The 230,686-nt window shown below is 44.6% G+C and carries 223 protein-coding genes and 2 tRNA genes (1 of these 225 cut by a window edge); 93 read left to right on the top strand and 132 right to left on the bottom strand.

What is annotated here, in order from left to right; genetic code table 11:
* From Q4549_RS11265 to Q4549_RS11245, 5 genes are all read left to right on the top strand, one after another.
* Nucleotides 1-179, top strand: partial view of a cupin domain-containing protein gene (locus tag Q4549_RS11265; RefSeq protein ID WP_303551498.1) — the 3' portion only. It extends 313 nt beyond the left edge of the window; 179 of the gene's 492 nt are visible here — the last part of the coding sequence; the start codon falls outside the window, past its left edge; it ends in the stop codon at nucleotides 177-179.
* Between the two features lie 11 nt (nucleotides 180-190).
* Nucleotides 191-1,114, top strand: a complete 924-nt coding sequence (locus Q4549_RS11260) for a Gfo/Idh/MocA family oxidoreductase (protein WP_303551500.1) — start codon at nucleotides 191-193, stop codon at nucleotides 1,112-1,114.
* A gap of 82 nt (nucleotides 1,115-1,196) precedes the next feature.
* Nucleotides 1,197-1,664: an Lrp/AsnC family transcriptional regulator gene (locus Q4549_RS11255; RefSeq protein WP_137674198.1), complete on the top strand. Its 468-nt coding sequence runs from the start codon at nucleotides 1,197-1,199 to the stop codon at nucleotides 1,662-1,664.
* 10 nt (nucleotides 1,665-1,674) lie between these two features.
* Nucleotides 1,675-2,733 (top strand): A/G-specific adenine glycosylase, encoded by a 1,059-nt coding sequence (mutY, locus tag Q4549_RS11250; RefSeq protein WP_303551503.1) that lies wholly within the window; start codon nucleotides 1,675-1,677, stop codon nucleotides 2,731-2,733.
* A 48-nt stretch (nucleotides 2,734-2,781) separates the two neighbouring features.
* Nucleotides 2,782-3,054: an oxidative damage protection protein gene (locus Q4549_RS11245; RefSeq protein ID WP_303551506.1), complete on the top strand. Its 273-nt coding sequence runs from the start codon at nucleotides 2,782-2,784 to the stop codon at nucleotides 3,052-3,054.
* A 55-nt stretch (nucleotides 3,055-3,109) separates the two neighbouring features.
* On the opposite strand, the gene Q4549_RS11240 is transcribed toward Q4549_RS11245, so the two are convergent.
* On the bottom strand, nucleotides 3,110-3,721 hold the full coding sequence (locus Q4549_RS11240) for a DUF4115 domain-containing protein (protein WP_303551508.1): 612 nt from the start codon (nucleotides 3,719-3,721) through the stop codon (nucleotides 3,110-3,112).
* A gap of 145 nt (nucleotides 3,722-3,866) precedes the next feature.
* Between Q4549_RS11240 and Q4549_RS11235 the strand changes: the two genes are divergently transcribed.
* Both Q4549_RS11235 and Q4549_RS11230 read left to right on the top strand, forming a co-directional pair.
* Nucleotides 3,867-4,748 carry an AEC family transporter gene (locus Q4549_RS11235; protein WP_303551510.1) on the top strand — a complete coding sequence of 294 codons (882 nt, stop codon included), beginning with the start codon at nucleotides 3,867-3,869 and terminating at the stop codon, nucleotides 4,746-4,748.
* A 116-nt stretch (nucleotides 4,749-4,864) separates the two neighbouring features.
* Complete coding sequence (locus Q4549_RS11230; RefSeq protein ID WP_303551512.1) at nucleotides 4,865-6,814, top strand: methyl-accepting chemotaxis protein; 1,950 nt, start codon at nucleotides 4,865-4,867, stop codon at nucleotides 6,812-6,814.
* Nucleotides 6,815-6,883: 69 nt separating this feature from the next.
* Here the strand turns inward: Q4549_RS11230 and Q4549_RS11225 are convergent, their stop codons facing one another.
* Nucleotides 6,884-9,253, bottom strand: a complete 2,370-nt coding sequence (locus Q4549_RS11225) for a fatty acid cis/trans isomerase (protein WP_303551514.1) — start codon at nucleotides 9,251-9,253, stop codon at nucleotides 6,884-6,886.
* Between the two features lie 201 nt (nucleotides 9,254-9,454).
* On the opposite strand from Q4549_RS11225, the gene Q4549_RS11220 reads away from it, so the two are divergent.
* Entirely contained in the window at nucleotides 9,455-9,643 is a 189-nt protein-coding gene (locus tag Q4549_RS11220) for a DUF2061 domain-containing protein (protein ID WP_303551517.1), read from the top strand.
* A gap of 11 nt (nucleotides 9,644-9,654) precedes the next feature.
* A complete protein-coding gene (locus Q4549_RS11215; protein ID WP_137674205.1) occupies nucleotides 9,655-9,849 on the top strand; it encodes a DUF4250 domain-containing protein in 195 nt (64 codons plus the stop codon).
* On the opposite strand, the gene Q4549_RS11210 is transcribed toward Q4549_RS11215, so the two are convergent.
* From Q4549_RS11210 to Q4549_RS11200, 3 genes are all read right to left on the bottom strand, one after another.
* Nucleotides 9,836-10,384, bottom strand: a complete 549-nt coding sequence (locus tag Q4549_RS11210; protein ID WP_303551520.1) for a peptide deformylase — start codon at nucleotides 10,382-10,384, stop codon at nucleotides 9,836-9,838. The two genes, Q4549_RS11215 and Q4549_RS11210, sit on opposite strands and share 14 nt — an antisense overlap.
* A complete protein-coding gene (locus Q4549_RS11205; RefSeq protein WP_303551523.1) occupies nucleotides 10,371-11,051 on the bottom strand; it encodes a hypothetical protein in 681 nt (226 codons plus the stop codon). The genes Q4549_RS11210 and Q4549_RS11205 overlap by 14 nt, the downstream gene beginning before the upstream one ends.
* 67 nt (nucleotides 11,052-11,118) lie before the next feature.
* Nucleotides 11,119-11,832 (bottom strand): HAD family hydrolase, encoded by a 714-nt coding sequence (locus Q4549_RS11200; protein ID WP_303551526.1) that lies wholly within the window; start codon nucleotides 11,830-11,832, stop codon nucleotides 11,119-11,121.
* Nucleotides 11,833-11,984: 152 nt separating this feature from the next.
* On the opposite strand from Q4549_RS11200, the gene Q4549_RS11195 reads away from it, so the two are divergent.
* A complete protein-coding gene (locus Q4549_RS11195) occupies nucleotides 11,985-12,221 on the top strand; it encodes a DUF2375 family protein (protein ID WP_161985179.1) in 237 nt (78 codons plus the stop codon).
* Here the strand turns inward: Q4549_RS11195 and Q4549_RS11190 are convergent.
* Together Q4549_RS11190 and metE are read right to left on the bottom strand one after the other, a co-directional pair.
* Nucleotides 12,218-13,690 carry an MATE family efflux transporter gene (locus tag Q4549_RS11190; RefSeq protein WP_303551528.1) on the bottom strand — a complete coding sequence of 491 codons (1,473 nt, stop codon included), beginning with the start codon at nucleotides 13,688-13,690 and terminating at the stop codon, nucleotides 12,218-12,220. The two genes, Q4549_RS11195 and Q4549_RS11190, sit on opposite strands and share 4 nt — an antisense overlap.
* A gap of 109 nt (nucleotides 13,691-13,799) precedes the next feature.
* Entirely contained in the window at nucleotides 13,800-16,067 is a 2,268-nt protein-coding gene (gene metE / locus Q4549_RS11185) for a 5-methyltetrahydropteroyltriglutamate--homocysteine S-methyltransferase (protein WP_303551531.1), read from the bottom strand.
* A 271-nt stretch (nucleotides 16,068-16,338) separates the two neighbouring features.
* Here metE and Q4549_RS11180 point away from each other — a divergent pair, with 271 nt between their 5' ends.
* Nucleotides 16,339-17,262 (top strand): LysR substrate-binding domain-containing protein, encoded by a 924-nt coding sequence (locus Q4549_RS11180; protein WP_303551534.1) that lies wholly within the window; start codon nucleotides 16,339-16,341, stop codon nucleotides 17,260-17,262.
* Nucleotides 17,263-17,368: 106 nt separating this feature from the next.
* On the top strand, nucleotides 17,369-18,385 hold the full coding sequence (locus tag Q4549_RS11175) for a GGDEF domain-containing protein (RefSeq protein ID WP_303551536.1): 1,017 nt from the start codon (nucleotides 17,369-17,371) through the stop codon (nucleotides 18,383-18,385).
* A gap of 154 nt (nucleotides 18,386-18,539) precedes the next feature.
* Here Q4549_RS11175 and Q4549_RS11170 read toward each other — a convergent pair whose 3' ends face one another.
* A complete protein-coding gene (locus Q4549_RS11170) occupies nucleotides 18,540-18,929 on the bottom strand; it encodes a hypothetical protein (RefSeq protein WP_303551538.1) in 390 nt (129 codons plus the stop codon).
* Nucleotides 18,930-19,135: 206 nt separating this feature from the next.
* On the opposite strand from Q4549_RS11170, the gene Q4549_RS11165 reads away from it, so the two are divergent.
* Nucleotides 19,136-20,095, top strand: coding sequence for an endonuclease/exonuclease/phosphatase family protein (locus Q4549_RS11165; RefSeq protein ID WP_303551542.1), 960 nt, complete (start codon nucleotides 19,136-19,138; stop codon nucleotides 20,093-20,095).
* Here the strand turns inward: Q4549_RS11165 and rarD are convergent.
* The 5 genes from rarD to Q4549_RS11140 form a co-directional block, all read right to left on the bottom strand.
* Nucleotides 20,076-21,020 (bottom strand): EamA family transporter RarD, encoded by a 945-nt coding sequence (gene rarD, locus Q4549_RS11160; protein WP_303551545.1) that lies wholly within the window; start codon nucleotides 21,018-21,020, stop codon nucleotides 20,076-20,078. The genes Q4549_RS11165 and rarD overlap by 20 nt on opposite strands.
* Before the next feature lie 68 nt (nucleotides 21,021-21,088).
* Complete coding sequence (locus Q4549_RS11155) at nucleotides 21,089-21,667, bottom strand: hypothetical protein (protein ID WP_303551548.1); 579 nt, start codon at nucleotides 21,665-21,667, stop codon at nucleotides 21,089-21,091.
* A gap of 75 nt (nucleotides 21,668-21,742) precedes the next feature.
* Nucleotides 21,743-22,390 (bottom strand): HAD family phosphatase, encoded by a 648-nt coding sequence (locus tag Q4549_RS11150; protein WP_303512270.1) that lies wholly within the window; start codon nucleotides 22,388-22,390, stop codon nucleotides 21,743-21,745.
* Between the two features lie 59 nt (nucleotides 22,391-22,449).
* Nucleotides 22,450-23,814 carry a YjiH family protein gene (locus Q4549_RS11145; protein WP_303551550.1) on the bottom strand — a complete coding sequence of 455 codons (1,365 nt, stop codon included), beginning with the start codon at nucleotides 23,812-23,814 and terminating at the stop codon, nucleotides 22,450-22,452.
* Between the two features lie 255 nt (nucleotides 23,815-24,069).
* The gene (locus tag Q4549_RS11140; RefSeq protein ID WP_303551552.1) at nucleotides 24,070-24,423 is read right to left on the bottom strand and encodes a hypothetical protein; all 354 of its coding nucleotides are present in this window, start codon (nucleotides 24,421-24,423) and stop codon (nucleotides 24,070-24,072) included.
* Nucleotides 24,424-24,722: 299 nt separating this feature from the next.
* Between Q4549_RS11140 and Q4549_RS11135 the strand changes: the two genes are divergently transcribed.
* Nucleotides 24,723-25,103, top strand: coding sequence for a PilZ domain-containing protein (locus Q4549_RS11135; RefSeq protein ID WP_303512264.1), 381 nt, complete (start codon nucleotides 24,723-24,725; stop codon nucleotides 25,101-25,103).
* Here the strand turns inward: Q4549_RS11135 and radA are convergent.
* On the bottom strand, nucleotides 25,100-26,461 hold the full coding sequence (radA, locus tag Q4549_RS11130; RefSeq protein ID WP_137674221.1) for a DNA repair protein RadA: 1,362 nt from the start codon (nucleotides 26,459-26,461) through the stop codon (nucleotides 25,100-25,102). The genes Q4549_RS11135 and radA overlap by 4 nt on opposite strands.
* A gap of 156 nt (nucleotides 26,462-26,617) precedes the next feature.
* On the opposite strand from radA, the gene Q4549_RS11125 reads away from it, so the two are divergent.
* Nucleotides 26,618-29,017, top strand: a complete 2,400-nt coding sequence (locus tag Q4549_RS11125; protein ID WP_303551554.1) for a PilZ domain-containing protein — start codon at nucleotides 26,618-26,620, stop codon at nucleotides 29,015-29,017.
* On the opposite strand, the gene serB is transcribed toward Q4549_RS11125, so the two are convergent.
* A complete protein-coding gene (gene serB / locus Q4549_RS11120) occupies nucleotides 29,006-30,004 on the bottom strand; it encodes a phosphoserine phosphatase SerB (RefSeq protein WP_303551557.1) in 999 nt (332 codons plus the stop codon). The two genes, Q4549_RS11125 and serB, sit on opposite strands and share 12 nt — an antisense overlap.
* Before the next feature lie 10 nt (nucleotides 30,005-30,014).
* On the opposite strand from serB, the gene Q4549_RS11115 reads away from it, so the two are divergent.
* Nucleotides 30,015-30,791, top strand: coding sequence for a YtjB family periplasmic protein (locus tag Q4549_RS11115; protein ID WP_137674223.1), 777 nt, complete (start codon nucleotides 30,015-30,017; stop codon nucleotides 30,789-30,791).
* Here Q4549_RS11115 and deoD read toward each other — a convergent pair.
* The 6 genes from deoD to Q4549_RS11085 all read right to left on the bottom strand — a co-directional run bounded on the left by deoD (nucleotide 30,788) and on the right by Q4549_RS11085 (nucleotide 36,806).
* Entirely contained in the window at nucleotides 30,788-31,492 is a 705-nt protein-coding gene (gene deoD / locus Q4549_RS11110) for a purine-nucleoside phosphorylase (RefSeq protein WP_303551560.1), read from the bottom strand. The genes Q4549_RS11115 and deoD overlap by 4 nt on opposite strands.
* 59 nt (nucleotides 31,493-31,551) lie before the next feature.
* Nucleotides 31,552-32,772, bottom strand: coding sequence for a phosphopentomutase (locus Q4549_RS11105; protein WP_303512250.1), 1,221 nt, complete (start codon nucleotides 32,770-32,772; stop codon nucleotides 31,552-31,554).
* Between the two features lie 9 nt (nucleotides 32,773-32,781).
* Nucleotides 32,782-34,113 carry a thymidine phosphorylase gene (deoA, locus tag Q4549_RS11100; protein WP_303551563.1) on the bottom strand — a complete coding sequence of 444 codons (1,332 nt, stop codon included), beginning with the start codon at nucleotides 34,111-34,113 and terminating at the stop codon, nucleotides 32,782-32,784.
* Between the two features lie 25 nt (nucleotides 34,114-34,138).
* Complete coding sequence (deoC, locus tag Q4549_RS11095) at nucleotides 34,139-34,912, bottom strand: deoxyribose-phosphate aldolase (protein ID WP_303551566.1); 774 nt, start codon at nucleotides 34,910-34,912, stop codon at nucleotides 34,139-34,141.
* A gap of 101 nt (nucleotides 34,913-35,013) precedes the next feature.
* Nucleotides 35,014-36,252: a NupC/NupG family nucleoside CNT transporter gene (locus tag Q4549_RS11090; RefSeq protein ID WP_137674228.1), complete on the bottom strand. Its 1,239-nt coding sequence runs from the start codon at nucleotides 36,250-36,252 to the stop codon at nucleotides 35,014-35,016.
* 383 nt (nucleotides 36,253-36,635) lie between these two features.
* A complete protein-coding gene (locus tag Q4549_RS11085) occupies nucleotides 36,636-36,806 on the bottom strand; it encodes a XapX domain-containing protein (RefSeq protein ID WP_137674229.1) in 171 nt (56 codons plus the stop codon).
* Between the two features lie 186 nt (nucleotides 36,807-36,992).
* On the opposite strand from Q4549_RS11085, the gene Q4549_RS11080 reads away from it, so the two are divergent.
* Nucleotides 36,993-38,414: a hypothetical protein gene (locus Q4549_RS11080; RefSeq protein WP_303551568.1), complete on the top strand. Its 1,422-nt coding sequence runs from the start codon at nucleotides 36,993-36,995 to the stop codon at nucleotides 38,412-38,414.
* A gap of 87 nt (nucleotides 38,415-38,501) precedes the next feature.
* On the opposite strand, the gene Q4549_RS11075 is transcribed toward Q4549_RS11080, so the two are convergent.
* From Q4549_RS11075 to prfC, 3 genes are read right to left on the bottom strand one after another with little or no spacing between them, the layout of a single operon-like run.
* Nucleotides 38,502-39,296, bottom strand: coding sequence for a TatD family hydrolase (locus Q4549_RS11075; RefSeq protein WP_303512238.1), 795 nt, complete (start codon nucleotides 39,294-39,296; stop codon nucleotides 38,502-38,504).
* A 1-nt stretch (nucleotide 39,297) separates the two neighbouring features.
* The gene (locus Q4549_RS11070) at nucleotides 39,298-39,429 is read right to left on the bottom strand and encodes a hypothetical protein (RefSeq protein ID WP_255437904.1); all 132 of its coding nucleotides are present in this window, start codon (nucleotides 39,427-39,429) and stop codon (nucleotides 39,298-39,300) included.
* 51 nt (nucleotides 39,430-39,480) lie between these two features.
* A complete protein-coding gene (prfC, locus tag Q4549_RS11065; protein WP_303551571.1) occupies nucleotides 39,481-41,070 on the bottom strand; it encodes a peptide chain release factor 3 in 1,590 nt (529 codons plus the stop codon).
* A gap of 453 nt (nucleotides 41,071-41,523) precedes the next feature.
* On the opposite strand from prfC, the gene Q4549_RS11060 reads away from it, so the two are divergent.
* The gene (locus tag Q4549_RS11060) at nucleotides 41,524-42,225 is read left to right on the top strand and encodes a PEP-CTERM sorting domain-containing protein (protein WP_303551574.1); all 702 of its coding nucleotides are present in this window, start codon (nucleotides 41,524-41,526) and stop codon (nucleotides 42,223-42,225) included.
* 64 nt (nucleotides 42,226-42,289) lie between these two features.
* Here Q4549_RS11060 and Q4549_RS11055 read toward each other — a convergent pair whose 3' ends face one another.
* The 3 genes from Q4549_RS11055 to Q4549_RS11045 are packed head-to-tail and all read right to left on the bottom strand — an operon-like array spanning nucleotide 42,290 to nucleotide 47,504.
* Complete coding sequence (locus tag Q4549_RS11055; RefSeq protein WP_303551577.1) at nucleotides 42,290-45,355, bottom strand: efflux RND transporter permease subunit; 3,066 nt, start codon at nucleotides 45,353-45,355, stop codon at nucleotides 42,290-42,292.
* 2 nt (nucleotides 45,356-45,357) lie between these two features.
* Nucleotides 45,358-46,425 (bottom strand): efflux RND transporter periplasmic adaptor subunit, encoded by a 1,068-nt coding sequence (locus tag Q4549_RS11050; RefSeq protein ID WP_303551579.1) that lies wholly within the window; start codon nucleotides 46,423-46,425, stop codon nucleotides 45,358-45,360.
* Nucleotides 46,425-47,504, bottom strand: coding sequence for an efflux RND transporter periplasmic adaptor subunit (locus tag Q4549_RS11045; RefSeq protein WP_303551583.1), 1,080 nt, complete (start codon nucleotides 47,502-47,504; stop codon nucleotides 46,425-46,427). Before Q4549_RS11045 ends, Q4549_RS11050 begins: the two co-directional genes overlap by 1 nt.
* A 167-nt stretch (nucleotides 47,505-47,671) precedes the next feature.
* Here Q4549_RS11045 and Q4549_RS11040 point away from each other — a divergent pair, with 167 nt between their 5' ends.
* On the top strand, nucleotides 47,672-48,400 hold the full coding sequence (locus Q4549_RS11040) for a TetR/AcrR family transcriptional regulator (protein ID WP_303551586.1): 729 nt from the start codon (nucleotides 47,672-47,674) through the stop codon (nucleotides 48,398-48,400).
* Nucleotides 48,401-48,437: 37 nt separating this feature from the next.
* Here the strand turns inward: Q4549_RS11040 and Q4549_RS11035 are convergent, their stop codons facing one another.
* Nucleotides 48,438-48,968: a hypothetical protein gene (locus Q4549_RS11035; RefSeq protein ID WP_303551588.1), complete on the bottom strand. Its 531-nt coding sequence runs from the start codon at nucleotides 48,966-48,968 to the stop codon at nucleotides 48,438-48,440.
* 25 nt (nucleotides 48,969-48,993) lie between these two features.
* Nucleotides 48,994-49,242: a DUF2798 domain-containing protein gene (locus Q4549_RS11030; RefSeq protein WP_303551591.1), complete on the bottom strand. Its 249-nt coding sequence runs from the start codon at nucleotides 49,240-49,242 to the stop codon at nucleotides 48,994-48,996.
* Between the two features lie 91 nt (nucleotides 49,243-49,333).
* Here Q4549_RS11030 and Q4549_RS11025 point away from each other — a divergent pair, with 91 nt between their 5' ends.
* Nucleotides 49,334-50,251: a LysR family transcriptional regulator gene (locus tag Q4549_RS11025; RefSeq protein ID WP_303551594.1), complete on the top strand. Its 918-nt coding sequence runs from the start codon at nucleotides 49,334-49,336 to the stop codon at nucleotides 50,249-50,251.
* A gap of 1,205 nt (nucleotides 50,252-51,456) precedes the next feature.
* On the opposite strand, the gene Q4549_RS11020 is transcribed toward Q4549_RS11025, so the two are convergent.
* From Q4549_RS11020 to nhaR, 5 genes are all read right to left on the bottom strand, one after another.
* Complete coding sequence (locus tag Q4549_RS11020) at nucleotides 51,457-52,500, bottom strand: DUF2955 domain-containing protein (protein WP_303551597.1); 1,044 nt, start codon at nucleotides 52,498-52,500, stop codon at nucleotides 51,457-51,459.
* A complete protein-coding gene (locus Q4549_RS11015; protein ID WP_303551600.1) occupies nucleotides 52,490-53,584 on the bottom strand; it encodes an HlyD family secretion protein in 1,095 nt (364 codons plus the stop codon). The genes Q4549_RS11020 and Q4549_RS11015 overlap by 11 nt, the downstream gene beginning before the upstream one ends.
* A gap of 62 nt (nucleotides 53,585-53,646) precedes the next feature.
* Nucleotides 53,647-54,714 (bottom strand): AI-2E family transporter, encoded by a 1,068-nt coding sequence (locus tag Q4549_RS11010; protein WP_303551602.1) that lies wholly within the window; start codon nucleotides 54,712-54,714, stop codon nucleotides 53,647-53,649.
* A 197-nt stretch (nucleotides 54,715-54,911) separates the two neighbouring features.
* Nucleotides 54,912-57,632 carry a TIM-barrel domain-containing protein gene (locus tag Q4549_RS11005; protein WP_303551605.1) on the bottom strand — a complete coding sequence of 907 codons (2,721 nt, stop codon included), beginning with the start codon at nucleotides 57,630-57,632 and terminating at the stop codon, nucleotides 54,912-54,914.
* 154 nt (nucleotides 57,633-57,786) lie between these two features.
* Nucleotides 57,787-58,677: a transcriptional activator NhaR gene (gene nhaR, locus Q4549_RS11000; RefSeq protein WP_303551608.1), complete on the bottom strand. Its 891-nt coding sequence runs from the start codon at nucleotides 58,675-58,677 to the stop codon at nucleotides 57,787-57,789.
* Nucleotides 58,678-58,798: 121 nt separating this feature from the next.
* Here nhaR and Q4549_RS10995 point away from each other — a divergent pair, with 121 nt between their 5' ends.
* From Q4549_RS10995 to Q4549_RS10965, 7 genes are all read left to right on the top strand, one after another.
* Nucleotides 58,799-59,296: an HPF/RaiA family ribosome-associated protein gene (locus Q4549_RS10995; RefSeq protein ID WP_303551611.1), complete on the top strand. Its 498-nt coding sequence runs from the start codon at nucleotides 58,799-58,801 to the stop codon at nucleotides 59,294-59,296.
* A gap of 4 nt (nucleotides 59,297-59,300) precedes the next feature.
* Nucleotides 59,301-59,975, top strand: coding sequence for a Bax inhibitor-1/YccA family protein (locus Q4549_RS10990; RefSeq protein ID WP_303551613.1), 675 nt, complete (start codon nucleotides 59,301-59,303; stop codon nucleotides 59,973-59,975).
* A 21-nt stretch (nucleotides 59,976-59,996) separates the two neighbouring features.
* A complete protein-coding gene (locus Q4549_RS10985; RefSeq protein ID WP_303551617.1) occupies nucleotides 59,997-60,707 on the top strand; it encodes a tellurite resistance TerB family protein in 711 nt (236 codons plus the stop codon).
* A 125-nt stretch (nucleotides 60,708-60,832) separates the two neighbouring features.
* Nucleotides 60,833-61,006 carry a DUF2986 domain-containing protein gene (locus Q4549_RS10980; RefSeq protein ID WP_303551620.1) on the top strand — a complete coding sequence of 58 codons (174 nt, stop codon included), beginning with the start codon at nucleotides 60,833-60,835 and terminating at the stop codon, nucleotides 61,004-61,006.
* A 274-nt stretch (nucleotides 61,007-61,280) separates the two neighbouring features.
* The gene (locus Q4549_RS10975) at nucleotides 61,281-63,518 is read left to right on the top strand and encodes an endo-1,4-beta-xylanase (RefSeq protein ID WP_303551623.1); all 2,238 of its coding nucleotides are present in this window, start codon (nucleotides 61,281-61,283) and stop codon (nucleotides 63,516-63,518) included.
* A 197-nt stretch (nucleotides 63,519-63,715) separates the two neighbouring features.
* A complete protein-coding gene (locus tag Q4549_RS10970) occupies nucleotides 63,716-64,288 on the top strand; it encodes a thioredoxin family protein (RefSeq protein ID WP_303551626.1) in 573 nt (190 codons plus the stop codon).
* Nucleotides 64,272-65,588, top strand: a complete 1,317-nt coding sequence (locus tag Q4549_RS10965) for a MipA/OmpV family protein (protein WP_303551629.1) — start codon at nucleotides 64,272-64,274, stop codon at nucleotides 65,586-65,588. Before Q4549_RS10970 ends, Q4549_RS10965 begins: the two co-directional genes overlap by 17 nt.
* Nucleotides 65,589-65,608: 20 nt before the next feature.
* Here the strand turns inward: Q4549_RS10965 and rimI are convergent, their stop codons facing one another.
* From rimI to Q4549_RS10920, 9 genes are all read right to left on the bottom strand, one after another.
* Nucleotides 65,609-66,067, bottom strand: a complete 459-nt coding sequence (rimI, locus tag Q4549_RS10960; RefSeq protein ID WP_303551632.1) for a ribosomal protein S18-alanine N-acetyltransferase — start codon at nucleotides 66,065-66,067, stop codon at nucleotides 65,609-65,611.
* Complete coding sequence (locus Q4549_RS10955; RefSeq protein WP_303551635.1) at nucleotides 66,040-66,426, bottom strand: DNA polymerase III subunit psi; 387 nt, start codon at nucleotides 66,424-66,426, stop codon at nucleotides 66,040-66,042. Before Q4549_RS10955 ends, rimI begins: the two co-directional genes overlap by 28 nt.
* 33 nt (nucleotides 66,427-66,459) lie before the next feature.
* Complete coding sequence (gene rluF, locus Q4549_RS10950; RefSeq protein WP_303512192.1) at nucleotides 66,460-67,356, bottom strand: 23S rRNA pseudouridine(2604) synthase RluF; 897 nt, start codon at nucleotides 67,354-67,356, stop codon at nucleotides 66,460-66,462.
* A 71-nt stretch (nucleotides 67,357-67,427) separates the two neighbouring features.
* Nucleotides 67,428-68,255, bottom strand: coding sequence for an HDOD domain-containing protein (locus Q4549_RS10945; protein ID WP_303512190.1), 828 nt, complete (start codon nucleotides 68,253-68,255; stop codon nucleotides 67,428-67,430).
* Between the two features lie 425 nt (nucleotides 68,256-68,680).
* Nucleotides 68,681-69,043, bottom strand: a complete 363-nt coding sequence (locus tag Q4549_RS10940; protein WP_303551637.1) for a hypothetical protein — start codon at nucleotides 69,041-69,043, stop codon at nucleotides 68,681-68,683.
* 72 nt (nucleotides 69,044-69,115) lie between these two features.
* Nucleotides 69,116-69,817: a transposase gene (locus Q4549_RS10935; protein WP_303551639.1), complete on the bottom strand. Its 702-nt coding sequence runs from the start codon at nucleotides 69,815-69,817 to the stop codon at nucleotides 69,116-69,118.
* Between the two features lie 242 nt (nucleotides 69,818-70,059).
* Complete coding sequence (locus Q4549_RS10930) at nucleotides 70,060-70,641, bottom strand: hypothetical protein (RefSeq protein WP_303551641.1); 582 nt, start codon at nucleotides 70,639-70,641, stop codon at nucleotides 70,060-70,062.
* 158 nt (nucleotides 70,642-70,799) lie between these two features.
* On the bottom strand, nucleotides 70,800-71,291 hold the full coding sequence (locus Q4549_RS10925) for a DUF2937 family protein (protein WP_303551644.1): 492 nt from the start codon (nucleotides 71,289-71,291) through the stop codon (nucleotides 70,800-70,802).
* Between the two features lie 231 nt (nucleotides 71,292-71,522).
* Nucleotides 71,523-71,609 (bottom strand) — tRNA-Leu (locus Q4549_RS10920).
* A gap of 208 nt (nucleotides 71,610-71,817) precedes the next feature.
* On the opposite strand from Q4549_RS10920, the gene Q4549_RS10915 reads away from it, so the two are divergent.
* Nucleotides 71,818-72,288 (top strand): RDD family protein, encoded by a 471-nt coding sequence (locus Q4549_RS10915; RefSeq protein ID WP_303551647.1) that lies wholly within the window; start codon nucleotides 71,818-71,820, stop codon nucleotides 72,286-72,288.
* Between the two features lie 3 nt (nucleotides 72,289-72,291).
* Here the strand turns inward: Q4549_RS10915 and lptG are convergent, their stop codons facing one another.
* Both lptG and lptF read right to left on the bottom strand, forming a co-directional pair.
* Nucleotides 72,292-73,359, bottom strand: a complete 1,068-nt coding sequence (gene lptG, locus Q4549_RS10910; RefSeq protein ID WP_303512174.1) for an LPS export ABC transporter permease LptG — start codon at nucleotides 73,357-73,359, stop codon at nucleotides 72,292-72,294.
* Nucleotides 73,343-74,458 carry an LPS export ABC transporter permease LptF gene (gene lptF / locus Q4549_RS10905; protein WP_303551650.1) on the bottom strand — a complete coding sequence of 372 codons (1,116 nt, stop codon included), beginning with the start codon at nucleotides 74,456-74,458 and terminating at the stop codon, nucleotides 73,343-73,345. Before lptF ends, lptG begins: the two co-directional genes overlap by 17 nt.
* Before the next feature lie 193 nt (nucleotides 74,459-74,651).
* On the opposite strand from lptF, the gene pepA reads away from it, so the two are divergent.
* From pepA to Q4549_RS10885, 4 genes are all read left to right on the top strand, one after another.
* Nucleotides 74,652-76,160, top strand: coding sequence for a leucyl aminopeptidase (gene pepA, locus Q4549_RS10900; protein WP_303551652.1), 1,509 nt, complete (start codon nucleotides 74,652-74,654; stop codon nucleotides 76,158-76,160).
* A 129-nt stretch (nucleotides 76,161-76,289) separates the two neighbouring features.
* The gene (locus Q4549_RS10895) at nucleotides 76,290-76,736 is read left to right on the top strand and encodes a DNA polymerase III subunit chi (protein ID WP_303512168.1); all 447 of its coding nucleotides are present in this window, start codon (nucleotides 76,290-76,292) and stop codon (nucleotides 76,734-76,736) included.
* A gap of 14 nt (nucleotides 76,737-76,750) precedes the next feature.
* The gene (locus Q4549_RS10890; protein WP_303551655.1) at nucleotides 76,751-79,612 is read left to right on the top strand and encodes a valine--tRNA ligase; all 2,862 of its coding nucleotides are present in this window, start codon (nucleotides 76,751-76,753) and stop codon (nucleotides 79,610-79,612) included.
* Between the two features lie 60 nt (nucleotides 79,613-79,672).
* Nucleotides 79,673-80,374: a DUF445 domain-containing protein gene (locus Q4549_RS10885; RefSeq protein WP_303512166.1), complete on the top strand. Its 702-nt coding sequence runs from the start codon at nucleotides 79,673-79,675 to the stop codon at nucleotides 80,372-80,374.
* A 1-nt stretch (nucleotide 80,375) separates the two neighbouring features.
* On the opposite strand, the gene Q4549_RS10880 is transcribed toward Q4549_RS10885, so the two are convergent.
* The 10 genes from Q4549_RS10880 to nudF all read right to left on the bottom strand — a co-directional run bounded on the left by Q4549_RS10880 (nucleotide 80,376) and on the right by nudF (nucleotide 91,599).
* Complete coding sequence (locus Q4549_RS10880; protein ID WP_303551658.1) at nucleotides 80,376-81,134, bottom strand: ABC transporter substrate-binding protein; 759 nt, start codon at nucleotides 81,132-81,134, stop codon at nucleotides 80,376-80,378.
* Between the two features lie 102 nt (nucleotides 81,135-81,236).
* The gene (gene rraB, locus Q4549_RS10875; RefSeq protein ID WP_303551660.1) at nucleotides 81,237-81,608 is read right to left on the bottom strand and encodes a ribonuclease E inhibitor RraB; all 372 of its coding nucleotides are present in this window, start codon (nucleotides 81,606-81,608) and stop codon (nucleotides 81,237-81,239) included.
* Nucleotides 81,605-82,387, bottom strand: a complete 783-nt coding sequence (locus tag Q4549_RS10870) for a 1-acylglycerol-3-phosphate O-acyltransferase (RefSeq protein WP_137674267.1) — start codon at nucleotides 82,385-82,387, stop codon at nucleotides 81,605-81,607. The genes rraB and Q4549_RS10870 overlap by 4 nt, the downstream gene beginning before the upstream one ends.
* A gap of 74 nt (nucleotides 82,388-82,461) precedes the next feature.
* Nucleotides 82,462-84,753 (bottom strand): DNA topoisomerase IV subunit A, encoded by a 2,292-nt coding sequence (gene parC / locus Q4549_RS10865; protein ID WP_137674268.1) that lies wholly within the window; start codon nucleotides 84,751-84,753, stop codon nucleotides 82,462-82,464.
* A gap of 14 nt (nucleotides 84,754-84,767) precedes the next feature.
* Entirely contained in the window at nucleotides 84,768-87,170 is a 2,403-nt protein-coding gene (locus Q4549_RS10860) for a bifunctional diguanylate cyclase/phosphodiesterase (protein ID WP_303551663.1), read from the bottom strand.
* 14 nt (nucleotides 87,171-87,184) lie between these two features.
* Nucleotides 87,185-89,077 carry a DNA topoisomerase IV subunit B gene (parE, locus tag Q4549_RS10855; RefSeq protein ID WP_137674270.1) on the bottom strand — a complete coding sequence of 631 codons (1,893 nt, stop codon included), beginning with the start codon at nucleotides 89,075-89,077 and terminating at the stop codon, nucleotides 87,185-87,187.
* A gap of 11 nt (nucleotides 89,078-89,088) precedes the next feature.
* Complete coding sequence (locus Q4549_RS10850; RefSeq protein WP_303551665.1) at nucleotides 89,089-89,673, bottom strand: YqiA/YcfP family alpha/beta fold hydrolase; 585 nt, start codon at nucleotides 89,671-89,673, stop codon at nucleotides 89,089-89,091.
* The gene (gene cpdA / locus Q4549_RS10845) at nucleotides 89,674-90,498 is read right to left on the bottom strand and encodes a 3',5'-cyclic-AMP phosphodiesterase (RefSeq protein ID WP_235836243.1); all 825 of its coding nucleotides are present in this window, start codon (nucleotides 90,496-90,498) and stop codon (nucleotides 89,674-89,676) included.
* 20 nt (nucleotides 90,499-90,518) lie between these two features.
* Nucleotides 90,519-90,959: a DUF1249 domain-containing protein gene (locus tag Q4549_RS10840; protein WP_336622623.1), complete on the bottom strand. Its 441-nt coding sequence runs from the start codon at nucleotides 90,957-90,959 to the stop codon at nucleotides 90,519-90,521.
* Nucleotides 90,949-91,599: an ADP-ribose diphosphatase gene (gene nudF / locus Q4549_RS10835; RefSeq protein ID WP_303551668.1), complete on the bottom strand. Its 651-nt coding sequence runs from the start codon at nucleotides 91,597-91,599 to the stop codon at nucleotides 90,949-90,951. The genes Q4549_RS10840 and nudF overlap by 11 nt, the downstream gene beginning before the upstream one ends.
* 246 nt (nucleotides 91,600-91,845) lie before the next feature.
* Here nudF and tolC point away from each other — a divergent pair, with 246 nt between their 5' ends.
* Entirely contained in the window at nucleotides 91,846-93,171 is a 1,326-nt protein-coding gene (gene tolC, locus Q4549_RS10830) for an outer membrane channel protein TolC (RefSeq protein WP_303551670.1), read from the top strand.
* A 67-nt stretch (nucleotides 93,172-93,238) separates the two neighbouring features.
* On the opposite strand, the gene hldE is transcribed toward tolC, so the two are convergent.
* Nucleotides 93,239-94,672, bottom strand: coding sequence for a bifunctional D-glycero-beta-D-manno-heptose-7-phosphate kinase/D-glycero-beta-D-manno-heptose 1-phosphate adenylyltransferase HldE (hldE, locus tag Q4549_RS10825; RefSeq protein WP_303551672.1), 1,434 nt, complete (start codon nucleotides 94,670-94,672; stop codon nucleotides 93,239-93,241).
* A 118-nt stretch (nucleotides 94,673-94,790) separates the two neighbouring features.
* Between hldE and lpxL the strand changes: the two genes are divergently transcribed.
* A complete protein-coding gene (gene lpxL, locus Q4549_RS10820; RefSeq protein ID WP_303551675.1) occupies nucleotides 94,791-95,717 on the top strand; it encodes an LpxL/LpxP family Kdo(2)-lipid IV(A) lauroyl/palmitoleoyl acyltransferase in 927 nt (308 codons plus the stop codon).
* Nucleotides 95,718-95,777: 60 nt separating this feature from the next.
* On the opposite strand, the gene glnE is transcribed toward lpxL, so the two are convergent.
* Nucleotides 95,778-98,642 (bottom strand): bifunctional [glutamate--ammonia ligase]-adenylyl-L-tyrosine phosphorylase/[glutamate--ammonia-ligase] adenylyltransferase, encoded by a 2,865-nt coding sequence (glnE, locus tag Q4549_RS10815; protein WP_303551678.1) that lies wholly within the window; start codon nucleotides 98,640-98,642, stop codon nucleotides 95,778-95,780.
* Between the two features lie 226 nt (nucleotides 98,643-98,868).
* On the opposite strand from glnE, the gene Q4549_RS10810 reads away from it, so the two are divergent.
* Nucleotides 98,869-99,615 (top strand): potassium channel family protein, encoded by a 747-nt coding sequence (locus tag Q4549_RS10810; RefSeq protein ID WP_303551681.1) that lies wholly within the window; start codon nucleotides 98,869-98,871, stop codon nucleotides 99,613-99,615.
* Nucleotides 99,616-99,632: 17 nt separating this feature from the next.
* Here the strand turns inward: Q4549_RS10810 and Q4549_RS10805 are convergent, their stop codons facing one another.
* Together Q4549_RS10805 and Q4549_RS10800 are read right to left on the bottom strand one after the other, a co-directional pair.
* Nucleotides 99,633-100,400, bottom strand: coding sequence for a YdcF family protein (locus Q4549_RS10805; RefSeq protein WP_303551683.1), 768 nt, complete (start codon nucleotides 100,398-100,400; stop codon nucleotides 99,633-99,635).
* A 3-nt stretch (nucleotides 100,401-100,403) separates the two neighbouring features.
* Nucleotides 100,404-101,891, bottom strand: a complete 1,488-nt coding sequence (locus tag Q4549_RS10800) for a CYTH domain-containing protein (RefSeq protein ID WP_303551686.1) — start codon at nucleotides 101,889-101,891, stop codon at nucleotides 100,404-100,406.
* Nucleotides 101,892-102,074: 183 nt separating this feature from the next.
* On the opposite strand from Q4549_RS10800, the gene Q4549_RS10795 reads away from it, so the two are divergent.
* From Q4549_RS10795 to Q4549_RS10785, 3 genes are all read left to right on the top strand, one after another.
* Entirely contained in the window at nucleotides 102,075-102,752 is a 678-nt protein-coding gene (locus Q4549_RS10795) for a TIGR00153 family protein (protein WP_137674280.1), read from the top strand.
* Nucleotides 102,753-102,774: 22 nt separating this feature from the next.
* Nucleotides 102,775-104,043, top strand: a complete 1,269-nt coding sequence (locus Q4549_RS10790; RefSeq protein ID WP_137674281.1) for an inorganic phosphate transporter — start codon at nucleotides 102,775-102,777, stop codon at nucleotides 104,041-104,043.
* A gap of 108 nt (nucleotides 104,044-104,151) precedes the next feature.
* A complete protein-coding gene (locus Q4549_RS10785) occupies nucleotides 104,152-104,763 on the top strand; it encodes a TIGR04211 family SH3 domain-containing protein (protein ID WP_137674282.1) in 612 nt (203 codons plus the stop codon).
* A 340-nt stretch (nucleotides 104,764-105,103) separates the two neighbouring features.
* Here the strand turns inward: Q4549_RS10785 and Q4549_RS10780 are convergent, their stop codons facing one another.
* On the bottom strand, nucleotides 105,104-105,967 hold the full coding sequence (locus tag Q4549_RS10780; protein WP_303551689.1) for a general secretion pathway protein GspB: 864 nt from the start codon (nucleotides 105,965-105,967) through the stop codon (nucleotides 105,104-105,106).
* Nucleotides 105,967-107,598: an ExeA family protein gene (locus Q4549_RS10775; protein WP_303551691.1), complete on the bottom strand. Its 1,632-nt coding sequence runs from the start codon at nucleotides 107,596-107,598 to the stop codon at nucleotides 105,967-105,969. Before Q4549_RS10775 ends, Q4549_RS10780 begins: the two co-directional genes overlap by 1 nt.
* A gap of 133 nt (nucleotides 107,599-107,731) precedes the next feature.
* Between Q4549_RS10775 and Q4549_RS10770 the strand changes: the two genes are divergently transcribed.
* Nucleotides 107,732-108,964: a multifunctional CCA addition/repair protein gene (locus tag Q4549_RS10770; RefSeq protein WP_303551693.1), complete on the top strand. Its 1,233-nt coding sequence runs from the start codon at nucleotides 107,732-107,734 to the stop codon at nucleotides 108,962-108,964.
* 64 nt (nucleotides 108,965-109,028) lie between these two features.
* Here Q4549_RS10770 and Q4549_RS10765 read toward each other — a convergent pair whose 3' ends face one another.
* From Q4549_RS10765 to folB, 3 genes are read right to left on the bottom strand one after another with little or no spacing between them, the layout of a single operon-like run.
* Nucleotides 109,029-109,829: an undecaprenyl-diphosphate phosphatase gene (locus Q4549_RS10765; RefSeq protein WP_303551696.1), complete on the bottom strand. Its 801-nt coding sequence runs from the start codon at nucleotides 109,827-109,829 to the stop codon at nucleotides 109,029-109,031.
* 23 nt (nucleotides 109,830-109,852) lie between these two features.
* Nucleotides 109,853-110,341, bottom strand: coding sequence for a 2-amino-4-hydroxy-6-hydroxymethyldihydropteridine diphosphokinase (folK, locus tag Q4549_RS10760; RefSeq protein WP_303551699.1), 489 nt, complete (start codon nucleotides 110,339-110,341; stop codon nucleotides 109,853-109,855).
* A complete protein-coding gene (gene folB / locus Q4549_RS10755; protein ID WP_303551702.1) occupies nucleotides 110,341-110,706 on the bottom strand; it encodes a dihydroneopterin aldolase in 366 nt (121 codons plus the stop codon). Before folB ends, folK begins: the two co-directional genes overlap by 1 nt.
* 124 nt (nucleotides 110,707-110,830) lie before the next feature.
* On the opposite strand from folB, the gene plsY reads away from it, so the two are divergent.
* Nucleotides 110,831-111,421, top strand: coding sequence for a glycerol-3-phosphate 1-O-acyltransferase PlsY (gene plsY, locus Q4549_RS10750; protein WP_303551705.1), 591 nt, complete (start codon nucleotides 110,831-110,833; stop codon nucleotides 111,419-111,421).
* Between the two features lie 75 nt (nucleotides 111,422-111,496).
* Here the strand turns inward: plsY and tsaD are convergent, their stop codons facing one another.
* The gene (gene tsaD, locus Q4549_RS10745) at nucleotides 111,497-112,519 is read right to left on the bottom strand and encodes a tRNA (adenosine(37)-N6)-threonylcarbamoyltransferase complex transferase subunit TsaD (RefSeq protein WP_303512126.1); all 1,023 of its coding nucleotides are present in this window, start codon (nucleotides 112,517-112,519) and stop codon (nucleotides 111,497-111,499) included.
* Between the two features lie 221 nt (nucleotides 112,520-112,740).
* Between tsaD and rpsU the strand changes: the two genes are divergently transcribed.
* The 5 genes from rpsU (at nucleotide 112,741) to Q4549_RS10720 (ending at nucleotide 117,427) form a co-directional block, all read left to right on the top strand.
* Nucleotides 112,741-112,956, top strand: coding sequence for a 30S ribosomal protein S21 (rpsU, locus tag Q4549_RS10740; RefSeq protein ID WP_016403353.1), 216 nt, complete (start codon nucleotides 112,741-112,743; stop codon nucleotides 112,954-112,956).
* 16 nt (nucleotides 112,957-112,972) lie between these two features.
* Nucleotides 112,973-113,416, top strand: coding sequence for a GatB/YqeY domain-containing protein (locus Q4549_RS10735; RefSeq protein WP_137675400.1), 444 nt, complete (start codon nucleotides 112,973-112,975; stop codon nucleotides 113,414-113,416).
* 85 nt (nucleotides 113,417-113,501) lie between these two features.
* The gene (gene dnaG / locus Q4549_RS10730; protein WP_303551707.1) at nucleotides 113,502-115,268 is read left to right on the top strand and encodes a DNA primase; all 1,767 of its coding nucleotides are present in this window, start codon (nucleotides 113,502-113,504) and stop codon (nucleotides 115,266-115,268) included.
* A 147-nt stretch (nucleotides 115,269-115,415) separates the two neighbouring features.
* A complete protein-coding gene (rpoD, locus tag Q4549_RS10725) occupies nucleotides 115,416-117,239 on the top strand; it encodes an RNA polymerase sigma factor RpoD (RefSeq protein ID WP_137675402.1) in 1,824 nt (607 codons plus the stop codon).
* Between the two features lie 111 nt (nucleotides 117,240-117,350).
* A tRNA-Ile gene (locus Q4549_RS10720) sits at nucleotides 117,351-117,427 on the top strand.
* Between the two features lie 115 nt (nucleotides 117,428-117,542).
* On the opposite strand, the gene Q4549_RS10715 is transcribed toward Q4549_RS10720, so the two are convergent.
* From Q4549_RS10715 to Q4549_RS10680, 8 genes are all read right to left on the bottom strand, one after another.
* Nucleotides 117,543-118,295 carry a nuclease-related domain-containing protein gene (locus tag Q4549_RS10715; protein ID WP_303551708.1) on the bottom strand — a complete coding sequence of 251 codons (753 nt, stop codon included), beginning with the start codon at nucleotides 118,293-118,295 and terminating at the stop codon, nucleotides 117,543-117,545.
* A gap of 103 nt (nucleotides 118,296-118,398) precedes the next feature.
* Nucleotides 118,399-119,562 (bottom strand): hypothetical protein, encoded by a 1,164-nt coding sequence (locus Q4549_RS10710; protein WP_303551711.1) that lies wholly within the window; start codon nucleotides 119,560-119,562, stop codon nucleotides 118,399-118,401.
* A gap of 137 nt (nucleotides 119,563-119,699) precedes the next feature.
* The gene (gene drt4 / locus Q4549_RS10705) at nucleotides 119,700-121,286 is read right to left on the bottom strand and encodes an antiviral reverse transcriptase Drt4 (RefSeq protein ID WP_303551714.1); all 1,587 of its coding nucleotides are present in this window, start codon (nucleotides 121,284-121,286) and stop codon (nucleotides 119,700-119,702) included.
* 188 nt (nucleotides 121,287-121,474) lie between these two features.
* The gene (locus tag Q4549_RS10700; RefSeq protein ID WP_303551717.1) at nucleotides 121,475-123,058 is read right to left on the bottom strand and encodes a replication endonuclease; all 1,584 of its coding nucleotides are present in this window, start codon (nucleotides 123,056-123,058) and stop codon (nucleotides 121,475-121,477) included.
* Nucleotides 123,045-123,311 (bottom strand): hypothetical protein, encoded by a 267-nt coding sequence (locus Q4549_RS10695; protein WP_303551719.1) that lies wholly within the window; start codon nucleotides 123,309-123,311, stop codon nucleotides 123,045-123,047. Before Q4549_RS10695 ends, Q4549_RS10700 begins: the two co-directional genes overlap by 14 nt.
* On the bottom strand, nucleotides 123,304-123,555 hold the full coding sequence (locus Q4549_RS10690) for an AlpA family transcriptional regulator (RefSeq protein ID WP_221074760.1): 252 nt from the start codon (nucleotides 123,553-123,555) through the stop codon (nucleotides 123,304-123,306). Before Q4549_RS10690 ends, Q4549_RS10695 begins: the two co-directional genes overlap by 8 nt.
* 81 nt (nucleotides 123,556-123,636) lie before the next feature.
* Nucleotides 123,637-124,563, bottom strand: a complete 927-nt coding sequence (locus Q4549_RS10685; protein WP_303551727.1) for a hypothetical protein — start codon at nucleotides 124,561-124,563, stop codon at nucleotides 123,637-123,639.
* A 55-nt stretch (nucleotides 124,564-124,618) separates the two neighbouring features.
* A complete protein-coding gene (locus Q4549_RS10680; protein ID WP_303551729.1) occupies nucleotides 124,619-125,059 on the bottom strand; it encodes a hypothetical protein in 441 nt (146 codons plus the stop codon).
* 185 nt (nucleotides 125,060-125,244) lie between these two features.
* Between Q4549_RS10680 and Q4549_RS10675 the strand changes: the two genes are divergently transcribed.
* The gene (locus Q4549_RS10675; RefSeq protein WP_303551730.1) at nucleotides 125,245-125,832 is read left to right on the top strand and encodes a cold shock domain-containing protein; all 588 of its coding nucleotides are present in this window, start codon (nucleotides 125,245-125,247) and stop codon (nucleotides 125,830-125,832) included.
* A 226-nt stretch (nucleotides 125,833-126,058) separates the two neighbouring features.
* Here Q4549_RS10675 and Q4549_RS10670 read toward each other — a convergent pair whose 3' ends face one another.
* From Q4549_RS10670 to Q4549_RS10655, 4 genes are read right to left on the bottom strand one after another with little or no spacing between them, the layout of a single operon-like run.
* Entirely contained in the window at nucleotides 126,059-126,319 is a 261-nt protein-coding gene (locus tag Q4549_RS10670) for a hypothetical protein (protein ID WP_303551732.1), read from the bottom strand.
* A 36-nt stretch (nucleotides 126,320-126,355) separates the two neighbouring features.
* Complete coding sequence (locus Q4549_RS10665; protein WP_303551735.1) at nucleotides 126,356-126,847, bottom strand: hypothetical protein; 492 nt, start codon at nucleotides 126,845-126,847, stop codon at nucleotides 126,356-126,358.
* 7 nt (nucleotides 126,848-126,854) lie between these two features.
* Entirely contained in the window at nucleotides 126,855-127,364 is a 510-nt protein-coding gene (locus tag Q4549_RS10660; protein ID WP_303551737.1) for a hypothetical protein, read from the bottom strand.
* Between the two features lie 22 nt (nucleotides 127,365-127,386).
* Entirely contained in the window at nucleotides 127,387-127,869 is a 483-nt protein-coding gene (locus tag Q4549_RS10655) for a hypothetical protein (protein ID WP_303551740.1), read from the bottom strand.
* A gap of 306 nt (nucleotides 127,870-128,175) precedes the next feature.
* Between Q4549_RS10655 and Q4549_RS10650 the strand changes: the two genes are divergently transcribed.
* Nucleotides 128,176-128,505: a hypothetical protein gene (locus tag Q4549_RS10650; protein ID WP_303551743.1), complete on the top strand. Its 330-nt coding sequence runs from the start codon at nucleotides 128,176-128,178 to the stop codon at nucleotides 128,503-128,505.
* A gap of 440 nt (nucleotides 128,506-128,945) precedes the next feature.
* On the opposite strand, the gene Q4549_RS10645 is transcribed toward Q4549_RS10650, so the two are convergent.
* Both Q4549_RS10645 and Q4549_RS10640 read right to left on the bottom strand, forming a co-directional pair.
* Entirely contained in the window at nucleotides 128,946-130,178 is a 1,233-nt protein-coding gene (locus Q4549_RS10645; RefSeq protein ID WP_303551746.1) for a site-specific integrase, read from the bottom strand.
* Between the two features lie 270 nt (nucleotides 130,179-130,448).
* Complete coding sequence (locus Q4549_RS10640) at nucleotides 130,449-130,898, bottom strand: Lrp/AsnC family transcriptional regulator (RefSeq protein ID WP_303551749.1); 450 nt, start codon at nucleotides 130,896-130,898, stop codon at nucleotides 130,449-130,451.
* A gap of 141 nt (nucleotides 130,899-131,039) precedes the next feature.
* On the opposite strand from Q4549_RS10640, the gene Q4549_RS10635 reads away from it, so the two are divergent.
* From Q4549_RS10635 to Q4549_RS10625, 3 genes are all read left to right on the top strand, one after another.
* Nucleotides 131,040-132,035: a DMT family transporter gene (locus tag Q4549_RS10635; protein ID WP_303551752.1), complete on the top strand. Its 996-nt coding sequence runs from the start codon at nucleotides 131,040-131,042 to the stop codon at nucleotides 132,033-132,035.
* A 2-nt stretch (nucleotides 132,036-132,037) separates the two neighbouring features.
* Nucleotides 132,038-133,222: an amino acid aminotransferase gene (locus tag Q4549_RS10630; protein ID WP_303551755.1), complete on the top strand. Its 1,185-nt coding sequence runs from the start codon at nucleotides 132,038-132,040 to the stop codon at nucleotides 133,220-133,222.
* 120 nt (nucleotides 133,223-133,342) lie between these two features.
* Nucleotides 133,343-134,218 (top strand): alpha/beta hydrolase, encoded by an 876-nt coding sequence (locus tag Q4549_RS10625; RefSeq protein WP_303551758.1) that lies wholly within the window; start codon nucleotides 133,343-133,345, stop codon nucleotides 134,216-134,218.
* On the opposite strand, the gene Q4549_RS10620 is transcribed toward Q4549_RS10625, so the two are convergent.
* The 22 genes from Q4549_RS10620 to Q4549_RS10515 form a co-directional block, all read right to left on the bottom strand.
* Nucleotides 134,189-134,743 carry an acyloxyacyl hydrolase gene (locus Q4549_RS10620; RefSeq protein ID WP_303551761.1) on the bottom strand — a complete coding sequence of 185 codons (555 nt, stop codon included), beginning with the start codon at nucleotides 134,741-134,743 and terminating at the stop codon, nucleotides 134,189-134,191. The two genes, Q4549_RS10625 and Q4549_RS10620, sit on opposite strands and share 30 nt — an antisense overlap.
* Before the next feature lie 60 nt (nucleotides 134,744-134,803).
* Nucleotides 134,804-135,238 (bottom strand): hypothetical protein, encoded by a 435-nt coding sequence (locus Q4549_RS10615; RefSeq protein WP_303551763.1) that lies wholly within the window; start codon nucleotides 135,236-135,238, stop codon nucleotides 134,804-134,806.
* A gap of 30 nt (nucleotides 135,239-135,268) precedes the next feature.
* Nucleotides 135,269-136,348 carry a methyltransferase gene (locus tag Q4549_RS10610; protein ID WP_303551765.1) on the bottom strand — a complete coding sequence of 360 codons (1,080 nt, stop codon included), beginning with the start codon at nucleotides 136,346-136,348 and terminating at the stop codon, nucleotides 135,269-135,271.
* A gap of 22 nt (nucleotides 136,349-136,370) precedes the next feature.
* Nucleotides 136,371-137,600 (bottom strand): beta-ketoacyl-ACP synthase, encoded by a 1,230-nt coding sequence (locus tag Q4549_RS10605; protein ID WP_303551766.1) that lies wholly within the window; start codon nucleotides 137,598-137,600, stop codon nucleotides 136,371-136,373.
* Entirely contained in the window at nucleotides 137,597-138,328 is a 732-nt protein-coding gene (gene fabG / locus Q4549_RS10600) for a 3-oxoacyl-ACP reductase FabG (protein WP_303551769.1), read from the bottom strand. The genes Q4549_RS10605 and fabG overlap by 4 nt, the downstream gene beginning before the upstream one ends.
* A 1-nt stretch (nucleotide 138,329) precedes the next feature.
* Nucleotides 138,330-138,791, bottom strand: coding sequence for a 3-hydroxylacyl-ACP dehydratase (locus tag Q4549_RS10595; RefSeq protein WP_303551771.1), 462 nt, complete (start codon nucleotides 138,789-138,791; stop codon nucleotides 138,330-138,332).
* Nucleotides 138,784-139,992 carry a beta-ketoacyl-ACP synthase gene (locus tag Q4549_RS10590; RefSeq protein WP_303551774.1) on the bottom strand — a complete coding sequence of 403 codons (1,209 nt, stop codon included), beginning with the start codon at nucleotides 139,990-139,992 and terminating at the stop codon, nucleotides 138,784-138,786. Before Q4549_RS10590 ends, Q4549_RS10595 begins: the two co-directional genes overlap by 8 nt.
* Nucleotides 139,989-140,558, bottom strand: a complete 570-nt coding sequence (locus Q4549_RS10585) for a DUF3261 domain-containing protein (RefSeq protein ID WP_303551777.1) — start codon at nucleotides 140,556-140,558, stop codon at nucleotides 139,989-139,991. Before Q4549_RS10585 ends, Q4549_RS10590 begins: the two co-directional genes overlap by 4 nt.
* Complete coding sequence (locus Q4549_RS10580) at nucleotides 140,555-142,837, bottom strand: MMPL family transporter (protein WP_303551780.1); 2,283 nt, start codon at nucleotides 142,835-142,837, stop codon at nucleotides 140,555-140,557. Before Q4549_RS10580 ends, Q4549_RS10585 begins: the two co-directional genes overlap by 4 nt.
* Complete coding sequence (locus tag Q4549_RS10575; RefSeq protein WP_303551783.1) at nucleotides 142,830-143,486, bottom strand: outer membrane lipoprotein carrier protein LolA; 657 nt, start codon at nucleotides 143,484-143,486, stop codon at nucleotides 142,830-142,832. Before Q4549_RS10575 ends, Q4549_RS10580 begins: the two co-directional genes overlap by 8 nt.
* The gene (locus Q4549_RS10570; protein ID WP_303551787.1) at nucleotides 143,471-143,902 is read right to left on the bottom strand and encodes a thioesterase family protein; all 432 of its coding nucleotides are present in this window, start codon (nucleotides 143,900-143,902) and stop codon (nucleotides 143,471-143,473) included. Before Q4549_RS10570 ends, Q4549_RS10575 begins: the two co-directional genes overlap by 16 nt.
* Complete coding sequence (gene hutH, locus Q4549_RS10565) at nucleotides 143,899-145,494, bottom strand: histidine ammonia-lyase (protein WP_303551791.1); 1,596 nt, start codon at nucleotides 145,492-145,494, stop codon at nucleotides 143,899-143,901. The genes Q4549_RS10570 and hutH overlap by 4 nt, the downstream gene beginning before the upstream one ends.
* Nucleotides 145,491-147,173 carry a glycosyltransferase gene (locus tag Q4549_RS10560; RefSeq protein ID WP_303551794.1) on the bottom strand — a complete coding sequence of 561 codons (1,683 nt, stop codon included), beginning with the start codon at nucleotides 147,171-147,173 and terminating at the stop codon, nucleotides 145,491-145,493. Before Q4549_RS10560 ends, hutH begins: the two co-directional genes overlap by 4 nt.
* Nucleotides 147,163-147,522 carry a thioester dehydrase gene (locus tag Q4549_RS10555; protein WP_303551797.1) on the bottom strand — a complete coding sequence of 120 codons (360 nt, stop codon included), beginning with the start codon at nucleotides 147,520-147,522 and terminating at the stop codon, nucleotides 147,163-147,165. The genes Q4549_RS10560 and Q4549_RS10555 overlap by 11 nt, the downstream gene beginning before the upstream one ends.
* On the bottom strand, nucleotides 147,519-148,859 hold the full coding sequence (locus Q4549_RS10550) for an AMP-binding protein (RefSeq protein ID WP_303551799.1): 1,341 nt from the start codon (nucleotides 148,857-148,859) through the stop codon (nucleotides 147,519-147,521). The genes Q4549_RS10555 and Q4549_RS10550 overlap by 4 nt, the downstream gene beginning before the upstream one ends.
* Complete coding sequence (locus tag Q4549_RS10545) at nucleotides 148,852-149,421, bottom strand: septation protein IspZ (protein ID WP_303551802.1); 570 nt, start codon at nucleotides 149,419-149,421, stop codon at nucleotides 148,852-148,854. The genes Q4549_RS10550 and Q4549_RS10545 overlap by 8 nt, the downstream gene beginning before the upstream one ends.
* Before the next feature lie 6 nt (nucleotides 149,422-149,427).
* On the bottom strand, nucleotides 149,428-149,682 hold the full coding sequence (locus Q4549_RS10540) for an acyl carrier protein (RefSeq protein ID WP_303551974.1): 255 nt from the start codon (nucleotides 149,680-149,682) through the stop codon (nucleotides 149,428-149,430).
* A 3-nt stretch (nucleotides 149,683-149,685) separates the two neighbouring features.
* Nucleotides 149,686-149,949, bottom strand: a complete 264-nt coding sequence (locus tag Q4549_RS10535; RefSeq protein WP_303551805.1) for a phosphopantetheine-binding protein — start codon at nucleotides 149,947-149,949, stop codon at nucleotides 149,686-149,688.
* Nucleotides 149,946-150,716: a 1-acyl-sn-glycerol-3-phosphate acyltransferase gene (locus Q4549_RS10530; RefSeq protein WP_303551808.1), complete on the bottom strand. Its 771-nt coding sequence runs from the start codon at nucleotides 150,714-150,716 to the stop codon at nucleotides 149,946-149,948. The genes Q4549_RS10535 and Q4549_RS10530 overlap by 4 nt, the downstream gene beginning before the upstream one ends.
* The gene (locus Q4549_RS10525) at nucleotides 150,700-151,392 is read right to left on the bottom strand and encodes a beta-ketoacyl synthase chain length factor (RefSeq protein WP_303551811.1); all 693 of its coding nucleotides are present in this window, start codon (nucleotides 151,390-151,392) and stop codon (nucleotides 150,700-150,702) included. The genes Q4549_RS10530 and Q4549_RS10525 overlap by 17 nt, the downstream gene beginning before the upstream one ends.
* 151 nt (nucleotides 151,393-151,543) lie before the next feature.
* Nucleotides 151,544-152,065, bottom strand: coding sequence for a 4'-phosphopantetheinyl transferase superfamily protein (locus tag Q4549_RS10520; protein WP_303551815.1), 522 nt, complete (start codon nucleotides 152,063-152,065; stop codon nucleotides 151,544-151,546).
* An 89-nt stretch (nucleotides 152,066-152,154) separates the two neighbouring features.
* Complete coding sequence (locus Q4549_RS10515) at nucleotides 152,155-153,879, bottom strand: hypothetical protein (protein ID WP_303551818.1); 1,725 nt, start codon at nucleotides 153,877-153,879, stop codon at nucleotides 152,155-152,157.
* A gap of 342 nt (nucleotides 153,880-154,221) precedes the next feature.
* Between Q4549_RS10515 and Q4549_RS10510 the strand changes: the two genes are divergently transcribed.
* Nucleotides 154,222-155,475 (top strand): hypothetical protein, encoded by a 1,254-nt coding sequence (locus Q4549_RS10510; RefSeq protein ID WP_303551820.1) that lies wholly within the window; start codon nucleotides 154,222-154,224, stop codon nucleotides 155,473-155,475.
* A gap of 161 nt (nucleotides 155,476-155,636) precedes the next feature.
* Complete coding sequence (locus tag Q4549_RS10505) at nucleotides 155,637-157,529, top strand: RimK/LysX family protein (RefSeq protein WP_303551823.1); 1,893 nt, start codon at nucleotides 155,637-155,639, stop codon at nucleotides 157,527-157,529.
* 81 nt (nucleotides 157,530-157,610) lie between these two features.
* Here the strand turns inward: Q4549_RS10505 and Q4549_RS10500 are convergent, their stop codons facing one another.
* Nucleotides 157,611-159,374: a phosphatidylserine/phosphatidylglycerophosphate/cardiolipin synthase family protein gene (locus Q4549_RS10500; RefSeq protein ID WP_303551825.1), complete on the bottom strand. Its 1,764-nt coding sequence runs from the start codon at nucleotides 159,372-159,374 to the stop codon at nucleotides 157,611-157,613.
* 242 nt (nucleotides 159,375-159,616) lie between these two features.
* Here Q4549_RS10500 and Q4549_RS10495 point away from each other — a divergent pair, with 242 nt between their 5' ends.
* On the top strand, nucleotides 159,617-160,354 hold the full coding sequence (locus Q4549_RS10495; RefSeq protein ID WP_303512084.1) for an ABC transporter substrate-binding protein: 738 nt from the start codon (nucleotides 159,617-159,619) through the stop codon (nucleotides 160,352-160,354).
* Nucleotides 160,355-160,356: 2 nt separating this feature from the next.
* Here the strand turns inward: Q4549_RS10495 and Q4549_RS10490 are convergent, their stop codons facing one another.
* The 5 genes from Q4549_RS10490 to Q4549_RS10470 all read right to left on the bottom strand — a co-directional run bounded on the left by Q4549_RS10490 (nucleotide 160,357) and on the right by Q4549_RS10470 (nucleotide 167,026).
* Nucleotides 160,357-161,655 (bottom strand): sodium:proton antiporter, encoded by a 1,299-nt coding sequence (locus Q4549_RS10490; RefSeq protein ID WP_303551828.1) that lies wholly within the window; start codon nucleotides 161,653-161,655, stop codon nucleotides 160,357-160,359.
* A gap of 156 nt (nucleotides 161,656-161,811) precedes the next feature.
* Entirely contained in the window at nucleotides 161,812-162,996 is a 1,185-nt protein-coding gene (locus tag Q4549_RS10485) for an AGE family epimerase/isomerase (RefSeq protein ID WP_303551831.1), read from the bottom strand.
* Nucleotides 162,997-162,998: 2 nt separating this feature from the next.
* Nucleotides 162,999-163,985 (bottom strand): carbohydrate kinase, encoded by a 987-nt coding sequence (locus Q4549_RS10480; protein ID WP_303551834.1) that lies wholly within the window; start codon nucleotides 163,983-163,985, stop codon nucleotides 162,999-163,001.
* A gap of 117 nt (nucleotides 163,986-164,102) precedes the next feature.
* Entirely contained in the window at nucleotides 164,103-164,516 is a 414-nt protein-coding gene (gene arfB / locus Q4549_RS10475) for an alternative ribosome rescue aminoacyl-tRNA hydrolase ArfB (protein ID WP_303551837.1), read from the bottom strand.
* Between the two features lie 65 nt (nucleotides 164,517-164,581).
* Nucleotides 164,582-167,026 (bottom strand): EAL domain-containing protein, encoded by a 2,445-nt coding sequence (locus Q4549_RS10470; RefSeq protein WP_303551840.1) that lies wholly within the window; start codon nucleotides 167,024-167,026, stop codon nucleotides 164,582-164,584.
* 296 nt (nucleotides 167,027-167,322) lie between these two features.
* Here Q4549_RS10470 and Q4549_RS10465 point away from each other — a divergent pair, with 296 nt between their 5' ends.
* Genes Q4549_RS10465 through Q4549_RS10440 form a run of 6 tightly spaced genes read left to right on the top strand, consistent with a single transcriptional unit; the run spans nucleotide 167,323 to nucleotide 172,205 of the window.
* Nucleotides 167,323-168,072, top strand: a complete 750-nt coding sequence (locus Q4549_RS10465; protein WP_303551843.1) for a DUF3450 domain-containing protein — start codon at nucleotides 167,323-167,325, stop codon at nucleotides 168,070-168,072.
* Entirely contained in the window at nucleotides 168,059-169,372 is a 1,314-nt protein-coding gene (locus Q4549_RS10460) for a MotA/TolQ/ExbB proton channel family protein (protein WP_303551845.1), read from the top strand. Before Q4549_RS10465 ends, Q4549_RS10460 begins: the two co-directional genes overlap by 14 nt.
* Entirely contained in the window at nucleotides 169,369-169,917 is a 549-nt protein-coding gene (locus tag Q4549_RS10455; protein WP_303551848.1) for a MotA/TolQ/ExbB proton channel family protein, read from the top strand. Before Q4549_RS10460 ends, Q4549_RS10455 begins: the two co-directional genes overlap by 4 nt.
* A 1-nt stretch (nucleotide 169,918) precedes the next feature.
* The gene (locus Q4549_RS10450; protein WP_303551851.1) at nucleotides 169,919-170,329 is read left to right on the top strand and encodes a biopolymer transporter ExbD; all 411 of its coding nucleotides are present in this window, start codon (nucleotides 169,919-169,921) and stop codon (nucleotides 170,327-170,329) included.
* Nucleotides 170,329-171,012 (top strand): energy transducer TonB, encoded by a 684-nt coding sequence (locus Q4549_RS10445; protein WP_303551854.1) that lies wholly within the window; start codon nucleotides 170,329-170,331, stop codon nucleotides 171,010-171,012. Before Q4549_RS10450 ends, Q4549_RS10445 begins: the two co-directional genes overlap by 1 nt.
* A complete protein-coding gene (locus Q4549_RS10440) occupies nucleotides 171,009-172,205 on the top strand; it encodes a hypothetical protein (protein ID WP_303551856.1) in 1,197 nt (398 codons plus the stop codon). The genes Q4549_RS10445 and Q4549_RS10440 overlap by 4 nt, the downstream gene beginning before the upstream one ends.
* On the opposite strand, the gene focA is transcribed toward Q4549_RS10440, so the two are convergent.
* On the bottom strand, nucleotides 172,202-173,728 hold the full coding sequence (gene focA / locus Q4549_RS10435; protein ID WP_303551859.1) for a formate transporter FocA: 1,527 nt from the start codon (nucleotides 173,726-173,728) through the stop codon (nucleotides 172,202-172,204). The two genes, Q4549_RS10440 and focA, sit on opposite strands and share 4 nt — an antisense overlap.
* Nucleotides 173,729-173,917: 189 nt before the next feature.
* Between focA and Q4549_RS10430 the strand changes: the two genes are divergently transcribed.
* Together Q4549_RS10430 and Q4549_RS10425 are read left to right on the top strand one after the other, a co-directional pair.
* The gene (locus Q4549_RS10430; RefSeq protein ID WP_303512061.1) at nucleotides 173,918-174,823 is read left to right on the top strand and encodes a LysR substrate-binding domain-containing protein; all 906 of its coding nucleotides are present in this window, start codon (nucleotides 173,918-173,920) and stop codon (nucleotides 174,821-174,823) included.
* 87 nt (nucleotides 174,824-174,910) lie between these two features.
* Nucleotides 174,911-175,162 carry a hypothetical protein gene (locus Q4549_RS10425; RefSeq protein ID WP_303551862.1) on the top strand — a complete coding sequence of 84 codons (252 nt, stop codon included), beginning with the start codon at nucleotides 174,911-174,913 and terminating at the stop codon, nucleotides 175,160-175,162.
* Nucleotides 175,163-175,164: 2 nt separating this feature from the next.
* On the opposite strand, the gene Q4549_RS10420 is transcribed toward Q4549_RS10425, so the two are convergent.
* The gene (locus Q4549_RS10420; RefSeq protein ID WP_303551864.1) at nucleotides 175,165-176,256 is read right to left on the bottom strand and encodes a glycosyltransferase family 4 protein; all 1,092 of its coding nucleotides are present in this window, start codon (nucleotides 176,254-176,256) and stop codon (nucleotides 175,165-175,167) included.
* Between the two features lie 113 nt (nucleotides 176,257-176,369).
* On the opposite strand from Q4549_RS10420, the gene Q4549_RS10415 reads away from it, so the two are divergent.
* Both Q4549_RS10415 and Q4549_RS10410 read left to right on the top strand, forming a co-directional pair.
* Nucleotides 176,370-177,467 carry a glycosyltransferase family 4 protein gene (locus Q4549_RS10415; protein WP_303551867.1) on the top strand — a complete coding sequence of 366 codons (1,098 nt, stop codon included), beginning with the start codon at nucleotides 176,370-176,372 and terminating at the stop codon, nucleotides 177,465-177,467.
* Between the two features lie 11 nt (nucleotides 177,468-177,478).
* A complete protein-coding gene (locus Q4549_RS10410) occupies nucleotides 177,479-178,483 on the top strand; it encodes a glycosyltransferase family 2 protein (protein WP_303551870.1) in 1,005 nt (334 codons plus the stop codon).
* Between the two features lie 41 nt (nucleotides 178,484-178,524).
* Here Q4549_RS10410 and Q4549_RS10405 read toward each other — a convergent pair whose 3' ends face one another.
* The 3 genes from Q4549_RS10405 to Q4549_RS10395 all read right to left on the bottom strand — a co-directional run bounded on the left by Q4549_RS10405 (nucleotide 178,525) and on the right by Q4549_RS10395 (nucleotide 180,330).
* Nucleotides 178,525-178,860 carry a DUF3634 family protein gene (locus Q4549_RS10405; RefSeq protein ID WP_303512051.1) on the bottom strand — a complete coding sequence of 112 codons (336 nt, stop codon included), beginning with the start codon at nucleotides 178,858-178,860 and terminating at the stop codon, nucleotides 178,525-178,527.
* A 318-nt stretch (nucleotides 178,861-179,178) separates the two neighbouring features.
* Complete coding sequence (locus Q4549_RS10400) at nucleotides 179,179-179,757, bottom strand: YceI family protein (RefSeq protein WP_303551873.1); 579 nt, start codon at nucleotides 179,755-179,757, stop codon at nucleotides 179,179-179,181.
* Between the two features lie 21 nt (nucleotides 179,758-179,778).
* Nucleotides 179,779-180,330: a cytochrome b gene (locus tag Q4549_RS10395; RefSeq protein ID WP_303551977.1), complete on the bottom strand. Its 552-nt coding sequence runs from the start codon at nucleotides 180,328-180,330 to the stop codon at nucleotides 179,779-179,781.
* Nucleotides 180,331-180,742: 412 nt separating this feature from the next.
* Here Q4549_RS10395 and Q4549_RS10390 point away from each other — a divergent pair, with 412 nt between their 5' ends.
* Both Q4549_RS10390 and Q4549_RS10385 read left to right on the top strand, forming a co-directional pair.
* A complete protein-coding gene (locus Q4549_RS10390; protein WP_174235959.1) occupies nucleotides 180,743-180,910 on the top strand; it encodes a PA3496 family putative envelope integrity protein in 168 nt (55 codons plus the stop codon).
* Nucleotides 180,911-180,974: 64 nt separating this feature from the next.
* On the top strand, nucleotides 180,975-181,388 hold the full coding sequence (locus tag Q4549_RS10385) for a VOC family protein (RefSeq protein ID WP_303551875.1): 414 nt from the start codon (nucleotides 180,975-180,977) through the stop codon (nucleotides 181,386-181,388).
* 5 nt (nucleotides 181,389-181,393) lie between these two features.
* Here the strand turns inward: Q4549_RS10385 and Q4549_RS10380 are convergent, their stop codons facing one another.
* The gene (locus Q4549_RS10380; RefSeq protein WP_303551877.1) at nucleotides 181,394-181,825 is read right to left on the bottom strand and encodes a DUF3859 domain-containing protein; all 432 of its coding nucleotides are present in this window, start codon (nucleotides 181,823-181,825) and stop codon (nucleotides 181,394-181,396) included.
* 167 nt (nucleotides 181,826-181,992) lie between these two features.
* On the opposite strand from Q4549_RS10380, the gene Q4549_RS10375 reads away from it, so the two are divergent.
* Nucleotides 181,993-182,442, top strand: coding sequence for a DUF2059 domain-containing protein (locus tag Q4549_RS10375; RefSeq protein ID WP_303512046.1), 450 nt, complete (start codon nucleotides 181,993-181,995; stop codon nucleotides 182,440-182,442).
* Between the two features lie 43 nt (nucleotides 182,443-182,485).
* On the opposite strand, the gene Q4549_RS10370 is transcribed toward Q4549_RS10375, so the two are convergent.
* On the bottom strand, nucleotides 182,486-183,139 hold the full coding sequence (locus tag Q4549_RS10370) for a 7-cyano-7-deazaguanine/7-aminomethyl-7-deazaguanine transporter (RefSeq protein WP_303551880.1): 654 nt from the start codon (nucleotides 183,137-183,139) through the stop codon (nucleotides 182,486-182,488).
* Nucleotides 183,140-183,416: 277 nt separating this feature from the next.
* Between Q4549_RS10370 and Q4549_RS10365 the strand changes: the two genes are divergently transcribed.
* The 5 genes from Q4549_RS10365 to Q4549_RS10345 all read left to right on the top strand — a co-directional run bounded on the left by Q4549_RS10365 (nucleotide 183,417) and on the right by Q4549_RS10345 (nucleotide 190,922).
* The gene (locus Q4549_RS10365) at nucleotides 183,417-187,142 is read left to right on the top strand and encodes an ATP-binding protein (protein ID WP_303551883.1); all 3,726 of its coding nucleotides are present in this window, start codon (nucleotides 183,417-183,419) and stop codon (nucleotides 187,140-187,142) included.
* Nucleotides 187,139-187,798 carry a hypothetical protein gene (locus Q4549_RS10360; RefSeq protein ID WP_303512043.1) on the top strand — a complete coding sequence of 220 codons (660 nt, stop codon included), beginning with the start codon at nucleotides 187,139-187,141 and terminating at the stop codon, nucleotides 187,796-187,798. Before Q4549_RS10365 ends, Q4549_RS10360 begins: the two co-directional genes overlap by 4 nt.
* A complete protein-coding gene (locus Q4549_RS10355; protein WP_303551886.1) occupies nucleotides 187,795-189,009 on the top strand; it encodes a phosphoenolpyruvate carboxylase in 1,215 nt (404 codons plus the stop codon). Before Q4549_RS10360 ends, Q4549_RS10355 begins: the two co-directional genes overlap by 4 nt.
* A 177-nt stretch (nucleotides 189,010-189,186) precedes the next feature.
* Nucleotides 189,187-189,867, top strand: coding sequence for a MaoC family dehydratase (locus Q4549_RS10350; protein ID WP_137674013.1), 681 nt, complete (start codon nucleotides 189,187-189,189; stop codon nucleotides 189,865-189,867).
* A gap of 56 nt (nucleotides 189,868-189,923) precedes the next feature.
* Nucleotides 189,924-190,922: an alpha/beta hydrolase-fold protein gene (locus Q4549_RS10345; protein ID WP_303551889.1), complete on the top strand. Its 999-nt coding sequence runs from the start codon at nucleotides 189,924-189,926 to the stop codon at nucleotides 190,920-190,922.
* A gap of 103 nt (nucleotides 190,923-191,025) precedes the next feature.
* On the opposite strand, the gene Q4549_RS10340 is transcribed toward Q4549_RS10345, so the two are convergent.
* Nucleotides 191,026-191,259: a 5-carboxymethyl-2-hydroxymuconate Delta-isomerase gene (locus Q4549_RS10340; protein WP_303551891.1), complete on the bottom strand. Its 234-nt coding sequence runs from the start codon at nucleotides 191,257-191,259 to the stop codon at nucleotides 191,026-191,028.
* A 184-nt stretch (nucleotides 191,260-191,443) separates the two neighbouring features.
* Here Q4549_RS10340 and Q4549_RS10335 point away from each other — a divergent pair, with 184 nt between their 5' ends.
* A complete protein-coding gene (locus tag Q4549_RS10335; protein ID WP_137674010.1) occupies nucleotides 191,444-192,052 on the top strand; it encodes a GPR1/FUN34/YaaH family transporter in 609 nt (202 codons plus the stop codon).
* On the opposite strand, the gene Q4549_RS10330 is transcribed toward Q4549_RS10335, so the two are convergent.
* The gene (locus tag Q4549_RS10330) at nucleotides 191,982-192,935 is read right to left on the bottom strand and encodes a DUF6279 family lipoprotein (RefSeq protein WP_303551893.1); all 954 of its coding nucleotides are present in this window, start codon (nucleotides 192,933-192,935) and stop codon (nucleotides 191,982-191,984) included. The genes Q4549_RS10335 and Q4549_RS10330 overlap by 71 nt on opposite strands.
* Nucleotides 192,936-193,088: 153 nt before the next feature.
* Between Q4549_RS10330 and Q4549_RS10325 the strand changes: the two genes are divergently transcribed.
* The 3 genes from Q4549_RS10325 to Q4549_RS10315 are packed head-to-tail and all read left to right on the top strand — an operon-like array spanning nucleotide 193,089 to nucleotide 194,611.
* Nucleotides 193,089-193,544, top strand: coding sequence for a hypothetical protein (locus tag Q4549_RS10325; RefSeq protein WP_303551896.1), 456 nt, complete (start codon nucleotides 193,089-193,091; stop codon nucleotides 193,542-193,544).
* The gene (locus Q4549_RS10320; protein ID WP_303551900.1) at nucleotides 193,541-194,152 is read left to right on the top strand and encodes an SCO family protein; all 612 of its coding nucleotides are present in this window, start codon (nucleotides 193,541-193,543) and stop codon (nucleotides 194,150-194,152) included. The genes Q4549_RS10325 and Q4549_RS10320 overlap by 4 nt, the downstream gene beginning before the upstream one ends.
* 12 nt (nucleotides 194,153-194,164) lie before the next feature.
* Complete coding sequence (locus Q4549_RS10315) at nucleotides 194,165-194,611, top strand: copper chaperone PCu(A)C (RefSeq protein WP_303551903.1); 447 nt, start codon at nucleotides 194,165-194,167, stop codon at nucleotides 194,609-194,611.
* Between the two features lie 35 nt (nucleotides 194,612-194,646).
* Here the strand turns inward: Q4549_RS10315 and Q4549_RS10310 are convergent, their stop codons facing one another.
* Entirely contained in the window at nucleotides 194,647-195,840 is a 1,194-nt protein-coding gene (locus tag Q4549_RS10310) for an HD-GYP domain-containing protein (protein WP_303551906.1), read from the bottom strand.
* 161 nt (nucleotides 195,841-196,001) lie between these two features.
* Entirely contained in the window at nucleotides 196,002-196,424 is a 423-nt protein-coding gene (locus tag Q4549_RS10305; protein ID WP_303512035.1) for a GAF domain-containing protein, read from the bottom strand.
* A gap of 100 nt (nucleotides 196,425-196,524) precedes the next feature.
* Between Q4549_RS10305 and Q4549_RS10300 the strand changes: the two genes are divergently transcribed.
* Complete coding sequence (locus tag Q4549_RS10300) at nucleotides 196,525-197,325, top strand: sterol desaturase family protein (RefSeq protein ID WP_303551908.1); 801 nt, start codon at nucleotides 196,525-196,527, stop codon at nucleotides 197,323-197,325.
* A gap of 99 nt (nucleotides 197,326-197,424) precedes the next feature.
* Complete coding sequence (locus Q4549_RS10295) at nucleotides 197,425-198,333, top strand: lysine exporter LysO family protein (protein ID WP_303551909.1); 909 nt, start codon at nucleotides 197,425-197,427, stop codon at nucleotides 198,331-198,333.
* Between the two features lie 40 nt (nucleotides 198,334-198,373).
* Here Q4549_RS10295 and arcB read toward each other — a convergent pair whose 3' ends face one another.
* Nucleotides 198,374-200,719 carry an aerobic respiration two-component sensor histidine kinase ArcB gene (gene arcB / locus Q4549_RS10290; RefSeq protein WP_303551912.1) on the bottom strand — a complete coding sequence of 782 codons (2,346 nt, stop codon included), beginning with the start codon at nucleotides 200,717-200,719 and terminating at the stop codon, nucleotides 198,374-198,376.
* Nucleotides 200,720-200,895: 176 nt separating this feature from the next.
* Between arcB and folE2 the strand changes: the two genes are divergently transcribed.
* Nucleotides 200,896-201,822: a GTP cyclohydrolase FolE2 gene (gene folE2, locus Q4549_RS10285; RefSeq protein ID WP_303551915.1), complete on the top strand. Its 927-nt coding sequence runs from the start codon at nucleotides 200,896-200,898 to the stop codon at nucleotides 201,820-201,822.
* A gap of 58 nt (nucleotides 201,823-201,880) precedes the next feature.
* On the opposite strand, the gene Q4549_RS10280 is transcribed toward folE2, so the two are convergent.
* Both Q4549_RS10280 and Q4549_RS10275 read right to left on the bottom strand, forming a co-directional pair.
* On the bottom strand, nucleotides 201,881-203,695 hold the full coding sequence (locus Q4549_RS10280) for a diguanylate cyclase (RefSeq protein WP_303551918.1): 1,815 nt from the start codon (nucleotides 203,693-203,695) through the stop codon (nucleotides 201,881-201,883).
* Nucleotides 203,696-203,805: 110 nt separating this feature from the next.
* Nucleotides 203,806-204,711: a TIGR01212 family radical SAM protein gene (locus Q4549_RS10275; RefSeq protein WP_303551922.1), complete on the bottom strand. Its 906-nt coding sequence runs from the start codon at nucleotides 204,709-204,711 to the stop codon at nucleotides 203,806-203,808.
* Between the two features lie 173 nt (nucleotides 204,712-204,884).
* Here Q4549_RS10275 and Q4549_RS10270 point away from each other — a divergent pair, with 173 nt between their 5' ends.
* The 10 genes from Q4549_RS10270 to Q4549_RS10225 all read left to right on the top strand — a co-directional run bounded on the left by Q4549_RS10270 (nucleotide 204,885) and on the right by Q4549_RS10225 (nucleotide 216,358).
* Nucleotides 204,885-205,262, top strand: coding sequence for a DUF2750 domain-containing protein (locus Q4549_RS10270; RefSeq protein ID WP_303551926.1), 378 nt, complete (start codon nucleotides 204,885-204,887; stop codon nucleotides 205,260-205,262).
* Nucleotides 205,263-205,384: 122 nt separating this feature from the next.
* Nucleotides 205,385-206,671, top strand: a complete 1,287-nt coding sequence (gene tyrS, locus Q4549_RS10265; RefSeq protein WP_303551930.1) for a tyrosine--tRNA ligase — start codon at nucleotides 205,385-205,387, stop codon at nucleotides 206,669-206,671.
* Between the two features lie 225 nt (nucleotides 206,672-206,896).
* Complete coding sequence (locus Q4549_RS10260; RefSeq protein ID WP_303551932.1) at nucleotides 206,897-208,225, top strand: RICIN domain-containing protein; 1,329 nt, start codon at nucleotides 206,897-206,899, stop codon at nucleotides 208,223-208,225.
* 60 nt (nucleotides 208,226-208,285) lie between these two features.
* Nucleotides 208,286-209,731, top strand: coding sequence for an aldehyde dehydrogenase (gene aldA / locus Q4549_RS10255; protein WP_303551935.1), 1,446 nt, complete (start codon nucleotides 208,286-208,288; stop codon nucleotides 209,729-209,731).
* A gap of 501 nt (nucleotides 209,732-210,232) precedes the next feature.
* On the top strand, nucleotides 210,233-210,661 hold the full coding sequence (locus tag Q4549_RS10250) for a GNAT family N-acetyltransferase (protein WP_137673993.1): 429 nt from the start codon (nucleotides 210,233-210,235) through the stop codon (nucleotides 210,659-210,661).
* Between the two features lie 63 nt (nucleotides 210,662-210,724).
* The gene (gene mtnN, locus Q4549_RS10245; protein ID WP_137673992.1) at nucleotides 210,725-211,423 is read left to right on the top strand and encodes a 5'-methylthioadenosine/S-adenosylhomocysteine nucleosidase; all 699 of its coding nucleotides are present in this window, start codon (nucleotides 210,725-210,727) and stop codon (nucleotides 211,421-211,423) included.
* A complete protein-coding gene (locus tag Q4549_RS10240) occupies nucleotides 211,423-212,370 on the top strand; it encodes a cobalamin biosynthesis protein (protein ID WP_137673991.1) in 948 nt (315 codons plus the stop codon). The genes mtnN and Q4549_RS10240 overlap by 1 nt, the downstream gene beginning before the upstream one ends.
* Before the next feature lie 46 nt (nucleotides 212,371-212,416).
* Nucleotides 212,417-213,256 carry a cobalamin-binding protein gene (locus Q4549_RS10235; RefSeq protein ID WP_303551937.1) on the top strand — a complete coding sequence of 280 codons (840 nt, stop codon included), beginning with the start codon at nucleotides 212,417-212,419 and terminating at the stop codon, nucleotides 213,254-213,256.
* Nucleotides 213,257-213,593: 337 nt separating this feature from the next.
* On the top strand, nucleotides 213,594-215,243 hold the full coding sequence (locus Q4549_RS10230) for a peptidoglycan DD-metalloendopeptidase family protein (RefSeq protein ID WP_303551939.1): 1,650 nt from the start codon (nucleotides 213,594-213,596) through the stop codon (nucleotides 215,241-215,243).
* Nucleotides 215,244-215,251: 8 nt separating this feature from the next.
* Nucleotides 215,252-216,358 (top strand): anhydro-N-acetylmuramic acid kinase, encoded by a 1,107-nt coding sequence (locus tag Q4549_RS10225; RefSeq protein WP_303551940.1) that lies wholly within the window; start codon nucleotides 215,252-215,254, stop codon nucleotides 216,356-216,358.
* On the opposite strand, the gene Q4549_RS10220 is transcribed toward Q4549_RS10225, so the two are convergent.
* The 4 genes from Q4549_RS10220 to Q4549_RS10205 all read right to left on the bottom strand — a co-directional run bounded on the left by Q4549_RS10220 (nucleotide 216,355) and on the right by Q4549_RS10205 (nucleotide 219,887).
* Complete coding sequence (locus Q4549_RS10220; protein ID WP_303551943.1) at nucleotides 216,355-217,569, bottom strand: multidrug effflux MFS transporter; 1,215 nt, start codon at nucleotides 217,567-217,569, stop codon at nucleotides 216,355-216,357. The genes Q4549_RS10225 and Q4549_RS10220 overlap by 4 nt on opposite strands.
* Nucleotides 217,570-217,660: 91 nt before the next feature.
* On the bottom strand, nucleotides 217,661-218,086 hold the full coding sequence (locus Q4549_RS10215) for a MarR family winged helix-turn-helix transcriptional regulator (RefSeq protein WP_303551946.1): 426 nt from the start codon (nucleotides 218,084-218,086) through the stop codon (nucleotides 217,661-217,663).
* A 169-nt stretch (nucleotides 218,087-218,255) separates the two neighbouring features.
* On the bottom strand, nucleotides 218,256-219,107 hold the full coding sequence (locus Q4549_RS10210) for an SDR family oxidoreductase (protein ID WP_303551948.1): 852 nt from the start codon (nucleotides 219,105-219,107) through the stop codon (nucleotides 218,256-218,258).
* A gap of 48 nt (nucleotides 219,108-219,155) precedes the next feature.
* On the bottom strand, nucleotides 219,156-219,887 hold the full coding sequence (locus Q4549_RS10205; protein ID WP_303551951.1) for a siderophore-interacting protein: 732 nt from the start codon (nucleotides 219,885-219,887) through the stop codon (nucleotides 219,156-219,158).
* A gap of 100 nt (nucleotides 219,888-219,987) precedes the next feature.
* Here Q4549_RS10205 and Q4549_RS10200 point away from each other — a divergent pair, with 100 nt between their 5' ends.
* From Q4549_RS10200 to Q4549_RS10190, 3 genes are all read left to right on the top strand, one after another.
* The gene (locus tag Q4549_RS10200; RefSeq protein WP_303551953.1) at nucleotides 219,988-220,413 is read left to right on the top strand and encodes a MarR family winged helix-turn-helix transcriptional regulator; all 426 of its coding nucleotides are present in this window, start codon (nucleotides 219,988-219,990) and stop codon (nucleotides 220,411-220,413) included.
* A gap of 244 nt (nucleotides 220,414-220,657) precedes the next feature.
* Nucleotides 220,658-220,972 (top strand): hypothetical protein, encoded by a 315-nt coding sequence (locus tag Q4549_RS10195; RefSeq protein ID WP_303551956.1) that lies wholly within the window; start codon nucleotides 220,658-220,660, stop codon nucleotides 220,970-220,972.
* Complete coding sequence (locus tag Q4549_RS10190; RefSeq protein WP_303551958.1) at nucleotides 220,941-222,155, top strand: hypothetical protein; 1,215 nt, start codon at nucleotides 220,941-220,943, stop codon at nucleotides 222,153-222,155. Before Q4549_RS10195 ends, Q4549_RS10190 begins: the two co-directional genes overlap by 32 nt.
* A 141-nt stretch (nucleotides 222,156-222,296) precedes the next feature.
* On the opposite strand, the gene Q4549_RS10185 is transcribed toward Q4549_RS10190, so the two are convergent.
* The 4 genes from Q4549_RS10185 to Q4549_RS10170 form a co-directional block, all read right to left on the bottom strand.
* Nucleotides 222,297-225,425, bottom strand: a complete 3,129-nt coding sequence (locus Q4549_RS10185) for an efflux RND transporter permease subunit (RefSeq protein WP_303512002.1) — start codon at nucleotides 225,423-225,425, stop codon at nucleotides 222,297-222,299.
* Nucleotides 225,425-226,528 carry an efflux RND transporter periplasmic adaptor subunit gene (locus tag Q4549_RS10180; RefSeq protein WP_303551960.1) on the bottom strand — a complete coding sequence of 368 codons (1,104 nt, stop codon included), beginning with the start codon at nucleotides 226,526-226,528 and terminating at the stop codon, nucleotides 225,425-225,427. The genes Q4549_RS10185 and Q4549_RS10180 overlap by 1 nt, the downstream gene beginning before the upstream one ends.
* A 186-nt stretch (nucleotides 226,529-226,714) precedes the next feature.
* Entirely contained in the window at nucleotides 226,715-227,074 is a 360-nt protein-coding gene (gene erpA / locus Q4549_RS10175; RefSeq protein WP_137673979.1) for an iron-sulfur cluster insertion protein ErpA, read from the bottom strand.
* Between the two features lie 69 nt (nucleotides 227,075-227,143).
* Nucleotides 227,144-227,803: a DUF6776 family protein gene (locus tag Q4549_RS10170; protein ID WP_303511997.1), complete on the bottom strand. Its 660-nt coding sequence runs from the start codon at nucleotides 227,801-227,803 to the stop codon at nucleotides 227,144-227,146.
* A gap of 148 nt (nucleotides 227,804-227,951) precedes the next feature.
* Between Q4549_RS10170 and hemL the strand changes: the two genes are divergently transcribed.
* Nucleotides 227,952-229,235 (top strand): glutamate-1-semialdehyde 2,1-aminomutase, encoded by a 1,284-nt coding sequence (gene hemL / locus Q4549_RS10165; RefSeq protein ID WP_303551962.1) that lies wholly within the window; start codon nucleotides 227,952-227,954, stop codon nucleotides 229,233-229,235.
* 32 nt (nucleotides 229,236-229,267) lie between these two features.
* Here the strand turns inward: hemL and Q4549_RS10160 are convergent, their stop codons facing one another.
* Entirely contained in the window at nucleotides 229,268-229,546 is a 279-nt protein-coding gene (locus tag Q4549_RS10160) for a DUF2845 domain-containing protein (RefSeq protein WP_137673976.1), read from the bottom strand.
* Nucleotides 229,547-229,606: 60 nt separating this feature from the next.
* Nucleotides 229,607-229,978: a YbaN family protein gene (locus Q4549_RS10155; RefSeq protein WP_137673975.1), complete on the bottom strand. Its 372-nt coding sequence runs from the start codon at nucleotides 229,976-229,978 to the stop codon at nucleotides 229,607-229,609.
* Nucleotides 229,979-230,190: 212 nt separating this feature from the next.
* Here Q4549_RS10155 and Q4549_RS10150 point away from each other — a divergent pair, with 212 nt between their 5' ends.
* Nucleotides 230,191-230,376 (top strand): hypothetical protein, encoded by a 186-nt coding sequence (locus tag Q4549_RS10150; protein WP_303511990.1) that lies wholly within the window; start codon nucleotides 230,191-230,193, stop codon nucleotides 230,374-230,376.
* Between the two features lie 70 nt (nucleotides 230,377-230,446).
* Here the strand turns inward: Q4549_RS10150 and Q4549_RS10145 are convergent, their stop codons facing one another.
* A complete protein-coding gene (locus Q4549_RS10145) occupies nucleotides 230,447-230,644 on the bottom strand; it encodes a hypothetical protein (protein ID WP_303551968.1) in 198 nt (65 codons plus the stop codon).
* Between the last annotated feature and the right edge of the window lie 42 nt (nucleotides 230,645-230,686).

Below are 230,686 nucleotides of genomic sequence, written 5' to 3'. Positions count from 1 at the left end.
AACTGTATTACCTGCTGAGTGGCGAACTTCAGATCACTGTAGTCGACGGGGAGCAACAGCAAACCCAACACTTAAAGGCTGGTGACTCACACTGCATTCACCCAGGCCAAAGCCATTTTGTGCAAGCCGGTGAAGATGGTGCTCGCTTTATTGTTGTTGCCGCTAAAGTCAGCGTCTAGAGCATATTACTGTGTTAAAAAACCCGCTAAACAACACCATTAACACCGCGGCAATAATTGGCAGTAACTGGGGTATGGTGCATGTTGATGCACTCAAACAAAGTGGCCTAAAAGTCGTTAGCCTTGTCGATTTGGATCTGGCAAAAGCTCAGCGAGTTGCCCCGCAACACAATATTGCACATGCCTGCAACCACATTCAGCACGTTCCTGCTGTAGATTTGGTGCTTATTGCCACACCAGCGCTAAGCCACCAACAGGTTATTAAACACTTTAAAGACAGTGCGATTATTTGTGAAAAACCACTACTGGGTTTAAGCCAAGTAGATAACAACTTTATTTGGCCGCAGCGGCTTTGGGTGAATTATGCCTTTAGCCAACTGGCCAGCGCTAAGCTGCTTGATTCATTGCTTAGTGGCTATTCTCAGCCAGCCCATGTGTGCTTGAACTCACAGGTTAACCTGCCCCTCAACTTTACCTTAGAGCAGTGGTTTTTAGAAACCACTAGCCATCCTTTATCTTGGCTATTACACCGTTTTGGTAAACCTTCTCAACAGAGAAAAACAGTGGACGGCCAAAGGCTGAAATTACAACTACAAGCTGGTAAACACCTCATCGATGTGGATTTTAGCTTAGGTGGACCTGCTGGCATTTTTCATCAAATAGACATCACTATTGGTCAGGATAGCTTATCGCTGAACGGCGAATATGTACCAGGTAAACCTTGGCGATTTTCGCCGGTAATGCTGAATCAACAAGCACAAAACCAAGGTGAATATAGCCCACAAGACTGCTGGATTGAGGCTAATCAACGCTCCAGCCAAAAGATGATTGAACAATTTAGGGGTAACATCTCTCACGCCGATTTTCTTGAGCAAGGGGGTTTTGATGCCAGCAAAGCGCTGTGGTTGGAACTAGCCTTATTCGGTGACAAGTAGCCACACAAAGATAGCGGTTGTTAATTGGCGTAAAGCACGTAAAAATAGAATCACTTTTCTTGATTTGGGCAATCGTTAAAAAATGAAACTCGATAGTAAAGACAAGTTAATACTCGATTTGCTGCAACGAGACGTGAGTATTGCGCTCAACGAGATTGCCGAGCGTGTAGGTTTATCGGCCACACCTTGCTGGCGCCGCGTGCAAAAACTAGAGCAAGCTGGGTTTATTCGCCATAAAGTGGCTCTACTCGACAGAAACAAGCTCAATCTAGGTGTCACGGTGTTTGTTAGTGTTCGCACTTCGCAGCACGATCCCTCTTGGTTAGCGCAGTTTAACCAAGCGGTACAAGACATTCCTGAAATCATTGAAGCCCATCGCATGAGTGGCAGCATCGACTATTTGCTTCAAGTCGTAGTGCCCAGCATTAACGACTACGACAAAGTGTATAAACAACTGATTGAGCGTTTAGCCTTTACCGATGTCAGCTCTGCCTTTTCAATGGAAGTCATGAAATCCACCACTTCTTTGCCCACACATTATTTAAGCTAGCCCGACGTATATGAGTAATACAATTCAAGCATTTCCCACTCGAGTGGTGGACTGGTACCACCGCGCTGGCCGTAAACATCTGCCTTGGCAACAAGACAAAACACCTTACAAAGTGTGGCTGTCGGAAATTATGTTGCAGCAAACCCAAGTGGCTACGGTAATACCTTATTTCGAACGCTTTATGCAGCGCTTTCCTAATGTCACTCACTTAGCAGCAGCGGAAACCGATGAAGTGCTGCACCTTTGGACAGGCTTAGGTTATTACGCTCGCGCCCGTAACCTACATAAAGCAGCCAAAGTGATTGCCGAGCAATACCAGGGGCAGTTTCCAGAAGACATTGAGCAAGTCATAGCGCTGCCAGGTATTGGCCGCTCTACCGCAGGTGCGGTGTTGTCACTTTCTCTTGGTCAGCACCACGCCATACTCGATGGCAATGTAAAGCGGGTATTAGCCCGTCATCAGGCCATCGCTGGCTGGCCCGGTAAAAAGCCCGTAGAAAACCAACTTTGGGAACTTGCTGAAGCAAACACTCCTGCTCAGCAAACCACTGCTTACAACCAAGCAATGATGGATTTAGGCGCGATGATTTGTACTCGCTCAAAACCCAAATGCGAGCTTTGCCCTGTGGCAGAAGACTGTGTGGCACTAGCCACTCAGCGCCAAGGCGACTTTCCAGGGAAAAAACCTAAAAAGGTACTGCCAGAAAAGCCAGTGCAAATGTTAATACTACACTGGCAACATGAATACTTGCTGTTTCAACGCCCCATGCAGGGTTTATGGGGCGGTTTGTACTGCTTTCCAGAAATAGCGCTAGAAGACAGCATTAGTCAATGGTTAGAGGCACAGCAATTAAGTGCCGATGCGATTTACGAGCTAGAACCACTTCGCCACACCTTTAGCCACTACCATTTGGATATTCAGCCAGCATTGGTTGAGCTAAGTGAAGCGCCGCCACTACAAGTCATGGCAGACAACCAACAACTTTGGTATAACATGCAAAACCCGCCAAAAGTTGGCTTAGCGGCCGTAACCGAAAAGCTGCTAAAAATAGCGCAACACGCACTTTAAATTTAAGCCTGCTGTACAACACAGCAGCGCATGTAATAAGGGATAATTATGGCTAGAACAGTATTTTGCCAACGTTTAAAGAAAGACGCCGATGGCTTAGATTTCCAACTGATTCCTGGTGACGTAGGTAAGCGCGTGTTTGATAACATCAGCAAAGAAGCGTGGACTGAGTGGCAAAAGAAACAAACCATGTTCATTAACGAAAAAAAGCTCAACTTGATGAATCAAGACGATCGTGAGTTGCTTCAAGCTGAAATGGTGAAATACTTATTTGAAGACGGCGAAGTAGACATTGAAGGCTACACCCCGCCAAGCAAATAGCCCATGCTAATACCGCATTAAAAAACAGAGCCTTGGCTCTGTTTTTTTACATGGATTATTTGCTATTCGGCGGCACTTGAAAATAAGCACTTTTTGCTGCTTGGTAAGCGTTCAAGTCAACATCTTTCCCCTGGTAAGTCATTCGAATTTGAGTCGGGTCGCTTACTGTGACCGCAAACGGCGCTTGCCCTTGCCACTGCTGATAGGCTCCCTCTTTTAGAGTAGCATCCACTAAGGTGTATTTTTCACTGTCTACAACGCGTATTTTTACCTCGCCATTTACCCTTACACTGATTGACGCAGGGCGGTAATAGTGACGCGGGTAATCATGTGGATACCAATAGTCCCACGGGTCGTCTAGCCAATAAATAGGTGGCGGTAGCACAATGATCGGCGGCAATATTTCTTCCGGTGGAATCACCTCTTCAGGCGGTGGAGCAATCGGAAGCTCGACTTCAGGGTCATCTATTTCGGGCAATACCTCCGCCACAGGTAAGTCTGGCTCGGGGGCTGGCAATGGTTCAGGTTCAGGAAAGTCCGGCTCGGGAAAATCCATCTCCATCTCCATCTCCATGTCCATATCAAACTCATCTTCAGCTGCTAGCTGAGTATTGCCAGCTATACACATTAGGCTAAATAAGGTAAGCACTGTTAATCGACTTTGCATAACTCGCTCTTCGGCAAATAAACTGTTTTGAGCTTAGTCGCTGCCGAGGCGGAGAAGCAAGCTTAAATCGCCCTCTGCCACTATTTGCTAATGAGCTTATCAATGCGTTTCTGCTAAGCTAGTTTTTTTATTCGGGGTAAACGCCGTGGCTTGGCAAATATTAAGTATTGTTGCTCCACTTGTAATTATTGTGGTACTAGGACTGCTTTACGGGCGCAAACATCGCCCCGACATTAGTGCTGCAAATCGCATGAATATGGAAATATTCTGCCCTGCATTAATCTTTTCGGTATTGGCGAATACTCAACTCGAACTAAGCGATTACAGTGAGTTACTGCTGGCATCCATTTGGGTGGTATTAGGTTCTGGGCTTATTTTGTGGCCGTTAATCAAAGTTTTTAAACTTAAAGCGCGCACCTTTCTACCACCAATGATGTTCAACAATGCCGGTAACCTCGGGCTACCGCTGATTATTTTGGCCTTTGGTGAAGCCGCCATGCCCATTGCAGTGATCCTGTTTGTGGTAGAAATGGTATTGCACTTCTCGGTGGGGCTGTATTTTATCGACTCCCAAGCCAAGCTGCTTTCTACCCTAAAAATCCCGGTGATTATTGCTGCTATAGCAGGCCTCATTTGGGGCGGCTTGGAGCTATCCTTGCCCACCATAATTGCTACTCCAATCGACCTGCTCGGTCAAATATCGGTACCACTTATGTTGTTTACCCTAGGTGTAAGATTGATTGACGTGGATTTGAAAGACTGGAAAATTGGCTTATTGGGCGCTGTAGCTTGCCCGCTTAGTGGCTTGATATGTGCGGGTATTGCCATAATGATATTGCCGCTAACACCGCTACAACAGTCTTGTTTGATTTTGTTTTCTGCGCTGCCACCAGCAGTACTCAACTTTATTGTTGCTGAGCAATATCAGGTAGAGCCACAACGCGTGGCCTCTATTGTGATGTTAGGAAACATCGCCAGCCTGTTTTTTATTCCCTTAACATTATTCTGGGTATTACCTGCAGCTTAAGCCAATGCTTAGTCTTCTAAACTCCCGTGCCATTTAAACAAAGCACAATCCTCATTTAGTAATGCCGTTTAATTTAACTATATTTATCTATACAAACTCGATTAATGGATTAACAAATGAAAATAAGAACAAAGTTTTTGTTGCTGTTACTCGCTGGTGTAGTTTTTCCGGTTTTAGTCATCTCAATCATTACTGTATGGAACGTTAGAAGTAATGCCGAACTCAGTTTTGAACAACGAAGTACCGCGGAACTAGGGCATATCGACACCACCTTTTCTATCTACCTCAATGGCTTGGCCGAAGATGCTAAGTTTCTTGCCAACTCCTATACCATCCGTCAGTTAGATCACTCTGTTACCACTTATATGGGCAAAGCAAGTAAACCCATGACCCCCGATAAAAGCGGTGGCGTTGAACAAACAGCGTTTCATTTCATGCGCGAGTTTGGTGAAGCTCGCCCAGACTTAGCCTACGTATATTTAGCCATGGACCACGGTGGTTATATCCAATGGCCACTCGGCAAAAACTCTGCTGACTATGATCCTCGTGTACGCCCTTGGTATCCGCTTTCCATCAACTCTACTACGCCGGTTCGTATTCCTGCTTATCAAGACCTAGTCAGCAAAACACCTTTAGTTGACTACATGGTACGTTTTGAAGGGCAAAATGGCGCCTTTGGTACCATTGGTGTAGACGTGACACTAAACAAACTCACCGACTTAATTAAGAAGATTAAATTTGGCGAACAGGGCTACATCATCATGATTGAGGACTCCAATACCATATTGGCCGACCCCTCCAGCGAAGATAATCTATTCCAAGACATTAACGATGTAACCAGCTACCAAGCCATTAAAGACTCGCCTCCCGGTTTGCACACTATTGAAAAAGATGGTGAAACTTGGTTAGCCAACGTGTATTTATCCCCCGACCTCAATTGGCGCTTTATTGGCTTTATGCCCGCTAGCGAGGTTTACCAACAAGCCAACTCCTTAATTACCTTAATTATGGGCGTGGCTATTTTGATGGTGCTGGTCTTTATTGCGATTGGATTCACCTTGATGAATGTCATCACTAAACCAATGATAACCATTACCGAAGGCCTAGAAGGTATAGCCTCAGGTGAAGGCGACTTAACCCAGCGCCTTAATATCCACTCCAATGATGAATCGGGACAGATGGCCGATGCCTTTAACCGCTTTGTTGAGTCAATAAATGCCTTAGTGGCAAGTATCAAAGGCAATAGTGAGCAAGTAGATAATTCAGCGGCTCATGCCAGCGAGCTGTCTAGCACCATGAAACAAATTGCCGAAGGACAATTGGCTGCTGTAGAGCAAGTATCCACTGCTTTTCATGAAATGGTGGCCACTTCTAACGAAGTGGCCTCAAACTGCAGCCAAGCCGCCACCAGCGCCGATGATAGCCAACATCAAGTGGAAGAAGGTCATCAGTTGATTCAAGATACGGTATTGGCCGTTGGGCAGCTCGAAACAACCTTAAACGAATCAAATCAGGCTATGGATGAACTGTCACAAGAATCGGCCAATATTACGGTCATTCTGGATACCATTCGCGGGATAGCTGAACAAACCAACTTACTGGCGCTCAACGCAGCTATTGAAGCGGCGCGTGCTGGTGAACAAGGCCGTGGCTTTGCTGTAGTCGCCGATGAAGTTCGTACTTTAGCTGGACGTACCGCTGAGTCCACCGAAGAAATCGATAAACTACTAAGTAACCTACGCCAACAAACCGCTAATGTTGCCTCTAAGCTGTCGAGCAGCATTGAGCATTCATCAACTTCAGTTACGGCCACTAATCAAACCAGTACGGTATTTGAGGCTATTTTGCAGTCGGTACTCACTATACGGGATATGGCTACCCAGATTGCAGCTTCGGCAGAAGAGCAGCATTTAGTCGCCGAGGAAATTAATCGTAACATCACTGATATTCACGACGGCTCTAGTCAAGCTAATCAAGTATCACAAGAGCTTGAAGATAGCGCGACCACCTTAAACTCCCTGGCCGGTAGCCTACAGGAAATGGTCTCACGCTTTAAAACTAGTTAGTCACTCTCTAATACAAAAAAGCCCAAGCAAAGTTGCTTGGGCTTTTTCTGTTTCTATCGCACGTCTGGCTTAGCGATTTTCTAAACGGCTGTAATCCAATATTCCAGACTCAAGCGGCTCTGCTTGTAGGTATGCTTGATGCAAACGGTCGCTAAATGGCCAGAACTCTTGGCTTGTTCTGCGAATACCATAGCGCTTCATAAAGGCTTGATATGAAGCTTCGTCATTCACATGCACAAGTTGCTGCTGCAAGCGTTTAAGTTCAGATTTCTGTACCTGCCAAAATGCGCCAGGATAAGCCCCCACTAAACCGGGTAACAAAGAAACATGATCTTGGTCTGGGATACGATTATCATCTTCTAGGAATAAACTAGAGATGTTGGTATGCGCATTGTGTCGCAATAAGGTGAAATACTCGGGTTCAGTTTTACTTGGTTCATCCACTTGAATAAACACCACCTGCGGTAACAGTTTAACCGCCCCTCCTTTCCAAGCATCTATCTGAAGCGCAAAGTCGCTGATTTCACGAGAAAACTTAGGGAAGGTAATATCATGTTTCTTAGGTAATGCCGGTGCTAGCTTTTCATCCAGCATATCAAACAGTTGCTGTTTATAGGGTAAGTCATCTTGGTATTCAACTGCGCTTTTAAAAAATGCTTCTTGTGGACGAGACTCTACAAAATCAACAATTTGTTTATCGGCTCCCACATACCAGCTGCGTAGTTCGTCGTAACGCACTTCGGCGGGTAACAAGGAAGTAAAGCTACCCTCGCCTTCCATACGTAAAAAGTCCATATACAAGCGCGTAACTAACTGATGACCTAAATTGCCATAAGGGTCAAAGCCAGCCACCAATAAATAATGAATACGCTCAAATAAGGAATAATCAATTACCCATGCTGTTTTAGGTTGTTTACCCACAGTGCCTTTAAGTACGCTGGCACTGTCAAAATGACGAAATATAGTTAATGCCGCGTTGGGGTTGTCACCATCACCATCCCAAAGTAAATCTAAGTTCAATAGGCTATCGTCTTTATTTAACCAGTTTTTCGCTTCCTCAATACTGGCCTCAATGTATTTACGGTGACGTTTGGAATAGCTAATCCAAGTACTAATTGGCAGTACATTACTTTGCTCTACAGAAGGCATGCGCAAGTGTTCACTCTGCTCTACCAAAAACTTTGCTTGTTGCTGTTCATAGCGATTATCTGGATTAGCAAAGTACACCCAAAAATGATCTTGAATCACATTGAGCGCGACTTGCCCTCTACATACCGGGCCTTTCATAAAGCCCATAATGAAGGTTTCCGCATCGTCTAACATAAAGCGGTAACGGCCATTAACGGTGAGATCCTGAAAGGCCACAAATGGGTTGCCAGCCACTTTAGGTTCATAACCTGGCAGCTCATTCACGACCGTATCATCCCCCAAAAACCAGTTTTTCCAACGCTCGGCGCGAGCCTGATCTAAACGGTAAGGAATATGCGTTTTTACCACTATGCTTTCACGTTCTGGCGCAAGGCGGTAATAAACTCGCTCAACTTTTGGATCATCATAAGGTCTGCGAGTAGCAATTTGATCAATAGGATTGCCCGGCGCGGTACGCGAGCGAACTAGCTTAAAAAAGGCCGGACGAGTATTTGGATCGTCAGCAAAATAAAGGTGGGTAATAAACAAATGCTCGTAAATATAACGAGCCATCAGGCGTTGTTTTTTTGAATCGCCATTTAACAAGGCTTCCCATTGTTCAACCTTATCCATTAGTTTGTTATGGGCGCTTAAATCATCAGCCATGGGAGCACCACTAGCTAACCAAGCGGTGAGTGTATCGAACTCCTCATCGCTTATCTCGGGCAAGCCGTAAGGCATGCCCCACTCAGGATGAGATGCTTGCACCTTAGCGTAACCTTCAATGCCTACACATTGCTGGGCTCTATCCAATGCGAAGTCAAACGCTTCGGGATCGAGGATCTCGTCACCGGGATCTACATAGCTGCGCTTTTGTTTTAACGCTTGATACATTACGCCCGCTTCAAGGTTTGCCTCTTCAGTTTGAACCCGTTCATTTAATACCGGATTAAACCCTTTTTGACGCCACATTTGAGTAGATTTAGCATCGGTATATAAACGTGTTGTTGGCGCAGCAGTAACCCGGCTTCCATGATAAACGCGAGCAGTAGTAACACCCCGGTCGATGCCAGCAGCAGAGGTAAGTTTTAATTGGCAGGGCGCGTCGTAACAGGCATGGCACATCACGCAGCGTTGATCGAGGATCGGTTTAACCTCACTCAAAAACTCAGCGGCTGGAGGATAATTTTCAGAAAACACGCGGGGTTGCACAGAGGCTTCGCCAAAGCGCTGGTCGAATTGATTAACAATAATGGTAGAACAGCCTGCAATTAACAGCAGGAGCCAAAAAACACTAAAACGTCGAAACATAGCTCTTCCCTGATAAAGTTAGCGCGACATCTTACGCTACTTACAATGCCTTAAGTATACATCAACTCATGAATTTTTAGCCTGGCTTTACACTTCACCACAGTAGCGTTTCAACAAAGATTAAAAAAACATCAAAAACTACTTGAATATCTAAATGATAATGATTATCATTTAGATATGGATTAAAGAGAGGACAGACAAATGATTAAAACAATGACTTTTGCCAGCATGCACTTTAGCATCGCTTTTTTGGTCACTTGGTTATTAACTGGCGATATTATGATTGGTGGTTTAGTGGCTATTGTAGAGCCAGCAGTGAACAGCGTGGCCTACTTCTTCCATGAAAAAGCTTGGGTAAAATGGGGTTTAAGCCCTACTCCTCAGCATTAAGGAGCGGATAAATGTTAGACCAAAACCGTGTACAAACAATGGATATTAATATCTTACTGAGCATTATTAACATGCAGGTGAGAAATGACTTTTCGAGCTTTGAAGAGTTATGCCATTTTTACGAGCTCAACCAAAACCAGTTAGTACAGCGCTTGGCACTTGCAGGTTATACCTTACAAGCAAACCAGCAATTTACTGCGGCATAAACTGTTGCTGGTAGTCTTGTTCAGAGATAAGGCACGCCGCATCAGGTACCCGTTCAACAATACAAATACCTTGTAAGTGGTCATACTCGTGTTGAATGATCCTAGCAACAAAACCACTATAGCGCGCTTCTAAATACTCGCCTTGCACGTTTTGATAACGCAGCATAATTTCGCTAGCCCGAGCAATCTTCGCTCGCTTACCTGGCACACTTAAGCATCCCTCCCAACCAAGCTCTTGCTGTTCGCTATACGCGACAATCTTAGGGTTACAAATTTCAAAAGCTGGTAAATTTGGGGCATCGGGATAACGCTGATTTGCCTTACTGGCCACAATCATTAACTGCCACGACTTTCCTGCTTGCGGCGCGGCTATACCTACACCTTGAGCTTCTAACATAGTAAAACGTAAACGTTCTATCCATGCGAGTTCTTGCTCATTTAAAGGAAAGCGCACAAGGCCTGCCACTTGTTTGAGCACAGGTTCTGGGTAAGTCGCTAGTGTTAAAGGCTGAATGCTGATGTTAGCTGGCCTCACTCTCACTGTTCATCGCACTATAAGCCCGATAAGCAAATACTAGAAAGAATGCTTCAAGTATTTGTCCTAGCACTCGGTTACTAAACACCAGTACTTCACTGGCTTGCTGCGCCAACAACCAACGATGAACACCCCATACAGGAATCATAGTGACCCCAGCCACAATAATCACACCAGCTAATAGTGGCCACTTATATTCTTCGGTTTGTTTCCAACTGGCGCTAATCGCTTGTAGCGGTGTAGTTCGATGTAATACGCAGTGCAAATCGGCCACAATTAAACGGCTGGCGATAACAATGCCCGGCAAAACAAAAAAACTCAGCCCTAACATCACTAAGCTAAAAGTCATGGCAATCACCAGAAATAAACTGGGCCAGATGCTCAAGGCTGCTTCAAAGCAACGACTAATCGACCACGCCTGTTGCTTAATGTGGCTGCGCATATAAAGAATGATTGCGCCTTGGTAGATTGGCTGCATTAACAAACCCAAGCCAACAAACATCCAATAATTAACCGCCGATTCTTCGGGTAAGTTCTGTACATACATACTTTGAATTGCCGCAAAGGGGATTGCAAAAGGCAACACCATTAAGGCAATAGCCATAAAGTGCCGACGGTAGAAATGAACACTGTCGGCTAACCAATCCCACAAACCACTAACTGCCATGGTACTCCTTTAGCCATTTCCCTTGCGTTAAATACAAAACCACCTCTTAAACCTGTTTGCGCCAGCGCTACACCAAGCGAACACATTCCAATAATTGAGAAAGACCCGAAATTTGCCAAGTCACATTATCAAAAGGTTGAGCAACTACTTCACCAGCGACCTGGCGCTGTAACCATACACTAGTTAGGCCCGCTGCTTCAGCCCCTTGAGCGTCATTTTTAAAGTTATCTCCCACATAACAGCAATCTTTAGCCGAAAGCTTGGCCATGGCGAGCGCTTTATCAAAAATGGCGGGATCAGGTTTAGCGGAACCGGCCGCTTCGGCAGTTAATACAAACTCAAAATAGTGAGCAAGACCAGCCGCTCTAACCTTACGCTGCTGCATATCTTCTGGGCCGTTCGAGACCAATGCTAATCGCCACCCTTGCTGACGTAATTTGTCTAAACAAACTAAAGTATCGGGGTACAGCTGAGTGGCAGCTATGTATTGTTGCATAAAGTACTCAAAAGCATCTTCAGCTTGCTTATTGCTTAATTCAGGTTTTTGTAAAGCTTCGCGTGCCCGTGCTTGGCGCATTTCTGCAGCACTTAACTGGCCTTGCAAAAAAGCAGGGTAATGTTGTTTAAGCGCGCGACGCCAATGGCTCATTGCTTCAGCTTCGAGCTCTGGTTGGTAGTGTGTAAACAGCACTTTAGCCGCAGTTTCAGTGGCGATGGCATCATCAACCAAGGTATCGTCTAAATCGAATAACAGCATGCTTGCTGAGGTTTGAGACGTCATTCGTTTCCCCTTTTTTCAGCCAGATTAGCGAGCTAGCTTTAGAAGTCAACGATTGTTTACAGGCTGCATATTAAGCCTGACAACAAAATGCAGTGATCTATCAGTAGCCTGCTACCGTTATTTGTATGAGTAACATATTAAAGGGCCTAGAGATGAACACTCCATCAGTCAGCTTAAGTGAAGTTACCCTGCTATTTTACCCCGAAGATAAGCCCTATCAGCTACAATCACTGGTGCTTAAAGATCAAGTAAAAACCCAGCAAGGCCGGGTAATGATCAGCGCTAAATACAAGCAAGGGAAAATCATTGTGGCGGTTATTGAAGGCCATGCTGAATTGCTAAACCTATTGGGTGATCGCTTTGATGGGCGACCCGCCTCGGCAGCTTAAGACTTGGCTTGCGCAGGTTCAGCTTCGCCGTTGCTTATGTTGTCCACTTCCGCTTCGGCGCACATGTAGGCGCGGCTGGAGCAAAATGGGGTAAGCGGCACACTTGGCTCCATTGCTTGCTCTTGCTCTGTAAGGTGAGATTGATGTTTATCGGTCACTTTACCTACCACATAAAACGCCATTCTTAAGGCCAACAAGCCAAACACAACGGTGCCTAAGGCTTGCCCTCCCAGCACTCCTAATGGGCCAAACCACTCCCCACCTAAATATACAAACGGCATGGTGCCTAAAGTTGCTTTACCAAAATTAAGCATGGTAGATGTGCTGGGATAACCTAGATTATTAAAGGCGGCGTTGGCCACAAACATGGCGCCGTTAAATACAAAACTAAAGCTAATCCACGTACAGAAGAAGGCGATCACCGTGGCGGCTTCCCCGCCCACTCCAAACACCTTAATGATATGGTTTTGGCCCAGTAACATAAGCAGAGATACCACGACCACAAAGCCACCGTTAAACCACAAAGCCTTGCTCAATGCTTCACGAACGCGATCGTAATAATGGGCACCAAAGTTTTGTCCGACTATCGGGCCAATAGCACCAGATAAGGAGAAAATCATCCCAAAGGCCACCGGCATAATCCGTCCAACCACAGCCCAACCAGCAACGTAAGCATCGCCAAAAACCGCAATCGCGGCAGTAACATAAGCATTTCCGAGCGGCGTTGCTACATTGGTCATCATCGCAGGGCCAGCTACTTTTAAAATACCGCGTAAATCTTCCAGCAACCTTTGCCCACTGAATCGAGCAAACAGGTTATGCTCGTACACCACGCCGTATAGCGCGACACCAGCCACCACAAAACGAGCGATAACAGACGCAATAGCCGCTCCTGGCAAACCTAAACCAAGGGCAAAAATGAAAATAGGGTCAAGAACAGCATTCACCCCTCCCCCAGCCAAAGTAGACCACATGGCTCGCTTGGCATCGCCCACCGAGCGCAATGCTGCGCCAGCACTCATGGCTAAACCCAGTATCGGCAATGAAGGCAGCAAAATACGAATATAAGTTACCGCCAGCTCATGGGTACGCGCTTTAGCACCAATAAGGCTTAATAATTCAGGGGCGAAATACCACACTAAAGCGGCAAAGGATGCGCTAATGATAAAGCCAGTAAACAGAATATTGGTGACCAGTTGCCTAGCTCTAGCTTTGTCTTGCTGGCCAATGGCCTTAGAGACCAGCGCGGTCATAGCAATGGATAAACCAATGGAAATAGAGGTAGTAAAAAATGCGATAGTTCCAGCGTAACCTACCGCGGCAGCCAGCTCTGCTTCACCCAGTAAACTGATGAAAAATAGATCGGCCAAATCAACGAGAAAAAGAGCAGTTAAACCAATAGCATTGGTTGAAGACATCACCACTATGTGGCGAAAAATATCACCGGAAACAAACTTGGCCTTTGGCATAGAAACTCGCAACACGATTGGATAGTTTCTAGTGTAGGCGCAAACTGGTGTTGAGTCATGGGCAGAATAGCCCCTTATTTAAAGGGGCTATTGCTCTGCAACGCTAAAATTATACTAAGCTAGCGCGCAACTCTTTAGTCGCTAACACCATGTTTTTAAGGGCTGCTTCGGTTTCTTCCCAGTTACGGGTTTTAAGGCCACAATCTGGATTTACCCATAGACGCTGATGAGGGATCCACTCGGCGGCTTTATCGATTAAGCCTTTTATATCAGCAATGCTTGGAATGTTTGGCGAGTGAATATCGTAAACGCCTGGACCAATTTCATTGGGGTACTCAAAGTGCTCAAAAGCCTGTAGCAAGCTCATTGCCGAACGTGAGGTTTCAATGGTTAATACATCGGCATCTAGCGCTGCAACGGAGGGCATAATGTCGTTAAACTCGCTGTAACACATATGCGTATGGATCTGTGTTTCAGGTTGAGCACTGGCTGCAGACAATTTAAAGGCTGACACAGCCCAATCTAAATAGTGCTGCCATTCGCTGCGCTTAAGCGGCATACCTTCGCGAATAGCAGGCTCATCAATTTGAATAACCTGAATACCTGCTTGTTGCAGCTCAGCCACTTCATCATTCAAAGCCAAAGCTATTTGTTCGGCAATTTCTGCTCGGCTAATGTCTTCACGAGCAAAGCTCCAAGTAAGAATGGTTACCGGTCCTGTAAGCATGCCTTTTACTGGCTTGTTGGTGAGTGACTGTGCGTAGTTGGTCCACTCAAGCGTTAATGGTTTAGAACGCTCGATATCATCGACAATGATAGCCGGTTTCACGCAGCGTGAACCGTAGCTTTGCACCCAGCCAAAACGGCTAGCGATAAAGCCATCTAATAACTCGGCAAAGTATTCCACCATGTCATTTCGCTCAGCTTCGCCATGCACTAATACATCTAGGCCTAGCTTCTCTTGGCGCTCAATAGCATCGGCAATGTGCTTCGCTAACGCGGCATCGTAATCCACTTGGCTTAACTCACCAGCTTTGTATTCACGACGTTGACGGCGAATTTCATTGGTTTGCGGAAACGAACCAATCGTAGTAGTTGGCAGTGGTGGCAATTGTAAGCTTTGTTGCTGAATAGCTTGGCGCTGAGTAAACGCTAACTTACGCTCGCGCTGTTCCGGCGCCAGCTGTTCTATACGCTGCTGTAGTTCTGTATTTTTCTGATTACTAAGCGATTGCAAAGCAGCGCTGTATTGGCGCGATAAACGTAAGGCATCAGCGTCGCCATTTAAGGCATCATCTAATATTTGTAGCTCTGTTAGTTTTTGCTCTGCAAAGGCTAAGCGGAATTTTGCATCGCCTAAATCTGTTTCACTTTCTAAATCAAGTGGGCTGTGCAGCAACGAACATGATGAAGCAAACCACAAACGTTCACCTAAGCGCACTTTCAGTGAACTATATTGCTCAATAAGTTGTGGTAAGTTAGCGCGCCATACATTGCGACCATTAACCACGCCAGCCGACAGCACCCAATGCTCTGGCAGCCAAGTAAGCACTTGCTCCAATTGCTCTGGTGCAGCACTTAAATCAAGGTGTAAACCGTCTACGGCCAACTGTTTAATCACTTCAGCGTTATAAAGCACATCGGCAAAGTAGCTGGTAAGAAGTAACTTACTAGAGCTTATGCGCGTGCTGTAGGCGTCTAGCAAGGCTGCTTGCCACTGCGGCTCTAGCTCCAAACCAAGCACTGGTTCGTCAACTTGCACCCACTCAATGCCTAAATCCGCGATTTTTTGGAAAATCTCGCGATAAACGGTAAGCAATTGTGGAAGCAAAGAGATACGTTGAAAGCCGTCTTCTGCTGCATCATCATTTTTACCTAGGTACAAATACGATACAGGGCCAAGAATAACCGGTTTAACTTCGTGCCCTAAAGCTAGTGCTTCTTTAATTTCATCAAACAATTGTTGCCACTGTAAGCTAAATTCAGTCTTTTCAGAAAACTCAGGAACAATGTAGTGGTAGTTAGTGTTAAACCATTTACTCATGTCAGACGCAGCATGGTTACAACCACAACCTTGCTGGCCACGAGCCACTGCGAATGTGCTATCTAAGGTAATCTCATCTGACTGATGACGCTTCGGCACATTGCCTAATAGCAGTGAAGTATTCAGCACTTGGTCGTACCAAGCAAAGTCACCTACCGTTACCCAAGCCTGACCACTGTCTTGCTGGGCTTGCCAATTTTGTTGGCGAATTGTTTTGCCTACTTCAAGTAGTTGCTGCTGCGATGACTCACCACGCCAGTAACTTTCTAAGGCAAACTTTAGCTCTCGCTGCTTACCTATTCGCGGATAACCCAATACGTGTGTAATGCTCATTTCAATAATCCTTTTAGCCGTCTAGATGTATATAAATCCATAGTGACTAGTCGAACCAAGCAATACAATTGAAAAGCTATCAAGTGAAATTGAAGTTTATTCAACACCATCAGTCTCATACCCAAATTAGCAAGGCTTGAAAGCGAACAACTTATTTGCAAAATTGAATATTATTCATGATTAACTAAGTAATTAAGCCTCACGCTATACAAGCTGAGTAGCCATGCTTAAGCTGGCAACTTAGTGTTAAGAAATGGAGGGCAAGGCACACATGTTAGAGTTAAAACACTTACGCAGTATTAAAGCTATCGCCAATAGTTCTTCACTAAAAGCAGCGGCCGCTAAGCTGTTTATTACTGATTCTGCATTATCTCATCAGTTAAAAGATATTGAGCAGCGCATTGGAGCCAGCTTAGTCGTAAGAAAACAGCAACCTTTGGCTCTTACCGAGCAAGGCTGCCAATTGTTATCCCTTGCCACACAAGTATTGCCGCTAATAGAAAAAGCGGAGCAAACACTCTTACACTCTCATCAGCAACAGAGTCGATTGAACATTAGTGTAGATTGTCACGCTTGCTTTCAGTGGTTACTGCCTAGCTTGCAGCAATTTCAACACACCTGGCCGCAGGTTAGCAGTAGCTTTTGCCAAGATAAGGACTACAACGGGTTACCGCTGTTGCAAAGTGGTGAAGCAGATTTACTCCTCACCTCCAATGTGAAAGTAGATCAGCAGATTCATTATCAGGCCTTATTTGAATATGAAATGGTATTAATTTGCCCTCCGCTGCATCGTTTAAGTCAGCGCCAAAGCATTCAAGCTGCAGACTTAGCCGGTGAAACGGTTATTAGCTACCCAGTAGCGCTGCAACGATTAGACCTGCACCAACACATACTCGCGCCCGCCAACATTGAACCTAGGCAATGGAAACATGCCGACAACCCCGCCATGCTGTTACAAATGGTTGCAGCAGGAATGGGGGTGGCAGCCATGCCTTATTGGGCTGTGGAGCATTATGCGGCCCAGCAATTCATTAGCCTACGATCGTTTAAACAAGCACTATGGCGACCTATGTACGCTGCTTACTCAACTAACCTGCGAACCAGCACTCCCTTACAAGCGTTTATTTCTCTCATTCTAGAGCAAGCCTTTAGCCAACTAAAAGGCACCAGAACCCTGCGCGCTAAACCGCAATAATCCTCACTAATTATTTGACGAAACGCACAAAAAGAGTTTACTTTTAATAACATAAGTTAAGTTGTTCCCTTCTCATCAATTTGCAGTTTGGCAAAGGTTTCGCCCTATGGTGTCTGACTGGTCTCCAGCAGAATTTACAGAAAGAAAAATGAGCCTTGTTATGCACTTGGCCGGTTTAATTCCTTGTATTTATTTCTCTTACGTTCATCTTTTTGGTGGCGTTTTTTGGTATGGCTTAGTGGTTCTTCCCTGCACATTTGCCATTTTGGTTTCATTGTTTTTATTATTCACTCAACCAGACTCACAGAGTTACAAAATAGCCGATGTGTGGTTTTTGCTGCTAGCAATTCCGCCAGTGTTATTAGCACTAACCCGCCACGATATGCATGGTGAATTCTTCGTCCCGCCGTTAATTCTTGCTTGTTTTATCCACCTACCGTTAAAAGTGGCAGAGCGCCTAGTGTTAGCAGTGAGTATTGTGGCGGTTGTACTTGGGGTTAACCATCTGGGTATTCATCAAGGCATACGTTTTGGCATCGGGATTGTTGCTACCCACATATTCGCTTGGGGCTTAGCAAGGGTGTTGGTTAAACAACATAACGAGCTAAAAGATCTCGCCTTTAAAGATTCGCTCACTCGCTGCTACAACCGCAGAGCCCTATTCGATGAACTATTAAAGGCAAAACAGCAAGATAAGCGCAGCGGCATTAAAGCAGCGATTGTTTTATTAGATTTAGACCACTTTAAACAAGTGAATGATCAACTAGGGCACAATGTAGGGGATCAAGTACTGGTGTGGTTTGCTCATTTTCTGCAGCAGAATACTCGAGTCAACGACCGAGTATTTCGTTATGGCGGGGAAGAGTTTTTAATTCTTTTTCACGATGCTGACTTTGACATGGCTTACAAAACCAGCGAGAAGCTGGTGAGTACCATCGCCAAGATAAAAGCGCCAGAGCAATTAAGCGTTAGTTTTAGTGCCGGAATTTCGGTAATAAAAGATGGTGAAAGCATCGACGACTGGATTCAACGTGCAGATATGGCCTTGTATCAAGCTAAACAAGCTGGCCGTAATCAAACCTGGCCGAGTCAATTTACCTCTGCTGAAGTCACCATTGAGTGAAAGTGGGCAACTAGGGATTAAGTACCAAGGCAGCTATATAAATATTTGAACTGTCGAATAGAGTGGCAATGCTCGCTCAATTCACCAATATTTTGCGCATACTAAGAAATGGGTAATGCGGTAAACCTATACCGCTCGGTTGACGCGGCAGGTTTTAAGAAGCACTAACACACTTGGTTTGTTGTACGGCTAGGCTCTCTTGTTCAGTACGCCACAACCGGTGGCCACACTCTAAACAAACACATTCTCGACGGTAATCCATTAAGCTTTCTAAGCCGTACTCCCAAGTTTGGTTGCTATTACAATGAATACAACGAATAGCGGCTTCGCTCTCCACCTTTTCAGGGTAGCGCTGTTGGTAATCTTTTAGTGTTGGCAAGCGTAGCCATGTGCGCTCGTTGTTATCACGCCGACTAAAAAACAGCACCACCGCACCAAACAAAATCAACAACAGTTGAAGCAAAACACCCACCTTGGTTTTTTTTAAGCTTAAGTTCTTAATATCGAACTCTATTTCCGCTACAGATCCTTGCTTAGATACCATTTTAAATCAACCTAGTTTTTAACAAATATGCCAATAACAGCAAAAAGGCTCTTCACTAACTGTTACATATTGTTTACGTTTTAGTGGTTGATAATACTAATCGAGTTTTATTACGCTTAAACGACGTGTTTTTGCTATATTTTGACTTTCCTCGTGCAACAATAATTACAGCATCTCGAACGACTAAGGACAGTCTCTGTAAGCCCATGAATAAACTGCTAAAAGCATCATCCCTTATACTTTCTCTTATCAGTTTGCTGTTAGCAGCACTGATCCTCATTTTGGAATATTTACCCGATACCACTTGGGGTATCTCGCTCAGTTACTTAATGTTGTTTTCACCCCGCTGGTGGGCGATTTTAGTGTTGTTAAGTCCAATAGTGTTCTTAAGCATAATGACCAAGTGGCAATATTTGTCTTGGGCACTTTGCGCGGTAATTTTTGTTCAGTTTCAAGATGTTCAGCTCGCACTGCCTAATCAAAGCACTGGCGAATTTACCGTGTTGTCCTTAAACAACGGTAATGGAGCCAGTTCAGAACAGATTCGAACATTGGTGGCCAAGCTGCAACCAGATGTTGTGTTTATGCAGGAGTCAAAACCGGAACGCGTTGGGCAAATCTTTGATGACAGCTGGTTTAGCCATTGTGATCACCTGTGTACAGTGAGTAGAACCCCAATTGAGCATCAGGGGAGTTTGTCACGTGAGACCTTTGGCGGTTGGGGAAAATTTGCGGTGTTTTACCAAACTCAAATTGGCGATACCACACTGCAACTTGCCAACATCCACATGGATACCCCACGCCCTACGATTAATGCCTTGATACACCGGAGTGTCGCCGCTGAAGAATTTGCTAATCTGCACTTTGCCCGCAACATGCAAGCTTCATTGTTGGCATCATGGGCCAAGCAACAGGCTAACTTTATCGCCGCTGGTGATTTTAATATGACCACCTATGAAAATATCTATCAGCGCCATTTAGCAGAGTTAAACAATGCGATTGATATTGCCGGTAGCGGCGTCAATTACACCAAATATACCTCATGGCATGGCGCAAGAATCGACCATCTATTGGCCTCGGAACATTTTGAAGTAACTCGAGCAATGGTATTGGAGTCAATGGGCGGAGATCACCGCCCTATTACGGTTAGTTTAAACTTGCATTAGCTTTACGTTTGAAGCCTCTCCTACTGCCATCAATTGCCAATAACAGTAAGGCCAGCACTATCAGTATATAGGTTGGCCATTGCTCGGCAGATAAACGCTCTCCCAATAACCAGCCTACACTAAACACCAAAACTGGCTCTAAATAGCCCATTAAACCAAACAAGCTAAGCGGCAAGTGGTTAGATGCTAACAAAAACAACAGCATAGGCACCGTGCCAGCAATACCTAAACCAAAATAATAGAGCCAAGGGGAGTGATTATAAAAGCTGACTATTTGGCTTTGTTCAACGCTTACACCGTCATTGAGCAATAGATACACAATCGCCAGTGGCAACAACAATAAGTTGTCTACGGTGAATGCGATATGGCTTGGCAGCGGATACTTACGTCGCAACATAAAATATAAGGGGTATCCAAATGCTACCAGTAACACCACCCATGATAAGCCATCAGCCATTAGGTAAGCATAAGCAACCCCTAACCCTGCTACACATACGGCCACCCACTGAACGCGGCTGAGTCGCTCTTGGTAAACAAATCGCCCTACCAACACCAATACCAATGGCAAAGAAAAGTAGCCCAATGCAACTGGCAATGTTTGCCCGTTGGCTGGGGCCCAAATAAATAGCCAGAACTGCAAACCTACTAATATTGAGGCGGCCATCAATCGTGGCCAAGCTTTAACATTAACCAATTGGCTTACGATCAGAGGAAGTTGCTTCATTAGGCCTAAGCCAATCAGCATCAATAAACAACTCCATACAATACGTTGCGCTGCTAACCAGTTACCGCTATTTGGCTCTAAGGGAAATTGATGGATATACCAAGGTAAAAAAGCAAACATGCAGGAGGCGGCTACCGAGCTTAACAGGCCCACATAGAGCTGAGAATTTGGTGAGGAAGGTAAGGCCAATTTACTGCTCAATCATTCGGCTAAAGAACTGATTAAGCAGTAAATAACGACTCGTCGCAAGTATTTTGACTAATTTTTAACTAGTGTAATACTGGGCTAAGTGCTGGCGCAGCAGTCAGTTGGCTAAGCTGAGCCGAAGCCGCCATTGCTTGCCATTGTTGCTGCATTTTTTGATATGGGCTAATGCCAGCTTGGCGCTGGGCGTAATCGTTTAAAATGACTCCCCAACGAAACTCTTCCATTTGTTGGTTAGGCACCTTGGCTTCTCGTTTAGCCATGGCCAGTACTAAAGCCTTAACTTTTTCTAATTGCGGCGCTACCGGGTGATTTACCCCATCGGTTACCAATACATTCTGAAAGTCAGCCAACATATTTTGTTTTAAGGCGTCCACTTCTTCGTCTTGTAAATCAGCAACGGCGATGGCTTCAGTTAATACTCGTAACTGCCATACACGAGAGAAGTTTTGGTAATCATCTTGGTGTAAATCAAAAAACAACATCACGTAACCGCTGGTACGCTCTAACACTGCTAAACATTCATGCGAGCCAACAGCAAAAGAATGAGCACTCCAGCTATGGCGAACGGAGGCATTCTCTAGGGAAGGTAACTCTCGTGGCAAGCTTGCTTGCACATTGTTACTAATTTGAATTTCTATCATAAATTGCTCATCACTGATCCTAATAATCACTAATGAGCAAAAACAATGCCAGCGCTTGGCGTCAAAAAAACGCTGCTAACGTAATTCGCTTAATACTTCATGCAAAGAAGGCCGAATTTGATGACCTAACTGTTTAAGCTGCTCGCTAGGTGGTATCAGGTCTGGAATTTGATAAACCCGCATACCCGCTGCTACAGCGGCTCTTACACCATTGTCTGAATCTTCAAAGGCTAAACAATCTTCGGCTTGAATATCTAAGGCATTGGCCGCCGTTAAAAATATTTCAGGGTGAGGTTTGCTATAAGTCACTTCGCAGCCTGAAGAAATGCTGTCAAAGAAGTCGATTAAGCCTGCGTTTGCTAATTTAGTTTCAGCAGCGTGGCGATTCGATGAGGTTGCTACAGCCAAGGGGATCGACTGTGAGCGCAACCACTTAAGTAGCGCAACAGCGCCGGCTTTAACCGGTACCGGTTTATGTAAAATAACCGCATGGTATTTTTCCAACCAGCAAGCGCGCAACTCATCGTAAGCTAAATGTTCACCATAACCAGCACAGATGATCTGTTTTATCTTCTCAGCATTAGAACCAATAATGCCAAGGTAAACTTGCTCTTTAAACTCTAAACCTAGATCGCCACAGGCTGCAGCAAAGGTATCATAAGCAAGACGCTCACTGTCGAGTAACAAACCGTCCATATCAAATACCGCAGCACGATAAGTCATTACAATCTCCAATAGGCTAGGTAAAAACTGCTCGCCAGTAGCCTAGCGAGCAAACGGGTTTAAAAGAACAAATGCGCCATTAAGCTGATAATGGGTAACGTCACCAGCGTACGAATTAAGAAAATAGCGAATAGCTGCCACAACTTAACCGGTAATTGGCTGCCCATAATAAGCGCCCCCACTTCAGATAAGTAAATCAACTGAGTGACCGATACTGCAGCGATAACAAAGCGAGTGATATCGGCTTCAATAGAGGCCGCTAGAATGGATGGGATGAACATATCAGCAAACCCCACCACTAGCGTCTCAGAGGCACGCGCAGCTTCCGGCAATTGCAGCAGTTCTAACAGCGGAATAAAGGGCTTACCCAAATAGCTAAATATAGGCGTGTACTCAGCCACAACTAAGGCAACAGTACCCACCGCCATAATCACTGGCAGCACACCAAGCACCATATCTAGTACGTTGTGCATGCCTTGTTTAACCAGTTGCTTCGGATGGCTAGCGCGACCAGCTTGGGTTAAAGCTTGCTGCCAACCCCAAGTAAAACTGTTGTAGCCACTGGGGATCATTTCATCATCTTGCTGGCGTTTACTGCCATCAATAAACTGATCTTTAAAGCCAGACAAAGGCGGTAAGCGTGGAACAATCACTGCGGCAGCAAGACCCGCAACACAAACAGTTAGGTAAAATGGGGCAAACATATGCTCAAGGTTTACCTGTGCCAAAACCACTAAGCTAAAGGTAATAGACACTGCTGAGAATGTAGTGGCAATCACTACTCCTTCACGTTGAGTGTAGTGTTTGTCTTCATACTGCTTATTGGTCAACAGTATTCCCACACTACCATCACCCAGCCAAGATGCCATTGAATCAACGGCGCTGCGCCCTGGCAAACCAAATACCGGGCGCATCACTTTAGTTAGCAAAGTGCCAATGAATTCAAGTAAACCAAAGTTGAGTAATAGTGGCAGCAATAGGCCAGCAAAAATAAACACGCTTAATAACGTTGGCAGCAAGTCACCTAAAATTAGACCGCCGGTGTCACCAGACCACAGGGCTTCAGGGCCAATTTTAAAAGCACAAACTAGCACCAATAACCAACCGAGCATTCTTACTGTGTACCACGCCTTTGACACTTGAAACAAAGAGGTTAGCAAGGCGTTCTTACCTAGAAAAGCGGGTTTAGCCAGTAACGTATAAGTCGACATTACTGCGCTAATGCTAATCAAACCCACCAATACCCATAGCGCACTGTCACCCAAAACCGCCACTAACGCTTTGGCTAAAATGGCCACCGGTATCGTGTAAGAACCATCGTAAGGCAGCGGTAGCATAAATAGGAAGATACCTAGCAGCGAAGGTATAACAAATTTCCAGGCTGCTACATTTTTTTGGGGGCTAGTTGAGCTAGCTGTTGGCATAGGTGCCGTCTCCGCTTCACGCATACAAAATCACTCGAATATGTAAATCTAGTAGTTGTATTCACTAAAGGTGAATAAATTTTCGCGAAAGAATACAAGCAACAAGCCAATCAATCAAGATTTATGAACTACTAAAAGCCAAATAAGCAACATCTTGAACCATAAACTGCAAATTATGCGACACAGTTTCACCAGTAGGCGCGAGATTTAACTCACTTTAGCCCTAGTGTTACAGCGAGCAGATTGGAGGTTGGTTTAAAAATCTTCACCACGAAAGCTAAACTCCGCTAGCTGCGCCGAACCTAAAGTGTGCTTAATCACCAGCTTTTTACCGCTAGAGTTATAAGAGAAACCTACACTGGGACTTTGCTGCCACACACTATCTGCAGATCGCCGCCACAGCACATTGTCGGCTTGCAGTTCACAATAAAAGCTATGCGTGTTGCCACCTTGGCTCAAACGAAGTTGCATAGTGTCACCGTCACGTCGGTACTGGCGAACCAAGTGAGGCTTAACGCCTTGCACACTAGCGATTGCAGCTTGGCATACTTGTTCGGGTTTAAAACCTCCCAAGTTGGGTTTAGCCGCAATCAAAAAACTTGCAGCCATTAGCAACAATGTTGTTTTAATCCAAGGCCTCATCTCATTAACACTCGTTTTATCCACTCCATTCATTTAGACACATATTGCGAGCGCCCAATTAGGCGAATCGATACTCTACTATCGACGTTTATTGTTCGTTAGCAGCGCTTCACAATAAGCCCTTAAAAAGCAGCGCTTTATTGTTGTCTTGCGGGCTCAATAATCAGTTAACTTAAGTTTACGTTAAATAGCGATGGCTTAGCTGCAACTTTGCTGTAATTAAGCTAGGCTTAAGCTTAGATTATAAGAGAAATAGGAAACCCAGTATGCACGAGCGCCGCCAATTTTTGCGAGTTCTATTTGATCGCCCCGCTTACTTGAATCATGGGGAGCAATCTTGGTCATGCCAACTGTTGGATTTATCGTTGCAAGGAGCATTAGTCACCTTGCCTAATGACTGGGATAGCACGCTTACTCAACTCACCTTAAGCTTTAGTTTAAGTGATGTAGCAATAGATGAGCTAAGTATTACCATGGATGTTGAAGTAAAACACGAACGTAACCAGCAACTTGGTTTGCGCTGTGTTCACATTGACATTGAAAGTGCCAGCCACCTCAAGCGCCTAATCGAATTAAACTTAGGTGACGACGATTTACTGCATCGTGAGTTAGAGCACTTGGTTGATCAAAAGCAGCAACAAGACTAAACCGCTTCTAGCGCCTCTGCGAGTTTACTTACCGCTATCACTTCTAAACCTGCAATCGGCTGTTTTGGCCGATTGCCTAAAGGTACAATCGCTCGTTTAAAACCATGTTTAGATGCTTCGTTTAAACGCTCTTGCCCATTACTCACCGGGCGAATCTCTCCCGATAATCCTACTTCACCAAATACCACTAAATCTTGCGGTAATACTTGATTTCTAAAGCTCGATACCATGGCAACCAATAGCGCTAAATCAGCCCCTGTTTCAGCTACTCGTACTCCGCCTACAACATTGGTGAATACATCTTGGTCAGACATTTGCACGCCTGCATGCCGATGCATAACCGCTAACAACATGGCTAATCGATTTTGTTCTAAACCTACTGCTACTCGGCGTGGATTAGCCATTTGGCTGTAATCGACCAAGGCTTGAATTTCTACTAACAAAGGGCGTGTGCCTTCCCACACCACCATGACCACCGAGCCAGGTGCGGCTTCTTGGCCACGCGATAAGAATATCGCCGATGGGTTCGACACTTCACGCATGCCTTGCTCTGTCATCGCAAACACGCCGAGCTCGTTAATTGCTCCAAAGCGGTTTTTGTTGCCACGTAAGGTGCGAAAACGGCCGTCGGCATCCCCTTCCAGCATAATCGAGCAATCAATACAGTGCTCTAATACTTTAGGGCCTGCCAGCGATCCGTCTTTAGTTACGTGCCCCACCATAAACATGGCAATATTGTGCTGCTTGGCAAAGCGCGTTAACCAAGCGGCACTTTCGCGAACTTGGCTTACACCACCCGGTGCCGACTGAATATCAGCCATGTGCATCACCTGAATCGAGTCAATCACCATCATCTTTGGTTTAACTTCCAAAGCAACTTGGCCAATTTGCTCAACACTGGTTTCGGCTAACAGTTTTAGTTTGTCTTTAGGCAAACCTAAACGCTGAGCACGCAAGGCAATTTGCTGCAAAGATTCTTCACCAGTAACGTACAAGGTATCCATGGTTTGCGCTAAGCCACACATGGTTTGCAGCAACAAGGTACTTTTACCCGCGCCAGGGCTTCCGCCAATTAAAATAGCGCTGCCCGGCACTACACCGCCACCCAGCACGCGATCAAACTCAGTAAAACCGGTAGAAAATCGCGGCAATTCGGCTAAATCGATACTCTCAAGCGTTTGCACCTTACCAGTGGCGTTGCCAGCGTAGCCGGTAAAACGGTCGTTACGCGCTGGCGCCGCACTTAAGCGTACTTCGCTAATGGTATTCCAGGCTTTACACTCTCCACATTGCCCCTGCCAACGAGGGAAATCGGCTCCGCAATCGTTACACACATAGGCCGTTTTCACTTTTGCCATTTTCACTCCGGGCGGTCACATAATGCTAAAATACTGTTAATAATGCTTGCCTTAGCCGAGTCACAAGGCACAATCTTTGCTTATTATCTAAGATTGTAAAGACTGAGACAGAGTTTTGACAGCAAAACAACCGTTTAAGGAATAATACCCAGCAATATGGCGGACACCAAGCACTACGCAATAATTGAACGTTTATTACCACTAATGGGAAGCAGTGACTTTAACCAAGTATTTAGTCGCGCCACCCAAGAGCTGTCTAATAATGAACGCTTCTTATTAAAAATGGAAATGAACCGCTTATCGGCTCCTTGCCAGCGCTTGGTTGATCTAAGAACTAAAGTAGATGGCGAATGTGAAGAGTTTCACTATCACGGTAAAACCCACTATCTAGACGACCTTGCCATCAAGGTCTTTAAACAGCAGCTAAAACTCTATAACAACCAGTACACCTTAGGCATATTTGAAAAACTGCAAACTACCGAGAATAACTTCAAGGTAATGCAGAAGAACAATATCAGCCCACAAGAAGCGGCCGCCCGTCGCCCCAAAAACATCGTCGCTCGCGCAGTACGTTTAGGCCATTACATTGGGCGCAGTGAAGAGCGCATGCACCTTACCGCGCCATTAAAAATGGCAGGCGTAAACGGCGTATTGTTTGATGCTCGTACTTCCAACATGTCGGTTTCGGGACTTAGAGCTAAGGTCGACTCGCAGCGAGAATTTGTCGTTGGCGAGCATTACTTCATTTACTTTAGCGGCCTAGAAAAAGAATTTGTTAACCGCGTGCTGAGCGCAGGCACGGAATACCAAGTAGTAGGCATCGACCGTAAAGGCAGCCAGCAATGGGTACGCTTAATTGTGGTCGATCCAGGGGAGGAGTTTAATAACTTCTTCAAAAACTTTTTACGCTCTTATCGTGGGCGCTATAAAGTAGACGTAGATAACATCACCGCAGCGGTTATCACTAAAGGTTATGAGCAATATTTAATGCCGCGCTTGAGCAGTGTGCCGTTGTATTTTTCCGGTGAAACACCCGCGCAACTCAACTATGTGTTAGCCACACAAAATAATCTAGAACTGCTGTCTTATTGGCGAGATGAAACCAATAACAGCCATTTGTCGCAGTTGTTTCACCCGCCAAGAATGATGCGTTATCAGCAGCAGGGCCAAGGCGAGAGTTTAATTTATTGCTTTACTCACACTGCCAACAACAAGTTGTTTTTCTATTCTGCTTCTAGTGAAGAACTGGCCGAGCACCCAGAGCTTCGAGAGTTGTATTTTGCTTTTGGCTGCCGCAAACCCAGCTGGAAAGTATTCAAGTTTCAATATCACCCCGCTCAGGCCAGCGATGCCGAGGTAAGCTCCCCTCTTCCTAAAAAGGACTCGCAAATTGAGCGTGAGCGAGTGGCTAAAGCCTTAGGCAACCTAAGCATGGTAGGTTTGTTAAGCGACGTTACCAACCTACATATTGAGCAAAGCTACCAATTAGCCTACCCGCTTGACGGCAACCCCAACAAGCTTGCGCTGTTTAATCAAAGCAAACAGCCCAGCAAGCACTTTGAGCAGGTAAACTATAAGTATCTGCAGCTACGCAAAGAGAATCGCTACAAATACCGCTCATTAGTAGAGGTTGAACATCAAGGTGCTAACGAATCGGGTTGGATTAGTGATTTTTCAATCAGCGGAATGAAGATTGAAGTAGAGACACCGCTGGATTATACCGTTGGCGATACCGTACACATTGCCCTGCCGCAGTTTCAGAAACTGGTGAAAAGCTTTGAGCTTAAGCACTTGGCTTACGAAGTAACCAATTGCAATAACAGCCACACCATATACAACTTAAAAGTGATTGAAGTAAAGGGACACTCGCACCAAGGTGTTAGCTTTTTCAAACAGCTCATCGATAACAACTTAGACAAACTGCCAATGCTGCCAGAAGGCAAAACCATCGCCGGTTTGTCTGACGCACTACGCCAAATAGTATGCGCACCACTATTTTGCCGTGCGATGTTTATTCATAAAGTACCGGGCGCACTTGATGTAGGTTGTGTGACTTACGGCTCTATTCCACAGGCCAGTGATAATTGGTTGAATATTGATAGCAGTTCGCACCAAGCCGATTTAACCAAGTTCCTTGCCAGCGAAAACTTAGCATCTTTTCTCGCCACCCAATTACGTAGCCATACGCCCAGTGACAACCCTGAACGTATTGAAGTGATCACGGTGAGTACTAAAGATAACAGCAAGCTGTTGTCGGTACGTTGTAGCGACAATTTTACTTCGGTAGCGCAGTTACGCGAGTTTGTTAACTTGAGTTCGAGCCGAGGCCAAGTCAACGCTTTTTGTTTACAATTGTCTCGAGTAGGTCGCCCAGATACTGAGTATATTCAACGCGAACTAGACTACATTAGCCATTACGCAATTCATCGCGCTAAGCAATTAGAAGATGAGCTATGGAGTGTGGCGGGAGTGATTGAAGTGACCGATGTCACCGAAGAACTGATGCAGCGCTTTAACTTAAGCGCTGCACCTCAACAGCTCAAACTAAGCAGCTAACATTTTAGCGGCGCGTAAAATACACACTGCGCCGTCTAAATCACTGTGTTTAATGGTAAGTTGTGCTTGTTGCTGCACCAAAGGTTTAGCATGAATCGCAACCCCAAAATCAGCCGCTGCCAACATCTTAAGGTCATTAGCTCCATCACCAATCGCCATTGTTTGCTGAGCGGCATACTGCTGCTTAAGCTGTAACAGAATATCGGCTTTAGCTTGTGCATCCACCACCGGACCCAATACCTCGCCAGTCAGCGTATCATTTTCTATTTCTAGTACATTGGCTTGTACATGGTCAAAACCTAAATCTTGCTGTAAGCGCTCGGCAAAATAGGTGAAGCCACCTGAGGCTATCGCCACCTTCCAGCCAGCATCATGAATTGTCTCTATCAAACATTTTAAGCCCGGCATTAACGGCATGTTATCGGCAACTTGCTTGAGAATACTTTGAGGCGCATCTTTTAGCAGTGCTACGCGGCTACGTAAGCTTTGCTCAAAGTCTAACTCTCCGCGCATAGCGGCGGCAGTTACCGCGCTCACTTGCTCGCCGATGTTGGCTAACACAGCTATTTCATCAATACACTCAATTTGGATGGTGGTGGAATCCATGTCCATCAACACCACACCTGGCTGACTAAGATCTGGCAAGCTATCTAACACAGCCAAATCAAAGTTAAACTCAATACCCGCGAGTTTATCTTTACACCACTGAGTATCCGCTTCACTTTGCAACAATACGCAAATATTTCCCGCTTCCGGCATTACGCCGCAGAAGTTTAACGCGGTAGAGTCGTCGACCAGTGGACGCAAAACGGCAAAGTCTGGAATCAACAATTCTTTTGCCCATACCAAAATATACGCACCAGTCAGAGCACCACTGGTTTCTAAGAGCCCTTCATCAGGACATACCCGATATGGAAATTGCTTTAGGGCCAAAGACCACTGGCTTAATGACTGCGGTAAGCTTTCAAGACTATGTGGTGATTGCAAAACGAGATCCTTGTTTCTAAAAATTGCGGCGCATCAAGATAGCGTATTGCTTTTTGGTTTGGCAAGCACCTACAATGGCTTTAAGCATAAAAAAGAGGTTCGTGTGGCCAAATCTGCAGTTAGACGCTATCGAATTATTCAATTCACTCAATTGGTGTTAGCCATTGTATGTTGTGTTTGGGTACTTTATTACTACGTTGATTTAAAACACAGCGGTGAACAGTTAATCGAGAACCAAACCGAAAAACTGGCGCGCTCGTTAACCTCTTTAGCCGCGTTAAATGCAGCAGGCTACATCGAAGAAGACAATCAACAAGATTTAACCGAGTTGGTGAACTCTTTAGTCAAAGAACATTTTGTAAAAGATGCCACCATCTATGACCATCAAGGGCTTCGCTTAGCCGCTTCTCATCTGGCCTTACCGCTCTCGCAATTGCTGCCTTTGGCAGGCAATAGCCATTTACCGTTAGAAGGTTTAGGCAGGCGCCCTTATATTGCAGAAGTTCGAGGAGAAAAAGGAGAAACCTTAGGTTTTTTACGAATAACTCTAGAGCATACAACCTTACTGGCCGAAGCAAATACTTACATCACTAATGGCCAATCAAAAATCATGATTATGTTTTTGATGTCGATTAGCATTGGATTTTTGTTAACGCGGGTATTGTCGAGGAAACGCCATTTGGCCACTTTGTTTAATATAAACAAACGCGCCCAACGTAAAGAAGCGAAGAAAGCGAAGAAACTTCTAGCGGACATCGCCGCTAGAAGTGATACCGCTAAAGGCTAAAGTAAAGACTCAAGGGTTAGGGTAATCATGTCGTTAAACGTAGTTTGACGCTCTTCTGCGGTAGTTTGCTCACCACTGCGAATATGGTCTGAAATAGTCACAACACATAAAGCCGCTTTACCGCATTCAGCCGCTACGCCATAAAGACCAGCTGCTTCCATTTCTACTGCATATACATTATGTTTTTCCATCACATCGAACATATCTGGTTCTGGTGAATAGAATAAATCTGCAGAGAAAATGTTACCTACTTTTGCATCAATGCCTTGTGCTTTAGCGCTGTCTACGGCAGCACGTAATAGCTCGTAGTTAGCAATAGCCGCAAAGTCATGGCCCTTAAAACGGCTACGGTTTACTTTTGAATCGGTACACGCGCCCATGGCAATAACCACATCACGCAACTGAATGTCGTTACTTACTGCACCGGCACTGCCTACGCGAATAATGTTTTCAACACCGTACTGAGTGTATAGCTCGTGAGCGTAAATAGAACAGCTTGGAATACCCATGCCAGAACCCATTACAGAAACACGTTTGCCTTTGTATGTGCCCGTGTAACCTAGCATGTTACGCACACCGGTTACTTCTACAACGTCTTCCAAAAAGGTTTCAGCAATGTGTTTAGCACGCAGCGGATCGCCAGGCATTAATACCGTTTCTGCGAAATCACCAGGGTTAGCATTGATATGTGGGGTAGCCATATAAACTCCTAAATAAAGTTAGTTCGAGGTGGCGGCAGATTAGCGACCACCCTCAGTTATTATTTTTGTAAAAAACTGCTGCCGTATTCTAAGGCTGGCAATTTCATGTAATCGGCAATGGTTTGTCCAATGTCAGCAAAGGTATCGCGTTTACCAACATTTTTTGCACCTAAGTTTTTACCGTAAAAAATCACTGGGATATGTTCACGTGTATGATCGCTGCCCGGCCAAGTAGGGTCACAGCCATGATCAGCAGTAAGGATCACAATGTCGTCATCACTTAACTGGGCGAGTAACTCAGGCAAGCGTTTATCAAAGTACTCTAAAGCTGCTGCGTAACCTGCAACGTCGCGACGGTGGCCGTACGACGAATCAAAATCGACAAAGTTGGTGAAGATAATACTGTTATCAACTTGTCGATCCATTTCACTCAAAGTTAAGTCAAATAGGCCTTCTAAACCGGTGGCTTTTACCTTGCGAGTGATGCCTTGTTGAGCGTAAATATCGGCAATTTTACCAATGCTTACCACCTCTCCACCGGCATCTGCCATGCGATCTAACAAAGTAGGTGCAGGCGGCAGCACCGATAAATCACGGCGATTACCCGTGCGGGCAAATTCTTGGGCATTCGCGCCCACAAATGGCCGCGCAATCACTCGACCAATATTGTATTTATCTACCAACTCTCGGGCTAACTCACACAACTTAAGCAAACGCTCAACACCAAAGGTTTCTTCATGAGCGGCAATTTGGAATACGCTGTCTGCCGAGGTGTAAAAGATCGGCTTACCTGTGGCCATGTGCTCTTCGCCCAAGCGTTCTAACACTTCGGTGCCCGATGCATGACAATTACCTAAGTAACCCGGCAGCTCAGCACGCTCCACTAATTCATCTAATAAGCTTTGCGGGAAGCTGTTTTCTAAGTCGCTAAAGTAACCCCAGTCAAATAACACCGGTACGCCAGCAATTTCCCAATGGCCACTTGGAGTGTCTTTACCGCTCGACATTTCTGCCGCATAGCCATAATGGCCAGTCGGTGTTACTTCGGCATCTAGGCCAGGAGGAAATACCCCACCACTTTCGCCACAGGCTTTACCTAAACCTAAACGGTTTAAGTTAGGAATGTTTAACGGGCCAGAGCGGCCAACATCCGCTTTGCCTAAAGCACATTGCTCGGCAATGTGCAGCATCGTATTTGCGCCTACATCACCAAACTTGTCGGCGTCGTCGCTGGCACCAATACCAAAAGAATCCAGCATTAAAATAATTGCACGTTTCATAGGATCTCCTTACTGCGGACCAATACGCTGATAAACAGGGTTTACATCGGCCTGCACTGCACTAGGCTCATCAAGTTTGATGGCCTGTTGAATTTGTTTTGCGGCGGCTTGCCAAGCGTCCTCATCATCAGCATGTAGCATCAGAAGGTTTTGGCCTTTATCTACCAAGTCACCTAATTCTACGAGTTCGCTAATGCCAACACTGTGATCAATCGCAGCACCAGGCACACTTCTACCGCCACCTAAACTCACCACTGCCATACCTAACTCACGGCAATCGAGTTGTTTAATCATGCCACTGTGTTTTGCCAATACCGGCTTAATCACTTTAGCTTTTGGTAAGTAGTGATCACTGCGTTCTACAAAGTCAGTTGGCCCGCCTAAGGCACTGACCATTTTGGCAAAACGCTCTAAGGCTGCGCCCGAGCTAATACTGTCGGCCAACTTTTGCTCCGCTTGTTGCTTACTGTTGGCTAGGCCACTTGATAGCAACATTTCTGCGGCTAATGCAGTAGTGACTTGATGTAGCCGATGCGCAGACCTGTCACCTTTTAAGTAACGTAAAGTCTCTGCTATTTCGACCGCATTACCGGCACTTGGTGCCAAAGGCTGGTTCATGTCGGTGAGTAAAGCGCAGCATTTCACACCAGCAGCGTTAGACACTTCAACAATGCTTTCAGCCAAGGCTTTAGATTGGGCGAAATCAGGCATGAATGCCCCGCTGCCCACTTTTACATCCATGACTAAAGCTTGTAAGCCAGAGGCTAACTTTTTACTTAAAATCGAGGCCGTAATCAATGGAATAGACTCCACTGTCGCCGTCACATCGCGAATGCCATAAAGGCGCTTATCGGCCGGCGCCAATTCACCGGTTTGGCCGATAATTGCAATGCCTACGTCTTTTACAATGCTTTCAAATTGTTGCGAGTTTGGGCTAATGGAATACCCAGGGATCGCTTCTAACTTATCTAAGGTACCGCCAGTGTGGCCCAAGCCGCGTCCCGAAATCATTGGCACGTGCCCACCACAAGCCGCCACCATTGGCCCCAAGATCAACGACGTTAAATCCCCTACACCGCCAGTAGAATGTTTATCTACCACTGGACCAGGCAAGTTAAGGTGATCCCAATTGAGTACCTGACCAGAGTCTCGCATGGCGCAAGTTAAGGCGGTGGATTCACTGCCATTCATACTGTTGAAATACACCGCCATGGCAAATGCGCCAATTTGGCTATCACTCAGTTGGCCATTAGTAATGCCATCCACCATGAATTGGATTTCTTCTAGCGATAGCGCATTGCCATCGCGTTTACGTCGAATGATTTCTTGAGGTAACAACATAAGCATTCCTTAGAAAGGCTAGACCTTAGTAACCCGCGCCTGCTTGCGCGTTTTCGTCACCAGAAATGGTGGCTTGAAGCGCTGCTAATAAGCTTGATGCGCCAAAACGGAAGTGAGCCTCGCCCAACCAATCGCTACCTAGCGCGTTAGTCGCAATATCTAGGTAAACTTTAGCCTGTTCGGCACTTTTAACGCCACCAGCTGCTTTGAAACCACAGGCAGGATTAAACTCGGCAATCGCCTTAAGCATAATCTCAGCCGCCTCTGGTGTAGCGTTTACAGGCACTTTACCGGTAGAGGTTTTGATGAAATCAGCACCGGCTTTAATCGACAACTCACTGGCTTTAGCGATCAGGGCTGGCGTTTTTAACTCGCCACTTTCGATAATTACCTTTAATTTAATCTGGCCGCAGGCTGCTTTACACTGCTTAACCAGCTCAAAACCTACCTCTTCGTTGCCAGCCATTAGTGCGCGCCATGGGAACACTACATCTACTTCGTCTGCTCCGTAGGCTACTGCTGCTTTGGTTTCTGCAACAGCTAGCGCAACGTCATCTTCACCCAGTGGGAAGTTGGTTACGGTAGCAATTTTCACCTCACTAGCGCCGTGTTCGGCTAGCACTTTGCGGGCGAAAGGAATGAATCGAGGATAAATACAAATTGCCGCCACTTGGCCTTCAGCTGATTTAGCTTGAGCACACAATGCCGCTACGCTTTCGCGAGTATCATCATCATTTAGCGTGGTAAGGTCCATTAAAGAAAGGGCTTGACGCGCCACAGCAGTAAGAGACTGAGACATAATTATTCCTCAAAATTTTAAGATTAAACCGATTGCCAGAGCAGCAATCGATTGAGCTGAATTAGAGGCTTCTCGACAGGTTGCCGAGAAGCCTTATTAGCTTATAGCAGGCTGAAGAAGAAACCAGCAAGTGCAGCACTCATTAAGTTAGCTAATGATGCAGCCGCTACAGCTTTAAGACCTAAGCGAGCAATGTCAGAACGGCGTGTTGGCGCCATGCTACCTAAGCCACCTAGTAAAATTGCAATTGATGAAAGGTTAGCGAAACCACATAGCGCAAAAGTAATAATTACTTGAGTATGCTCAGATAGTGTTTCACGGATTTCAACAAAGTTAATGTAAGCAACAAATTCGTTAACAACTAGCTTTTGACCAATAAAGCTACCCGCTTGAACAGCTTCTGCCCATGGCACACCAATAATCCACGCAACCGGTGCGAAGATGTAACCAAGAATAAGTTCAATGGTTAGGCCTTCAACGCCAAACCAACCGCCAATGCCGCCAACCATACCGTTTAGCAAAGCAATCAAACCAATAAAGGCAAGTAGCATTGCACCTACGTTAAGGGCAAGGTGCAAACCCGTTGATGCACCGCTTGCGGCAGCGTCAATTACGTTTGCAGGGCGATCTTCTTCAGCTAAAGTAGCGTCCATATCTTGCTCTGAAGCATTGGTTTCAGGCTTGATAATCTTGGCCATTAATAGGCCACCCGGCGCTGCCATGAATGAAGCGGCAATAAGGTATTTAAGCTCTACGCCCAAACCTGCGTAACCGGCTAAAACAGAACCCGCAACAGAGGCTAAACCACCTACCATAATGGCGAATAATTCAGACTCGCTCATTTTAGGAATGAAAGGCTTAACCACAATTGGCGCTTCAGTTTGGCCAACAAAGATGTTTGCTGTCGCAGACATTGACTCTGGGCGACTTGTACCAAGCGCTTTTTGCAGTGCACCACCAATAACCAAAATGATCTTCTGCATAATGCCTAAGTAGTAAAGCACTGCAATGAGTGATGAGAAGAACACGATGATTGGCAATACGCGAATCGCGAATACAAAGCCAACACCGTTAGAAAACATTGCGTTAGTGCCTAAGCCACCAAACAAAAAGTTGATACCCGCTTGCGCGCTATCAATAACCGATTGAACACCACCAGAAACAGCAGCAAGCACGTCTTGGCCAAATGGAAGGTAAAGTACAAATGCACCAAAACCAGCTTGGATAGCAAAAGCTCCAAGTACGGTACGTTTGTTAATTCGTTTTTTGTTGTCGGAGAGCAAGAATGCTATCCCTAGCAGCGCAAGTACGCCAACCAAGCTCATTACTGTACTGTTCATACGTGTCCCTATTGTTTAATTGTCTTTTTTAGTGAAACTCACATCGCTTCCATCTTCCTGCCACATGCAAAAGAAGCCATCTACAACGCGTTTATTTAGTATTCCATTACACTCAGGTATCTGTTCAGGTAACTACCTTTAGTGCCGACCGAGGTGTAATGACTTCTACTGCCGGCGATCATACCTTGGGTTTTTAGCCCAAATGATAACTAGATCAAATCTAATCCACTTCTGAGCGCTTGCCATCAACTTGTTAACCAAATGTGTTGATGATTTTTCACAATTTCCCTAAGATGCCTGACTATTCACAATCTTGTTAAGCAAACTATAGGAAATTTCTAATTTATTTCCCAAGCACTTAACTAGAATGTTTAACGAATTTGTTACGAAAAAAAACGCTCGAGTACATTTTGGTAGGCCATACCGCCCAAATAAATACCCAAAATACCAATAATGCCCGACAACACCGGAGGAGCCGGTAAAGGCAACTTAATAGCACTAAATACTATGCCAACAACAGCGCCAGTAATTAGAGCAATAATAACTTCGTACATTTTTTTCGTCCTTTAAATACAGAGGAACTTACACAAGACACAGCGCTATTGCTGTTTTTTCCCTCAGTTCATGGGAAGCAGTTTAAGTTTCTAAGTTGTTAAAAATCGTGAGGTGCATCACGGGATAATAGTCAAAGATTAGTCAAAATGAAGTTAGTTACTAAATATGTTGAAAGGGAGCGTTGAGTGGTTGATGTTATGGTGAGCAAGAATGAGGAAAAAGTGACCTTTAGACAACAGTTTAACTGCTGTAAGAACTGTCGCTGCCCTAATTTTGGTTTAACCGAGAGCTCAGACTATTTAGCCGAAAGTCATCAGCTTGGCTACCCTGCTCTGCATTGCAAAGCGTGTGGCAGTTACCCCCCTTTGGTAGACAGCCATAGCGTGAATTTAATTGTAGAAGAGCGCGCCAAATTACATTTAAGCAAAGCCCCTTGCGGCTGTAGCCATTGTGAACCGGGCTTTTTCTTAGGCCCCACAGCTGGAGTTAAGCGCTACGGTAAAACAGGGGCGAATAGCCAGCGCTACCAATGCCGACAATGCCAAAGTGTTTTTACTCAAGTTCACGTTAAAGGCACCGAGCAACTATGCCGACTATTTAATTTTTTGAGTTTAGGCCACAGCCCGCAAAAAATTATGCAGCAGTTAAGCATTGCACCAAAAATTTACTACCAATTATTACAGCGACTGTTTCACTGCTTACGCTTTTATTCACGCCAGCAAGAGGTCGCGGTGCTAACACGCAAATTTATTGCGATACACACCGAGAGTAATGTGCATGAATTTTCTGAACAAAAGCGCGTATGGGCGCTTTGTTCTAGCGAAGCAGAATCTGGCTATGTCTTGCTGCATACTCATAATCAAACCCAATTGCAGCTCAACAACTCTGTGTACTATCAACAGCAAGCTTCCACCATGCTGCCAAGCCTTAGCGATAGCCCTATCGTGGACGCATTAAAACGCCGTTATCAGCTCACTTTGAATCGCTATCATTTTGAAGATTTACACTATGGACCCACCTCGCATTTGCGTGGTACCCAAATCATTCAACCATCGGTATGTGCCTATGCACATTTCCAGTTGCTGTACGGTTTTACTCAACAAAGCGACAGCTGCCATCACTATATTGAGCACGAAAGTAGTATTCGTGGCGCTGCGTTAATGAGCTGTGTAGACGAGATTAAACATAAAACAGCTGAGGTATATTACATTTACCGCCACCCTCGTACCCAATCTGATATGGGCTCTGCCGGTAACAAAGTAGGTTGGTGGAATGACCGTTGGTTTCCCGCTGATTTTGGCGCTTTTTGTGGTATTACTTCCGGCCAACAAGTGCCAGCACCTATCGAATTACCAAGGCCGCTAGCCTGCCATTTGTTCTTTGAGCACCTTGAACAAAACATGTCCAAGCAGCTAAAAAGTGCCAGCTCGGTAGATGCGCTATTTGAAATAAACCGAGCACTATTTAACTATGTGATTTGTGACGATAACGAGCAAACACCCGCCATGCGCTTGGGTTGCAGTGATTCCCCCTTAAGTGGAACCGCCTTAGTTACTGCCGCAGTAGCCGCGGTGAACGCAGACCATATTGATAAGTTTAAAGCCTAAAGGCTGCCCTTGATTAACTTGATGGAGTATTGAGCTGCAGTAGCTTCGTGCTCGCTCTAAGAGCAAGCTAAACAACCTGCAGAAGGGTTACATTGGTAGATGCAGAGCCTGAAGGCTGTTATCCCACAACGCTTGCTCTAACTGCTCTGCTGGTTCGCTACGCAACGCAATGAGTTGTTCAAAGATAATAGATAAATTAAGCGGAGTATTGTGAGCTTGTTTCATCTCAAATAGCGGCATATCGGGGGCGTCAGTTTCTAATACCAGAGCATCAAGCGGCAGCCGCTTTAAAGCCTTACGGGTTTTCTCAGAACGTGGCCATGTGATGGTGCCACCCACGCCAATTTTAAACCCTAAATCCACAAAACGACTGGCCTGCACGTAGCTGCCACTAAAGCCATGAATAATGCCGCCTTGGCTGAATTGTTGCTGCTTTAGCAACTGTGCCACTCGGTCGTGTAAACGCACCGAATGGATCAGTAATGGTAACTGTTGTTGCTGGGCTGCCTGTATTTGCCAATCAAAAGCAAACTCTTGGTGAGCCATAGTATCCGAGAACCGTCCGTCTAAGCCGCATTCGCCCCACGCTTGTACTTTATCACCCGCTTGTTTAACTAAGGTCTGCAATCTATTTAGCTCGCCTAACAAGGCATCAGGATGCTGTGTTAAGGCTTGTTCATTTAGAAAACACGGATGATAGCCCAAGGCTACAAATAGCGAAGGTATAACACTTAAATCTAACACCGTTTGCCAATTATTAGGGGCAACTGCAGGCACCATACAGTGGCTGACATTCGCTTGAGCAAAACGTGCTAAATGCGCAGCTAAATCATCTTTAAAGGGAGGGAAATCAAGGTGACAATGGGTATCAAACCAAGCCATGTTAATCTTGCTCGGGTTTAGTATGTTCGCGAGGGATACAACTGCGGCAGGGCTTATCTAATCCATTGGCCGCTAGCCACTTGTCGTAAGCCGCCAGGTATTGAGACATTTTACGCCAAATTCTGTTAAACATAATCTATCTCCGGCTAAAAGCAGCGAACCTTGCAGCTCGCTGCCAACAAGTTTAGTGCTCGCGAGTCTGCATAAACTTAACGTCTGGGTAACGCTCTGTCGCTAAGTTTAGATTAACCATAGTGGGGGCTAAATAAGTTAAGTTATCGCCGCCATCTAAGGCTAGGTTGTCGTGCGCTTTCTTTTTAAACTCTTCAAACTTCTTAATATCGTTACCGCCACACCAACGCGCAGTGGCAATGCTAATACCTTCGTATACCGCTTCTACCTTGTATTCAGTACGCAGGCGATGCACAACCACATCAAACTGCAACACACCTACCGCACCAACGATTAAATCATTGTTACGCATAGGGCGGAATAACTGCACCGCGCCCTCTTCGGACAACTGAATCAAACCCTTAAGCAATTGCTTTTGCTTCAAAGGATCTTTTAGGCGAATACGGCGGAACATCTCAGGGGCAAAGTTTGGAATACCGGTAAACTTCATGGCCTGACCTTGAGTGAAGGTATCACCAATTTGAATAGTTCCGTGGTTATGCAAACCAATAATATCACCGGCAATCGCTTGCTCGGCAGCCGAACGGTCACCCGCCATAAAGGTAACAGCATCAGAAATGCTAACATCTTTACCTAAGCGAACATGGCGCATTTTCATGCCCTTGTTGTATTCACCCGATACGATACGCATAAATGCGATACGGTCACGGTGTTTAGGGTCCATGTTGGCTTGAATTTTAAATACAAAGCCTGAGAAACTATCGTCTGTAGCGCTTACTTCGCCAATATCGGTAGCACGCGGTTTAGGCGCGGGTGCCCAGTTAGTTAGACCTTCTAACATATGGTCTACACCAAAGTTACCCAATGCAGTACCAAAGTACACCGGCGTGAGTTCGCCACTTAAAAATAGCTCTTGGTCAAACTCGTTAGATGCCCCCATAACCAGCTCTAACTCTTCACGAAGTTGCTCGGTTAGCTCGTCTCCAATGGCGGCTTCTACTTCAGGGTTATCTAAGCCCTTAATAATTTTCTGCTCTTGAATGGTATGACCATGACCAGTTTGGTACAAAATCACTTCGTCTTTAAGCAAATGGTAAACACCTTTAAACAACTTACCACAGCCAATCGGCCACGTAATTGGCGCACAAAGTATGTTTAGCTCGCTTTCAACTTCGTCCATTACTTCCATTGGGTCACGAATATCGCGGTCCAATTTGTTCATAAAAGTCACAATGGGAGTATCACGTAAACGCGTTACTTCCATCAGCTTACGAGTACGATCTTCTACACCCTTGGCGGCGTCGATCACCATCAAACAAGAGTCAACGGCGGTTAATGTACGGTAGGTATCTTCCGAGAAGTCTTCGTGTCCGGGAGTATCTAACAGGTTTACCATGCAATCGTTAAACGGGAACTGCATCACTGAGGTCGTTACCGAGATGCCACGCTCTTTCTCCATTTCCATCCAGTCTGATTTTGCATGGGTAGCATTACCACGACCTTTAACAGTACCGGCTTTTTGGATGGCGTTTCCGAACAACAGTACTTTTTCAGTAATGGTGGTTTTACCCGCATCCGGGTGAGAGATAATCGCAAAGGTTCTTCTGCTGGCAATATCTTGCAAGAGTGAAGCGTTAGACATCGAGTTGATTCTTCTAATTTGGCAACGCAAGGATGCAGCAAAGCGGCAATAATGGCCGAAACAGCACAATCACCCAGCGTTTAGTTAATCGTAATTGGCGGGTATTTTCGCCGATCTAGCTTTGATAAACAATCAGCGGTTTTGTTGGTGGCGTTAAAAGGTATATAGAAAGAAAAAACTAACAGATATAACTCACTTATTAAGGGCTAATAGTAACTAACGAGGAAACCCAATAAACACATAGAAAAAACGATATCAGTATCGAGAAAGGCCTAATAGAATTTCACGCCATCGACTAAGCAAAAATAAGAATAATCCCCGTCAATATTCTTTACAGTTAGCAATTATTATCAATAAACTCAATAAATAAAGTCATACTGGCTAAGGGCTGAGCAATTTTGGTATAGTACTTGCCTATCACTGGTCGAACCATTTACATCAAGGAAGATCGAATTGAACCGCAAGCAAGTTTTATCCACCCTTAGTGGCTTACTGTTATCGTTTGTTAGCCATGCCACTATTATTGATTTTAATGAACTCGCTAACGGCGAAATAGTTAATGGCCAATACCAGCTAAGCCATGGCGTGAGCATTGATGCCACTAATCTACGTTTGGGGCAAAACAATTTGGCTGTCGCTTTTGATACCAGCTTAATCAATACCCAAGACCCAGACTTAGAATCACCTTTTAGCAATATTAATCAGCCCTCTTTAGGTATTGCTAACCCTGGTAATGTGCTGATTATTCATGAGAATCCAAACTCATGTAATGGCCTTATTTGTAGCAACCCAGATGATGAAGGTCGCCGCCCTGCCGGTTACTTCACCATTAATTTCTCTAGCGCGGTATTGTTAGAAAGCATCGACTTTTTTGATATTGAACTCGCAGAGAACGGTTATACACCACAAAACGCCATTCACTTGTTTGATGCTCAAAATAACGAGATTTTCCCTGCTGATTTTTACACCCCGCATACCGGCGGTGATAATACTTGGGATAGATTGAACTTTGATGTGGCCGAGGTGAGCTCTTTGCGTATTCACCTAAACGGTTCTGGTGCCATCGACAACATTAAGTTTTCGGTGCCTGAGCCCGGCAGCATTGCCTTGTTTGGTTTGGCGGTGTTTGGATTAGTAGCCCGACGCCTTAAGTGAGCGAGCCAAATCCAATAAAAAAGGCGCTAATCAGCGCCTTTTTTTAATCCCAACACACCCGTTACTAGGCTGGATTTACACTCGGTTTGATACGATAAAACAAAGCATACAATACCGGAACAATCACCAGGGTAAGCACAGTCGCAAAGCCTAAGCCAAACATAATGGTGACAGCCATTGAGCCGAAGAAGGCGTCAAACACGAGCGGAATCATACCCAAAATAGTGGTTAAGGCGGCCATACTTACTGGCCTTACCCGACTAATGGCACTGTCTACCACTGCTTGATAAGGGTCTTTGCCTGAATGGGTTTCTAAGTTGATTTGATCCATCAATACAATGCCATTTTTAAGCACCATACCGCTCAAACTCAATACCCCCAACAAAGCAGTAAAGCTGAAGGCAGAATTAGTTGAGAGTAAGCCAACCGCTACACCAATCACCGCTAGCGGTACCGTTAACCAAATAACAATAGGCTGACGAATGGAGTTGAACAAAAACACCGTAATGATGAACATGAACAAGTAACCCATTGGCAGTGAGCTAAACAAAGACTCTTGTGCGTCTTTAGATGACTCATACTCGCCGCCCCACTCCAAAGAGTAACCAACCGGTAAGTCTATAGCTTCTACTTTTGGTCTCACTCTCCCAAACAAGCTAGCTGCTGTTTCATCACCCAAAATATCGTGGTCAGCCAATACTGTTAGCGTTCGTTTACGATCTTGGCGCTGGATTAATGGTTCAACCCAATCTAGCGAAATATCGTCTACCACTTGCTGAATAGGCACATACGTTTGTAGTGCGGGGCTCCACAACTTAAGGTTTTGTACGGTAGAAAAATCAACCCGTTCATCAACCGGTAAGCGAACCACAATAGGCAGCATTTCGGTGCCGTCTCTAAACAAGCCAATCGCGCTGCCACCAAAGGCCATTTGCAGCGTATCGGCTAAATCTTGCTTGGAAATACCTAAACGGCGTGCTTGTGACTCGTTAAATTGAGGGAGCAAATCTTTGGTACGCTCTCGCCAATCGTGGCGAATATTTCTGGCACCAGGATCCGCACCTATAATATCTTCAACCTGAACAGCTAAATCACGCAATACCTGCGGATCGGGACCAATAATTCTAGCTTCAATTTTTGAGGCGGGTGAAGGCCCAATATCCATCAAGCGGAACTGGAAGCTCACTCTTTTAAACTTATCCCGTAAACTCACGTCTAAATCGCGCATTAGATCTAGCATCTGCTCGCGATCATTTACCCTAACTTGCAACTGCGCAAAGGCTTCATAGCTTTTTTCAGGGCTGTAAGTAAGGCTAAAACGCTGCAAACCTTGGCCAGTCGTTGAAGTAACAAACTCCACTTGGTCTTTCTCTAATAGGTAGCCTTCAACTTGTTGTACTTCTTTATAGGTTTCACGAATGTCAGTGCCTTCTGGCATCCACATGTCTACGTAAAACATAGGGGTATTTGACGGCGGGAAGAATGAGTTCTTCACTAAGCTAAAGCCGTAGAATGCCCCCGCTAACATGGCCAACATCAGCACAATGGTTAACATTCTAAAACGTAAACAGAATTTTAACAGGCGGCCAAACACCACAAACAACAACCCTTTGTAGGGGTCTTCGTTGCTTTGCTCTTGCTCGCCTGTTTTTGACGAAAGCAGCAAGTTTGCCAAGAACGGCGTAAGGGTAATGGCAGTGACCCAACTTAAAAATAGTGAGAAACATAAAACCCAGAAAAGTGAACCCATAAACTCACCAGTAGCGTCTGGCGACAAACCAATGGGGGCAAAAGCGATGATGGCGATAACCGTAGCACCCAATAATGGCCACTTAGTTTGCTCTACAATATCAACTGCTGCCTGCACTTTAGTACGGCCACGTTGCAAGCCAACCAATATGCCCTCGACCACCACAATGGCATTATCCACCAGCATCCCTAGGGCAATAATTAACGCGCCCAAAGAAATACGATGTAATTCCACATCGTAAATGCTCATCAAGATAAAGGTACCTAATACCGTGAGCAACAACACCGCGCCTATAATGACACCGCTGCGTAATCCCATAGTAAACAGCAGCACCACAATCACAATGCCAACCGCTTGCGCCAAGCTTAATACAAAGCCACTTACCGACTGATCAACTTCTTTTGCTTGGTTATATAGGGTGTGAATTTGCACACCTGCTGGCTTAATGTTTTCTAGTTCGGCTAAGCGCACATCCAGGGCTTCGCCTACTTTTACTACGTTTACCCCTTTTGAAAAGGCAATCCCTAAGTTTAGGGCTGGTTGACCGTTGTAATTCAGCAAATTACTTGGCACTTCTTGCACGTCTCTAGAAACGGTAGCCACGTCTTTTAAACGGATTAAATTACCGGTATCACGACCATGAATAATCAGGTTTTCAAAGGTTTCGATTGAGTTAAGTTCGCCACTTGGGCGTAGTTTTAGAGTTTGTGAATTTAAGGTAACTTCACCCGCACTAATCACCGCATTCTGCTGAGTCAATAAGCCCGCTATGGTGGTCATGTCGAGGTTAAGGGCTGAAACACGCTTTAGCGACATCTCTACATATAACTGCTCATTTTGGTCACCTGCTAAACTAATTTTACCAATACCTTCAACCAGCTCTAACTCGCGAGTCAGGTAATCGACATAACGTTTTAGCTCAACATACGAGTAGTTGTCTCCGGTGATCATTAACATCACACCGTAAACGTCACCAAAATCATCCATCACTTGAACGGGATTAACCCCCGGTGGCAACGACGGCTCCAAGTCGTTCACTTTACGGCGCAATTCATCCCAGATTTGAGGCAATTCATCAGAACCGTAGTCCATCTTCATGCTCACCATAATCTGCGATAAGCCTGCAGAAGAGGTAGAGGTGATCTTGTCGATATAAGGAAGCTGCCTAATCGCCTTTTCTAAAGGATAAGTTAACTCCTCTTCCACTTCAGTAGACGTAGCACCCGGATAAGAGGTAATCACCATGGCATCTTTTACGGTAAACGGTGGATCTTCCAAGCGGCCTAGTTCGCCAAACGACACTACGCCACCGACAGCAAGAATGACCAAAAACATCCAGCTAATGACTTTATTTTTTATTGAATACTCAGCAATGGTCACGCTTACTGCTCCTGCAAATTACTGTTAACTGCTCGGCCATTTCTTAAGCGAGCGAGGCTAGATACTATGATTTGATCACCTTGAGCTAAGCCTTCGCTAACCAATACACCTTCGGTATGAATTTGTGCCACTTGTACTTCCACTTTCTGAGCGAGACCTTCTATCACTTTCCATACATAAAACTGCTGGTCGCTGCTGCCAGGATCTATGGCTGTCATCGGTAAAAGGTAACCACTTTTGCCCACTAAACCTGCAGCGTCTAAATCTACAAACATGGTTACTGCAGTACCCGGCAATATGGCGGGCGAAACTTGTTTCATTCTCATCCATACTTCAAACGCTTGGGTTTCTGGGTTTGGTTCAGAGGTATGCTCCAAAAACGTTAGGGTGTGTAATTCGTTAGTACCTGCAAACCTTGCCTTTGGTTGATAGGTATAGTTACGTTCAGTGGGGTCAATTTGCGCTAATAAGTTATCGGGCAGCTGCAAACGCACGTAGACTAAATCATCTTGGTAAATCGATATCGCAGTTTCCCCCGGGGCCACATTTTCAAACGATTGCTTAGGCACCTCGGCCACTAAACCACTAAAGGGCGCCCGTAACTGGGTGTAGTTAAGTTGTGACTGCGCCAACTGGTAGTCAATGCCGGCCAATTTAAAGTTTGCTTCTAGCTCGTCGTACTCTTCTTGAGACAATAAGCTTTTACCCACTAAGCCTTGGGCCCGGTTTAACTGACGTTCGGCCAAACTAAAAGTGGCTTTAGCATCATTGACTTGTTGTTTGATTTTGCGATCGTCTAACTGTGCTAACAATTGGCCTTTGTTCACCTTTTGCCCAGGTTTAATCGACATAGCGGTAAGCTCGCCGGCAACTCGAAACGACAAAGGCGTTAGCTCCGCAGGCTCTACACGTGCGTTAAACTCGCGCTCTGGCTGAGCGGCAGACTCACTAATGGTGATAGTAATAACGTTTAAGCTTGGAATAGTTTGCACTTCTTGAGGCTCGCTACAGGCAACCAGCAGCAACAAAGAACTACCCAACGCTAAGGTTTTAACAGTAGTATTCATCATTAAATTCCTCCCTCGCGCTGCCACGGTCTAATAATTTGCCCGGCAGTTAAGGACTTTGCCCCAGCCGCTACAATACTGTCTCCAGCGCTAAGTCCATCAATGACTAAGCCTTGTAAATTTAGTTCCACAGTAACAGCCTCTACACGCATATTGTCTGGCGATACACGCCAAACCTGTGCCTGTTGTTCCTCTATATTGAAAAATGCACCTTTAGGTAAGGCTAAACCGTTATCTGATTCTGATTCATTACGCACATAAACCGCGCCCGACATACCCGGCAGTATGTTCAGGTGCTCGGGGCGAAGAATAGTTAAGGTGACCGAATAACTGTTGGTATCAGGATCTGGCTGAGTTGAAATTTCTTTAAAGCGAGCAGGAAGCTCTACACCTTTAAAGTTGCCTAAAGTGACCCACAATTTTGCTTCGCGTAATTGGGCTAAATCTAAACGCTCAGTAATGGTCACCGGGAGATTAAATACTAAATCTAATTGCTCTGTTCCCAATAGGCTCAGCACCGCTTGTTTAGCGCCTACATATTGGTATTGCTTGGCGTAGGTCAGTGATACTACGCCTGAGAAAGGTGCGTGTAATTTGCTGTAGGCTAAATCTGTGACGGCTTGGTCTAGGTTAGCTTCGGCTTCAGTGTAAGCCGTTTGCACCTGATCGTAGTTATCTTCAGAGATAAGCTTTTTTTCGAACAACTGCTCAGAACGATTGCGTCTAGCTTTCTGTAATTCAAATTGGGCTTGGCGTGCATCTACCGCTAGCTGAAAATCATGCGGATCCAAGCTCGCCAACAAGTCGCCTTTTTCAACAAACTCGCCCATGCGAACATTAAGCTGGTCAATTTCGCCCGATACTTGGAAAGCAAGCTGGGCTCGGTTAGTGGCTTGCACTTGAGCGACAAAGTTGTAGTCAACTGAGTTAAATGTTTCTGGCACAACCAGCAACTTTACCGGTTTCACAAGCTCGGTAACAGGCTCCGAATAGGCCGGCTCGCAGGCTTGTAAAAACATCATAAAAATACTGACTAGACCAAGGCGTTGCCATACGACTCGGTGGCTTAAACACGTTCTCATTAATTACTCCAATTGAACAAACAGTCAACTATGCTTTCCAGGCGGAAAGTATATTGGGCAATTCTTGTTCTAGCAAGTTTTACTTTCCACCTGGAAAGTAAAAATCATGTTAGACTACGCCCTAGTTCAGTGCAGACTGATTAACTTGAATGAAGTAATTGTAGAAGATGATTGAAAAACGCACAGGTAGACAAACAGCAAAAGCGGCTGAAGAAACCCGCCAAGAAATTTTAGTTGCCGCCGCAGATCTATTCAGTGACAAGGGTTACGCTGCTGTTTCTTTGCGAGCCATTAGCGAACAAGCAGGTGTATCTCATACCCTTATTCGTCATCACTTTGGCTCAAAGTTACAAATTTGGCAGCATATATGTGATTGTATGCACCAGCATTTTCAAGACTACACTAATCAACTTGTTGCAGAACAAGCCAAGGATTTATCAAGTCGTCATAAGTTGTTTGATCTACTTATTCGTTTGTTAGCGAAGCTACAAGTAGATTCCAGACCCATTCGTTTGCTGCACGATGCAGTGAACAATGAGCAAGAGCTGTTTGAATATTTTTTAGAAGAAGAAGCCCAAGTTCGCGATATCATTGATAACTTGGTTAAAGAGTGCCATCAGCAAGGTTATTTAATCCATTTCAATATTGGCGAACTAAAATGGTTGCTGACTGTTTTTGCCACTTCCTCCGCAACGCTTGCACCAATACTCGCCAAGCCTTACCCTGGTAAAACCGATGAGTATTGCCAGCTAAAAAGTTGGCAAATGTTCAGTCGCTTGCTAGCCAGTCAGCTAGAGATAGCTGAGCATGATATTCCTCAACCCAAACACTTAAGCGAACTGGTCATTGCAACACCGCCCTGCAGCTTTAGTATGGTTGACGAAACCCAAGACTAGGCTCACGTTGTCATCGTGAGCCTCAAAGCTTGCTTTACTACACCTGAGCACTAGCCATATTGTTGCGATGTAAATAAACATTCAATAGTGACAAAAACAAAATAACCAAGGTTAAGCTAGGCGGTTTAGAAGCCAAAGGCAGCACTTCTGCTGGCACCATCGGATGCAAATGAACATATACCGCCACTAGCATGATTACCACAATGGCTAGATTTGCTAAGTAAAAGAGCTTTTCAGCAAACCATTGGGGTACCTTACGCCCAGCAATAAGCAGAACTAACAAGCTCAAGCCCACCGAAATTTCGCCCAACTGCCCAGCCCATTTTGACAACTCAGGAAAAGGTAATTCACTAAGGGCTATTTGGCTGGCAAACATGCTGGTGAATGGTTCGAAGAATTTCACCGTTCCGCCCATCAGTAAAAAGCCACCTAGAAAGCCAGTTAATACTTTTTCAGACTTTTCCGCGCCGGTTAATCTAGCGCCACGAAGCTGACTAAATCCTAGAACGGTTAATACCAGTACCGCTGAAATAAACAGTAACTCAGTGAGTAATTGTGGATTCATCATTCACACCTTTATTAGTCATGTGCCATTACGCTTGAGCAGGTTTAGGCGCCACCAGCAACTTGGTAACCAACAGGCGAATAGTGCTTACCGCCACCAAGATAAAGGGAATGGCTAGCGGTACACTGGTTTTCACAGACTTAATCCAAACCTCATAGAAGGCTGCGCCTTCAGGCAAAGTAGCCAACAACAGCACCGCAGGCATGCCCAACAACATGGTTGGCAACATAAACGCGAACATTACTGGCAAGGTGTATTTGTGAGGGATTTTTTTCATGGTGGTTCTCTGTTTGACTCAATAATGGTGCTAGCTTACTCTCATCACTAGCATACAAAAACAACCAACATTAAAAGCTAAGCGTGCAAATATGAAAGCTAAAGACATGTCGAATCTGTATTGGTTTTGTCAATCGGTAGAATACGGCGGTTTTGCCGCGGCAAGTTTACAGCACAAGGTATCAGCACCCACACTGTCACGCGCGGTTGCGCAGCTAGAAGCGCAATTAGGTGAAAAGCTATTGCACCGTAACGCCAAGCTGTTTCAGTTAACCACTTCCGGCAACGAATACTATCAACGTTTTGCTCCACTCTTTAAACAATTAGACGAGCAATGGCTGCAACTATCGAATAGCCAAACCAGTTTAACCGGCGATATCTTAGTATCTTGCCCAGAACCCTTTGCCGATTACTTTTTGCAACAGATTGCCATCGAGTTTATGAGCACGCATCCCGGTGTAAACATTCACATTAAGTTTGCTTCCGATACCGAGCGTTTTTTTGATGACCAGATTGATTTAGCGGTAACCACCCTGCCCGCGACAGCCTCTGATTTAGTGCAGCGAAAGCTATTTGATTCCCAGCTCTGCTTGTTAGCGTCCCCAAATTACTTAGCGAAACACGGCCACCCAAGCTCGGTTGAAGATTTATTGCAGCACAACTTATTAGCTGGCAATACAATGAAACATTGGGAATTTAAACAAGATGGTAAAACCCAGCAGATCCCGCTCAATCCTAAGTATTCCATTAATAGCTTAAGGCTAACTATTCAAGCTGCGTGTTCTGGCGTGGGCATTTGTTTGATACCCAGTACCACTGCATCCCAGTTTATTGAGCAAGGAAAGCTTGAGCTGTTATTAAGTGAAGCGGAGTGCCAAGGTGGCACTACCTACATTGTATGGGCAGACCGCAAACTGGTGCCAAGTCGAGTAACAGCATTTAGAGAAATGATATTTGAAAGAATGCGCCAACCTTTAGGTTTCTTAGCAGCAATTAGTCCTCAAAGCTGAAATGTTAGGTGAGCAAAAACTAACTACTGATCACGACAATTCTAGTTGGAAACTCGGATTAACAACGAAACGCTTTCCTGGACAAAAGTTTGTTAGTGATAATAGTCAGTAACAAGACGGAATTGCTCGGATTGGACAATCTTTTACCATAGAATGGGCTAGGCCTTACCACAATCAAATACCTGCTTTTCTACATGGTTGTCATTTCCGACTCAAGTATTTTCGAAGAGAGAATACACAGAGCCAAAACTTCATCGATTACTGCCTCATCGTAATCGAGTTGAACACACGAACTATCAGATGTCAGCTCGCCAACGACTACATTATCTAGATATAACTTTTTCTTATGAAACTCAAACCCTATATCTAGTGTAATGTCCCCTAGGAACTCCCACCTTTTTCGCTTGCACTCGATTCGCATACTACCGAAATCTATATATCTATAACCCACTCTGGCTACAACATCGCCTTTACTAATCACTAGGATGGACGCGCGGCTCTCTAGTGACCAAAATACTTCCAGCTCAGAGGTGTGAATACCATCTATAACCAGCTGTCGCTTATAGCGTTTCTCACTAGTAAACAACGTTCTAAACCAATCCAACCCAGAGGATGGCTTGAGAGTTTTGAGGTCTTGCTTGAACTGCCTTTGCGGCCAACATTTAATACTGACTTTGTTCTTTATCATCCGAAGCCTAACGCTGTTTTAAGCTGCGATTTACGGTTGTCTAAAATCGCGAAACGATGGGAAATTGTCTGCTCGAAAATTCTTGTGTACGCCCTGCATGGGCATGAACTAATGAGGTGAAAGTCCTCTGTAGAAAGGTCACCACCTAATAACATTTTGATTATTAAACGCTAACTTCTAGCGTATGGCAAGAACGTTACCCCAAGGACATGTCTGAAGGAAGCCGCTAGCAGCTCTGCGAGCTGAACAAGAGCATCATATTAGGCGTAGGCTGGAGACGAGTTGGCACAAGATAACGAAGCCACGTGATCTAACAGCCACTGTAAATGATGCAACAAAGTAAGTGTTTTGCACAGAAAGAGAAAAGCGAAGGGTGAATAGGTTTATTCCTGTTGCTGCTACAACACGTAATGGGGCAGAAACGTGTTACCAAACAAAAAAGCGAGCCCACTTTCGTTGCGCTCGCTTTCGTCATTTTAGTCCGAATTCAGTTGCCAACTAGAATTGTCGTGATCAACTATTTTTGTTCGCTAAGTTTTAGCCAATCCAATTTATGCACAATATAGAAGCTGCCCACCACATACAAACCCACCATAGACAGTTGAAAGATCCTCCCATAAAACTTAGTGCTCGCTAATCCACCATCGGTGCCAATGGTGCTGGCTAATACTATGATAAAAGCCGACAAGCCTGCCGCTACAATGGCGCCTTTAGGGTGCAAATAAATGGCTTGGGCAATAAGCATGAAAATAAGGGTTATCAGCAAGCTTAAAAATAATAAGTGCGGCACCGCTTCTAATAGATTAAATGCCAGCAAAGCAATTAAACCGCCAACGATATTGGTAAATACAATACCTAAGCTGGCTTTTGCCCCCTTGGTTAGCTCCGGATTCTGCGCCAAAATAGCGACAAAAATCACCACCAATAAATCAGATAATTTGTGAAAAGCAAAAAAGTACACCAGTAACGGCAAGAGCACCACAGTACTGACTATTGCTTTACGAATAGCGAATTGTTGGCTTAACTCTGTGACCGGTGGCACTGGAGGCTTTTGGTGAAAATCATCATCAGACGGAATCAACCAATGCACCAAGACCACAATCAATAAAGCTAATACAAACGCCACCATAAAGTCGAATACAAAGCCTGATGCAGCAGCTCTACTCACACTGGCAAGCATCGGCAACGCAATCAAGGCCACCAACAGGAACAGCACCACTAACTCGTTCATTCCAGTGTTGGCGCGATAAAACACAAAGAACAAACACCAAGCTAAAATAATGAATAGCAATAAAGGATAAGGCTGAGCAATGAGTACTACGCCTAAGCCCACAGCAAAACAACTGAGTACCGCCAAGGCTAAGGTTTTTACCATCTTTAAATTAAGCGGTGGTTTGCCCGGCAACAACAGCTGAACAACAAATAGTGCGGTCACATAAGACATGCCCCATTCTAGTGTCACAGCGAGTACAAACATCAAGCTACTAACGAGGCTAAAACGCAGCATATGCCGCTTTAACGAAGCGCTTGGGGTAAGCAAAGTGGCCTCACTAGTAGACATAAGACAGCCAGCTTTTCACCCGCAGAGAGATTTTAGCTAAAACCTTCATAAGTGTGGTGCCTTCGGTGTGAATCGTCACATCAGCTTGCGCGCCAATTCGGCGTAAGCCATAGGCTGAATCATCACTAAACTTGATGATTACCGGGAAACGTTGCGGGTCACGCAACCAACCTGCGGTTTGCGGAATAGACGGTAACACCCCCAGATTATTAGACTGACCAAAGTTAACTGCAAAGCCAATCGATACCACTTCTCCTTTAAAGATCTTGCCAGGGGCAACATCTAAGGCAATTTCAACGGGGTCACCATTTTTTACATTAGCGATATTGTTTTCACGCATGTAGGCCTCAACCCACACATCTTTGGTGGTCACAAAAGTCATAATCGGCTGACCTTTGTTGGCGTAATATCCGGCTTCTAGTTGCAGGTTTGTTACCCCGCCATCACTGGGTGCCAAAATCACCGTTTTACTTAAATCTAAGCGCGCTTTGCCTAGCTTAGCTAAGGCAGACTGCAATTTAGGGTTGTCGTCGCCACTTACCCCTAAGCTTTGTTTGGCTTGTTCTAGTTCAGCGGTCGCCTTCGCTACGGTTGCTTTGGCTTTTGCCACATCGTTTCTAGCGCGGTCAATATTTTGCTGAGGAACCACATTTTTATCTTCTACCGCAAACAAACGATTGGCATCGGTAAGAATCGATTGATAAGATGTATTGGCTTCTAATAAGCGGGCTTGCGCGGCAGAAACACCCGCAGTACCAGCACCTATTTCTTGCCCAGCAAGCTCTAGAGCAGCCTCTGCTTGTTGTACCGCAAGTACATATTCTTCTTCAGCCACCTTAGCCAAAGGTTGGCCTTTTTTAACCAACTGATTGTTGGTCACACTCACGTTCACCAACTTGCCCGATACCGAGGCAGCCACTGGCACCACAAAACCAAATACTCGCGCATTGTCGGTGGTGGGTGTCACTCGGTCTCCCACCACGTAAATAATAAAAACTAAAATACATAGCAGCAAAACAACTAATGAGCTTTTACGCAAAGGGTTAACTGGAGGGTTTGTTTCTACTGGATTTTCTTCCGACATCTTGTTTCTCTTACATCTAACAGGAAAAAATTAGCTAGCCTAAGCTAGCCAATAATATGCAGTTACTCTGTTGGTTCTACTTCACTGTTTAACTCAAGCCAAGCCATCAACAAGCGATAACTTACCGCAAGAATAACAGCACCTAAGAACAAGCCCACAAAACCAGACATAATCATACCGCCTAGAGAGCCCAGTAAAATCACCAACATCGGAACATCTACGCCTCGGCCCAGCAATAATGGCTTCAGTACATTCTCACTAAAACCTGCTAATATGCTCCAAACAGCAAACAAGCTTGCCACCAAGGTAGATTCGTTATTAAACACATACACCACCAACGGCAATACCACGAGTACCGGAGGCAACTGTGCAATAGCTAATACTAATACCAATACCGACCAAACAGCCGCGCCTGGTACACCTACCGCAAAGAAACCAATCGATAATAACGTCGCCTGAATAACCGCCACGCCTAATACGCCTTTAGCAACGCTTTGAATGGTATTGCTGGCCAAATTAGTAAGATAAGGGCCATTTTTACCGGCCAGTGCTTTAGCTAACAAGGTAGCACCATGCACCGACTTTTCACCATTGGCCATGAATACACCCGCAATGATGACCGAGAAACAAAACATTAATAACCCGCCCATTAAGCCACCAGCAACACCAATAACTTTACCTGCAATATCTCCGACCTCGCTGGCATAAGTGGTTAAATAACGCTGTAAATCGCTGGCAGCTAAAGACCACTGAGCATGCAAGGTTTCGCCCACTAATGGCCAATTTTTGATGGCGTTTGAAGGAGGAGGGATTTCAAAAGAACCTTGCTGAATCTGCTTACCGAGTGCTGCTACGCTGTCTATCGCCGCTGTGGTTATTTTCACCCCAGGTATGAGGATAATCGCCAGGGCAATCAATACCATAATACTGGCAGCTACTCCGCCCTTGCCCACTAGTTTTTTCAGTTTGAGATAAAGCGGGTTTAAAGCTACCGCCAAAATCATTGCCCATACTACCGGGGTAACAAATGGTCGCACAATATCGAAACACCACGCGGCTAATACAAACAATAAACCAATCTTAATCGCGGCTTCTACTGCACCGCGTTCAAATCCTTTTTGATCCAACATATCCATGTTCTCTAAGTGAAGTTACGCATCCTAACTAAACCTACAACCCTGTGATTTAGCCTGCTTCAATGAGTATAGAGAATATGCCAAGCAATTGTTTAATTTATTAAAATAAACAATTGCCGGAACATAATGTAAAAACGAAAGTAAACACCCAGCGCATCAATAGCCTGTACAGGGTAATTAAATATTGGGGGTTAACATTGGATGCTCAGAGACTGACCATCGTAAGAAACCGTTTGTTGTTGAACAGAATGGGCTGATACAAACCTGATGACCAAGGTGCGCTTAGCTAACATGCCAGCAAAGCTGCCACGCCGCTCACCCACTTCTAAACTCGCAACTGAGTCATGCCAAATGTAATCAATTTCTGAGTATTCTCCTTGCTCGTAACGATAGCTATCACCCTCGTCTTCATACAGCGTGAACTGCCCATCAGCTCCAGCATAGACTTCAATAGTGAGCGGATCGCACGGTAGCTCATCATGATATTGAACATCTGGACCATGAGGAATAATTGCCCCAGCTTTTACCAGTAAAGGCATTATATCGATAGGTGTGCCCATTGCTAAGGTTTGGCCACCTTGATAACAATGTTTGTTCCAGTAGTTGTACCAAGCTACGCCCGCAGGCAACACCACATCTCTCTCGGCAGGAAACAGCTCTGTAGATTGCTGGCTTAAACCACTGTGCGCCCAACTTAAACTGCACTTAGATGACCCTTGCCAATGCGCGTACTCTACCCGCAGTGAATATTGTCTCCCTGCTTGAAGCTGGCTTTTGGCTTTGTGATTTACTTGCGCTTGCGACTGCCAACTATCAATAATTAATTGATCATCTAGATAAAAACGCACACCGTCATTGGCGTGAATCAACCAATCATACTCACCGTCTACAGGCGCGGTTAACAAGCCTAACCAGCGCACACTATAACCACTCAAAGGTAAACCTGCTGGTGGCCCACCCGCCCAATTTCCATCTAGCGTTTCACTGGTTTTTTCGCTCACAAAATGCTTGAAAGCATCATCGCTAAAGTGCTGCTCGATCACTCCGATATGGCCACTGGTTGTGGTTAACTGCTCTGGAGCAATCAGCTGTTGCTGCAAGTTTTGCTGATGAAACATTGCTTGAGTCACCGGGCACACCATTAAGCTATCGCCAAACATAAACTGGTCACTAATATCATGTAACTGATTTTGCTGCCTAAAATCAAACGCCAGCAAACGCATCATGGTGCCACCTTGCTGAGTCACCCGCCATGCTTGTGAATAGATGTAAGGCAATAAGCGATAACGTAATTTGTCAAACTTAAGCAGAGCATCAAAGGCCCAATCACCAGGCTCGCCAAACTGATAAATTTCTCTGGGGGTATTTGCACCATGCGAGCGGAATAGCGGGCAAAAAGCGCCATATTGGAACCAACGAACATACAATTCTTTGTAAGCATCATCATCGACACCTTCGGGGAAGTTAGCACCAAAACCACTGGTAAAAAATCCGCCAATGTCGGTAGTCCAATAGGGTAAACCGGCCGCACACAAATTAAGTCCAGCGGGTATTTGTTGCCGCAGTACCTGCCATGTGGCGCTGATATCGCCCGACCAACAGGCCGCGGCATAACGCTGCTGGCCTAGGTAACTGGAACGGCTAAGCGTAAATACCCGCTTATCTTCAGCTCCTTGGCTAATTTGTTGGCGTTGCGCTTCATAAACACCACGGGTGGTCATTAACGAGTACCCATTTAGCACTTTTTTCCAAGAGCCTAATGCGGTATCTCGCTGTTGATAACAAAATTCCACGCCATCTTTAGGCTGCTGAGTGGAGATAAATTCTGGCTCGGTGCCGTCCATCCACAGAGCGTCTCCCCCGAGATCCATTAAGCCTTGTTTTACATGTTTCCAGTATATGTCTCGGCCTTGCTGGCTATACGCATCGTAAACATGGCCGTTGGCCCAGTGCTCAGTTTCAAATAAGTAGCCTTGCTCTAGCAGCTCATTAAATACTGGGCTGTCTTTGCCCACTATCGGCCAAATAGACACCATTAACTTGAAGTTCATGTCGTGCAATCGCGCAATGGTGCTAGCGCCGTCACCAAAAGCAGCCTTATCAAACTGCATGGCACTCCAACCGAGCTCCCCCCAGTACTTCCAATCTTGAACAATGTTATCGATGGGGATATTTTTATCACGGTAGGTTTGCGCGGTCGCTAATAAATCCTCTGCATTTACGTAGCGCTCTTTACTTTGCCAATAGCCATAAGCCCAACGACCAAATAACGGCGCGGCTCCAGTTAACTCTCGATAATGTTGAATAATGTGATCAAACTCAGGGCCATAAATCAGATAAAACTCAATGCATTCGCCCGCTTCACTGCTAAAGCTAAACGCCTCACCTTGGCTGGCAAACTCAGTAAAAGACAACTGATTCCACAATACCGCATAGCCTTTGCTAGACAGCAACATGGGCGCCGCAATACCTTTGTTAGATTGGCAAATTTCTCGGCCTTGATTGTGGTAATTAAAAATACCGTCGGGATACTGTCCAAGGCCATAAAATGCTTGCTCACCAGCACTTAAAAATTGCTGCTGTATATGCTGCTCGCCGTCGGCTTGAGGTTGAATAATGGAGTCGGCCAAGCTTAATAACTCTTCACCTTGAAGGGTGCTAAGCACCAGCATTTTTCCTACCCGTTCAAGCCTTAACGCGGAACTAGCAATATGCTGTTCAGAACAGCTTTGTGGCGCAATACCGGTTTGCGGTAACACCACTAGTTCAGCCAAATTATGGCTAGTTTGTAATGCTGTTTTATCTAAAGATATTTGTACTTTAAGTACATTGTCATGAATAAACTCTAAAGCGATAACAGTAGAAGATTCCGCAGGGGAAAGCGCTTTAGCGCTAACAAAGTGAGCCGACATTAAGCAAACCTTAAAACAAAGAAGTTAACCTAAGTGTAATCTATAAACTTACTTAAAAAGTGGTGTTAGCGACTAAAAGTGACGTCTAACCCAGCCCCAATTCGCCAAGTGTTTACAAAGCAAACAAACCCTCTTAGATAACCCCCTACATTGCTTACTTTAACCACTCGCGAGCTTGTTCGGTAATGGCGACGACAGCGGGATTACTGACACGCCGTTCGGCAGATATGGCAAAAAACTGCTCACGTACTGCCTCAGTACAGCCAATAACCTCTACTTTGTATTGATTGACCACTTCATCGGCAATTGCGGTAGGTACAGTAAACACCCCGGTGCCTGCTTGTCCAAAGGCTTTCATCAACGCGCTGTCATCAAACTCACCAACAATTTTGGGGTGAATGTTTTGTTTATCAAACCACTGCAATAAACGAACATGCATTAAGTTTATTTCACTTGGGATCAGCAATGGTGCGCCATCTAAACTTGCAGGGAAATCGGCAGTTAAGCGTTTGGCCAATTCAGGCACTGCCAAAAAACTAATACCACTTTCACCTAAAGGGTGATTAAAGCCGCGCACACCTAAACCCGGTGGCACAGGGCCGTCAGCCAATACCAAATCTAAGCGGTTCAAGGCTAACTCGGCGAGTAGGCTTTCTAAGGTATTTTCTTTGCACACCATACGTACATCATCAGAAAGATTTAATGCCGGGGCAAGCAGGCGATAAGCGATAGTTTTAGGTACCACTTCGGCAATGCCTACTTTAAGTATTTGCGGGCGCTCGGTGGGCCCATTGCGTAAAGCGTCTTCTAATTCATCGCCCAATGAGAAGATCTCATCGGCATAACTCAGCGCCAATCGGCCTGTCTCGGTGAGTTCTAAATTTCGCCCTACTTTTACAAACAAGTCATCACCAAAGTGCTGCTCTAGTAAACTAATTTGGCCACTAATGGTTTGCGGAGTGATGTGCAGTGACTCACTGGCTCGAGCAATTCCACCTTGCTTGGCAGCTACCCAAAAGTAATGCAGATGTTTGTAGTTAATCATCAGTAAACACTTCGAATTTTACGAACAATTAGCAAAGTATATTCGAGTATACCTAAGTATTAAAGACCATTAAGGTAAAGCTTCGTGATTCAAATCATCCTTAGGGATCCAGGAGCAAACTATGCCGGGCACCATGAAAATTGATATGCACTCACAACACTTTCCGTTAGGCGAGTCTTTACAAGATTACATTCGCCGCCGTATTAACTTCGCCTTAGGTACCCAATACGACAATATCATGCGCATTGCGGTAAGGCTTTCCGATAGCAAAGACACCAAAGGTAGTGCCGGTAAACGCTGCCAAATATTAGTTAAACTTGCCGGCCAAGCCGATGTAGTAATTGAAGATATTCAAGCTCAGCTTTATGTCGCAATAGACCGTGCAGCGAGTCGAGCTAGCCGCTCTGTTACGCGTAAAGTCGCACGCATGCGCAACAAAGCCTTACGTGCGCCACACATCAGTGTTGAAGATTATTATGGCTTACAGGATAAAAACAATAACTTGCATGATGACGAGGTCGATCCGCTAGATGATGAATTTCTAAATGAGGAATACGCTTATTTTGACCCACAACAGCAGCTCGACCTTCCCAACACTCAGCAGCCCATCAAGGAGTAAATATATGATCTCCAATACACCTTCGCAGCCAAACGAGCTCGCTAATGAGTCGGTTTATGCCAGCAATAAAGTGATTCGCAATACCTATGCACTGCTGTCTATGACACTGTTATTCAGTGGCGCAAGTGCGGGGCTATCTATGGCCTTAAATCTGCCACATCCGGGAATAATTCTGACCTTAGTTGGTTACTTTGGGTTGCTGTTCGCCACCGTAAAGTTGCGCAATAGTGGCTGGGGGCTAGTGAGTATTTTTGCCTTAACCGGTTTTATGGGCTTAACCCTTGGTCCCATATTAACCGCCTATTTGAGCTTACCTAACGGCGGCATGATAGTGACTCAAGCCATGGTGGCCACCGCGGTGATATTTATCTCGCTATCGGTGTACGCCATCACCAGCAAAAAAGACTTTAGCTTTATGGGAGGCTTTTTAATGGTGGGCATTATCGTTGCCTTTCTTGCAGGATTGGGCGCGATATTGTTCTCGATTCCGGCCTTGTCATTGGGTGTATCGGCAATGTTTGTATTACTAATGTCGGGCTTAATTTTGTATGAGACCAGTAACATTATTCGCGGGGGCGAAACTAACTACATCATGGCCACTACGTCTTTATTTGTCGCCATTTTCAACTTGTTCACCAGCCTGCTACATCTTCTCGGCTTTTTAAATGGCGACGATTAACCCAGCCAATGAGGAACTATTATGAGTATTCAAAATCTACTTAACCAATTTATGGGTAGCTCCGACAGTGCCAACCAAAACGCTCCGCAAAGCCAAGGTGTGCTGGGTTCACTCAGCAATAATATTCCAGGAGGATTAGCAGGAGGAGCCGCCGCAGGCGGACTAATGGCCTTGCTAGTCAGCAATAAGTCTGCACGAAAATTTGCCGGCAAAGCAGCCACGGTAGGTGGCGCAGCGGTACTTGGAGGCTTGGCCTTCAGTGCATTTAGCAATTGGAAAAAGCAAAGCGGCAGTAAATACAGCGCAGATACCAGTGCCCAAATGTCAAAAGTGAATCAACAAAGCTTTAGCTCTTCTGCCACCTTAAATGACGATTTTCAATTAACACTGATTAAAGCAATGATCGCCGCCGCCAAAGCAGATGGCCACATTGACGAAGCCGAACAACAGCGAATATTTGAAGCCTTAGAGCAAATGGCCTTAAGTGATGAAGCCAAAGCGACCTTGTTTCAATTGATGCGCCAAACCATCACCATTGGGGAGCTAGCCAATGGAGTTGACAGCATTGAGCAGAAATCTGAACTTTACTTGGTATCTTGTATTGCGATAAACGTAGACAACTCGGCTGAGCAAGCGCATTTGGATGGCTTGGCGTATGCCTTAAGGTTGCCCTTTGATCTTGCTGAACAGCTACAAAAACAAGCCCAACAAGCGCTCGACCAAGCGGCTTAAATACTAGCCTTTCACTTACTGGCAGGGATGCTAGTAACTATCTTTAGTGGTTTGCCGCGCAACTAAAGATGTTGAGTGAACAATTTGCTATTATTAGTCGCATTCAACACCCATGAGCTAACAACGTGAACCGCAAAAAGAAAATAAACGATACTTTGAAAAAAAGAGCTAAGAAAGCCAACGCCAAAAATCAGAAAACCAATAAACCGCGTTATATTTCTAAAGCTGAACGTGCGGCAATGGAAGAACAACAAACCAACGAAACGACTAACGATAGCGCAGAAGCCCCTGCTGAATAAGCGCTAGCACCCACAGCGTTCTCCCTTTCAAAAATAAGCCGGCTAACATCCCTCTGAGGCTTACTATCAAACGGTTCACTATCAACACGCTTATGCTTACCTTTAGCCTTCTATTTTTCCATTCTATTAAGTGATTCATCAACGTTCATGCAAGCATGAGGCAGTTCACAATAGCGGGTTTTCGCAATCCAATTATCAACTTTCACAGTGCTCACCTTATAAAAGGGAGGATAAGGTAGCCAACAAGCTGAATACAGTTCAAGGAGTATGACACATGCACCAGCATGCAATTAAAACCGGATTTTTCAAAGTGGCTGCCGTCGCAGCGGCTTTTTGTGCGTTACAACTAAACGCAGCTCCATTGCGTGAAGTAGTAAAAGACCAAGACCAATTTATTGGTGCGGCGCTAGAAACACGCCACCTTCAAGACAAGCAATTTGCCGAAACACTGGCCCGCGAGTTTAACCAACTCACTCCAGAGAACGAAATGAAATGGGGTTACCTGCAGCCAGAGCGCGGTAAATTTACCTTCGACAAAGCCGACCAACTAATTGACTTTGCCCAGAAAAATAACATGACGGTACGTGGTCATGCGCTAGTGTGGCATATTCAAAACCCCGCTTGGTTAGACGAAGGCGAATTCAGCAAAGAAGAAATGCTGAAAATTATGGAAGAGCACATTACCGAAGTAGTGAGCCATTACAAAGGCAAAGTACAATACTGGGATGTAGTCAACGAAGCCCTAGATGACAACGGTGGTTGGCGCCAAACTATTTGGTACAACACCATTGGTGAAGAATACATTGCTAAAGCCTTTGAATTTGCCCATAAGGCCGATCCTGATGCGATTTTGGTTTATAACGATTACTCAACCGAGGGTAAAAGCCCTAAAGCCAATGCTGCTTACCGTTTAGTAAAAAAACTAAAAGAACAAGGGGTGCCTATTCATGGCATTGGTACTCAGGCTCACTTAGTAGTTGGCGTAGCACCACGAGTAGCTGATATTGCCGCAAACATTGAACGCATTAGCGAACTCGGTTTAGAGTTCCACTTCACTGAAGTTGATATTCGAATTCAAGGTGAAGCAAGCGATCGCTCATTGCAGCAACAAGCTAATATGTATGAAGATTTAGCCAAACTAAGTGCTTATTTTGATAACGTTAACTTCTTTACCACTTGGGGTATTAGCGATAAATACAGCTGGATACCACATTGGTTCAAAGGCTTTGATCACGGCTTGTTGTTCGATAAGCAATACAAAGCTAAGCCTGCTTATGTGGCGGTAAACAAAGTATTTGCCGATAAAGCTCAAGGAAACTTTGATTGGGAGCCACCAGCACCGTTAGCTGATACTGGCCGTCGCTTTGAAGCCTTTATTAGTAACGAAGCAGAACAACATCTCAAACTAGATGGTCAAGCGGCTAAATGGAAAAACGCGGTATTCTACCCGTTTGCTTACAACCAATTAGGTGGAAAAGACTTAACCTTACCTGCTGAGTCTGATATTTCAGGTCGCTTTGCTATGTTGTACAAAGACAATACTTTGTATGGCCGTGTTGAGCGTAAAGACGATAAAACCGTGACCAGTAATAAAGCTCAAGTATGGGAAAATGATTCGGTAGAAGTATTCCTTGGCTTTGGTGAAGAGTTTGCCCAGATTCGCGCTTTAGTTGGTGAAGAGTTTGCCCCTAGTGCTTTCCAAGCAGAGATTAAAAACTACTGGAGTGAAGATGGTACAGTGATGGAGTTTTCTATTTCTCCTAAACAAACCACCGAGCTGGCGGGCGCAACCTTAGGTTTCAATATAGCCTTAGCAGACAACGATGCTGGCGCAGACGCCGGTCGTCATGCTCAACTATACCCAGTACCAGGCACCAACAATGGTTGGCAAGGGCACGACTTTGGTGAAGTATTCTTTACCGCGCAAAACCGCGAAATTAGCGAAGGCCTAAAAGGCCAAGTGGTTAGCTTTAAAGCTGAGCCACTAAAAGACCTAGACCCAAGCGTTGAGTTTAACCTAGCACAGTGGGCAAATGCTTACCATTACCCGTTTGCCTTTAACCAACTCACTCCAGATGACCAAACACCGCCTAGCCAAGACATTATTCACGGCACATGGCGCGTAGCATACTCTGGAAATACCTTGTACGGAGTGGTTCATCGCCAAGACAATGTAACAGTAACGAGTGGTGATGATTGGCAAACAGACAACGTTGAAATATTTATCAAAGTTGGTGAAGAGTTTGTACAGTTCCGCAGTATTGTGGGTCAAGACTTCCAGAAAAATAGCTTCCCAGGAAAACGTGTAGCGAAGTGGAATGACGATGGCACCATCATGCAATTTGCTATTGAATTGCCTGTTAAAGACTTGGGCGGCACCACCATTGATTGGAACATTGCCCTAGCCGATAACGATGATGGCAGCTCGCGTAGCTCTCAGCTATACCCAGTTCCAGGTAACAATACCGCCTACCTAGGTGAGCAGTTAACTATTTTGGAATTTGTTAAATAAGCTGTCGCTCTACACCTTAAAGCCCCGTTTATTACGGGGCTTTTTTTTGCCCTTTCCTCACACGATTAAAACTCTGCGATTCCCCTGTGATCGCAGGCGTTGATCTACCACTACACTAAAGCTTACTATTAGCTAGCCGATAGCTAATTAAGTGCTTGTATAAACAAATGCTTAGTTAATTTCCTAAGAGGCCTGCAATGAGTTTTGAGTTGTTCAAAAAAGCGTTCTTCACCATGGTGCTAATAGCCATTGGCGGTGCGGCCTTAAGCTATATGTTCATTTACCATGTGAAAGGCCGTGGGGTAAGCGCCAAAGATGGTTGGATGTTTGATATTGCTGGTTATCATCAAGCTATACGTGAATCTAAACTCACCAATAAACCAGTATTTTTATACCTGCGCCGCCAAGCTTGTCAGCGCTGTATTGCCTTTGAGCAAGACTACCTAAATGATCCTGAGCTGAAACGTATTCTCAATGAATATGTAAAGGTGCAGGTAAACATAGACACCGATCGAGACCACGAGCGCTTTGCTGATCAGTTCAACTTAAACACCTACCCTTCTATGTTTATTATGTTCGACCAAGAACACCCTATTTCTACCTACTTGGTACTGGAAATGGCACAAATTTGGGTGGCCCGCGACACGTTAAAAAATGGAAACTTTATGCCGCTTTCGCCGACAAGCTTTCGTTTATCTGTGACCCATGCGACAATATTGGCACGAAAAGCTGCCAGCATGGACGACTCAAACAGTGAAACACCCCCTTAAGTTTATAACCTTCAGTTTATTTGTCGTTTCACTGTTATCTACTAGCTTCACCAGTTCTGCCAGCGCCATGTTAGAAGGCCCGCTAAATAATGATTGGGGCATCGCCTTTGGCTTTCGTAATGCCAGCATTCCCTTTCGCTCTGAAACCAGCAGCGTTTCTGATGTGGTGCCTTTGTTCTTTTATAAAGGTGAACGGGTCTACCTAGATGGGCTAGCCGCCGGTTATAAATTTTGGAAAGACGATGATTTCGATGTAGCTGTTATGGGACGCTACCGCTTCTTCGATATTCCTTCTGAGTATCAAAATCAAATCCGTGGTGACGGCATAGATTACGGATTACGCAGCCAATGGCGCTTTAAACCCGACTATTCCTTTAACACCGAGCTGCTAAGTGATGATGTGGGTAACCTACACGGTAATTTAGAGCTCACTTGGCAAAAGTTTTACAAACGTTGGTATTTCGCGCCTTACGCTACCGCTCATATCAAAAGCAGCGACTACAACACCCGTTATTACGGCCTAGAACTGTTTGAGACCAAAGCCGACGTAGATATTAAAGCCGGTATAGATATGCGCTATCAAGTATGGCGAGACTTCTTTTTAGTCGGCCGCTTCGGCGGCACGTATTTAGGCCACGAAACGCAAAAAGTCGATATTATTGATAAAGACTTTCAGTTTGAAAGCTTTATCGGAATAAGCTTCTTTAACAAGCAGTATCAAACCACTTCAGGTGATTGGCCAAAGGGCTATTTACGGGTTTCTCACGCTTGGGCAACCCCTTCTAACCTTGGCGATATCATTCACTTCAAGGCAGAAAAAGACGAATACAATAACCAGCTCAGCTCAATATTTTATGGTCACTTACTCAGCGAAACCTTGTTGGGATACCCGATTGATGTATACCTAACACCCGGCTTGGCTTACCACCACAGTTCAGAAGTTCAAGATCCTATTCTGGAATATGTCATCGCGTTTAAGGCCTACTACACCTTTACTTGGCCTATTCGCTGGCGCTTTGGCGTGGCCGAGGGTTTATCTTACGTGACTAACATTACTTACATTGAAGAAGTAGACCTAGCCGAAGATGGCAAAGGCTATAAACCCAGTAAGCTACTTAATTACTTAGATTTCTCTTTAGATGTCAACCTTGGTGATTTATTTAGAAAACCCGAATTAGACAACATGTGGCTAGGTTACAATATTCACCACCGTTCCGGTATTTTTGAGAACTCTTCACTATTTGGGCGGATTAAAGGCGGCAGTAACTACCAAGGCCTGCACTTCCAATGGCATTGGTAGGGTTTATTGCTTAGTAACGTTTAACAAATACATTGCATGATGAGGGCGTCTTCTCGCCCTTGCTCGTGGCAAGGGTAATAGGCTTTACGCCGGTCAATCTCGCTAAATTCAAAACGTTTATAAAGCTGCTGAGCCTTATGGTTGCTAGCACGAACCTCTAGCAGTATATGCAGCCACTGTTGCTGCTCTGCCATGTTAAACATGGCCTGCATAAGCTGCTTTCCTAAGCCTTGGCCTTGAGACTCTGGTGCGACTGCGATGTTAATTAGCTCGGCTTCTCCAGCCACCACCCGCAAAACAACATAAGCCAACAAGCGTTGCCCTTGCCACAACCCTAAGTTGCGATACAAGCCGCCAAAATTACTGGCCAGCAAATCTCGGCTCCAGGGGTGCGAATGGGCTTTTTGTTCTATGGCTAACATCAGCGGTACATCCATTAGCGATAAAGGGCTTAACTCTGGTTTAAGATCTGGCTGCATATTTGTTGCCATAGTATTCGTTTAGCTTGTTTGTTATTGGCAAGCTGCTCTGGGTCACAACGCAGCAACTGTGGTAGTTTGGGGGGATACTCACTGGCCTCAGCCCACAATACCCAGCCCTGATAACCTTCTGGAAAGTGCTCGGCGCTGGTACAGTGTACATCTGCCCAATCAAGCTTCATGGCGGCTATAATGCCTTTAAACAAATCGAGGTGCTGCAGCAAAACCTTCGCATTAATCACCACAACCAAAGGCCAAGCCGGGAGCTCTTGCAAGGGTTTAGCCACCAGTGTCTCTCTGGTTAGCCAAACATCTATCCCCATTTCTTGAAGATAATGATGTGCTTTTTTATCTATCATTACTTGCTTCTATTTGGTCACTGGTAGTCATAGTTAGCGCGGCTTTTTGTTTAAGCTTAAGGTAGCTTTTCCCGAGCGTTGCGAGCGGGACTTTTGAAACTTATCTCGCGTGTTGCTACTCGCTGCTTTATTGACAAATACCGTTTTCTTACCAAGCCCTTGTTTAGGCTTTTCTGCTCCAGTGGTTTGAGTAGGCGCAGTTTTACTCGAATGCGTTACCGCTTGATTAATCTCGGCCATCTCGGCTTCAGTTAAGTTACGCCATTGCCCTGGGCGTAAATTGTCTAAACTCACGTTCATTATTCGGGTGCGTTTTAACTTAGTCACTTCGTAACCTAGGTGTTCACACATGCGGCGAATCTGCCGATTCAAACCTTGAGTAAGAATAATAGTGAATACAAATTTGCTGTTCACCCTTACCTTACAGGGTTTAGTCACCGTATCTAAAATAGGCACACCACGCGACATACGTTCTACAAAGCGTTCGCTTAGCGGTTTATCTACGGTAACGACATATTCTTTATCGTGGGCATTTTCTGCGCGCAGAATTTTGTTAACAATGTCGCCATCGCTGGTAAGAAAAATCAAACCCTCAGAAGGTTTGTCTAAGCGCCCAATGGGAAAAATACGCTGCTTGTGGCCAATGGCATCAATAATATTGCCTTTAACATGCAATTCCGTGGTGCTGGTAATACCTATTGGCTTGTTATACGCAATGTATACACGATCAGATTTATTGCTAGCAATGGCCTTAATCAACTTGCCGTCTACCGCTACTTTATCGCCTGGCTGCACTTTAGTGCCTAGTTCTGGCTTACTACCATTAATGGTGACACGCTGCTGTTCAATCAGTTTGTCGGCTTCGCGACGCGAACAAAATCCAGAATCACTGATAAATTTATTGAGGCGTTTTTCGGTTGATGAGCTCACAAGAGGTTCCACTAGCTAGTTAACGCGCCTATTAAACCATAGAACAGCAGGCTGAATAAGCGCTTTTAGCCTTAGCCAGCCATTTGCTCGGCCATTTCTCGGCCCTGACCGCGGATTTTGTCAATGGTAACGTAAAATGACGAAGGCAATACCAAAGCACCAGAGTTAGCATGGCTAGCAAAATAATCGATTTTTGCGGCTTTGCTTTCTAGTTGATCCCAATCTTTATGTAACTGGCAAGCAAAGTGCAGCACCAACGCCCGCAAGGGTTCTATATTGGCCGCATCAGGATTGACATGAAATTCAATGGTGTCGACTAGGCGAGGAGCAAACTTCCATAGGCGAGCCAACTCAGCACCCAATTTAGCCGTAGTAGTGCCTAACACCTCTAGTTGCACAGATTGAGGATCTTCGCCTTCAGCTTCTCTCTCCGCTATTTTGGTCGCCAACTCGGGGGTGAGGCTATACACCATCAAATCACCAATATTATGCAAGATACCGGCAGTAAACATTTCATTGGGGTCTATGCGTACTTTTTCAGCAATAGCACTGGCAATGCTAGCGATTTCAAAAGTATCGCTCCAAAACTCACGCATATTTAAATTGTTCACTCGCGGAAACGAGCTGGTTAGCCAAGACACAACAATCATGGTTTTAAGCGGGGCAATGCCTAAACGAATCACCGCTTCGTTAATCGAAGCAATAGTACGACTTCGGCCAAAATGTGCAGAGTTAGACAATCGCAATACGCGGGCACTAATCACCTGGTCCATGGCAATTTTCTTAGACAACATCGAAAAATCACAATCGGGGTCATTAAGCATGTTAACCAGCTCTTGCACCACACTAGGTACTTTAGGCAATTCGTTAACACGGGATAGCAACTCTTGTTCCGTCATCCAAGTCTCCTGCTCGAGCGTTCGCCCTGTTAACCAAAGCGAATAACTTGTGCGCTGTATACGCTATCTAGTACTACTTTATGCCAGTGTGAACAAGGACTTCAAGCAACAGCCGTAAATAACAACCATATCAGTAGTTAACAAGAGGGTAAAGCAAGGTTTTGTCAGTAGACGCTTTTAAGGTAATTCTGCTATGGGAGGGTGGTGATAAAACGAAATACTGGAGCTTGAATAGCTACTTAGAGTCGATGAGCGCACGATTTAAGACAAGCAAGCTTAGTCATTGTATTGTCACGTTGAATGATGTGTTCTGCTACACCGGGATAGCAAACGCGAAGTTTACGAGCCATCTATTATCACCTTCAAGTTCACCCTTTAAGACAAGCATAAGCAATTTAATTTGACTCTGACCCCCTTTTATTTTCTTAATCCCGTAATGCTTTTTCTAGCCACACATTAAAAGAAGCCACCTCAAATGTTACCGACTTGTTACCTAGATCTACTACAATGACCTTAGGATTTCCGGACATGTCGCTTCCGTCAAAATAAGCCTTCCAGTCATTTAACTGGGCAAATGGAATCAAGTCTTTTTTCGCTAGATTTGCCCACTCTTTTTTTGTATTCCTTAGGCTCCAAGACAACTGCCCTCCCTCTGTGATCGCATCGTCAAACCACCAAGTAATTTCTTTAGGGAACTCTAGACCTTCAGCAATCTTCAAATATAGGACCGGGTACTTAAACCCTGAAGGAAGTTGTTCTTTCGCATAAGGTGTAAATGAGTTTTGCACTGTTACTCTCCTGGAATATCTGCAAATAAAAGAAATAAAAAAATAAAAGGGGTCAGAGTCACTTTATCTCACCTAGTCTATATGCTTTCGCCAACCTTCTCTTCTACCACGAATGCTTTCCGTCACTCTCAGACCTGTTAGTGTTTCTATTTCTTGTTTAAATTGTTCGCTGCCTAATGCCAAACCTTTATGGGTTGCCTGGCGAATATCATTAAGCTGCTTTCCTTCAATATCATTGTTAAACAAAGCGCAATAAGCTTGTTGCCGTTCTGTCTGTGAGTGACCTAAACGGACATACAACTCATGCTCACTCAGTAAGCTACTACGTTTTCCTAAGGCACTGCACTGATAACTAGACCACGAGTAATCCGCAGGGTCACTAACCATGTTGGCGCGCACAGGGTTTAGTTCTATATATCGGCAAACTTGCATAAAGTAAGCTTCACTCTCGATTAAACAAGATTTAAACCGCCCTTCCCACAACGTACCTGAGCGTTGGTAACGACGGTTAAAATAAAGAACATACATACGCCCTAATGACTGCATCATTTGTGATATTGCTGTTGCAGTGGAGGGTGTGCAAAGTAAGTGAACATGGTTGGTCATTAGCACCCAAGCGTGGATAGCCACATCGTACTTCTTAGCGTATTGCTTTAGCCAAGTCAGGTAGGCTTTCATATCTTCTTCGTTAGCAAAAATCACCTGACGATTATTACCACGTTGAATGATGTGTTCTGCTACACCGGGATAGGAAACGCGAAGTTTACGAGCCATCTATTATCACCTTCAAGTTCGCTCTTTAAGACAAGCATAGGCAATTTAATTTGACTCTGACCCCTTTTATTTCCTTTTATTTAATTTGACTCTGACCCCTTTTATTCATCTATACAACAACATCGGTGATAGTTGTTTTGAACAACGTATTGGAGTATTCCCATGCGAAGAACCCGTTTGGCCTTGACTCAGCGGGAACGTCCATATATGTCCTTTTTTTACCAGATAAATTGAGTAAAGGACTAAAAATCAATCAGGCACACACGCTCACCAGAGCGGTACTCCTTAGCTAAGCGAACCGCATTGGTCAAAAACTGCAAGGTATAAACTGGGGGTAACTTACTGGTGCCGTTCTCTCGAGCAACGCGTTCTGTTTCGAGTGCGTCTACATCCCCTTTTAATACACAAGAATAGTAATAAACATCATTTCTAAAAGGTTTTAACTCGTACACGCGGCTTAAATAAGCCGCCATTACCTCCGGCTTACTTTGCTCTTTGTACCACTCTTGAGCCATAACTATGGTTTGCGGCAAATGCTCTTCAAGCACTTCGCCATTTTCAGGGCGCACACGTAGAATGTCAGACAATAACCAATTTAGCTCATTATCCTCTCTAATAATGCCGACTAACTCAGCAAACCAAGAAGGGCTCGTAGATAGTCCAACCTCAATAGATTGCATAGGTGGGTATTTAAGTAAACGAGGAGTCACACTAAAAAAACCAAAATCCCCTTCAGTTTCTACAGTAAATTTCCAGTCTCCTGCTCCAATATTCTTCGCTTCATAACGCTTCTTGTAAAAAGCTAAAAATTCTCTTTTTTTCATCACTCTCCTACCTCATTTAAGCCTGCAACCCTTTCAACTTTTACTGGTATCCCGTCAGAAATAAAAGGGGTCAAAATAAAAGGGGTCAGAGTCACTTTATCTAGTTATCTATAGGGAAGCACTCAGGCTTCCCCTGCTATAACCTCTCTTTTAAGTACTTAAGGCTTAAACGCGCGTTCCGCCCTTCTTAACGGCCACATAATCATACCTCCAAACAACAAAGCTGCCACCCCGCTATAAGCCAATAGTACTGGCTCTATCGATATACCGGGCTTAAAATTCTTTAATACCTTTTCTAGGGTTTCCCAGCGCTGAGGGCTAAACATATATTTGGCTTTTTGATAGTAAGTTCCCTGCTCAAACACGCTAATAGCGTTACTCAGTTCTTGGTATTCGTACATTGTTTGCTGTTTTTGCTCAGCATCTGTGCGTACTGCTAAATTGGGATTTTTTTTGAAATCATCAATCATCTTTTGGATGCTAGGGTATTTATGTAACTCCGCATTTTGTTGATAGCTATCCACTTGCTGTTGAAGCGCATCAAGTTGACCGCTGACAAACTGCAAGTAGTGGTTGCTTAGTGGTGGCAATTGCATAAAGCTCAAAAGCAAAATCGCAAACACAACCTTATCTAAGGTATTAACAAGCAATGCACGCTCCTTTTAACAACTGATGTTCAACAACAACCAACAATAAGCGAAGCCACTGCATACTTCAAAGTGATTAAACTCTATTGCTTGCAGATAAGCGGTTGAAGCAAGGAATACTGTTTGAGAGAAATGACAATAAATAAGGTGACAATATAGGTGTATAAGATGAGGAGGAAACAGTCGGTTTTAAAACGAAAAAAGGATGTCCTAGGACATCCTCAATTCTTAATTTGGTACCAGAGGCCGGACTTGAACCGGCACGTTATTTCTAACGGGGGATTTTGAATCCCCTATGTCTACCAATTTCATCACTCTGGCATTTGTTATGCTCGCCTCAGCGAGTGATTGGCATTATAAGCTGCGTTTTTAGATTGGCAAGCGCTTTTTGTTTTTAAGTTCACTAAGTGTTTAAGAAATGCGCGTACTCGCAATTTGTATACTAAAACCGAGGAAAATCACATACAGACTCACTTCTTACGCAGTGAGTTTTGCTAACATACTTAAAATTCTTCAGAGTTCGTCAATCATGAGTAAAAACCAATCTACCGCTACGCTGCCCAGCGCAGGCTTTTTTCGACGCCTTGCTGCTTATATTTATGACGCACTAATGGCTATCGCTATTGGCATGGTAGCCACTATGTTAGGGCTGGCTATGGTAGCTTTAGCTACCGCATTAGGCTGGTTAGTGCTTGATGAGGGTGTAGAACATTCTAGCTACCTAGTAAGCCAGATATGGTTCCAAGGCCTTATTTGGGGAAGCATTATTCTGTTCTACATTTGGTTTTGGTGCAATCTTGGGCAAACTATAGGCATGCGTGCTTGGCGGCTACGAGTACAAAACAAAGATGGCTCTAACATCAGTTACACCCAAGCCCTGATCCGCTTATTTACCTCGGCGTTGGGCGCAGGTAACTTGATGGTATTGGTGACTAAAGACAATACCGCATTTCAAGATATTTGGGGCAGATGCAAAGTTGTAATCCTTCCGAAAAAGTAGTGCTTAGGTTCTTCGATTAATTAAGAAGAAAGCGATGCCTAGCACCAATACGCTAGGTATTGCAGCACTAATGTAAGGGTGAACCCCGTACACTAGGCTCATAGACCCCAACACTTGATCCAGAATGTAATAACTAAAACCTGCCACCACACCCAGCATAATTTTAGCGCCCATGCTTGAGCTACGCAGTGGCCCAAAGACAAATGATAGCGCTAGCAACATCATAATACCGGTGAGAATTGGCATCATTAATTTGCGCGCGAGAGCCAATTCGTAACGCGCTGGATCTTGGCGATTCTGCTTTAGATAGGCGATGTAGGAGTACATACCAGTAATGGATAGATCGTGCGGTTTAATCGTTACCACACTCAATTTATCAGGGGTTAAGGTGCTGCTCCACGGGTAGTCCTCGTAAAGCTGCTCGGTAACGCCGTTGTCACTAAAATCAATCACTTTTGCTTCACGAATAAGCCAGCGATTTTTATCGTAGTAAGCTTGATTGCCTTCAACTTGTTGGTACAAATCGGCATCGTCGTTAAAGCGATAAATAGTAATATTGAACAGCTCTTTGTTTTCTTGTACTTCGCCAATGTTTACAAAGCTTTCGCCGTCTTTGGCCCATACACCACGCTGCACGGCCACCATTGCGCCGCCCGACATTTTGCTTGAACGCAGCTCTTTCGCCGCCATGTCTGATTGGGGAGCAACATACTCGCCCAACAACATCATCACTATCATCATTGGCACGGCTGTTTTAAGTACCGCTACCGCGATATTAAACCGAGATAAACCCGCGCTTTGCATTACCACTAATTCACTGGTGCTAGCTAAAGACCCTAAGCCGATTAACGAGCCAAGCAAGGCCGCCATGGGAAAGAAAATTTCTAGCTCGCGCGGTACGCTCAATAGCACATACCACAGAGCGTCAGCGATTTGGTAATCACCTTGGCCAACACTGCCCATTTGCTCTACAAACTTCACTATCATGCTTAAGCTTTGTAAGGTAACCAGCACCAACAAGCTAGACATAATAATTGTACGGCCTACATACCAATCAAGAATCCGAAACACAGGCCTTTCCTTTAATCTTTCCGCGTATTCTCAAGAAATACTCACTTCTAATAAACAAGTAGAACAGTGCTATAAACAACATTAATGCATGCACCGACCACAACCCTATTTCGGGCGCTAATTTACCGTCTTCCACACCACTGCGCGCGGCGCTGAGTAAAAGGTAGTAACTCAAATACAATAGTATGGCTGGCAACAACTTAGCGTAACGCCCCTGCCTTGGGTTAACCGCCGCTAAGGGCACTACCATAAAGGTAAGAATAGGAATGGTAAGTGGCAGCGATATACGCCATTGCAACTCGGCAATATGGGTGAGCTCTTGCGAGCCAATTAGCTGATTAGTGGGTAAAGACCACAAACGCCGCTGCGATTGGTTGCCTTCTTGCTCGCGTAAGTACACGCGGTAACGTTCGAAATGCAAAATGCTAAAATCTAGTTCTTCTGGTGCCTGTTCGTAACGTTTGCCGTTACTTAACACCATCCATTGAGAACCGTCGGTACGACGCTCAATTCCTCCTTCTTCCGCCATCACTACCGATGGGCGTGTATCACTGCCTTCGGGTGGTGTGTGTGCAACAAATACTTTTTCTAGGTGTTTTCCTTTGTTTTCAATTTGCTCTACAAAGGTGACCACCCCACCGCCTAAAGATTCAAAGCGCCCTTGCACTAGCACCGACATGCCCGCTTCAGCGTCCATTTGGTCAAACAACTGCTGTTCTAACTCATTGGTATAGGGGCTTAAATACAAAGTATTGAAACCCGCCGCTAACGTGGAGATTAATCCAAGAATCATGGTGTCGCGCAACAATTGAGCAGTACTATAGCCACAGGCTTGCAATACCACCATTTCACTATCGGCGTATAAACGACCATGAGCCACTAAAACACCAATAAACATGCTGATCGGTAAGATAAGGATCAAAAAGGCAGGCATGTTCAATAACATGACTTTTGCAATTATTTCACCGGCCACATTGCCTTCAGCAGCTTGTCCCAATACACGAACAAACTTTTGTGAGGTGAAAATCAGCATTAAAACTGCCAACACCGCGAGTTGGGTTTTTGCAGTTTCTTTAAATAGGTAACGGAATATTAGCACTCAGTCATTCACTTCAAACATAGAACTTTGCTGGTAATAGCAAAAAATTCAGATAAACTTTCTATTTTTTACAGTTTCACATAGCAATATGTGCCTGTATAACTCATATTTATTTAAACAGCAGATAGAATCGGCCAACCCGTTTTAGCAGGCAAGCTATCTTAACCCAGTTTTGGTGATTGTAGGAGTATTCATGGAGTTTAGCGTAAAAAGCGGTAGCCCGGAGAAGCAACGTAGTGCGTGTATAGTTGTTGGTGTGTACGAACCACGTCGTTTATCTCCTGTTGCCGAGCAACTAGATAAAATTAGCGATGGCTACATTAGCGCCCTGTTACGCCGAGGCGATCTAGAAGGTAAAGCTGGCCAAGTACTGTTATTACATCATGTACCAAACGTACTTAGCGAACGTGTATTATTGGTAGGCTGCGGCAAAGAGCGTGAGTTAAACGAACGCCAATACCGCCAAATCATCACCAAAACCATTAATACCCTAAACGAAACCGGCTCAATGGAAGCCGTTTGCTTCTTGCCAGAGCTGCACGTTAAGTCTCGTAATACTTATTGGAAGGTTCGCCAAGCGGTAGAAACCACTCAAGAAAGCTTGTACAGCTTCGACATGCTAAAAAGCAATCGTGAAGAGACCCGGCGCCCGCTACGTAAAATTGTGTTCAATGTGCCTACTCGCCGTGAATTAGCTATTGGCGAAAGCGCGGTGCAACATGGTTTAGCAGTGGCTCAAGGTGTAAAACATGCTAAAGACTTAGCCAATCTGCCACCGAATATTTGTAACCCTGCTTATTTAGCCGACCAAGCTAAAGAGCTGCAAAGCAACTACGAGAACGTGAAAGTAAGCACCCTAGGTGAAGCCGAAATGGCAGAGCTTAAAATGGATTCTTACTTAGCGGTAGGCCGAGGTTCTGACAACGAATCAATTATGAGTGTGATTGAATACTGCGCACCGGGTTGTGAAGATCAAAAACCCATTGTATTGGTGGGTAAAGGCTTAACCTTTGATTCAGGCGGTATTTCTTTAAAACCAGGCGCAGGCATGGACGAAATGAAATACGACATGGGCGGCGCTGCTGGCGTATACGGCACCATGAAAGCCTTAGCCGAATTACAACTGCCTCTTAAAGTAACTGGCATTTTAGCAGGCTGTGAAAACATGCCTGGTGGCAACGCGTATCGCCCTGGCGATGTAATTACCACCATGTCAGGTATCACCGTTGAAGTATTAAATACCGATGCCGAAGGACGTATGGTGTTATGTGACGTACTCACCTACGTTGAGCGTTACGAGCCAGATCTAGTGATAGACGTAGCCACCTTAACTGGTGCTTGTGTGGTAGCACTTGGTCACCATACCAGCGGCTTAATGACACCACATAATCCGCTCGCTCATGATTTACTCAATTGTGCAGAGCAAAGTGGTGATAAAACCTGGCGCTTGCCATTGGGTGAAGAGTACCAAGAGCAGCTAAACAGCAATTTTGCTGACATGGCCAACATTGGTGGTAAAACAGCAGGCTCAATTACCGCAGCTTGTTTCTTGTCGCGTTTCACTAAAAAGTACAACTGGGCACATCTCGATATTGCCGGTACAGCCTGGAAATCGGGCGGTGAAAAAGGCGCAACTGGGCGACCAGTGCCATTACTCACTCAATTCTTGCTAAGTAAAACTGACCAAGAATTCGAAGAGTAAGCGCTAAACCGGCAATAATAAATGGGGAGCATTAGCTCCCTATTTTGCTTTTTCTAGGCATCAAAAAAGGGCGTCTACGCCACTAACTAAAGATTGCCGAGCATATTTCAAACAAGTAGTCTCTAGCGTATGAAAGCGAAATTTTATATCATGCCCGATTCTGTCACCACTGACAGCGAAGCACTCGATAAAATAGTGTGTGAGATCCTCGCACAGTACTATCGAAATGGTGAGCGAATACAAGTGTATACCTCATCAAAACAGCACGCAGAGCGGTTAGACGAAGTGTTATGGCAATTTGAGCCAGAACAATTTGTACCGCACAATCTCAGTGGTGAAGGCCCTCAAGGTGGGGCGCCCGTCGAGATATCTTGGCAGGCACCAAGGCAACGTCGCCAGTGTTTAGTGAACCTCACCAACACCGCGCCAGATTTTGCCCGAAATTTTCAGCATATTATCGATTTTGTGCCAGCAGATGAAACCGGTAAGGCTGCGGCTAGAGAACGTTATCGAGTGTATCGCCAACAGGGTCTACAATTAGACACCGTAGCGTACACAAACCCAGACATTACATAGAGTCAGTACATCCAATGGAAAAGACCTACAACCCAAGCGCAATTGAACAAGCGCTATATCAAGAATGGGAACAACAAGGCCACTTTAAGCCGCATGGCGATACATCTAAAGAAGCCTACAGCATTATGATCCCACCGCCTAACGTAACTGGCAGCTTGCATATGGGACATGCGTTTCAAGACACCATTATGGATACGCTGATCCGCTACCAACGCATGCAAGGTAAAAACACCTTATGGCAAGTTGGCACCGACCACGCCGGTATCGCTACGCAAATGGTCGTAGAGCGTAAGATCGCAGCAGAAGAAGACAAAACTAAGCACGATTACGGCCGTGAAGCCTTTATCGACAAAATTTGGGACTGGAAAGCCGAGTCTGGCGGTACCATTACTAAGCAGCTACGCCGTTTAGGTGCATCGGTAGATTGGGAGCGTGAACGCTTCACTATGGATGACGGCATGTCTAAAGCTGTTGAAGAAGCCTTTGTACGTTTATACGAAGACGATTTAATTTACCGTGGCAAGCGCCTAGTAAACTGGGATCCAAAGCTTCATACCGCTATTTCAGACTTAGAAGTAGAAAATAAAGAGCAAAAAGGCCACATGTGGCATTTGCGTTACCCGCTGGCAGATGGTGAAACCACCAGCGAAGGTAAGAACTACTTAGTGGTTGCTACCACCCGCCCAGAAACCATGCTGGGTGATACTGGTGTTGCGGTTAACCCTGAAGACCCGCGCTACCAAGCGCTAATTGGTAAGTTTATTGAACTACCTTTAGTTGGCCGTCGCATTCCAATTGTTGGCGACGAACACGCCGATATGGAAAAAGGCACGGGCTGTGTAAAAATCACCCCTGCTCACGATTTCAATGACTGCGAAGTAGGTAAACGCCATCAATTGCCAATGATCAACATTCTTACCTTGAATGCTGATATTCGCGATGAAGCAGAAGTATTTAATACTAACGGTGAACCCTCAAACGCTTATCCAACAGATATTCCTGCGGAGTTTCAAGGTTTAGAGCGCTTTGCAGCACGCAAAGCGATTGTTGCCAAGTTTGATGAATTAGGTTTACTTGAAGAAGTTGCCGACCACAACAACACCGTGCCTTACGGTGACCGTGGTGGCGTAGTGATTGAGCCAATGCTTACCGACCAATGGTATGTACGCGCAGCACCACTAGCTAAAACTGCGACAGAAGCCGTTGAAAATGGCGACATTAAGTTTGTCCCTCAGCAATACGAAAACATGTACTTCTCTTGGATGCGTGACATTCAAGATTGGTGTATATCTCGCCAACTTTGGTGGGGTCACCGCATTCCTGCTTGGTATGACGAATCAGGCAAAGTATATGTAGGCCGTAACGAAGCCGAAGTACGCAGCAAACACAGCTTGGCTAACGATGTTGTGCTTCGCCAAGATGACGACGTATTAGATACCTGGTTCTCTTCAGGCTTATGGACATTCGCCACGCAAGGCTGGCCTGAAAAAACGCCTAACCTAGCCACCTTCCACCCAAGTGATGTGCTGGTTACCGGTTTTGACATTATTTTCTTCTGGGTAGCCAGAATGATCATGATGACCATGTATTTCATGAAAGACGAAAACAATAAGCCACAAGTACCGTTTAAAACCGTGTACGTAACGGGGCTTATTCGTGATGAAAATGGCGACAAGATGTCTAAGTCTAAGGGCAACGTGCTTGATCCATTAGACATGATTGACGGTATCGATTTAGAAAGCTTAGTGACCAAGCGTTGTGGCAACATGATGCAGCCGCAGCTCGCCAAGAAAATTGAAAAAGATACCCGTAAAACCTTTGAAGATGGTATTGAAGCCCACGGTACCGATGCTCTGCGTTTCACCCTTGCTGCCATGGCTACAACAGGTCGTGACATTAACTGGGACATGAACCGCCTAGAGGGTTACCGTAACTTCTGTAACAAGTTATGGAATGCTAGCCGTTACGTACTAATGAATACCGAAGAGCAAGATTGCGGTAAAGACGGTGGCGAAATGGAGTTTTCGCTGGCTGATCGTTGGATTGAAGGCCAATACCAGCAAACCGTTAAAGCTTACCGTGAAGCACTGGATACTTACCGCTTCGACATTGCCGCTCAGCTTATTTATGAGTTCACCTGGAACCAGTTCTGTGGTTGGTATTTAGAGCTTACTAAACCAGTATTGTTTAAAGGCACTGAAGCCCAGCAACGTGGTACACGTAATACTCTGCTTAACGTTCTAGAGAGTTTATTGCGTTTAATGCACCCAATCACACCGTACATTACTGAAACTATTTGGCGCCAAGTTGCCCCACTAGCCGGTAAAGCTGAAGCAACAGATAGCATTATGCTGCAAAGCATTCCTGAGTTTGATGCTTCACGCATCGACGAAGCAGCAGTGGCAGATTTAGAGTGGCTTAAGCAGTTCATTCTGGCTATTCGTAACATTCGTGGTGAAATGGACATTAGCCCTAATAAACCACTAAATGTATTGCTGAAAAATGCTTCAAGCGAAGATTTACGCCGCTTAAACGATAACGCCCCATTCTTAGCCTCTTTAGCTAAGTTAGAAAGCACCACCGCATTAGCCGAAGGTGAGGCTGCTCCAGCCTCTGCCACCGCTATTCTTGGTGATATGGAAATCTTGATTCCTATGGCTGGTCTTATCGATAAAGATGCAGAGCTAGCACGTATCGGCAAGCAACTTGAAAAGCTAGATAAAGAGCTGTCTAAAGTATCAGGCAAACTGTCTAACCAAAAATTTGTAGCTAACGCGCCAGAGCAAGTTATTGCAAAAGAACGCGGCAAGTTAGAAGAGATGGAAAATGCCAAAGCTAAGCTAGTGGCTCAGCAAGAGACTATTGCAGCGCTTTAGTATTCTATGATTAAAAAGTCCTCCTGCGGGAGGACTTTTTTGTTTGTGAAAGGACAAAAAATGAATAAAAGCTTAATCACCAACTTAATCACGTTAGCGTTGGTAGCGTTTGGCTACTTTGCTAATCATAGCTTGGTGTTCTCTATCGGATTGTTTGCGCTATCGGGCGCGGCGACTAATTGGATTGCCATTCATATGTTGTTTGAAAAAGTGCCGGGCTTGTATGGCTCTGGAATTATTCCGGCACGTTTTGATGATTTTAAAGCGGGCATTAAACAGCTAATGCTTAATCAATTTTTCACTCCCGAAAACATCGATCGATTTTTGTCTGATGCCAGCGGCAAAGCGGTGCAGCTTAACCTGCGCCCAGTTATCGACAAAACAGACTTCAGCCCAGCCTACCACGCCTTAGTTGAAACTATTGAGAGCTCGTCGTTTGGTGGCATGTTAGCCATGGTGGGCGGTAAAGAAGCACTTACTCCGCTAGAGCAACCATTCATCGATAAACTTAAAAACGCAGTGATTGAAATTAGCGAAGATGAGCAATTTAGTGAAGCGCTGCGCGAAGAGCTTGAGCAACCTGAACATTTAGGCGACGTGCAGCAAAAAATCACGGTGATTATTGAGCAACGTTTGGCTGAGCTCACCCCACAACTGGTTAAGCAAATTATTCAAGAAATGATCCGCAAACACCTTGGCTGGTTAGTGGTATGGGGCGGTGTATTTGGCGGGCTCTTTGGCTTAATTCACGGCTTGGTATAATTTAAAAAGCGCGCTGGTCGCGCTTTAACAACTTGTTCTGTTCCAGCAAGCTTTGTACTTCTCCACTGTCTAGCATGTCTTGTAAAGCTTTAGATAGTTCTTGTTTTCTCTGTACCAATGGAGAGTGTTTAGAAATAGCAAGATATACAGGCCGATGCTCCTGTTCCACATAGTTAGCGTGTTTAAACCATGCACTAATACTTTGTTCCTTTATGAAATAATCCCCTTCAGCACATGACATTATAAGCGTGTCTACACGCTCTCCTTTTAGCAAACGAAATGCTGCTATGTCATCTATTACTTCATGCTTAAACAGCTGCTCGTCTTTATCAAAGCGCTCGAAGTAAGCCACCTTACTTTGCACTGCAATACGCAAACTTTTCAGGTCTTGATAACTATTAATCTTAAGCTGACTGTCATGTAACAAATAAAAGCAGGTGTTTTGATGGCTTCGATATGGAGGCTCTACAAAAGCCATGTATTGCTCGCGCTCAGCAGTTTTATATAAACCGCTCATTAGGTCACTCTCGCCCATCATCATGTGTTTCAAGCAACGTTTCCAACCACATCCTTTTGTTACTAGGTCTAGTTCCAAGCGGGCACTTAATCCTCTCAAGATGTCGATTTCTATTCCACTTAAACTGCCATCAGATTCAATGGTTCGCCAAGGTGGCCAATGGGCGTTCGCAGTTGTGATAGCTTGCTGAGCTGATACAGACCAACACACAAAACTCCATACCAACAAGATTCTTAAAATCACTGCTATTCCTTTAGCCCATCGTTACAGTTTCTCTTAGTATAATTAGTGTAGTAAAAAAAAAGCGACGCATTAGCGTCGCTTTTTTTTAGAAACCTTTACTACTTAATCGTCATCTTCTTCATCAGACTCAAAGTACGTTCCCCAGCCATCGTAAATCACTTTATTCTTTTCAGCTATTTTAGCCAAGGTATCAATATCTTGCTTGATACCTTCAGCTTCGAGCGGCGCTTCAACAATTACATCAAAACACCACACCTTAGTGCCGTCTTCTAACTCAGCTTCTTCAGCGTCACTCACTTCAAAACCCGCTTTAAACACGTCTACAGCGGCTTTCTCTAGCACTTTAAAGTCTTTACTCGCTAAGTGGTGTTCAATCGTGTACTCAGCGTCAGGGTCGCTGCCATCGGCCAACAACTCTTGAATAATTAAATCTGTTTCTTCCTGCCAATCGGCAACCACTTGTTGCATGCTCATGATTGTTCTCCTGCCAACACATCTTGGCCTGCTAGCTGTTTATTGTGAACGTCTTGGTAATCTGCCGCTTCACCACGTGCTTCCATGGTGAGCTCATAAATCCGTTGTTCCATGGTGTCGTGTAATTGACCAATTTCGGCGCGTAGATTGCTCTTCCAGGCACTGACATCAATCGGTTGACCAACCTCTACGATCACTTTACCGTTGTTCCAACGATTTAGTTTTACTTGACCATGAGTAGAAGAACAGCAAATCGGTAACATGGGTACTTTTGCTTGCATAGCTAAATGAAAAGCACCGGTTTTAAAGGCTTGCAAACCACGGCCATAACTACGTGTTCCTTCGGGGAACATCCATACCGATAAATGGCGTTTATCAATGGCTTCAGCGGCTTGTTTAATGGTGTCTGCAGCTTTACTACGGCGATCTCGATCAATCAGAATATTACCGGTAATCCAGTAAATTTGACCGAAAAATGGAATTTTAGCTAAGCTCTTTTTACCAATAGACACCACTCCTTTGCGCAAGGCGAAAGGCAGAGTGAACATGTCGTAGCTATTTTGATGGTTAGCAACCCACACTGCTTTATCCGGCAGGTCTTGCGTAACCCAACGTACTTCAACGTTAATGCCCACAAAACGGCCACACTTAGCGATTAATACACCAATTTGATGTACTAAATCTGGATGACGTGGTCGTGTTAAACAATACAAAATAACAAACGGAAATGCCGTTAGCATTACCACAGCAATAAACAAAATTCGGATTACGGCTAACATAGCACCCCCATTAAAACAGCCCGCAGTATACGCGCTGCATTTTAGGTGAACAAGTGTAGGCTGAAAAACTTAACTTAAGCGTCATCTGCAGATGGCTCATCAGCGATGCTTGCATTGGTTTCAACTTCAACCGCATCAACACGTTGCAAACCACGCGGCAGTTTATTCCCTCTACGACCTCGTTCGCCACGGTAGTGGTCTAAGTCGCTCGGTTTTAAGGTAAGTTTGCGCTTTCCGGCAAACAAGGTCACCGCTGCATCTGCGGGTACTACATTAAGTAAAGTGACATACTCTTCACGATTCTTAACCCGTGCCGATGGAATACTAATCAGCTTATTGCCCTTACCTTTCGCCAATGCTGGCAAGCTAGTCAGCGGGAACACTAACATTCTACCTTCGTTAGAAATGGCCAAGCAGCTATCGGTATCATAGTTTTGCACTACAATCGGCGCCATAACTTTACTACCAGCTGGCAGGTTTAAATAAGCCTTACCGTTTTTGTTTTTGCTCAGCATATCGGCGTATTTGCCAATAAAGCCATAACCGGCGTCAGACGCCATTAAATAGCGCTGCTCATCATCGGCCATCACCACATGGCCAAACATTTCGCCCGGTGCGGGATTAAAGCGACCGGTTAATGGCTCACCTTGGCTTCGCGCAGATGGCAAGGTATGCGAATCGAGCGAATAGCTTCGCCCTGCGGTATCAAAGAACACCGCCTGTTGGTTACTGCGGCCACTGGCGCTGCCTAAAAAGCTGTCGCCAGCTTTATAACTCAAACCGTGGGCATCAACTTCATGGCCTTTCGCCGCGCGTGCCCAGCCTTTATCCGATAACACCACCGTAATGGCTTCGTTTGGCATCAATTCTTTTTCGCTCAGTGCTTTTGCTTCGGCACGTACCATCAGCGGCGAACGGCGATCATTACCGTAGGTTTCTGCATCGGCAATTAACTCTTTCTTGAGCAAAGTGCTCATGCGGCGCTCGCTGCCTAATAGCTTTTCAAGCTTATCGCGTTCTTCGGCCAGCTCAGCTTGTTCACCACGAATTTTGATTTCTTCTAACTTCGCTAACTGACGCAATTTAATTTCTAAAATTGATTCAGCTTGCTTGTTGGATAAACCAAAGCGCTCCATAAGGGCTGCTTTAGGTTCATCTTCGGTTCGAATAATCTCAATGACTTCATCAATATTTAAAAAGGCGATTAACAAGCCTTCTAATATGTGTAGTCTGGCTAACACTTTATCTAAGCGGTACTGCAGGCGGCGACGCACTACGTCACGACGAAAACGTAGCCACTCACTCAATATTTGAACTAAACCCTTAACCTGTGGGCGATTATCCAACCCCAACATATTTAGGTTTACGCGGTAGTTGCGTTCAAGATCGGTAGAAGCAAACAAGTGATTCATTAGCTGGTCTACATCCACGCGGTTAGAACGTGGCACTACAACAATTCGGGTTGGATTTTCGTGATCTGATTCATCACGTAAATCCACAACCATCGGCAATTTTTTAGCCTGCATTTGCGCGGCAACTTGCTCTAGTACTTTGGCACCAGATACTTGATGAGGCAGAGCGGTAATAACCACTTCACCATCTTCGGTATGAAACACTGCGCGCATTTTGATTGAGCCACGGCCAGTTTCATAAATTTTTTGAATATCTTTCGATGGCGTAATAATCTCGGCTTCGGTGGGATAATCAGGCGCTTTTACATGCTCTAGTAAATCCCCTAACTGCGCTTTAGGGTTATCCAGCAAATGCACACAAGCATTGGCGACTTCTTTCACGTTATGCGGTGGGATATCGGTCGCCATACCTACAGCAATACCAGTTACGCCATTGAGCAGTATGTGAGGTAAACGTGCCGGCAATACTTTGGGCTCGTTCATGGTGCCATCAAAGTTTGGCACCCAATCACAAGTTCCTTGGCCTAACTCACTAAGTAAGACCTCTGAGAACTTCGATAATTTAGCTTCGGTATAACGCATCGCCGCGAAAGACTTAGGGTCATCGGGCGCGCCCCAGTTACCTTGGCCATCAACCAAAGGGTGCCGATAAGAAAACGGCTGCGCCATTAATACCATGGCTTCATAACAGGCGGAATCACCGTGAGGGTGATACTTACCTAATACGTCACCCACAGTACGGGCAGACTTTTTGTATTTAGCGTTCGCCGATAAGCCCAGCTCAGACATGGCGTAAATAATACGCCGCTGTACCGGTTTTAAACCATCGCCAATATGTGGCAAGGCACGGTCCATGATTACGTACATGGAATAATTTAAATACGCCTGCTCAGTAAAGTTGCTCATCGATAGGCGTTCTACGCCCTCTAAACTGAGTTCATTCGCATCACTCATGCTTTATAACCCTTTTATGTTCCTTGCAAAGCTAGCACTGCTGATGCTTTGTCTAATTGCCAGAAATAGCGTGCGCTAGCTGGTTTACCTATGTAATAGCCTTGCGAGTAATCAACTCCCAAGCTAATCAGTTCGTTATTTAATGCTTCTGATTCAACAAATTCCGCTACCGTTTTATGGCCAAGCTCGTTAGCAATGCCAACCAAAGCTTGAATAAGTACCCTATCTTCATTTTGATTTAGGATCTCACGGACAAATGAGCCGTCGATTTTTAAGAAATCAAAAGGCAGTTGTTTTAAAGAGTGGAACGACGAATACCCGACACCAAAGTCATCCAAGGCAATCGCACAGCCTAGCGCTTTTAAACGCTTAATATGATCTTCTGCTTGCTTCATATTGGGCAGAGCTGCAGTTTCGGTAATTTCAAAAATGATCATGTCACCGGCAATGTTGCGGCTAACAAACTCACGAGATATACGAGCAATCACTTTTTCGCTACAGAACGAGCGTGCTGATAAGTTAATAGCAAGCTTATCGGTGTAACCATTACGCAGATTAGTTTCCATCTGCTGCAAAGCTTGTTGCACTACCCACAGATCAATTTTATCAATTTGGCCATTTTTCTCAGCCGCTAAAATAAGTTGATAAGGCGAATGTAACTGGTCTTTATCATCACGCACTCGCAGCAGCACTTCGTAGTGCTCTACTTTGTTGAGTTTGTTATTCATGATTGGCTGATAAAAAAGCTCTAAGCGGTCTCGCTCAATGGCATTTTGCGCCAAATCTAACCAGTAGTGTTTTTTGGCAAGTTCGGAGTCACTGCTTTCGGCTTGGAAACTCACCACACAATTTTTACCACGTTCTTTGGCTTGGTTGTTACAAATGTCGGCCTTAGCCATTAAATCTTCAAAGCCACTGCCATGCTCAGGGAAGGCAACAATGCCCACACAAGCGGAGGCAGTATGAATAATGTTATGCCCAGGCACACTCACTTGTGCCAGCATGCTAATAATGCGCTGCGCTACCACTTCGGCATAAGCCAAACTGGTATCTTCTAAATAGATCGCAAATTCATCACCGCTAATTCGCGCTAGCAAGGTTTCATTAGGCAGTAAACGCTCTAAACTCGAGGCCACTTGGCGCAACATTTCGTCACCAGCACCATGGCCACTAATGTCGTTTACATACTTAAAGTTATCCAAATCAACCATTAGTAAACAGCCATAACGCTGCTTTTCAACCATTTGGTTAATCACCCGCTCAAATTTACGGCGGTTAGGTAAATCGGTTAAATTATCGTAGTTAGCCACCCACTCAAGCTCTTCAGCACGGCTTTTAAGCTGCTGCTCTAACGCCTCTAACTGATAAGAAAGTCTCACCAATGTGTGGTTAAGCTCATCAGATTCATCTTGAAGAAACCGCTTGCCGTTGGTTTCTAAGTTACGCCTAAACAAATTGTGTGATGAGCGCGCCAATAAGGGCAAGTTGTTAATGGTGCGGCGCATTCTTCGCAGTGAAGGGCTAAGGGCAAATACCACTATCGCGCCAGCAAAAAACAAAGCGGCAATACCAAATAACAAGTTGTTGTAGTCAGCCCTTTTTAGCTGATTAAGCTGGGTATTTATATCATTTACGATGGCGTAATACACAGGACGAGTTTGGCTAGTATTGCTTACCTTAAAGGCGTGTAATTCAGTCAGCCCCATTTCGCTATCAAACTGCTCAACGCCATTAACAATATCTTTGGCGTTCAGTCCTACCAGAATATCCTGCACCATATCGCGATATGCCGATTCAGAATAAAGCAGGTTTAAAGACAAATCTTCGTTTAACTCTACCAAGAAGTGGTGACTACCTTGGCTAGCTGGGAATAGTTCAAGTAAGCGCAGCGAGTCAATGCTGTAAAAAATCCGATAACTGCCCTGCTCTTCTAATTGCTCTAAATCGGTGGCGATAATAATCCTACAACTGAGCGGGCAATCTAAAATCCATTTAGCTTCTACTGTCTCCGGATCTTGAAGCATCCATTCCAAGGCTTTTTGGCTATGAGCAATATAACCAAATTCGTACTTCAAGCCCTCTAGTGGGTCTACCACACTTAAGCTGCGCACTGGCAGTTCGGTATTACCACGTAAATCCTGCCAAAAAGAATCGAAAATAGAAGAGAGTTGTTCGGTTTCAAAATCATCGAAACGATAACTTTGGCTAGAGGTAACGCCCTGCAAGCGAGAGAACACGTCACCATAGTATTTTTGTAATTGATATTGTTGGTTTTCAATAACCTGCGCTCTTCCTAGCAAGAAAAAACTCTTAAGATTATCGTGATTAAAACTAATTAAGCCGACTAAAGTCACCAGCAACACACCACATAATAGTAGTAGTGCTTTATTTGCTAGCCCTAAACGTAAGTCGCGCATGCCTTAATAATTCCCTATACCAAATCTGAGGCCATATTGCCTTTCTCTTCTAACCATTGTTTACGGTCACCCGAGCGCTTCTTCGCCAGCAGCATGTCCATTAGCTGCAAGGTTGGTTGTTCTTCTTCAACGGTTAACTGCACCAATCGACGCGTATTTGGATCCATGGTGGTTTCGCGCAACTGCAAAGGATTCATCTCACCCAAACCTTTAAAGCGCTGTACGTTAACTTTACCGCGTTTCTTCTCGGCTTCAATCCTATCCAAAATGCCTTGCTTTTCATCTTCATCAAGGGCGTAAAAAACTTCTTTGCCTACATCAATTCTGTACAAAGGCGGCATCGCTACATAAATGTGTCCTTGCTCAACTAGAGCTCGAAAATGCATCATAAACAAAGCACACAGCAAGGTGGCGATGTGTAAACCATCGGAGTCGGCATCCGCCAGAATACATATTTTCCCGTAGCGTAAACCGCTTAAATCAGTACTGTCGGGATCAATGCCAATGGCTACCGATATATCGTGTACTTCTTGTGAGGCTAATACTTCACTGGCATCAACTTCCCAAGTATTAAGAATTTTTCCGCGCAGCGGCATAACTGCTTGAATTTCTCGCTCGCGCGCTTGCTTGGCACTGCCACCAGCAGAATCACCCTCTACTAAGAACAATTCACCTTTTAAAGGATCTTGGCTAGTACAGTCGGTTAATTTGCCAGGTAAAGCAGGCCCAGAAGTCACCTTTTTACGGGCAATTTTTTTAGTCGAACGGATTCGGCGCTGAGCATTACTAATAAATACTTCGGCCAACAATTCTGCTTGGTCGGTATGGGTATTTAGCCACAGGCTAAAGGCATCTTTAACAATACCCGATACAAAGGCAGCGGATTGTCGTGACGATAAGCGCTCTTTGGTTTGGCCAGCGAACTGAGGATCTTGCATTTTTACCGACAGCACGTAACAACAACGATCCCACACATCGTCGGGCGTGAGTTTAAGGCCTCGTGGCAAAATATTACGGAATTCACAGAACTCTCGCATGGCGTCTAACAAACCTTGGCGCAAACCATTTACGTGAGTACCACCTTGAGCCGTGGGGATAAGATTCACGTAACTTTCGGTAATGCTGTCTCCACCTTCGGGTAACCAACTTACCGCCCAATCTACCGCTTCATCTTTACTAGAAAAAGCGCCAGTGAATGGGTCTTCAGGTAAGCTAATAAAATCTTTAAAGGATTGGCTTAGGTAGTCCTTTAAGCCATCTTCGTAATACCATTCGTCGTTTTGTTTATTAACTTTATCGACAAATTTAATGTTAAGGCCAGGGCACAATACTGCTTTCGCACGCAACAAATGACGCAACCGCGACACAGAAAATTTAGGGCTATCGAAATAACTAGCTGTGGGCCAAAAGCGCACTCGAGTACCGGTATTTCGTTTACCAACGGTGCCCGTTACTGTTAACTCTTCAACTTTATCGCCATTTTCAAACGCCATTTCAAATACTTGGCTATCACGGCGTACCTGCACCTCGACACGTGAAGACAAGGCGTTTACCACCGAAATACCCACACCGTGCAAACCACCTGAAAACTGGTAGTTGTCGTTGCTAAATTTACCACCAGCGTGCAAGCGAGTAAAAATAAGCTCTACGCCACTCACCTTTTCTTCTGGGTGAACATCGGTGGGCATACCACGACCATCATCAACAACTTCAATTGATTGGTCTTCAAACAAGGTGACAGTAATTGAGCGAGCATGGCCAGCGAGTGCTTCATCAACACTGTTGTCTATAACTTCTTGGGCTAAGTGGTTGGGGCGAGTGGTATCGGTATACATGCCAGGGCGGCGTTTTACCGGGTCTAAACCACTTAATACCTCAATTGAGTCTGAATTATATTGATCAGCCATGATAGAAATCGTTACCTGCGTGCCAAAAAGTCGAGAATGTCACCACAATATTGCTCAAAGCCTTGAAAGCTGTGGTCTCCACCCTCTTCAATAGTGAAAGTTGCCCCATTATACTCAGTGACAGCTAGGTTAAAGTCCAGTACTTCATCTGCTGTTTGTAACATCACCCAGAGCCGCTGCTGACAGCTTAGTTGGCTGACTTCCAGTTGCTTTAACTGCTCTATGTGTTGTTCTTCTAAGCAGTATGTTTGCTGAGTATAAGGGTTAGTTTGTTCGCCTAAAAAATCTTTAAGCAAGTTATAAGGTTTTACCGCTGGATTAATCAATACCGCAGGCACGCCAGTTGATTGGGCGACTCGAGTGGCTAAAAAACCTCCGAGTGAGCTGCCAACCACACCTATGAGCCTATTTTGGTACTGGGTAAGTAAGCCTTCAATTTGTTGCCATGCCTCCATGGGATAACAAGCCAACTGCGGGCACACAAACTGAATATCAGAATGATTGTCTTCCAAGAAGCTCGCCATGGCGAGTGCTTTTGCGGAGTTAGGCGAGCTATTAAAGCCGTGTAGATAAAGTAGGACTGAAGGCAGTTCCACTCAGTAACCTTTGGACTTTGGGTCGGGAAGAAAGCTTCGTTCAGGTAAACGGCGCAGTCTAGTGGCAATCCGCCCTTCAGGCGTAAGCTGCAAATAACGCCAGCCTGGCTGTTGATGATCTAATGCGAAGTTTGCCGATAAAGGTAGAAATTGGATGCAGGTGCTAGGGGTTGCAATAAACGCCACACCGTCAAACTGAAATTCGTAGTTTTGATGTACGTGGCCAAAAATAACACCGCGAACATTAGGGTAATCAGCAATCACCGCGAAAAACTGTTCCGCGTTTTTTAAGTTATGCTGATCTAACCAATTGCTGCCCACCGGAATGGCTTGGTGATGCATTGCTATCAATACATGTTTATCTGGATATTCTGCTAACGCTTCTGCCAAGTCATCTAACTGCTGCTGGCTCATCACCCCGTGAGGTTCGCCTTCAACTTGGGTATCCAGCATAATCACTTGCCAATGCTCGCTTATCAGTTGCTTTGACGTTAACACCCCATATTGCGCTAGGGTTTGCATGTTAGCTTGTAAATCGTGATTACCCGGTAACCAAAAACTTGGGCGCTCTAGCTCTGCGACTTTTTCAGCAAAGCGTTGATATGAACGTTTGGTATGATCTTGAGATAAATCGCCAGTGGCGAGAATATAATCGAAGGGGATCTGTTCACTTTTTACGTTATCTAAAACTGCACTAAAGCTGTCGCTAGTATTTACACCCAGCAAGCCAGTTTGGTCATCAGCAAACAAGTGGGTGTCGGTAACTTGCAATAAGCGCACGTTGCCATCTTCTGCTGTATTTATATCTAATTTAGTAAATGCCACAATCTTTTCTTGTAGTTTGACTATGCAAACTCAACTTTAATCCGCTGTTTTATACAAAATACCAACCAGTCATTAAGAAACTGATTTGTTTGATGCTTTTCATCTTGGTGATGCATCTTTTTATTCGGGTAATCATACCTTGGTTTTAGCTTATAAATCTGCTGACTAGCACACACTTCCGCCAACCGCGCATCGTGGTACAAACGCACTAACAGTTGCGGTTGCAAATAATTATACGCTTGGGAAGTGGCCTGCCTAATTTCGTATAAAGCAGTATATCGAGTCAACTCTTTACTTTCTAATAAGTAGTCTTCACCGACTTTGGGGATCAAACGTAAACTTTCCCCTACCTCTAAAGAGGCTGGAAACAATCGAGTCATCAAAGTGTAATTAGCCGCATAAAGCTGCATTAATTGGTCAAGATTAACCCGATAGTTAGAGGGCCTTCCCTTATTGGCCATCACCGTCGCCATCATTCTGCCATTGCTGCATCACTTTCTGCAAATTGAGCTGCAACCATTGAATAGCAATCACAGCGGCAGCGTTATCAATAACGCCCGTTTGCACCCACTCAAAGGCCTGTTCACGACTGATCACTTTAACCAATATGTCTTCGTTTTCGTTATCTAAACCATGTACACCACCAGCATGGCTTGAATCTACTTCACCAATATAGAGGTGAATCCGTTCGCTCAAACCACCCGCTCCAGGTAAAAAACTATTACACGAAATAACTCGCGCCACGTTAAGTCCAGCTTCTTCTTCGGCTTCGCGAACGGCTACTTCTAATGGCGGCTGGCCGCTATCTAACATGCCAGCGACAATTTCCAGCAACCAAGGGCTGACACCGGTTTCTACCGCACCAATACGAAACTGTTCTACCAGTACCACTTGGTCCAATTTAGGATCAAACAACAAAATGCCCGCAGCATGACCACGATCCATCATTTCTCGAGTCATCCAATTGCTCCACCCGCCTTGGTATAAACGGTGGCGCAGAGTATAGCGTTGTAACTTGAAGAAACCTTGATATACATCTTCAACTGATTGGATTTCTACATCATCATGAGAAAACTGACTACCAGTGTGTGGCTTAGGCATACGAACTTAGTCTCCTTTTTGTAACGATTGGTATATAATGCGTCAGAATATATTGCTGAAATATCAAATTGCTTTAAATTAGTGGTTTTTCTTTGATATCTAGGTCTTACTCTACAAATAAAGCTGGTATAGACTAGCATTAATTAGCAAATGTTAGTTTTAAACCAAGGACTTTTGTTCCTAAATCAAACTAACTCACTCCGTATCAACATCGCTACATACACTAGCGACCAAAGGAAAGGCGTAATGAAGCTCAAAATCAAATCGTTAATACTAGCTTGTGGAGTAAGCTCTTTAGCTTTTCAAGCTCAAGCTGATGATTTATTGCAAATTTATCAACTAGCCCAAGAAAAAGATCCTGTAATTTTGCAAAGTAAAGCTCAGCGCGACATCGCCTTTGAGCAAATTACCGAGTCTCGCGCATCATTATTACCGCAAATTGGTTTTGGTGCGGGTGCTAAGTACACCACCACAAGCAATGACAATATCGACAGTATTACCAATACTAATGCCTCTGTAGGTTTAAGCCAGTCGCTATATTCTAAAACCAACTGGACCAGCCTTAGTATTTCTGAGAAGAATGCGACGCGAGTAGAAGCAGTTTATGGTAATGACGTACAAAGCCTCATCATCCGTGTAAGCAACGCTTACTTCAATGTACTGCGCGCCATAGACAACGTAAGCTTTGTTGAAGCTAACAAAACCGCGGTTGGCCGTCAGTTAGAGCAAACTAAACAGCGTTTTAATGTTGGTTTAACTGCGATTACCGACGTACACGAAGCGCAAGCTGAATATGACCGTACTTTAGCCCAAGAGATTCAGGCGCGTAACGATCTGTCAAACAGCTACGAAGATTTGCGTGAGCTAACTGGTTTAGAGCACCGCGAACTCAATGTTTTAAATACCCAACGTTTTGAGCCAAATGCGTTAGAGCAAGGTTCTGATTTTTGGTTAGCAACCGCTACCGACCGTAACTTAGAGCTAAACGCTCAGCGTATCTCTAAAGAAATCGCCCAAGAGCAAATTGAACTCGCACAAAGCGGTCATTTGCCAACGCTAGATCTAACGGCTGGTATTGGTTACGACAACAATCAATATGGTAACGACCTGTACGATGCCACCCAAGGCGGCAGTAACAATGCAGGTAATATTGGCCTTGAGTTTAACTGGCCTATCTACCTAGGTGGCAGTATTGATTCTCAAGTAAGACAAGCGCAGTTTAGCTACATTGCGTCTTCTGAAGCGCTAGAGCAAACTTACCGTACTGTTCAAAGTACTGTTAACTCAGTAGTGAATAACGTAAGCGCAAGTATTGGTTCGGTGAAAGCTTTTGAGCAAACCGTGGTATCTTCGCAAAGTGCATTAGAAGCCACCGAAGCGGGTTTCGAAGTAGGTACTCGTACTATTGTTGACGTACAAGACGCTACTCGTAACCTTTACTCAGCGAAAAGCGATTTATCAAATGCTCGTTACGACTACATTCTTAACATGCTAGCGCTAAAACAAGCTGCTGGTACGCTAACCGAAGAAGACGTAGTGTTGGTTAACTCTGGTTTAATGCCTGCTCAATAAACTGAGTAGCATGTTCAGAAAGTAAAAAAGGCGCCAATTGGCGCCTTTTTAGTATTTAAAAAAACAGTTAATCTATTTGATTTTGACGAATAGACTTAATGATTTCTGAGGTTGAGCAACCGTCTTCAAAATTAAGTACTTTTACTTGTCCGCCATTGGCAATCACTTCTTCACCACCGGCGATCTCTTCTGGCTTGTAATCGCCTCCTTTTACCAATAAGTCTGGTAACAAGTTAGCAATTAAGCGTTGTGGGGTATCTTCACTAAAATCAACCACCCAATCTACCGCCCCTAAACCTGCTAATACCGCCATACGGCGATCGACACTGTTTACTGGGCGGCCTTCACCTTTTAGGCGCTTAACTGAATCATCGTTATTTACGGCGACAATTAAACGGTCACCTAAGGTGCGAGCATGGTTTAAGTAAGAAACGTGACCAGCATGTAAAATGTCGAAACAGCCATTGGTCATAACCACGGTCTCACCACGGCGTTTAGCGGCCTCTAAAGCAAACTTAAGTTGCTGCTCGCTTAAGACACCAAAGCCAGTTTCTTGCGAACCGTAAACGGCATTTGCCAGCTCAATGGTAGATACTGTAGACGTACCCAGCTTGCCAACAACAATCCCAGCCGCTGCATTGGCTAAAGCACAAGCATCATCAAGGCTAGCGCCAGCTGCTAAAGAGCTAGCAAGTGTCGAGATAACAGTATCACCGGCACCGGTAACATCGTAAACCTCTTGGGCCAGCGCGGCTAAATGTAGTTCAGCTTCACCTTTACGAATTAAGGTCATACCGTGTTCGCTGCGTGTCACCAATAGCGCTTCTAAATCAAGCTGTTCAATTAGTGCTAAGCCTTTACTAATAATTTCATCGTCGTCTTTACACGGGCCCACTACCGCTTCAAATTCAGAGTAGTTAGGCGTAAGCAAAGTAGCGCCGCGATATTTATCAAAGGCACTGCCTTTAGGGTCTACCAATACTGGTACCCCTGCTTCACGCGCTAACGCAATTAAATCGCCGACACGATTCAAAGCGCCTTTGTTGTAGTCAGACAGAATAACCACTTGATGCTGTTTTACTTGCTCGGCAAAACTGGCGGTTAAATCTTTACTGTCGACCTCATGAAAATTTTCTTCAAAATCTAAGCGAATAAGCTGCTGATGGCGGCTTAATACGCGAAGCTTGGTAATGGTGGGGTAATCCGCAAATTTAGTGAACTGACACTCTACCCCAACCGTTGCCAACTGGTTCTCAAGGGCTAGCCCGGCTTCATCTTCACCGCTCATGCCTAGTAAGGTTGAGCCAGCGCCTAAGGCCACGGCATTCAATGCTACGTTCGCCGCCCCGCCTGGGCGTTCTTCAATTTGTTCAACTTTAACCACTGGAACCGGTGCTTCAGGTGAAATTCGTCCGGTAGGTCCATGCCAGTAGCGGTCTAACATTACGTCGCCAACCACTAGCACCTTAGCTTGGGCAAACTCAGGGAGGGTAATTCTCATTGTTCACTCTCATCGATAATTAATTACTAACAGTTTATCATAGTTAAATTAATGGTCTGCGGCATAATCTCTTGATATCCAGTAGACTTTACACATTCTTACAACAACTAAGTTAAATATGGCGAAAATATCTCCACCTAAACTCGGCGCAGCATCACTTCACCCTAAAAACTGGGGCGCTTGGATCTTGATAGGCTTTATGTTCAGTATTAGTCTGCTGCCTTTTCGTATTCAGCATTACTTAGGTTTAGGCATTGGCCGCTTAGCTAAAAAGCTACTCAAATCTCGAGTTCATATCACTCGTCGTAATCTAGAAATTTGTTTCCCTGACAAAAGCGCCGAGCAGCGCGAGCAATTAGTAGAAGGTTGCTTCAAGCACTTAGGCCACTCGGTTGTAGATACCGCTAATGCGTGGTTTTGGCCACAATGGCGGTTTGCTAAGCACTTTAAAGTAGAAGGCGCTGAGCACCTAAACAAGGCGCGAGAAAAAGATGGCGGCATTTTGTTAATTAGTGCCCACTTTTGGACCTTAGAAAGCCACGCCCGTGCTTATGGTACTTTAGATCCCGGCGTAGGTATTTACCGCCCCAATAAAAATGCCGTATATGAGTACTTTCAGTATCACGGCCGCACTAAATCCAACAAATACTTAGTGGATCGCACCGATGTGCGCGGCATGATTAAAGCACTAAGAACCGACAATGCCGTTTGGTACGCACCAGATCATGATTACGGTACTCATGCAGCGGTATTTGTACCGTTTTTTGCTCAAGATAAAGCCGCCACCATTACCGGTACAGCCACCTTAGCCAAAGTAAAAAATGTTCAAATTCTGCCTACCTATGCCTTACGTAACAACGATGGCTCTGGCTTTACCTTGGTGATAGAACCTGCTGTAGAAAACTACCCAAGTGGCAATGATGAGCAAGACGCCCATACCGTTAACCAAATAGTAGAAAAGGCTATTTTGCGTGCACCTGAGCAATATATGTGGATTCACCGCCGCTTTAAATCTCGCCCACCGGGTGAATCAAGCGTTTACTAAATAAAAAGGGCTTGCTGAATCAGCAAGCCCTTTTTCGAATCCCCTTGTGGAATGAGCCAACTAGCGAGTAAACAACTGCAGCCAAGTGTCAGTCACTATACTCAAATCAAGTTCAAACTCAGCTTTGTTGGCCAAACGAGGCACACCTTGTAAGCCACAGCGATGACATTCATCGCGAATATCTAAATAACACTGCGTTAAACCTTGGGCTTGCGTAGCCTCCAATAAACCAAGCTCGGCGCAGCTTTCAAATATTCGTACGTTATCGGTCCATTTGCTCAACTCTGGGTGCTTTTCAGTATTCAATAACACCAAATACTGAGCGATAAATTCGATATCTACCATGCCTCCGGCAGATTGCTTCAAGTCCAACAATTCATCGGTTTCTCGACTGAGGTGATCCTTCATCTTGTTGCGCATTTCTTGAACTTGTTTGGCTAAGTCTTTGGCATCTCTAGGGATGGCCAAAATCTTACGACGTACTTGCTCAAAGCCCTGGGCCAATTCACCATCACCATAAATTACCCGCGCTCTCACTAACGCTTGATGTTCCCATGTCCACGCTTCGGTAAGCTGATATTGCTCAAAGGCTTCAATTGCCGACACTAACAAGCCAGAGGCACCAGAAGGACGCAAGCGCATATCAAGCTCATACAACACACCTGAGGCTGTGCGGGTATTAAACAAATGCATAATTCGCTGAGCAAGCTTCAAATAAAACTGTTTACTGTCGATTTGCTTAGCGCCGTTGGTATAGGTACTGCTGTCACTGTTATGCAAAAACACCAAATCTAAGTCTGAGCTATAGCCGGTTTCAATGCCGCCTATTTTTCCATAGCCAACTACCGCAAAACCACGTTGTTGCTCGGTTAACTGCGACGGATAGCCATGGCGCTCTACCATTTGGTTCCAAGCCTGCTCTACCACCGCATTCACTATCACTTCAGCTACAGCAGTTAAGTGATCGCTTACTTTCATCAAGGGGAGCGCTCCAGCGATATCCGCCGCGGTGATCCGTAATTGTTGAATTTGCTTGAACTGACGCAGCGCTTCCATTTGCTGCTCCATGTCATCAGGCGGAATACGCAGCATAAACTCGCGCAGTTGCTGCCCGTAACTGTCTTCACTTGCGGGGTTATACAGTACACCGGGGTCTAACAACTCATCTAACAGTATGGGGAAGCTCGCCAGTTTTTCTGCCAACATGGCGCTACCCGCACATAAACGTAGCAACTGTTGTAAGGAAGCGGGATTTTCTGCCAGTAGCTCCAAATAAGCGGTACGCGATAAAATTCGCTCTAGCAATACCATCACCCGAGGCAATACTAAGCTGGTTTTTGGATGTTCAAACAACTGCTGTAGCAAGCTAGGCATCATCCGCTCTAATGTTTGCCTGCCACGCTGGCCAATTTGCCTATGTTCTACCGCGTGCATAAAGTGATACATGGTTTCTACGCGAGCTTTTTGTTCGGTTTCGCTACATACATGCTTGCCCATTAAACTGGCTAGGTCTTCTCGGTTAGCTCCACAATGCCACAGGTCGTCATACTCTTGCCCTGCCTGGTGCTCTTCTTGCTCCTCCTCACCAATAGCGCTTTGGAAGCAAGCATTCACTTCGCCTAAGCGCTGCTGAAGGTGCTGATAAAACGCTTCCCATGTTGAATGGCCCATTACCCAAGCAATTCGCTGTTGGTCTGACTCACTGTCGGGCAAAGTTTGCGTTTGCTGGTCGTCTATTTGCTGGAGAATGTTTTCTACTTGGCGCAAATACAAATAATGCTCTCGCAACATATTGGTTTGCGCTTCGGTCAGTTCACCGTGTTCGCTAAGCTGAGTAAGTGCGGTGAGCAAAGAGCGCGTTTGCAATACCGGCTCACGACCACCACGAATAAGCTGAAAGGTCTGTACAATAAATTCAATTTCGCGAATCCCACCGGAGCCTAATTTAATATTGTCGCGCAAGCCTTTACGGCGAATTTCTGAATTGATCATTGCTTTCATCGAGCGCAGCGCTTGAATCGCACTGAAATCGATATAACGACGATACACATAAGGCTTAAGCATGGCTTGAATGTCTTGGTCGAAACGCAAATCTTGATTAATCACTCGCGCTTTAACCATCGCGTAGCGCTCCCAATCGCGACCATGGTGCTGGTAATAATCCTCAAAAGCGGCATAACTCACCGCTAATGGCCCTGATTCACCAAAGGGGCGTAAACGCATATCTACTCGAAATACAAAGCCATCTAGGGTGGGTTGGTCAATAAGCTGAATTAAGCGCTGTCCCATGCGAATAAAGAACTGCTGGTTAGCAATACTACGACGCCCACCTTGGGTTTCGCCGTTTTCTGGGTAACAGAAGATTAAATCGATGTCTGACGAAAAGTTAAGCTCGCGCCCACCTAACTTGCCCATGCCAATCACCACTAGCGGCTGTGCGTTCCCCTGCTCGTCTGTTGGGGTTCCCGATTCAGCACAGCAACGTTGATACAACCATTGATTGGCGCAATCTACGCAGCTATCAGCCACCGCCGATACTTGTGCAAAGCTATGGTTAACCGCTTGCGCTAACAGCAAATCTCGCCAAGCAATTAACACCATTTGTAAACGGCGGAACTGGCGAAGCACTTTTTTAGCGCCATCATCATTAACTTGCTCTGCAAGCGCGCTTGATAGCTGCTCTCGCAGTTGCTGTTCATTTTGTGGGCTATCAAGCAATTGCTGCTGCCAAATATCTAACAGCATACTGGGCTGGCTAATACAGCTGCGAGCAATAAAATCACTAAGCGCAAAAGCCGCTTGTGTTTGAGCTTGCTGCTGCTCGCTCAACTGTTCAAGCAAGCTGGGTTCAAACTCAATCAATCGCTCCCATGATTTAGAGGCTAAGGTAGCAAGCTCGCTGGGTAAGGGAAGAGTATTGGCCATAATGAAGAAAACCCGAATGCAAAATTTGACTTAATATCATCACGATTTATCACTAAGTACAAGCGCATAACCATAGAGTGTAAGCGGGTTCAAAAAGCCCTGCTTTATATGCGGTTTATCACGATAGTGAATTGAAAAACGGCGATTTTTAATAAAGCTAAATCTCACTTATCAAAACTACAGTATAGTGAAGATGTTATTGCTCAAATCGCCTCAGGATTGCCTTATGAAAACCACCATCAATGCCTTTGACCTTGTGATGTTATCCTTATCTCTCATCGCTATAGTCATCGTTAGCTGTATCTTTTTTTATCCCGCTGATACGCAACTACGAGCACTGTTAATCAATTTAGATTCTCTTATCTGCGTGGTGTTTATTAGTCACTTTATTGTTAGCGCCATTCGCAGTAAAGCGCCACTGATTTACCTAAGACACCACTGGATAGATTTACTGGCGAGTATTCCAATGGTGGAAGCCTTACGTTTATTACGCTTCTTCCACGCCATCAAGCTTATCCGCGGCATCGTTGAGCAGCGTCATTTACTCAAAAACCTAAAACACCGACGTATCGAATCTACCTTAGCTAGCATTTTATTCACGCTGCTAGTGATTATTTTGCTTGGCTCAATTGGTATTCTATTGGCCGAACAAGACCAAGCGAACGGACAAATCAGCAGTGCTGGTGAAGCACTATGGTGGGCCATTGTGACCATTTCTACCGTAGGTTACGGCGATTTTGTACCAGTATCTGACGCTGGCAGAATCATAGCGGGTTTGATGATATTAACTGGCGTAGGCTTTTTTGGTGCGGTTTCGGGCTTAATGTCGGCCTTGTTAATGCGCGGTAAAACCAACAAAGAGGTACGTATAGAGCTGCTGTTGGTAGAGCATCAAAAAGAACAACGCGTCTTGCAGCAGCAACTTAACGAGATTCAACAACAGCTGAATCAACTGCAGCAAACTAAAGACTAATTAAAGCCTGATAAACATTAACTGCGAATAGATAACCAAGCCATGGCTAACGCTTCGTAAGTGGCGGTATCGGCCTTAGCGATATGACTAAGGCGAGGAATAAAGCTTTGCCAAGTTAAATCCGCATGCCAGTTTTTCACCTGATAATAAGTAGGTGCGGCGGTTGGATAAAGTCCTTGCATCGCAAACAAGCGCATTGCTCTGGGCATATGTGAGGCTTGAGTAATAAGCGTTAAGTTAGTATTTGGATAACGCCGCGCAACATTGGCGGCTTCCTCAGCAGTGTCTTTAAGTTGATAACTGCGAACCAGTTTTGAGTCTGGAACGCCTAAAGATATCGCAAGCTTGGCCAACATATCGGCATGTTGTACACCACCGCCTTCGTTATCACCGCCGGATAGCAAAATTTTCACCTGTGGTTGCTGGCGCCATAAACGCACCGCTTCAACCACCTTAATAGCCCCACAAGGCAATACTTGGCTAGACAGCGGTTGGTTTTCATCTTGGTAATGCAAGCAGCCTAATACTACGATCATTTCCGTATCAAGCGGTAGTTCATGCAGGGCGTTATATTGCTTTTCCCAGTGGTACAACAGTGCACCGCTTACCGGATAAAGGCTTAAACAAAAGGTGAGCAATACACACACAACCATTAAGCTTCGAGCGAGCATTTTGCGGCCAATCAGCAAAAGCACCAAGGCGAACAACAATATTAGCCATAGGGCGGTGCTAGGCATCGCCAGTACCGTAAGCAGTTTTTTTAATGCAAAGCTAAAGCTGTCCATAGGCTACCAATACACGGCTTGTTGCAACGCTTGTTGGCGAGAGAACTCTAAGGCATTTAATAGAGACTGTTCTTTACGGTGAACCCATTTCTCAATAGGTTGCTGTAGTTCACTGTCTAGCTGTGGCAGCATTTCGCGCAAAGGTTTGAACAAACTTAACTCTTCAATACCAGATAAAATATCCACCCAAGGCAGCCTAAATTCTTGACGTAGCTCTTGATCAAACAGCTCCCCTACACACATGCCAACCAATAGGTTACGCCTTAGTTTGGTAGCTTGTTTAATATAGATATCCGCATCAACTTGCTGCTGCGCTAACGCAGACTGTTGCAAATAATCCCAGCTGGTTTGCAACATGCCTTGAGCGAGCTGCTGCATGTTGTGAGTTTGCAACGGCTTATGATGTTGCCATTTAGCTTGATACAACCAGCGGGTAATTTTTAACATTAAACTACAGTATCGTCCGCTGTGAATAAGCGTAATCACGTCGTCTGATTGTGGTAATGCCAATTGTTGTTTTTGCAAAGATTTAAGTAAAGAACGTTGCTGCGGTAACTTCTTAATAAACGCGCCACGCTCGGCGGTGAGCTTGCTTAAACTAGAGGCTTGATTAAGCCAAGATAGCTGCTGGCGTAACCAACGTAACTCTTTAAGCCAAGAGCATTCTACCAGCGCTAACTCGTTAAACATTTTGCAAGCTTGAAACAGCATTTGTACTGATAATGAAACTTGCTCAAGTGCCGCAAAGCTGCGCTGTTCAACAAATATCTGTTCATGATACTGCCAATGAGCCAGAGCAGACCTGAAAATACGGGTTAAACACTCGGCACTATTCTCAGCGTCACTGATTTTTACCGCCGTTAGCGGTTTTACTGTATCGCGGTGCGCCATGGCCAACATATATCCGCGCTGCGCTTTACTAATGTTAGCTAAACGCAGCCCTTCAATAGATGCGATGTCGCTAGCCAACTCAAATAACTGGCTAACATCCCCTTTCACTAGCTCCAGTTCAATTTCACAAATGGCTTCTTGCTCAGCACTGGCGGTTAAAGCCCCCTGATCAAAAGCCACTTCAATTAAGGTATCGTTGGCTAAATCTACCAACCAAGTTTGCCTGTCGAACGTTGTAGTAAATAGAGGGGAAAGCTGAGTATCGATATGAGAGAGGTCAGTGCCAGCGGGCCATTCCACTTGTTCAAACAAGGCGAGTTGCGGCTTATTAGCGTTAATTACGCAGTTGTATTCTGGCCGCTGATGTAAGCCACCTAGCGCTAAACCGTCAGTTTTAATGGTTTGTACGTTGTCGCCATCACCACTGCGAATACGCAAACCCATCCCCCAACGCATCAATTGATGGTCGGCAGTATCAAAATAAACACTGGTGAGAGTTTTCACTTCGGTTTGCAGCACACTATACTGATTTAGCCGAGCGAGTAAGACTGACGCGCATTGAGGCGTAGCTAAGAGCTTGATTTCAATTTCATTGTTCATGGTTTATCCATGTTTGCTGATGCAGCGACCTGCTCCCTCTGTTCAGTACGCATATAAAACCTTTGATATAGCTCAAGTTAAAAGCAACAAATTATAAGATAAATGCTTGCAACTGAACTCGGCTACGTTACCATGCGCCTCGCAAAAAATATATCCCTTGCATAGCTAATTGGAACACAGATTATGTCCGGAAATACAATTCTAGGTTTGTTTGCAAAATCGCCAATTAAACCACTAGAAGAGCATATCAATGTAGTGCACGAATGCTGTGAAGTGTTAGTGCCCTTTTTCGAAGCTGTACTTGATAAAGATTGGAAGACTGCAGCCAAGCGCCGCAGAGACATTTCCAACTTAGAAAAAGAAGCTGATCGCATGAAGCGCGAAATTCGTTTGAACTTACCGGGCGGCATTTTTATGCCAATCGAACGTTCTGACGTATTAGAGTTGCTTACCCACCAAGATAGAATTGCCAATAAAGCGAAAGATATTTCTGGCCGTATGTTAGGTCGTAAAATGGAGTTACCGCCGAAACTGGCTGAAATGTTTATGGCTTATTTAGCACGTTGCTTAGAAGCAACCGGCAAAGCTAAAGATGCGATTAACGAGCTAGAAGATTTACTTGAAACAGGCTTTAGAGGCCGTGAAGTAGATTTAGTGAAAAAGATGGTACACGAACTCGATGTTATCGAAGACGATACCGACGCGCAGCAAATCAAAATTCGTCGTAAATTACAAAAGATAGAAAAAAAACTAGATCCTATCGACGCAATGTTCCTTTATTTCATCATTGAAGCTATCGGCGAATTGGCCGACCAAGCGCAGCGTGTTGGCGCGCGCTTAGAACTGATGATTTATCGCTAACAAAAATTACTAGGTAACTCCAATGGAAATTCTTGCAACTTATGGCACTACGTTAATCATCATTGCTGCCGTGTTTGGCTTTGTAATGGCGTGGGGTATTGGTGCTAACGATGTAGCTAACGCTATGGGTACATCGGTTGGCTCAAACGCTATTACCATCAAACAAGCGATTATTATCGCAATGATTTTTGAATTCGCTGGAGCCTACTTGGCCGGCGGTGCGGTAACAAATACGGTACGTAAAGGTATCATTGATTCAGGTGCGTTTGTAAACACGCCTGAGCTATTAGTATTCGGTATGATCGCTGCGTTGTTAGCAGCAGGTACTTGGTTACTCATTGCGTCTTACAACGGTTGGCCAGTTTCAACTACTCACTCTATCATTGGCGCCATTGTTGGTTTTGCTGCTGTAGGCGTGGGCACAGAAGCGGTTGAATGGGCTAAAGTTGGCGGCATTGTTGGCAGTTGGGTTATCACTCCAGCCATCTCCGGCGTCTTCGCCTACTTAATATTTGTCAGCGCACAAAAGCTTATTTTTGATAATGAAAATCCACTAGATGCTGCTAAACGCTATGTACCAGGTTACATGTTCTTAGCCGGCTTTATGATGGCATTGGTAACGATCAAAAAAGGCCTTAAGCACATCGGCTTAGAAATGAGCAGTGTTGAAGGTTACGTTTGGGCAGTAGTGATTGGATTAGTGGTAGCGATTATCGGTAAAGTCATCATTAGTCGCTTAAAAACAGATCCTAAAGCTGATCGTCAAATGCACTACACAAACGTAGAAAAAGTGTTTGCGGTACTGATGGTAATCACTGCTTGTTGTATGGCGTTTGCGCATGGCTCAAACGACGTAGCCAACGCTATTGGTCCTTTGGCGGCTGTAGTCAGCGTGGTAAGCAACAACGGTGAAATTGGCGCTAAAGCAGCCTTGGCTTGGTGGATTTTACCACTAGGTGGCTTAGGTATTGTGGCCGGTTTAGCCTTGTTTGGTAGCCGCGTAATTGCCACTATTGGTAAAGGCATTACTCACCTAACACCGAGCCGTGGTTTTGCTGCAGAACTTGCTGCCGCCACCACCGTTGTTGTGGCATCGGGCACGGGCTTACCCATTTCGACTACTCAAACCCTTGTGGGTGCAGTATTAGGTGTAGGCATGGCACGAGGCATTGCTGCACTTAACCTAGGTGTAGTACGTAGTATTGTAATATCTTGGGTGGTTACACTACCTGCAGGTGCAGCACTATCTATCGTGTTCTACTACATATTGTTGGCTATTTTTGGCTCATAAGCCCTAAAACTAGTTAACTTTACTCACATTAACAGCGTTGCTGGTTGAGACTAGCAACGTTGTTTCGTACACTAACGGCGAATACTATCTAACTCGAAGAGATACGCCGTGATTGTAAGAACTTTATCTGCTGCATTTTTATCGCTTGCCCTCACCTTTCCTGCTATCGCACAAACTCGCTACATTTCAGATGATTTATACGTTTTCATGCATGCAGGTCCTAGCAACCAGTTTCGCATTGTAGGCAGTGTTAACGCGGGTACTAAAATTAACCAAACTGATTACAACGCAGAGAATAAATACGCCAAAATTGTATTGGAAGGCGGCCGTGAAGGTTGGGTAGAAGCCAAATACTTAAACCGTTCTCCTGGCCTTGCTAATCAACTAGAGCAAATAAAAACCCAATTAGAGAAAAGTGAAACCGCGCGTAAACAGCAATTAGAAGACAGTGGTAATGCATCATCTGAGCGTGTTCAGCAAATCGAGACTCAACAACAGCAGATTGAGCAACTACAAGTAAACAATGACCAGTTGAACGAACAGTTGAATCAAATCACTAATCAAAATGCTGCCATACAGCATGAGCTAGACACCAAAGATGAAGCCGTGCAAATGCAATGGTTTATGCGCGGAGCTGGCGTTGCTGCGGCCGGTTTAGTGCTAGGTATTTTACTGCCGATGATTCCTCGTCGTAAAAAACGCGATAATCAGTGGATGTAATTCTTATCGACACCAATAAAAAAGGCGCTTTAAGCGCCTTTTTTATTTGCATTGACCCGTCCTAAATAGCGTTGACACTTTTCAAACTTACTTTGGAGAGTGTCATGCAATCAATAACTAAACGTCCCCATTGCCAACTCGGAACCACTGAAACCATATTCTAGTTTTATACCACCATGCCTATGCCTAGTTACCCCCCTAAGAAACTACTGAGGAAGAACTGCATCTACCTAAGCATTAGCATGGCGAGTGCTCACCCTTGCAAATAGTCGCTATCGAGGTTTACGCCAAACAAAAAAAGCCGCTTAAGCGGCTTTTTTGTGCTGGCAGACCAGAGAGACTATCCCCAATCAGACAACGCGTTCAGTCGGCAAAGATTACCCGCTACTCGTAACACGATGTCATCCAATCGAATCGCGACTAATTCGATGTTCTTAGTCACAAAATCCCCCTCAGCAAGCTCTACATTATTAAGCGAGATATAACGACGTGTCGGGTCGGATGAAAATACATGGGAGTTAAAAGTAAGCGATGGAATTAGCGCTAGTACGTCTGGTGCTAATGCCCCCATCATTGGTGCGGTATCGTAATTGGTAGGGTCTGCTTCATCTTTCCAAGCAAGCACCTGAGTGGCCTGCACTGCAGCAGCAAATCGCTGCTCTAGGCCTTTTTCAGTAGCATTTTTCTCAGCGGTAGGATTAGCCACTGTGGCAGTCGTGGTTTGTTTTTCTGCTTGGGGCTTAGGTGTCGCTGCAGGTTTAACCTCAACCGGCAATGCAGCTTGCTGTACTGGCTGCTTTGGCGTTTGCGCTAGTGGTTGATATTGAATCTGAGGTTGTGACTCCGTGTGCGCAAGTAACGCTTCAAACTTTTCTTGGCGCAGCGCTAACAAATCCACTTTTTCTAAGTCATCAGAGCTTGGTAAAGGGCGTAGCTCAAAGCCTAGCTCAAACTCAGGAATGGTAGCCACAGTAACAGTTGGTTTCGCGGGTTTGCTAATCACTTGCTGTAACTCGGCCTCTCTAGCAGCTTCCAGTGTATCGGAGGTAGATTGCTGCCATAGCAAAAAGGCAATAGCGGCAAGTGCCAACGACAAACCTGAACTTAACCCCACCAGTAAAGCAGAGCTAACCGCCGGAGGAGCAACTAATGCCACTGCTTCGTTAGGCTGATTGCGGCGCTGCGCGTCTAGAATACTCGACATTAGTTCAACTCCAGCAAACGTGGTTGGTCTACATATATTTGTTCATTTAAACGCAGTAAGGTGAATACACCGGCAATACCGTCTGCGTTCAAGCTCTGCTGCTGTTGAAAACGTTGTACTTGGCGGCTTAATTCGCCGTCAAATATGTATGTTCTACGTGGCCGCTGCCCATGAAGTAATGACAAGCTTTGATCCAACCAATATACGGCATCACCTTGACTGCCTTGTTTCAATATTCCGTCATAGCCTCTTGGTGGCTGCCATAGTATTTGGAATTCGCCATTCCAACGCCGCTTCAGCCATCGTTCGGTCACCATTAACGAACGATCACCTATCCATAATTCTACTTTGGGCCCCCAATGGCGAATGACAGCATAGAAATACGTACCGCCATCTTCAAGCTCGACCACTGCAGGTAAATTAATACCGCGCAATATGCGCTCTCCGCCACTTAAGCTAAGGCATTTCAAATCTAAACTTGGCACCAACTTACAATTCGCTTGGGCACTCACTACATCGTAACCCCAAGCGCGCAGCAGGAGTTGCCAAGAGTTCCCTGGCAAAATATTACTTTTTCGTAACTCTTGCCATTCTTGCAGCTGATCCTGATTGCTACTAATAGCAGGAGCCACATCGGCAAACGTAACTTTTGGCTCTTGTTTAGCAGCCACAGGCTCAAGCGGTGCTTCTACAACGGCATTATCAACGGCAACCTCAGGTTGAGAACGTGGCCACTGCTGATACAAAAACACCAAGGCCAAAGCAAGACAGCCCAATACGGCCCCAACATACAAATAGTTAGTATTTACGTTTTTCTCAGGTTCAGACAGCGCAGTTTCTTGAATAGCTTGCTCTAATGCGCTTTTGTCTACTTGCATTTGATCACGCGCAAACGTAGCCAGTAATGCGCGGTCACATAATAAATTAATAACTCTAGGGATACCCTCAGCGGCTTTAAATACATGATTAACAACAGCAGTAGGAAACAAAGGCCGTTGGCAACCTGCAACCATTAATCGATGGCGAATATATGCTTCTACTTCGTTTATGGTTAGTGGTAACAAGTGGTAACGCGCGGTAATACGCTGTGCTAGCTGTCGTAATTCTGGTTGTTTTAATTTTTGCTGTAACTCAGGTTGGCCAATCAACACCACCCGCAATAATTTACGAGTATCTGTTTCAAAATTAGTTAACAAACGAAGCTGCTCAAGCACTTCTACCGAAAGGTGCTGAGCTTCGTCAATCAGCAACATAGTGTTGCCGCCATTCCAATGATTTTCGAGTAAACGCTGGCGAATCACATCACCAAAGTTTTTTAGGGTAAAGTTGTCATGGTTGTAGTCAATGTTGAGTTCATCACATACTGTGGCTAGCAACTCTAACTCGGTAAGACTCGGATTTAAGACTAAAGCCACTTGGGTATTGTCGGGAACTTGTTTTAACAAGGCACGAGATACCGTGGTTTTACCGGTCCCCACTTCGCCTGTTAACAATACAAAGCCGCCGGTTTCTCCTAAACCAAAGGTTAAGTGAGCCAGTGCTTCTTTGTGGCGCTCACTCATAAACAAGAAGTCAGGGTTTGGCGCAATCGAAAAGGGATTTTCCTTTAAGCCAAAATAATCCAAATACATTTAACCGCTATCCTTTCGCCGATTATGGTTTGCACTTTATCTTAAAGTGGCAATCCAAGCCTTTTGGGCATTTATCGGTGTATAATACCTCCTCGCAAGGCGTTTGTGCACTGAGTTTAACGAGGAGTGATAAGTGGAAACCTATTTAGTCGGCGGAGCAGTACGAGATCAACTACTAGGTTTACCCATTAAAGACCGTGACCACGTAGTAGTGGGAGCTAGCCCTGAGCAAATGCTGCAACTTGGCTACAAGCAGGTAGGAAAAGACTTCCCGGTATTTTTACACCCTCATTCGCAGCAAGAATACGCACTTGCCCGCACCGAACGAAAGCAAGGCTCTGGTTACACCGGCTTTAGTTGTTACTTCGCGGAAGACGTTACCCTTGAAGACGACCTATTACGTCGCGACCTTACCGTAAATGCCATCGCTCGCGCAGAAAGTGGAGCGTTAATAGACCCTTACGGTGGCCAAGCTGATTTACACGCCAAGCTATTACGCCATGTTTCTCCAGCCTTTGTGGAAGATCCACTACGGGTATTACGAGTAGCCCGCTTTGCCGCGCGCTTTTATCACCTGGGCTTTAGCGTTGCCGAAGACACTCTCGTTCTAATGCGAGAAATTGCTGACTCAGGAGAACTGAACTTTTTAACCCCAGAGCGCATTTGGATGGAGCTAGAAAAAGCCCTACACAGCGAGTCACCGCAAGTCTTTTTTGAAGTACTACAAGCCGCCAACGCCCTAGAGATATTATTCCCAGAGTTGCACAACTTGTTTGGCGTGCCCGCCAGTCCTAAATGGCATCCCGAGATAGATAGCGGTATTCATACACTGATGGTGATAGAGCAAAGCGCCAAGCATAATTACAGTAATCAAGTGCGTTTTGCCGCACTTTGCCACGACTATGGTAAGGCACTTACGTCCCAAGAAAAACTGCCTTCGCACCCCGGCCACGGCCCCAAAGGCCTTAAATTAATAAAAGCCTTTTGCCAGCGAATAAAGGTGCCCAACGACTACCGCGATCTTGCGCTGTTAGTGGCAGAGCATCACATCACCATTCATAGCGCGCTAGAACTGCGCCCAGAAACCGTACTAAAGCTATTTGATCGCTGCGATGCTTGGCGCAAGCCTGAACGCTTTACTCAAATACTGGAAGCTGGCGTAGCAGACATTCGCGGCCGTTTAGGTTTTGAGAATAATGACTACCCCGCTTACGACTACCTACTGAAACAACTTGAAGTGGCTAATAGCGTAAACGTGCAAGCCATTATAAAAGCCGGCTACCAAGGCGCAGAGATAAGGGAGCAACTACATCAGCAGCGCGTCGCGCTGATCAAACAAGAAAAGCTGCGCTACCTCGCCGAATAACAAACGTAAGCAATAAAAAAAGCTAGCCCATTGGCTAGCTTTTTACATTTTGAGAAACCTGCTTTTAGCTAAGCGCTAAAAAGGCAAATAGCGCAACACCTAGTGCTAAGCGGTAAATAACAAATGGCTTCATACCTACTTTGTTCACCCACTTAATAAACAAGTGAATACAAGAATAAGCACTAACAAACGACACCAATATTCCTAGCGACATTGCCGACCAATCAATATCCACTGGCGTTTCGGCCATATCTTTAGCCATCAATACGCAAGCGCCAACGATCACCGGAATCGACATTAAGAAGGAAAAACGCGCCGCCGCTTCGCGGGTTAAACCCAGCATTAAACCAGCAGTAATAGTGATACCACTGCGTGAAGTACCCGGAATAATGGCAATAGCCTGAGCAAAACCCACAAACAAGGCTTGTTTCCAGCCTATCTGGTATTCATCTTTTATCAATTTTGATTGGGAGTCTGCCCACCACAGCAAAGCACCAAATATAATGGTTGTAGACGCAATCACGTAAGCCGAGCGCAAGTACTCTTCAATCAATGATTTAAACAAACCACCAAATATCACTGCTGGAATAGTGGCCAAAATAATTAACCAAGCTAATAGAGCTTCTGGGCTACGATTACCGGCAAACGACCCAAGCCATGCTTTAAGCATTGCCCATACTTCTTTTCGAAAGTAGCAAATTACCGCAAACAAGCTTCCCACATGCACCGCTACGTCGAAGGTAATACCTTGGTCGTCCCAACCAAAAATCTGCGAAGGTAAGATTAGATGGGCCGAGCTAGAGATAGGGAGAAACTCAGTTAAACCTTGGATCAAAGCCAAAAAAATGGTTTCGAATGTACTCATTAATTGTTCCTTGCTGACAAAAATTAAAAACTGAAAGAATCGACCCGAGTCAAAACTTGGCTCCTATGATCAAAATCTTGCCATAGTTGCGTGTAAGTTTGATGAAGTGTTGGATGTACTAAATCTCCGGCTATATCTGCCAGCGGTTTTAGTACAAAGGCACTTTTTATAATCTCAGCTCTAGGTAGCACGCAGGGAGCAGCTACCACCAATTGGTTATATAAGAGGATATCGATATCTAAGGTGCGTGACGAGTACTTTTGCGCATCCATTGCTCTACCGTGCTCAAATTCAATCCGCTTAATGGCATCAAATACTGCCAATAAAGACAAAGGGCTAGAGATTTTGGCCACCAAGTTGTAAAAAGCTGGACCGCTAAAACCTAAAGCTGGGCTTTCGTAAACCGGACTTAATTCAAGCTCACCAAACTGTTTCTGCAGCGCTTCAACGCCTTGGCGAATATAACGGTCGCGCTCCAAATTACTGCCAATCCCGACAAAAATATCAGCCATTATTGAGGGCTATCCGCTTGGCTGCGCTCGATTTGTACACCGACATTACTGGCAAAAGGCACCGCACCAGGCTTGTTAATGGTCACTTTCACCCAAGGAACAGAAAATTTGTTCAATATAAGCGCCGCCACTTTTTCGGCTACCGTTTCCACTAACTCATGTGGCTGCTGGGTCACTAAGTCGCTCACCGCTTGGCTTACCGATGCATAGTCGAGCGCGAGGGACAAATCATCACTCATGGCTGCCGGGCGATTATCCCAGGCCATTTCCAAATCAATTAACAACTTTTGTTTGATTTGCTTTTCCCACTCGTAGGCACCAATAGTGGCGAGCACAGTGAGATCTTTAATAAATACTTTATCCATAATTTTTGGCTGCTGTAGTGTTAACGTGCTTATTAGCCTTAGCTAAAAAAACAGCGTATGATTTGAGCTTTGAAAGAGCGCGATAATACCGCAATTCGGCAATGGGTGGAATGCTTCTAAGCTAATGGGTTTACTCGGTTTATTTTTTATCACAGCAGCGTATTTACTGGGTTCGATCTCCAGCGCTGTACTGATTTGCCGAATTTACCGCCTACCCGACCCTCGCCAGCATGGCTCTAATAACCCCGGCGCAACCAACGTTTACCGTTTAGGCGGAAAACTCCCAGCAGGATTAGTACTGTTTTGTGACTTACTAAAAGGCACGCTACCGGTGTGGTTGGGCTATTACGCGGGCCTTGCTCCTATCGTATTGGGTTTTGTGGGCATAGCGGCTTGTTTAGGCCATATGTACCCCATCTTTTTCCATTTTGAAGGGGGGAAAGGCGTCGCTACCGCGCTTGGTGGGGTGTTACCTATTGGTTTAGACCTAGCAGCAATGCTGGTAATAACTTGGTTAATCACTTTAAAGTTACGCGGCTACTCGTCTCTCGCGGCTATCATTAGCGTCAGCTTAGCGCCTCTTTATACTTGGCTAATTAAACCTGAATATACACTGCCAGTGGCTATGTTAGCCTGCCTCATCATTATTCGTCACCAAAGCAACATCACCCGTCTACGTAATCACACCGAAAGCAAAGTGGTTAATAAAGACTAAGTCATGTTTGCGAACAAAAACCAATAAAAAAGGCGCTGTATTCAGCGCCTTAAATATTGATGATAGATGTAAACCTTACAAGGGTTTAGCGGCCGGTAACTCATCTAAGGGCCAACGCGGCATCGCTTTAACCGATAAACCTTCGGTCTGCCCTGCTTTAAAACGTTGCATACCAGCGTAAGCGATCATAGCGCCGTTATCGGTACAAAACTCAGGTCGAGGATAAAACACTTTACCGCCACGAGACTCAAGCAGTTCGCCCAGCTGTTCACGTAAAGACTTATTCGCACTCACTCCGCCTGCAATCACCAAGCGTTTCAGGCCGGTTTGCTTTAACGCGCGGCGGCATTTAATGATGAGGGTTTCAACCAAAGCCTGCTGAAAAGCCAAGGCAATATCGGCTTGGGTTTGCTCATCTTTTCCCTCTGCATCAATGGTGTTTTTAGCAAAGGTTTTTAAGCCCGAAAAACTCATATCTAAACCCGGTCGGTCGGTCATTGGTCGTGGGAACTTATAACGACCCGGCGTGCCTTTTTCTGCCATGCGGCTAAGTGCAGGGCCCCCCGGATAATCTAGACCCAGCAACTTGGCTGTTTTGTCAAAGGCTTCACCGGCAGCATCATCAATAGACTCACCTAGAATTTGATATTCACCAATACCGTCAACTTCTACTAGTAAAGTATGCCCACCCGACACCAACAAGGCTAAAAAAGGAAACTCCGGCGGATTGTCTTCCAACATAGGCGCTAACAAGTGGCCTTCCATGTGGTGCACCGGTACGGCTGGTTTACCCCACGCCATGGCAATACTGCGCGCAGTGAGAGATCCCACCAACAAAGCGCCCACTAAACCAGGGCCCGCGGTATAGGTCACCGCGTCTATATCGTCAGGCGTACAGTTAGCGAGCTCCATTGCTTCTTTGATAAGAGGAATGGTTTTTCGAATATGGTCACGAGAGGCTAACTCAGGCACCACTCCGCCGTAATCGGCATGCAGCTTTACCTGACTGTATAGAACATCTGCCAATAAGCCCTGCTGGTCATCATAAATGGCCACGCCGGTTTCATCACACGATGTTTCAATACCTAGTACACGCATAGTCTTGCTTTTCCTGCTTGGTTACTGGCATAAGTATTGTAGAAATTAACCACTTAGCCGGCCTAAAATCGCAGCTATCTTACTTGCTCGAAGCTTATTTCACCAGTGGATTACAAATAGGCTTTACATTGCCCCCTAGTTCGGCTTAAAATTCCGCACCATTTTTAAACACTCAGGCTGATTTTTGTTCGGCCGTTAATAAACCGGAAGGTGATAGGCATATGCCAATCGTTAAAGTACGTGAAAACGAACCATTTGACGTAGCTCTACGTCGTTTCAAGCGCTCTTGCGAGAAAGCAGGCATTCTTTCTGAAGTTCGTCGTCGCGAATTCTATGAGAAGCCAACTACAGCTCGTAAACGTGCTAAAGCGTCTGCTGTTAAACGTCACGCTAAGAAATTAGCTCGTGAAAACGCACGTCGCGTTCGCTTGTACTAAGCGCTGATAATAACCTATGTCATTAAAAGCGACGCTACAAGACGAACAAAAAGCAGCAATGCGTGCCAAAGACAAATTACGTCTTGGCACACTTCGCATGTTGCTTGCGGCGGTTAAGCAAGTCGAAATTGATGAGCGCATTACTTTAGACGATGATCAGATCCTGAGCATTGTTGTTAAACAAGTAAAACAACGCAAAGACGCAGCCGAACAATTTTCGGCCGCTGAACGTCAAGACTTAGCTGATAAAGAACTCGCCGAGATAGACATCTTGGAGACGTTCCTTCCTAAAGCGCTTAATGAGCAAGAAGTGGCTTCGTTAATCGAAGACGCCATTGCCAAATCTGGTGCTGCAGGAATGCAAGATATGGGTAAAGTGATGGGCATCCTGAAACCTCAGGTAACAGGCCGTGCAGACATGGGTGCTATTAGCACTGCTGTTCGCAAACAACTAGCCTAAACCCGTCACTTAGATACTCGAACAAGCCGTGTTCTCATTGAGTTCACGGCTTGTTTGTTTTTTGTAATACTGAAGATGGTAGTGAATGGCCGGAAGAATACCGCAACAGTTTATCGATGACTTATTGGCTCGTACCGATATTGTTAGCCTTATCGATCAGCGTGTACGTCTTAAAAAAGCCGGAAAAAACTATTCTGCTTGCTGCCCTTTTCATAATGAAAAATCCCCCTCTTTTACCGTAAGCCAAGACAAACAGTTTTATCACTGCTTTGGTTGTGGCGCACATGGCAATGCAATCAGTTTTTTAATGGAGTACGACAAACTAGAGTTTGTTGATGCCATTGAAGATCTCGCCAGCCAAATGGGTGTGGAAGTAGAGCGGGAAAATAGCAACAACAGCAAATTTGATAAAGCAAAAAACCAGCAACAGCGCCAAGCCAGTAAAGATTTATACGAGCTTATTGGCCATGCTAGCCGCTTTTTTCAACAGCAGTTGCGGGTTCACCCCAACAAGCAGCAAGTGATCGACTATTTAAAAAGTCGCGGCCTAAGTGGCGAAGTGGTCCAACGCTTCTCTATTGGATATGCGCCCGACGAATGGGACGCCTTAGGAAAAGCACTAGGCGGCTCTAAGCAAGCAAGCCAACAATTGGTTGATGCTGGCTTATCGATAGAAAACGACAAAGGCCGCCGTTACGATCGCTTTCGCGATCGCGTTATGTTTCCTATTCGGGATAAACGCGGCCGTTATATTGGCTTTGGAGGTCGAGTATTTGGTGATGGCACACCAAAGTATTTAAACTCGCCCGAAACTAGCGTATTTCACAAAGGCCGCGAGCTATATGGCTTGTACGAAGTTCGCCAAGCACATAAGCAAATACCACAAATACTGGTGGTTGAAGGCTATATGGACGTAGTCTCGTTAGCTCAATTTGATATTGACTATGCAGTAGCTTCGCTAGGTACTTCAACGACGCCGGAACATTTACAAACACTGTTTAGAACCAGTAGCCAAATTATTTGTTGTTACGACGGCGACCGAGCCGGACGCGATGCAGCATGGCGCGCCTTAGAAAACGCCTTGCCTCATTTACGTGACAACGTAGAACTTAAGTTTATGTTTTTACCTGATGGTGAAGACCCAGATACCTTGGTACGCCAAGAGGGCAAAGACGGCTTCGAGCAACGTATGCGCGATGCGATGCCATTATCGCGCTTTTTGTTCGAGCGCCTAAGCCAAGAAATAGACATTACTACCGACGCAGGAAAAAGCCATTTAGCCTCTCGAGCTTACGAGCTTATCTCGCAGGTAAATGCCGCATTTTATAAAGAAACCTTGCTGACAGAATTGGCCACCCAGAATCGAATGATTCGTAGCCAACTGGAAAAAGAACTGGCGCAGCTAAAACAAGCGGAGCGCAGTAAGCCCAATGCCACCGCTAAAATGAGCTTAACGCCAATGCGAAAAGCCATTGCGATGATTTTGCAGCGCCCTGCTATCGCCAATGACTTACCGCCTCCGGAACAGCTAAGGCAAGTCAACATTAAGGGCATGCCCTTACTATTGGCCATTATTGCCGAGATACACAAAAAGACAGATATCACTACCGCCCAGTTATTAGAACGCTGGCGAGACCAACCAGAGCAAAAGCACTTGAGTGCGCTGGCTGGCTATAATTTAGAAATTGATGAATCAGGTTACCCAGACGAGCTGCAAGATATTATTGCCAGTTTTGTCGAAAAATTACTATTGCAGCGTTACGACCAACTCAACGTGAAATCACTAAACGGAACACTGAGTGTCGAAGAAAAACGTGAAATGCTGCAATTAGTAGTGGAATTAAAGCCTTAAATGGGCTGACTAAGTAATAAACAAAAAGTTTTTGGTTAAATGCCCTTGATATAGAAATTTTAACCCATACTTGATATAATTCTTCGTTTGCGCTTATAGCGCTTACGTTTATGGTTTTGCTAGCTTAATCTACTTCGGATGACATCTATGGAACAAACCCCACAGTCTCAACTCAAACTCCTTCTCGCAAAAGGTAAAGAGCAAGGCTACTTAACTTATGCAGAGGTAAATGACCATTTACCTGCTGATATCGTAGATTCCGATCAAGTTGAAGATATCATTCAAATGATCAACGACATGGGTATCCAGGTACATGAAAATGCACCCGATGCCGATGACTTATTGTTGGCGGAAAATACTACCGATGAAGACGCAGCAGAAGCCGCGGCTCAAGCGCTTGCAACGGTAGAATCAGAATTAGGCCGAACTACCGACCCAGTACGTATGTACATGCGTGAAATGGGTACCGTTGAACTGCTTACTCGTGAGGGCGAAATCGACATCGCCAAGCGTATTGAAGAAGGCATTAACGAAGTTCAACGCAGTGTTTCTGAGTATCCAGAAACCATCTCTATCTTGCTTGAAATGTACGACCAGTACCAAGCAGAAGAGCTAAAAATTAGCGACATCGTAAATAGTTTCATCGACGAAGACGAAGTAGCCGAAGCAGCACCTACTGCTACTCACATCGGTTCAGAGCTTGAAGAAAAAGATCTTGAAGACGAAGACGAAGATGAAGACGAGGAAGAAGAAGACACAGGTCTTGACCCAGAATTGGTGAAAGAGCGCTTCGAAACCCTTCGTGACCAATACGATAAAACGCATAAAGCGATTGAAAAGCACGGCCGTATGTCTGCCCGTGCCACCAAAGAGATTTTTGAACTAAGCGAAATTTTCCACACGTTCCGCCTAGTACCAAAACTGTTTGATAAGCTTGTTGCCAGCATGCGTACCATGATGGAACGAGTTCGTACTCAAGAGCGCCTAATTCTTAAATTATGTGTTGAGCAAGGCAAAATGCCAAAAGGCACCTTTGTTAAAGCCTTCTCTAAAGACGAAACAAACGAAACATGGTTTAACGAACATAAAACGTCTGCCAAAGACTACGCACCAGCGTTAATGGCCGTAGACGAAGAAGTTCGCCGTTGTATCTTCAAACTGAAAAGTGTTGAAGAAGAAACAGGCTTAACCATTAACAACATTAAAGATATCAACCGCCGTATGAGCATTGGTGAAGCGAAAGCTCGCCGTGCAAAGAAAGAAATGGTTGAAGCTAACTTACGTTTGGTAATTTCTATTGCGAAGAAATACACCAACCGTGGTTTGCAGTTCTTAGACCTTATCCAAGAAGGTAACATTGGCCTAATGAAGGCCGTAGATAAATTTGAATACCGTCGTGGTTACAAATTCTCTACATACGCTACTTGGTGGATCCGTCAGGCAATCACTCGCTCAATTGCAGACCAGGCACGTACTATTCGTATCCCGGTTCACATGATCGAAACCATTAACAAGCTAAACCGTATTAGCCGTCAAATGCTTCAAGAGATGGGTCGTGAGCCTACTCCAGAAGAATTGGCTGAACGTATGTTAATGCCTGAAGACAAGATCCGTAAGGTACTTAAAATTGCTAAAGAGCCAATCTCCATGGAAACACCTATTGGTGATGATGAAGATTCGCACTTAGGTGACTTTATTGAGGATACTACTCTGTCGATGCCAGTAGACGCAGCGACCGGTGAGAACCTTAAGTTTGCCACTCAAGAAGTACTAGCAGGCCTAACCCCGCGTGAAGCTAAAGTACTACGTATGCGTTTTGGTATTGGCATGAACACCGACCATACTCTTGAAGAAGTAGGTAAACAGTTTGACGTAACCCGTGAGCGTATTCGTCAAATTGAAGCCAAAGCACTTCGCAAGCTTCGTCACCCTTCTCGTTCTGAGCAACTACGCAGTTTCTTAGACGAATAGGCCGCTAAACGGCGAATAAATAAGCGCTTAGATTCAAACGCATAGACAAGGCTGAGATGTTTTTTTATAATCCAGCCTCGTTGTTTGAGCTAAGCTCGCAACACTCAATTTGGCCCTTTAGCTCAGCTGGTTAGAGCACACGACTCATAATCGTTAGGTCCACAGTTCAAGTCTGTGAAGGGCCACCATATACAAAGGCGTAGAAGGTTAGTAACCACTACGCCTTTTCTATTTCTGCTCTCTGTGTAGCAAATATGTAGCAGATTTCAGGCAAAAAACTGCTATCTCGCATACTTCTTAAAATTACTGAGTAAATTTACAACGGGGATAGGCTGAACAGCCGATAAACGCATTCCCAGCATTCTTACCACGCTTTGCCAGTCGTTCTACCAACTCTGCCCCACATTTTGGACAGGTCTCACCAGATAGCCTCTGACGGCTTTTTTCAGCCACCAACTCACGAACATTCGCCTTGTGCTTAAGTGACGTTCTAAGGCCTCTTTTAAGTTTCAATTCCTCAAGCTTAACAACAAGCGCTTCAACTTCTGATTCAGTGAACACTCTCTCCTGCTTCGAACGAATGAAGCGCAAGCAACCACGTATATGCGTTACATTTACAGGCATAGCCGTTTTGAAGGTGGCGTCACCGACAAAACACACTACAGAGAATAAATCAGTAGGCTTTAAATCAAGAGCTGATTCTAGGGCTTTAAGGTGTTTGTAGTTTTGGTGCAGGGGATTTTGAAACTTACTGCGGTGGCGGTAAATCTGCTGCGTCCATTGCTTCTGGTGCTCACTTCCAAAGATCCAACCCTTCATGTTCTTTGTTTCAACAACAAAAACACCGAAAGGGGAAATCAAAACATGGTCAATCTGAGTCGTGCCATCTTCACAGTGTAGTGTTACATCATTAACTAGCTTGTATAATTTACCATCAAGAAAGAACTTAAAGGACAAGCTCAATAACAGCTCTCCAAACCAACCTTTAAACCAAGCTGTTCGAAGTAAGAATGAACATAGCACCAATAAGATCAACAACCAGTGAATCGTAAGCATTGTTTCTAAGTTTCTCCAAAAGGCGAGTATTCTATCCAATTTAACTTCAGAAGGTATTTAGTGATCACTAAACTCCCTCAGAGTCAGATTAGGTAAGTATTTTTTATTTAAATGAGCGGATAAGGTGCTCAATGTTGTAGATATCATTTCCCGTAATAGGATGATTATGCTCCAGAAAAATTTCGCCTTCTGGTAGATTGAAAGTTGATATGAACACTTCATCGAATGGTTGATTAGAGCTAGGCTTTGTCGCCAGAAAGTTATCAAACTGCCGAGTGTTCCACTCAAGCTTTTGTCTTAGAGTGTCTCTATTTGAGAAGTACATTATAAATCCCCCACAAGTATAGAACTTGGTCACACTCTCAATATTTTGGAGTGCAATAACCCCTAGTAATTCCACTTGAGACAAGAGATGGCCTTGCGCTAAAATTTCATCTGCTCTTTTAATATCAATAAACTTGTCTTTGAATATCCAGCTTACCGCTTCATTTTGCTTCTCTTCTTGCATAAAACAGTCGTAGTGCTGTGAATACATTGATGTTAACTTGTACTTCTCGATTGCATCAACACCAATGTATTTGTTAATGAACTTATCGGAGTATGGGTAAGTCATTGTGTCTACAGTTCTAGCATAGATCTCTTCATCGTTTAGCAACACTGGCATTGGATCTATCGCTAACCTCATAACAGCAACAGTTCCAATACAACTCTCGACATATTCGATAAATTCATTAGTGAACGCTTCATCATCAAACTTGCCTTTGATACGGGTTAGTGCGTGATTTCGACTAGCGTAAAACTTATCAAAGCCCTGCTTGTGAACATACTTATTCAGACGCTTTTTAACTTTCTCTGCCTCTTCAAAAAACTCAGAAAGTTTGTTCTTGATATCCTTAAATTGACTCTCATTTGATTCTAAGTACTTAGCCATGCCTGCATACATTGGAAAGTGTTGTTCACCTCTCCATTTCTCTAGCTCTCGTTTCCTTACAACTTCTTCAGAATCAAAAAGGTACATCATTGTCATTGCTACTTCTAATGACTGCCGCAGAGAGTAAAACGCACAGTCAAAGTACCCCTGTTCGAACAAAGCAAGGCTATTAACAATCAGGTGACTCGCTTCGAATATAAAGGTGTTTGCAACACTAGCATCAGCTCTTCCAGTGAAACTGTCTTCGATATTGGACACATCGAGAAGTAGCTTTTCCTTGTTAGGAACTTGAAGAGGCTTAAGGTGCCTAGTTTCTTTATGTTTTCCAAAATCCATAAATTACTCGATTGTCCCCACACTCATATACAGTCAACAGTATGTTTATTATCGGAATCAACAAAATTAACAAAGAGACAAACGAATCAGTAAGCCTGCAGCGAAGTAGCCTCTTGGAAGCCGCCACTAAAATAGATTTAGAACGCAGGCTCTTCGTTTTTCATAGGGCCAAAGATAAACGCAGCTTCGATTGTCGAGCAACGCAACTCAGCTTCGGTTAGCTCTTCGCTAGGGATAAAGTCAACATCATTATCTTTTAGGACATCGAAGATTCTAATATTGCCGTATGCGTTTCTGATATCGCCATCTCTGAACAGTTGATATAGCAGAAGCCAGTATGTGTCGATGTAGTAATTGTCTTTGGTTCGAATGACGCTATCGGCAAAATCAATAATTTTCTGATTACCAATTAGCATAGAGTTTAGGATAGTCATAGCAACACAATCTTCACTTTCGATAATCGCATCGATAACTTGATTAGATGGAGCAATACCTTGTTTCTTCAAGATATTAAGAGGCCAACAAATACCATCAGAGCGACGGTGCTTACAGTTCTCGATAATTAAAGTATTCATCTGATTATCAATATCCTGCTTATCAATATTGGATTTCTCAATTAGCAAATCTAGATAAGGGATGAGGATCGGATAGTGCCAAGAGAGATTAAGTACTGAGATATAAACAGTTGAAGGCGCTTGCTCATCAAGAAAGTGGACTATTAGCTGAACTGCATATTTCAATACACTACCATCAGGAGTTTGCTTATTCACTCTTAGGGCATGGTTAATGAATGTTATTGCCTCTGATGCAGTTAGTTTTGGTTCCTCATCGTGAGCTTTGCTCAAACGGCTAGGTAAATTTCCTAATAATTCCAATACCCACACGTCTTGGTCTGGAGCAGGTTGTTCAATAACCTGTGTTTTGTGAATATTCAGGGATAATTTGTACTGCGATAGGAGATTACCTAGCAAAAGTAAGAACTGGTGGGCTTGCTCGTTCGTATCACAATAACAACTGTAATCGTCTACATATCGATGGAAGGAATAACCAGCATCACGCAGTTCTTCATCGACTTTTCCAAGAATGATTTCTAAAGTAATGTTGGACGTAGCGGAGCCGATAGGAATGCCTTGAGTTTCATTACGCTTACACTTCCTTTGATACTTATCTACCAAATTGAACCAAAGATGTGGTTGTCGGTTAGTTTTTGCGTACTCGAAACCTACGAGTCCCCATGCGATTGCATGAGAGTAAATACTATTAAAACAGTTCGAAATATCTGCTTTTACCTGATAACGTTTGCCAAAGCTTTCTGTAAGAGCGCGAGTAGTTTTCTCAATAGGGTCTTCATAGTTCATAACCATGATGCGGCCATCTTCATGCTCTTCAGGTTTAATCATGCTGCTTTCGCTGGTAGTGAATGGTTCGATCTTGTCCCAATGGTCATGCAGATGTTTAGCCAGTAATGAATAGGCTTTCGGATGAATCAGCGAGAGTTCACGAAACGCGTTGTTATATCTGGTTGCGTTATAGGTCACGACATCATAACCATAGCCTTCGCGAGTCTTTGATTCATTTAATTCAGCTAACGCCTCGCAAATCTCTGGTGTGAACTGCCTTGTGCTAAGAAGAGGAGGGAGCTCTCCAATACTAGATTTTTGATTCGGGAAGTAGTTATACCTAGTCAGAGCCTTATAGAACTTTCTTTTTGTATAGTCGTCCATCTGATAATCGCTATGCCACTACAAGTTGAATAGCATAATCATGCCATAGAACTAGTAAGAAAAGTGTTTGCTTCCGCTTACTTCCAAATGAAATCTATTGATAATTTAAACATTCCGCTTATGAGTTTAGTTGATTCGATTCTCACTTTGCTGAGGCAAATACAATTTACACTTTTCTGTACAGTTATTTACAGAACTCCAAGTAAAGCCGAAGAGCTAGAGCCTCTAACCACCTGCCATTCAAAATGGCGGGTGATAATCTCTAAGCCTTGGTAAAGCACCCCTTTAAGCCGTTTAACAAATACATCGCCATAGGCGTTGGTTTTACATTCACCGGTTTCGGTGTCTACGGTTTGTTGGTAGTACACCCTTAATGGCCTGTTGGCTAGCTTGCACCACACGCCGCCCATGACCTTAGTAAACTCTTTCCAGTTAGCGGTATCAGCCGCTTTAAAGGCTTGCTGTATCGTTTCATCAAACCGGCAAACCTTTTTTAGTCTGCGTAGCTCACGCCATACAGTGACCGATGCCCCGCCCACTTGTTGAAACTGCCTTATCTTCCAACAAGCTGCCCAAGCGTTAACCCTTGCGGCGGCCTCTATTGGCTCTTCTCCATGTATGCCACACTCTAGTGATTTACCGTTTATGTTCTTAGAGACGTATTTAGCTAAGTAACCTGCTGCACTGCCTTTGTTGGGGTCTATTTCTACTGCTTTAAAGCGATGTAAGTCTGCGCCCTTTTCATCACCATCTTCTTCAAAGGCATAGTGGCGGTAAATGTCTAACATGCGCTGCTTTTGTTCGGGGGCAACAAACACCAGTAAGTGCCAATGCGGTGTACCGTCATGGTGTGGCTCGGCCACTCTAATACCATAGGGTTTGATATTGTCTCTATCGAGCTGGGCGCGAATTTTGGCATAGATATCGCGTAAGTATTGTTGACCATCTTTAGGCAGCGAACCATCCCACTTGGAATTACGGTGGCCGGTTGTACCATAACTAGAGTGATACTTAGACGGACAAGTTAACGTTAAGAACAAACCAACATGTTTATGCTCTTCGGCTAGCTCTTGAAAACCCCTCGCCCTTACCATTAGTTCTTGCCTGCGGATTTCGGGATTAGATACATTAAGGTCTGATAGCTCTTTTAAGCTGTAACGCTGCCCTGCATCGTTTATCACAAACGAGCTAGACATGAGTTTATCTTGATAGGCCAATTGCGCTGTTCGGCGGTTAAGAGTGATGTTACTGCAATAGATTTGCTTTCTTTTATTCACTAGCCCTATGTGTTGCGCAGTGGCTTCAATATCTTGATTCAGCTTCTGGCGTAGCTTTCTAAGCCACCAACCACTGTTTTTAGTGCGGTTAATAGCCCCTTTGTACGCATCTTTTTCGGTGTCGGCGGTATCAATGTCACCCTTCAGTAAAATACGCGGGGTTGGTGGCTCAATGCCTTTAACCCGTATGTAACCAACTATTTCTTCATAGGCTGCTTTAGGTGAATCACTTAAGCGTGTAAGCCTAATGCAGTTATCTGCCTTTTCAGTGGCTTTTTTTCTTAAGTCTTCTTCACACAAATCTAGGTTTAAGCTTATGGGCTTAGCACCAATGGCTTTGGCTACATTATCGCGGGTAGTGCGGATGCCAATATTGGCATCTCGCTTAGTTGGCGCAGCATGATACTGCGCCATAAGTGGCATTCTAAACTCTGTAGGAAAGCTGGCTAAGATACGCAACACATACGCTTTATCATCATGGTCAGGTACGGGCATTAAACACCTCCCAACCTTTGGTGCTTATGCGGTATTGCAGCCATTGAATGCCGCAATGGTAAACCGAAGAGAAAGTAATCAAACCTAAGTCCTTTAAGCGATTAAAGGTGCGTTTATCAAATTGCTTAGATAGGCGCTTACAGGTCTTTTCTCTTACTTGTTCACCTTCGGGCGTCACGTAATAATTGATACATGCGCCGTTAGCAAAATCACTCAGCATTCTTAATGCTTCATTAGTAATTGAACTAGACATGAGCAACACCTCCCAACTGGCCTAAATGCTCTAGGCGTTGAAAGCTGCAAAGCCATGCGTCTAAGTCTTCGCGTAAATAGCGAACCGCTCGGCCAATTTTAATGAAAGGGGGTGCAGGGGTGTGGTTGTCACGGTTTCCGCTCATACGCGCTTGGCGTAAATAAGAGCGGCTCATGCCAATGTAGATAGCAGTTTCTTGTTCGGTTAGTACTCGTTTATCGGTGTTGCGTGTTGTGTGTTCCATACTATGTACCTCGATTGATTAACTTCGAGGTACATTGAAACTCTCACTTTTCTCACGTGAGACTAGCCGTGAGAAAAATGATTAATATTTTTTTCTTAGAGCAGACATTTTGTTATCAAAACTACGCCTAGTTAGCTTTCGCTCATTCTCTGAGGCATCAGACCAAACTAAGAACTTATCACCGATCTCTTGAATAAACTCATTTTGGTCAAAGCTAAAAAGCTCTTCATTTACATCGGCTTTTAATAAGGCCCATAACTTAGTAGAACTTTTTCCTGAATGCGCTTCAAAAAGTCGGGTCAATACCTCATCAATTGCATAAACACGCTGCTTGTCTTCTTCATACTTAACATCAGTTAACAGTTCTTTATCTGCAGGACCAAAGATCTCTGCCTCTAACTTAGCCAATGAAGATAAGCTAATGCCTAGGTCTTTGTACTCAAATTCGAAAGGGTGCTCTTTCAATACATGCTCTGGCGTATGCTCCGCTTTTTCTCTTAAACTCTCACTTACAAAGGGTTCGGTTTCATAGCCTGCAGGAGCGGCCTTTTCAAGCATGTTCTGAATCATATCCAGACCTTTAACCCAGTCATGAGTTTCTGATAAAACCTGCTCAAAAAAGGGGAAAATGTGAATAACGGGATACTCTGTTAACTCTCGGGGGTATCCCCATTCGCGATAAAGCTTATTTGGAAAACTTACGGTATATGGAATAGGAGCTGAAAGTAACTCAGCCCCAGTAATATCAATGGCTCGTCCGAAACGTAATCGGACTTTTTTCTCGTCGACAATCGTTACTGCATGCTCAGCAGGAATCCCCACCCAACCACGGTAATTGTAGGTTCCTAACCCTCGGAACCCTTCTTCGAAAAACACACCAAGAATTGATTTGGTTTTTCCGATAAAGCAAGCCCATTCAAGCTCAGCTAAATTAGCACTTCGGACAACTTCCGTTTCCGTTAACTTGGAATGACTCCCAACTTCAGATAAAGATATAAACTTTTCCAAAACAACTCCTTTTGTTCATCCGCTATTTACAGGTAGGGAAAACACGCTACTTTACCTATTGCGTAATTCGTTTATACCCACGCATTTTCACCAAGTTTTTCACCTTTCTTGATTCGACTAACCAAAAATACTCCGCCACATAAATTGGTATTACACTAATCATTGCTATAGATTTACTTGCCTCTATTAACGTTACTAGAGGCCCTAAAAACAATAGTATGAGATAGAAGCTTATAGCCCCCCAGAAGAGAAGAAAATAGGTGTGTGCTTTCATCATTTGAAACATAACGGCATCATCATTGAATCTAATTTCCAAAATGCCTTTAAGTCTATTAAGCCTTCTTTTACGAAAAACGCCCTTTATACCAGTAGGAACATCCCTGACGAGAAAATTTGAGAGTTTCTTAACAATTGAGTCTATATAAGGAGCTAACTTAGGAACGATGTAAGCCAATATGGCGCTACCCAATAAACCAATTACAACATTCTTATCCATTATACGAGCTCCCTGCCTTTCTTCAGAACAACTAAACCACAACTTCGCTGTTTACTTAAGACTCAATTAGATACACTAACAGCATGAAAATAAAGAACAAGCATCAAGCTAGTTGATATTCATCAAGATTATCACTTGGCAATTTTGTATAACGTTAATCACGGTTCAGAAAAGCGGTAGCTAAAATGGAAACAGGCGTATTAAAAAAATGGGATGATGCCAAAGGGTTTGGCTTTATATCCTTAACCGGAAAGCCCAACGATGTGTTTATCCATATTTCATCTTTGAAACTAATGCCCAGAAAGCCACAAGTTGGCGACACCATTTTATTTCAGATTGAGCACCAACCAAATGGAAAAACCAAAGCCTACAATTGCAGTATTCAAGGGCTTACGCCCACTAGTTCCAATAAGCCTTATAACCATTCCCAACAAAGGAAATTAGCTCGCAATAAAAAGCCAAGTGTATTGGCAAAATTGATTCCGGTTCTTGCGGTTATAGGTGCTATTTTTCTGTATCAATCATTTGCTCCTCAATACTCGACTACTGAGAGCCCACCGCTTATCCCCAATATAGAAAGCTCTACATTGGATAGTTCTTCAAGCTTTTCGACCAGTGGCAACTTTAGCTGTGAAGGGAAAACGCATTGCAGCCAAATGGTTTCTTGTGAGGAAGCCAAATTCTACTTGGCAAACTGCCCTAATACTAAAATAGACGGTGATGGCGATGGAGTGCCATGCGAGCGGCAGCACTGTACTTCATTCTGGAATTGAGCTAAGGATAAGTACGAGTCTTCATGCTTAACAGTTGAAGACTCACTTTTAGAGAGTGATTTAGAATCTATTTACCTAATGCTTCCACAATTAGAGATTTGGTTTCTACCAATTCGCTAGAAAGATCTCCCATTAGAAACCCCTCTTTAGCCATTTCCTCTAGTGCGTGAACATTTTTATCGAAATAGTTTATCGCAGCTGTATATTCAACATACCTGAAGTCTTTTTATAAAGCCTCATCAATTAGATAAGCAGCTGCTAACTCTTCTAAAGACGCATCCTTATAAACAACAACTTTCACCGGGTATTCGCGAGGTCTTGAGTCACCATGCGACTGCCACTGAAACCACTCCACACCCAATAAATGGCTGCTCATAGAAGGTGGTCCAAAAGCGTTGTAAGGTAAAACGATAATCTTATCTTCTATCGATGACTGAGTGCATCCAAAGATGAGGAACGAGCTAGCAATAAGCAAAAACTGTTTCATGTTAGTCCTTGTGAAGCACATTTTAGCTTGGATAAGTCAGTTAACAAAAAGCCTTACCAAAACTTGATTGCTGTTGACATCTTTAACTAAAACTCCGTCTGGTAAAGCACTAGACCTAAACCTACACGCATCAAAAACTTCTATAGGAGCGCTAAAAAAATTGGGGTTGCTGGTTAGCTTTCGAATAGTATCGTCTACAAAATCAGAATCTATTTCTCCGTCATTAATGGAGTATAAGAACTTGCACCCTTGCGTTATCTCTTCGACCTTTTGCTCACTGTAGATATTTATTACTGCATTAAGCCACCAATCATTACTAGATGGCAAAAAGCTATCATTTTCACGAATAACTGGCCCAGAAGTCCAATATACTGATTCGATATCTAATCCATCAAGATTCACAAATAGTGCTAATTTTTCAACACTACGGGAGTACTCAATAAAGTTACTTTCTTTGGGTTCATCGCTATAGCAACCTGATAACCAAAAGAGTCCCCCTAAAAACAGTAGACCAACCTTTACCCTCATACCTACCTTAATTTAACGTTCCAGTTTTAGGAATGTACTGACCATTAGCATGTCTAAAAAACACATTGCACTCTGTTAGCTCAAAATCATCGCCCGTCATTTGAACATAAGGGTTTAGCTCGAGGTAAACATCGACATTACTACCCTCACTTTTTGACGCACCTACAATCGCTTTGTACACATTGTATTTTTCATCAATGAAAACCTCAGCTGCACTTAAGTCTGAGTTTGTCCAAGGCATTCTAAGGATCAAATCACCTTTACAGTTAGGGGCTTTTATAGGGAAAGAGTTTTGTAGAACCCTCACCTCGAATTGTCCGCCGTTCATAACAAACTGATCCGCGCTAAACTCTTTTATTGAACTAATGCTTTGGTCATTCAATGAAAGCTTCAGGTGATGATAGCTTTTGCCATTAGACGCTGAAGTAACGACGTTTTCACTACTCGCACAACTAATGTTACTCAGCAATACTCCTGCACTAACACAAGCTACGGCTAATATCTTTCTTATACTCATAATTATCTATCGGCTCTACAATCTATGGAGTTACAGGAGCAACGTATTTATTCCACTTGTCGATGTACTCATGCGGAAGCCCTTTGCCTAAAGGCGTGTTGTAATATTGCTTCCAGTACCTAGCTTGGGCTTTAATATCTCCAACTTTTGGCAGTGCAGCAGGAACACGCATATAGTGAACCCTAGCCATAGCAGCTGCGTACTTATCGTTATTTTCTAGCTCAGTAATTTTGTTAGCGTTGGGAGAACTCAGAAATGAGATTACGTCTTTCGCGAGGCCTTTACGGTACTTCAAAAAGTTATCCCAAATATCATCATGTGTAGCAGGTTCCATCTGAAAATAACCCTTAGCTGGGCCACCTCCAACCTGACTTCGATACATGAAATTGAGACTTTCTTGCACAGCAGTACCTAAAAGGAGTTCTTCTGCTGCTAAGTTGGCACCACCAATCTTCAAAAGAACAGGCTTTATAACCTGCGTTCTAAAAACTCTTGCTTTGCTCATGCTTGTAACTACTTGATAGTTTAAAGCTATATAGTAACTCAAATTGTAATGACAAAGAACACTAATAACCAAGCTATCATTAGCGTTTCTAAAATGCTAACTCGTCACATCAATTTTTGTGATGATGATAGCCTTTACCAAGGAGTAGCTATAGTTCCAGATGATAGAGCCCCCCACCACATAGAAGCTCCCTTATTAAACTTGATGGCGATCAAGTGAACGGTCAAAAAACAACCGCATAGGTTATTTATTACTATTCTTGATATTGTTGATATAAAAAATAATAAACTCGTAAAAGGTGTGGATATGAATTTACTTAAATCATCTATTGACTCTGCATATTCAGCGCAAATCGCTAACTTATTTCGTGTTCTAGCTAGCTCACTTATTGACTCGAACGAAAATGAAGCACTTGCTGCTCAAGATAGGTTCAAGAAAGGACTACAGCTACTGAGTCACGCTAAGCAGCTAGCTTTAGAGGCTTGCAATGAAATCCCAGACGTAAATGAAGATAGTTTAAGTAACGAACCAAGATTTACAGACAATAAAATTGTCGATGAGATCGGTATCACTGAATGCATTGCATGTGGGGGGCATATAAATCCCAAAACGGGTAGATGCGGATGCAACTTATAGTTATTCATTAGGTAAGCTACAAGGGTACTATGATGGAAAAAGATTCAAAAATAGAAAACTATAACAAGGAAATAGTTACATCAACGCTAGAATTCTTGTCAGTAAAGCGAAAATGTAAAACGTGCTTAAACTTTCCTGAAAAAGTTCTTGGGGTGAGACACTTGGATAATCTCGATAGGCTAAATGGATGGGAGGTATCAAACATACGACTATATCGAGAAAGCCTTGTAATGGTTGAGTGCTTTGGAAATAGTGTTTTTATAGAAAATTTGTTAGAACACCCAATTGAAACAAATCTAATTTTTTTCTATGTTGTCCTTGAGTCATGTACGTTTGCGATCGGTGCAACCAATAATTTAGCTGAACCGGATTGTAAGCACCGCATTTACAATTACTATTTCAAGAAAAACATAGCGCCAGACTAAACTGGCGCATTCAACCTAAAGAAGATTAACCGCTGCCGCTTTATGTTCTGGTGCTAAATGGGCGTAACGCAATGTCATATTCATATCAGCATGGCCGAGTAATTCGCGAACAGTGTTTAAATCGACACTCTTCATCACTAGCTTACTAGCGAAGTGGTGGCGTAAATCATGGAAGTTAAAATCTTCTAGTTCGGCTAGCTCAACCACCTTAGCCCACCCTTTTTTAATATCGGTTAGCGCTTTGCCCTCTTCGCTCTCAAATACATAAAGTTTACTGGTAGTTTGCTTGCGCCAATCTTGAATGACTTGCTGCACTGTTGGGTTTAAAGGAATATGGCGGGTTTTACCTGATTTAGCCGCTTCACCACGAATGGTTAAGCTGGGGATATTTAAATCTATATCTGTCCACTTTAACCCTAAGATCTCGCCTCTACGCATGCCTGTATTCATCGCCATAAGCACTATAGGTTCAATATGGTCGGCAAAACGGCAGTTATCTAAGCTTGGTAGTAGCTCATAACCGCGTTGCTCTCTAAAGGCATTACCACTGTTCCGTTTTGCTTTAGTGGTTTTATCTCGTTGGCGCAAAGCTCCTAGCAACAGGGCTTCTTCATCATCATTGAGATAACGCACTCTAGAGTTATCCAATTTATAGGCTTTTACTTTACTCAACTCGTGAGACTCAATAATCCCCCAATCAACGGCTCTACTAAGCGCACCTTTTAAGGTGTTCACGTTGTAGTTAATGGTCGCCATTGAAGCGCCTTTCTTTTTACGCTCTGAGCGCCATTTCTCAATATCCCACGCGCTAATCTCTGCAAGCTGTTTATCAGCTAAGCACGCAAAGTTTTTCAGCAATACATTCTTAATTTGGTTTGCAGTACGAGTATTGTTGGTAACTAACCAAGGATGATATTTGTTTTCTACATAGGTGGCAAAGCGGGTGAATTTCTCGGCGGCTACCTTGCGCTTTAGGATTTGCTTCTCTAGCTGCACATCTTTGCCAGCAGCAACCTCTCCCACTTTTTGTTTTGCCAAATCGCGAGCTTGAACAGGGCTAATATGCCCTGCTTTACCCAGTAAAAAATTGACTTGTTTACCGTTAATTCGGTAATAAAGGTAGTAATTTATTGCCCCAGAGGACGAAATCCGCGCATGAAAGCCCTTTATTTCGGTGTCATTTATGCGTTTATCGGCAGGAGAAAGCGCCTTAAGCGTTGATGTGCCTATCTTTCCTGTAATAGCCAAGTGCAAATCCTGTGTAGCAAATATGTAGCAGATTGGCAGTATAACAGTGTTTTTCAATATTATTCAGTGAACAAACAGCAACACGCTAAGATACTGATAAATAAATACAAAATATCGCTTCTTTGTTCATTATTGTTCACTGCAATATACCCTAAAACACCCCTAAATCGGACTCATAATCGTTAGGTCCACAGTTCAAGTCTGTGAAGGGCCACCATATTAAAAAAGGCGTAACACTCAGTGTTACGCCTTTTTTGTAACTAGCGATGACTAAATCGGCAAAGCTTGTTGGTTTTTCACTTCTCGAATCGCAAAGCTGCTGTCTACTTGGCTTACCATTGGCAAACGTTGTAGCTCCCTTACCCATTGTTCGTAGGCGACTAAATCCGCTGTAAGTACTTGTAGCAAGTAGTCAAAAGCACCCGATACCGTATGGCAGCTAACCACAGCAGCCATATCACTCACCGCTGATTCAAAGGCCATTACAGGTGCGTCTTGATGCTCTTTTAAACGCACATGCACAAAGGTGGTAATGTTTAAGCCCAATTTAGATTTACTTAAGTGAGCTCGGTAGCCTTCTATAAACCCTTGGTCTTCTAGTAACCTCAATCGCCTTGCAACGGGTGATGGCGATAGCCCCACTTTATCAGCCAGTTCGGCGGTGGTTATTCTGCTGTCTCGCTGAATTAAATAAAGTAGCTCTTTATCAACATTGTTCACGCAGCCCTCATTAGCTCAAAACATCACTTAATAAGTAAAATCTAACACTTAGAGCCAATTAAGTCTTCTTTACTGAATCAAAGTGCCAATTATCACTGTTGTTAATTAGTAATAATAAAGAGGTAACCAAGGAGGGCTCCTATGCAAATACCTCAATCATTGACACATGTTAAACACCACTACTCTGGCAGGCCTCTTGTGCAAGCTATTCAAAGTAGCCAGCAGCAACGGCGTTTAGGCTTGTTAGCGGTAATGGCCACGGTATTGATTTGGTCTGCTTACTTTATATCCTTGCGAAGTAGTGCGTTATCGCCCTTAAGCTTACTTGAGCTGAGCTTGTTTCGTTATGTGATTCCAGGATTATTGCTTAGCCCCTTACTGATAAAACGTTGGCAGCGCATTCGCCAAGTACCGTGGGTTTATTTAGCTGGAATGGTAATTGGAGCTGGTTTGCCATTTTTTCTAGGGTCTGCGGTAGCCATGGGTTTTGCGCCCGTTGCGCATGGCAGTACCTTGGTGCCGGGGGTTGCACCTCTCTTTGTAACGGCTATTGCGGTACTCGTGTTTAAGCAACCTTTTGAATCGTTTAAAAAACTTGGCTTAAGCGCTATTGGCGTGGGAGTAATACTGTTGCTGACGAGTAGTTGGCAGCAAGTAAACTCACAACAAATATTAGGGCAGCTAATATTTTTAGTCGCGAGCGTTTTATGGGCAGTATTTACCATTTGCGCTAGGCAAAGTGGTTTAAAGCCCTTAGAAACAGCTGCCGTAGTTACGGTACCTAATGCTGCAATGCTATTGATTTATCTTATCAGCTCCGGCTCTCACACTTGGGGCTTTACTCAACTACCTTGGCAAGCCTTAGCGGCACAAATGCTGGTACAAGGGCTTGGAGTGGGTTTGTTGGCCAGTTTTTGCTACGGCTATGCCATAACTCGATTAGGCGCAGAGCTAAGCTCAGCCTTAGGTTCACTAACGCCTGTATTTGCCTCAATGTTTGCTTATTGGCTATTTGCTGAAAGCCTCGATCTACTAACAATTATAGGTATGATAAGCACTGTATTAGGTGTGATTACCGCCAGCGGATGGTTTAAAAAGCCAGACCAAACTATCTCGCTATCTCGTTTAAAGGAATGACTATGTTTGAAGACCTCCCGATTGCTAAAGATGATCCTATTTTATCCTTAGGCATAGCCTATAAAGCCGATCCTCGTGATAACAAAATTGACTTAGGGATCGGGGTGTATCGCAACGAACAAGGCCAAACACCAGTGATGCAGGCGGTAACCGCAGCACAAAACCGTTTGTTAGCACAGCAAACCACTCAAGCCTACATAGGGTTAGCTGGTAACGCTGAATACAACCAAGCCATGTTAGATTTACTACTTACAGGCAATGCCGCTTATTCGCGGTCAATCGCTATGCAAACCCCTGGCGCCAGCGGAGCACTGCGCTTGTTAGCCGATTTAATTGCCAGCGCCAAACCTAACGCTACGGTGTGGTTATCAAACCCTAGCTACGTAAATCATCAACCAATTATGCAAGCGGCAGGCTTAAAGGTGGCGCTTTACCCGTATTTTAATCCCGTGAGTAAGCAGGTTGATGAAGCCGCTATGTTAGAGCAAGTCTCTAAACTTGGGCCTGATGACATACTGCTACTGCATGGTTGCTGTCATAACCCCACAGGGGCCGATATCTCTTTTTCCGCGTGGCAAAGTATTACCGAACTGGCGCTTAAGAATGGTTTTTTACCCTTTGTAGACTTAGCTTATCAAGGCTTTGGCCAAGGCTTGGAAGAAGACATTAAAGGCTTAAGCTATTTAGCTAACCGTGTGCCAGAGCTGCTACTTGCTAGCTCAAATTCTAAAAGCTTTGGTTTATATCGTGAACGCAGTGGCGTGGCGATAGTAGTGGGAGAAACCTTACAACAAGCCACAAATGCCAGAGGCAAGCTGTTTGAGTTAGCGCGCAGAAGTTACACCATGCCGCCCAACTGGGGCGCATCTATAGTGTCTGAGATTCTAAATAACAGCGAGCTAAAAGCTCAATGGGAAAATGAGTTAAATCAAATGAGCCTGCGTATGCGTAGTTTGCGACAAAACCTGGCTGATGAGTTTAATCTGCAATCTAACAGTGAGCGTTTTAGTTACTTTACCCAGCACCAAGGCATGTTCTCGCTAACGGGTTTTAGCCACCAGCACACCGAGCAGCTGCGTGAACAACACGCAATTTACATTGTGGGTGGCGGGCGCATTAACATTGCAGGTTTAGCGCAGCAACAGATCCCCCGTTTAGTGGAAGCTTGCCTTGCTGTGGGCGTATAGCGATAGTGATATTAGAATAACTAGCACGAACTCGCTAAAAATTTAAAACGCACCTTACTGATCTATTTACAAATATCTCGAGTTATTAAAGCAAGATGTTTGTTTATGGAGATGTAGGGTATGAAAATATTAAGCATACTTTTTTTATTCTTTTTTAGCTTAGTAGGCTGTAGCCATTCTCCTTACTACAACCCGAAACTTGGTGGTGAAATGTCATTACCAGGCAAAACCTATGACAGTTTCTTCATCGAATCTGATTCTGGAAACCAACTACACACTGTTTTCATCTCATCTGAAAGTGCAAAAAGCAAAGGTTTAGTGGTTCATTTTCACGGCAATGCCGGCAACATCAGCGAAACGGTAGAAAAATACCTTTGGGTAACAGACCAACAATACGATTTACTACTATTTGACTATTCTGGCTACGGCAACTCTAGTGGTGAGCCTAATTTTGACAATCTGCAAGCTGATGCAAAAACGGTATTTCGCTTCGTAGAGCAACAGTTTTCATCTTTAGAAAACTACACATTAATATCTATCGGTACTTCTTTGGGCGGGGCGGTTATGTTAGATGGCCTGCTCGATTCGGAACAGCGAGATATGTTTGAGCTAGTGGTTGTTGATTCGTCTTTCCACAGCTTTCCCGCCGTCGCTCAGCACGTAGTTGAGAAAAGTAGTCTGGGCTTTCTTGGCTCTTGGTTAATTCCGATTGTGATAGATACTAGTCACGACCCTTTGCCTAGACTGCACCAGCTAAACAATACCCAAATATTATTTGTGCATTGCGAAAGTGACGCCTTAATCCCTTGGCAGTTTAGTGAAAAAATGTACCAAAGCAGTGATGTTGAAAAATCATTAGAGTTACTTCAAGGCTGTGATCACGCTAGAACATTCACCCCGGAATCAGCCTCAAATAGGCCGCTATTATTGAGTTACTTTGATGAGATATCCACCCAAAATAATTCTTTAGAATCGCTTTCCAAGGTTGATAACTAAAGGAATATCAATCCCGTCATTCGGTTGATACAGGTTAGCATTTGAAAAGTGTTTATAAGATAAAGCAAACATCCAATTAGTGGGAAAGTGGTTTACCCCTGCCCCAACTTGCGCTTGAAATGCAAAGTGCTTGGCTTGATTTCGCGTACCTAAGCTTTTCTCACTAAGGTAAGTGGGCCCTAGCGCCCTAACAAAAAACCAAGGCTGAAATTCACCGTATGGTTCAGCCAGCAAGGTTAATTGAGGGTATAAAGAAACCGCATGCAAAGACCGATTATGCTCATAATCCGTCCCCACATAGCTGTATCCGACACCTAAGCTTAACCACTGCTTTGCGCTACGTTTATAGCGATAAAACTCATAGTCTAGCCCTACAGTGTAATTGCGCTGATTTACATCTGCACTTGGCTGTGGCCCATAGCCTACATTAGCGCTAAGCAGATTAGTTTGGTTGGCTGCAGTTACGCTAAAGCTTAAAAGTAGTAACACTGCGTGAAGAAGATCGCGAAGAAAGTGTAGAGTCATCCTTGTCACTCTTATAAGAAGAATCAATAGAGCCGAATAAAGCTTCGGCTCCACCAAATGCTATTTTTGTATCGCGGCTTTACCTAATTCACTTTGAATATCACCACTAAGGTTTTTTACCCAACCCTTGTATTTGCGATGAATATAGCCAGAGTCAGGGTTGTATTTCATGTTGTCGCTATCACGATACAAAATATCATATTGTCCATCGTGCAACTTAATATCTACCGCAACGTAATGTGAGCGCACATAGATTTCAGCAAACATTAGATCTGTTTGCTCTTCTTTAATGATCCAGTTGCGTTTTAGCCCAGCCTTTACCATAAGTGACTTTACTTCTTCTTGTGTCAGTTTTTCAGGTATTGACTGATTCAATAAAGGCTTAGGTGCTACAACCTTAGCCTTATTGCTAGCATCGCTAGATTCTGCCATTGCAGCTTGAGGGGCTAATAATAGTGTTGCCACTATAGATAACATACCAATTACGCGTATCATTTTTCGTCCTTTGAAATAGTAGTATTAAGGTTATTCTGCTGGTAGTTGACACTTAATTAAGCTGTGTCCCCAGCCAATATTGTCGATCTGCTCTTTAATTTCTAAACCAGATTCGCCAATAAATTCTTTAAAATCTTGCGATCTATAAAAGCGGCTGTTGCCATTGGCTAAACACGTGAAGTATAAAGACGTTGCATTTAAGCTATGTGCCCCTGCTTCGTGGGTTTGCCGGTCAGGAAATAGCTCCAATATGTACACACTACTTCTAGGGCTCATTGCTGACTTAACCCGACTTAATATCGACACTATTTCTTTCGGTGAGAAGCAATCCAAAAACTGACTCATCCAATAAATATCAGCACCTTTTGGCAGCTCGCCGCTTGGATCGAGCATATTACAGGCTACACCATCAATTCGATCGGCAAAGCCATGCTGTTCTGCATTTATTTTTGCCATAGCAAGCTGCTGCGGTAAATCGACAATTTTCATTGCAACGTCAGGGTTATGCTCACAACACTTAATTGCCCATTTCCCGGTGTTTCCGCCGATATCGACAATGTTTGATGGTTTATTTGCAAATATAAGCTCAAGCAACTTAGGAAAAGCTTTGTCTGAGTAGAAGTGGTCGAAGTTAAACCAACTTTGTTTTGCGGGTTCAGGTAAGGTTGAGAGCCCTTCGTATATGGTATCCCAGTTCCCTAGCTCTTTAAGCCCTGCTGGTGTACCTTCTTGAATCGCTTCGGTTAAATGCTGTAAGCCGGTGTAACAAACATCGGCAGTAAAATCCATGTTGGCTCGGGTCATACCGTCGTGCAACACAAAGTAACCTAAGCGCGTTAACTCATAGCTACGATCAGTGTCGTGCCAAATTACCAGTCCCGCGCTAAGTCCCATATCGAGCAGTACTTTAACGCCATAAGTGCTAACGCCTGAAAGTGCCGTTATCTTTTCAGCACTTAGGCCGTTATCACCAGCCTCATCAAGTGCCTCAAGTATCCCTAAATCTCGTAAACTACGGGCAGTATGAAAGGCCACAGGAGCAAAGGCCAAACGCTGCGCCTGTTCAATCGCATCAACAGCTTTTAGCTTGTCTTTTGTATAAAATTCCACGTACAACTTCCTAATGTTTTACTTAACGTGTCCAACGCTTGAATATAAGAGAGGTATTAATTCCACCAAATGCGAAATTATTACTCATCACTAAATCTGTCTTTATGTCGCGGCCAGAACCAACAATGTAATCGAGTGCCGCGCACTCAGGGTCCACATCATCTAAATTAAGCGTGGGAGCAAACCAACCACTGTTCATCATCTCAATGGAGAACCATGCTTCTAGAGCCCCACAAGCGCCCAATGTATGGCCTAAATAGCTTTTGATTGAGCTAATTGGTACAGCCCTTTTTAAGGCCTGGTAAGTAGCATGGCTCTCTGCTACGTCACCTTTGTCAGTAGCTGTGCCATGAGCACTTACGTATCCAATCTGCTCACCTGTAACACCTGCGTCATTCAAGGCCATTTCCATAGCAACTTGCATGGTGGAACTTTGTGGTTGAGTGACATGGGTTCCGTCTGAATTTGTGCCAAAACCGACTAGCTCAGCATAAATAACTGCCCCACGCGCTTGCGCATGCTCTAAACTCTCCAAAATCAATGTTCCGGCGCCTTCTCCAATCACCAAGCCATCGCGATTCTCTTCAAACGGCCTCGGTGCTGATTTAGGTTTTTGGTTTTGGGTACTGGTAGCAAAAAGGGTATCAAATACTACTGCTTCAGAGGGACAAAGCTCTTCTGCGCCTCCCGCAATCATCAATTGCTGAGCGCCAGACTTAATGGCTTCGTAAGCGTAACCGATACCTTGGCTACCCGATGTACAAGCGCTTGAACTAGTGATTACTCGGCCTTTTAAACCAAAAAACACCCCTAAATTAACCGGCGTGGTATGGCTCATCATTTGAATGTAGGTAGTCGAGGTTATCTTTTTGCTATTGCCATTTTTCAGCATATCGCCGAAATGCATAATGGGTGCTGTACTGCCAATAGATGAGCCGTAAGACACGCCCATTCGGCCATCTGTAATTAGCGGGTCATCAAGCAAGCCCGCCTGTGACAATGCAAGCTCGGTCGCTCGAGTGGCCAGTAAAGACACTCTACCCATACTACGTATTTTCTTACGTGGATAAGTCGGCAGCTCATAATCATCAATCGGTGCTGCCAACTTAGTATGCATGTCGGTAAAGCGTTCCCACTCAGGCATGTAACGGACAGCATTTTCGCCTTGCTTGAGCTTACTTTGAATATCTGACCAATTGTCACCAAAGGCGGTCAAACCGGCCATTCCAGTCACCACCACACGAGGACTCATGCAATACCTCCATTTACCGAAATAACCTGACGAGTAATATAAGCGGCGTCTTTCGACATCAAAAATGCCACAGTGCCAGCGACTTCTTCCACATCACCTAAACGACGCAAGGGGATCTGCTTCTTTAACTCGTCGAGCGGTAGCTCTGCCATCATGTCGGTATCTATCAATCCGGGGGCAACACAATTTACCGTGATTTTCCGCTTTGCGACTTCCAATGCTAAAGCTTTAGTGGCACCGATAATACCCGCCTTGGCAGCACTATAATTAACTTGTCCGCGATTGCCCACTTCGCCAGAAAGAGAAGAAAGAGTAATAATGCGCCCACCTTTTCGGGTTTGGATCATTGGCATAACTAAGGGATGTAAAACATTATAAAGGCCATCCAAATTGGTATGTATAACCCCATCCCAATCTTCTTCAGTCATCGCTGGAAAAGCGTTATCTCTAGCAATTCCCGCGTTTAGAACGACGCCAAAATAGGCGCCGTTGTCAGCAATATCTTTTTCGATACATTGTTTGGATAGTTCACGCTGGCTAATATCAAAAGGCAGCAGGTAGCTATTTTCAGAATGCTCTTTAACTAAACCAAGCGCTAGCTGAGCAGCCTCATGATTACCGCGATAGTTAATCACTACCTGATAACCTTCCTTAGCTAGGCGAACAGCGATCGCTCGGCCAATGCCTCTACTCGCTCCTGTAACCAAAACCCGTGGCTTATCGTTCATATTAACTTCCCTTTACAAACTCAATCGCATTTTTAGGTTGATACACATTTAAATGCGCACTACAAACTATCGAGCCGTGCTGATGTTTTACTTCACAAGCACAAACCGCTAAGCCATCATCTTCGGCATAGATTCTTTCTGCCGAAATAAGCAGCTTACTTCCCAATCTGAATTGGCTTTCCTCAAAGAGGCACTTTCTTGTTCCAATGAGAAACCCCACTTCAACGGCTTGTTGCAGCGATTTAGCTTCCAACCCCGCTAAGGCCGCAACAGCTTGAGCCATATACTCTATTGAAATGTAGGCAGGAACAGCTTGCTCTAAATCATTGAAAAGATGACTATTTTCTTTTATTACAACTTCGCAAACAATCTTGTCCGACTGCCAGTCCACAATCTTATCAATCAGTATCATTGGGGCTGTATGAGGCAGAACCTCAGCAATCGCAGGTAGTTTATCAGTCATTAAAAACATCCTTATGGCCTAAGCACACAACGGCATTACTGCCACCAAAGGCAAAAGAATGACTCAGTGTAGAACCAAGCTTGTGGTGGTAGGGATAAGCCCTTGGGCCGAAAAGTAGGTTGATGTTGGGTAACTCAGGATCCAATGCATAATCTGCATTCATTCCAGGAATCTCAGCGTTACAGTTAAACGCTGGATGCAATAACAACCAGCACAAGGCGTTTTCTATTGCGCCTGCAGCGCCAAGTGTATGACCCGTTTGGTGCTTTGTAGACGAACAGAGGGTGTTGTCACCAAACACCCGTTCTACTGCTAATGCTTCCATTTTGTCATTCAGCGGCGTGGCCGTTCCGTGCAAGTTTATATAAGCAACCTGAGAGGGTTCTATACAAGCTTGCTCTAAAGCCGCGCATATTGCAGCTTCTGCTCCTAGCCCTTCAGGATGAGGTGCTGACATATGGTAAGCGTCTGAACTTTCACCAACGCCAAGTAGATTCACCTCAGCGGCTTCGTTGGTCATAATGAACAATGCCGCACCCTCGCCAATATTTATCCCATCACGATGCTCACCAAATGGTTGAGCTTCGTCGCTAGCCACCGACTCCAAAGCGAAGAATCCGTTTAGAGTCAACTTACATATGCTATCCACCCCACCAAGAATGACAGCATCAGCCATACCACTTGCCAGTAGATTTCTCGCCGAATTAAATACTTTGGCACTCGATGAACAGGCAGTAGAAATACAATAAGCGGGTCCCGTTAAACCTAATTTCTTTTTCAAATACACGGCAGGGCTACCCATTTCTTGCTGGGCATAATGAAAAGACTCTGGGAACTCACTATTTTCTCGCTCGGCGATAGCGTATTCCCCTTCTGCCACACCAGAGGTGCTCGTTCCCAACACAATTGCCACTCTTGATGGCTGATATTGCGTTAGCAACAAACTCACATCTTGTTCAATTTGCTGGAACGCGGCTTCGAGTAACTGGATATTTCGACTCACAAGATAAGGCCAGCGCTTGTCACAACTCGGCAGCGGACCCTTAACAGCTCCCACTCTTACTGTATGGTCAGGAATGTAGGCATCGCTGAGCGTGCTTGTATCTCGCTTTCCAGCCAACCAATTCGTCCATACTTCACGCTTATCTCCTCCCAAGGCACATACTACAGCCATGGCCGGTAGACCATATATCTTGCTCATCGTATTTGGGCCTCAAGCGTGGATATGTTTATTTGATAGCTTGCCTTTAGGTTTTTCAACATCACATTGGCTTGCCATTTTGAGTCGCCTTTAAACTGCACTGAGGTCACTAGCTCATTGTGTAAGTAAAGCTCCCTGCAACGAGATGCCTGTTCGCATTCAGAATCTTGTACTCGCCACCCCATAGCGTTTAACTGCTGATTGAGCTCGGCTGTTGGCCAGTATACAAGTTGCATATCAGCTAACATAAATTGGGCCATCTGATCATCGAATATTGGAACATAGCTGTCTTTTACTAAGTGTTCACCGTCGTAGTCGAGTTTGAATAAGGGGGTAGAAAATCCATCTAAAGCTAACAATTCAAGTCGATCTGGTGTTACATCTAGGTAAATCAACATTTGTTGATTCTCACCGTTAATACGAAAACTAATCACTTGCTCCAAAGCAACTGACTGTTCTAGCTCACCGGGGCTAAGCAAAGGTCGCGCAGCGGGCATTTCCGGAGAAAATGAATGCGAGCATGCACTTAGCGCCAAAATAAATCCTACTAATAAAAGACTTCTCACTCTCCCTCCCGCAATTTATTAACGACAAACTGCGGAGCTAATAGATAACTGCATGCAATTCCGCTTAGCACTATCACACCAAACCCTGCCAATGCAGGTGTGGCGCTTAACGCTAATAAACCAAAAGCCAGTATTGTGGATGTAGCCGCCAACGTCGTAGCCATTAGCAAACGATAGGAAGGTTTCACACTCAATTGGTAAAACAGCGCATAATCTAGACCGACTCCAAACACCAATAACAGTGCTAACACATGAAATAAACTTAAACCCTGCCCCAGCCAACCCACTACAGATAAAGCCACTAATACAGCGAGTACAGGAGTAGATAAACACCGCAGTGCCATAACGAACCCTAAACGAGCCGTTAATATAATACCGATGATCACCAACACTCCAACTAGAAGAGCGGAAGCTTGCGACCTAAGTGTGCTCAACGCTGTTGAAATCTCTGCCACAGGGTCGACAAATTGAACGCCTTCAAATTGCTGCGCTATTTGTTGCAGAGCCTCAAGGTTATGAATATTTAAAAGGCTTACTACCGACGCTTGATGCTGTTGGCTTGTTACCCAAAAATCACTAAACACTTGGTTTTCTGGTGCCGCGAGAAAACTATCTGGTGTTAATAAACGCCCCTTTGAAGCCAAAAACTTGTTATATGCAGGCTCAGCAAGCTCCTGGTCAAATCCGATGTCCTCAAAAACACTTGCTAAGTTCTGATAGAGCTGACCAACCAGTATATGGTTTGCCTTCTGCTGCTCTATGGTTGGAATAATGTGACTTAACCCCCAAGCACTGCCTAACCAGTTTTGTTTAACCGCGTTATTTAACTCACCGAGTAAGACCCGCTCTCTTGTAAGGATCTGTTCGGGGCTATCGCCACGTACTAAATAAAACTGATTAGCCTGCCCATTTTGGAAAAGGTCAAGTAGTTGCTGCTGTTGGTAATCAATGGTCGGAAAGTCACCTCTTAGCTGTCGAATATCGTCTTCAGTGTTTAGCTGAACCAAACCGCCTAAAACAAACAATCCCAACAAAGCCAGCGACCACTTGTTTAAACGTAATTTCAGCCAGCGCTCTGACCAGCGTGCTTGAGGAATAGTGGCGGCTAAAATAGGGGCTAACAAGTAAAGTGACACTGCTGCGCCAAATAACCCAGAGGCACAAAATACCGCCATTTGCTTTACCCCCTGCATGGGTACAAACAACATAGACAAATACGCAACAACACTGCTTAACGCACTTAAACTAAGCGCAGGGGCAATTTTTCTTAAGGTTTCAGCTGCTGAAGCACGACTTCCCGCATGTTCAGCACAAAAGTGAAATGCATAATCAATGGCAATACCAATTAGGCTAGCGCCAAACACCAAGGTAAGCAGATGCAGCTGTTCAAAAAAAACACTCACTGCAGCAAGCGCAAATAACAAGCCACTCAATAAACTAGCAATCGCCAAAACCAAGGGTTTAACCGAGCGAAAGAAGAACAAAATTAACAGGCTAATCAGCAATATAGACGCTACACCAATGGTGCTCATCTCATGTTTAGCTTGTTTGGTTGCCGCGTCAGCATGAAATAATAAACCCGCCTTCAGAAAGGCTAAGCTATCTTGCTCAGAAGCTAGAAGGTGCTGGCTGGTATTTATAGCCTGAATTAGCTGCTGCTGTTGAGCAGGCGAAAATACATTGGCACTCACTCGGAGCTCTAACAACATCCAATAAGTATTATTAGAGTGAGCGCTTAAAAAACCTCTTTCATCCACTGATGATTGCGCTAAACCTGCAAAGCCATCTAATTGCTGGGTAAACAAAAACAAAGGATCTTCAATAAGGTTTGATGAGCTAACCACGCTGGCTGGCGACCAAAGCTGGCTTATTGCGGTTGCTATAATTGCCGAATAATTTGCCTTTTCTAAAGTATCTTGCTGCTGCTGATTCAATCGCACAAATCGGTAAGGGAAAAGCCCTCTGGCAATATCCTGTCCTTGATCTAGCCTTTGCAGCATTACTTTGTCAAAAGCCTTGGTTTGCTCAAGATATTCTGCCAACTTAAGCGATGCTTCAATGGCTTGTGTTTTGCTTGAGTGACCTACAGCAATAAAGTTAAGCCCCTCTAATTTGCTTGCCAATTGCTCACGTGCGGCTAAGCCCAGCGGATCCGCAAGTGAGCCAGGCAACATTGCGCGTATGTCACTGTTGACCCGCATACTTTGGCTTTGGTTTAACAGCACAAACAAACTTACTATTACCAATATCAACCAGCAAGCAAAAGGCTTTTTAATCATTAAGCCAACTTAATTGTTGCTTACTTAATGTTACGGGCTCAGCCTGAAGCAATTGAATAGTAAGAATATCTTGATTAACTTGATGCATCTTTATGTTGTCTAAAGCCGTTGAGCCACTTAACTCTATGCTCAATAGGGCATTTTTCATTTGTTGGTCAATAGGCTTCAGCAAAATCTGCCACGCTTCTACACTTGAATCTTTCGCTATTAATATTTCAAATCGCTGTGAAAGTTCGCTCCATTCCCCAAGAACAACATGCTGCATCATAGGAGCCCAAGCATTAATCATTTGCTCGGCTGCATTAGGCAAGCTCATATCTGCATCATCGCTATCGAGTTGACGCACACTCTTCGAGGTAACAATCAGCGTTTGTTTTAAGGGCTTTAATTGCTGCCAAAGCAAACCATTTTCAGCGTTAATCACTAAGTGGCCACTACTTACCAATGGCTTCTTCATTACTTTTAGTTTTCGATACTGGATGTAATTCGCCTGATAATGCTCGCCCTCAGCTAAAGATAATTGCTGTAAGAAAGTAGCACTAGCATCAATCGGCTGCCATGTTGTGGCACTTGCCCAAAAGCTAACAAAACACATCAACAAAGGGCTAAATAGGAGTAGTCGACGCTTGAAAATTAGTCTGGTGAACATATACCCAACTTGGCCATTTTGTTGATTAGGGCTTGAGGGGAAGCAAAACACATCTCGCCATTGCTTTTATCTACTGCGACTTGAATGGTGTAACCTTTTGTAAGCACGGTTCTAGTAATTTTATCTACAATCAGATATTCAATTTTCAAACGGTTTTCAAACTCGATAAGCGAGGCTTGTACAACTAGTTCCTGTTCATAAGTACTGGTTTTAACATACTTAAGCCGAGTATCAACAATTGGCCAAACATATCCAGACTCATCCATTTGGCGATAGTTGTAATCCAGCTTATCTAATAACGCACAACGCGCGACTTCGAAGTACCGAAGGTAGTTTCCATGCCAAGTCACTCCCATTGGGTCTGCGTCATGGAACGGAACGGTTAGCTCTACCTCAGCACTAATTAAAGACTTCATGAGCAGTAAAGCTCCCATTTTCGTTGCTGTAGTTGCTTGACCACTTGACGTAACTCAGCTTCAAGGGGGCGATCTTCTTCAACCAGTTTAAAGTCTTCCATCACCTGCAAATAAGAGGCTCGTAACTCACCGTTTAAGCTATCCAATTCCAGCTCACCCTGTTGCATACGCAAGGTAAGTGCTTGATGCACCGCTAGCCACGCTGCGGCAATAACTTGTTCTGTTAGCTCTAAAACTCGCAGGCAATCTCGAGCAGCAATGGTTCCCATGCTGACCTTGTCTTGGTTATGGCATTCTGTAGAGCGAGAGAACACACTGGCAGGCATAGTTTGCTTTAAAGCTTCAGCTGTCCATGCCGAGGCACCGATTTGTACCGCCTTAAAGCCATGATTAATACACGCTCGTTCGCTTGATGCCGCACTAAGATTACGTGGTAAACCGTTATTAAATTTTTCATCCATAAGCAAAGCGAGTTGTCGGTCAACCAAATCAGCCAAGTTTGCCACTGCATTCTTCATACTATCCATAGCAAACGCGATATGCCCACCGTAGAAATGTCCGCCATGCAGTACATGTTCGCCATCACCATCAATAATCGGATTATCATTGGCACTGTTTAACTCGGTTTCAATAAACTGACGCATAAATGGCAGCGCATCTCTAAGCACACCAATAATATGCGGGGCACAGCGAATAGAGTAGCGGTCTTGTAAACGTTCTGAGTTTCTAGGGTGTTGGTGATGATTTAGGTCATTACGGATCCATTCGGCTACTTGGTTTTGCCCAGGGTGTGGTTTAACCGCAAATAACAATTCGTCGAAATGGTTGGAGTTGCCCTTTAGCGATAACGATGCCAAAGCGGTGATACGACTCGTTACCTGAGTTAAGTATTCAGCGCGCCGATACGCCAAACATGCTAAACCTGTCATAACTGCTGTGCCATTCATAATGGCCAGGCCTTCTTTGGGCCTTAAGCGAATAGCTTCAATGCCAAGCTCGACAAACACTTCATAACTAGGGCGACGGCGATTTTTGTAATACACCTCGCGCTCCCCCATCAACACTGCGGCAACATAGGAAAGAGGAGTTAAATCACCAGATGCCCCCACCGACCCCTCTGAGGGGATAACGGGCATAATGTCGTGCTTCATTAACAACTCAAGCTGCTGGAGTAACCGATAACTCACTCCAGATTTGGCCAATGAAAGTGAACTTAAACGACTAGCGACTACCGCTCGCGCTTCATTCGGGGCTAATTCTTTGCCCATACCACAGCCGTGAAAACGTGTGAGGTGTAATGGTAACTCTTCCACTAACTCAAGAGGAACTACAATGGTACAGCTATCACCGTAACCCGTAGTCACACCGTAAATAGCACCATCTTCTTCGAGTAGGCGGTCCAAAAATTCAGCGCCTCGCTCAACAGTAGCCACGTAATCGGGGCTGCTATTTAAACATGCTAACTGAGGTTTTCGGCTAAGTAACTCCACTTGCTCTATGGTTATAGCTTGTTGCCCAAACACCACTTGCAAGCATGATGAGATTACCTGTTCAGCTTCTTGCTGCGACGACGCGATGTCAACTTGAGTCATCGTATTTGTCCTTTAGTCACGGTGTCTTGTGTATCTGGACACCAAAAATCAAAAAAATTAAACCACTGTAAGGGGTAGCGAATGGCGAGAGTCTCTAGCCTAGATGCGTAATCTTTACTGGCCTGTTCTATGCGTTGTTTACGTTCGGCTCTTACTGCGCCTAAGTTATCGCTGATTTTTTCAAAATACAGACGATAACGGCCACTGTCCTGCTGCATACAGAACAGACTGAACACCGGGCATCGTAACAAAGCGGCTATTAAAAAAGGCCCTTGAGGGAACGGAGCCAACTCACCCAAAAATGAGTGGTAATTCACCCTGCCATAACTGTCGGCAGGCGTTCGATCCGCAGCAATAGCAACTAACTCACCATCTTCTACATATTGCGCAAGCCGTACCCCTAAATCTGGGGTAAACTCTGATATCTGAATGAGGTTAAGCTGAGAGTCTGGGTTAAGTTCAGCCAGCATTTTGTTGAATTTGTTAGCGTTCTCTGTAAGTACCACAACGTTAATTCGAGTCCGGTACTGAGTCTCGGCCAACGCTCTGCACATCTCTATATGGCCCAAATGAGAGGTAAGCAACACTGCGCCCTGTTTGCGTTGCAGGGTATCAATCAGTAAAGCCTTATTAGGGAAATCTACTTCAGCACGCGTAATTTTTTGCACCCAAGCATCTAAGCGATTGAGTGATGCACTACCAAAGCTAAGAAAGTGAGCAAAACTATGCATCCAATTCGGCTTATTGGGTATTGGGCTTTCAGCGTGCTTTGCAACCTTTTGCAGAAAGGCTTGCGAGGCTCGGCGAGTAGAGCCTCCACTTAGAAAGAAATAACCAATAGCGGGATAGAGCAAAAGTTTAGCTAAGTATCGACCACCAAGACGATAGCCCATTAGTGTTAACTTTAGGCCCCAAAAGCTTCCTCTTTCAGCCACTGCCGACCAATGCGCCTGTTTTTGTTTTCGCCAAATAAGTGATGGTAAACGCCACAACATGCCAAAAAACAACTTAGTGTGCATTTTACTAATTAACCAGTTGTCTTCCCACGCTCTAAAATGGCTAAGGCCCTGTTCTGGATAGATCACTTTGGTTGGGATTTGAATAATTGAGGTTTCACGCCAGTAGTGTCGAACTAAGACTTCAATATCAAAATCCATCCGCTTTCCTAAACTAGCGGAATCAAGTAATTGAATAGTCGATGTCAAAGGGTAAACCCTAAAACCACACATACTATCTTTTAGCTCAAGACTAAGTGTTTCTATCCACACCCAAACATGGGTTATATACCTAGCGTAATAGCGCGCTTTAGGAACAGACGCATCATACTCTGGAATACCTGTAATTAATGACTCTGGATTAGCCTTGGCTAATGTTAGAAAGCGATTTACATCGACTAGATTATGCTGACCATCGGCATCAACTTGTAATGCGTGGCTGTATCCTGATTTTGCAGCTTCACGTAAGCCGGTCATCACGGCCCCGCCTTTACCCAAGTTGCGATCATGTCGATATAGCTGGACATGTTCAAATCTCATCGCGAGATGGGACAGGAAATCTGCGGTCTTGGAGTCACTGCAATCATCCACCAGAATGATGGGCAGGCCTAGCTGAGAGATTGTCTCTTCAATCGCATGAGTATGGTTATAATTTGGAATAACGACGCAAGGCTTAAACATCATCAAACCCTAGTTGCACACGTCCACTGCTGTATTTGTTATTCTCGTTAAAATAAGAGAAATAGAGTTTGCTTTTTTCCTTATCAAATCGAAGGGATAGCTGAAGTCGACAATTGGGTTGCATCACATGCTGATACTTTAAAGCCTCCAACGCGACGACTTTAGATGGGACATTTAGGTACTCAGTTGCAAACTCGATAGCCCAGTGAAGCTGTGCTACACCAGGAACAACCGGCAGATTTGGGAAGTGGCCTTGCAAACATGGTAAATCAGCAGCAATAAACAAACTGATGTTTACACTACCGTTTACATCTTCAACTGATTCAACTGTAGGTACCCCAAATTTTTTCATGTAAACAATAACCTCATTTTCGGTATCTGGCGCTTTCCTTGAGAATTAACAAGTAGCGCATCAACATAACGCCATTTTCGGGGTAACGTTACTGCTTCAAATTGCTTAGATAAATAGCGTCGAAAAGTCTTATTTAAAAAGAACTTCCCATTTTCTATTTGTTGTCGGCCAAGTTCATTCAATACCACCACTGCGCCAATGTAATCTCTTGACGAGGAAAGAGTCAGCAAATCACAGTGTGCAACCCAAGGGTGGTCTGCTAATTCGCTGGTCATTTGGTCTAAACAAACACGTTTTTCAGCAATTTTAACAACTCGGTCTAAGCGCCCTACCAAATTAAACCCATCCGCTTCAATACTGACTGCGTCATCCATTTGGTACCATGCCTTACTATCCTCTAAATAAGGAGAGCAAATTTGTAAGGCCTTAGAGGGTGATACCCGCCAATTAATACCATTGAAAACTTTCCAATATTGCTGCGATAGCTGATTACGATATGCAACCCCACCCGTTTCGCTACTACCAAAGACTTCTGTTGGTGCGTATTTCCACTGTAAACTTAAGGCACTTGCGGCAGTAGGCTTAAGAGGCCCACCAGAACTCACACAAAACTGAGGCTTACGGTTCAACAATTGAGTCTGCACGCTCAGGTGCTCTAAAAAAGACGGGCTAGAAACAAAACTGATAGCTTGCTGGGCAGCACTAAAGAGGTCTTCAGGGTAGGTGACAAGCTTAACTAACCAAGGTCTTTGAGTAAGTAATGGCCAAAGAACGGTAAACAATAAGCCATATATGTGCTGATGAGAAACACTGGTACAAATAAGGCTTTGTTCAACATGCGAGCCAAAATACTGCTCTAAGGTATTTACCTCTGCAAATAGCTGCCGCCATTTCTTAATAACTTTTTTAGGCTGACCGGTACTGCCTGAAGTAAAAAGGTGAAGCTCTTGGTCATCCTTAATATCAATATCTTGCAGCATGCCTTTGCTTGCGGACTCATTTAGAAACTCGCGATAGCCCGTAACAACATCAGGAAGATCTTGTCCTACTCCGTGATCTGCACACACCGCATCCACTTTATCGACAAAATGCAGAAGGGTGTCTATTTGTTGATTAGGCGGTAAAACAGGGGTTCGCTTTGCTAATAACAAAGCGAATAAGCAACAAGAAAAGTCGAAACTATCCTCTGCAAACAACAACCATAGCTGATGTGGTGTAGACTCAATTTCATGATACTTTGCCTGAACTTGCTGCCACCAATCTACATTAGACAATGCTTCATCTCGAATGGCGACTGAGTAACTCGGCGATATAGAAGGAAGCTTAACCCTATTCATACTTTTCTTCTAACTTGAAACACTTTCTTAAGATCCACTCTCCGGCCAATAAACTAGCGATTAACATGTAACTAATCAATCCGTTATACAATGTCCAAGTTTCTATATCTGCGGCGAATATAGTCCAACCGCTCACTAAGGCGTTCAGGACAAAAAACACACACCAAACTTTAGTCAACTTGATGAAATACGAACGAGCTGAAACAGGGATAGCTTTTCCACTTAAACGAGCAAACTTTTCAATGATTGGTTGCTCATCCGCAAGGCTCAACATAAACACTGCACATAGAACAATATTTACCAACAAAGGGTAAAGCTGAAACCACGTTTGCTCTTGCCTAATGACAGCAAAGCCGGCCAAAGCAAGCCCTAATAAACCCAACCATTTTTGCTGCTGTAATACACCGTTGCTATTCCATGTGAGCAGTACTCGCAGTGAGAAAACTACTAACAGTGCTCCTCCAATCATATAAAAAGAAAAAGAGTTTAAGCCAAAGTAAATAATGAAGGGGTATACGACTAGCGCTATCACCACCAATGTTCTAATCAATTTACTCGTCATTATTGCTTACGCAGCATCGCTAACCAATTGTTCTAGTGCATCAATAACGTCGGCAATAGTTCTCGCTGATTTGAAGTCGTTAGGTTGAATTTTTTTACCGGTTAATTGTTGTAGTTTAACCACCAAATCAACCGCATCAATACTATCCAAATCAAGATCTTGATATAGATTTGAGTCTAAAGAAATATCTTCTTCAAGTACTTCAAACTCACTCACGAGAATGTCTTGTAATGCTGTATATATTTCATCTCTATTCATAATGAATTACGCCGCTTTCTTTTCTGATTCAATAAATTCAGCCAACGCCTTTACGCTCGCAAAGTGCTTTTTAGTTTCTTCAGAGTTAGCGTCCAATTTAATTTGATATTTTTTCTTTATGGCTAAACCCAGTTCTAAAGCGTCAATTGAATCTAAGCCCAAGCCATCAACAAATAATGGTTCATCGGTTGCAATATCAGAAATCTCGATATCTTCAAGTTCTAGTGCTTCAATAATCAGCTGTTTAAGTTCCTGCTCTAATGTATTCATTGGCAGTTAAGTTCCTTATAAAAATGTTGCTGTAAATATCTAGTTATCGTTCGTGCTTTTCGTGAATCACTTTCATCATTCAAACAAATATCGTGAGATCTTATGGGGTCGCCAATATCTAATGAAAAGTGAGGTTTACTGGCTGGAATTGCATACCAAGGCTCAGACTTCGTTAAGGTTGTAGGGGAAACCTTTATCGTAACAGGCAACAAGTCAACTGAACATCTTAGGGCTATGTTTGCAGCGCCACGTTGCATTTTAAGTGCTTCACCAGGTGTTGTTCTAGTACCTTCAGGGAAAATAATGAGGCTGGCACCTTTATCTAACTCTTGCTGACAAGCCTTTAAAACGTCTTCTGGCTCGGCACCGTTTTTAATATATCCAGCTGCTGAGATAATCATCGACATACAAGGGTTACGCCATAAGCTTTGCTTAACGATGCAATTAGTTTCGGGTAAATGCGCAATCAACAATACTACGTCAATAAGTGAAGGGTGATTAGCAATGACTAACTTGCCTGCTGATTGGCCCAGTTTATGTTCATTAGAGACAGAGACACTTAGCACACCAAGGCCACGCATCATTAATACAAAAGACTTAAATATTTTATGCACAATAAACTGGTTACGAGCCAGTTTATCTCTCGCCGGTATAAAGTTCAAAATTGGAAATAGAGTCAAAGAAAGCAGCACACCCAACATACCAAAGGTTAAAAAAGACAAGGCTGTCATGGATAAGCGCCAATAGTAATTAACCCGCTTGCTCATTCTTCACCTCCCACACCCACTTCTGAGTATCGACATAACACTCAAAGCTCTTAGTTGGGGAAGATAATCCATTAATAAGCTGACTGACTAAGTTTTCGGGCGGTGTTGGTTGTTGGCATATCTGAGACTCTAAACGCGTGGTCCAACCAAACTTTGACGCGGTGATAATGCAAGCAAAAGCAACCACATCTTCTTGCTCATCTGCGAAGCGCTGATATCGCTCTGGTAGAGGTTCATCTACATACACCAACAGCACAGGCTCCTGATAACAGGCACTTTGGCTGTATGCTTCAACAAAAGCCATAGCTAATGAGTCTCGCCCACTAGTAACAACAGTTGAAGGCGCTATGTTTCTTTGACTGATCGAATACAAGCCACTCGAGGTATTGTAAACCGACTGGCTAAATTTAGTAGGAGAGAGTGGAGAACGTTTACTTAATTCAACTAATAAGTCTAGGGTGCGATGTAGCTCACCATGTCGCGATGAGAACACACTACGAATATCTTTAGTTTCGGGCAATACATCGAGGATAACCCTTAAAGCCATTTTACTAAGTAAGCTAAAGCGTCGTCGTTGCATAGGGGCAATTTCAGGAAGTGTAGGCGCTTTGTAGACACCATCTACCACGATGGAGTTCCAACTAGTCCATTTTTCAATCTTAAAAACAGCGTCCATACTACAACTTAAATATCAAGCCTATCAAAACATAAAGTCACTCCATGTGACTATGTATTTATCTTTACGGCTATCTAATAACATCACCTAGAAAATAATAAACAATTCTATCGTTTAAACCATAAAAAAGCACTAACTTTGGTTGAAAAGCTTATAAGTATGCAATAGATAAAGCATATCCTATTGGTCCTTCTAGGTTTTTTAATATAACGCCCTTATAAGCCAAATTTCTATCGCAAACCACCGGTAAATCTTTCATGGTTGCTGGCGCTTGGCACGCGAACACTTTCCAAGCGGCTTCTTTGCGCGTCCAATATTGATAAAAATCAGCGAGGTTACTTGGCTCCTTAGGTTCTATACTGTGCCTAATTTCTTGCCACATTTCAAAGTAAGGGCGTTTTTTAATTCTCTCAATATCTACACCGCAAGGCGTGCTACAGGCCATTGCAGCTAGATACTCCCCACTATGACTCAAACTCAAATAAATCTGTTGGTGGCTTTCAACAGCGATACAAGGTTGTCCATATTTATTTCTCTGTATATCTGCTGAGCAAAAGGTACTTTGAAAACACAAATTAGCACAATCAGCTAGGCAGCGATTGTAAAACACAGTTAATGCTTTTTTGTCTGCCGCCTCTGGCATTTTCCTAATCAGAACTTCTTTAATAAACACCACCAACCTATAAGCAAAAATACATCATCTGCATCCCCTAACAGGCGTTAATAAAAACGCCCTAAGCTGACCAAAATATTGAAGAACTACTAAGCAGTATCTTTTCGTTTGGCTTTTACCGCTAACTCTAACTTTTCGCTTAAGCTGGAGTTGGTTTGGCTTAAACTCGTGATGTCTTGATGGGCTTCGTTAACTTCTCGCTGTAATTGTCGATTCACTAAATCACTGGCTTTTAGTTTTTCGTCAAATTCCGTTATCTGGCTTTGTAATTTACCACTATCAATTTGAGCGTCGAGGATTTGCTCATCAAGGGTAGTTAACGCCTGTTTGGTCAGCCTGTGGCCTTCTTGTTCTTTTCGCAAGTTAGCTTCAAGAATTTGCAGCTTTTGCTTCACTTCTTTTATTTGATGATCTTTTTCTAATACACGGTTATCAGTATCCGCCATGCTATTGCTAAGCTGCAATTGCGAGCTAGTATCTGCCAGTTGTTTGCGGGTTTTCTCTGCATGTTGCAGTGCATTTTCCTGCTCCGCTTCAAGCTCTTCAATGCGCTGCTTAAGTTCGCGTTCATTTTGCTGAGCTTGCTCTAACTCTGGTAAAACTTGCTCTAACTGTATCTCGTTACTGCGATTAACGGTATCAAGCGCTTGTTTGTCGCCGCGTACTTCATTTAACTCTTCGTTCAACTCACTAGTTTGCTGATGCATGCTCTCAATTTTTTGTGCATCCTCTAAACAACGTTGCTCTAAGGCAATCAGTTTTTGCGAGAGCTCTTCTTCGCGCTCAGCCGAGGCGGCCGAATCACTGTTATCTGATTTTTGCTCGGCTAAGGCTTGCTGAGCTTGTTCTAGTTGTTGGTTCAACTGCTCTATCTGTTCAGCTAATAACTGGTTATCGCTTACATTTTGCTGTGTTTGTTCACCTAACTGGTCGCCTTGCTCAGTTAACTCTGCAATTTTTTGTACTTGCTGCTGCTGAGTGTCTTCTAGTTGTTGGTTTTTCAGCTCAATGCTTTGCTTGCTTTTCACCAGCTCTGTCATGCGCTCACTTACCTCACAGTGCTCTTCTGTAAGCTGCTTGGTTAGCGCCAGCTCTTTATCTAGTGCTTCGCTCATTTCACCTAATTGCTTACGCAGCGCCAGCTCCATCTCGCTTTGTTCTTTGGCCGCTGCTTCTCCGCTTTGCTGAAAACTCGCCAGTTGGTTTTCAGCAGTTTGCAACTGCTCTTCCAGCTCCAGTTTTTCGGTATTAAGTTGTTGGTAGGCTTGTTGCTTGTCTTGCTCAGCAGTATGATTTTGCTCTGCGTCCGCTTGCGCTTGCTCCAACAGCTGTTGCTGCTCTTTGGTGAGCTGCTTACTTTTATCTAATTCAGCGAACAACTCACTGGTTTTTGCCGCTGCCTGCTCTAGCTTTTCGCGCAATTCGAGAAGTTCCGATTCAGCCACCTCAGTTGCATTATTGGCGGCAGACAACTGTTGATTATGTTGGCTAATTAACGCTAAGCGCCCTTCTTCCCAAGTTTGCTGTTTCTCATGGGTAATACGTTCAACTTTGGCTTCAGTTGACTGTTCCAGCTGCATAAACCAATCGTTTAAGGATTCGGCAAAGCCATTAGGTAAGCTAGCAATGGCATGCTGCTGACTATAAGTTCTGAGAAGATGCTTTTGCCCGCAAGCGGCAACCTCTGCAATTAGCTCATCACTGGGTGACTCACCATTTTGTTGTTTGAGGTATTCTGCTATCGACGATTCGTTGAGCGAACCTTCACTTTTAAGCATTTGACGTACAAGTAAATCTAACTGTTCAGCATCCATGACTTTTCCCTATCAGACTCAATACCATTGAACCTGATACTGCAATTGGTTTGGCGGCAATCAAAACCACCCGAAGCTATTGATTAGGCGCACTATACCAACCCCGCAATCAAGGGATCAATCAGCAGCAGCTAAAACAGTTAAGGCAATCATATAATTATTGTTATGCGCTGTTATTGACCGCTAGATAAAGCCAACAACCTCACCTAAACAATAAACGCACCCTCTCAAAGTTGTATTTACAATTCTATCATCTAATATTTAAGCAATAATTCATAATGAGTTAATTAACTAAAGATAAAACAAGCAGTAGCGTAGATTTTTAGTTATTAGAGGTGTTTTATGGGTTCAGAAGACTTTATTAAACAATTACAGGGCTTTCCCTTGGCGTGGCAGTGGCAACGTAAAAACAATGTCTTCAGCTGTGACCAAGCTCTAATTGATGCGCTAGGCTTTTCTGGGCAAAAACTGATCAGCCTTAAGCAGTTTGCTGCACGCTTAGATTCAGGCCAAGTGCAGTATCTTCAAAAAGCGATTCTCGACTCTCAGAAACAACAAGATCCAGAAAGTGAGCATACCCTAGAGTTAAATCTAATTTTTAACATCGACCAAGCCCGTTATGCTGGCCAGGTATTACTCTGGAAAGAGCGCATCAATCAAGTGAATGGTTCCTTAGAATTTCTTTTACCGCTATTAAACAAACACTCTGAAACGGAATTAATAGGCGAGCACCTTACCAACCCCTACTCCCCAGCATTAATATGCAACAACCATCATCAAATTATTTGGCTTAATCAATCCGCTTGCGAAGAGTTAGGCCAGCCTAGCTACCAACTACTCGCCTGCAAGCTAAACAATCAGAATGGAACACCGCCAGAACAAGACTCAGCAACTAACAGCCTGCAATGCAAAAGCTTAAATGGCCTGTCTATTAATTTTGACGCTCAAGCTAAAGACATCCATACCAATGCGCCTAAACAGCGTTTCTTTTTGTACCAACTCGAAGTAGAACACGATAGCGCCACTCAACACACCGCTAACCTGCGCTGGGATAACGAACAAAAATTTGCTCAGCAATTAGCGGAAGCCCAACAGTTTTTAGAGAAGCAAGAAACCCTCGTTGTGTTTGCCTTAAAATTAAGAGCAGAAGGTGATAACTCTTCTGAAAAAATGAAACGAATGATTCTAGATAACTTAAGACGCTTAAACCAAAAGATAAGTGTTGGCTTTATTAATGCTCATACTTTATCTGGCTTTTTAGCAACGCCTAAAAAACTGGCCCATATCCAACATCGTTTAAGTTCAGCAGTAAGCCAGCTTTTAAAGCCCAGTTCGCCAGCGGAGTCCATTCAAAGCCAAATGGGTGTCTCGGTATTAGGTGTTGATGCTAGCAATAGCGAGCAGTTAATAAACCACGCTAAACATGCAATGGCTAACAGCCCATTTTGCGAGGCTAGTGAATTAGCGACAGAGTCCCGCTTTTTCGACACTCGCTTAGAAAAAGCCAAACAACAAGGCTCACCCAAGAAAGCCAGCGAAACACAAGCGCCTCAGTCCAAGCAGCATGATGATATGTACATTGACCTAGATAACTAGGAAAAAGACATGGCACGTTGATAAAGCCCCTTGAACTTAATCTGTTTAAGCCACTCTATATAGCCTAGCTCCAAAATAAGTTAAATTTATTAACAAGTTGGCTCGATGCGCTTAGCCATTTAGTGCTATAACAAAGGGTAGCTTGATTGAATTAAAGGTTAATGATGAATTTTATTTTTCGCGCAATAGTAACGCTACTGTCAGTCGCGCTTGCGCAAGCGCCCGCTTATGCCACTCCCCTAGAGCAAAGCCCCTTTTACCCTAACGGCGCTTATTACCATTTAGATGGCAAACTGGTGATGGGCCGTATCGAAAATATCTATTATTCAGACGTAGAACAACTCAAGGGCATTGGTGTTCCCGCAAAGATAGATACAGGAGCAGATACCACTTCAATTCATGCTATTAACATCAGTATTCATAGCCAGCACCCAGCACTAGCTGAACTAGAAGGTGAAGTGCTCTTAAAAGCGATTGCCGAGCGTTTTGGCGACCCCGATACAGAATGGTGGCTGGAGAGCTTTGACACACCAGAGCGCAACATAAACGCCACTGTAAAATTTGATTTAGTTCATCCGCAAACTGGCGAACTATTGAGTTTAGAACGGCCATTGGCTCGCCTAAGCGGCATACAAGGGCGTGGAGACCACGGTATTCTTTACCGCCCAGTGGTAGAACTCGCGCTATTTTCTGGCGATATCACGGTAAACACCGCGGTAAACCTAACTGACCGCAGTGCGTTTTCTTACTCCATTTTAATTGGCAAAACCTTCTTGCGGGAGCAAGCCTGGGTAGATTCAAGTTACGATTACTTACAACAAGAACCGTTAGCTAAAATACTCGGCACTAAAGAAACCGCCTATTTAGATACGCTACCACTTGCAGTAAGTATGTCTTTAAATAATCGTCGCAGCAGCTTAAATGCCACAAATATAGAGATAGACGCGAAGAAAAAACAAGTGAGTTTTGAGGTGGTTGCAAGCAATAACAAAACCAAGGTTTACACCCTCCCCTTGTTAAAAATACTTAAAATTGGTGATAAGTATCACCCCATGGTCAATATGCCGATAAGTTTTGGCGAAGAAGCTAAACACATTGAGTTAGTGTTGCGCGACCGCTCTATGCGAAGCACCCAGCTGCGCTTGGGCAAAGAAGCACTCAATCAGTATTTTCTTATCGACTTAAGTGCCGAACATTTAGCAGATAAACCGTTGAAGTCTGCCATAGAACTGGCAAAGCAAGCCCCACTTATGATTACTCCCGAAGAGCAAATAAACATAGATGGCGTGTGGCTAGCGGCTGAACCTTCTTTTGCGGTAAGCACTTCGCTACTGCGTGTGAAAAGTTTAAAAACCTTGGAGCGCAGTGACCAGAAACGTCCCATCGCAGCATTTTCGGCTACCGATGTCCAAGGCAAAGTATACGTATTTGAGCAAGCCATTGACCGCAACATAAGCGTGGGAGAAGTAACGCGCCCGGTTATTAAACCTACCTTAAGTTTTGCCAATTCTCGCCGCCAGACAGACATAGCGCTAGAGCTTGCATCTGCAGACGACCCAGAAATGCTATCCATTGGCGAGAAGTTTGTCGAAGGGCCATTATTGGTGAATACCCGCACCACTAATATTTTGGATAAGCGTAGCGCCATTCGTGCAGGATATGTAGAGCAAGCAACAGTAGAAGGTTTAAGCATTCCGGTAAAACTAGATACCGGTGCCGATGTAAGCTCTATGCACGCAGAAAATATCAAGCGCTTTGAACAAGACGGCAAAGCCATGGTCACCTTTACCTATAAAAATGCCGATGGGTTACGTCAAGAATTCACCCGCGAAGTCGTAGACAAAATGGTAATTAAGGCGCGCGTGGGCGAGCAAGCTAACTCTCGTCCAGTGGTCTTAATGAATGTGCAATTGGGTGAAGTGAATGAAACCGTTCGCGTTAATCTACAAAACCGCGAGAACTTCGGTTACAGCATGATTTTAGGCAAGAACTTTTTACGCCACGGTTTTGTTGTAAGCAGTGATGGTGGCTTTATTCTTACCAAGCAGCCTTAACAGCAGCCTTAACAGCAGCCCTCATATTACATAATTAAAAAACGGCCCTAGAGCCGTTTTTTTGATTAATTAAACCAGGTGTTAAAACTGGTATTTCAAACCGGTTTTATCCAAGGTTTTGTATATTCCTCGTTGGCTATCTGACGTGTATCCCTTCATTCCGCCCTGCTCTCTTACCTTATTGCGCATCTCTAACCACTCGTCACTGCCCCAACGAGACGATTGTGATTGAAGTAAATCAAACTCTTGATTAAGTCTATTTACGATACCAGAACCTTCGAAGAAAAAGCCCACTTCGTTGTTATATAACAATGAGCGAAAATCTAAGTTGGTGGTGCCTACAAAAGCAAAATTATCGACCACAATAAATTTTGCATGAAGTTTACCGTAGTAAGTTTCGCCCCCTAGCGCGGCGGCATCGGCCCTACCCAGCTGATAGAAGAAAATACGAGGATGATTAACCAATGCCTGCCACTCTTTAGAAGCGATAAAGTCAGGGTTTTGTTCATGCTTTGCTACATCTGACTCCAGCCACAGCTCTACCATTTCCTTACTCATTAACATCGACGGAACCGTATGCATATCTATCACCGCTTGGGTGAAGAAGTTATCGCTGGTCAATACAGAGTTGGTAATAATCTCAATCTTTCTTTCCGGATCTTTTTCTAACCAGGCCAGCGTGGTATTGAGGTCTTTCTCCAATACTCCTTCGTCTTTGAACAAGTCTGATTGCAAAAACAAATACGGCGATACAACGCGGATGGATTTTAAATCATTGTCGCCATAAGCGACTCGCGCCAAAATGCCACTAATAGAGTTAGCGTTGGCTTTTTTGTTGGTGCTGTAGTGCTTCACTAAATCAGTAGCATTAAGATTATCCAATTCATGAGCAAAACGGGTCGTTGAAGGCGAAAAACCTTGTTGCAAATAAGACGCTACTGATTGGTACGCATTGGCAAACGCAGCAGAAGCCTTTAACTCTACCAGGCTGTCTAAAGATATTTGCATGCGTTCGGTATAGGGGAAAACAATGGATAGCTTTTTATTACCGGGTTTTGAGAACAATACCGAATAGTAGTATTCAGTCAGCTGGGCTGGTGAGCTTTTTCTATCTGCATCAGGTTCTGGCCTTATTAACACCTCTAGATCCTTAAATGCGTTAGGGTCTGGCTCACCGTGGTGATCCAATCCGTAGTAATGCAACGAGACATTGCGGCCTCCCGTCATTATCCACGCTTTTTCTGGATAAGCGCCGTCGACCACCAGCAGCTTATCGTGTGAACGGCGATTAGCATTTGAACCAGACTGCGTAAGCGCGTTAAACACTACCGCCTGCACTCGTGCTCTGTTTTTGGTAACTTCGCCATTTCGCGCTTTAACAAAACCCGCCTTTTTAGCACATTCAATCAAACCTTTGAGGTCACCGTGCTCCATGCTTAGCGAGCCTAAACTATCAACCATAATACGTACATCTACGCCACGCTTAACCGCTTCACAAAGTGCACCAAGTATCGCATCACCAGATAGGTCGGGTGTATAGATGTAATAGGCTAAATCTAGGCTGTGCTCTGCCTGTTCAATCAAGTGGATTTTTACAGCCAAACTTTGAATAGCTTCATCAGTGCTTGAGCCAACAACTTTTACCGACGCCAGTTGATGAGGCAATTTAGATTCTGATGCTAGTTTTAGGTAATCTTGATCCTGCTCATCGGCTGTTCGCCAGCGTCGATCTTCTAACTGCTTTGTGGTCCATGAGTCATCAATGGCATTGTCGGGAACCACTCTCTGCGCTGAACAAGCTTGCAGCAAGGCCAGCAGCAGTATCAAACGTCCATATTTGATCATCAATAACATCCTGTTTTATGACTAAGATTGGCAAAAAATAACCACCTACTTTACCGAGTAGCAAGCATCAAAGATAGCCACTCCCAAAGATAAACAGAGATGTTAAGCCATCAAGGTTCTCTATGTGAGCGCACAGATAAAGGTACTGTTACCTCTTTATACCTGCTTATTAACTCGCTGTTTTTACTAGCATAGTCTACTTTTAAACAAGTAATAGATCACTCTATAGGAGGTTTCATTACATGTTTAATAGATGGGCTTTTTGCATTGCATTATGTCTAATGCTCAACGCTAAAGCTTATAGCGAGAGCTACACCATTTACAGTATAGAGGCGCCACCACTAACCATGCTTAATAGCCAGCAAGCCGGGATAGTGGGAGATGTAGTGCTAGAAGCATTTCGCCGCTTAGGGCATAGGGTAAAGGTTGAAACCCTTCCTTGGAAGCGCGCTCAACGCTTAGCCAGCCAGGGAAATAACCAGTTCATCATGCCTTTAGCCTTGTTACCTAGCCGTGAGCAACAATTTACTTGGGTAGCCTATATTATGACTTTAGAGCGTAGTTTTGTGAGTACCAATAAACCCATAAATAGCTATCAACAAGCCAGAGAACAAGTACACAAAATAGGGGTTGGCCAAGGCTCTGCGCAAGCAACTATCTTGCAAAGTAAGAACTATAAAAAAGACCAAGTTGTTGAAATTAAAATCGGCAGAGCCGCCGCTGAAATGCTACAGCGCGGCCGAATAGATGCGTGGTTTAATGGAACACCGGAATCGGTTTGGTATTGGAATCAACAATACCCAAAACAGCCTTTGATAGTAGGAGACCCGGTTGAATCTAATCAACTATTTTTAGCCGCTTCTAAGAATGTTGATCCTATACTGGTTCAACAACTAGCACTCACTATTCAGCAACTACACGACGAAGGATTTGTTAAACGCACTGAGCAGCACTATTTAGGAGCTCACGCGAAACCTTAACATTAGTTTTCTTTGTTACTTAGCGCTCTCGATAACTCTAGATTTTTAGCCCGGTTGATCAATGGCACTATGCTGGATCCCTGCACTAAAATCGAAAACACAACCACCGCATAAGTCATCACTAAAATAATCTCCCGCACATCAATATTCTTCTCCGGCAAAATCATCACACCCGCCGGTACCGACATCGCCATCGCTAAAGCCAAGCCGCCACGTAAACCACCCCAGGTTAGAATCGCGACCGACATAGGGTTGTAAGACTTAACCAGACTAAAACCCAAAAAAGGAAGCCCTACGCTTATCAAACGACTTAACAATACCAAAGGAATGGCTAGCAACATTAACCACACATCTTCGATATGAAAAACAAAGCCAACCAGCACCAAACCAATCAGTAAAAACAGCAAGTTATTGAGAAACTCCTCTAGTACATGCCACAGATGATCAAAGCTTTGTTTGCTCGCCTGAGTGAAGTACTTTTCTCGCGTAATGTTGCCAATATAGATACCCGCCACCACCATGGCTAAAGCGCCAGACACACCAAGGTGTTCGGCAAATACAAAACCTGCAGTGGGAATAGACAAGCTCACGAGCAGCTCTAAAGAATCATCATCGGTATGCTTAATTAAGTAGTTGGCTGCTAAGCCAAGCAACAGCCCATATACGATGCCACCACCAGCCTCATGTAAAAACAGCCACGCTATGGCTGGGCCACTGAGCTCTTGGTGAGTAAATGCAATACCAAACACCGAAACAAACATCACCAATCCAAAACCGTCGTTAAACAATGACTCTCCTTCAACTTGAATAGAGATTTGCTGCGGAGCCTGCATTTTTTTCACAATAGCCAAAACAGCGATGGGATCGGTAGGAGAAATTAAAGCACCAAACAACAGGCAATAAATAAAGTCTAGCGGTAAGCCTACCCAAGGCAAAATCCACCACAATAAACTGGCAACCAAAAAACTAGAGATTAAAGTAGAAAAAAGCGCTAATACCGCAATTTCTGTGCGCTGGGCAGCCAAGTGTTTCAAGTTGATGCCAAGACCACCAGCAAACAATAAAAAACCGAGCATGCCGTGTAACAGCAAGTTTTGAAAATTGATCGCACTGATCGATTCAATCAACCGGGGGAAGGCCTGAAACAACTTGGTTTCGCCCAATAATATAAGTAACAGCGACAACACTATAGACGCGGCGGTAATTGTAATAGTGGATTGAACTGAGCCTATGCGGCTATTCACATAGGCAATTAACATCGCTAAGGCGGCAAGGTAACAAAGGCTGTAATAAGTATCCAAAGATGAGTCCAGTATTCAAGCAAATCATTGCTTAGTCATTAGCTGTAAACTCAAGTATAGACAGTGGCTTAAACAAGCTAACAAAATAGCCTGTTTAAACCCGTTTGATTTAAGCGTTTCTCTTAGCCTCTCAATACTAGGCCTTATTAACTTACATTACGCTTGCATGGCCCTTAGCACTTCTAAGCAGGCGCCAATAGTATGGTAGTCAATCTTCGCGCCGGGGCTGGCAATCAGAGGATCCATCACTTCACCCTCGCGGCTTAATACACGCCACCAAGGCTGATGTTTAGCCTCGCAAAACTGTTGCCAGCTGTACTTCCACAAACTGTCGTACGCTGTCCAATACGCCTGCTTACCAGTAGCAGTGGCCAGTAATGCCGCAGCAGCGAAAGACTCCGCCTGTACCCAAAAGTATTTTTCGTCATCACATACCGAACCATCGGGTGCTAAGCCGTAATATAGACCGCCATATTGATGATCCCAGGCTTTTTCCATGGCATAGGTGAACAGCTTTTCGGCGCACGGTAATAACCAATCAGCACTATGGTGACGTGATAACATCACCAGCAGTTTAGTCCACTCAGTTTGGTGACCAGGTTGAAAACCCCATGGCCGATACAGGTTTTTAGGATCGTTGCGGTTAAACTCCCAATCCACTTGCCATTTCGGGTTGTAATGCTCCCAAACTAAGCCATCTGTGGAATAGCATTGGCGTAAACAAATATTTTGAGCAATGGTAATCGCACGGTGTAAATAACGAGATTCTTGGGTAGCCTCATACGCTGCAATCATTGCTTCGCATGCATGCATGTTGGCATTTTGACCACGATAGTCACTTACCGTTTGCCAATCGGCACTGGCTTCGTCGGCATACAATCCCCACTCCTGTTGCCAAAAACGCTGCTCCATTAATTCAAAAGTAGCCGCTAGTTGCTGCTTAGCACCAGCTCGTCCCACTTTTACTGCTGCAGAATACATCAGCATGACAAACGCTAAACCATAACAATAGTTAGTTTGTTCTATCGGGCAATCGCCATCAATCAACCAGTTATACGCTTGCCGTTGAGAGTCAAAATGGTGATTTTCTACATAGCTAAAACCATGTTCAGCTAAGTCTAAAAACGCCTTATTTTGCTCACGTAAACCCACATGGGCAAAAATGTAAGCTAAGCGAGTCGAGCTGACTAATTGCTTTACGCTGTCATGCTGGGCTTCGCCGCTAGGCAATAAAGCTTGAAAATAGCCACCACTCGGGTCTATAGCATGCTCTTGGTAAAATTCGCTAAGCGCTAAAACATGCTGCTGCAAAAACTGCGAACTACGAAAAACGGGAAGCATAGTCACTCCTTGTGTTGAATAAACTGTTGGATATCTTGATGTGAAGGCAAAGCGCTCCAAGCGCCACGTTTAGTTACCGCTAACGCGCCAGCAACCACCGCATGGTTAAGCGCATCCGCTAAGGGTGAAACTAAAGAAATGGCGTGTTCAAGGGCGGCAGAGTCGGTAATGCCCTGCTCAATAAGTGACGCTAGCCACGCGCCGGTAAAAGCATCACCGGCGCCAGTAGTATCCACCACATCCACCTTAGGTGTAGCCAACTGCAGGGTTTCTTTTGCGCTAAACAGTTGCACGGGCTCTGCCCCATCAGTAAGTAAAATGAGTTTTACGCCAAGTGCAAAAAAATGACTAGCCAGATCGTCAACTTGCACACCTTTAGCTAAACAATTCCATTCTTCCAAGCTTAACTTAAGCATGTCTGATAGAGCCGCCGCCTGCATAACCCGAGGGATAAGTTGCTCAGTGCTTGGCCACAACGCTAAACGTAAGTTCACGTCAAAACTGATTAACATGCCACCTTGTTTGGCCGCAGTAATAGCCTGTAAAGTGGTGTCGGCAATCGCCGCTTCGGTGAGGGTATTGGAGCAAATATGAAACAGCCCTGCCCCACAAAACAGTTGCTGAGGAAAATCATTAAACGACAGTTTTAGATCGGCTGAATTGTTACGATGAAAACTAAAGCTACGCTCGCCACTGGCATCTAAACTAACAAAGGCCATTGGCGTAGGGTGTTCAGATGAATGGAGTAAATAGTCACAGTTTACCTGTTGTTGTTGCAAACAATCTCGAAGGTAAATACCAGCAGCATCTTCGCCTAGTTGGCCTAACATGTATGCAGGTTGCCCAAGCCCTGCCACAGCCACCGCTACATTAGCGGGCGCTCCACCAGGGTATTGCCCATAGATAGGAATGTCGATTTTGCCTTGGCGCTGAAATTCCAAAGGGATCCAATCTACCAATACTTCACCAAAGGCCAACAGTCGCGACATAACTACTTCCTTAGTTTTCGGCTAATAAGTGCCTTCAACGTTACACATAAGAAACCGCTTAGTCAGCCCTAAATAGCCTTAGATAATGTGTTTCCTAGTGTTTTCCGAGCAAGGTCACTAATAGCTAATTTTGTTGCGTAATTGTTTGGTTTGGCCGCGTTGGGTTTTCTTATCCATACGTCTACGCTGAGAGCCATATGTAGCTTTAGTCGCTCGGCGGCTTTTTTGTACCACCGCAGCACTAACAATTAGCTCTTTTAGCCGTTGCAATGCGTCTTCTTTATTACGTTCTTGAGTACGATGGCTTTGCGCTTTAAGCACTAAAACGCCGTCTTTACTAATGCGTTGGTCGTTGAGTTTAAGTAAGCGTTCTTTATAAAAAGCAGGAAGGCTGGAACGCTTAATATCAAAGCGTAAGTGCACTGCACTGGATACTTTATTAACATTTTGGCCACCCGCGCCCTGGGCACGAATAGCAGTGAGTTCGATTTCCCATTCGGCAAGGCTAACACTATTAGAGATTTCGAGCATAACTGCAAAGTACCAAAATAAATGAAGACTTATTGTAACAAACTCAAGCCAGCTTATTAACTGGCTCAAGCATTATGCGGTAACAACATTGCCTCGCCATTTAGCAATGCTTCAAAGTCGTCTTTAGCTAAAGGCTTGGCAAACCAATAGCCCTGAGCAAAATCACAGCCTGCTTCGCGTAGCAAACGGGCTTGATGTTCAGACTCAATACCTTCAGCAATTACCTGAATCCCCAACTTATGAGCCATCACAATAATCGCTTTACACACAATCAAATCATCACCATCTTCAGCCAGATTGTGAATAAACATACGGTCAATTTTTAGGTATTCAATATCAAATTTCTGCAAATAAGCTAGCGATGAATAGCCAGTACCAAAATCATCAAGCGCCACTTCTACCCCGGCTTCACTAAACGCTAAAAGTTTTGCGTTTACCACAGGGCTGTTTTCCATCAGCAGTCCTTCGGTGATCTCCATCACCACATCTGCGCTTGATAAGCCCGCCTCAGCCAACTGGCTCAACCAATGATTCACATCACACTCAGCTTCATAATATTGTTTTGGAGAGGTATTAATACTGAGCTGAATAGGTCGTAGGCCTTGTTCTTTCCAGTGTTTAAGTTGCGCCACAGCGCTGCTAAATACCCAGTTACCAATTTCTACAATCACACCTGTTTCTTCGGCAACATGAATAAAGTCATGCGGGCTAATCCAGCCTTGAGTAGGGTGATTCCAACGCACCAGCACTTCTGCTTTAATCATTTCGCCAGAGGCTAAATCCACAATCGGTTGGTAATGCACACACAGCTGTTTTTTGGCAACGGCTTGACGTAAATCGTTCGCCAACAAGCGACGTACCTGAGCTTGTTCTTGCAAAGACGCAGTAAAGTAACTGAGTCGATTTCGCCCCTGCTGCTTGGCAACATACATAGCTTGGTCTGCATGTTTTAGTAGATCATCTATTTTATCGCCGTCTTGCGGGGCAAACGCCACCCCAATACTAGTAGAAATGTATACCCGCTCAATGCCCAGTTGGAAAGGTGTACTTAAGGTTTTAAGCACTGCGTCGCCTAACTCGGCGACCCGTGAGCCTTCTTCGTTTTCACTCAGCAAGATAATAAACTCATCCCCTCCTAAACGGGCAACATGTTCACCTTGCAAAATACAGTGCTGAATACGCTGGGCGGCAATTTGTAACAACATGTCGCCCATATCATGGCCAAGCGTGTCATTAATGCCTTTAAATTGGTCTAAATCCAATAACATTAAACACACGCGCTCTTCAGCAAGGCGAGTCGCCAAGGCATCACTGAGCAAACGGTTTAACATTCGGCGATTAGGTAAACCGGTGAGTGGGTCAAAGTTGGCTTGTTGCCATACTTGTTCTTCCGCTTTTTTACGCACAGCTACTTCTTTGCTTAGCGCAGCGGTGCGCTGCTTAACGCGCTGTTCGAGTAAGGTTCTACTGGTATAAACCTCGCCAGCCATGGCATTGAACTGCCCAACCAAACTGTCCATTTCGATGGAAATAAAGCGTCGTTTTGGTGTTACAAACTTGCCCATTTCACCATGAGAGATCCCTTGAGCAGCCTCTACTACTTGGCTGATTGGTCGCACGATAACGCAAGACAAATACCAAGTAATAACCCCAACTACCATCACACACAATATGCTCACCAAAAAGGCGTACTCTTGTAAGCGCATTGATTGAGATTGCAACTCAGCAATGGGCTGCGGAACAATTACGCCCCAACCTGGTCCCTCTACTCTTGAGTAACCGGCGATCATATCGGCCTGCAAAGCCGGTGAATAAAACTGACTGACCCCAAAAGGTTGGTCACGCATTTGCACAATAGGGTCCAGCCCAGATAAATCTTTAGCCCGGGTTGCCCATTGTTGATTAGGATGCGCCAGCACTCGGCCGAACTGATCAAACAACGCAACATGTCCTTGGTCGCCAAAGCGCACTTCAGACTGGCTTTCTAGCAAGTAATCGGTTGTTAATGCCGCCAATAAATAGCGGTCTTGGCCCTGATAGGTAGTTAAAAATAGAGTGGGCTTGGTTACCCCTTCTATAACAACACCGCTGTAAAATGCTTGGTCTTTGTATACTCTAGCCAACTCCATGGCCACCTGGATTTGCGCAGGAATAGTTTCAAACGGCGTGATATCTTGCTCAGAGAAGTAAAAGCGCTGACCACGGCCTACCTGCCATTCAAATAGGGCATAAATATTGATGCTTTTTAATAAAGGTCTAAGTTCGGAGTGGAAGCCGTGATGCGAAATTTGTTGGTTTACGCTGTTAAAAATGGCCGAGGTATCAGCTGCATAACGCGATAACGCGGTGCTTAAGTTTCGGGCAATCAAAAGATGTTTATCTTGCACCAAGGCGGTTTCGTTTTGTTGCACTTGATGCTTCAGCCACGAGCTAACCATTAGAGCAGGCAGCAGTGCAGCAGACATGCAAATAACAAACAATATGTAACGTAAAGAGATCCGCCTATTCATCCTTGAGCCAGAACTTTAAAAAAACAAGCGGCGATTTTACATCATATTCACTGGCTTATGAGCTTAATTTTGTAAAAACAGTAATAAATCACCTAACAATCTTTAAGCGCTTAAACACACTTAAAACTTAAGTACTTAATCATGCAACGAATTCACTTTGCTATTTTGCTTTTGCCTTATAATAAGCCTTAGTTAAAATAAGCTAGGCAGCACCACCAGTGATAAACGGCTACTGTTAATAAAATAAGTATGCCGCTTAGCTTAGTGTTTCATCAGCATCAGGAAGCTTCTACATAATGCGGCGTTACTTACTTTTGACAATATTGGCGCTAATCAGCCTTAGCACCAATGCCAATCAAAGCATCGAACAACAACTTCAACGTCAAGCGCTTAACCAGCAATCTCAGCAGCGTATTGATGATCTCGATGCTAAGCGCCAACAAGTTAGCCAACAAACCCGAGGAGTTAAGCAGCAACTCGCCTTAGTGAAGCAATACAATCAACATCTTGGTGCCATGGTGGCGCAACAGCAGCAAGAGCTCAGCCAGCTACAGCAAGATATAGCCTCGTTAGATGATACCGAGCAACAAGCACTGCCGCTGGTTCACTCCATGTTGCAAGAACTTAAGCTTTTCATTACTCAAGACTTACCTTTTTTACAACAGCAACGCCTGCAAAGCATTGCCCGCCTCGAATTACTGTTAGATCGCGCCGATGTCAGTTTGGCAGAGAAGTATCGCCAAGTGCTCGAAGCCTATCAAATTGAAATGGAATACGGTGAAAGCATTGCCGCTTACCAAGGGCCTTTAGCCGAACAACAGGTTAATTACTTTCGCTTAGGCCGCACCGCTTGGTATTACCAAACCTTGAATGGTCACACCTCAGCACTTTGGGATCCTAAGCAGCAACAATGGCAAGCCCTTAACCAAGCCGACAATTTAGCATTGGGTGACGCCTTGGCGATTGCTTGGCAACAGCAAGCCCCGCGCTTATTAAGCTTGCCGTTAAATCAGCTTGAGCAAGGAGCGACCGATGCAAATCCTTAAGTATTTGTGTTTTAGCGCTTGCCTTGTTAGCAGCCTGAGCTGGGCAAGTGAATTAAACACAATTGAGCAAACACAGCTAAGCAATCAGCAGCGCGAGCAAGGCTTTATTGATGCACTGCAACAGCAGCAGGTCGCTTTGAAGCAGCAACAACAGGCTCTAACTAATGCCCAAAATCAGCAACAAGAACTCAAGCAACAGTTTAGCGACAACGAACAAGCGCTAGCTAAGCAATACCAGCAACTACAACAGCGCAGTGGGCAGTTAGGGCAAGTGCTAGAGGTAGTAAAACTGAAAGCACAAGAAAGCCAGCAAACCATTGCTAGCTCTATTCTCAGCGCTCAGTACCCAGAATCGGTAACTCAATTAGCCTTTGCCGAACAAGCGGCTCTGCCTAGCGCCTCTAACATTCAAGACTTAGCCGCCGCTTTACTCAATAACTTACAGCAATCTTCAACTATCAGTTTTTTTGATGCGAAAGTAATAGATAAAAAAGGTGACCGCCAAACCTTGCCGTTAATGCGAATAGGTAGTTTCAATATTATTAGCGAACAAGGCGAGTATGTAGAATGGTTACCCGCTAACCAGCTACTTCAGCTATATGCCACTCAACCAAATCAAACCAGCGCTGCAGAGGCTTTTTTTAAGGGCCAACAAACACGTTTACTCATAGACCCTTCTCGAGGCCAGCTTTTAAGCCTACTTGATCTTGAGCCCTCGCTGAAACAACGTGTTCAGCAAGGTGGTGCTGTCGCTATTGTTATCATTTTTGTGGCAGTGCTTGGTTTAGTGGTGGCCTTATATCGCATCGCTCGTTTGCTGCACATTGAGCGCGCCGTGCGCCAGCAACTTAAAGCTTCAACACCGTCTGACTCCAATCCATTGGGGAGAGTATTGTTATCAGCTCAACATGCTCATCAATCACTAGAAGAGCTAGAACTGCGGGTTGATGAAGCTATTTTGAATGAACTCCCCCAGTTGGAGCGCGGCCAAAGCTTAGTGAAGTTGTTTGCTGGTATTGCGCCTCTGCTAGGGTTGCTTGGCACAGTTATCGGTATGATAGCGACTTTTCAAAGCATCAGCTTATTTGGCAATGGCGACCCTAAATTGCTGGCTTCGGGCATTTCTCAAGCCTTAGTCACCACTGTACTTGGCTTGGTCGCTGCAATACCACTGCTATTTTGCTCAAGCTTAATGAGCTCTCGCAGTAGAGTTTTACTGCAACTGCTGCAACAAAAAAGCTTAGCAATGCTGGCCGACCAACAATACCAATCCGCCAGTAAACCAGAGGCCAAAGCGTGAATGCCCTAAGCCAAAGCTGGCAGCAGGCTTGGCTCACTTTGGGCCAACTGCTGTATTCCGGTGGCTGGGTATTAGTGCTGCTGCTGGTGATTACCGCATTGTTAAGCAGCTTACTACTAGAGCGCTATTGGTTTCGTTTTGTTTCCTATCCCCAGTTATTGATTAACTACCAGCGTCGGCTGACGCAACAGCAGTCAGCTAAACATCTCCAAGCAGCCTACTGGCTAAGCCTACGTTGCGATATGGAATTGAAGTTAAACCAACACCTTAGCTTAATTAAAAGCTTGGTTGGCCTATGTCCGCTGATTGGTTTGCTAGGCACTGTAACCGGGATGATTCACGTGTTTGATACCATGGCCTTAGCCGGTAGCAGTGATCCAAAGTTAATGTCGGCAGGCATTGCTCGAGCAACACTGCCTACGATGGCGGGGATGAGCATTGCCTTAATTGCTGTTATCAATTTTACTTATTTGAAACGTTGGAGTAGCCGCAGCAAACTTTTTCTGCAACAACGTCCGCAGCATTTAGCGAAAGGAAACAGCTAATATGAAGCGACGTGATTTGCTTAATCGCCCAGAAGAAGAGGCGGAGATAAATCTAACGCCGATGTTAGATATCGTTTTTATCATGCTGATTTTCTTTATTGTTACCAGCAGCTTCGTTAGCCCCAGCAGTATTGACGTAACAACACCGGTGGCACAAAGTGCCGAGCAAACGAGTAATAACGCGGTTCTACTTAGCCTTTCCGCCGATGGCAGTGTGCAGTTAAACGGTCAAGCTAGCGATGTACGCTTAATTAAAGCCAAGCTAATACAACTTAAGCAACAACAACCACAACTAGCGGTGTTGGTTCAAGCCGACCAGCAGTCAAGTACTGGCCAGCTGGTGGCCGTTCTCGATCAACTCCGCTTAGCTAAAGTGCCTTATAGCCTAGCCGCTCAAGCGAGCCAGCCTTAATGTGGCGAATTCTGCTCGCGCTTCCTACTGGCACAGTATTAGCTGCTAGCTTGTTTATTCTACTGGCGGAAGTATCAGGGTTTAACCAAGCCTCTCCTCCCTCAGCCCCCAATATTAGTAATTTACAACTGTTTAGCCTGCGACAGACTAGTGAACCACAACATAGACAGCGTTTATTGCCAGAACCACCGCCTTTATTAGCGCCCCAAGACTTGCAAACCCCGCTTGATGCTGGAGCAAGCCAAAGCGACAACAATATTATTGATACAAGCTCAACACCTTCAATATCTAAGCTTTTACAGCCGTCGCTAACTCCACTCAGTTTAAGCTTACCGCATATAATTACTGATACCTCTAGCAGCGGAACTAGCGTTAGTTCAGCAGGTTTAGGCCAAGGTCCTCAGCTAGAACTGTCTATTCAAGCCAGTTATCGACATCGACCTGAATATCCAATGTCGGCTCAACGGCGCGGGATAGAAGGAGAGGTTGAGCTAGAGTTCACCGTTGATCAACACGGCAACGTTGTCGCTAACAGCATTAAAGTGATTCATGCAGAGCCTCAAGGCTTTTTTGAACAGGCCGCAATACGCACCATTGCCCAATGGCGCTTTCCAGTGAAAGCACAAAGCAATAACCCAGGCTTTGTTAGTCGGCAAATAATCGAGTTTAAGCTTAAGCAATGATTAATACCTTATGGGCACTATTAGCTTTATTGATAGCATTTAACCTTGCAGCCCAAGGTTTAAGTGAAAGTGAGGCCAGGCAGCTTAAAGCAGGGCAAGCTTTAATCCAACAGGGAGAGTTACCACAAGCAACATCTCACCTGCAGCAACTTAGTCAGCAATACCAGCAACAGCAACGCCAGTATGCCTTGGCGGTTTCTTTGCAATACCAAGCGCAAGCAGCCATAGAGCAACAGCAATATTCGGCCTCGCTTAACTATTTACTTGAATCCTATCAACTCAAGCAACTGCCAGAATCTCAGCAACAACAGGGCTTGTACAGCATTGCGCAACTGCAATTACAGCTACAGCAATGGGCAAAGGCCATTGATTCAATAAGTTCTTGGCAAAACCAGCAAGCCGCTAGCGATGTTACTGCAGAGTCGTACTATTGGCTGGCGAGCGCCCAAGCTAATTTAAGCCTTTGGCCAGCGGCAAGCCACAGTATTGAGCAAGCACTACAACGGCAATCAAGCCCGCTCTTAAGTTGGTGGGAACTTAGCGTAGCATTGCATAGCCAGCAACAACATTGGCGAAAGGCCATTGAAGGCCAGCTGAAAGTATTGCAGCTAGATCAACAAAATATAGATGCCTGGACCCAACTAGCGTCTTTGTACCTGCATAATCAGCAAGCTAATTCTGCTCTTGCTTATTTACAGCAAGCCTACAATAAAGGACTGTTTGCTCAGCCTTCGCAGTTTACTATGTTAATTCAATTACTCGCTCAGCAAGGCGAACCCTACCAAGCAGCGCGCTTGTTAAACACTGCCCTGCAACAAAAACAGCTAGCAAATACCCTTCAACAGCAGTCCCGTTTGTGCACACTTTGGTTGCAAGCAAAGGAATACTCCTTAACCGCCCCCTGTTTAACCCAGCTTATTCAGCAGCAAGCGTCTGGCACAAACTACCAACTACTGGCTTTTAGCCAAGCCCAGCTTGGGCAATTGGCGGCGAGTATCAGCAGTTATCAACACGCTAACCAATACCCTGATGCTAACCAAGCACAAAACTATTTGGCCCAAGGTTTGTTGTATATTGAGTTAAATCAGCTAGAGGCTGCCAAGCAAGTACTAAAAAAGGCGGCTACCTTTTCAGATACCGCCTCTTCGAGCCAACATGCTTTACGCTACATTGAGCAGCGCCAACTACATTAAGCTACTGACTCAGCAATGTGTTCTTCAGTAGCGTTTAGCTTTACTGGAGCACCCAGCGCTGGGCGTAATGCTTTAAGCACTTGGTGACGCGTAACCACACCCACTAACTTACCATTTTCTACCACTGGGAATACTTTCGGGCGGTAAACACTGCTGTTACGTAAGCGCTCTTCAAGCGGTTGGTGAGTAGAGCTTAACAAAACGCCAGAATCAGACACTGGGTATACTTGGGCTACATCAACACTCATGTACTCAGCTAGTTTCAATAAGTTGTGATTAGGTGCCACGGTCATAATATCCTTTTGCATAATGCTTGCTACAGTTGTTGTGCTTGGTTTGCGGTAATCTTCTAGCCATAGTTTGCGTAAGATTTCTAACTCAGAAATAAAACCTTGTAGTTCGTTACTCTCGTTTACAACCACTGCACCAGGCGCTTCTTGCGCTAATAAAGCATCGCAGGCACTTGCAATGGTCATGTCAGGGCTAAGAGCATTATCGGCAGGCGACATAATGTCAGCGACAGTCATAGTTTTAAGATTTTGCATAGTAGGTTCTCCAACAGGACCAGAAGTTTGATTTGGTAAAATAGTAAATGTTGCGGCAGTTGGTGTTGGTTTATTTGGGTTGCTACGGCTATAAACCGACCAGTAACCAAGACCAACAATAATTGCGCCGCCAATGATGTTGCCGATAGTGACCGGCAGTAAATTTTTCCAGGCAAAGGTTGCCCAGTTTAAGTGTTCATAAGCGCTAGCTTGCGTACCGATTTGCGCCCAAAATTCAGGTTCTGCCCAACTCTTAATGGCAATACCTAAAGGCACCATAAACATGTTAGCCACTACGTGCTCGAAACCGGTGCTGACAAACATAGCGACAGGTAGAATCACCAATGCGGCTTTAGCTGCGCTGGTAGTAGCGCTAAAGGTCATCCAAACTGCTAAACACACCAACAAGTTACACAACATGCCTAGTAATAAGGCTTGCATGAAGCCATGTTCCAACTTGTGATTAGCGATAGATAAAGCGTTTAAGCCCCACTGGCCATGGTCTAGCTGATACAATTTGGCTCCGCTTATCACTAGCACTAACAATAACGCGCCAACAAAGTTACCGAGGTACACTTTGCCCCAGTTAGCCACCATAGCGCGGGTATCTAGCTTGCCACTGGCTCGAGGGATAATAGACAACACACTACTTGTGAATAGCTCTCCGCCACATACCACTAACATTACTAAGCCCATGCTGAACGCCAAGCCGCCTAACAAGCGGCTAATACCCCAGCCAACACCCGATGAACCGGTAGTTACCGTGATATAGAATACGAAGGCTAAGCCAATGAATACGCCGGCACTTAAGGCCAAGCTCAGCGTTTTAGCACTGCTATTGGTGGCTTTCTTATATGCATACTGCTCAGCATACTGAGTCATTTGGTCGGGACTTAAAGCCGCTAATGGTGAGCTAGCGGCGCCACCGCCAGTGACCATTTTAGGAGCGGGTAAGCGCTCAACTTGAAGATGATTCATTTACACTAAAACCTGTAATAACAAGCAACTAAAGTCGCTAGTGGCTAAACGTGTTATTACCTTAGCGAGAATAACTTTCGCTGGTAAGCGGATAATTTTTATGACCACTATCAATACTTTTGATAACGCCTATGCTTACTATGGTCAGCAGGCAAACTAAGCCCTTAACTTTTCTCTTTGGAGCGACTAATGCGTTATTCTTTAAAACAGCTCACCGTTTTTGAAGCAGTGGCCACCCATGGAAGTGTAAGTGCAGCTGCAGATCACCTAGCCCTGACCCAGTCGGCAGCAAGCATGTCTTTAGCTCAGCTAGAAAAGCTATTAGGCAAACCCTTATTCGATCGCCGCGGAAAGCGCATGGTGCTTAGTCAGTGGGGTTTATGGCTACGGCCAAAAGCGAAACAATTATTGTTAGATGCCTTGCAGATTGAAGAAGGGTTTGCCGATCAGCATTTAGTGAGCGGTGAATTGCAGTTATGTGCCAGCCAAACAGCTGCAGAGCACTTGATTCCAGACCTTATCAGCATAGTTGATAGTAACTTCCCCCAGCTTAGAATTAGCTTCTCCGTAGAAAATACCGCTGAGGTAATTAATGGTTTATTAAACTATGACTATCAGTTAGGTGTTATTGAAGGCCGCTGTGACGACGATAGAATCGCCCACCAAGTATGGTGTAACGATCACTTGGTGATTGTGGCAGCTGCTCACCACCCTTACGCCAAACTTGAACGAGTAAGTGTTTCTCAGCTAGAACAAGCCAGTTGGGTATTACGAGAGCCTGGCGCAGGCACACGCCGAGTATTTGATAGCGCTATTCAAGGCACCATTGAGTCTTTGAAAGTACACCGCGAATATGAACACGTTCCGGTATTGCGATCCTTAGTGGCAAACAACAACTACCTTAGCTGCTTACCTTATTTAGATGTGATTAAAGCCCTAGAGTTAGGAGAGTTGGTGCGCTTAAACGTACCAGAGCTGAATATTGAAAGGGCACTATCGTTTGTATGGCGTAACGATACCTCGGAGAACCCACTGCGTGACTTGGTGATAACGGAAGCAAAACGAATGTTTAAAGTACAACAACTACATATGTAAGCGCAGACCTTACATAAAAGACTTGCTTTATATTACCGAACACCTTAAGTTAAATGATAATAATTATCATTTAACTTAAGGCTTATTATGCGTTTATCAATGATGCTTATTGCAGCGGCAAACTTGGCCTTTGTTAGCCAAGTACAAGCTGCAAATACCAGCAACGCACTAAGTGAAGTCGAACATATCGCAGTGGCCTTATCGATTTTTGCCACCGCGGCATTTTGCTTATGGTCTCTTCGAAAGATTAAACGAGCCTTAAACACGCCCTTGCCAAACACCTTTAGCAATAAATCGTCTGCAGCTAAAATCACTAAGCCCTCTCTTAGAGCCGTTTAACGCTAAATACTAGTGCCTACGTCTTGATAGACTTTTTGATATTGGTTTTGCGTACGCTGTAATGAAAATTCTTCAAGCACCCGTTCTCGCCCTGCTTTACCGTAGTCGATTAAGGTCTCGGCATGCGCTAAGGCTTGTTGAATAATTTGAGCCAAGCTGTCGCTATCATCAAAATCAAATAACCAACCGTTTAACTGCTCTTTCACTAGTACACCATTGCCACCCACTTTACTGGCTACTACTGCGCGTTTGTAGGCCATCGCTTCCATAATCGCTAACGACATGCCTTCTGTTTCTGAGGTAACAGCCAGTAGCTCAAAGCGGTTATAGATCTTGCTTCTATCACTTTCTAAGCCATGAAATACCACGGTAGACTGCGTTAGATGCTGTTGACTAAAGGTTTGTAGCTTAGGCATTTGGTCGCCAGTGCCAAAAAAGTGCACTTCCACCTTCTGCTGAATATCTTCAGGTAATAGAGCAACTGCCTGCAACAGGCTAATTTGATGTTTTAAACTCACCATTCGCCCTACGGATCCAATGCGCAAACGGCCATCTTGTGGATGCGGAATGATGTCTTGCTCTCGCGGCATTGCAATTCCGTTATCAATCACCGAAGAGTCAACATGCTCCCAGCCATTCACATCGTGAAAAATTTGCTGCCCTTCTTCAGACACAAAGCAAATACTGTCGATATAACGGCGGGCAAATTGATGCACTCTACGCCAGCGTTTAGTCGAGAGCTTAGCGGCACCATGTCGGGTATACACAATTTTGCGCTCTAGACACAAAGGCAAAATTGGCAGCGATACCATTAATACAGCAGGAGAGTGAATATGAATAATCGGCTGGTTGCGGTAGGCCTTCCATAAGCGCCATTGCACAAGGCCCTTCATTCCCCTAACTACGGTGACTTTGATACCTAAACCTTCCGCCACTGCAATCAAAGGGTCATCGTGATGGCCTAAAGAAATAATGTCTGGCTCTAAACCTTGTTCACGCTGTTCGATACATAAATCGATAACAAATCGCTCTGCGCCACCCACCTGTAAACTGCTCACCACATGAGATATCTTTTTACTTAACGATTTATTCACAATACTATTACTTACTTGACTATCCTTAGTGCCTGTATGATAAGTCAGTTACGAGTGAAGGAACACTCACTAACTCAAAGAAATTGTTAATTTTTTGTCGAAGGATTGAATAAATGAATGAATCGCTGCGAGTGTTGGAGGTTGTACAAAGCCTCGAACGGGGTGGTCGTACAGTAAGATTCATGACAACCGTTGAAGGCTTGCAAGAGAACGGGGTTTTTGTGCTGCCTGTTAGCTTTAAAGCTGCAAAGCTGGAATCTTGCCAACCAGAGGGCTTAGTGGTGCTTCACACCAAAGCATTCGATGGCCCCTGTATTATGTACAATTTGATAAAACTCATTCGCAAACACCGCATTAATCTGATTCACTGCCATTGCGACCGTAGTATGATTTGGGCTGGCTTTGCCGCTAAAATATGTGGCGTGCCTACGGTTCTTACCTTTCATCGCTCTATATTGCGTTATTACCAACGCAACAAAGTAAACCGTTTACTGATGCGTTTAACCAGCCGCTTTATTGCCGTGTCGGAGCAGCGCCGCCAGTTGCTCATCAGTAATTTAGGCTTAAGTGAGCAGCGTTGCTTAGCTAACCATGGGGGTATTGATACCCAGATTGAACATGTTGGCTTTGCTCGTGCTCGCCAGCAACTCGATCTGCCTAGCGACCAAATAGTGCTATTTAGTGCTGGCCACCTCGGGCGAATTAAAGGCCACCAAGATACCCTCAAAGCCTTTAAACAAATCAGTGATAAATACAACTGCCAGCTTTATATTGCTGGTAGCGGTTCAGCCAAAGACACTCAGGTAATTCAGCGCTATAGAGATGAAATGGGTCTGCAAGAGCAGGTGCATTTTCTAGGACAAATTAGTAACTCTTCTTTGTGGATGGAAGCTGCTGATATATTTGTACAGCCGTCTCTTGAAGAAGCCTTTGGTCTAGTGTTCATCGAGGCGGGTTTGCATCATACTCCGGTAGTAGCAACCAACGTTGGCGGAATACCTGACATTATTGTGAATGGGGAGACCGGCTATTTAGTGCCAGCCGCTAACCCTGAGGCTCTAGAACAGGCTTTAGTTAAGCTCATTGAGTCAAGCCAGTTACGTGACCAGTTTGGTGCTGCGGCTAAACAACGCATTGAGTCGAAGTTTAATAAGCAACATATGATCGACAAATACCTAAATACTTTTCATCAACTCATCATGGAAGAATAAGCGAGAGCGATATGGATAATTCCGCTATTACCGTTGTCATTACCCCGCGAGATAGATATTCGGGCATCATCAGTTGCATTCGTAACTTGTACCTTTGTACTGAGCACCCTTTTGTACTGAAAGTGATTGATCTGGACTATCCAACCTCGCTAAGAAAACAAATAGTGAAAGAATTGGAACAGCGCGACAACACTGAGTTATTAAGTTATGGATTAATCTCGCCAATTCAAGCCATGCAAAAAGTACGTCCGCTGATCGATACGCCTTACGTGATGTTTCTTGATAACGACTCTAACGTGACCCCTAATTGGCTGCCACCGCTGTTAGAGATCGCCAATTCAGACTCAAGTATTGCGGTTATCAATCCGGTTACCCTGGAAAAAGAAGGGGTAGATAAGGGTGCTGAGTTGCGCAACCACTTATTCACTAACGCAGTGCATACCATTGACTATCAAGGTGAAGACTACTTAATTGAACATAAGTCCTTCCGCCGTTCGCTGCCAGAGGAACTACCACAAGGTATTCAAGACAGCGAGATGTTTGAGTTGCATGGCGTATTATTCAGGACTAAGGCGCTATTAGATATTGAACTGCCTGATATGGTAATCCGAGAGCATATCGATATTGGTATTCAGCTGAGACAAAAAGGCTACAAAATAGTCACTCAACCAGACTCCGTGGTTATTTTTGACAACTTAGGTACTCGCATGGCGTGGTACGACATGAAGTTTTTCTTTTTCCGTTGGCACCCTAAATATACAGAAGCCTCTTCACGCTTATTTGAACAACGTTGGGGTTACCGCTTTTACTCAGAGCAAGCTATGTACTTGTGGGTTTTTCGTCGCAAAGTATTTTTGTTTTCGCGCTGGGTATACATTCCGGTCAATGGCGCCAATATGGCGGTACGCATTGCCACTAAGTTGCGTTCATTTATTAAACCGGTGTGGGACCCCATTAAAGGTGTAGAGGAAAAAGCCTCTCCAGCTCCGCTCAGTATGTTTTCGAAAGCCAAATAAAAAAGCCCGGTTGAACCGGGCTTTTTTATTTTAGCTGTTATCTAGTCTAACGAGACACTACCGTTTATATCTGAATGTTTGCTGCTATATAGCTTATGTGGAAACTGTTTCTCTAAATGTACTTGGTCTGATTGGGCAATAGAGCGAGAGAAGCGTAAGTGCATCTTGCCGTCAGAATTAAGACCTTTCACTAAACCAACCACCTTGCGGCCGCGCATCATTTGACGACAATCATGAATAAATGAACTTGGAACATGCCCTTTAATGACAGTGACTTTGCCCGAGCGTAATTCACATACAAAGGTATATTGAATATGTCTTAGACGAAAAACCAATACTGCTAATGCAACCAAGCCGATGATTATGCTGATAGTCAAAAAAACACTCCCTGTGTTCAGTTAGTAGGCACCATTACTCAATACCTCAACAGATATTGAAATGAATAAACTCAACAAGGGTAAACTTTGTAGTATCAAATAACTAGGGCTAAGCTCAAATTCAAGATACCAATCAACCATTTATACTCAATCTGATAACTTGATCAACATAATTATGAAACATCTAGCCCTGAAAACAGTTTCAGAGAAAACTAAACAAAAGCTAATATAATCATATTTACGGGCTGCAGAAAGCGTTAAGAGGGAGATAACGGTAAAGCATAAAAAGCTGCCCAGATGGGCAGCCTCAGACATAGCTTATTTTTTGATGCCTTCAATCACCAAGTCCATCGCAACCGTGGTTGAACTTGGACCTAAGTTTGTAGGAATGCCAAAGTCCTTCATTACCAACTCTGTAGAACCTACAAATCCAGCGCGGTAGCCACCCCATGGGTCTTTACCTTCACCAACTTTAGTGACGTCAATCACTATCTCTTTAGTCACACCACGAAGGGTAAGTTGGCCGTATAGCTTGCCGCCATCGTCGCCACTGGCTTGGTACTTAGTGCTACTAAAGCTAGCTTCAGGGAATTTATCTACCGCTAAAAAGTCGCTACCACGAATGTGCTTATCACGCTCCGCATGGTTTGAGTTAACTGAAGTAGCATCAATCTTCACATTAACCGTCGTCGCTTCTGGCGCTGCTTGGTCATAGCTAAAATCACCGCTAAAGGTATCAAAACGTCCCACAACAAAACTGTAGCCTAAGTGATTCACTTTAAAACTGATTGAAGCATGTGCGCCACGAGTATCAATGGTGTAATCGGCAGCGCTGGCCGGTAAGGCCAATCCCATTGTGCTAGCAAGTAGCAAAGCGGCTTTTAACTGTGTTTTCATTTTTTGTCCCTTTTAGTCGATTTACTTAGTGGGTTTTAACATCCGAACTAAGGTGCTGTCTTTGTCTATAAAATGGTGTTTAAGTGCTGCTAACGCATGGCCAGCAACTAAGGCGATTAATGTCCACGCTAGAATTTCATGAACATCTCCAGCCAGTTCTTCTTGTTGATTGATTCCAGTCACGGTTGCAGGGATCTCAAACCATTCAAATACCGAAATGGCGCGCCCATCGGCAGTTGAGATCAAGTAGCCCGAAATCATTAAACAAAACAGTATTAAATAAAGTAGGAAATGGCCTACTTTAGCGCCGGTTTTTTCCCACTGCTGATGATTCTCAGGGCTTGCTGGGTACGGATTAAGCCCACGCCACAGCAAACGAAACAACATCACCATAAATAACAATATACCCACGCTTTTATGGATCATTGGCGCAGTTTGATACCAGCTAGAATAGTAATTAAGGTCAACCATAAACAAGCCTAGGCCAAAAAGCCCAAATACACTCAACGCTACCAGCCAATGTAAGCCAATAGCTACCCAACCATAGCCTTGTTTAGTATTGCGAATACTCACCAGCTCTCCTTGTACATCGTTCAACAAACTCTTCTTTTTATAGCATCGCTTAAAAAAGCGTCGAAAAAAATTGAATTTTATGTGAAAAAGCTTTCGAACAATTAGAAAGAAAATCGCTTTAAAATTTACTTTTACAGCAAAAAACCAACAATAAGTGAAGATAAGCTCTATTTATTTTCAGTTTTATCGATTTCTAAAGCTAGCAGCCAGTGGGATTTCTGTCTTCTAATCAAGCGTTAACTGACAAGCGCTTAAGAGAGATTGTGGGTCACTTTAGCGGTAACACTGCAGTAACAAAATATTCATTTTACCTACTATACTTTTTACTGCACATTTTGCGTGTCTCGCAACCGCGAGAAAATCAAGAAGTTGGGCTGATCAGTCCCGATGAAATAAGGCTTGGAGCAAGCTTATGAAACGATCACGCTATGACGATATGGACGAATGGGAAGAAGAAGACCTGAGCCATAACGCAAAAAGTCACAAAAACCAACGCGACAAGGCTCGTGCCCGTCGTCGCATTGATGAATACAACGAACGAAAGCAGTTAGAACGATACATTGATGAAGACTATAACTAGTCTCAACTAATACCAAAGGGAGTATTTACTCCCTTTCTTTTTACTGCGCATTGGAGAAATGCCTATGCAAACCATCATTCCCTACCTTAATTTTGCCGGCAAAGCCGAGCAAGCCTTGGATTTTTACCAACAGTGTTTCGATGGTGAAGTGATAGCCTTAATGCGCTTTAGCGATACACAAACCGATATGCCTATTCCCAGCGAGTTGCTTAACAACATAATGCATTGTCATTTTAAAGCCGGAGAGCTGGAATTTATGGGTTCTGACGGCATGCCCGGTGAGCAACTTAAAAGTGCCGGTAATATAGAGCTAAACCTAAATTTTAGCGATTTAGCCCACCAGCAAGCGATGTTTAACAAGCTCTCGGAACATGGCGAAGTCATCATGGGGCTGCAAGATACTTTTTGGCAAGCGCGATTTGGCCGAGTGTGCGACCAATTTGCTATCAACTGGATGCTTAACTGCCCATTAGCCTAAGTACTTTACATGCCGCGTTTACGGTAAAACTGCGCAGGGTCTCCAGGGCTATCTTGAAACAGTTCAAAAGACTTATCCGCAATCATCTCACCAGCTAACTCCAAAGTCATTCGCCAGGTACCTAACTTATTACTAATCGGTGGCCAAATGGTATCACCCAAGTAAAAGTCCCAATCATTGCTGCGCACATATTCTTCCCCATCAAAGGGAGCCATGATTTGGCCATCGGAATCAGGAATATCAGGGTGGTAAATGCAGTAACGCACCTTTTGGCCTTTGGCTTTTTTAATGTTCACAATAAGGCCAAATTCTACATCTATTTGCGCTTCAACCTGAGTCGTAAACTCAGTAATCTGCGGCAGCGCTTTGGTATCGCTGTCCCACTTATTATAAATTCCAAAGCTGTGTAGCTTTACTTGGTGCTTTGCTTTCGCCATATAACAATAACTCGGTTTATCCCTTAACAAGCCCACTATTTTAACGCAAGCGCAGCGTGTTCTGCTATTACAATCCTTTCCCCACCATGGCAGAAGGTGTAGGCTAAACACTTAAGATTTGAACTATTGATAAGCCATTATCAACTCGTGCCTTCAAGGAAGAACCTATGAAAAAGCTATTTGCTGCCAGCTTAGTCGTTGCCAGTTGTTCACTACAAGCTGCCCCTATCAATGATTTGCTAGAGCTCAATAACAGCGAACAGCAAATGCAGATTATTCGCACCAATCTCAATAAAGCATTGATTCGTCAAAACCCACCGCTGAGTAAATTTGAACCGGTACTTAATCAATGGGCCGAGACTTACCTCACTTGGGATGAAATGAAACCAAAAATTGCAGAGGTATACTTAAAGCACTTTACTGATGAAGAGTTGGAGCAATTGGTGGCTTTTTACAAAACCCCTGTAGGGCAAAAGAGCCAAGCGCTTAATGCAACCTTGATTCGTGAAACCGCCTTAGCCAGCGCAATGGTCGCTAAAGGTCATCACAAAAAACTAGAAGAGATGTTGCAACAAGCCGCCGCTGAAGTGAAACAGCAGCAAGAAGCTGCGAACTAATTAGCAAGCAACCAACAACGCTTGTTGGTTGCTTTATTCTTTTTTACGCCGCCACTTTTGTGCTTTGTAAGCGGTTTTGTAAGAAGTGCAGTAGCATGCCGTATAAAGGTACAAACAAAGCGATATTCACCGCGAGTTTAAAACCGTAATCTACCCAAGCAATTTCTAACCAATGTTCCGCCATAAAGGCATCGCTGCTGGCATAAAAGGCCACCGCAAAGAACAAAATGGTATCCACCAAGTTACCAAATACACTCGAGCCAGCAGGGGCTGCCCACCAGTATTTTAATTGGCGTAAGCGATCAAACACCTTCACATCAAGTAACTGCCCCACCGAATATGCCAAGAAGCTTGCCAAAGCGATACGTGCCACAAACCCATTCCAAGCTAATAAGCCCGCTAAACCCTGATATTCGCCCTGATAAAACAATACCGAGACCAAGTAGCTCACCAACAAGGCGGGAAACATAGCAGTGAAGATGATTTTACGTGCTCGGCTGGCACCAAACAAACGCACCGTAAGATCTGTTGCGAGGAAAATAAACGGGAAAGTAAACGCTCCCCACGTGGTATGAAAACCAAATATGGTGAAGGGTAATTGCACTAAGTAATTGCTGGCGGCAATGGCCACAATGTGAAACAAAGCCAAAATAAGAACACTGCGGCGCTCGGCCTCAGTTAATTGTAAAAACCACATATTGTTACGACCTATCTTTTTGATGATTGGGGTAAGAGAACCCAAGGGCGCAGGAGTATTCCACAAGCGCTAGCAATCTGCAATAGTTAAACAACTAGTCAAGAAAACAGCACAACATTGTTTTTTTGGTGATAACTAACAGTTTTTGAGCAAACACTCTTATCAAGACTTCGCTCCATGCCCTTTCTTGGTTAAACTGCGCTATTGCCCTGCCTAGCGGCGGCGCCTACTCACTTATTAAACAGTAGGCTTATCTAGCTTATTAAAAGGATGCATTTTGTCTGGCTTATTGCGGATCATCTTGATCGATACTCACCTTAACGGTGTAGTAGAACTAAAACTCGACCAACACAGTAACATTTGTGGAACCAATGCCTCGGGTAAAACCACCCTGCAGCGTCTTATTCCCGTGTTCTATGGTGAATACCCTAGCCGAGTTGTACCTAGCACCCGTGATAGTTTTGAACGATGGTACTTGCCACGAGAAGCCAGCTACATCATTTACGAGTATGAGCAATATAACGGCCAGCAAGCCCAAGTGGTATTGTCGTCGGGTCGTGAAGACCAAGGGGTAAAATACCGCTTTATTGGCAAACCTTTTGTGCTCGAAGACTTTGTTGAGAAACAAGACGAGCAAGGCACCTGGTTTTTAGCCCCCGCGAAGCTTGGCCAGCATCTTAAAAAGCTTGAATTTAATGGTGCTCAACTCGCCACTACTCGCTTTTTAAATACTCGTGAATATCGCGCCATTATTCAAAATGACCGCAGCCTACAAAATGCTGGCGATAGTGACTTAAAAGCCTACGCCCGCCAGTTTGCTATGTGTGACCCTAAACACGGCTTACGTCATATCGAAAAATTAGCCAAGGCGGTGCACTCTAAAGAAGGCAAGATGGAAACCATCAAATCGATGATTGCCGCCATCTTAGAGGAAGAAGGCGTGACACTAAAACCCACTTGGGTTGACGCCAACAAAGCCCAAGCCTGGATCCAAGAAACCCGTCTGATTCAGCAATTCGAAATTATTCGCCCTAAATTTGTAAAGCTTGAGCAAATTCACCAGCAGTTACTAGCTAGCGAAGCCCAACTCCTACAACTAGATACCAGCCTACAAAATGACGAAAGCGAGCTATTTGCCCAAAATGAGCAAGCGCAACGTCAGCTCAATCAGCTGAAACATGAACTCAGTGAATTAGAGCAACAATGGCAAAACCAGCGAGAGCAGCTAAACCAAGCCGTCTCTAGCGCCAATGCCGATGTAAATAGCTTTGATAAACAACTTAATCACATCGAAGATGATTACCAAGCTTGGCAAGACAAACAGATTGAAGAAGCGCTTAAAGCCGTTGAGCAACTGCCACAGTGGCGTGAACAGGTTCGCGAAGTAAGCGAGCGCCACCAGCTACTCACCGAGCAGCACAGCGATATTGAAGCTCACTTTAATCAGCGTAAAAGCGAGATTAACGAGCAGTTAAACACCGCGTTAAACAAACTGCACAAAAACAAAGATCAGTTACAGCAGCAGTTAAACCAAGAGAAACAACAACAGCAAGCAGAATTGAGTCGCGAGCAACAACAGCAGCAAGCGCAGTTAAGCCAGCTAGAAACCAAATTTCAGCAACAACAGCATCAGCACCAATTAGAGCTGGCTCAGCTAGAAGCTGGCACCTTGCAAATGGGTTATACCGAAGATGAAAGCCGCCAGCTTAACATCATGGATAATCGCCTTGATGAAGCCAGCCAGCAACAGCAACTATTATCTGGCCAATTACGCCAACACTCAGAGCAGCTGCAAGCTCTTAAGCAGCAACGCCAGCAAGCCGACCAGCAACTTGCTAGCGCTAGCCAAAATAGTCGCCAACTAGAGGGAAAACTTAGCGCCTTAAAAGGTAGCTTACAGCCGGCCGATGGCAGCTTATTGGCTCATTTACGCAGCGAACACCCTCAGTGGGAACAAAGCATTGGTAAGCTGATCAATCCAGAGCTGCTAAACCGCCGTGATTTAAAACCTCACAGCGATGACAACAGCAATAGCGTATTTGGCTTAGCGGTCGATTTAAAAGCCATTGAAGCGCCAGAATGCGCCGCCACCGAAGAACAAATAAAACAGCAGCTAGAGCAAGTGCAGCACGCTTTTCAAGAGGCACAAAAGCAACTGAAGCAAGCTGAAGCCGAGCTCAGTGAAGCCAACAAAGCGGTGCAACAGCAAGATTTAAGCGTAGCCGAAGCCACTGCCACTCATCACAACAGCGAAGATAAACTAAAACGCTTACAAGAAGAAAAGCAGCTACTCAAAGAGAGCTTTTCAAGCGCCCTTAAACAGCGCCAAAGTGAAGCGCGCGAGCAGCAGACCAAACTTAAAAGCTACCTGCAAAACGCGCAGTCTCAGCATCAAGAGTATCTCGAAGAGATCCGCGAACAACATCAAGAAGCCAAGTTAGAGAAAATGGCTTGGTGGGAAGAAAAAGTAGACGCCCTGGCCGAGCAACTAAGCCAAGCACAAGATGCCGTAAGCCAGCGCCAAGCTCAGGCTAAACAAGCCTTAAAGCAATCTGAACAGTGGTATCGTGGCGAACTACAAGCGCAAGGTTTAGACGACCAATTAATCGTTGATTTAGCCAAACAAAAACGCCAACTTAATCAGCAAATTCAAGATGCTGAGCAGTATCGTGATGAAGTGAGCGAGTACAAGATTTGGCACCAGCAAGTCTGGCTAAATCAAAAACCTCAGCTTAATGATGCACTGGCAAAAGCTCGCCAAGAACAAAGCACCGCTAAACAAGCCCTTAATGAGCAACTCGCTACCTACAAGCAACAGCGAGATACTCAGCAAGCTAGCCTAAGCCAGCTCAAACAACAGCTTGAGCAAGTACAGCAGCAACATGCACACACTCAGAACCTATTACGCAAAATAAAGCAGTTGGCCTTAGTTGCTCATCCGCAGCATAAAGCTGAGGGCGACGGCAACGGTGGGTCTGCCGCAGAACGAACTCGCCAAGCTGAGCAGCAAATTCAGCAACGTAACCAACAACTAGAACAAGTAAATGAGTCGGTACGTCACTTCGATAGCCTATTAGCTCAGCAAGCGGGCTCTGATCTTAGTGAAACCTGGGAACGCTCGCGCGCCGCTTGCCGTAGGCACAGCGAAGACGGTGAACCAACTCTTGCTTATCGTGAGCTGGTGCCGCATTTATCAGAACTGCTGAACGGTTTAGTGCCACAAAAAGTACAAGGGCTGATCGACCATGGTCGCAACCTAGGCATGAGCATTAGCAGTTTCTACCAGAACTTGAGCGACATCGACCAACGCATTCTTAGCCAAAGCCGCCGAATTACACGCGAAATTGGTGAAGATTTAAGCCTTGATGGGGTGTCTGATTCTGCAGTAATTATTCGCTCTAAAATTAGCGAGCTAGAGTTTTGGGACGAGCTAAAAGCTTTTGTAGATAACTTCCAGCGCTGGCAGCAACAAGGCTTTAACCAATTACCAAACGAAGACTACGCCAACAGCATGCGTGTTGCCTTAGACATTATTGGCCGTAGCGCGCTTAAAGAGGGCGTTTCTCGCTTATTGCTGATTGAACTTACCTTGCGTGAAGGCAACAGCGATTTGGTGATTAGAACCGACCGCCAACTCAACGAATCCAGTAGTCATGGTATGGCCTACCTTATTTTGTGTAAGTTTTTATTGGCCTTTACTCGCTTATTACGTGGCAACGCTGATACTTATATTCACTGGCCGATAGATGAACTAGGCACCTTGCACCAAAGCAATGTGAAGAAGATTTTTGATGCCTGTGACCATAACCAAATTCGTATTTTAGGCGCCTTCCCTAATCCAGAATCTGAAGTATTGGATTTATTTACCCACCGCTACATTATTAACCGCGAGAAGCGTCAGCTTCAGGTGGTGCAGCCACGGGTAAACTTACTCAAAGAAAAAATTAAAGCTGCGCAAGCCGCTAAAGCCACCCAACAAACTGCTAGCGAGGCCGAACTATGAGCAAACTAAGCGCCACTGGCATGAGCGAAACTGGCCGAGTATTAGAAGCCTTGTTAAGCGGGCAGTTTATTTGCCAAATTAGCGATGAAGATGGTTATGCCTTTTTGGCACAAGAAGCCAACCGCGAACGTATCGATAGCCACTTGCATGTACTTAACCGCCGTTTAGCTAGCGCTTGCGAAGGCGAATTGTATTTTTGCGCCTATCGCGAGTTAGGCGATAGCGAACACAAAGTGATTAGCCAACAATTTAGTGATATTGCCGGTAGCTTATTACCGCTCACCGAGTGGCTAATTCTGAGCCAAGAAGCACAGGGCCAAGACGCCCCCATTAGCGCAGGTGTCGCTTTACGTTTAAGTGAGCTGCAAACCGTAGTGGAAGATACGCCAGCACTGCGAGAGCAGTTAGCTAAAATTTCCCAATATAGGTTGTTTGGCTCTACTAGCACGCAAGTTGACGGCCAATTAAAACAGATTTTTAAACGGCTATGTGAGCAAGGCTATTTGGTGCGTCCTAACCAAGAAAAGCAAATTTATATTGCAACAGCAAAAGTGGATTACATTTTTGAAGTGATCAGCTTTATTGATGAAGCCGAAGGTTTAGGCTTAGAACAGCAAGCCATGGATGCGATAGGTCAGCAGGAGCCACTACTGTGAACCAACACCTGCAACAAGCCGGGTTAAAACTGTTTAAGTTACTGGCTCGCCATGGCGAGAGCTTGATGCATGCTTATGTGAACGGCAAGTTGGATGAAGCCAAACTTGATAGCAAACAAGTTGAGTCACTGCTTAAAGCCGGAGTTATTTGGCGTCCTTCTGCCGACGAAGGTTTGATTTTAAGCTCTAACCTGCGCTCATTGCTCGAAGAAGCACTAAGCGATACTCGTAATCGCCAAATTGACGCCAACGTTGGTTCACGCCTAGAAACAATTAAAACCCTCGCCGCGCATTATAAAGAAGCCCTACACATTGGTGACTTAGCCGCTGCGGACGTTTATCTCAGTGATTTAAACGAACATAGCTATAGCCTTACCGAAAGCTTGCGACACAGCTCTAGGGTACTTTGGAGCCGTATTAACAATGAGTTTGGTTATGTACCAAGCTTAAGCGCAAAAATTCGCGAGAACGAACTGGCTCAACAACAAGTAGGTGAATTGCTCGACAGTTTATCGCTGCTAAACTTTGATACCTTGAGCCAAATTGCTGGTGATATTCGCGAACTGCGCCGAGTATTAGCAATTAACTTAAGCCAAGCAGTATTTGACTGCACTCAAGAACTGGCGGTGGTACAGACGCGACTGCTGACCTTATTAGGACGTTTTCGTGAGCTACGCGGTAAATCTCGTTTGCTAAAAGGCTTACAGCTGTTTCATGCTCAGCATCCAGATTTTAGCCCACAAGATCCCACCAGTCAGGTAGACGTTGCGAGCTTATTCAACAAAGCACCTGCCTTACTTAACAGCGCCAGCGTTGATATTCAAAACCCTGAACACGAGCAAGACTTACTGCATGCTGTAAGCCAAATTCACTTACAGCGACAACCCCATAAACTTGATGGTGAGCCAGAGCATGCTGTCTCTCTCGCCAGTGTTGATGAATTCTCTTTGCAAGAGCAAAGGATTAAGCAAGACGTTGAGGATTACTTACTCGGCGTTATAGAAAGCGCTGCAGGGCAAACTGCATTAGAGTATTATCAGCAGCAGCAATTATCTTGGGATGCCGAAGCGTGGCTCTATCAAGTGTGGGGCAGTTATCACGCTTTGCCAGAAGAACAACGCGATTACTTTGCGCTAGACCCAATCGAAGATCCACATCCCATTTTTAGTGGTAATAGAATTGTTCGCGACCTGCAAGTTTGGCTGAGATAATCAGCTAAACTATTGTCTACTGTGACTAATTTGCTTAGTCACAGCCTTGCCGACTAGATCGACTGTGCCTATATTTGAATACAGTTACTGACAGATAGCCGACAGATTTATTTGACTGATTAGTCGATTATCTTAGAATATGCCCACAGTTGAGCCTAGATGTATTAGGAATTAAAGATGAAAGTAGTTGATTTTATTAAGAAAAAACGTGAAATGCTGGCTCAAAACCCATTTGAACTTAAAGATTGGTTGTCTCCAGCCATTCGTGATTATTGGATAGAGTTTCTTAATAAAGCCCATCACCATCAATTAGTTAACTGGGTAAAAGAGCACCAGCTAAGCTCCAATGGCGAGCAACAAGCTAGCTTTAAAGAAACGATTGAGTTACACCCAAAAGCTGAAGCGCTGCTAGAAGAGTTATCGATGCAGTTAGGCGAAGAGATTCATATTGGTGAGTGGTTAAGTGTCACTCAAGACCGAATCAATCAGTTTGCCGATGTGACGAAAGATCATCAGTGGTTACATACCGATCCTCAACGCGCGGCTGAAGAATCCCCCTTTAAATCAACCATTGCCCACGGTTTTCTCACTCTGTCTTTATTGCCAGCCTTAACCGAGAGCGTAGATCCAGACAAGCCGCTTTACCCTTCGGCTAAAATGATGGTGAATTACGGGATTAACCAAGTGCGTTTCCCTTACCCAGTAAAGGTGAACAACCGCATTCGTGCCCGCACCCGTTTAACCCGTGTATCGCCAATTAAACGTGGTTTAGAGTTGGTAAAAGAGATTACCGTTGAAATCGAAGGTTGTCGTCGCCCAGCTTGTGTTGTGGAATCGGTGGTTCGTCTCTATTTTTAATCGTTTTATCTCGCTATGATGGTTCACGTTAGGTATTAAGCACAAAGGAGCTTAACGTGAACTCAGCGCATTCTCATACTCTCTCGGTTCAGCAACATACTCATCAGCAGCGTCCTTCCTACCAATACCTTGTAAGTCAGCCTAGTCAGTTAGACTCTAATACTGCTTATCCTTTAGTGTTGTTTTTACATGGTCGCGGTGAAATAGGCCAAGACATGCAGCACTTGTTAGAATTTGGGCCAAATGCCTATCTACAGCAGCATCACCTAGACGCCATTTGCATCACCCCGCATGTGCCCGAGGGTCGAGAAGGCTGGGCGATTGCCGAGCTCATTAGCTTGCTCGACGAGATTGAGCAACAATTTAACATCGACAAAAACCGTATCTATTTAAGTGGTTTAAGCATGGGTGGATTTGGCGCAATGAATCTAGCCCTAGCCCAACCAAGGCGCTTTGCCGCGCTAAGTGTGTTGGCCGCAGGAGATCCAAACCGTTTGGCACCTTGGTCGCTAAAAACGCCACCGCGACCAGTATGCGAAGAGCTCTACCAACGCCTTAACCACTTACCTATTTGGTTAGCGCATGGGCTAAAAGATGAAGTGATTCCGGCTGAGTTTTCATTGGAATTAGCCGAAAAGCTCGCCCACATGCCACGCCAAGCCATGCTGCAAACCACTTGGTATCCGCAGCACCCACATAACATTTGGCAAGACCTCTATAACAGCCCTAGCTTTTGGACTTGGATGTTTGAGCAGCACAATAGCGATTACCACTTACCCACCAACCAACAACTAGACCTTAGCGCACTCGCTGGAGGCTATGGCAATCAGCAAGACTACGTCACCATCGCAAACAGCGAAACACAAGGCCTCCGTTTGTTATGCAAAGATTTACAAGACAACGAACTTAGCTTTAACCTCTATCCAGTGGCTAGTGACCTGGCGTTTTGTGAAATTGGCTGTTTGCGTTTTATCCAGCAACAGCAAGGCCCTACCCAACTGGCCTTAACTCGCCTCACCTTGCTCGACAAATTTACATTAGACAAAACCAACTAAATAACTCGCTTGCTGTAACTTTCGCGCTGAATATCCACCACTTCAGCGCTTAAGCTTTTCACCATGTTTAGCTGAGGTGACAAATGATCCACTATTGCCTCCGTTAACGCCCGCTTTGTGCAGTACTTCGCCCCGAAAAGATATGCAGGCGAACATGTACAAAGCTATGTTCATCTAAACCGCTGAGTAAATCTGGGTAAGCAATCGCGCGCAGTTTTATTGATGCTTCTTCAAACTCGGCACTGTCTTTTAATACCTCGAACAAGCTCAAAAGTACCTGATCAATATTGAATGTGGCGGGAAGATCTTTGGAATACTCAACGATACAATGTGGCATATTTTAGGCTAAGTCCTTGTCTGTATTTTAGGGTTTACAAAAGGTGGAATTAATTAGTCATACAATTTAACAAAAAACCCAAGAAAAGATTGATCTAGATCACATCGATAGATTAAGCTCGCTCAGATAATGCACACCCGTTTAAGCCGAGCGCTTTTTCACCTTTTTATTGGAATCACATACTATGAGCAATACTACTACCGCTAACCCAGCACCACTTGGATTAATGGGTTTCGGTATGACCACCGTTTTACTGAACATTCACAATGCTGGCTTTTTCCCGATTGATGCAATGATTTTGGCCATGGGCATTTTCTATGGTGGTTTGTCACAAGTAATTGTTGGCATTATGTGTTTCAAACGTGGTGATACTTTTGGTACTACCGCATTTACCTCTTACGGTTTATTTTGGCTAACCCTAGTTGGCTTGTTAATCATGCCTAAGATGGGCCTAGCAGAGCCAAGCCCACATGCGTTTATGGGTTGGTATTTAGCACTATGGGGCTTATTCACTGCGTTTATGTTTGTTGGTTCATTACGTTACCCAACCGCTAAACAAGTTGTATTTGGTAGCTTAACCATTTTGTTTGCATTGCTTGCACTGCGTGATTTTACTGGCAGTGAGCTGATTGGCACTATTGCTGGCTTCGAAGGTATCTTCTGTGGTTTGTCGGCTATCTACTTTGCGATGGCTCAAGTGCTTAACGCAGAATACGGCCGTACTATTTTGCCTGTTGGTCGCCCAGTGCAGTTTCGCCAAGACAACAGCTCGCCACTAAAAGTGGCTGCTTAACAGCAAACTGTTCAATTAAACCTGCTACCACGGCAGGTTTAACTGGCTCCGACTTGTCTTCAAGCAATGATTGCACGTCGTCAATATAAGCGTCTATCTTAGCCAAGATATGACGCTTTTGTTTTTTATTAGCCAGCGCAAGTACCTCGCTCATACTACCCGCCCACAATACTTGATTTTGCTTGAGTCTTTCCGTTAATCCTGGTGGCCACAGCTGCTCAGAGTTAACCATTAATACATAGAACTGCTGTTCAAAATTATCACTTGTACGCTGTTGCCCCAAAGAAAAGGCTAAGTACTGCTGCCATTTGCTTTGCACCGTATGCCAGTCTGGTCGCGTATCAATCAACTGCTTAGCCACTTGCTGAATAACTTGTTCTTGCTGGGGGCTTACACTACCTAACCAACGATCAACGCTTTTAGATAAGTGCTCAACGCGGTAGTCGTAATGACTTTGTTGACGATCGGCATCATCTCGCTGCTCAGCCAGTTTACTCATAAAATCGTTAAGTTGCTGCTGAGAAGCCGTTTGCGCCAGTTGAGCAACATCAAGATATACGTAAGAGGCCAAAACGCGATAGTGTTCACGCCACGCATCAACTTGCTCAAGCAACTGCGGCTGACTAATGCCGTTGCTTATTTGCGCCCTAAACAGCTTCAATTGGGCTAAGTAAATCGGTAGTTGTTCTCCACGATGCCAGTCTAACCACTGACTAAGCATGGGTTTGAATACTGCACGTTGCTCGCTATTCATATCCACATAGTCGTCGATATACCAATAGGCTAACCAACTCAGGTTGTTGTACACAAAACGCATACCGCAACCCGCTAGCACAAAGCTCAGTAACAGCACGCTAGACCAACGGAAAAACTTGTTTTGCATAAACACTCCCTTTTATTAGCAGACCCAGTAAATCATAAATAGTTCTCACTCTAAGGCTATTTAATTATTAAGGCTTGAGAGATTAATTCAAGCAGAGTAGATTAGCTCTACCTGTAGTAGTGGCGTAAACTTAGCGGCGCAATGGAAGCATAAATGACTGGTTTAATTCAAAAATTGTTACTGGTATTAGCAGTAATTACTGGCGCATTTGGCCTTGGATTAGGTATTAGTTACTGGCAACAACAGCAATTAGCAAGTGTTGAGTTTAGTCACTGTGAACAATTGCAAAACGCTAGCTGTGAATGGCAAGTCGCCGATCAACAATGGCAACTACAACTGCCAACGAATAGCTTGCCAGCAATGTTAGTGCAACAAATACAGCTCAGTACTAGTCAGTCAAACCCGCCACCATTAATGCTTAGTTTGCAAGGCGTTGAGATGTACATGGGTGAAGTCAGTATCAGTTTAGAGCCCAATGACAATGGACTGTACCAAGCCGACTTACTGCTGCCCATTTGTAATACTGGAAAAATGCGCTGGCGCGCTGAAATTGTGTCACTTGATCCTAAACGTCCTGTGGCCCTAAGTTTTGAGGTGGATAGTCAATGAAATACCTAGCATGGATAGCAGTGATAATAGTCAGCGGTTTAGCTGGAGTAATGAGCTTTCAATGGTTCTCAGCCCCGCCTGATCCCGCTACACAAACCGCTTCAGCCAGAGTGATTGCAACTGTACCAACCAGTCTATTTAAGATTGAAAGCAGTGATGGCCGTTTTAGCCAGCTTAGTGCCGACAAAAAGCTCTATATCGCTTATTTTGGTTTTACCCATTGCCCTGACGTGTGCCCTACTTCACTGGCAATATTGAGTGCAGCCTTACAAGAAGTGTCCGAAGAGCAACGCCAGCAACTACAAAGCTTGTTTGTTAGTGTTGACCCTAAACGGGATGACCCTGCTACGGTAAGCACTTACGCTGGTTACTTTCACCCAGACATTGTTGGTTTAAGCCCACAAGAAGGGCAACTTTTAGGGTTAACCCAAGCCTTAGGGGTTTATTACAAATACGTAGAAACCCCTGATTCACAACTTGAATACAGCGTAGACCACAGCTCTTTCTTTTATTTTCTCAATGCGGATGGAGAACTGTTAGCCAAAGTTCCTCATACCTTAGACCCTGCTCCTGTTGTCACCAAAATTCAGCAGCTACTCCCTCAATAACAAGGACTATTTATGCGACCGTTTTTGCTAATTATCAGCCTCTTATTCAGTACTTATGGTGTTGCTGCTGAAAGCTCAATAGCAGTTAAAGAAGTTTATGCTCGCGCCACCCCACCCAATGCTCCCACAAGTGCTATTTTTCTAAGCATGCATAATCAGGGAGACCAAGACATTAGCTTGGTGGCTGCAGCGACGCCTGCCGCAGGGCGGGTTGAATTGCATACAATGTTGATGGACGGCGATGTGATGAAAATGCGCCAAGTAACGGAAATAAAAGTAGCAGCCAACACAATGGTGGAGCTTAAGCCCGGCGGCTTACACCTAATGTTGTTTGATTTGCAGATACCGTTTAAAGAAGACGAAGAGTTGCAGCTAACTCTCGAATTTTCTGATGGCAGCCAACAACAACTGCTGGTACCAGTAAAGAAAGTAATGCACAAGATGAAGCATCACCACTAATACTAAAAGGGTTAGCCTAGCAGCTAACCCTTTTTCTACTCTGCAAGAAACCGATCTAGAGAAATGCCATAATCTCTGGGTGATACAGCGCCCTCAATCTCTTCGTGGCTATACTTGCTCAAATCAATGACTTTCACCTCTGTATGAGTATTTGTGGCGGCATTAAAAACCAGCTTAATAATGGGCTGCAAGGGTTTTAGCTCGTTGCGTTCAACCACCACCCCTAGCTTTTTCGATTTTAACTTAACCAGTGTACCTACGGGATAAACCCCCATACAACGGATAAACTTCTCGACGAGTACTTTATCAAACTGCGTGCCTACTCCACTCAGTAAGATACGGAACGCCGCTGTAGGTGGCATACCACTTTTATAAACACGGTCAGCGGTAAGAGCGTCGTAACAATCCACAATGTTGGCCATACGGGTGTAGCTAGACAATTGCTCACCTTTCAGCTTGTTAGGGTAACCTAAGCCGTCTAAACGCTCGTGGTGGTTACTGGCGATCTCCAGCATGATTTTGCTAATGCCTTCCTGCACCTTAAGAATATTATGGCTGTGTACAACATGCTCACGCATGATGACAAATTCGTCGTCGGTGAGTTTGCCAGGTTTATGCAGGATTTCGTCTGGTGTATTGATCTTACCAATGTCGTGTAACATTCCGCCCATCAATAATTGCTTTTGCACCGCCTTGTTCATATCTAATGAACGGCCAAAATACGCCAGTAACATGCCTACATTTAAGGAGTGCTCCATCAAGTATTTGTCTTTGGCCCTGATTTTAGCCAAACACAACATCGCACCACTTTGGTTTTCTAAAGAGTCAATTAAGCCTTCTGCGGCACGCTCCATCGGCTCAATGTCGATGGGTTCGCCTTGTTGTAGCTGCCTAAAAAATTTAGTTTGTAAACTTTTGGCTTCGTTAAACAACTTTTTGGCGGCAAGCTTTTCGCTTTCGCCGCTAAGTTTTTTAACCTTACTACTCGCGGAGTTAATTTCGGTGGTTTTTGGTTGGGAACTATCATCTTCAAAAACGCTACGAGACCAATCTACCGACACCACTTTTACCCCTTTGCGTTTAAGTAACTTTACTTGTTCGGCTTGGGTAATTCGGCCTGATTGGGCTACGCTGGTTTTTCCAGATTGACTGGTAATAGAGACCACATACATGCCTTTTTTTAAGGCATCAATCTCGATAGTTCGAATATCGGTTTTTGGGCTCGTCATACGGCTCAGTCATCACTCATATAAATACTATGTTCTTCCCTGAAGCAGGATTTACAATTACTTAATAATACTAAAGCAAACAAAGAAAATAGCCTGCTCTAAAAGTGTAGATTGTTATCGCTATCAAAAAAGGGGAACAAAATGTAAATTCTTTAACAAGTTTAATCAACTTGAGAATTAGAAAAATTTAGGTATTCAGCCGCTAGTTGTTGAATTTTTTCCCTATCTTTCTCTGAGAATCCTTGTTTTCTTGGCTCTAGGGATGAAAAGTTAAGGGTACCGACGATACAATCATCAATCAAAAGTGGCGTGCCTATATAGCTTTCTAAGTGCATAGCTTGGTAACAAGGATGTAAACACATCTCGGTCATTGCCCCTACTTGATGATAGGCCATTATTTGGGCTTTGCTAACTACATCAGCACAATAGGTCATATCCACTGGAAACTCGTCACCCGCTTTAACTAAATCTAGGCTGGAGTATGCGGCCAACACTTCATAACGGTTGTCTTGAATACGGCTAATAATGCCAAGTTGCATATCGAAGGATTGAGCTGCGGTTTTTAACCAATTTTGTAAATCCATGTTGCTCTCCTCAAATAAGAGTCAATTCCCTTATTTTGATTATTGTCATTTTAGCGTAGCTTTACTTGTTGTTTCAATGACGCTTAGTATACTTCGGCTTATGCAATCTCTCGATCTGTGGCGACTCATTATCTTCGCCAGTTTATTAATTCTTTTTATGCTGCTAGAAGTCTTCTGGCCTAGGCATACTCGGGTTATTTCTCGCAAACAACGTTGGCCAGCCAATTTAAGCTTAATAATGATTAATGGCTTAGTGATTAAACTGATTTTTCCCATCGGAACACTAGCCCTCGCCCATTGGGTCGCTCAAGACCAGTTTGGTTTACTCAATCAACTCCCCTTATCTCCTTACTTAAGCATTCCCATAGCCATTGTATTGCTAGATTGCGCCATTTATTGGCAACACCGTTTATTTCACGCTATACCGCTGCTATGGCGGGTACATCGCATGCACCATGTCGACCCCGATTACGATGTTAGCTTAGGCCTGCGCTTTCATCCCATTGAAATAGTGCTATCAATGCTGATTAAACTTGGCTTTATTGTGTTGCTGGGTGTGCCAGTAATGGCGGTATTTTTGTTTGAAGTCATCCTTAACGGCATGGCGATGTTTAATCACAGCAACTTAAAACTGCCGCTTAAGTTAGATGCCGTTGTCAGAAAACTACTGGTCACTCCTGATATGCACCGGGTACACCATTCGCGGTTTCGCCATGAACACAATGCAAACTACGGCTTTAACCTTTCCATTTGGGACCGCCTGTTTAATAGCTATGTGGCACAGCCTCAGCAAGGCCATTCTGGTTTGCGTTTTGGTTTAAGCCATTGGCCAAAGGCTGAGGATAACCAACAACTTAGCGGTTTACTTAGCCTGCCTTTTCGTTCTGCTAATAAAAAATAATCCTCTACAAAATACTGTCGACACCATGCGCTAGTTGTTCACTGGTGAGAGTTTCATTTTGCTGCTATATTTCAGCTCCGCTTGAGTAAGGACACAGAGATGTATAGCAGCTTATTAATGATTTTAGGTGCATTAATTGTAGGGTATGTCATTCCTGTAAAACATCCCGCCATTTTGGCCTCTGTTCGCCGACTAAGTAGCTGGATGTTGTACCTGATCTTGTTTTTAATGGGTTACGGCTTAGCCTTTATCGAGAATCTTGGGCAAAACATTGTTCAGTTATTTAGCCAAGCAGCCACCTTAGTCGGCTTGCTATTGGTGTTCAACCTTTCTACTTTGTATTTTGTGGGCCGCTACTTAGCCATGCCTAAGGCTGAGCCTCAACATCGAAAAAACAATAGCAAGTTGGCCATGTTTAAAGAACCGCTAGTGCTGATTGCATTATTAGTGGTTGGTTTATTAGCAGGCATAAGCTACCAACAAACCCTACCTGCTCAATCAGTATTGGCAGAATACGCCTTAATCATCTTAATCTTTTGCATCGGTATTGAGCTGCGCAGTGCTGGCATTAGCTTGCGTCAATTAGTACTCAATCGGCGTGGTTTAATTATTGCGCTAGTGGTAGTGGCTAGTTCACTGCCTGCAGGCGCACTCACCGCTTACTTATTTGATTTGCCACTAAATATAGGTTTAGCCATGAGCAGCGGATTTGGCTGGTACTCTTTATCGGGTGCATTGCTGAGCAAAGCCACAACACCACTGATTGGCAGCACCGCTTTCTTTGCTGATTTGAGTAGAGAGTTAATAACCTTGCTGCTTATTCCCAGTTTAATGCAGCGCTCGCCAGCGGCGACTATCGGTTACGCCGGCGCAACCGCCATGGACTTTTCATTGCCTATGCTACAACGCGCGGGAGGCAACCAATTAGTGCCTGCCGCCATCGCTAGCGGCTTTATCTTGAGCCTACTCTGCCCAGTAATGATTTTACTGCTAGTGAACCTAGCCTAGCGCTTAATGCCTATTAGCGCTGTTAACTGGGGCATAGTGATTAATCGTCAGATGTGGAATAGTCACCAATGGCTTTATCTAGTAGCTTTAGGTCTTCTGGGTAATCATGGCTTAATTGAAGTATCCAATCTTCTACGTTATCCCACCAAGCCGGTAACTCTGGCGATTGAATCTTATTGGCTAAACGTTGGATCCTCGCTAAGCCAATAGACCCTGCCGCACCTTTAATTTTGTGCGCTTCCGAGGCAATACCATCTTGGTCTTTGGCAAATAAATTGCTTTCTAAGATTTTCATGTAATCAGGCATCACCTGCTTAAACAGGTTAATACTATCGTTCAGCACTTTCACCCCAATGGTATCGCAAAACTGCTCCACCAAATCTAAATCAAGTATCGGTAATGAGCTACGGCTCAAGGCTTGCTTAGGGCTGATAACTTCTTCGACGGCGGCTTCTTCACCAATCGCAAATACCTGATTAAAACAATGCACCACTGCATTTTGGTTAATGGGCTTGTGAATCACATCTACCATGCCGGCTTTAGCAAACTCATTTTTGCTGTTTACAACATTAGCCGTTAGCGCGACCAATGGCGGCAAATCTGCTGCCTGATATTGCTGCTGCCATTGCTTGGCAATATCAAAACCGGTCATATCAGGCAATTGAATATCGAGTAAAACCAAGTCAAACATGTCTGGTTCAAAGGCCGCTAGCGCTTCTTTACCGGTCATGGCAACCACGACATAGTGGCCAAGTTTCTCTAGCAGTGCTTTAGCAATAGTGACGTTTAGCTCTACGTCTTCCACTAGCAAAATTTCTAATGGTGGATGATCAATTTGTTCCGCTTCATCGGGAATCGCGTCAAGCTTCACCACTAAACTCACGGTAAAACAAGAGCCTTCTCCCTCATAGCTCGTCACAGAAATATCTCCGCCCATAGCCCGAACCAGTTGGCGCGACACTGACAAACCAATCCCTGTACCAGTGGCCGATTTGCTGCCTTCTACCTGATAGTACATGGCAAAAATTTGTTCTAATTGATCTTCAGGAATACCCGGCCCTGTATCTCGAATACTAATATCTAGCTGTACCTGTTGCTCATCCACTGCCTGTGCTTTAACGGTAAGCTCAACCTCACCTTTTTCAGTAAACTTCACGGCATTATGCGTAAGGTTCCACAATACTTGGCGCAAGCGGGTTGGGTCCCCCACGATGCTTGAGGGGATAGGGCCGATTTGTTCAAACACAAAATCGAGGCCTTTGCTTTGCAACTGCATCTCGGTCAAAGTTTCGATATCAGTGACCAGAGCTTTAAAGTCCATAGGTTCTAACGAAACCGCAAAACGGCGACGGTCGAGCTTATCTAAATCAATAATATCGTTGAAAATATTCCCTAAGGTGGTGGCACTAAGCAAAATAGTATTTACATGTTTGCGCTGCGCATCATCGAGCGGGGTGTCGAGTAACATTTGGCTTAAACCCACAACACCGTTTAATGGCGTACGTAGTTCATGACTCAGTGTTGAGATAAACTGGGTTTTGTCGCGGTTGGCTTTTTCAATATTAGCCTGATGGGCCATGCGCTCGGTAATATCGCGACCAAAACCCAGTAAGCCTAAGCGATTACCGTTGCGCCCATAAAACGGTACTTTACGCAGCTCAAAAAAGGCTTTGCGGCCATCAGGGTACTCCAGCCATTGTTCGTAAGTAAGCTGCTCATCGTTATCAAACACTTGATGGTCGGTTTCGACAATTTTATCGGCGATATCTTCTGGATAAACGTCATAAGGGGTTAAACCGATGAGCTTTTTCTCCGAGCGCCCTACTAGCTGCTCTAACGCTAAGTTACAGCCAGAAAACTGACCTTGTTCATTTCGGTAATAGACTAAGTCTGGCGAGCTATCAATAAAGCTGCGCAGCAAAGCGGAGTGCTCTTCTAACTCTTGCTGAGCTTGTTGGCGTTGCTTAACCTCTTGCTCAAGGTTGCGAATGGCTTGGCCACGTGCCGCTTCCGCTTTTTCGCGCTCATCAATTTCATTGTTAAGCTGGCTAATGTTGGCTTTAAGCTTATTGGTTAGCTGTAAATCACGCGCCCGCATTTTCTCTAATTTGCGGATCATCTTACTTAAGCGCTGCCGTGAGTCCTCAATTTGCTCCACCACCACCGACATAAAAAACACCGCCCAAGGAGTAATAATCAAACCAAAAAACACCGAGCGAATAAGATCCACCGCCGAAACTTGTCCGGTAAGCGCAAAGGTCACACTCATTTGTATCGCTAAGGCGACCAAAATAACCGCGCTGGCTAAGCTGATGCTAAATTTAACAATGCCGAGTCGAGATAATAGATGAACATAATAAGTGGCTAAGTTCTTAAGAGGCGTCATTCCAGCCGATTCCTTTTCTTACAGACAGTAACCAAGGCTACTGACATCAAATCCATAGGATAAAGATGGTTAATATTAAACTAGGTTTTATGGTATAACAGCCCATCTTTTTTTCGAGTAAACCCAATGCGCTAAGTGAGTTGCCTTGCGCATTAAGCCTGTGGAGTACTAAGTGCATGTCTACTGTAATGCCTGACATAGCGAATTCAAGCCGCGCCCAAACCGAAGGTAAATTGGATTGGGTAGGCATGAGTCAAATTGAAATGCCGATTATGTTGGCATTTGAAGACCAAGCGCCTAGTCGCGTTAGTGCTCACATTGAAGCCTTTGTTAGCTTGGATGACCCACAGGCGAAAGGCATTCATATGTCGCGCCTTTATTTGATACTGGATCAACTGTCTAACCAAGACGTATTGGATTATGCGGGATTGGGCCACGTTTTGGATCAGTTTATTGAGAGTCATCAAGAATTAAGTGACCAGGCGCAAGTTAGCTTCAAATTTGACTACCACCTGCGTCGACAATCTTTACTGTCGGGCAAAACGGGTTGGAAAGCCTACCCTACCCAAATAAAAGCCACTCGCCGCCAAGGCCTTACTGATATTGAGTTATCAGTAGAAGTTCCTTATTCATCCACCTGCCCGTGTTCGGCGGCCTTGTCTAGACAACTCATTCAAGAAGCCTTTGCCGACAAATTTGGTAAGCAACAGGTATCTGGCGAAGCAGTACATCAATGGCTAGGCAGTAGCGAAGGCATAGTAGCCACGCCTCACAGCCAGCGCAGTATTGCTCAAATCAAAGTGAAGCTAAGTGAACAAGCCAGTGACTTGCCGCTCATTAGCTTAATTGATGCGGTAGAAAACAGCCTAAAAACGCCGGTACAAGCGGCTGTTAAACGTGAAGACGAACAAGAGTTTGCTCGCCTAAATGGGCAAAATTTAATGTTTTGTGAAGATGCGGCTCGCCGCTTACAACACACCCTAAATCAAACTCAAGACATCGCCGATTTTTGGGTACGAGTGAATCACTTAGAAAGCTTACATGCACATGACGCAGTGAGTGTAGTCACTAAAGGCATTGCCCAAGGTTACCTGGCTTACTAAAACAACAAAGGCATTTCTATTTGAAATGCCTTTGTTACTTCACTGACTAAGTGAGTGATTAAGTGCTGGGTAAGCTCTCACTACAACTGTCTCCAACGCTACAATACCTTGCCTTACCTTGGTGTTTAGCCCGATACAATTGCAAGTCTGCCACTCTTACTAGCTCGCCATAATCCATACCTTGTTCAGGTATTGCCGTGGCCACCCCTATGCTCACGGTAACAATCTCTTTTGCTTCCGAATACTCATGAGGAATTTTTGCTTCAGCCATAAACTTAAGCACATTTTCGGCGATGTTTCTCGCTCCCTCGGCACCGGTGTGAGGCAGTAAAATAGCAAACTCTTCGCCGCCGTAACGCGCCACTAAGTCTGAGCCACGTTTTACCGAGCGGCTAATCAGTTTAGCTACTTGGCGCAGCGCTTCATCACCTTGCTGGTGACCATAATTATCGTTGTATTGTTTGAAGCAATCGATATCAAGTAATAGCAAGCTTAACTCAAGGTTCTCGCGGCGATGAGTCAGCCAAAGTTGGCTGAGTTTTTCATCAAAACTTCGGCGGTTAGCCACCTGAGTTAGGCTGTCGATAAAGCTTAATTCTTGCAACTGCATAATCGCATCAGCCAGTTGCTGCTCTGTGGCTTTACGCTCGGTAACATCACGCGTGATGAAGATAATCCCGCGTTCGCCACTCACATCATCAAAGTAAGGGCCTTTAATCACCTCGTACCAAATTTGATGGCCATCATCTAGATACACCAACTCTTCGTAACGGATTGGTTTTCCATCAGTCAAAATTTGGCTATTTTGGTGTTGGTGTTGCTCTAGCTGTTCTTCGCTCAGCACTTCGGTAATGTGTTTACCCAGTAAATCGTCACTGGTGTAGTTAAACATTTTAGCGAACGGTTCATTACCACCAATAAAGTGGCCTTTGTCATCAATAAAACCGAGTGGATCGGGAGTAGAATTAAATACCGTGCGAATCAGGTTGTTTTGTCGCCCTAATTCCCGCTCTGAACTCACCCGGTTTTGGTTTTCTTGTTCTAACTTACGGTTTAACTCATGCCACTTAGTCACGTCGTAAGAAACGTTCAGCACACCGGTCACTTCGTCTTGTTGATTACGCAGCGGATAAACATGGTTTTGTAATAAAATTTGTCGGCTATCGGGGGCACTAAACCACTCGGTGTGTTGGCATTGTTCTCCGGCGAGAACTTGTCGATCGTAATGCTGAGTACGCTCTAACTCGTTACGGGTTAAAAAATCACTCAAGCGCTTTCCAGCCAGCTCTCCGGGTTTTAAGCCATGAAAACCCGCCCAAGCTTGGTTACAACCGAGTAAGCGCTCGTTAGCGTCTTTAAAATAAATGAACTCGGGGATAGAGTTAAGTACGTTAGCAAACAGCTTTTGCTCTTGCTCGATACGGTTTAAGTAAGAATATCCTTGAGCATTTTCGTATGCATTAATAAACCATACTTCGCGACCTTGATGCTGTTGCAGCACTGCATAAAGCAGCAATACTTTAGGCTGGTCGTTTAAAGTAACCAACCAGTTTACCCCTTCAACGTCGCCTTTAGCCTTAAAGGGCCGCATCACGGCAAGTAGCTGCTCTAGATGTTCCGGATCGGAAAACTGCCAATTATTGCCGTTATTTGAGAGTAACAACAACTCGCAAAAACGCGGATTGGCAAACTTCACTTGTTTGGCATGAAGATCGAGAATTAACTGAGCCGCGGGCGACTTTTCCATGGCAGCGCGCTGGGCAGACACCTTCCTGCGAGACAGTGCCCACATAACAATAACCACCACCAGCAATACGCTAAGTAAGGCGATAGTGGCTTGCATCCAGATTTCTGGATAAAAACTTCCTTGCATTGATTGTCCGTATATTTTGCAACCGCAGCTACTTTACCCGATTATATTACTTAAGAAAATAATCATTTACTAAACAGGTAATTAGCTCACATTCACGAACAAAAATTTGCTTAAAGAGAACTGCCTTGTGAACCTTCTTCGGCCAGTTTTTTAGCAATGTCGGTTAGCGCTAACCATTTGTTTTCACACCAACTTGGCGCGAGTAACATGGGTGGACGAGCATGCGCACTGACCCGATGGTAAACCACATCGGTAGGTGTATGGCGAATCAAACGAACGGCTTGCTCAATGTACTCTTGATGACCCAAGGTCGTTAAACGCCCAGCACGCCACGCTTTCGCCATAGTGCTGCCCTCTACAACATGGAGCGGGTGTAACTTAATACCAGCGATTTGCTCACCCAGCACAGCATTCAATGTCTGCATATAGTGCTCAGGCCCTTCGCCCGGCAACCCTAAAATAAGGTGTGCACACACTTTTAAACCATGATGATGAGCGCGCGCTACGGCTTGTTGAAACACGGCAAAATCGTGGCCTCGATTAATTCGCTTTAAGGTCTCATCATGTGCGGTTTGCACACCCAGCTCTAGCCACACTTCTTTACCTTGGGCTTGGTATTCAGCCAGCATTTCCAGCACAGCTTCTGGCACACAGTCAGGTCGAGTACCAATGCACAAGCCCACCACAGAGTCGTCAGCCAAAGCCTGTTGATACATGCTTCGCAAATATTCTACTTCTGCATAAGTGCTGGTATAAGCTTGAAAATAAGCCAGATAACGAATGTCTTTATGCTTTAGCTCAGCTTTGCGCGCATCCAGTTGTTCGCCAATTGGCATCATTTGCTGTTCGGGTTTAACAAAAGCATCTACGTTGCAAAAAGTACAACCGCCCTTGCCAATGCTGCCGTCACGATTAGGGCAGGTAAAATCACCATCCACACTTAACTTACGCACCTTGCCACCAAAGCGTTGCTTAAGATGACGCCCTAAAGTGTTTACATATAAATCTAATTGCACAACAATCACTTACTCAAAATCGCTGAAACCAGCCTTAAAAAACCGCCGCCAGTCTACTGTGTGGGCCACTAAGCTGCGCCGCTTTAGATCAAGAGAGGGTAAGATTTAAGCACTATTTTGCTGCCGCTAAGCTGTTATACTACGCGCCGCCAATTTAGCACTTAGGATTGCCCATGAGCCCCCCATCATCAGTTGAAGAAAACAGCCGTCTCACCACTAAACAGCGTTACCAGCAGTTTATTGAGCAGGCCCGTAAAACCCAGCAAGTTTGGACCTTAAGCGACGAACAAGGCTGCCTAATCATTGAAACCGGTGACGAGAAAGTATTGTTGCTATGGAGCGAACAAACACTAGCCGAGCACTGGGCCAGCAAAGATCATTCAAGCTTTAACGCCTTAGCGATATCTTTGAGTGACTTAACTGAAAAATGGCTACCAGGTATGGCCAACGACGGTTTTGATTTAGCAGTAGCGCCTAGCTTTGCTGGCGAAGGCACCATTGTTGCGCCGCTAGATTTAGCCGATGAGCTTAGCAGTGGAAAAATCAAATAAGCCGAGCATTTAAAAGCGCTTAAGTCTACTAAGCAGTTTTTTTAGCTAGTACTTAGGTGTAGAATCTTCGGCTCAAAATTGTTTACGCCCATCAGGGTACAGAAATACAAACAGGTTAAATTATGACAACAACGGTTAATCCATTAATAGAAGATCTTAAGGCGCGCGGTTTAGTTGCTCAATGCACAGCCGATGAAGAACTGGCCGAACACCTTTCTTGTGGAGCCCGCACCCTGTATTGTGGTTTTGACCCTACAGCCGACAGCCTGCACATTGGTAGCCTAGTCCCTTTGCTTATGCTTAAGCGCTTCCAACTTGCTGGTCACAAACCGCTTGCCTTAGTAGGCGGCGCTACCGGTCTGATTGGCGACCCAAGCTTTAAAGCCGCTGAGCGTAAGCTTAATAGCGACGACATTGTGACTAACTGGGTAAGCAAGTTACAAAAGCAAGTTAGCCAGTTTATTGAATTTAGCGAGCAAGCTAACTCAGCGAAAGTGATCAACAATCTAGATTGGATTGGTAAAGTTAACGTTATCGACTTCATGCGTAACGTGGGCAAGCACTTCAGTGTAAATACCATGATCAAGAAAGAATCGGTGAAACAACGTATCGACCGTGATGAATCAGGTATCTCGTTCACTGAATTTAGCTACATGTTGCTTCAGTCATACGACTTTGCCGAGCTGAGCGATAAAGAAGCCACCACCTTACAAATTGGCGGTTCTGACCAATGGGGCAACATTACCGGCGGTATCGACCTAGCGCGCCGCATGTACGGCAACAAGGTATATGGTTTAACCATGCCGCTAGTCACTAAAGCTGACGGCACAAAATTTGGTAAAACCGAAACCGGTACTATTTGGTTAGACCCAGCACGCACCTCGCCTTACGCGTTTTACCAATTCTGGATTAACTCTGCTGATGCCGACGTTTACTCATTCTTACGCTACTTCACCTTTATTGATGTTGCTGAGATTGCTGAAATTGAAGCGCGAGATAAAGCCGCTCAAGGTCGTCCAGAAGCCCAAGGCATATTGGCGAAAGAAGTGACTCGCATTGTTCACGGCGAAGAAGGTTTAGCCTCTGCAGAGCGCATTACTCAAGCCCTGTTCTCTGGTGACTTAGCCTCTCTTAGCGAATCAGATCTAGAGCAACTGGCTCAAGATGGCCTGCCAAGTACTAAGCTTGAACAAAGCGAAACTGGTTTAGTAGAGCTACTTACAATGGCTGACTTAGCTAAATCAAACAAAATGGCGCGTGAGTTTATTGGTAACGGCGCGGTATCGGTGAACGGTGAGAAGCTCACCGACCCACAACTTACTTTGCAAGCCAGCGATGCTCTTTACGGTAAATACTCAGTAGTTAAGCGCGGTAAAAAACTATTCGGTTTGGTGATTTGGGCTAACTAAGACGTTAATCGCTAACTGCTAACTAAAAGGCCAGCTATTTGTAATAGCTGGCCTTTTTTACATCTCGTGTTTATCAAAAAGCATAACCTTTCAATCTTTTCATAAACCATCTTCTGTTCCACCACAAAATAGATCAACCAATTAAAATAAATGTTAACCAGTTTGCAGATTAATTGCCAAATAACTGGCAGAATTGGTTTACACATTTTAACTGTATGAGCCAACATGCTTTTTAGAAACACCGCCTTAATTGTCGCCACCAGCTTATTGTTTACTGTTCAAGCCAAAGACTGGGCTGACTACCCAGTGCCAGCCGATCCCGGCTTTGGTAATACTTGGGAACTAGTTGAAGCCTTCTCTGATGATTTTAATTACCAGGGTAAAAACCAACAATTTAGCGATAAATGGAATGATCACTATCACAATGCCTGGACCGGCCCTGGTTTAACCGAATGGAGCTCGGCCCATTCTGATATTGTAGATGGAAAACTGGTTATCAAAGCCGCCAGAAAACCCAATACCGATAAAGTACACTTAGGCGTAGTAACCTCAAAAACGCCTATTATCTATCCTGTTTATATGGAAGCAAAAGTTAAAGTAGCCAACCAAGTATTATCATCTAACTTTTGGTTACTTAGCCCTGATGACAAACGAGAGCTTGATATTCTGGAGATATACGGTAGCGATCGTGCCAATCACCACAAGCATTCTCGGCATGCAAATACCAACTATCATGTCTTTATTCGCGATGAAGAAAGCAACTTGATCATTAAAGACGTAGGCTCTCAGCAGCATCACTTTCTGCCTACAGAAGCGCCTTACCGCGACAACTTTCATCGCTTTGGCGCCTATTGGATAGATCCTTGGAATGTTGAGTTTTATATCGATGGTCGCTTAGTGCGCCGCCTAACCAAAAGCTCGTTAAAAGATCCCGAAAACCTCGGTTTAGACCGCGAAATGTTTATGATCATTGATATGGAAGATCATGATTGGCGCTCTAGTGTTGGCCACATTGCTAGCGACGCAGATTTAGCCGATGAGACCAAAAACAAAATGTTAGTGGATTGGGTTCGTGTGTACAGTCCCGTTAAGGCAAAACAAGGCGATCAAGCATTAGCGCCAGTCACCTTACCTAGCGAAGCTGCCGGTTTAAATCTTCGACATAGCACCAAATGTTTTGAGATTAGAAATCCACGCTCAGAAAAAGGGGGACGCTATCGCCAGAATTATTGCGATCATCGCAGCCAACAACAAAAATTCAACTTTGTTGAGCAAGCAGCAGAAGACCAGCAAATAAGCATCAACAATGCAGCCAATAACTACTGTGTTGCAGCCCGCGAAGGAAAACAAGACCTGCGTCAGCAAACTTGCGATTCGCAGTCTGCAGCTCAATCTTGGATAGTCACTAACCAAGGGCAACAATGGTTCAGCATTAAAAACCTCGCCACCGGTGAATGTTTAGAGATGGCAAAAGCATCGAAGAAAAACGGTAAGCAACTGTCATTAGGCAGCTGCGACGGTTCAGAACATCAAAGCTTTAAATTTATTCAGTAACTTAGCGGTTGGGCAAATAAACCAGCTCAACCAAAGATCCCTTTTATAGATAGGTCGTTCATGAAGAATTATCAGATGTACATTAACGGGACTTGGCTTGATGCCAATTCTGGCGCGCGTGTTGAGGTGATCAATCCTTCAACTGAAGAAGTGATTGCAACCGTCGCCAATGGCGATGAATCCGATGCAGAACTCGCTATGAGTGCAGCGGTGGCAGCGCAAAAGCAATGGCGAAAACTGCCGGCACGTAAACGTGCTGAAAAGCTGTTAGATCTAGTAGCTGAAATAAAAGCCCATCGCGACGAGCTAGCCAAGTTACTCGTGACCGAGCAAGGTAAGCTACTTAAAGTCGCCCGTATGGAAGTAGATGTAACCTGCTCGTTCATCGAATATGCCTGCGAATGGGCACGCCACATTGAAGGCGACATTGTTGAATCAGATAATCCCGACGAGCATATTTGGATCCACAAGGTTCCGCGTGGAGTAGTGGTAGCCATTACCGCTTGGAATTTCCCGCTAGCCTTGGCTGGGCGAAAAATTGGCCCTGCCTTGGTAGCCGGTAACGCGATTATTGTAAAACCAACCACAGAGACGCCACTGGCCACACTTGAGCTGGCTAAGCTGGCAGATAAAGCCGGATTACCAAAGGGTTTATTAAACGTGGTTACAGGCCCCGGCCGTACCTTGGGCGATGCCTTAGTTCGCCACCCTAATACCAGCATGATTTCAATGACTGGCAGCACCCCTGCTGGCCAAGCCATTGTGCGTGCAGCGTCTGACAACCTTGCTCACGTGCAGTTAGAGCTGGGCGGTAAAGCACCATTTATTGTATTGGAAGATGCCAATATTGATGCCGCGGTAGATGCAGCACTAGGCTCAAGATTTGATAACTGTGGCCAAGTGTGTACCTGTAATGAGCGTTTGTATGTACACCACGCCATTTACGATCAGTTCATGGAAAAATTTGTTGCCAAAGTGAAAGCCATAAAAGTTGGCGATCCGATGCATGAAGATAGCGACATGGGTCCAAAAGTCAGCGCTAAAGAGTTGGCCAATATGGAAGCCATGACCGCTAAAGCTTTAGAAGAAGGTGCAACTTTAGCCTGCGGTGGTAAGCGCTTAACTGGCCCAGGGTTTGAAAAAGGCTACTGGTTTGAACCCACCGTATTTACCAACGTAACGCAAGATATGAGCTTGGTACACGAGGAAATCTTCGGCCCCATTCTTCCGGTGGTCAAATTTAACGATTTTGATCAAGTTGTTGCTTACGCCAATGATTCTGAATATGGCCTTTCGGCAATGATCTTCACCAACAAAATCAAACTGGTAATGGACTTAGTCAACGATTTGGAATGTGGTGAGATTTACGTAAACCGTGGCCACGGAGAACAACATCAAGGCTTCCACAATGGTTACAAACTAAGTGGATCTGGTGGCGAAGACGGCAAATATGGCTTCGAGCAATATCTAGAGAAGAAGACCTTCTATGTAGACTTCTCTAAATAAAAATAGCTTTCCTTAGGAAGGCATTAGAGCAGCTCTGAGTGAATACAACTTAGAGCTGCTCTGTTACCACGGTATACGGAACATTTTAGCTAAAGGCCATAATGGGTCACCAATAACGCCTCCCAAATAAAGAGGATCAACAATGCTCTATATTGGATTTTTTCTTGGCTTGGTTATGTTGTATCTAGCCTATCTAGAGTTACTTGCCCGATGCAGAGCTAAGCATTAGTCCTCATATTGGGTCATTTTCCTCAAACTGCCTTAGCACCCATTCGCCCTAGTTTTATAATATTCGAATGCGTTAATTGATTAACGTAGAGGTTTAAGTGCCTGTTCCAATGATGAAGCAAGGCTAATTTTGACTAAACACTCAATAAAATCCTGCCTTTTGTCTTAAAAAAGTCATAAATCTTACCTAAGCTGCTTGCAGTTCACTGCCTATGTCGGTAACTATGGTTGTATAAAACCATTGGTTGGTTTTAACACATTTTAAGGAATGCTATGCAGATTCGTCCGGTACATATCGAGGACGCGGCAGATATTGCGAGACTAGCAAAACAGCTAGGCTACAATCCATCCGCGCAAACTGTATTACCCAATATTCACGGTATTTTGGAAAACTCCACTCATCAAGCTTTTGTTTACTTAAACGAAGAAGAGCAAATTGTTGGCTGGATACATGTATTTATTGCTCTACGTTTAGGCTCTTTACCCTTTGCCGAAATTGGCGGTATGGTGGTTGATCAAGACTCTCAGCAGCAAGGCATTGGCCGCAGACTGGTTAAACAGTGTCGCCATTGGGCTGCCAGCCATGGCGTAGGAGATATTCGAGTACGCTGTGACACCACTCGTGAGCAAGCTAATCAGTTTTATCAGCACATTGGCTTTAAACAGCGCAAATCACAACGCGTATTTGTGCGCGATCTCTAGCTGTTCCTTACCCCTGCTTGTGGTAATATTCCGCTGATTTTTCCTTTTGATAAAGAGACGGTTATGACTACAGCAATTATTGGTGCTATGGAACAAGAAGTGGTTGCACTTCGTGAATTGATCGACAATTGTGATACCTATAGTTTTGCTGGTTGTGAGTTCTACAGCGGTGAAATAAACCAGCACCCAGTGGTTGTAACTCGTTCAGGTATTGGCAAAGTAGCTGCCGCCATTGCCACCACTGTATTACTGCAACGCTACCAGCCAACCCAAGTGATTAACACTGGTTCTGCTGGCGGCTTTGACCCCTCATTAAAAGTAGGTGACGTAGTTATTTCCGATGAACTGCGTTACCACGATGTAGACTTAACTGCATTTAGCTATGAAATGGGTCAACTCCCTGCTAACCCAGCTGCCTATAAAGCCGACGCGAAATTAATTGAGGTAGCTGAACAAGCCGCCACTCAGCTTTCTGGTCACCAAATTGTTCGCGGACAAATTTGTACTGGCGATATCTTTATGGCCGACCCAGAGCGCGTAGCCAAAGCTCGTGCAGACTTCCCAAAAATGGCAGCAGTTGAAATGGAAGGCGCTGCAATTGCCCAAGTTTGTCATTTGGCCGATGTTCCCTTTGTGGTGATTCGCTCGCTGTCTGATATTGCAGGTAAAGAATCACCATCGTCATTCGATGAGTTTTTAGAAACTGCCGCTAAACACTCAACCGCATTGGTATTGGCCATGTTAGAGAAACTCACTAAATAATGGATGAACACTCCTGGCTGTGGTTAAGCCTAAGTTTACCGTTGTTGGGCATTGCCCTAGAACGTTTGTTACCTGGTCGAGGATTTGGCCAGGTAATGTTATTGATTCGCTGGTTTGGCGAACAACTAGCAAATAAAGTCAATCGCAGTACCAACGGCCCCAAACAACAACGCTTAGCAGGCGCTATTGCCTTGCTCACGGTGTTAACTCCTCTTGCCTTAGGCATTGCCTTATTCAATCAACTTAACCCTCTGAGTGCCTTGTTAGACGCACTATTGCTACTGTGTTTATTACAGTGGCAAGCCCCTATGCATAGCTTTCATCGAATTACCTTGCTACTGAATAAGCAACTACATCAGCAAGCCCGTGGCATTTTAAGGCCTTGGGTATTACGCGATTGTGATGGCTTATCGGCAGTAGGTGTGGCTAAGGCCTCGGCAGAAATGTTGCTACTGAGATTGGCAGCCAATTGGTTTGGCGTGATTTTTTGGTTTATGTTGGGTGGCATTGTGCCAGCCTTAATCTACAGAATAATTAGTGAGTTACACCTAGCCTGGAATCCAAAGCTCTCCCAGTATCGCCAATTTGGCAACAGTGCCAGCCGCTTTTATCAGGCACTGAGCTGGCTGCCTTTTCAGTTATTGGCGCTAATCATTTGTTTTTACGGCAAACTTTCACGTAACAAAGCAGCCTTAAGCCAAGGTTTTCGCTGGCCTTACAGCGCCAGTGGTAAGTTAATTAGCGTGAGTGCTAGCAGCTTACAAAGTGAATTAGGCGGCCCGCGCCACTATCAGCAGCAAAAAGTAGAACAAGCGCGCTTTGGTCCCGCCAAGCAATACCCAGAAGCAGCAGAGCTTGATCGCTTAGCCTTAAAACTCAATATGAGTGCGCTGCTGTTCTTATTGATCTTAAGCCCAATTTACCTTGTTCGTGTTATCTACTTATAAGCGTTTTACTGTCGCAAACTTAGCCCTATTCCTGGCGGCTGTAAGCTTGCTTTTTAGTTCCACCTTGCACGCCAAACCACAACGTATTATTGCCTTAGCGCCACATTTAACCGAGCAAGTTTACGCCCTTGGCGCTGGCGATAGGCTGATTGCCACGGTAGATTACGCAGACTACCCTGAAGCCGCTAAAGCCCTGCCACGCATTGGCAATTATCAATACATCAGCTTAGAAAGCATTATTTCATTGAAACCAGATTTAGTGTTGGTGTGGAAACAAGGCAACCAAGAAAGTTTGGCGCAAAAGCTAAGGGCCTTGAACATTGACGTGTTTGTCTCTCAGCCCAAGCAACTGGCTACGCTACCCAAGCAACTCGCCACGTTAGGCGAAATATTGGGCGAACCAGAAACAGGCCAAAGGCTTAGCCGCTATGCCGAGCAGCAACTGGAACAACTAGCCCAACAGTACCAATCGCAACGCCCTGTGAGTGTGTTTTATCAAATGTGGTACCAGCCATTACGGAGTATTTCTGCCAAAAGCTGGATAGACGATGGTATTCGCTTATGCGGCGGAGAAAACATTATGGCCGAAGCCGTTGCCCCTTACCCGCTGCTATCTGAAGAGTGGGTATTAAGTGCAGATCCTGAAGCCATTATTGTTGCCCAGTGGGAATTTACTCATTCGTGGGATAAATGGCCACAATTGCAGGCGGTAAAACATAGCAACATTTACCAACTAGATCCCGATAAGGCGCATCGCCTCACTCTTCGTACCTTAGAAAGCGTAAACACACTGTGTAGCATGCTAGATAAAACCCGAAAAAAAACCCACTCAGATAAACCGAGTGGGACGAGAGCATATACGAGTGAAGAAAAGTCTTCGTTATAAGTAATGGAAATCTTGTGCCAGCTTTAAGCTAATTTAGCATTCACATAGTCATTCGATAGACACCACCACCCCTAAAGAGGTATTTAGTTATTTATCTTGTTAAATGAGCTGCTGTTTAATCATTCACCAACATTTATTCTTTGGTGACTTTTCCTTAATAAATCTGCGGATTAAGCAACTAAAATCGATATTGCACCAGTACTTATCAAGCTGCGCCAAATTGGCCACCCGCTACGCTGTATCCCTTATAGCTCACGGCTTGCGATGTAGAATCTGGCATTCTCCTCAGCATCTGGCTACAATCGCCGTAATCACTTGTTTGTATGTTGGAAGTAGATTGCAAAGCTTATTACCCAAACGCCACCGCCGAATCTTAATCATTCTCTTTCTTGTAGTAGTGGCTGCTCTTCTTTTCCCTAGCGAGCAAAGTTCTCCCAGTGCCAGCCAGCGCCAAAGCATAGACTTATCTGCAGCATCAACTAATACGCAAAGCGCTGACTCCTTAACGCCGCAAATTATAACCAAAGCTGAGCCGTCTATTGAGCAAATCAAGGTAGCTGAGCAACTTAAAGAAGCGGAGCAACAGCCTAGTGCTAAATCGCCTGAAGTGGAGTCAGTAGCAAAGACTCCGCAACCTAGCCAAGCTGCAGCCACGGAGCTTGTCAAAAACGAACCAGCCCCTGAGGCAAATCCTGAAACACATACCCTTGCATCAGAACAAGGTACACCTTTAACCGCTAAGGCCGTTATCGAGCCAGATTCAAGCGGCGGTGAGGTCAATTTAAATGATGCAGCTGCAGTACTTGAGCAAATTCAGCAAGGCAACGAATTGCATTTAGGCGTACGTTACCCTTTAGAATTAGCCATTAAGTCTGATCAAACGCCACTAGAACAAGAGCACTTTTATACGCTTAAACGCCAAACAGTTAAATCTGGCGATAGCATGGCGTTAATCTTTTCCCGCGTGGGGTTAAGCGCCCGCACCTTGCACAACATTGATCAACTAGGCGGCGAAGCGCGTAAATTACGTACCGTTCACCCCGGTGATACCCTAGATTTTTACCTCGATGACAACGATCAGCTTATCGAATTACATTACCCTCAATCGAAATATCAAACTCTGATCATTGAACGTGACTCACAAGACCAATTTAGCGCCCGCATTGATACCCAAGAGTTAGAAACTAGAACTAACTTTGCTCGTGGCACCATTAACTCAAGTTTTTGGAATGCCGGTATTAGCGCCGAGCTAAGCCAAGGCCAAATAATGGACTTGGCCGCAGTATTTGGTTGGGACATCGATTTTGCCTTAGACATTCGCAAAAATGACAGCTTTATGGTGCTGTTTGAAGAGCTATACGTAGACGGCCAATACGCCGGCAATGGCGATATCATTGCGGCTGAATTTATCAACCAAGGCGATGTGTTTCGAGCTGTTCGTCACGACGATGGCAATTACTACACCCCTGAAGGCCGGCCAATGCGTAAGGCCTTTTTACGCGCTCCTGTTAACTTCAAATACATAAGCTCTAGCTTTAACCCTCGCCGCTTACACCCAGTAACCGGCCGAGTACGCGCTCATAACGGCATCGATTACGCCGCTAAAGTGGGTACGCCGGTACAAGCCGCTGGCGATGGGCGAGTCACCAAATCGGGCTACAGCAAATACAACGGTAATTATGTGTTTATTCAGCACAGTAGCGCTTATGTCACCAAGTACTTGCACTTGCATAAACGTTACGTAAAAACCGGCCAGCGAGTAAAACAGGGCAAGAAAATTGGTACCGTAGGTGCAACAGGCCGAGTAACCGGCCCGCACTTACACTATGAGTTCTTGGTACATGGGGTACATAAAAACCCGCGTACGGTTAAGCTGCCTACCTCTACCCCACTTAAAGGTGAGCAAAAGCAACGCTTTATGCCTATTGCTAAAGCCCGTATTGAACAGCTAGATAATACCAAACGGGTATTACTGGCCATGAACTAGGCAAGGCAATGAGTGATATTTATCTAGGATTAATGTCTGGCACCAGTATGGATGGCGTAGATGCGGTGGTAGTGGATTTTGCCCAATCCCCCCCCAAGCTACTGGCTCACCACCAGCAAGCTATTCCGGCTAAATTACTCAGCCAATTACACGGCTTATGTAGCCCAGCAGAGAACGAATTAGCCAACATGGCATCGGCTAGCGTGGCAGTTGCTGGCTTATTTGCTGATACTGCAAATCAAGCCATTCAGCTTGCTGGCTTAAGTGCCGATAACATCACCGCCATAGGTAGCCACGGCCAAACTATTCGCCACTTCCCAGAGCTAAGTTTTAGTTTGCAGATAGGCAGCCCAAGCCACATTGCGGTGCAAAGCAAAATAGACGTAGTGGCCGATTTTAGAAACAAAGATATGGCACTCGGCGGCCAAGGTGCGCCCTTGGTACCAGCTTTTCATCAGGCAATGTTTAGTCACCCTAGTAAGCCCCGTTTCATCCTAAACATTGGTGGCATTGCTAACATTACTACTCTTGTTCCCGAACAAGAGTTACTGGGTTATGACACCGGGCCCGGCAATACCTTATTGGACCAACACTTTAAGCGCTATCACCCTACCGGTTTAGATTACGACGACAACGGTGACTGGGGCCGTAGCGGCACGCTGATACCTTGTTTACTAGAGCAGATGCTAAGCGATGATTATTTTAGTTTAAGCGCCCCCAAAAGCACTGGTCGTGAATACTTTCACCTAGCGTGGTTAGATAGTTTTTTAACGCGGCCTGAGTTTTCTATGGCCTCGCCAGAAGACATTCAATGCACCCTGCACCATTTAACCAGCCAAAGTATTGCTCAGCAGTTGTTAAGCTATGAAGAAGGTACGGTTTACTTGTGTGGTGGAGGTGATAACAATGGCTTTTTATTGGCGTTGTTAGCCAAGGCTTTACCCAAACTCACGCTGAGTAGAACCTCAGCGCTGGGCATACCAGAACAAGCCTTAGAGGCCATGGCATTTGCTTGGCTTGCCCGCTGCTTTGTGCAGCAACAAACCGGCAACGCCAGCTCAGTAACTGGCGCTAGTAAACCGGCTATTTTGGGCGGATTTTATCCCGCGAATTAAGCTTCTTGGCTTAGCTCAGAGATAGTGTCGGTTACATAAGAACGGTTTCTTACCAATAGCCATAAAGCCCCGCCCGTAAAGCCGATTACACACTGAATAGTGCCTAAGTTTTCAATCAAAGACTCAGGCCGTAACGACACCAATACCATACCCAGCGAGCCGCACATCATCGCAAAAAATTGAATAATTGCCACCGCCGAACCGGTATCACTTTCTTGTTGTTCAAGCATTAGATTGGTGCCAGGTACACGCATACCAATTACCCCAACAGTGGCAGGGCCAGCAAGCATAGCAAACAGCCAAGGTGATAAATGCCCCACGGTAAGCATTAGCACGCCACATAGTGCCAATAAACCAAAGCACATCATCACTATCGTTTGAACAGAGATGTGCTTAGACAATTTCATGTATATGCGTGGCCCAAATGAGGCTAACAAAGCATTGAATGCAAATGCATAACTAAACTCTTGCTCGGTAAGGCCAAAACCATTGACATAGATGTACGACCCTGCTGCCAAAAACGCCATCATTGCCATGGCCGGAATAGAAAATATCCCCAGTAATGAAGTGAATCGAGGGTTTTTCATTACTACCGCTAAGCGCCCCCAAGAACGAACAATAGAACCGGTATAGCGCGTGTCTAGAGTTTCTCGGTAGCCAATGGCAAGTAGCGCAGACAAACCACCAAAAATGGCTAAAGCCACAAACATCATGCGCCAAGAACCAATCTTAAGTAAAAGCGCCCCGAGTACCGGCGCCACCATAGGGGCAATGATCACTAAAGACATAATGGTGGCCATTATTCTTTCACGCTCTCTGCCATCGTAAAGATCTTTAACAATGGCGGTAGCCACCACGGTCACCGCGCTGCCACCAAATGCCTGTATTAAGCGAGCTCCAATCAGCATTTCAATATTAGGCACAAGGGCACATAAAATACTGGCCGAAATATAGATCGCCATTCCCACAAGCAAGATAGGTTTGCGGCCAAGCTTTTCGCTTAACGGCCCCCAAAATAGAAGACCAACGGCATAAGTAACAAAATAAACACTGAGCGTTAAGTTCACCATGGTTTGATTGGTATTAAAAATATCGACCATTTGTGGCAAAGCGGGCAAATAGAGATCAGTGGTTAAGGGCGGAAACGCACTGATCACCACTAAAAATAGCAAGGTGCCCGTTTTCCCTAAAAAGGGTTGCTCTTTTTTCAAGGTACTACTCCAAACTACATTGAGTACAGGGGAAGGAATAACGCACAAGCGTTAGCGAGAAGAAGACTTAGTTCATTGATTAAGACAGTGCTTACTTTAAGTTGTGATTAACTCGATGCAGCAACGAGCAAAACAGCTGAGACTCTTCTTCACTAAAGTCCTCCAGCATGTCATTAACGATCTCCATTTCCACTTTGTCCAAACATGCGAGCAACTGCTGCCCACGTTCAGTTAAGGCCAGCAATACTGCTCGCTTATCGTCTGGATTGCCGTGCTTAGTGATGAGATCTTGTCGCAGTAAACGGGCTACTACCCGCGCTATTTGCGCTTTGTCTTTACTCATCGACACAACTAGCGTTTGCTGAGAGGCGCCTTCGCAGGCTGCAATATCGCTCATTGCCTTGTGCTCTAGGGGAGAAAAGTCCACCTGTTGGCGCTTTACCTCAGCCATCATTTTGGTTCGCGTTTTCAGGCGAATATCTCGCAAGGCGTGATTAATAGAACGATGAATCGGCACGATTTCTCCAAACGAGATGAACTGAGTAAAATAGCGAATAAGCGTGTGAGACAGGCTGTGCTGCCAACATAGTTGACTGCGACAACTATGTTGGCATATTTAGTTGTTCCAATCAACTAAATATTAAGAGTAAACCAATCCAGTTTTTAACTGCACCTTAGTCACTCAATCATAAAGGTTTGTTTAAACTGGAAAAGTAATCATCCCAAGCTTGATGCTGTCGACCCGTTGCTGCTAAGAAATGGCTTGGGTTATCCGCTTCGCCTTGGCGAATACCGTCATAAATACCTGAAATTACTGTTCCGATAAACTCACCCAGTTCAGCAATTCGCTCTTGTTTATACTCTTCAACCAACATGGGGGTGTAACGCAGCGTGGTGTTGAAAGCACGATTAAAATATTCCGCTAAGTCGTATTGGCTAAGCGCCTCGCCATGTAAGTTATAGGTATTGCCATTGTGTTTATCATCACTGAGCATACATGCATAAGCATGGGCTAATTCGGAACGCGTGGTATAGCCGCATTTTCCGTCACCGGCGCAGTTAGCGATTACCCCTAACTTCTTGTAGTTTTCTAGATATTCAATATCAGGTTCAATGTAGATGCCATTTCGACCAATCACCCAGTCTAGGCCACTTTCTCGCACATCTTGCTCGGTTTGGCGATTGCTTTGAATCACCGGTGAAAAAGCCGTTCCCTGTTCTGCGCCTTGTACGCTGGTATACACAATCTTTTTAACACCTGCGTTCTTGGCTGCACGAATAACATTTCGGTGTTGCTCAATGCGCTTATCTGGCGCGTCCATACCAGATACCAGCAATAGTGCGTCAATGCCCTGTAAAGACTGTTCTAATTGGCCTTGGTTATTGTAATCACCAGGGCGAACGTCTACGCCCAAAGCGGCGGCTTTTTCTGGGGTACGCGCCAGTGCCACTACGTTTTCTTTCGACAATAAAGCGATAGCCGCTTTAGCGATTGCAGAGCCTAGCTGGCCGTTAGCGGCGGTTATTGCAATTTTCACGGTGTTCGTCCTCATCTCAATATTGTGGTCTTAAGTCATCTAGCAATCTTACAGAGGCTGAGCCTTCTTCTGAGCGCCAAAGCGGTCGGCATTTACGCCTTGTTTCCAATACCCTACTGCCGAAACATTCAATCTATTAAAGCTAATATCTTGCTGCAGAACCGGGCGTAATGCGCGAATACTTCTCGCTTCAAGCCCCAAAAATACCTGGGTATCTAGAGGCATGTTTTTAGCCCGCTCAAAGACAGCTTGCTCTAACGTGCCAGTAGCTTCATCTTCAACAAACCATTCGGTATGCACCGAGTCGCGGTAATCCATTTCGATAATGTCTGCACGAGTCGGTACGCTAATCACCACGTTTACTTCGGCACTTTTATTAAAGCGTGGCACATAGCCGTTAATCGCATTTAGCGACGTGATATCGCCCACTAGCAAGTAGCTATCATGCTGATACTGAGTCATTTTCATTGGACCTGGCCCAGCGATACCGAGGCTGTCGCCCACCTTTGCATTTTTGGCCCAGTCGGTCGCTGGCCCACTATGGCGATTAACCACAAAATCCAAGGCGAGTTCTTTGGTTTCTGCGCTAAAAGAGCGAATAGTATACGAACGCAGTATGGGATCTTTTTGGGTACTTTGTTGCAAAACAACTTTTACATGAGCGCCTTCTTTACCAATAGGAAAGTCACCTAAGCTATCGCCTGTTACTACTATTCGGCGTAAATGTGGCGAAAGCTCAACAATATTAGAAACATGGGTTAATCGCATCTTTGGCTTCAAAGTGTTTCCTTCTTTAGCTTGAACAACACCAATTAAGTTGATAAGGTCTACTATAGTTTAATTAAGTTGACATTGTCAACAAAATATCAAAGTAGGATCTATGGATAACCATTCGATTTCCAATACCATTTTCAGCATTGCACATTCATACCGCTTAACCATGCGTTCGGCACTTAAAGCTAACGAGTTAGGTTTAAACAGCATGCATGTAAAATGTCTAAGCTATATTCACAACTCAGAAGCCTGCACGGCCAATGACATTGTTCAATTTTTGGGAAGAGACAAAGCGCAGATTGCTCGCCTAGTTAAAGAAATGATTAGCAATAACTGGCTAACAAAAACCGCCAATCCAGAAGATAAAAGAAGCCAGTTTTTATCACTAACTGAGGAAGGCCAAGCGCTAGCCGCGCTTATCGCCGATACACAGAGCAAAGTAAGTATAAAGATGAAGCAGAATTTAAGTGATGAAGAGTTAAAAGAGTTCAGCCGAATAGCAGGGGTGATTTCAAATAACCTTCGTAAGTAATAGAGTTAAGCTGAGACCTAGTAACTAAAGAATTTACCAACAGAAAATTAACTAGAACAGTCTTAAAATTTTATATACTTATGTATACAATTTCTCTTACACTAAATTGGAGTTATAGGTAATTGATCCTCTTTCTGAAAAGCTGTAAATTTAGCGAAAGAAAAAAGGAAAAATTCATTCTTATTTTACTCGTAGGTTGCCTACTAAATTGATTATTATATGAGAAAATTAAAGGTAGTTATTTATGTCTAAATATTTAGAGCGCTCTCTATCCGAGATTACATTAGAGGACTTTTCAGACTATCTAGCAAACAAAAATATATCAAGGAAATGTATGCGTTGCGGTGAGTTATCTCTCCAAGTTAGCGTACAAGAAAATGACGATGCTAATAATTATGTACGTGTGATTAAACACTCATTAATGAACTCCGATAAAGTTGTGTTCCCCACAGTATTTCGAATTTGTGCTAATTGCGGTAGCTTAGAGCATTATGGTGCTGTATCAATTATTGAGTTTTTGGAAGCTGATGATGTTATTAAACACAATAAAAGAAAATAAAGTACAGATTTATTCTCTAACTGTATTTTGGAGTATTGGGATCCTTTTATCACTAATACTTTTTCCGTCCACTCCTAGATATCTCAGTAGCCTTTTGGGGCTATTAATCGCAACCCTATTTTTTTTGCGCCTTAAAAAATACAATACTATTTTTTTTATCAAAGCTCTAATTCGAAAACTTGGTCTAGCACCAATTGTAGGTTTTCTAATTTATGCGAGCTGGTGTTTTATTGTTCTAATATATATAAAAGAAGCTAGCTCTGGAGTTGGCTATTTAGATCACATTATCCAAGAATTTGGAGAACCCAGTGAGTTTATAAAATCTTACGCATCTTCAGCTATTGATAGCTTAGTTTTTTTTGTTTTAGTCGGCTTAGTGTTAACCGTCAGGTCTATAAAACAACCTGAGGATGAGCGCCTTAGTAGAAAAGTGGAACACATCTTTCCAACGGTTCAAACTGAAAGTATATTATCTAAGCACCTCATAGATAAAGTATCTGAGCTTGCATGCATTAATGAAACAACTGAACGAATTGTATCTATATGCGATTACTCCGAAAGCGACGGTTTTGTAAAAATATCGATTAAGTCTCACTCCGTAATCAAAAATATTCATAATAATTGCTCTTTCTCTCACCCAAATATGCCATGGGGGTTTAGCGTAGAAGAAAGTAAGCCAAACACTGAAATTCTTGGTGAGATCCATGAAATTTCAATTATCAGTAAATTAACAGGCAACTCTAAAGAAAAGCACCTACTATCAGGCATAGCTCAGTTAACTGCCGATGAAAACAGCTATAATACTACCCATTCAATAGATATCCCGGCAGAAAAAGAGGTTCTTTATCAAACCAATGTATGGGCTTGGGAACACATAAATAAGAAGTGGACATTCAACTCCAGTCGATACACTGAAAGTCGAAGGTTCAGTTTGTTTAATCATACTGAAATCGACTTCCAAGTAGATGTTGAGCTATCTAATGGTGAGACATCTCAAATTGTTCTGGAAGCAAAGAAAAAGGATGGCATAACACCTAAAGAAATAATACATAAGGAGTTACTACCAGATGACAGTATTTCGTTTAGGCTTAGCAAAGTTACCGGCTCAGCTAAAGGCTCTGTCAACCGAGAAGAAGCTAGTAGTGATGAGAATACTCAGACTGAAGACGAGAAATATGTTTGAATGGTCGCCAATTGCCTGTACTATACTTGTGTAGAAAAAATTTTAAAAGGAAGATTTGATGTTTAACGCTAAAAAAGGCGAAATGACAGGCCCTTAGAAAGACCACATAAAGAAAGCCTGCTTAAGCAGGCTTTCTTGTTACTACGCTCCCAACATCTCTTGCTCTTTGGCTTCTTCAAGCTCAGCGTATTTATCTTTGCGGCTAAACTTAGCGCCTAACATCAATAAACATGGCGTGAGAATTAAAGTCAGCAAAGTAGCAAAACTTAACCCCCCCGCTACAGCCGTAGCCAGTTGCGACCACCATTGTGAAGAGGGGGCACCCACTTCAATCGTGCGTTCGAATACATCAATATTCAGCTGCAACACCATCGGCATTAAACCCAAAATAGTGGTGATGGTAGTTAGCATTACTGGGCGTAAACGCTGCGCACCAGTGCGCATAATGGCTTCTTGCGCCGGTATACCTTGCCTGCGTAGTACATTGTAGGTATCAATCAATACAATATTGTTGTTCACCACAATTCCCGCCAAGGTAATTACTCCTAGGCCACTCATAATAATGCCAAATGCTTGGCCAGCCACTAACAACCCCAGCAATACCCCAATGGTAGAAAACACTACCGCCGACAGGATAAGCAAAGCTTGGTAGAAGCTATTAAACTGAGTAACCAAAATAAGCCCCATAACAAATAGCGCCACCATAAAGGCCTTACCTAAGAAGTCCATAGTTTCTTGTTCGTCTTCGTTTTGGCCGCGAAGTTTCACCTCAACCAATGGATCTAGCTCAAGTTGTTTAAGCTGCTCTTGTAATAGCGGCAACTCTAAACTTAGATTTTGCCCTGGCGCCATATCTGCACTAACCGTAATAACTTGGCGGCCATCCACTTTGTTAATCACGTCTTGCTTAGGCTTAGCCTCTAAAGAAACAAAGTTAGTGATAGGCACTAAACCGTATCCCGTTTTAACCCGTAGTTCACTTAGGCGGCTAATGCTGCGGTTCTCTTCTGGGAAACGGACGCGAATCTCTAGCTCGTCATCCACATCATCGGGGCGGTAATCACCAATATTCAAACCATTAGTCACAAACTGCACCGTATTACCCAGCAGCGTTACGTCGGCGCCAAAACGGGCGGCTTTTGCGCGATCAACTTTAAGCTGCCATTCAATGCCTGGCTTAGTGGTAGAGTCTTCGGCGTTAACAAAGTGCGGATTATCGTCCACCATGGTGCGGATCTTTTTCGCCATAGGTTCTAAGCGCTCTGGGAAGCGAGAACTAAGCTCTAACTGCACATCTTTACCTGCTGGTGGGCCTGCTTTGTCTTTGCGAAACTCAATCTCTAAACCAGCGATGGGCGCTAAGCGCGAACGCATATCTTCAATGATTTCGTTAGCTGGACGACGCTCATTCCAGTCTTTAAGGTTTACTCGAATATCGCCTAACTGATCACCACCGACTTTGGTGTAAAGGGTGTCGTAATCATCAAGCTCAACGATCCTACGCTCTACTTCTAACATCACTTGCAACTTTTCATCGGTAGAATAATCGCCATGAGAGCGCACGATCACGTTATAACCCACGGGTTCTACGTCTGGGAAAAATTCCACACCTTTACCAGCACTGCCGTAGGCCATAATCACCACAACGGCGATAACAATGCCCAAAGCTAATACGCGCAACGGTGCATTTACTGCCTTATGCAATACCCGTAAATAGACACCTGTTAAACCTTGTAGGTCTTTCCATTGTCCTTGGTCAGCTTTAATCAGCGCTTGTTGCTGCTTAGCACTTAGCTTACGCGGGCGACCAAAAATATTGCCTAGCGAAGGCACAAAGATCAACGCCATCACCAGCGAAGCACTTAAGGTGGCAATCAAGGTTAAAGGTAAATAGCCCATAAACTGGCCTACCATGCCCGGCCACGCCAGCAACGGTGCAAACGCCGCTAAGGTAGTTGCGGTAGAAGCAATGATTGGCCATGCCATACGTTGTGATGCCAGCGAGTAAGCTTGGTGCCGTGGTACGCCTTCACTCATTTGCCTATCGGCAAACTCGGTGACTACAATGGCACCATCCACCAGCATGCCCACCGCCATAATCAGTGAGAACAAAACAATCATATTAATGGTGAGACCACCCAGAGATAACACCAAAATACCGGCTAAGAATGAGCCAGGAATAGCAATGCCGACCAACAAGGATGAGCGCACGCCCATTACCGCGATAATCACCACCACTACCAGTAATACCGCTGACAGAATGTTGTTTTGCAGCTCCGACAACATGGTGCGAATGTCTTTTGATTTATCGCCAGCGTAATCCACAATCACTGAGTCTGGCCAAAACTTACGTTCGTCGGCTATCAGCTGCTTAACCTGTTCAATGGTTTCAATCAGGTTTTCGCCGGGGCGCTTACTCACTTCTAAAGAAATAGTGGGTTTGCCGTTTACTCGAGCATAGGTGCTAGCGTCTTTAAAGGTGCGGCGTGCAGATGCTACATCTCCAAAGGTCACAATGCGGTCACCGTCCACTTTAATCGGTAACTCGATAACGTCTTTCACGTTTTCAAATACTGCTGGTACTTTTACTGCAAAGCGGCCGTTACCAGTATCTAAAGTGCCTGCGGTAACTAAGCGGTTGTTACGGCTGACTAAATTGTAAATGTCGGCTTGGTCAAGCCCATAAGATTCCATTAGCAGCGGGTTAACAATAATCTCTAAGAAGTCTTCGCGGTCACCACCAATGTTTACTTCTAATACCTGCTTCATGGTCTCCATTTGGTCTTGCAGGTCACGCGCAATGGTTAGCAACGCACGTTGTGGCAAGTCACCAGACAGCAATACAGTAATGGCTGGTTGCTCGGTGGCCAAGGTCACTTGATGCACCTCAGGTTCGTCGCCGCCGGCCGGTAATTTAGGTTTAGCTTGGTCTACTTTAGCGCGTACATCGGACAAGGCTTGGTCGATGTCTACCCCAACTATAAACTCTAATACCACCGAGCCATGGCCCTCACTAGCGGTGGCGGTCATTTCCTTAATGCCCTCTAAACCTTGCAGCTCTTGCTCCATAGGGCGAAGCAACAAACGTTCGGCGTCTTGCGGTGAAATACCATCGTGCGGAATAGACACATAAATCACCGGGATCTCTACATCAGGATCCGATTCTTTAGGGATGTTGTTATAGGTAATGATGCCGGCGATAAACAAAAACACCAACAGCGACAGCACCGTGCGGGTGCGCGACAAAATCGCTTCAATAAAGGCGTGCATTATTCAAGCCTCTCTTGGGCAAGTAGCTCCGCTTTGGTAACCGGTTCAACCTTGTCACCTTCAAGTACAAAGCCTTGGCCCAGTACAATTACGTCGTTATCGCCAGTAAAGCCAGATAACCAAGCGCCATCTGGGTCTGAGCGCACTAAATCCGCCGGGATAAACTGCACCACGTCGTCCACTACCGTTTTAACGCCTAAGTTACCTTGCTCATCTAAGGCCAATACAGCGGGGCTGACTTTAATGGCAGCCACTTCCTCTAAGGGAATACGTACACTGGCACTAACGCCGGCCATCAATTTTTGGTCTTGGTTTTCTAGCAGTACTTCTACTTTAAAGGTACGGGTATTAGCATCAGACAAGGTGGCGATAAAATCGATAGTGCCTTCTACTTCTTGGCCAGTAACCAAGGTCACGTAGGCTTTTTTATCTAACTTTAACTGGGAGATATCGCGCTCAGATACGTCGGTGCGTACCAATAACTGTTGGGTATCGGCTAACCGAAGAATCGGGTCACCAATGCCTAAGTAAGCACCCGCTTCTACAATGTTCTCTTCAAAAATACCAGTGTAAGGCGATAGCACTAAGGTGTTATCAATCGCCAAATTAAGGGTTTTTACCATTGATTCAGCTTCAACTAAGGATGCTTTGGCTTCGGCCAAACGCGCTTTACCTTGGAATCCTTGCTTGCTTAAGGCTTTTACACCAGCATATTCAATAGTGCGCTGCTCAAGCAATGCTTCGGCGCGTAATAGCTGCGAGCGACGGTCTTGAATATCTAGGCGGGCTAAGGCTTGGCCTTTTTTAATAGGGCGCCCTTCGGCAACCAAAAATTCCAATAGTCGACCAGAAACTTCTGCAGAGATAATACTTTGACGACGCGCTTCGGTTTGACCGTATAAATGCAAGCTACGTTCGATGGGCTCAGCGGTAAAAGTTTTAACTTGTACTCGAGTAAGTTGATGCTCGGTTTTAGTCGAATCTAGCGGCACTTTTTCTGCAGAGCTAAGTTGTCCAGAGAGCATCCATAAGATGACTGCGGTAACAATAATGATAGAAAAAATATATGGGCGAGCAGCAAAAAATTGTTTTACGGCAGACACAATCAAACACTCCCTGTTGACGATTCAATGGTAAGAGAATCAGTATACTAGGTAGAGCCTTTGATCTATATGCTTTCAAGAATACTACTGACAAATTTGCTACAAAGCCTGTGCTAAGGCTAAGAAACAACAAAGCCACCTTGCGGTGGCTTACAAAACAATACAAACATTAGCTATTATTAAAATCTAAATACTAAAAGAAGACCCACAGCCACAGGTTGTATTCGCATTAGGGTTGTTCACTAAGAAACGTGAACCCTCTAAGCCTGAGGTAAAATCAACAATGCCGCCAACCAAGTATTGCAGGCTCATTGAGTCAACAACCATTGATACGCCCTGCTTCTCTACTAAGGTGTCGCCTTCATTTACTTTTTCATCGAAAGTAAATCCGTAAGAGAACCCAGAGCAACCACCGCCGGTGACATAGACACGCAACATTAGTGCTGGATTTTCTTCTTCAGCAACCAACTCTTTTACACGTGATGCAGCGGCATCGGTAAATTGAATCGGAAATGCGGCTTGTTCAGTTACAGCTTGCTCTGACACTATCAATTCCTTAAATATGTTAACTAGCGCAGATTATCTAATACCTGAGTAATTTGTTCAAGTATTATCCTAGTTCGGCCAGTTTTGCTGATGAACAATTTCGGCCTTCTTGTTCCACTTATTGCCTTTCACTTTTGCCGTAAGCTCTATGCGCTCCGGCTTAAACCCATCCGGCAACTTTAAGTCGGCATTTACTTCTTGGAAATAATGAAACTTAAAGCTAAGTGCAGCGGGCTCTTGCTGTAGTTCGCTTAGTGAGTATTGAGCAGGCTGCTGGTCTTGGCTACCGATAACCAGTAATTCTAAATCGCCTTTTAGCCAACGTTTATTGCGCGCAACCTGCATCAGCAATACTTGCATACGATAGTAACCAGGGCTAAGCATAGGCTCGATATGTAACTGCTCTATCTTCATGCCGCCAGCTTGTTGCTCGGGCGCCATAATGGTTCGGTATACCAGTAACTCTTCGGTGATGCTTACATTTTGCTGGGTTAGCTCATCAATATTGCGTTTAAGCTGAGCCACTTCGGCTAAACCAGTATCTTGCTCTAGTTGCACCATGGATAAACGCTGTTGTAAAACCGATTGGCTATCAAGGGCATTGCTTAAACGCAGTTGCAATTGGCTAATCATTTGGTCTTTTTCTTCAACGACCACCGATAAACCATAAACACTTGTTAAAGCTAACGCGCCAATTAAACTCACCACTAACAACTTCGGCTTTGCCACTTTCTACCCACTTACCCTGAAAAAACGACAGTTTACCCAGATTTATCTCCGGCAACAAACCAGAGATGTAGCCCCCGTTGATAGTTTGCTATAGTGAGCCCAATTTAGCGCCCAAGCGGCCAGTATTTTTGATATTAAAGGATGCTTTATGTCTCGCTCAGAACAACTCTTTAGCCAAGCCCAGCAAACCATACCTGGCGGCGTTAACTCTCCAGTGCGTGCCTTTAATGGCGTGGGCGGTACGCCAGTGTTTATTGAACGAGCCGACGGCGCCCGCATTTATGATGCTGACGGCAATAGCTACATTGATTATGTTGGGTCGTGGGGACCAATGATTTTAGGCCACAACCACCCCGCTATTCGCCAAGCAGTGATTGACGCAGCCGCCAAAGGTTTAAGTTTTGGTGCGCCTACTGCCACTGAAATAGACATGGCAAACCTTGTATGTGAATTAGTGCCATCTATGGATCAAGTGCGCATGGTGAGCTCTGGTACTGAAGCGACCATGAGCGCGATTCGCTTGGCTCGCGGTTATACTAACCGTGACAAAATATTAAAATTTGAAGGCTGCTACCACGGCCATGCCGATTCACTATTAGTAAAAGCAGGCTCTGGCGCATTAACCCTTGGCCAACCAAGCTCACCGGGTATTCCTGCAGATTTTGCCCAACACACTCTCACTGCGACATACAACGATTTAGCCTCGGTAGAAGCACTGTTTGCAGAATATCCTGAAGACATCGCTTGTATTATTGTTGAGCCTGTGGCCGGCAACATGAACTGTATTCCCCCAGTGAAGGGCTTTTTAGAAGGCTTGCGTGCGATTTGTGACAAATACCAAGCGGTATTCATTATTGATGAAGTGATGACAGGTTTTCGCGTATCACTAGGTGGTGCTCAAGCACATTACGGCGTTAAACCAGATCTAACCTGCTTAGGTAAAGTTATTGGCGGTGGCATGCCGGTAGGCGCATTTGGTGGTAGCAAAGAAATCATGGATAAACTGGCGCCTATTGGCCCAGTTTACCAAGCAGGCACGCTATCGGGTAACCCTATCGCGATGGCTGCTGGCTTAGCAGCGCTAACTGCACTTAAAGATCCAACGGTTCACCAGCACTTAAATGCAATGACCGAACGCTTAGCCAAAGGCCTGAAAGAAGCAGCTGATCGCCAAGAGATTCCACTGACCGTAAATCAGGTAGGAGCAATGTTAGGTTTCTTCTTCACCGAAGAAACAAGTGTGACTAACTTCGCCCAAGCTTGTGCTTGTGATGCAGAACGCTTTAAGACGTTTTTCCACTTGATGTTAGAAGAAGGTATTTACTTAGCGCCTTCAGCTTTTGAGGCGTCATTTACTTCGTATGCGCATACCGAAGCGGATATCGACGCCACCATTGAGGCGGCAGAACGCTGTTTTGCTCAACTAAAATAAGCTTATCAAACCGCGCTCGCTAAGGGCGCGGTTTAACGTAACCACTCTATTTTCACCACTTGCCCAGTTTTTAAGTACACGACATATTTCTTGCCGTTAATCTTATACAACACGCCTTCAAGTTTATTGAAGTTATCGCCGCTCACTACTTCCTCATATTCTGGTTTGCCACATGCGCTTATCAACTCAAGCTTATCGGTACCTGATCGGATCCACGTGCCATTGCAATTCACATTAGACACTTCTGTTCCATTACCCGCATGAACAATATTCGCCAACAATAAGCTACAAACGATAAACAGTATGCGCATCAACAACCCTTAATATTAAATTTATTACTTAATAAGAATTATAGGCAGAAAAAGAGAGGCTTAGCGAAGCAACTTTTTAGTGGAAGGGCGAGTCCACAAAAACACCATTACTGCTAGCAGGCAGACACCAGCAACAATTCTTCCAATCCAAGGCACATTCATCCACAGCATTAATCCAGCAGAGATGGTGACCATTAGCGTAGCGCTTAATTTAGCTTTGAGGCTCACCACACCATGTTGGTGCCAATCATTAATTAAGGGGCCAAAGGTAGGGTGCTGTTGTAACCAGGCTTCGAAACGCGGTGAGCTTTTCGAAAACAAAGCTACCGCCAACAAAATAAATGGCGTAGTGGGTAACAAAGGTAGAAAAATACCTAGTGTTCCTAACAATACTGATAGCCAAGCGACCAGCATATAAAACAGTTTTAGCATGTAGTGCAGCCCAAACAAAAGCAGAATGGCTATCTTACTCTTTCAGAACTCGATAAATAACTAATAGTTATGACTTGTGGCAAAACATAATTAGACATCCAGATGGCCAAATGTAATTCTACCTCTGCCGCCGATTTAATCAACAACTTGCGGGCGGCTAACAAATACCGCTAAAGCGCCTCTAGGCGCGAACTAATATTTAGGAGTTCGTTATGTTTGAAGCATTTCAAAAAGAAACCACTATTCGCCCTACAAAGACTCAAGCAACTAGCAAAGGTTTGCCAACCATTGCCTTAAGCAATACTCAATTACACACTCAAGACTCAGAGTTATTAGCTTTGCTCAACGACTACTTTGAGCAACCTAGCTTTAGTGATCGTTGCCGACCAACTGCTTAGCCTAGCCAACAAGCAAGCAGATCAAAAAAGGCGATGTGAACTCACATCGCCTTTTTTGGAATCTGTTCACCTAACAAAACGGCGACTGTACTTCACCACGTAATGCTTCACGCTGACAAGTATGACGGTCAACACCGCTAGTACCTATTTGTACGCTACCCTGAGCACTATTGGCTGGAGTAAAAGAGGCTTGGCTAGCAGCGCTAAACATTAAGGCTGAACCAAACACAACGCTGAGTAAACTGGTGGTTAAGGCTTTCATCATCATTCTCCTAATACTTTATCTGCTTAACAAAACGGCGACTGTACT

Origin of the sequence: Agarivorans sp. 2_MG-2023 (assembly GCF_030548085.1) — a bacterium.
GTDB lineage: Bacteria > Pseudomonadota > Gammaproteobacteria > Enterobacterales > Celerinatantimonadaceae > Agarivorans.
The sequence above is the reverse complement of the archived record's forward strand: the minus strand, read 5'-3'. Positions and strand labels throughout refer to the sequence as shown.

What these genes read in the sequence shown, in the direction of transcription:
- Q4549_RS10415 (WP_303551867.1), top strand. Translation starts at nt 176,370, where the DNA reads ATGAATGAATCGCTGCGAGTGTTGGAGGTTGTACAAAGCCTCGAACGG.
- Q4549_RS10440 (WP_303551856.1), top strand. Translation starts at nt 171,009, where the DNA reads ATGATTAATACCTTATGGGCACTATTAGCTTTATTGATAGCATTTAAC.
- Q4549_RS11135 (WP_303512264.1), top strand. Translation starts at nt 24,723, where the DNA reads ATGCACGAGCGCCGCCAATTTTTGCGAGTTCTATTTGATCGCCCCGCT.
- hutH (WP_303551791.1), bottom strand. Translation starts at nt 145,494, where the DNA reads ATGACTCAAGTTGACATCGCGTCGTCGCAGCAAGAAGCTGAACAGGTA.
- Q4549_RS10595 (WP_303551771.1), bottom strand. Translation starts at nt 138,791, where the DNA reads ATGACTGATAAACTACCTGCGATTGCTGAGGTTCTGCCTCATACAGCC.
- Q4549_RS10305 (WP_303512035.1), bottom strand. Translation starts at nt 196,424, where the DNA reads ATGGATTTACAAAATTGGTTAAAAACCGCAGCTCAATCCTTCGATATG.
- Q4549_RS10465 (WP_303551843.1), top strand. Translation starts at nt 167,323, where the DNA reads ATGCGGCGTTACTTACTTTTGACAATATTGGCGCTAATCAGCCTTAGC.
- Q4549_RS10300 (WP_303551908.1), top strand. Translation starts at nt 196,525, where the DNA reads ATGCAATCTCTCGATCTGTGGCGACTCATTATCTTCGCCAGTTTATTA.
- Q4549_RS10780 (WP_303551689.1), bottom strand. Translation starts at nt 105,967, where the DNA reads ATGTCGAGTATTCTAGACGCGCAGCGCCGCAATCAGCCTAACGAAGCA.
- Q4549_RS11085 (WP_137674229.1), bottom strand. Translation starts at nt 36,806, where the DNA reads ATGTACGAAGTTATTATTGCTCTAATTACTGGCGCTGTTGTTGGCATA.
- Q4549_RS11245 (WP_303551506.1), top strand. Translation starts at nt 2,782, where the DNA reads ATGGCTAGAACAGTATTTTGCCAACGTTTAAAGAAAGACGCCGATGGC.
- Q4549_RS10665 (WP_303551735.1), bottom strand. Translation starts at nt 126,847, where the DNA reads ATGAGGGTAAAGGTTGGTCTACTGTTTTTAGGGGGACTCTTTTGGTTA.
- Q4549_RS10325 (WP_303551896.1), top strand. Translation starts at nt 193,089, where the DNA reads ATGACTGGTTTAATTCAAAAATTGTTACTGGTATTAGCAGTAATTACT.
- rraB (WP_303551660.1), bottom strand. Translation starts at nt 81,608, where the DNA reads ATGAGCATGCAACAAGTGGTTGCCGATTGGCAGGAAGAAACAGATTTA.
- Q4549_RS10330 (WP_303551893.1), bottom strand. Translation starts at nt 192,935, where the DNA reads ATGCAAAACAAGTTTTTCCGTTGGTCTAGCGTGCTGTTACTGAGCTTT.
- tolC (WP_303551670.1), top strand. Translation starts at nt 91,846, where the DNA reads ATGAAGCTCAAAATCAAATCGTTAATACTAGCTTGTGGAGTAAGCTCT.
- Q4549_RS10280 (WP_303551918.1), bottom strand. Translation starts at nt 203,695, where the DNA reads ATGCAAGGAAGTTTTTATCCAGAAATCTGGATGCAAGCCACTATCGCC.
- deoC (WP_303551566.1), bottom strand. Translation starts at nt 34,912, where the DNA reads ATGTCTCAGTCTCTTACTGCTGTGGCGCGTCAAGCCCTTTCTTTAATG.
- deoD (WP_303551560.1), bottom strand. Translation starts at nt 31,492, where the DNA reads ATGGCTACCCCACATATCAATGCTAACCCTGGTGATTTCGCAGAAACG.
- Q4549_RS11165 (WP_303551542.1), top strand. Translation starts at nt 19,136, where the DNA reads ATGAATAAACTGCTAAAAGCATCATCCCTTATACTTTCTCTTATCAGT.
- deoA (WP_303551563.1), bottom strand. Translation starts at nt 34,113, where the DNA reads ATGTTGTTACCTCAAGAAATCATTCGACGTAAACGCGATGGCAATGCG.
- Q4549_RS10715 (WP_303551708.1), bottom strand. Translation starts at nt 118,295, where the DNA reads ATGCTTACGATTCACTGGTTGTTGATCTTATTGGTGCTATGTTCATTC.
- Q4549_RS10710 (WP_303551711.1), bottom strand. Translation starts at nt 119,562, where the DNA reads ATGGATTTTGGAAAACATAAAGAAACTAGGCACCTTAAGCCTCTTCAA.
- Q4549_RS11145 (WP_303551550.1), bottom strand. Translation starts at nt 23,814, where the DNA reads ATGCCAACAGCTAGCTCAACTAGCCCCCAAAAAAATGTAGCAGCCTGG.
- Q4549_RS10860 (WP_303551663.1), bottom strand. Translation starts at nt 87,170, where the DNA reads ATGCGCGACTTACGTTTAGGGCTAGCAAATAAAGCACTACTACTATTA.
- mutY (WP_303551503.1), top strand. Translation starts at nt 1,675, where the DNA reads ATGAGTAATACAATTCAAGCATTTCCCACTCGAGTGGTGGACTGGTAC.
- Q4549_RS10495 (WP_303512084.1), top strand. Translation starts at nt 159,617, where the DNA reads ATGTTTAATAGATGGGCTTTTTGCATTGCATTATGTCTAATGCTCAAC.
- Q4549_RS10985 (WP_303551617.1), top strand. Translation starts at nt 59,997, where the DNA reads ATGAGTATTCAAAATCTACTTAACCAATTTATGGGTAGCTCCGACAGT.
- Q4549_RS10630 (WP_303551755.1), top strand. Translation starts at nt 132,038, where the DNA reads ATGTTTGAAGACCTCCCGATTGCTAAAGATGATCCTATTTTATCCTTA.
- drt4 (WP_303551714.1), bottom strand. Translation starts at nt 121,286, where the DNA reads ATGGACGACTATACAAAAAGAAAGTTCTATAAGGCTCTGACTAGGTAT.
- Q4549_RS10425 (WP_303551862.1), top strand. Translation starts at nt 174,911, where the DNA reads ATGCGTTTATCAATGATGCTTATTGCAGCGGCAAACTTGGCCTTTGTT.
- hemL (WP_303551962.1), top strand. Translation starts at nt 227,952, where the DNA reads ATGTCTCGCTCAGAACAACTCTTTAGCCAAGCCCAGCAAACCATACCT.
- Q4549_RS10315 (WP_303551903.1), top strand. Translation starts at nt 194,165, where the DNA reads ATGCGACCGTTTTTGCTAATTATCAGCCTCTTATTCAGTACTTATGGT.
- Q4549_RS11205 (WP_303551523.1), bottom strand. Translation starts at nt 11,051, where the DNA reads ATGGCAGTTAGTGGTTTGTGGGATTGGTTAGCCGACAGTGTTCATTTC.
- Q4549_RS10550 (WP_303551799.1), bottom strand. Translation starts at nt 148,859, where the DNA reads ATGAATAGGGTTAAGCTTCCTTCTATATCGCCGAGTTACTCAGTCGCC.
- Q4549_RS10915 (WP_303551647.1), top strand. Translation starts at nt 71,818, where the DNA reads ATGAGTAAAAACCAATCTACCGCTACGCTGCCCAGCGCAGGCTTTTTT.
- aldA (WP_303551935.1), top strand. Translation starts at nt 208,286, where the DNA reads ATGAAGAATTATCAGATGTACATTAACGGGACTTGGCTTGATGCCAAT.
- tsaD (WP_303512126.1), bottom strand. Translation starts at nt 112,519, where the DNA reads ATGCGTGTACTAGGTATTGAAACATCGTGTGATGAAACCGGCGTGGCC.
- Q4549_RS11090 (WP_137674228.1), bottom strand. Translation starts at nt 36,252, where the DNA reads ATGAACAGTACAGTAATGAGCTTGGTTGGCGTACTTGCGCTGCTAGGG.
- Q4549_RS11175 (WP_303551536.1), top strand. Translation starts at nt 17,369, where the DNA reads ATGGTGTCTGACTGGTCTCCAGCAGAATTTACAGAAAGAAAAATGAGC.
- rimI (WP_303551632.1), bottom strand. Translation starts at nt 66,067, where the DNA reads ATGCAGCCAGATCTTAAACCAGAGTTAAGCCCTTTATCGCTAATGGAT.
- Q4549_RS11155 (WP_303551548.1), bottom strand. Translation starts at nt 21,667, where the DNA reads ATGATAGAAATTCAAATTAGTAACAATGTGCAAGCAAGCTTGCCACGA.
- Q4549_RS10895 (WP_303512168.1), top strand. Translation starts at nt 76,290, where the DNA reads ATGAAAGCGAAATTTTATATCATGCCCGATTCTGTCACCACTGACAGC.
- glnE (WP_303551678.1), bottom strand. Translation starts at nt 98,642, where the DNA reads ATGGCCAATACTCTTCCCTTACCCAGCGAGCTTGCTACCTTAGCCTCT.
- Q4549_RS10195 (WP_303551956.1), top strand. Translation starts at nt 220,658, where the DNA reads ATGTCTAAATATTTAGAGCGCTCTCTATCCGAGATTACATTAGAGGAC.
- Q4549_RS10810 (WP_303551681.1), top strand. Translation starts at nt 98,869, where the DNA reads ATGAAAACCACCATCAATGCCTTTGACCTTGTGATGTTATCCTTATCT.
- Q4549_RS10945 (WP_303512190.1), bottom strand. Translation starts at nt 68,255, where the DNA reads ATGACGGAACAAGAGTTGCTATCCCGTGTTAACGAATTGCCTAAAGTA.
- Q4549_RS10410 (WP_303551870.1), top strand. Translation starts at nt 177,479, where the DNA reads ATGGATAATTCCGCTATTACCGTTGTCATTACCCCGCGAGATAGATAT.
- tyrS (WP_303551930.1), top strand. Translation starts at nt 205,385, where the DNA reads ATGACAACAACGGTTAATCCATTAATAGAAGATCTTAAGGCGCGCGGT.
- Q4549_RS10525 (WP_303551811.1), bottom strand. Translation starts at nt 151,392, where the DNA reads ATGGACGCTGTTTTTAAGATTGAAAAATGGACTAGTTGGAACTCCATC.
- Q4549_RS10765 (WP_303551696.1), bottom strand. Translation starts at nt 109,829, where the DNA reads ATGAGTACATTCGAAACCATTTTTTTGGCTTTGATCCAAGGTTTAACT.
- Q4549_RS10870 (WP_137674267.1), bottom strand. Translation starts at nt 82,387, where the DNA reads ATGTTAGCCGTAATCCGAATTTTGTTTATTGCTGTGGTAATGCTAACG.
- Q4549_RS10240 (WP_137673991.1), top strand. Translation starts at nt 211,423, where the DNA reads ATGGATGAACACTCCTGGCTGTGGTTAAGCCTAAGTTTACCGTTGTTG.
- Q4549_RS10955 (WP_303551635.1), bottom strand. Translation starts at nt 66,426, where the DNA reads ATGATAGATAAAAAAGCACATCATTATCTTCAAGAAATGGGGATAGAT.
- Q4549_RS11170 (WP_303551538.1), bottom strand. Translation starts at nt 18,929, where the DNA reads ATGGTATCTAAGCAAGGATCTGTAGCGGAAATAGAGTTCGATATTAAG.
- Q4549_RS10615 (WP_303551763.1), bottom strand. Translation starts at nt 135,238, where the DNA reads ATGATACGCGTAATTGGTATGTTATCTATAGTGGCAACACTATTATTA.
- Q4549_RS10660 (WP_303551737.1), bottom strand. Translation starts at nt 127,364, where the DNA reads ATGAGTATAAGAAAGATATTAGCCGTAGCTTGTGTTAGTGCAGGAGTA.
- Q4549_RS11040 (WP_303551586.1), top strand. Translation starts at nt 47,672, where the DNA reads ATGATTGAAAAACGCACAGGTAGACAAACAGCAAAAGCGGCTGAAGAA.
- Q4549_RS10790 (WP_137674281.1), top strand. Translation starts at nt 102,775, where the DNA reads ATGGAAATTCTTGCAACTTATGGCACTACGTTAATCATCATTGCTGCC.
- Q4549_RS10800 (WP_303551686.1), bottom strand. Translation starts at nt 101,891, where the DNA reads ATGAACAATGAAATTGAAATCAAGCTCTTAGCTACGCCTCAATGCGCG.
- folK (WP_303551699.1), bottom strand. Translation starts at nt 110,341, where the DNA reads ATGGCTGATATTTTTGTCGGGATTGGCAGTAATTTGGAGCGCGACCGT.
- Q4549_RS10145 (WP_303551968.1), bottom strand. Translation starts at nt 230,644, where the DNA reads ATGATGATGAAAGCCTTAACCACCAGTTTACTCAGCGTTGTGTTTGGT.
- Q4549_RS10320 (WP_303551900.1), top strand. Translation starts at nt 193,541, where the DNA reads ATGAAATACCTAGCATGGATAGCAGTGATAATAGTCAGCGGTTTAGCT.
- Q4549_RS10580 (WP_303551780.1), bottom strand. Translation starts at nt 142,837, where the DNA reads ATGATTAAAAAGCCTTTTGCTTGCTGGTTGATATTGGTAATAGTAAGT.
- Q4549_RS11125 (WP_303551554.1), top strand. Translation starts at nt 26,618, where the DNA reads ATGGCGGACACCAAGCACTACGCAATAATTGAACGTTTATTACCACTA.
- Q4549_RS10995 (WP_303551611.1), top strand. Translation starts at nt 58,799, where the DNA reads ATGCCGGGCACCATGAAAATTGATATGCACTCACAACACTTTCCGTTA.
- Q4549_RS11190 (WP_303551528.1), bottom strand. Translation starts at nt 13,690, where the DNA reads ATGCCAAAGGCCAAGTTTGTTTCCGGTGATATTTTTCGCCACATAGTG.
- Q4549_RS10570 (WP_303551787.1), bottom strand. Translation starts at nt 143,902, where the DNA reads ATGAAGTCTTTAATTAGTGCTGAGGTAGAGCTAACCGTTCCGTTCCAT.
- Q4549_RS10250 (WP_137673993.1), top strand. Translation starts at nt 210,233, where the DNA reads ATGCAGATTCGTCCGGTACATATCGAGGACGCGGCAGATATTGCGAGA.
- Q4549_RS10430 (WP_303512061.1), top strand. Translation starts at nt 173,918, where the DNA reads ATGCGTTATTCTTTAAAACAGCTCACCGTTTTTGAAGCAGTGGCCACC.
- folE2 (WP_303551915.1), top strand. Translation starts at nt 200,896, where the DNA reads ATGTCTACTGTAATGCCTGACATAGCGAATTCAAGCCGCGCCCAAACC.
- Q4549_RS10885 (WP_303512166.1), top strand. Translation starts at nt 79,673, where the DNA reads ATGAATAAAAGCTTAATCACCAACTTAATCACGTTAGCGTTGGTAGCG.
- Q4549_RS10450 (WP_303551851.1), top strand. Translation starts at nt 169,919, where the DNA reads ATGAAGCGACGTGATTTGCTTAATCGCCCAGAAGAAGAGGCGGAGATA.
- Q4549_RS10505 (WP_303551823.1), top strand. Translation starts at nt 155,637, where the DNA reads ATGATGAATTTTATTTTTCGCGCAATAGTAACGCTACTGTCAGTCGCG.
- Q4549_RS10295 (WP_303551909.1), top strand. Translation starts at nt 197,425, where the DNA reads ATGTATAGCAGCTTATTAATGATTTTAGGTGCATTAATTGTAGGGTAT.
- Q4549_RS10655 (WP_303551740.1), bottom strand. Translation starts at nt 127,869, where the DNA reads ATGAGCAAAGCAAGAGTTTTTAGAACGCAGGTTATAAAGCCTGTTCTT.
- nhaR (WP_303551608.1), bottom strand. Translation starts at nt 58,677, where the DNA reads ATGATTAACTACAAACATCTGCATTACTTTTGGGTAGCTGCCAAGCAA.
- Q4549_RS10390 (WP_174235959.1), top strand. Translation starts at nt 180,743, where the DNA reads ATGAAACGATCACGCTATGACGATATGGACGAATGGGAAGAAGAAGAC.
- Q4549_RS10975 (WP_303551623.1), top strand. Translation starts at nt 61,281, where the DNA reads ATGCACCAGCATGCAATTAAAACCGGATTTTTCAAAGTGGCTGCCGTC.
- Q4549_RS10840 (WP_336622623.1), bottom strand. Translation starts at nt 90,959, where the DNA reads ATGGCCAATAAGGGAAGGCCCTCTAACTATCGGGTTAATCTTGACCAA.
- folB (WP_303551702.1), bottom strand. Translation starts at nt 110,706, where the DNA reads ATGGATAAAGTATTTATTAAAGATCTCACTGTGCTCGCCACTATTGGT.
- Q4549_RS10700 (WP_303551717.1), bottom strand. Translation starts at nt 123,058, where the DNA reads ATGCCCGTACCTGACCATGATGATAAAGCGTATGTGTTGCGTATCTTA.
- pepA (WP_303551652.1), top strand. Translation starts at nt 74,652, where the DNA reads ATGGAGTTTAGCGTAAAAAGCGGTAGCCCGGAGAAGCAACGTAGTGCG.
- parC (WP_137674268.1), bottom strand. Translation starts at nt 84,753, where the DNA reads ATGAGTGATGCGAATGAACTCAGTTTAGAGGGCGTAGAACGCCTATCG.
- Q4549_RS10380 (WP_303551877.1), bottom strand. Translation starts at nt 181,825, where the DNA reads ATGGCGAAAGCAAAGCACCAAGTAAAGCTACACAGCTTTGGAATTTAT.
- nudF (WP_303551668.1), bottom strand. Translation starts at nt 91,599, where the DNA reads ATGCCTAAGCCACACACTGGTAGTCAGTTTTCTCATGATGATGTAGAA.
- Q4549_RS11225 (WP_303551514.1), bottom strand. Translation starts at nt 9,253, where the DNA reads ATGTTTCGACGTTTTAGTGTTTTTTGGCTCCTGCTGTTAATTGCAGGC.
- Q4549_RS10590 (WP_303551774.1), bottom strand. Translation starts at nt 139,992, where the DNA reads ATGAGCAAGATATATGGTCTACCGGCCATGGCTGTAGTATGTGCCTTG.
- Q4549_RS10575 (WP_303551783.1), bottom strand. Translation starts at nt 143,486, where the DNA reads ATGTTCACCAGACTAATTTTCAAGCGTCGACTACTCCTATTTAGCCCT.
- Q4549_RS11230 (WP_303551512.1), top strand. Translation starts at nt 4,865, where the DNA reads ATGAAAATAAGAACAAAGTTTTTGTTGCTGTTACTCGCTGGTGTAGTT.
- Q4549_RS11215 (WP_137674205.1), top strand. Translation starts at nt 9,655, where the DNA reads ATGTTAGACCAAAACCGTGTACAAACAATGGATATTAATATCTTACTG.
- fabG (WP_303551769.1), bottom strand. Translation starts at nt 138,328, where the DNA reads ATGAACGATAAGCCACGGGTTTTGGTTACAGGAGCGAGTAGAGGCATT.
- focA (WP_303551859.1), bottom strand. Translation starts at nt 173,728, where the DNA reads ATGAATCATCTTCAAGTTGAGCGCTTACCCGCTCCTAAAATGGTCACT.
- lpxL (WP_303551675.1), top strand. Translation starts at nt 94,791, where the DNA reads ATGGCGAAAATATCTCCACCTAAACTCGGCGCAGCATCACTTCACCCT.
- Q4549_RS10970 (WP_303551626.1), top strand. Translation starts at nt 63,716, where the DNA reads ATGAGTTTTGAGTTGTTCAAAAAAGCGTTCTTCACCATGGTGCTAATA.
- Q4549_RS11025 (WP_303551594.1), top strand. Translation starts at nt 49,334, where the DNA reads ATGAAAGCTAAAGACATGTCGAATCTGTATTGGTTTTGTCAATCGGTA.
- Q4549_RS10445 (WP_303551854.1), top strand. Translation starts at nt 170,329, where the DNA reads ATGTGGCGAATTCTGCTCGCGCTTCCTACTGGCACAGTATTAGCTGCT.
- Q4549_RS10270 (WP_303551926.1), top strand. Translation starts at nt 204,885, where the DNA reads ATGAGCCCCCCATCATCAGTTGAAGAAAACAGCCGTCTCACCACTAAA.
- Q4549_RS10500 (WP_303551825.1), bottom strand. Translation starts at nt 159,374, where the DNA reads ATGATCAAATATGGACGTTTGATACTGCTGCTGGCCTTGCTGCAAGCT.
- Q4549_RS10690 (WP_221074760.1), bottom strand. Translation starts at nt 123,555, where the DNA reads ATGGAACACACAACACGCAACACCGATAAACGAGTACTAACCGAACAA.
- rpoD (WP_137675402.1), top strand. Translation starts at nt 115,416, where the DNA reads ATGGAACAAACCCCACAGTCTCAACTCAAACTCCTTCTCGCAAAAGGT.
- Q4549_RS11015 (WP_303551600.1), bottom strand. Translation starts at nt 53,584, where the DNA reads ATGTCGGAAGAAAATCCAGTAGAAACAAACCCTCCAGTTAACCCTTTG.
- Q4549_RS10385 (WP_303551875.1), top strand. Translation starts at nt 180,975, where the DNA reads ATGCAAACCATCATTCCCTACCTTAATTTTGCCGGCAAAGCCGAGCAA.
- prfC (WP_303551571.1), bottom strand. Translation starts at nt 41,070, where the DNA reads ATGTCTAACGCTTCACTCTTGCAAGATATTGCCAGCAGAAGAACCTTT.
- Q4549_RS11150 (WP_303512270.1), bottom strand. Translation starts at nt 22,390, where the DNA reads ATGACTTATCGTGCTGCGGTATTTGATATGGACGGTTTGTTACTCGAC.
- Q4549_RS10400 (WP_303551873.1), bottom strand. Translation starts at nt 179,757, where the DNA reads ATGAAAACACAGTTAAAAGCCGCTTTGCTACTTGCTAGCACAATGGGA.
- plsY (WP_303551705.1), top strand. Translation starts at nt 110,831, where the DNA reads ATGGGTTTACTCGGTTTATTTTTTATCACAGCAGCGTATTTACTGGGT.
- Q4549_RS10160 (WP_137673976.1), bottom strand. Translation starts at nt 229,546, where the DNA reads ATGCGCATACTGTTTATCGTTTGTAGCTTATTGTTGGCGAATATTGTT.
- Q4549_RS10510 (WP_303551820.1), top strand. Translation starts at nt 154,222, where the DNA reads ATGGGTTCAGAAGACTTTATTAAACAATTACAGGGCTTTCCCTTGGCG.
- Q4549_RS10530 (WP_303551808.1), bottom strand. Translation starts at nt 150,716, where the DNA reads ATGAGCAAGCGGGTTAATTACTATTGGCGCTTATCCATGACAGCCTTG.
- Q4549_RS10185 (WP_303512002.1), bottom strand. Translation starts at nt 225,425, where the DNA reads ATGCACGCCTTTATTGAAGCGATTTTGTCGCGCACCCGCACGGTGCTG.
- Q4549_RS10680 (WP_303551729.1), bottom strand. Translation starts at nt 125,059, where the DNA reads ATGGATAAGAATGTTGTAATTGGTTTATTGGGTAGCGCCATATTGGCT.
- Q4549_RS10650 (WP_303551743.1), top strand. Translation starts at nt 128,176, where the DNA reads ATGAATTTACTTAAATCATCTATTGACTCTGCATATTCAGCGCAAATC.
- Q4549_RS10370 (WP_303551880.1), bottom strand. Translation starts at nt 183,139, where the DNA reads ATGTGGTTTTTACAATTAACTGAGGCCGAGCGCCGCAGTGTTCTTATT.
- Q4549_RS10340 (WP_303551891.1), bottom strand. Translation starts at nt 191,259, where the DNA reads ATGCCACATTGTATCGTTGAGTATTCCAAAGATCTTCCCGCCACATTC.
- Q4549_RS10695 (WP_303551719.1), bottom strand. Translation starts at nt 123,311, where the DNA reads ATGTCTAGTTCAATTACTAATGAAGCATTAAGAATGCTGAGTGATTTT.
- Q4549_RS11050 (WP_303551579.1), bottom strand. Translation starts at nt 46,425, where the DNA reads ATGATGAATACTACTGTTAAAACCTTAGCGTTGGGTAGTTCTTTGTTG.
- Q4549_RS10990 (WP_303551613.1), top strand. Translation starts at nt 59,301, where the DNA reads ATGATCTCCAATACACCTTCGCAGCCAAACGAGCTCGCTAATGAGTCG.
- Q4549_RS11035 (WP_303551588.1), bottom strand. Translation starts at nt 48,968, where the DNA reads ATGATGAATCCACAATTACTCACTGAGTTACTGTTTATTTCAGCGGTA.
- Q4549_RS10795 (WP_137674280.1), top strand. Translation starts at nt 102,075, where the DNA reads ATGTCCGGAAATACAATTCTAGGTTTGTTTGCAAAATCGCCAATTAAA.
- rpsU (WP_016403353.1), top strand. Translation starts at nt 112,741, where the DNA reads ATGCCAATCGTTAAAGTACGTGAAAACGAACCATTTGACGTAGCTCTA.
- Q4549_RS10260 (WP_303551932.1), top strand. Translation starts at nt 206,897, where the DNA reads ATGCTTTTTAGAAACACCGCCTTAATTGTCGCCACCAGCTTATTGTTT.
- Q4549_RS10535 (WP_303551805.1), bottom strand. Translation starts at nt 149,949, where the DNA reads ATGAATACATTAGAGCAGGAACTTAAACAGCTGATTATTGAAGCACTA.
- Q4549_RS11045 (WP_303551583.1), bottom strand. Translation starts at nt 47,504, where the DNA reads ATGAGAACGTGTTTAAGCCACCGAGTCGTATGGCAACGCCTTGGTCTA.
- Q4549_RS10485 (WP_303551831.1), bottom strand. Translation starts at nt 162,996, where the DNA reads ATGCTTCCCGTTTTTCGTAGTTCGCAGTTTTTGCAGCAGCATGTTTTA.
- parE (WP_137674270.1), bottom strand. Translation starts at nt 89,077, where the DNA reads ATGGCTGATCAATATAATTCAGACTCAATTGAGGTATTAAGTGGTTTA.
- Q4549_RS11255 (WP_137674198.1), top strand. Translation starts at nt 1,197, where the DNA reads ATGAAACTCGATAGTAAAGACAAGTTAATACTCGATTTGCTGCAACGA.
- Q4549_RS10190 (WP_303551958.1), top strand. Translation starts at nt 220,941, where the DNA reads ATGATGTTATTAAACACAATAAAAGAAAATAAAGTACAGATTTATTCT.
- Q4549_RS10675 (WP_303551730.1), top strand. Translation starts at nt 125,245, where the DNA reads ATGGAAACAGGCGTATTAAAAAAATGGGATGATGCCAAAGGGTTTGGC.
- Q4549_RS11020 (WP_303551597.1), bottom strand. Translation starts at nt 52,500, where the DNA reads ATGTCTACTAGTGAGGCCACTTTGCTTACCCCAAGCGCTTCGTTAAAG.
- Q4549_RS10360 (WP_303512043.1), top strand. Translation starts at nt 187,139, where the DNA reads ATGAGCAAACTAAGCGCCACTGGCATGAGCGAAACTGGCCGAGTATTA.
- Q4549_RS10620 (WP_303551761.1), bottom strand. Translation starts at nt 134,743, where the DNA reads ATGACTCTACACTTTCTTCGCGATCTTCTTCACGCAGTGTTACTACTT.
- Q4549_RS11030 (WP_303551591.1), bottom strand. Translation starts at nt 49,242, where the DNA reads ATGAAAAAAATCCCTCACAAATACACCTTGCCAGTAATGTTCGCGTTT.
- Q4549_RS10470 (WP_303551840.1), bottom strand. Translation starts at nt 167,026, where the DNA reads ATGAATAGGCGGATCTCTTTACGTTACATATTGTTTGTTATTTGCATG.
- Q4549_RS10625 (WP_303551758.1), top strand. Translation starts at nt 133,343, where the DNA reads ATGAAAATATTAAGCATACTTTTTTTATTCTTTTTTAGCTTAGTAGGC.
- arcB (WP_303551912.1), bottom strand. Translation starts at nt 200,719, where the DNA reads ATGACGCCTCTTAAGAACTTAGCCACTTATTATGTTCATCTATTATCT.
- metE (WP_303551531.1), bottom strand. Translation starts at nt 16,067, where the DNA reads ATGAGCATTACACACGTATTGGGTTATCCGCGAATAGGTAAGCAGCGA.
- Q4549_RS10350 (WP_137674013.1), top strand. Translation starts at nt 189,187, where the DNA reads ATGAAAGTAGTTGATTTTATTAAGAAAAAACGTGAAATGCTGGCTCAA.
- Q4549_RS10555 (WP_303551797.1), bottom strand. Translation starts at nt 147,522, where the DNA reads ATGAAAAAATTTGGGGTACCTACAGTTGAATCAGTTGAAGATGTAAAC.
- Q4549_RS10200 (WP_303551953.1), top strand. Translation starts at nt 219,988, where the DNA reads ATGGATAACCATTCGATTTCCAATACCATTTTCAGCATTGCACATTCA.
- Q4549_RS11195 (WP_161985179.1), top strand. Translation starts at nt 11,985, where the DNA reads ATGAACACTCCATCAGTCAGCTTAAGTGAAGTTACCCTGCTATTTTAC.
- Q4549_RS10150 (WP_303511990.1), top strand. Translation starts at nt 230,191, where the DNA reads ATGTTTGAAGCATTTCAAAAAGAAACCACTATTCGCCCTACAAAGACT.
- Q4549_RS10225 (WP_303551940.1), top strand. Translation starts at nt 215,252, where the DNA reads ATGAGTGATATTTATCTAGGATTAATGTCTGGCACCAGTATGGATGGC.
- Q4549_RS10335 (WP_137674010.1), top strand. Translation starts at nt 191,444, where the DNA reads ATGAGCAATACTACTACCGCTAACCCAGCACCACTTGGATTAATGGGT.
- Q4549_RS11220 (WP_303551517.1), top strand. Translation starts at nt 9,455, where the DNA reads ATGATTAAAACAATGACTTTTGCCAGCATGCACTTTAGCATCGCTTTT.
- dnaG (WP_303551707.1), top strand. Translation starts at nt 113,502, where the DNA reads ATGGCCGGAAGAATACCGCAACAGTTTATCGATGACTTATTGGCTCGT.
- Q4549_RS11070 (WP_255437904.1), bottom strand. Translation starts at nt 39,429, where the DNA reads ATGTTTAACAGAATTTGGCGTAAAATGTCTCAATACCTGGCGGCTTAC.
- Q4549_RS11010 (WP_303551602.1), bottom strand. Translation starts at nt 54,714, where the DNA reads ATGTTGGATCAAAAAGGATTTGAACGCGGTGCAGTAGAAGCCGCGATT.
- Q4549_RS10935 (WP_303551639.1), bottom strand. Translation starts at nt 69,817, where the DNA reads ATGGCTCGTAAACTTCGCGTTTCCTATCCCGGTGTAGCAGAACACATC.
- mtnN (WP_137673992.1), top strand. Translation starts at nt 210,725, where the DNA reads ATGACTACAGCAATTATTGGTGCTATGGAACAAGAAGTGGTTGCACTT.
- Q4549_RS10480 (WP_303551834.1), bottom strand. Translation starts at nt 163,985, where the DNA reads ATGTCGCGACTGTTGGCCTTTGGTGAAGTATTGGTAGATTGGATCCCT.
- Q4549_RS11075 (WP_303512238.1), bottom strand. Translation starts at nt 39,296, where the DNA reads ATGGCTTGGTTTGATACCCATTGTCACCTTGATTTCCCTCCCTTTAAA.
- Q4549_RS11005 (WP_303551605.1), bottom strand. Translation starts at nt 57,632, where the DNA reads ATGTCGGCTCACTTTGTTAGCGCTAAAGCGCTTTCCCCTGCGGAATCT.
- Q4549_RS10775 (WP_303551691.1), bottom strand. Translation starts at nt 107,598, where the DNA reads ATGTATTTGGATTATTTTGGCTTAAAGGAAAATCCCTTTTCGATTGCG.
- Q4549_RS11240 (WP_303551508.1), bottom strand. Translation starts at nt 3,721, where the DNA reads ATGCAAAGTCGATTAACAGTGCTTACCTTATTTAGCCTAATGTGTATA.
- Q4549_RS10670 (WP_303551732.1), bottom strand. Translation starts at nt 126,319, where the DNA reads ATGAAACAGTTTTTGCTTATTGCTAGCTCGTTCCTCATCTTTGGATGC.
- Q4549_RS10155 (WP_137673975.1), bottom strand. Translation starts at nt 229,978, where the DNA reads ATGCTAAAACTGTTTTATATGCTGGTCGCTTGGCTATCAGTATTGTTA.
- Q4549_RS10930 (WP_303551641.1), bottom strand. Translation starts at nt 70,641, where the DNA reads ATGAAAAAAAGAGAATTTTTAGCTTTTTACAAGAAGCGTTATGAAGCG.
- Q4549_RS10635 (WP_303551752.1), top strand. Translation starts at nt 131,040, where the DNA reads ATGCAAATACCTCAATCATTGACACATGTTAAACACCACTACTCTGGC.
- Q4549_RS11105 (WP_303512250.1), bottom strand. Translation starts at nt 32,772, where the DNA reads ATGAAACGTGCAATTATTTTAATGCTGGATTCTTTTGGTATTGGTGCC.
- Q4549_RS10605 (WP_303551766.1), bottom strand. Translation starts at nt 137,600, where the DNA reads ATGAGTCCTCGTGTGGTGGTGACTGGAATGGCCGGTTTGACCGCCTTT.
- arfB (WP_303551837.1), bottom strand. Translation starts at nt 164,516, where the DNA reads ATGCTCGAAATCTCTAATAGTGTTAGCCTTGCCGAATGGGAAATCGAA.
- Q4549_RS10460 (WP_303551845.1), top strand. Translation starts at nt 168,059, where the DNA reads ATGCAAATCCTTAAGTATTTGTGTTTTAGCGCTTGCCTTGTTAGCAGC.
- Q4549_RS10805 (WP_303551683.1), bottom strand. Translation starts at nt 100,400, where the DNA reads ATGGACAGCTTTAGCTTTGCATTAAAAAAACTGCTTACGGTACTGGCG.
- Q4549_RS10310 (WP_303551906.1), bottom strand. Translation starts at nt 195,840, where the DNA reads ATGACGAGCCCAAAAACCGATATTCGAACTATCGAGATTGATGCCTTA.
- Q4549_RS10545 (WP_303551802.1), bottom strand. Translation starts at nt 149,421, where the DNA reads ATGACGAGTAAATTGATTAGAACATTGGTGGTGATAGCGCTAGTCGTA.
- Q4549_RS10515 (WP_303551818.1), bottom strand. Translation starts at nt 153,879, where the DNA reads ATGGATGCTGAACAGTTAGATTTACTTGTACGTCAAATGCTTAAAAGT.
- Q4549_RS11180 (WP_303551534.1), top strand. Translation starts at nt 16,339, where the DNA reads ATGTTAGAGTTAAAACACTTACGCAGTATTAAAGCTATCGCCAATAGT.
- Q4549_RS10735 (WP_137675400.1), top strand. Translation starts at nt 112,973, where the DNA reads ATGTCATTAAAAGCGACGCTACAAGACGAACAAAAAGCAGCAATGCGT.
- Q4549_RS10560 (WP_303551794.1), bottom strand. Translation starts at nt 147,173, where the DNA reads ATGATGTTTAAGCCTTGCGTCGTTATTCCAAATTATAACCATACTCAT.
- Q4549_RS10375 (WP_303512046.1), top strand. Translation starts at nt 181,993, where the DNA reads ATGAAAAAGCTATTTGCTGCCAGCTTAGTCGTTGCCAGTTGTTCACTA.
- Q4549_RS11140 (WP_303551552.1), bottom strand. Translation starts at nt 24,423, where the DNA reads ATGGCTGCAAGTTTTTTGATTGCGGCTAAACCCAACTTGGGAGGTTTT.
- radA (WP_137674221.1), bottom strand. Translation starts at nt 26,461, where the DNA reads ATGGCAAAAGTGAAAACGGCCTATGTGTGTAACGATTGCGGAGCCGAT.
- Q4549_RS10890 (WP_303551655.1), top strand. Translation starts at nt 76,751, where the DNA reads ATGGAAAAGACCTACAACCCAAGCGCAATTGAACAAGCGCTATATCAA.
- hldE (WP_303551672.1), bottom strand. Translation starts at nt 94,672, where the DNA reads ATGAGAATTACCCTCCCTGAGTTTGCCCAAGCTAAGGTGCTAGTGGTT.
- Q4549_RS11200 (WP_303551526.1), bottom strand. Translation starts at nt 11,832, where the DNA reads ATGACGTCTCAAACCTCAGCAAGCATGCTGTTATTCGATTTAGACGAT.